162 protein-coding genes, 4 tRNA genes, 3 rRNA genes and 1 pseudogene (2 of these 170 only partly in view) are annotated in these 230,686 nt (G+C 39.6%); 95 read left to right on the top strand and 75 right to left on the bottom strand.

What is annotated here, in order from left to right; translation table 11 throughout:
- The 3 genes from QUE35_RS07300 to dgt all read right to left on the bottom strand — a co-directional run.
- On the bottom strand, nt 1-1,202 hold the beginning of the coding sequence (locus QUE35_RS07300; RefSeq protein WP_031258970.1) for a SusC/RagA family TonB-linked outer membrane protein. 1,726 nt of this gene lie to the left of the window's left edge; only the first 1,202 of its 2,928 coding nucleotides appear in the window; the start codon lies at nt 1,200-1,202; the stop codon falls past the left edge of the window.
- Nucleotides 1,203-1,955: 753 nt separating this feature from the next.
- The gene (locus QUE35_RS07295; protein ID WP_022601783.1) at nt 1,956-3,188 is read right to left on the bottom strand and encodes a TPM domain-containing protein; all 1,233 of its coding nucleotides are present in this window, start codon (nt 3,186-3,188) and stop codon (nt 1,956-1,958) included.
- Between the two features lie 16 nt (nt 3,189-3,204).
- A complete protein-coding gene (dgt, locus tag QUE35_RS07290) occupies nt 3,205-4,533 on the bottom strand; it encodes a dGTP triphosphohydrolase (RefSeq protein WP_022390086.1) in 1,329 nt (442 codons plus the stop codon).
- A 300-nt stretch (nt 4,534-4,833) separates the two neighbouring features.
- Here dgt and dut point away from each other — a divergent pair, with 300 nt between their 5' ends.
- From dut to QUE35_RS07245, 9 genes are read left to right on the top strand one after another with little or no spacing between them, the layout of a single operon-like run.
- Nucleotides 4,834-5,274: a dUTP diphosphatase gene (gene dut, locus QUE35_RS07285; RefSeq protein ID WP_022390085.1), complete on the top strand. Its 441-nt coding sequence runs from the start codon at nt 4,834-4,836 to the stop codon at nt 5,272-5,274.
- A 30-nt stretch (nt 5,275-5,304) separates the two neighbouring features.
- Nucleotides 5,305-7,053 carry a tetratricopeptide repeat protein gene (locus QUE35_RS07280; RefSeq protein WP_022390084.1) on the top strand — a complete coding sequence of 583 codons (1,749 nt, stop codon included), beginning with the start codon at nt 5,305-5,307 and terminating at the stop codon, nt 7,051-7,053.
- Nucleotides 7,050-7,880: a lipoprotein insertase outer membrane protein LolB1 gene (gene lolB1 / locus QUE35_RS07275; protein ID WP_022601787.1), complete on the top strand. Its 831-nt coding sequence runs from the start codon at nt 7,050-7,052 to the stop codon at nt 7,878-7,880. Before QUE35_RS07280 ends, lolB1 begins: the two co-directional genes overlap by 4 nt.
- Nucleotides 7,877-9,181, top strand: a complete 1,305-nt coding sequence (locus QUE35_RS07270) for a murein hydrolase activator EnvC family protein (RefSeq protein ID WP_022601789.1) — start codon at nt 7,877-7,879, stop codon at nt 9,179-9,181. The genes lolB1 and QUE35_RS07270 overlap by 4 nt, the downstream gene beginning before the upstream one ends.
- Before the next feature lie 12 nt (nt 9,182-9,193).
- Nucleotides 9,194-10,138 (top strand): GNAT family N-acetyltransferase, encoded by a 945-nt coding sequence (locus tag QUE35_RS07265; protein WP_122329728.1) that lies wholly within the window; start codon nt 9,194-9,196, stop codon nt 10,136-10,138.
- 26 nt (nt 10,139-10,164) lie between these two features.
- Nucleotides 10,165-11,898 carry a hypothetical protein gene (locus tag QUE35_RS07260; RefSeq protein ID WP_022601795.1) on the top strand — a complete coding sequence of 578 codons (1,734 nt, stop codon included), beginning with the start codon at nt 10,165-10,167 and terminating at the stop codon, nt 11,896-11,898.
- Between the two features lie 9 nt (nt 11,899-11,907).
- On the top strand, nt 11,908-13,398 hold the full coding sequence (locus tag QUE35_RS07255) for an O-antigen translocase (RefSeq protein WP_022601796.1): 1,491 nt from the start codon (nt 11,908-11,910) through the stop codon (nt 13,396-13,398).
- A 9-nt stretch (nt 13,399-13,407) separates the two neighbouring features.
- Nucleotides 13,408-14,373, top strand: a complete 966-nt coding sequence (locus QUE35_RS07250) for a glycosyltransferase family 2 protein (RefSeq protein WP_022601798.1) — start codon at nt 13,408-13,410, stop codon at nt 14,371-14,373.
- A gap of 15 nt (nt 14,374-14,388) precedes the next feature.
- Nucleotides 14,389-15,204, top strand: coding sequence for a glycosyltransferase (locus tag QUE35_RS07245; protein WP_009317944.1), 816 nt, complete (start codon nt 14,389-14,391; stop codon nt 15,202-15,204).
- 1 nt (nt 15,205) lies between these two features.
- Here the strand turns inward: QUE35_RS07245 and QUE35_RS07240 are convergent, their stop codons facing one another.
- Entirely contained in the window at nt 15,206-16,309 is a 1,104-nt protein-coding gene (locus tag QUE35_RS07240; protein ID WP_022601802.1) for a glycosyltransferase, read from the bottom strand.
- A 92-nt stretch (nt 16,310-16,401) separates the two neighbouring features.
- Between QUE35_RS07240 and QUE35_RS07235 the strand changes: the two genes are divergently transcribed.
- Complete coding sequence (locus QUE35_RS07235; protein WP_022601804.1) at nt 16,402-17,412, top strand: glycosyltransferase family 2 protein; 1,011 nt, start codon at nt 16,402-16,404, stop codon at nt 17,410-17,412.
- Between the two features lie 47 nt (nt 17,413-17,459).
- Here the strand turns inward: QUE35_RS07235 and QUE35_RS07230 are convergent, their stop codons facing one another.
- Nucleotides 17,460-18,539, bottom strand: coding sequence for a M20 family metallo-hydrolase (locus QUE35_RS07230; protein ID WP_022601806.1), 1,080 nt, complete (start codon nt 18,537-18,539; stop codon nt 17,460-17,462).
- Between the two features lie 189 nt (nt 18,540-18,728).
- On the opposite strand from QUE35_RS07230, the gene QUE35_RS07225 reads away from it, so the two are divergent.
- The 3 genes from QUE35_RS07225 (at nt 18,729) to argB (ending at nt 22,545) form a co-directional block, all read left to right on the top strand.
- Nucleotides 18,729-20,540, top strand: coding sequence for an AMP-dependent synthetase/ligase (locus QUE35_RS07225; RefSeq protein ID WP_022601808.1), 1,812 nt, complete (start codon nt 18,729-18,731; stop codon nt 20,538-20,540).
- 114 nt (nt 20,541-20,654) lie between these two features.
- Nucleotides 20,655-21,771 (top strand): peptide chain release factor 2 gene (gene prfB / locus QUE35_RS07220; RefSeq protein WP_122303684.1). Its coding sequence is split into 2 segments (ribosomal slippage): nt 20,655-20,717 and nt 20,719-21,771, totalling 1,116 coding nucleotides; the frame shifts between segments, so codons are not numbered across the junction.
- Nucleotides 21,772-21,774: 3 nt separating this feature from the next.
- A complete protein-coding gene (argB, locus tag QUE35_RS07215; protein WP_022601811.1) occupies nt 21,775-22,545 on the top strand; it encodes an acetylglutamate kinase in 771 nt (256 codons plus the stop codon).
- Nucleotides 22,546-22,633: 88 nt separating this feature from the next.
- Here the strand turns inward: argB and QUE35_RS07210 are convergent, their stop codons facing one another.
- Nucleotides 22,634-25,249: a zinc-dependent metalloprotease gene (locus QUE35_RS07210; RefSeq protein WP_122329729.1), complete on the bottom strand. Its 2,616-nt coding sequence runs from the start codon at nt 25,247-25,249 to the stop codon at nt 22,634-22,636.
- Between the two features lie 11 nt (nt 25,250-25,260).
- Complete coding sequence (locus tag QUE35_RS07205) at nt 25,261-27,885, bottom strand: zinc-dependent metalloprotease (protein WP_022601815.1); 2,625 nt, start codon at nt 27,883-27,885, stop codon at nt 25,261-25,263.
- Nucleotides 27,886-28,177: 292 nt separating this feature from the next.
- Here QUE35_RS07205 and QUE35_RS07200 point away from each other — a divergent pair, with 292 nt between their 5' ends.
- From QUE35_RS07200 to QUE35_RS07165, 8 genes are all read left to right on the top strand, one after another.
- A complete protein-coding gene (locus tag QUE35_RS07200) occupies nt 28,178-29,560 on the top strand; it encodes an NAD(P)/FAD-dependent oxidoreductase (protein WP_022601817.1) in 1,383 nt (460 codons plus the stop codon).
- 32 nt (nt 29,561-29,592) lie between these two features.
- Complete coding sequence (proC, locus tag QUE35_RS07195) at nt 29,593-30,366, top strand: pyrroline-5-carboxylate reductase (RefSeq protein WP_022601819.1); 774 nt, start codon at nt 29,593-29,595, stop codon at nt 30,364-30,366.
- A gap of 79 nt (nt 30,367-30,445) precedes the next feature.
- A complete protein-coding gene (locus tag QUE35_RS07190) occupies nt 30,446-30,904 on the top strand; it encodes a single-stranded DNA-binding protein (RefSeq protein WP_009317927.1) in 459 nt (152 codons plus the stop codon).
- Between the two features lie 144 nt (nt 30,905-31,048).
- Nucleotides 31,049-32,368: a gliding motility-associated protein GldE gene (gldE, locus tag QUE35_RS07185; protein WP_031258754.1), complete on the top strand. Its 1,320-nt coding sequence runs from the start codon at nt 31,049-31,051 to the stop codon at nt 32,366-32,368.
- Entirely contained in the window at nt 32,352-32,966 is a 615-nt protein-coding gene (gldD, locus tag QUE35_RS07180; RefSeq protein ID WP_022390073.1) for a gliding motility lipoprotein GldD, read from the top strand. The genes gldE and gldD overlap by 17 nt, the downstream gene beginning before the upstream one ends.
- A gap of 1 nt (nt 32,967) precedes the next feature.
- Nucleotides 32,968-33,594, top strand: a complete 627-nt coding sequence (locus tag QUE35_RS07175) for a 4'-phosphopantetheinyl transferase family protein (RefSeq protein ID WP_022601825.1) — start codon at nt 32,968-32,970, stop codon at nt 33,592-33,594.
- Nucleotides 33,595-33,792: 198 nt separating this feature from the next.
- Nucleotides 33,793-36,894: a T9SS type A sorting domain-containing protein gene (locus QUE35_RS07170; protein WP_022601826.1), complete on the top strand. Its 3,102-nt coding sequence runs from the start codon at nt 33,793-33,795 to the stop codon at nt 36,892-36,894.
- A gap of 363 nt (nt 36,895-37,257) precedes the next feature.
- On the top strand, nt 37,258-39,786 hold the full coding sequence (locus QUE35_RS07165) for a Kelch repeat-containing protein (RefSeq protein ID WP_022601828.1): 2,529 nt from the start codon (nt 37,258-37,260) through the stop codon (nt 39,784-39,786).
- Nucleotides 39,787-39,989: 203 nt separating this feature from the next.
- Here QUE35_RS07165 and QUE35_RS07160 read toward each other — a convergent pair whose 3' ends face one another.
- Together QUE35_RS07160 and QUE35_RS07155 are read right to left on the bottom strand one after the other, a co-directional pair.
- Nucleotides 39,990-41,237: a T9SS type A sorting domain-containing protein gene (locus QUE35_RS07160; RefSeq protein ID WP_022601830.1), complete on the bottom strand. Its 1,248-nt coding sequence runs from the start codon at nt 41,235-41,237 to the stop codon at nt 39,990-39,992.
- A gap of 373 nt (nt 41,238-41,610) precedes the next feature.
- Nucleotides 41,611-41,684, bottom strand: a tRNA-Thr gene (locus tag QUE35_RS07155).
- A gap of 337 nt (nt 41,685-42,021) precedes the next feature.
- Between QUE35_RS07155 and QUE35_RS07150 the strand changes: the two genes are divergently transcribed.
- Genes QUE35_RS07150 through QUE35_RS07130 form a run of 5 tightly spaced genes read left to right on the top strand, consistent with a single transcriptional unit; the run spans nt 42,022 to nt 45,326 of the window.
- Entirely contained in the window at nt 42,022-42,564 is a 543-nt protein-coding gene (locus QUE35_RS07150; RefSeq protein ID WP_009317920.1) for a DUF4199 domain-containing protein, read from the top strand.
- An 8-nt stretch (nt 42,565-42,572) separates the two neighbouring features.
- Complete coding sequence (locus QUE35_RS07145) at nt 42,573-43,523, top strand: glycosyltransferase (protein ID WP_022389739.1); 951 nt, start codon at nt 42,573-42,575, stop codon at nt 43,521-43,523.
- A gap of 24 nt (nt 43,524-43,547) precedes the next feature.
- On the top strand, nt 43,548-44,102 hold the full coding sequence (locus QUE35_RS07140; RefSeq protein ID WP_022601832.1) for a nitroreductase family protein: 555 nt from the start codon (nt 43,548-43,550) through the stop codon (nt 44,100-44,102).
- Nucleotides 44,087-44,590, top strand: coding sequence for a DUF6452 family protein (locus tag QUE35_RS07135; RefSeq protein WP_009317917.1), 504 nt, complete (start codon nt 44,087-44,089; stop codon nt 44,588-44,590). Before QUE35_RS07140 ends, QUE35_RS07135 begins: the two co-directional genes overlap by 16 nt.
- Nucleotides 44,571-45,326, top strand: a complete 756-nt coding sequence (locus QUE35_RS07130) for a DUF6048 family protein (protein WP_009317916.1) — start codon at nt 44,571-44,573, stop codon at nt 45,324-45,326. The genes QUE35_RS07135 and QUE35_RS07130 overlap by 20 nt, the downstream gene beginning before the upstream one ends.
- 67 nt (nt 45,327-45,393) lie before the next feature.
- On the opposite strand, the gene QUE35_RS07125 is transcribed toward QUE35_RS07130, so the two are convergent.
- The gene (locus QUE35_RS07125; RefSeq protein ID WP_031258758.1) at nt 45,394-47,508 is read right to left on the bottom strand and encodes a glycoside hydrolase family 97 protein; all 2,115 of its coding nucleotides are present in this window, start codon (nt 47,506-47,508) and stop codon (nt 45,394-45,396) included.
- A gap of 488 nt (nt 47,509-47,996) precedes the next feature.
- Between QUE35_RS07125 and QUE35_RS07120 the strand changes: the two genes are divergently transcribed.
- The 23 genes from QUE35_RS07120 (at nt 47,997) to QUE35_RS07010 (ending at nt 70,388) form a co-directional block, all read left to right on the top strand.
- Nucleotides 47,997-49,525, top strand: a 16S ribosomal RNA gene (locus QUE35_RS07120).
- A gap of 116 nt (nt 49,526-49,641) precedes the next feature.
- Nucleotides 49,642-49,715: transfer RNA gene (locus QUE35_RS07115), tRNA-Ile, on the top strand.
- Between the two features lie 16 nt (nt 49,716-49,731).
- Nucleotides 49,732-49,805, top strand: a tRNA-Ala gene (locus tag QUE35_RS07110).
- Between the two features lie 123 nt (nt 49,806-49,928).
- Nucleotides 49,929-52,804 (top strand): 23S ribosomal RNA (locus tag QUE35_RS07105).
- Nucleotides 52,805-52,892: 88 nt separating this feature from the next.
- A 5S ribosomal RNA gene (gene rrf, locus QUE35_RS07100) occupies nt 52,893-53,003 on the top strand.
- The 16S, 23S and 5S rRNA genes sit together here with 2 tRNA genes alongside, the layout of an rRNA operon.
- Nucleotides 53,004-53,726: 723 nt before the next feature.
- The gene (locus QUE35_RS07095) at nt 53,727-54,077 is read left to right on the top strand and encodes an NADH-quinone oxidoreductase subunit A (protein ID WP_009318536.1); all 351 of its coding nucleotides are present in this window, start codon (nt 53,727-53,729) and stop codon (nt 54,075-54,077) included.
- Nucleotides 54,068-54,655 carry an NADH-quinone oxidoreductase subunit B gene (locus tag QUE35_RS07090; protein WP_009318537.1) on the top strand — a complete coding sequence of 196 codons (588 nt, stop codon included), beginning with the start codon at nt 54,068-54,070 and terminating at the stop codon, nt 54,653-54,655. Before QUE35_RS07095 ends, QUE35_RS07090 begins: the two co-directional genes overlap by 10 nt.
- A 19-nt stretch (nt 54,656-54,674) precedes the next feature.
- Complete coding sequence (locus QUE35_RS07085; protein WP_022389621.1) at nt 54,675-56,303, top strand: NADH-quinone oxidoreductase subunit D; 1,629 nt, start codon at nt 54,675-54,677, stop codon at nt 56,301-56,303.
- Nucleotides 56,304-56,338: 35 nt separating this feature from the next.
- Nucleotides 56,339-57,415 carry an NADH-quinone oxidoreductase subunit NuoH gene (gene nuoH, locus QUE35_RS07080; protein ID WP_022601211.1) on the top strand — a complete coding sequence of 359 codons (1,077 nt, stop codon included), beginning with the start codon at nt 56,339-56,341 and terminating at the stop codon, nt 57,413-57,415.
- Between the two features lie 47 nt (nt 57,416-57,462).
- Nucleotides 57,463-58,974, top strand: a complete 1,512-nt coding sequence (gene atpD / locus QUE35_RS07075) for a F0F1 ATP synthase subunit beta (RefSeq protein WP_022601210.1) — start codon at nt 57,463-57,465, stop codon at nt 58,972-58,974.
- Between the two features lie 8 nt (nt 58,975-58,982).
- A complete protein-coding gene (gene atpC, locus QUE35_RS07070) occupies nt 58,983-59,216 on the top strand; it encodes an ATP synthase F1 subunit epsilon (RefSeq protein ID WP_022389619.1) in 234 nt (77 codons plus the stop codon).
- A 44-nt stretch (nt 59,217-59,260) separates the two neighbouring features.
- On the top strand, nt 59,261-60,307 hold the full coding sequence (gene atpB / locus QUE35_RS07065) for a F0F1 ATP synthase subunit A (protein ID WP_081705674.1): 1,047 nt from the start codon (nt 59,261-59,263) through the stop codon (nt 60,305-60,307).
- Between the two features lie 42 nt (nt 60,308-60,349).
- Nucleotides 60,350-60,604: an ATP synthase F0 subunit C gene (gene atpE, locus QUE35_RS07060; RefSeq protein WP_009318543.1), complete on the top strand. Its 255-nt coding sequence runs from the start codon at nt 60,350-60,352 to the stop codon at nt 60,602-60,604.
- A 6-nt stretch (nt 60,605-60,610) separates the two neighbouring features.
- Nucleotides 60,611-61,108: a F0F1 ATP synthase subunit B gene (gene atpF / locus QUE35_RS07055; RefSeq protein WP_022601209.1), complete on the top strand. Its 498-nt coding sequence runs from the start codon at nt 60,611-60,613 to the stop codon at nt 61,106-61,108.
- Between the two features lie 6 nt (nt 61,109-61,114).
- Entirely contained in the window at nt 61,115-61,666 is a 552-nt protein-coding gene (locus tag QUE35_RS07050) for a F0F1 ATP synthase subunit delta (RefSeq protein ID WP_022389618.1), read from the top strand.
- Complete coding sequence (atpA, locus tag QUE35_RS07045) at nt 61,663-63,240, top strand: F0F1 ATP synthase subunit alpha (RefSeq protein ID WP_022389617.1); 1,578 nt, start codon at nt 61,663-61,665, stop codon at nt 63,238-63,240. The genes QUE35_RS07050 and atpA overlap by 4 nt, the downstream gene beginning before the upstream one ends.
- A 5-nt stretch (nt 63,241-63,245) precedes the next feature.
- A complete protein-coding gene (atpG, locus tag QUE35_RS07040; RefSeq protein WP_009318547.1) occupies nt 63,246-64,130 on the top strand; it encodes an ATP synthase F1 subunit gamma in 885 nt (294 codons plus the stop codon).
- A 57-nt stretch (nt 64,131-64,187) separates the two neighbouring features.
- Nucleotides 64,188-64,658 carry a NuoI/complex I 23 kDa subunit family protein gene (locus QUE35_RS07035; protein ID WP_009318548.1) on the top strand — a complete coding sequence of 157 codons (471 nt, stop codon included), beginning with the start codon at nt 64,188-64,190 and terminating at the stop codon, nt 64,656-64,658.
- A 6-nt stretch (nt 64,659-64,664) separates the two neighbouring features.
- Nucleotides 64,665-65,177 (top strand): NADH-quinone oxidoreductase subunit J family protein, encoded by a 513-nt coding sequence (locus QUE35_RS07030; RefSeq protein WP_009318549.1) that lies wholly within the window; start codon nt 64,665-64,667, stop codon nt 65,175-65,177.
- Between the two features lie 5 nt (nt 65,178-65,182).
- Complete coding sequence (gene nuoK, locus QUE35_RS07025; RefSeq protein ID WP_009318550.1) at nt 65,183-65,494, top strand: NADH-quinone oxidoreductase subunit NuoK; 312 nt, start codon at nt 65,183-65,185, stop codon at nt 65,492-65,494.
- 22 nt (nt 65,495-65,516) lie between these two features.
- Nucleotides 65,517-67,412: an NADH-quinone oxidoreductase subunit L gene (gene nuoL / locus QUE35_RS07020; RefSeq protein ID WP_031258603.1), complete on the top strand. Its 1,896-nt coding sequence runs from the start codon at nt 65,517-65,519 to the stop codon at nt 67,410-67,412.
- Nucleotides 67,413-67,447: 35 nt separating this feature from the next.
- Nucleotides 67,448-68,947 carry a complex I subunit 4 family protein gene (locus QUE35_RS07015; protein WP_022601206.1) on the top strand — a complete coding sequence of 500 codons (1,500 nt, stop codon included), beginning with the start codon at nt 67,448-67,450 and terminating at the stop codon, nt 68,945-68,947.
- A gap of 10 nt (nt 68,948-68,957) precedes the next feature.
- Nucleotides 68,958-70,388: an NADH-quinone oxidoreductase subunit N gene (locus tag QUE35_RS07010; protein ID WP_022601205.1), complete on the top strand. Its 1,431-nt coding sequence runs from the start codon at nt 68,958-68,960 to the stop codon at nt 70,386-70,388.
- 581 nt (nt 70,389-70,969) lie between these two features.
- On the opposite strand, the gene QUE35_RS07005 is transcribed toward QUE35_RS07010, so the two are convergent.
- Nucleotides 70,970-72,640, bottom strand: a complete 1,671-nt coding sequence (locus tag QUE35_RS07005; protein ID WP_022601204.1) for a DUF4153 domain-containing protein — start codon at nt 72,638-72,640, stop codon at nt 70,970-70,972.
- Between the two features lie 219 nt (nt 72,641-72,859).
- Here QUE35_RS07005 and QUE35_RS07000 point away from each other — a divergent pair, with 219 nt between their 5' ends.
- A complete protein-coding gene (locus QUE35_RS07000; RefSeq protein WP_009318555.1) occupies nt 72,860-73,540 on the top strand; it encodes a zinc metallopeptidase in 681 nt (226 codons plus the stop codon).
- A 156-nt stretch (nt 73,541-73,696) separates the two neighbouring features.
- Here the strand turns inward: QUE35_RS07000 and QUE35_RS06995 are convergent, their stop codons facing one another.
- Entirely contained in the window at nt 73,697-74,395 is a 699-nt protein-coding gene (locus QUE35_RS06995) for a Crp/Fnr family transcriptional regulator (RefSeq protein WP_022601203.1), read from the bottom strand.
- Nucleotides 74,396-74,524: 129 nt separating this feature from the next.
- On the opposite strand from QUE35_RS06995, the gene QUE35_RS06990 reads away from it, so the two are divergent.
- From QUE35_RS06990 to QUE35_RS06970, 5 genes are all read left to right on the top strand, one after another.
- The gene (locus tag QUE35_RS06990) at nt 74,525-75,124 is read left to right on the top strand and encodes a MarC family protein (protein ID WP_022601202.1); all 600 of its coding nucleotides are present in this window, start codon (nt 74,525-74,527) and stop codon (nt 75,122-75,124) included.
- Between the two features lie 3 nt (nt 75,125-75,127).
- Nucleotides 75,128-76,114, top strand: a complete 987-nt coding sequence (locus tag QUE35_RS06985) for a 4Fe-4S binding protein (protein WP_022601201.1) — start codon at nt 75,128-75,130, stop codon at nt 76,112-76,114.
- A gap of 235 nt (nt 76,115-76,349) precedes the next feature.
- Nucleotides 76,350-78,296 carry a glycogen debranching enzyme N-terminal domain-containing protein gene (locus QUE35_RS06980; RefSeq protein ID WP_022601200.1) on the top strand — a complete coding sequence of 649 codons (1,947 nt, stop codon included), beginning with the start codon at nt 76,350-76,352 and terminating at the stop codon, nt 78,294-78,296.
- A gap of 12 nt (nt 78,297-78,308) precedes the next feature.
- Nucleotides 78,309-79,571: a glycosyltransferase family 4 protein gene (locus tag QUE35_RS06975; protein ID WP_031258602.1), complete on the top strand. Its 1,263-nt coding sequence runs from the start codon at nt 78,309-78,311 to the stop codon at nt 79,569-79,571.
- A gap of 45 nt (nt 79,572-79,616) precedes the next feature.
- Complete coding sequence (locus QUE35_RS06970; RefSeq protein WP_022601198.1) at nt 79,617-80,996, top strand: glycoside hydrolase family 57 protein; 1,380 nt, start codon at nt 79,617-79,619, stop codon at nt 80,994-80,996.
- 501 nt (nt 80,997-81,497) lie between these two features.
- On the opposite strand, the gene QUE35_RS06965 is transcribed toward QUE35_RS06970, so the two are convergent.
- From QUE35_RS06965 to QUE35_RS06905, 13 genes are all read right to left on the bottom strand, one after another.
- Entirely contained in the window at nt 81,498-83,411 is a 1,914-nt protein-coding gene (locus QUE35_RS06965; protein WP_022601197.1) for an MGH1-like glycoside hydrolase domain-containing protein, read from the bottom strand.
- Between the two features lie 95 nt (nt 83,412-83,506).
- Nucleotides 83,507-84,589, bottom strand: coding sequence for a glutamate 5-kinase (proB, locus tag QUE35_RS06960; protein ID WP_009318563.1), 1,083 nt, complete (start codon nt 84,587-84,589; stop codon nt 83,507-83,509).
- Nucleotides 84,590-84,604: 15 nt separating this feature from the next.
- Entirely contained in the window at nt 84,605-85,033 is a 429-nt protein-coding gene (locus QUE35_RS06955) for a DUF695 domain-containing protein (RefSeq protein WP_122329720.1), read from the bottom strand.
- An 11-nt stretch (nt 85,034-85,044) separates the two neighbouring features.
- Entirely contained in the window at nt 85,045-86,700 is a 1,656-nt protein-coding gene (locus QUE35_RS06950; protein WP_022601195.1) for an AMP-binding protein, read from the bottom strand.
- A gap of 21 nt (nt 86,701-86,721) precedes the next feature.
- The gene (locus QUE35_RS06945; RefSeq protein WP_009318566.1) at nt 86,722-87,276 is read right to left on the bottom strand and encodes a helix-turn-helix domain-containing protein; all 555 of its coding nucleotides are present in this window, start codon (nt 87,274-87,276) and stop codon (nt 86,722-86,724) included.
- 208 nt (nt 87,277-87,484) lie between these two features.
- Entirely contained in the window at nt 87,485-87,694 is a 210-nt protein-coding gene (locus QUE35_RS06940; protein WP_022601194.1) for a heavy-metal-associated domain-containing protein, read from the bottom strand.
- 243 nt (nt 87,695-87,937) lie between these two features.
- Nucleotides 87,938-88,909: a DUF4843 domain-containing protein gene (locus tag QUE35_RS06935; RefSeq protein ID WP_022601192.1), complete on the bottom strand. Its 972-nt coding sequence runs from the start codon at nt 88,907-88,909 to the stop codon at nt 87,938-87,940.
- Between the two features lie 94 nt (nt 88,910-89,003).
- Entirely contained in the window at nt 89,004-89,210 is a 207-nt protein-coding gene (locus tag QUE35_RS06930; protein ID WP_022601191.1) for a hypothetical protein, read from the bottom strand.
- Nucleotides 89,211-89,220: 10 nt separating this feature from the next.
- On the bottom strand, nt 89,221-90,612 hold the full coding sequence (locus QUE35_RS06925) for a RagB/SusD family nutrient uptake outer membrane protein (protein WP_022601190.1): 1,392 nt from the start codon (nt 90,610-90,612) through the stop codon (nt 89,221-89,223).
- Nucleotides 90,613-90,626: 14 nt separating this feature from the next.
- Nucleotides 90,627-93,995 carry a SusC/RagA family TonB-linked outer membrane protein gene (locus QUE35_RS06920; RefSeq protein ID WP_031258600.1) on the bottom strand — a complete coding sequence of 1,123 codons (3,369 nt, stop codon included), beginning with the start codon at nt 93,993-93,995 and terminating at the stop codon, nt 90,627-90,629.
- 20 nt (nt 93,996-94,015) lie between these two features.
- Entirely contained in the window at nt 94,016-96,334 is a 2,319-nt protein-coding gene (locus QUE35_RS06915) for a S9 family peptidase (RefSeq protein ID WP_022601188.1), read from the bottom strand.
- Nucleotide 96,335: 1 nt separating this feature from the next.
- On the bottom strand, nt 96,336-97,964 hold the full coding sequence (locus QUE35_RS06910; protein WP_022601187.1) for a S8 family serine peptidase: 1,629 nt from the start codon (nt 97,962-97,964) through the stop codon (nt 96,336-96,338).
- A 577-nt stretch (nt 97,965-98,541) separates the two neighbouring features.
- Nucleotides 98,542-100,743, bottom strand: coding sequence for a heavy metal translocating P-type ATPase (locus QUE35_RS06905; protein ID WP_031258557.1), 2,202 nt, complete (start codon nt 100,741-100,743; stop codon nt 98,542-98,544).
- A gap of 155 nt (nt 100,744-100,898) precedes the next feature.
- Between QUE35_RS06905 and QUE35_RS06900 the strand changes: the two genes are divergently transcribed.
- Together QUE35_RS06900 and QUE35_RS06895 are read left to right on the top strand one after the other, a co-directional pair.
- Nucleotides 100,899-101,546: a DUF5715 family protein gene (locus QUE35_RS06900; protein ID WP_031258556.1), complete on the top strand. Its 648-nt coding sequence runs from the start codon at nt 100,899-100,901 to the stop codon at nt 101,544-101,546.
- A 56-nt stretch (nt 101,547-101,602) separates the two neighbouring features.
- On the top strand, nt 101,603-102,517 hold the full coding sequence (locus QUE35_RS06895) for a DMT family transporter (RefSeq protein ID WP_022601093.1): 915 nt from the start codon (nt 101,603-101,605) through the stop codon (nt 102,515-102,517).
- A gap of 53 nt (nt 102,518-102,570) precedes the next feature.
- Here QUE35_RS06895 and QUE35_RS06890 read toward each other — a convergent pair whose 3' ends face one another.
- The 10 genes from QUE35_RS06890 to QUE35_RS06850 form a co-directional block, all read right to left on the bottom strand.
- Nucleotides 102,571-103,332, bottom strand: coding sequence for a BT1926 family outer membrane beta-barrel protein (locus tag QUE35_RS06890; protein WP_022601092.1), 762 nt, complete (start codon nt 103,330-103,332; stop codon nt 102,571-102,573).
- Between the two features lie 351 nt (nt 103,333-103,683).
- Nucleotides 103,684-103,899, bottom strand: coding sequence for an Imm17 family immunity protein (locus QUE35_RS13695; RefSeq protein ID WP_022601091.1), 216 nt, complete (start codon nt 103,897-103,899; stop codon nt 103,684-103,686).
- 64 nt (nt 103,900-103,963) lie between these two features.
- Nucleotides 103,964-104,389: a tRNA (adenosine(37)-N6)-threonylcarbamoyltransferase complex ATPase subunit type 1 TsaE gene (tsaE, locus tag QUE35_RS06885; RefSeq protein WP_022601089.1), complete on the bottom strand. Its 426-nt coding sequence runs from the start codon at nt 104,387-104,389 to the stop codon at nt 103,964-103,966.
- Between the two features lie 14 nt (nt 104,390-104,403).
- Entirely contained in the window at nt 104,404-105,945 is a 1,542-nt protein-coding gene (porX, locus tag QUE35_RS06880; RefSeq protein WP_009318580.1) for a T9SS response regulator signal transducer PorX, read from the bottom strand.
- A 5-nt stretch (nt 105,946-105,950) separates the two neighbouring features.
- A complete protein-coding gene (gene porW / locus QUE35_RS06875) occupies nt 105,951-108,728 on the bottom strand; it encodes a type IX secretion system periplasmic lipoprotein PorW/SprE (RefSeq protein ID WP_031258554.1) in 2,778 nt (925 codons plus the stop codon).
- A 78-nt stretch (nt 108,729-108,806) separates the two neighbouring features.
- Entirely contained in the window at nt 108,807-109,628 is an 822-nt protein-coding gene (locus QUE35_RS06870; RefSeq protein ID WP_022601087.1) for a metal ABC transporter permease, read from the bottom strand.
- 27 nt (nt 109,629-109,655) lie between these two features.
- On the bottom strand, nt 109,656-110,078 hold the full coding sequence (locus QUE35_RS06865) for a phospholipase (protein WP_122303749.1): 423 nt from the start codon (nt 110,076-110,078) through the stop codon (nt 109,656-109,658).
- Nucleotides 110,079-110,093: 15 nt separating this feature from the next.
- Entirely contained in the window at nt 110,094-111,317 is a 1,224-nt protein-coding gene (aroA, locus tag QUE35_RS06860; protein WP_022601084.1) for a 3-phosphoshikimate 1-carboxyvinyltransferase, read from the bottom strand.
- A 122-nt stretch (nt 111,318-111,439) separates the two neighbouring features.
- The gene (locus QUE35_RS06855) at nt 111,440-112,063 is read right to left on the bottom strand and encodes a hypothetical protein (protein ID WP_022601083.1); all 624 of its coding nucleotides are present in this window, start codon (nt 112,061-112,063) and stop codon (nt 111,440-111,442) included.
- Nucleotides 112,044-112,865, bottom strand: a complete 822-nt coding sequence (locus QUE35_RS06850) for a metallophosphoesterase family protein (RefSeq protein WP_009318586.1) — start codon at nt 112,863-112,865, stop codon at nt 112,044-112,046. Before QUE35_RS06850 ends, QUE35_RS06855 begins: the two co-directional genes overlap by 20 nt.
- Nucleotides 112,866-113,007: 142 nt before the next feature.
- Here QUE35_RS06850 and QUE35_RS06845 point away from each other — a divergent pair, with 142 nt between their 5' ends.
- The 4 genes from QUE35_RS06845 (at nt 113,008) to QUE35_RS06830 (ending at nt 119,197) form a co-directional block, all read left to right on the top strand.
- Nucleotides 113,008-113,886, top strand: a complete 879-nt coding sequence (locus tag QUE35_RS06845; protein WP_022601082.1) for a helix-turn-helix domain-containing protein — start codon at nt 113,008-113,010, stop codon at nt 113,884-113,886.
- A 218-nt stretch (nt 113,887-114,104) separates the two neighbouring features.
- Nucleotides 114,105-115,043, top strand: a complete 939-nt coding sequence (locus QUE35_RS06840; protein ID WP_022601081.1) for a DUF362 domain-containing protein — start codon at nt 114,105-114,107, stop codon at nt 115,041-115,043.
- A 35-nt stretch (nt 115,044-115,078) separates the two neighbouring features.
- Nucleotides 115,079-116,605 (top strand): 4Fe-4S binding protein, encoded by a 1,527-nt coding sequence (locus QUE35_RS06835; protein WP_009318589.1) that lies wholly within the window; start codon nt 115,079-115,081, stop codon nt 116,603-116,605.
- Between the two features lie 39 nt (nt 116,606-116,644).
- The gene (locus tag QUE35_RS06830; protein ID WP_022601080.1) at nt 116,645-119,197 is read left to right on the top strand and encodes a glycoside hydrolase family 3 protein; all 2,553 of its coding nucleotides are present in this window, start codon (nt 116,645-116,647) and stop codon (nt 119,195-119,197) included.
- Between the two features lie 143 nt (nt 119,198-119,340).
- Here QUE35_RS06830 and QUE35_RS06825 read toward each other — a convergent pair whose 3' ends face one another.
- The 3 genes from QUE35_RS06825 to QUE35_RS06815 form a co-directional block, all read right to left on the bottom strand.
- Nucleotides 119,341-119,931, bottom strand: coding sequence for a nitroreductase family protein (locus QUE35_RS06825; RefSeq protein WP_031258553.1), 591 nt, complete (start codon nt 119,929-119,931; stop codon nt 119,341-119,343).
- Nucleotides 119,932-119,946: 15 nt separating this feature from the next.
- Nucleotides 119,947-121,026: a DUF4831 family protein gene (locus QUE35_RS06820; RefSeq protein ID WP_031258551.1), complete on the bottom strand. Its 1,080-nt coding sequence runs from the start codon at nt 121,024-121,026 to the stop codon at nt 119,947-119,949.
- A gap of 85 nt (nt 121,027-121,111) precedes the next feature.
- A complete protein-coding gene (locus QUE35_RS06815) occupies nt 121,112-122,692 on the bottom strand; it encodes a bifunctional ADP-dependent NAD(P)H-hydrate dehydratase/NAD(P)H-hydrate epimerase (RefSeq protein ID WP_022601077.1) in 1,581 nt (526 codons plus the stop codon).
- Between the two features lie 120 nt (nt 122,693-122,812).
- Between QUE35_RS06815 and QUE35_RS06810 the strand changes: the two genes are divergently transcribed.
- The 5 genes from QUE35_RS06810 (at nt 122,813) to pgeF (ending at nt 127,513) form a co-directional block, all read left to right on the top strand.
- Nucleotides 122,813-124,135, top strand: coding sequence for a peptide MFS transporter (locus tag QUE35_RS06810; RefSeq protein WP_031258549.1), 1,323 nt, complete (start codon nt 122,813-122,815; stop codon nt 124,133-124,135).
- A gap of 106 nt (nt 124,136-124,241) precedes the next feature.
- On the top strand, nt 124,242-124,778 hold the full coding sequence (hpt, locus tag QUE35_RS06805) for a hypoxanthine phosphoribosyltransferase (RefSeq protein ID WP_022601074.1): 537 nt from the start codon (nt 124,242-124,244) through the stop codon (nt 124,776-124,778).
- A gap of 71 nt (nt 124,779-124,849) precedes the next feature.
- The gene (locus QUE35_RS06800; RefSeq protein WP_009318598.1) at nt 124,850-125,422 is read left to right on the top strand and encodes an adenylate kinase; all 573 of its coding nucleotides are present in this window, start codon (nt 124,850-124,852) and stop codon (nt 125,420-125,422) included.
- Nucleotides 125,423-125,573: 151 nt separating this feature from the next.
- On the top strand, nt 125,574-126,701 hold the full coding sequence (gene obgE / locus QUE35_RS06795; RefSeq protein ID WP_022601073.1) for a GTPase ObgE: 1,128 nt from the start codon (nt 125,574-125,576) through the stop codon (nt 126,699-126,701).
- Nucleotides 126,698-127,513 (top strand): peptidoglycan editing factor PgeF, encoded by an 816-nt coding sequence (gene pgeF, locus QUE35_RS06790; protein ID WP_022601071.1) that lies wholly within the window; start codon nt 126,698-126,700, stop codon nt 127,511-127,513. Before obgE ends, pgeF begins: the two co-directional genes overlap by 4 nt.
- Nucleotides 127,514-127,574: 61 nt before the next feature.
- Here pgeF and QUE35_RS06785 read toward each other — a convergent pair whose 3' ends face one another.
- Both QUE35_RS06785 and QUE35_RS06780 read right to left on the bottom strand, forming a co-directional pair.
- Nucleotides 127,575-128,171 (bottom strand): OmpH/Skp family outer membrane protein, encoded by a 597-nt coding sequence (locus QUE35_RS06785; RefSeq protein ID WP_031258547.1) that lies wholly within the window; start codon nt 128,169-128,171, stop codon nt 127,575-127,577.
- A 29-nt stretch (nt 128,172-128,200) separates the two neighbouring features.
- Nucleotides 128,201-128,413, bottom strand: coding sequence for a hypothetical protein (locus tag QUE35_RS06780; RefSeq protein ID WP_009318602.1), 213 nt, complete (start codon nt 128,411-128,413; stop codon nt 128,201-128,203).
- Nucleotides 128,414-128,650: 237 nt separating this feature from the next.
- Between QUE35_RS06780 and QUE35_RS06775 the strand changes: the two genes are divergently transcribed.
- Both QUE35_RS06775 and QUE35_RS06770 read left to right on the top strand, forming a co-directional pair.
- Complete coding sequence (locus QUE35_RS06775; protein WP_009318603.1) at nt 128,651-130,108, top strand: aminoacyl-histidine dipeptidase; 1,458 nt, start codon at nt 128,651-128,653, stop codon at nt 130,106-130,108.
- Nucleotides 130,109-130,342: 234 nt separating this feature from the next.
- The gene (locus QUE35_RS06770; protein ID WP_244925457.1) at nt 130,343-131,962 is read left to right on the top strand and encodes an IS1182 family transposase; all 1,620 of its coding nucleotides are present in this window, start codon (nt 130,343-130,345) and stop codon (nt 131,960-131,962) included.
- Nucleotides 131,963-132,051: 89 nt separating this feature from the next.
- Here the strand turns inward: QUE35_RS06770 and galB are convergent, their stop codons facing one another.
- From galB to QUE35_RS06695, 15 genes are all read right to left on the bottom strand, one after another.
- Nucleotides 132,052-134,415 carry a beta-galactosidase GalB gene (gene galB / locus QUE35_RS06765; protein WP_022601066.1) on the bottom strand — a complete coding sequence of 788 codons (2,364 nt, stop codon included), beginning with the start codon at nt 134,413-134,415 and terminating at the stop codon, nt 132,052-132,054.
- 190 nt (nt 134,416-134,605) lie between these two features.
- Nucleotides 134,606-135,604: a family 43 glycosylhydrolase gene (locus QUE35_RS06760; protein ID WP_022601065.1), complete on the bottom strand. Its 999-nt coding sequence runs from the start codon at nt 135,602-135,604 to the stop codon at nt 134,606-134,608.
- A 93-nt stretch (nt 135,605-135,697) separates the two neighbouring features.
- The gene (locus tag QUE35_RS06755) at nt 135,698-138,253 is read right to left on the bottom strand and encodes a glycoside hydrolase family 3 C-terminal domain-containing protein (protein ID WP_432416279.1); all 2,556 of its coding nucleotides are present in this window, start codon (nt 138,251-138,253) and stop codon (nt 135,698-135,700) included.
- A 24-nt stretch (nt 138,254-138,277) separates the two neighbouring features.
- Nucleotides 138,278-139,696 carry a glycoside hydrolase family 30 protein gene (locus tag QUE35_RS06750; RefSeq protein ID WP_286263055.1) on the bottom strand — a complete coding sequence of 473 codons (1,419 nt, stop codon included), beginning with the start codon at nt 139,694-139,696 and terminating at the stop codon, nt 138,278-138,280.
- Between the two features lie 29 nt (nt 139,697-139,725).
- The gene (locus QUE35_RS06745) at nt 139,726-141,147 is read right to left on the bottom strand and encodes a glycoside hydrolase family 30 protein (protein ID WP_286263054.1); all 1,422 of its coding nucleotides are present in this window, start codon (nt 141,145-141,147) and stop codon (nt 139,726-139,728) included.
- Nucleotides 141,148-141,157: 10 nt separating this feature from the next.
- The gene (locus QUE35_RS06740) at nt 141,158-142,576 is read right to left on the bottom strand and encodes a glycoside hydrolase family 30 protein (protein ID WP_022601336.1); all 1,419 of its coding nucleotides are present in this window, start codon (nt 142,574-142,576) and stop codon (nt 141,158-141,160) included.
- 28 nt (nt 142,577-142,604) lie between these two features.
- A complete protein-coding gene (locus QUE35_RS06735) occupies nt 142,605-144,857 on the bottom strand; it encodes a GH92 family glycosyl hydrolase (protein ID WP_022601338.1) in 2,253 nt (750 codons plus the stop codon).
- Nucleotides 144,858-144,986: 129 nt separating this feature from the next.
- On the bottom strand, nt 144,987-145,946 hold the full coding sequence (locus QUE35_RS06730) for a BT_3044 domain-containing protein (RefSeq protein ID WP_022601340.1): 960 nt from the start codon (nt 145,944-145,946) through the stop codon (nt 144,987-144,989).
- A 33-nt stretch (nt 145,947-145,979) separates the two neighbouring features.
- A complete protein-coding gene (locus tag QUE35_RS06725) occupies nt 145,980-148,001 on the bottom strand; it encodes a RagB/SusD family nutrient uptake outer membrane protein (RefSeq protein WP_022601342.1) in 2,022 nt (673 codons plus the stop codon).
- Between the two features lie 31 nt (nt 148,002-148,032).
- Complete coding sequence (locus QUE35_RS06720) at nt 148,033-151,134, bottom strand: SusC/RagA family TonB-linked outer membrane protein (protein ID WP_022601343.1); 3,102 nt, start codon at nt 151,132-151,134, stop codon at nt 148,033-148,035.
- Nucleotides 151,135-151,168: 34 nt separating this feature from the next.
- Nucleotides 151,169-152,500 (bottom strand): IPT/TIG domain-containing protein, encoded by a 1,332-nt coding sequence (locus QUE35_RS06715; protein WP_183037562.1) that lies wholly within the window; start codon nt 152,498-152,500, stop codon nt 151,169-151,171.
- A 61-nt stretch (nt 152,501-152,561) separates the two neighbouring features.
- Nucleotides 152,562-154,721: an alpha-amylase family protein gene (locus tag QUE35_RS06710; RefSeq protein WP_122329715.1), complete on the bottom strand. Its 2,160-nt coding sequence runs from the start codon at nt 154,719-154,721 to the stop codon at nt 152,562-152,564.
- A 454-nt stretch (nt 154,722-155,175) separates the two neighbouring features.
- Nucleotides 155,176-156,627, bottom strand: coding sequence for a glycoside hydrolase family 125 protein (locus QUE35_RS06705; protein WP_022600365.1), 1,452 nt, complete (start codon nt 156,625-156,627; stop codon nt 155,176-155,178).
- A gap of 19 nt (nt 156,628-156,646) precedes the next feature.
- Nucleotides 156,647-158,896 (bottom strand): GH92 family glycosyl hydrolase, encoded by a 2,250-nt coding sequence (locus tag QUE35_RS06700; protein WP_031258253.1) that lies wholly within the window; start codon nt 158,894-158,896, stop codon nt 156,647-156,649.
- Nucleotides 158,897-158,928: 32 nt separating this feature from the next.
- Nucleotides 158,929-160,929 carry a glycoside hydrolase family 2 protein gene (locus QUE35_RS06695; RefSeq protein WP_022600369.1) on the bottom strand — a complete coding sequence of 667 codons (2,001 nt, stop codon included), beginning with the start codon at nt 160,927-160,929 and terminating at the stop codon, nt 158,929-158,931.
- 197 nt (nt 160,930-161,126) lie between these two features.
- Here QUE35_RS06695 and QUE35_RS06690 point away from each other — a divergent pair, with 197 nt between their 5' ends.
- From QUE35_RS06690 to QUE35_RS06645, 9 genes are all read left to right on the top strand, one after another.
- On the top strand, nt 161,127-165,122 hold the full coding sequence (locus QUE35_RS06690) for a hybrid sensor histidine kinase/response regulator transcription factor (protein WP_244925453.1): 3,996 nt from the start codon (nt 161,127-161,129) through the stop codon (nt 165,120-165,122).
- A 38-nt stretch (nt 165,123-165,160) separates the two neighbouring features.
- Nucleotides 165,161-166,198 (top strand): glycoside hydrolase family 43 protein, encoded by a 1,038-nt coding sequence (locus tag QUE35_RS06685; protein WP_022390976.1) that lies wholly within the window; start codon nt 165,161-165,163, stop codon nt 166,196-166,198.
- Nucleotides 166,199-166,542: 344 nt separating this feature from the next.
- Nucleotides 166,543-168,567 (top strand): T9SS type A sorting domain-containing protein, encoded by a 2,025-nt coding sequence (locus QUE35_RS06680; RefSeq protein WP_031258256.1) that lies wholly within the window; start codon nt 166,543-166,545, stop codon nt 168,565-168,567.
- A 123-nt stretch (nt 168,568-168,690) separates the two neighbouring features.
- Nucleotides 168,691-171,618 carry a DUF4982 domain-containing protein gene (locus QUE35_RS06675; RefSeq protein WP_022600376.1) on the top strand — a complete coding sequence of 976 codons (2,928 nt, stop codon included), beginning with the start codon at nt 168,691-168,693 and terminating at the stop codon, nt 171,616-171,618.
- A gap of 106 nt (nt 171,619-171,724) precedes the next feature.
- On the top strand, nt 171,725-173,665 hold the full coding sequence (locus QUE35_RS06670; protein ID WP_031258257.1) for a sialate O-acetylesterase: 1,941 nt from the start codon (nt 171,725-171,727) through the stop codon (nt 173,663-173,665).
- Nucleotides 173,666-174,151: 486 nt separating this feature from the next.
- Nucleotides 174,152-175,996, top strand: coding sequence for a T9SS type A sorting domain-containing protein (locus QUE35_RS06665; RefSeq protein WP_022600380.1), 1,845 nt, complete (start codon nt 174,152-174,154; stop codon nt 175,994-175,996).
- Nucleotides 175,997-176,138: 142 nt separating this feature from the next.
- Complete coding sequence (locus QUE35_RS06660) at nt 176,139-177,971, top strand: T9SS type A sorting domain-containing protein (protein WP_022600382.1); 1,833 nt, start codon at nt 176,139-176,141, stop codon at nt 177,969-177,971.
- Nucleotides 177,972-178,146: 175 nt separating this feature from the next.
- Entirely contained in the window at nt 178,147-181,368 is a 3,222-nt protein-coding gene (locus QUE35_RS06655) for a glycoside hydrolase family 3 C-terminal domain-containing protein (RefSeq protein ID WP_022600384.1), read from the top strand.
- 149 nt (nt 181,369-181,517) lie between these two features.
- Complete coding sequence (locus tag QUE35_RS06645; protein WP_031258258.1) at nt 181,518-185,870, top strand: glycoside hydrolase family 2; 4,353 nt, start codon at nt 181,518-181,520, stop codon at nt 185,868-185,870.
- 571 nt (nt 185,871-186,441) lie between these two features.
- Here the strand turns inward: QUE35_RS06645 and QUE35_RS06640 are convergent.
- The 12 genes from QUE35_RS06640 to porQ all read right to left on the bottom strand — a co-directional run bounded on the left by QUE35_RS06640 (nt 186,442) and on the right by porQ (nt 206,265).
- Nucleotides 186,442-188,601 (bottom strand): alpha-galactosidase, encoded by a 2,160-nt coding sequence (locus QUE35_RS06640; protein ID WP_022600390.1) that lies wholly within the window; start codon nt 188,599-188,601, stop codon nt 186,442-186,444.
- 149 nt (nt 188,602-188,750) lie between these two features.
- Nucleotides 188,751-189,311 carry a DUF4251 domain-containing protein gene (locus QUE35_RS06635; RefSeq protein ID WP_009318636.1) on the bottom strand — a complete coding sequence of 187 codons (561 nt, stop codon included), beginning with the start codon at nt 189,309-189,311 and terminating at the stop codon, nt 188,751-188,753.
- A 183-nt stretch (nt 189,312-189,494) separates the two neighbouring features.
- The gene (thrC, locus tag QUE35_RS06630; protein ID WP_022389567.1) at nt 189,495-190,799 is read right to left on the bottom strand and encodes a threonine synthase; all 1,305 of its coding nucleotides are present in this window, start codon (nt 190,797-190,799) and stop codon (nt 189,495-189,497) included.
- Nucleotides 190,800-190,803: 4 nt separating this feature from the next.
- A complete protein-coding gene (locus tag QUE35_RS06625) occupies nt 190,804-192,015 on the bottom strand; it encodes a cofactor-independent phosphoglycerate mutase (RefSeq protein WP_022600395.1) in 1,212 nt (403 codons plus the stop codon).
- Between the two features lie 14 nt (nt 192,016-192,029).
- On the bottom strand, nt 192,030-194,465 hold the full coding sequence (gene thrA, locus QUE35_RS06620) for a bifunctional aspartate kinase/homoserine dehydrogenase I (RefSeq protein ID WP_022600397.1): 2,436 nt from the start codon (nt 194,463-194,465) through the stop codon (nt 192,030-192,032).
- 402 nt (nt 194,466-194,867) lie between these two features.
- A complete protein-coding gene (locus QUE35_RS06615) occupies nt 194,868-196,955 on the bottom strand; it encodes an HD family phosphohydrolase (protein ID WP_009318641.1) in 2,088 nt (695 codons plus the stop codon).
- A 12-nt stretch (nt 196,956-196,967) separates the two neighbouring features.
- A complete protein-coding gene (locus QUE35_RS06610) occupies nt 196,968-199,229 on the bottom strand; it encodes a RelA/SpoT family protein (protein WP_022600399.1) in 2,262 nt (753 codons plus the stop codon).
- A gap of 116 nt (nt 199,230-199,345) precedes the next feature.
- Nucleotides 199,346-202,225 carry an endonuclease gene (locus QUE35_RS06605; protein ID WP_009318643.1) on the bottom strand — a complete coding sequence of 960 codons (2,880 nt, stop codon included), beginning with the start codon at nt 202,223-202,225 and terminating at the stop codon, nt 199,346-199,348.
- Between the two features lie 208 nt (nt 202,226-202,433).
- Entirely contained in the window at nt 202,434-203,414 is a 981-nt protein-coding gene (gene pfkA / locus QUE35_RS06600) for a 6-phosphofructokinase (protein ID WP_009318644.1), read from the bottom strand.
- Nucleotides 203,415-203,661: 247 nt separating this feature from the next.
- Complete coding sequence (locus tag QUE35_RS06595; RefSeq protein WP_022600404.1) at nt 203,662-204,525, bottom strand: 4-hydroxy-3-methylbut-2-enyl diphosphate reductase; 864 nt, start codon at nt 204,523-204,525, stop codon at nt 203,662-203,664.
- Between the two features lie 8 nt (nt 204,526-204,533).
- On the bottom strand, nt 204,534-205,229 hold the full coding sequence (cmk, locus tag QUE35_RS06590) for a (d)CMP kinase (protein ID WP_022389573.1): 696 nt from the start codon (nt 205,227-205,229) through the stop codon (nt 204,534-204,536).
- 7 nt (nt 205,230-205,236) lie between these two features.
- The gene (gene porQ, locus QUE35_RS06585; protein WP_229088679.1) at nt 205,237-206,265 is read right to left on the bottom strand and encodes a type IX secretion system protein PorQ; all 1,029 of its coding nucleotides are present in this window, start codon (nt 206,263-206,265) and stop codon (nt 205,237-205,239) included.
- A gap of 240 nt (nt 206,266-206,505) precedes the next feature.
- Here porQ and QUE35_RS06580 point away from each other — a divergent pair, with 240 nt between their 5' ends.
- The 4 genes from QUE35_RS06580 to QUE35_RS06565 all read left to right on the top strand — a co-directional run bounded on the left by QUE35_RS06580 (nt 206,506) and on the right by QUE35_RS06565 (nt 209,611).
- Complete coding sequence (locus QUE35_RS06580; protein ID WP_022600408.1) at nt 206,506-207,465, top strand: alpha/beta hydrolase; 960 nt, start codon at nt 206,506-206,508, stop codon at nt 207,463-207,465.
- 192 nt (nt 207,466-207,657) lie between these two features.
- Entirely contained in the window at nt 207,658-208,632 is a 975-nt protein-coding gene (locus tag QUE35_RS06575) for a polyprenyl synthetase family protein (RefSeq protein ID WP_022600410.1), read from the top strand.
- A 4-nt stretch (nt 208,633-208,636) separates the two neighbouring features.
- Entirely contained in the window at nt 208,637-209,401 is a 765-nt protein-coding gene (locus QUE35_RS06570; RefSeq protein ID WP_022600411.1) for a TatD family hydrolase, read from the top strand.
- Between the two features lie 122 nt (nt 209,402-209,523).
- A tRNA-Ser gene (locus QUE35_RS06565) sits at nt 209,524-209,611 on the top strand.
- Nucleotides 209,612-209,649: 38 nt separating this feature from the next.
- On the opposite strand, the gene QUE35_RS06560 is transcribed toward QUE35_RS06565, so the two are convergent.
- The 7 genes from QUE35_RS06560 to QUE35_RS06530 all read right to left on the bottom strand — a co-directional run bounded on the left by QUE35_RS06560 (nt 209,650) and on the right by QUE35_RS06530 (nt 215,814).
- Nucleotides 209,650-210,690, bottom strand: a complete 1,041-nt coding sequence (locus QUE35_RS06560) for a hypothetical protein (protein ID WP_087879941.1) — start codon at nt 210,688-210,690, stop codon at nt 209,650-209,652.
- A gap of 161 nt (nt 210,691-210,851) precedes the next feature.
- Nucleotides 210,852-211,412, bottom strand: coding sequence for a hypothetical protein (locus QUE35_RS06555; RefSeq protein ID WP_022600415.1), 561 nt, complete (start codon nt 211,410-211,412; stop codon nt 210,852-210,854).
- Nucleotides 211,413-211,470: 58 nt separating this feature from the next.
- Nucleotides 211,471-212,031, bottom strand: a complete 561-nt coding sequence (locus tag QUE35_RS06550) for a hypothetical protein (RefSeq protein WP_022600416.1) — start codon at nt 212,029-212,031, stop codon at nt 211,471-211,473.
- Between the two features lie 58 nt (nt 212,032-212,089).
- Nucleotides 212,090-212,650, bottom strand: coding sequence for a hypothetical protein (locus tag QUE35_RS06545; protein ID WP_009318658.1), 561 nt, complete (start codon nt 212,648-212,650; stop codon nt 212,090-212,092).
- 4 nt (nt 212,651-212,654) lie between these two features.
- A complete protein-coding gene (locus tag QUE35_RS06540) occupies nt 212,655-213,650 on the bottom strand; it encodes a toxin C-terminal domain-containing protein (protein WP_022600417.1) in 996 nt (331 codons plus the stop codon).
- A gap of 96 nt (nt 213,651-213,746) precedes the next feature.
- The gene (locus QUE35_RS06535) at nt 213,747-215,111 is read right to left on the bottom strand and encodes a hypothetical protein (RefSeq protein ID WP_022600418.1); all 1,365 of its coding nucleotides are present in this window, start codon (nt 215,109-215,111) and stop codon (nt 213,747-213,749) included.
- 310 nt (nt 215,112-215,421) lie between these two features.
- Entirely contained in the window at nt 215,422-215,814 is a 393-nt protein-coding gene (locus QUE35_RS06530) for a VOC family protein (RefSeq protein ID WP_022600420.1), read from the bottom strand.
- A gap of 235 nt (nt 215,815-216,049) precedes the next feature.
- Between QUE35_RS06530 and QUE35_RS06525 the strand changes: the two genes are divergently transcribed.
- Both QUE35_RS06525 and QUE35_RS06520 read left to right on the top strand, forming a co-directional pair.
- Nucleotides 216,050-218,257 (top strand): GH92 family glycosyl hydrolase, encoded by a 2,208-nt coding sequence (locus QUE35_RS06525; protein WP_022600421.1) that lies wholly within the window; start codon nt 216,050-216,052, stop codon nt 218,255-218,257.
- Between the two features lie 9 nt (nt 218,258-218,266).
- Nucleotides 218,267-218,680: pseudogene (locus QUE35_RS06520) on the top strand (DUF5131 family protein); the annotation flags it as partial.
- A gap of 11 nt (nt 218,681-218,691) precedes the next feature.
- Here QUE35_RS06520 and QUE35_RS06515 read toward each other — a convergent pair.
- On the bottom strand, nt 218,692-221,100 hold the full coding sequence (locus QUE35_RS06515) for a transglycosylase domain-containing protein (RefSeq protein ID WP_022600423.1): 2,409 nt from the start codon (nt 221,098-221,100) through the stop codon (nt 218,692-218,694).
- A gap of 264 nt (nt 221,101-221,364) precedes the next feature.
- On the opposite strand from QUE35_RS06515, the gene QUE35_RS06510 reads away from it, so the two are divergent.
- The 12 genes from QUE35_RS06510 to QUE35_RS06455 form a co-directional block, all read left to right on the top strand.
- Complete coding sequence (locus QUE35_RS06510; RefSeq protein WP_022600425.1) at nt 221,365-222,465, top strand: glycoside hydrolase family 108 protein; 1,101 nt, start codon at nt 221,365-221,367, stop codon at nt 222,463-222,465.
- A gap of 1 nt (nt 222,466) precedes the next feature.
- The gene (locus QUE35_RS06505; protein ID WP_009318666.1) at nt 222,467-222,979 is read left to right on the top strand and encodes a hypothetical protein; all 513 of its coding nucleotides are present in this window, start codon (nt 222,467-222,469) and stop codon (nt 222,977-222,979) included.
- 35 nt (nt 222,980-223,014) lie between these two features.
- Entirely contained in the window at nt 223,015-223,569 is a 555-nt protein-coding gene (locus QUE35_RS06500) for a hypothetical protein (protein WP_122329714.1), read from the top strand.
- 2 nt (nt 223,570-223,571) lie between these two features.
- On the top strand, nt 223,572-224,117 hold the full coding sequence (locus QUE35_RS06495) for a hypothetical protein (protein WP_022600430.1): 546 nt from the start codon (nt 223,572-223,574) through the stop codon (nt 224,115-224,117).
- Between the two features lie 2 nt (nt 224,118-224,119).
- Nucleotides 224,120-224,638, top strand: coding sequence for a hypothetical protein (locus QUE35_RS06490; RefSeq protein ID WP_031258275.1), 519 nt, complete (start codon nt 224,120-224,122; stop codon nt 224,636-224,638).
- A gap of 35 nt (nt 224,639-224,673) precedes the next feature.
- A complete protein-coding gene (locus QUE35_RS06485; protein WP_022600434.1) occupies nt 224,674-224,853 on the top strand; it encodes a hypothetical protein in 180 nt (59 codons plus the stop codon).
- Nucleotides 224,854-224,869: 16 nt separating this feature from the next.
- On the top strand, nt 224,870-225,193 hold the full coding sequence (locus tag QUE35_RS06480) for a hypothetical protein (protein WP_022600435.1): 324 nt from the start codon (nt 224,870-224,872) through the stop codon (nt 225,191-225,193).
- A gap of 120 nt (nt 225,194-225,313) precedes the next feature.
- Complete coding sequence (locus tag QUE35_RS06475; protein WP_022600437.1) at nt 225,314-226,630, top strand: SpoIID/LytB domain-containing protein; 1,317 nt, start codon at nt 225,314-225,316, stop codon at nt 226,628-226,630.
- A 91-nt stretch (nt 226,631-226,721) separates the two neighbouring features.
- The gene (locus QUE35_RS06470) at nt 226,722-227,561 is read left to right on the top strand and encodes an ATPase (protein WP_009318671.1); all 840 of its coding nucleotides are present in this window, start codon (nt 226,722-226,724) and stop codon (nt 227,559-227,561) included.
- 6 nt (nt 227,562-227,567) lie between these two features.
- Nucleotides 227,568-228,386, top strand: coding sequence for an N-acetylmuramic acid 6-phosphate etherase (gene murQ, locus QUE35_RS06465; protein ID WP_022600440.1), 819 nt, complete (start codon nt 227,568-227,570; stop codon nt 228,384-228,386).
- A gap of 8 nt (nt 228,387-228,394) precedes the next feature.
- On the top strand, nt 228,395-229,864 hold the full coding sequence (locus tag QUE35_RS06460) for a glycosyltransferase family 2 protein (protein ID WP_022600442.1): 1,470 nt from the start codon (nt 228,395-228,397) through the stop codon (nt 229,862-229,864).
- Nucleotides 229,861-230,686, top strand: partial view of a DUF4922 domain-containing protein gene (locus QUE35_RS06455; RefSeq protein WP_022600444.1) — the 5' portion only. It continues 131 nt past the right edge of the window; only the first 826 of its 957 coding nucleotides appear in the window; the start codon lies at nt 229,861-229,863; the stop codon falls past the right edge of the window. The genes QUE35_RS06460 and QUE35_RS06455 overlap by 4 nt, the downstream gene beginning before the upstream one ends.

Genomic DNA, 230,686 nt, shown 5'->3' with positions numbered 1-230,686 from the left:
CCTGCAACATCAAGAGGTTCTAACAGTTCCGATACAGTACCGTCGTCATTCGTTTTTCTGTAATAAGGATTTGCTTCGGCAAATTTTGAAAATTCTACTGGTTCTCGCTTTGAGTTTACCAAATCGACATTGAATTTGTTCGAGAAAATTAAAGAATTCTTGCGATAGGTGAGGTCGATGTTTCCGCTCATAATTTGTCTGTCAGAACCTTTCATTACTCCGCTTTCATCGTTATAGCTTAGTCCTATACCATACTGCATGGCTTTGTCCCCTCCGTCTACATATAGGTTGTGAGAGTGATTGAAGACCGCTCGCAAAGGTTCTGACAACCAGTAAGTATCTACGCCTCTTTTTATCTCTTTCAGTCGGCTGTAATAGAGGGCGTCTAATGCATCCTGACTTTCCATATTGTCTTTAGCCGTGTAACGTCCGGCGAGAAGTTCGTATTGTAGCTTTTCTTCTCCGTTCATAAGATTGTATCCTGTTAGATCAGGCATCTGCAATTGGAAGTTTCCACTGTAAGAAACTCTTAATTGTCCGGGTTCGGGTTTTACGGTTTCCACAACAATGACCCCATTGGCAGATTTTGACCCGTATATTGCGGTGGATGCTGCATCTTTTAGCACTGTAACGTTAGCGATACGGTCCATGTTCAAGTTCATGATGTCATTTATTGTGACTTCTATTCCGTCCAAAATAAAAAGCGGTTGGTTGGCTGTATTGTCATAATCTGAAGAAAGTTCTCCGACGATACTGGTTTTCCCTCTAATCTCCATATCCGGCATTCGGTTCGGGTCAGAACCCCAAGTGTTATTGTCCATTACTTTTAGTGAGGGTTCCAAAGTTTTCAAACTTTGAATTAGGTTTTTTGTACCGATTGTTTTTAGATCTTCTTTTGAATAAGTTGTTGCCGAACCGGTAAAACTGTCTTTTTTACGAACATAGATACCGGTAACCACGACATCCTGTATTTTTTTTACCTTTTCTTCCAGAACGATTATCGCAGATTTTTGTCCGGTGAAAGTAAATTCTTTGGGCTCCATACCCAAACAACTGATAATGATGATTTGCTTACCTTCCGGAATATTTTTTAATATGAAATTTCCGTATGCATCTGTCGAAGTTCCTGATGCCGGTTTGCTTTTGACGTATACCACAGCTCCCGGAAGAGGTTCACCCGACTGATCTTTTACAACTCCCATGAAAGTTCTTTCTTTTGAAGTTTTTTCTTTTGAGTTTTTTGTATCCTTATCATTATTTTGAGAAAATAACGGGAGTCCGGAGAATAAACATACCAAAAAAATAAAAAGATATTTTTGCATGAGTAATATTCTAAGAAATTATAGTTTAGTAAGTAGCATATTTTAAAATCAAAAAACTTTGCTGAAAAATAATATCGATAACACAGTTTAGGTTATGTTCTTTCGACTGTTTATTTATATTGAAATTTGTATCCGATTATCGGACATTACTTATTTGATTTATTTGCATCGATTGTTATAAAATTTCTATCGGTTTTAACCGTTTTCTTACTTATTTCTCGCATTTTAATAATATGATAAACATTTGTGATATTTTGAGTGATTCTTAAAATGGTGTGCAAATATAGATATTTGTATAGAAATACAGTGTTAATTATCCTAAAATAATAATTTTATTATTTAGAATGATTCTTCTTAAATTATATTATGTGTTTATAATACAAAGCTTTGCAATAATAATATTTATATTTTTATCTCTTTGTATATTTACTCAATAATTAGACCTATATTAGGGAAATGCATATAGAAGAAAGAAAATAGGTTTATGGCATTTTGTGGCTCTTTGTTTGTTAAAGGTATACTTTTGTCGGGAATTAATGCTCTCCAGAATCGGTTTATAAAATAATCTATTTTTGATTTTAGAATATTTCTATTTGCATAAAATAGATGATATAGAATAAATATGCATATAAATTACCATCCGGATGTTGCTCCTCCGCCTCCGGATCGGCCACCACCGAAACTTCCTCCGCTAAAACCTCCGAAACCGCCGCCTCTTCGGTTATTCCCGGATGCGACGATGATCATAGGTATTATGTAAGTGCTTTTTTTCTGGAAATTACAGTGTGCACAATGGTATATTTTTTCGCCTGTTCCGGTTGAAAACGGAGTTGGTGCAATTAGTATGCGATCTCGATCTAAGCTGTAAGCTTTTGCATGGCATTGCGGACAGGAGCTGTATTTGGTATAACGATTTTCGTATGGATAGACTTCTGTATTTCCGCACTGGTCGCATAGCCAGACGTCATAATCGACCGATTGTAATTTTTCTTCGGTGTTTTCTTGCGGAGTTAAATAACGGTTATCTTCCTCTTCATTGAGTTTTTTCATTTTTGATCCGCATAGGTCGCATTTCCGAGGTTTGTTTCTCAATTGTTTTAATCGGATCGAAATCCATATATACAGGAATAATACGAAAACCGGGAAAATAAAAGAGAGTACGGCTAAGGTATTTTTATATCCTGACAAAGCTCTATATTGCTCATAATTGTCTTTCGTTTTCGATGATTTCACGGATGACCGTATCATAAAAAGCAATATCATGGAAAATAAAAGAGAGGTGATTGCATAATATTGTAATACTTTACCCCAGTCTTCTTGTGCGGTTTGGCTCTGTACCCATAATTCATCTTGAGCTTCCGGAGTACTTAATCTGTGATATATGGCGTTCAATCCCTGTAACATTCCTTTATCGTAATTTTCTGTTTTAAATTCAGGAAGCATGTACCGAGTTTGAATGCGTTTGCAGATGGCATCCGGTAAAATACCTTCCAATCCGTATCCTGTTTCGAATGTGATTTTACGTTGGTCTAAAACGAATAATATCAACAGTCCGTTGTCTTTTTCCCGTTTTCCTATACCCCAATGTTCGAATAATGCGGTAGCGAATTGCTTTATATCGGCATCCCCAATGGAATTTACGGCTACGACGGCAACTTCAGCGCTTGTTTTCGTTTGAAGAGAGTCCAGCAATAAGTTTATTTGCTGTTCTGCCGAGGGAGAGAGTATTGCATCCGGATTGCTTACGAATGCTTTGGCATTCTGTAAATGCACATTGGGGACGGTTTCGATGGTGTATTCTGTTCCGAAAAGTAATGTCGTAGAAAAAAGGAAAAAAGACAGTATGGAAAAATATATTCGTTTCATTGTTATTCGTTGTTGGTTATAAAGCCGGAAGGCTCATTCCGTTTATTTTTCGATATAAGTCCAGCGCATATACATCTGTCATGCCGGAGATGTAGTCGATAACGGCTTGAATTCTTTTATAGATATTTTCGTCCCGGGTTTCGTATTGCCCCGGCACTTTATTCAATAGCAGTTGCGAATATGCTTTACCGGGATTGATGACCGCATCGATCAGTTTATCCAATAGAACAGAAATGATGCGGTTACCGGCAAGTTCTATGTCCAGAACATCCGAAGCTTTGTAGATGTGTTCATAAGCTACATCGGAGCAATTTTTATAGGCATTTCGCGGAGTTTCGCCAATGTGGTTTATAAGTACGCCATCGAATTCTCCTCTCAAAAGCTCCTCTTCTCTTTCACAAAAAATTCGAGAGCATTCATCTACCAATACTCCTACTACGCAGGAGCGTAAATAAGCGATTTGCTCGTTGATGTCCGATACTATATTCAACGTTTCCTGAATGTGTTTCAAACGAGAACCCGAAAAGAACCCGAGAAACAGTTCTTTTGTTTTCTCGGTCGTTAATATTTTGAGCTTGTGTGCATCTTCTATATCCATTACCTGATAACAGATATCGTCTGCTGCTTCTACTAAGTAAACGAGCGGGTGTCGGCAGTATCGTATTCCGAATGTATCCATACGCAACATGCCTAAGGTATCTGCTACTTTGACAAAATCATCGGCTTCGGAAGTAAAAAAGCCGAACTTTCCTTTTTCTCCTGCAAGATTCGATGCGTAAGGGTATTTTACGATCGATGCCAAAGTCGAATAAGTCATAACGAATCCTCCGGCCCGTCGTCCGTTAAATTGATGAGTCAATAATCGAAAAGCATTTGCATTCCCTTCAAAATGGGTCAAGTCTTTCCATTCGTCTGTTCCCAGTTTATTTTTTAAGCTGAGGCCGTTTCCCTCTGAAAAATAAGTAGCGATAGCTCTTTCTCCGGAATGTCCGAAAGGCGGGTTGCCCATATCATGAGCCAGACAGGCGGCAGCGACAATAGCTCCGATACCGTGTAATTTCCCGGCCCAAGGTTCGTTTGCATACTTTTCAAATAAGACGGAAGAAACATTGTTGCCTAATGATCTACCGACACATGAAACTTCGAGACTGTGAGTTAACCGGTTATGTACAAATACGCTTCCGGGAAGAGGAAATACCTGGGTCTTGTTTTGCAATCTTCTGAACGGAGCAGAAAAAACAAGGCGGTCATAGTCTCTTTGAAAATCGGAACGTGAATGTCGTCGTTCTTCGTGATAGCGTTCCAATCCGAATCGTTTAGAGGAGAGTAAACGCTCCCAAGACATTCTGGATTCTGTATATTTCATTTTGTTTCGAATACGATGTTGTTTGGCAAAAATACAAAAAAAATAATACCTCGATAAATGATCTTGTTTCTCTTTATTTAGAAACGGATATTTATGACAAGATTAAAAATACAAAATAACTGAGTCAAATCGATTGTTTTTATAGAAAATAGTTCAGAGAAAGCATTAAAAATAAAAAAATAGCAAGATAGTTTAAGGTTATTTCGTTATTTTCGCAGGTTAATATATTGGGTTTTCGATAATGAAAACACGATCGAAATAAACAGGAAATTGTTGATTATGGAAGTTAAAGTAAAGATAGTTAACCGGTCGAGACATAAATTGCCGGAATATGGTACGGAGCACGCTGCAGGAATGGATATTCGTGCTAACTTGGATGAACCTGTGGTACTTAAACCGATGCAGCGGGTACTGATTCCTACGGGATTATATATCGAACTTCCCGAAGGATATGAAGCCCAGATACGTCCTCGTAGTGGGCTGGCGTTGAAAAAGGGAATAGGGATTCTCAATTCTCCGGGTACGATCGATGCCGATTATCGAGGAGAGATTGGTATTATTTTGATTAATTTTTCGAATGAAGATTTTGTCATTAATGATGGTGAACGCATCTGTCAAATGGTTGTAAAAGAATATTGTCGGGTAGATTGGGTCGAAGTGCAAACCCTTGAAGATAGCGACCGAGGAGCAGGAGGTTTTGGACATACGGGTGTAAAATAAAAGTGTTTTTGTATACAATTTTTTTTGTAAATGAGATATATAGATTATCGTTTATTGCTCTGTTTGACATTATTGTCAGTTTGTTTTTCTTGCGGAAGTAGTCGTAATTTCAGCAAAAAGCGAACGGATGTCGGAAGAGTTTTGTCTGAATCGGATCAACGTAAGTTCGACTATTTTTTTCTGGAAGCCGACCGGATGAAAAATCTCGGGAAACAGGATGCTGCTTTTGATTTGTTGCAGCAAGCTGCTGCTATAGATACGTCGAGTGCCGTTGTCAAATATAATTTAGCCAATTATTACCTGCATTTAAAAAAGCCGCAGCTTGCGTATGATTGTTTAAAAGAAGCTGCGGAGAAAAGTCCGGATAACTATTGGTATAATGTTATGGCTGCCAATCTTGCTCAGAATCTCGGTGATGCTGAGCAGGCGATTTCTCTGATTCGACGGATGATCGAATATAATCCTAATAAGCCGGAGTTGAATTATATGTTGGCGGAGGTTTATGCGCAAAAGGGCGATTTTCAGCAGGCCATAGATGCGTATAATCAATTAGAACAATCGATGGGTGTCGTAGAACCTATAATTCTTCAAAAAGTAAAACTGTATAAGGCCTTAAAACAAGATGACAAGGCTTTTGCCGAAGTGCAGCGTTTGATCGATGCTCATCCGAAAGATATTACTTATCTTATTTTGTTGGGAGATCTTTATCTTGATTCGAATCGGGATGAAGATGCCTGGAAAGTATATCAACATGCCGGTGAAATAGAGCCTGACAATGCATATTTGATGGTGTCTAAAGCCAACTATTACAATAAGAAGGGGGATAAAGAAGCTTATCAGAAGCAAATTCTGGATGCTTTGCTGAGTAAAAATCTGGATGTGGAGACTAAACAGAAAATATTGACCGGTTTTCTTTCGGAGTTGTTGCAGAAAAAAGAGAATTTGGATCAAGCGGATTCGATGTTTTCCGCATTGCTCGAAATGCATCCTCAAGAGGAGGAACTTCATAAATTGTATGCTGATGTATTGTGGATACGTCAGAAAAAGAACGATGCCATTGCGCAGATGCAGATTGCTGTAGATTTAGCTCCCGTACGTTTGGAATATTGGCAGCAATTAATAGGTGCTATTTTGGATCAGAAGAAATATGACGATGCTATTGTCGCAGGAGAAAAAGCTCTTTCTTATTTACCCGATGAAGCTGTTTTGTATATCTATTTAGGTTCGTCCTATATGATGAAAAAAGAGTATGATAAGGCTGTTGCAACATTAAGAACCGGCTTAAAGCATACCAATCCTGAAAATCGCGCCCTTATTTCTGATTTATACGGACAAATAGGCGATACCTATTATCAGGCGCAGCAACCGGATTCTGCTTATGCCGCATTCGATAAGGCTTTGGAATATAATCCCGGAAATATCGGGGTTTTAAATAATTACAGTTATTATTTGGCTCTTCAGAAGAAAGATTTGTCGAAGGCTGAAAGAATGAGCGGAGATGCTGTTAAACAAGAACCTGATAATCCGACTTATCTTGATACGTATGCATGGGTATTTTTCCAACAAGGAAATTATACGCTGGCAAAAATATATTTAAAAAGTGCATTGGACAAGGGCGGAAATGAAAGTGCTGCATTGTTGGAACATTATGGAGACGTTTTGTTTATGACGGGGGATGTCGATGGTGCTTTGGAGTATTGGAATGATGCCCTTGAAAAAGGCAGCGATTCTAAAATGTTGCCTCAGAAAATAAAAGATAAAAAATATTACGAAGAATGAGAAGATTCATTTGGGCTGTGTCCATAGCTTTCGGAGTTCTGTTTGTCGGATGTAAGACTTCCCATATCGGAGAAAAGATGAAAATATCCGGAGAACAGTCGGAGTCGGAAAAACGTGTTTTTTCCGATTGTCTGAAGAATAGTCCGGATTATACGTCTTACTCTGCGAAAACTTCTTTTGTGATAACCACAAGTGCGGGAAATTTGAAAAGTAAAGCGACAGTACGTATAATAAAGGATAAGATTTTACAAATATCGGTTCAACCGTTTTTAGGGATCGAAATGTTCCGTGTGCGGCTAACTAATGACAGTGTTTGGATTTTGGATAAAATGGGAAAACGTTATGTTGCGGAATCTATAGCGGCATATAAATCGAAATTACCGGTCGATTTGTCTCTTTCTACTATACAAGCATTGTTTTTGGGAAGACCTTTTTTACCGGGGAAAGATCGTTTGGATATATCGGATTACCGAAATTTTTCTTGGATGAAAGAAAAATCGGATTGGAGCTTTTCTATAAAAGATCTGTCCCGTTTTTCTTGTTTATTCGAGTTGGATGAGTTGGCACGTTTAAGAGAAACACGAGCTTTGGATATATCCGGACAAATGCAGATAACATGGAGCTATTCGAAATTTACGAATCAAGGGGAATTTTGGTTTCCTTCGGAAATGGAGGTCCGGACAAGCGGAATAGGAAATAAAAACTTGACTCTTAAAATGGAGAATATTTCTCCCGAGTGGAACAAGACTTTTAACGTAGATTTTTCGGTGTCTTCACAATATAGAAAAGTGCCGATACGTGATTTGTTAAATATGTTTTTGAAATGATAAAGCGTACATTGATAATTTGTTTGATGGCTGTGGTTGCCGTGACTTCTGTTGCTCAATCGTCTAAAAAAGTAAAAGATTTGCAGAAACAGAGGAAAGAAGCGTTGCAATCTATTGCGAAGACCGATAAGGAGTTGAAGACTACGAAAAAGTCGGCTCTCCAATCTTTGCATCAATTGAACAAGTTGACGGCTGAGATAACGAAACATAAGGAAGTGATCACAGCTTTGAATGCCGAAATCTCGAATATTAATAAACAAGAGAGAAAGATTAATGAAACGATATCCCGACTCGAGAAAGATTTGAATGCCAAGAAAGAGGCTTATGCCAAAGCTATCCGGGGAATTGCAGGTAGAAATTCGGGTTATGAAACTTTGATGTTTGTTTTTTCATCGAATTCTTTAAATCAATCTTATCGAAGGATTCGTTACTTGCGGGAATATTCGGCTTGGAGGAAAAAGGAGGCGATAAAGATATCCGAACAACAGGCAGAGTTGGAAAAGAAAAAAGCAGAATTGGCTAAAACCCGGGCTGAAAAAAATGCGGTATTGGGAAAACGTACCGATGCTGCAAATAAGTTGAAACAGAAAGAGAAGTCGCAGAAAGAGGTTGTGGCAGATCTTAAGAAGAAAGAAAAAGAACTTCAGAAAGAACTGAATGCCCAAAGAAAACAGGCTGCAGCTTTGAATCGCCGTATCGAACAATTGATTGCCGAGGAGGCTCGTAGAGCCGCAGAAGAAGCAAGACGTGCGGCGGAAGCGGCAAAAAAAGCGGCAAACGCCGATAAAAAATCCGGGAAGAATGCTTCTGCTTCTGCTGGGGAGGTTCGCAAATCTCAGACAAAGGGCGGTTACGCCATGACTAAGGACGAACTTGAGTTGTCGAACAGTTTTTCTCAGAATAAAGGACGTTTGCCTATGCCTTTATCCGGCAAATATATGATCGTAGGACATTTCGGACAGCAACAGCATCAGGAGTTGAAATATGTGCAGGTAAACAGTAGCGGTATAGATATACAAACGACACCGGGAACAACGGCCCGTTCTGTTTTCAATGGTGTGGTTACCCGTGTATTTGTAATGCCGGGTTATAACAGTTCGGTCATTATCCGACACGGGAATTACCTGACGATCTATTCCAATCTTAGCGAAGTGTTTGTAAAGGCCGGAGATAAAGTGACTACGAGACAATCTATCGGGAGAATTTATTCCGATCCGGAAGAAAATAACCGTACCGTATTGCATTTTCAGCTTTGGAAAGAGACTACTAAACTTAACCCTGAACCGTGGTTGAATAAATAATAATCAGGCAATATGGAAACCCGGATCGAAATACAGCAATATATTCCGGCTTTACAGCCTGAATGGGATTATTTTATTGCAAATTCCAGAAATGGAACATTCCTTTTTTTTCGGAATTATATGGATTATCATTCAGACAGATTTATCGATAATTCTTTGTTATTCCGTTATAAAGGAAAGTTGATTGCCGTGTTGCCTGCTAATCGGGAAGGGGATGTATTGTGGTCTCATCAAGGATTGACGTACGGAGGTCTGGTGCTGTCTTCAAAATGTACGGCAGATAGGGTATTGAATATTTTTTCTCTGTTGTTCTCTTGGCTGTCGGAACAGGGTTTTTCTAAGCTCGTTTATAAATGCGTACCGGATATTTATCATCGTTATCCTTCTCAAGAGGATTTATATGCATTATTCAGGAATAATGCGAGGTTGGTTGCTCGCAATCTTTCCACGACAGTTTCTATTCCGTGCAGGATTCCTTTCAGCCAACTGCGTCGTCGCGGAATAAAAAGGGCTCTGTCTTGCGGGATTGTTGTACAGGAATCTTCTGATTTGGAAAGTTTTTGGCGGGTATTGTCTGAAAATTTGTCGGATCGTTATAATAGACTGCCGGTGCATACCGTAGAAGAAATGTCCCTTCTGAAAGGACGTTTTCCGAATAACATACGGTTATTTACAGCTTGCAAAGGGGAACGAGTTGTTGCCGGATGTGTGATTTTCGAGATGGATGAATGGGTTCATTCGCAATATATATCCGCATCTCCAGAAGGGAAAGAATTCGGAGCTCTTGACTTGTTGTTCCACTACCTGATTACCGATCGCTATTCAGATAGGAAAGTCTTTGATTTCGGACAATCTACAGAGAATAAAGGTTCTTTTCTTAATTCCGGATTAATCGCTCAAAAAGAAGGATTCGGAGGAAGAGGCATCGTATATGATACGTATGAATTGAGTTGGTAACCGAAGATTAACCTTGATTTAAACGAATGGAAAGAAAAAGTGATGTGATATTGGCGATCGAGAGAATGCCGCAATGGGTATTTTTATCGATTCTGTTTTTGTTCCAGCTCATATTTATTCCGCAAGGTCTCGATTTTGCTGATGAAGGTTTCTTTATGACATTTTATCAGCAAATTTTTAATGATCCTGAATCGGTTACATACGCATTTATGTATTGGTTTGCAGGCATATTGGGAGGATCGCTTTATGCTTTGTTTCCTGAAGGCGGTTTGCTATTGATGCGTTTTGCCGGAGTTTTGATAATTGTTTTAACAGCAGCGTTTGTCTGTCGTATTTTAAAACCTTATTTACCGCTTTGGACTATCCGTGTCGGGGTAGCTATGTCTGTTCTGTATATTTTCGATGATGTGCCGAGTCTTTATTATAATAATGTCAGCGCGTTATTGTATGTAGGGGGTATCGGTTTGTTGTTAAAAGGAATACGTGCTGAAAATAGTAAGGGCTGGATTATCGGGGCCGGGATGATATTTGCACTGAACGCATTTACCCGGATTCCGAATGTTCTTGGAGTCGTATTCGTTTTAATAATTCTTTATGAAGCTTGGATCTTCAGGAAAGGAATCAAATGGGCTGTCTGTACTGCAGCTTATTTTCTGACGGGATATTTCTCAGCACTACTTTTGGTTTTTTTGTTTATGTGGAGAGTCGGTCATTTGCACCCTTTCTTTACATGTCTCGATTGGATATTTCATATAGGTCAATCTTCTGAGGCATCTCATAATATTTATTCGATGTTCAGAACAACGGTCAGACAATATTTAGAAATAGGGTTTACCGGGTTGTTTTTTGCATTTTGGGGAATATGTTTCTTTTATTTGATAAGGAGATTCAGGAATAAGACTTTTATCAGAATAGTCGCTATTTTTGCATTTCTTGTTCTTGCTTCTTTTTTATATTTTTATGGAGCGTTATATTTGCTTTATTTCCTTTCGTTAGCTACAGTTTTGTTTTTATTGTGGAAAGAACCGTCGTCTATAAAAACTGTGGCTTTAGCTGCCGGAATGTTACTGGTTATTCAGCCTTTGGGGAGTGACGGAGCTGTTGATCTCGTGGGGAGATTTTCGATGTTTTTGACTTTGCCGTTGATTGTAGCTTATTCGGAAAAGGAAGTTCGGGAACTCTCTGTTTCGAGAGGAATTTCGAATCGTATACTGAAAAAAACAGGATTGATTTTGCTGATATTGTTTGTCTGTCTATCGGTTCAAAGACATGTAAGTTATACCTATTTCGATCAAGGATCGCGTTTTAAGAAAATCTATTCGGTCGATCATCCCTTTTTAAGAGGAATTTATACTTCTCAAAAAAGAGCTTCTGTATCTCAGGAAGTGCTTTCCGCATTGGACAGATATGTTTCGGAAGGGGATTATACATTGATTTATGATAATTCTCCGATGTTGCATTATTTAACACAGACAAAGCCCTATGCATATAATCCTTGGCTCTATTTATATGATAAAGATCTGCTACAAGAGGCTTTATCCCGTGCCGGTAGAGAGCGTCAGGCTCTTCCGGTAGTCGTACTTCAGAAATTCAAAGGACTATGGATCGATTGGCCGGATGGTTATTCGGATGATTATATGGCAAATGATGCGAATAAAGGAAAGAATCTGTTGATAAATCGTTTCTTGCACAAGAATAAGTACCTTAAAATTTGGACTAACGGCTATTATGAAATCTGGCTTCCGAAATATGAAAAATAAAGTATAATAATGTCAGAAAAAGGCTCTGTCTCAACATATCGACGTATTGTAAAATCTACCGGGTTATTCGGTGGAGTGCAGGTTATCGGCATTATTTGTTCCTTTGTAAAGGTAAAGTTTATTGCAATATGGCTTGGGGCGGAAGGAGTCGGTATCATAAATTTATACAATGCGGCGCTTGAGATGATTGCTGCCGTTACCGGATTGGGCTTGCGTCAAAGTACGGTACGGGATGTATCGAAAGCCGTATCGCAGAAAAACGAGCATCGGCTGTCAGAAGTGGTAACTGTCGTTCGGCGTTGGTCGTGGTTTGTGGGTTTGGCCGGGGCAGTGATCGTTTTGTCGTTTGCGCCCTTATTGAGCCGCTTGACATTCGACAACGATCAGCATATTTGGGGGTTCGTTTGGCTTTCATGCGCTTTGCTTTTCAATGCCCTGTCTTCGGGAGAGCAGGCTGTCTTGCAGGGATTGGGACGGATAAAGGTTCTTGCCAAGAGTAGTGTTTGGGGAGCTGTTACCGCATTATTGCTATCACTGCCGATGTATTATTTTTGGCGCATAGAGGGTATTGTGCCTTCTTTGATTCTTGTTGCTTTGACAAGTTTGATTTTTACTTGGATTTATAGTCGGAGAGTCCCGGTACGAGCAGCCAAATTATCGGCTGGAGAAACGTGGAATATAGGAAAACCTATGGCTATGCTCGGCATCTATATGACGATAAGCGGCTTTATAACGACGTTATTGAATTATCTTTTTATAGCTTGGCTTAACTCCCATTCTAGTATGGCGGATGTCGGGTACTATACTTCAGGATATACTTTGATAACTCGTTATGTAGGGTTGGTCTTTACGGCTATGGGAACAGAATATTATCCTCGTCTGGCTGCAATAGCCGATGACCGGAAACTGGTCGGAGAACAGGTTTCGAGGCAGGCAGAAGCCTCATTGATTATTTTGCTGCCTGTCGTCTGCTTGTTTCTTGTTTGCCAGTCTTGGATTATCAGGATTCTTTATACAACAGATTTTTTGCGGATAGGGGATTATATATCTTGGGCGATTATAGGAGTTTTGTTTAAAGCGGTTTCCTGGACTATGGGGTTTGTGGTGTTAGCAAAAGGTGCTGGAAAATTATTTATGATTACGGAATTTTTTTCTGATACGGTATCTTTTGTTCTGAATATAACGGCATATATGGTTTGGGGACTTGAGGGAATAGGCATCGCTTATTTGATGAATTTCTTTCTTTACGGAACAGGTATGTGGCTCTTGTGCCGGCGATATTATAGATTGAGATTCGAGCATTCGTTTTATCGAGTGTTGATAACGGTACTTTCGATTTGTCTGCCTGCATTTGCGTTCTGCCGGTTCGGTCAAACCGGCTGGTATATGTTGGCAGCGTGGTTGTTTACAGGTATATCTGTGATTTATTCAATAACGATGCTGAAAAAAAGGCTCGGTTGGAAAATGTTGAATAAATCGGACGAAAATGATGATAAATAGATTGATATTATGGTGAAGTTATCGATAATTATACCGGTATATAATGGTGAGGAGTATATAGATCGTTGCTTGCAAAGTTGTTTGCGACAAGATATACCTGCCGATAGCTATGAAATTGTCGTTGTAGATGACGGTTCGACCGATAGCAGTAATGTCATCTTATCACGTTATGCGATGGAGCATGCCAACGTTGTCGTATTGACTCAGAGTAATAAAAAACAGGGGGCGGCCCGTAATTACGGATTGAGCAAGGCTCAGGGTGAATATATTTGGTTTGTGGATAGTGACGATTGGATAGAAGCCAATTGTTTGGGACGTCTGCTGGCATTGTGCGATGATAATGGTATCGAAGTATTGGCGATAGATCGTATAAATACCGATGGAAAGAGCTTTCAAGAAAAGTTAAGAAATACACCTGCCGATAAAATTTTTTCCGGACTCGATTTCTTCAAAGTATTGAATAATAATTTGGCCATTTGCCTCTATCTGTGGCGACGTGAATTATTGTTACGGCATAAGCTGCGTTTTGTAGAAGGGGTTGTTCATGAGGATACTGAATTTATTCCTCGTGCGCTCTTTTATGCTAAATCGGTTTTATATAGTCGCCAGCCTGTTTATTATGTATATTGCCGTCCGGGCTCGACGACTCGAAAAGCGTCTTTACAACGTTGCCTTGATTTGATAACGGTAGCTGAACGTCTGATCATTTTCTGTAAAGAGCATAATGAGGTTGCATCATATATAAATCGTATGGTAGGAGACTGTATATGTACGGCAGTGCGGTTGAGTGATAGCCTGTCTGTGAGAGAACGAAAGGTATTTTATGCACGTATATCGGCTTATAAAGTATCATTTTGTAATGTATTGTATCATCGCGGAGGATGTAAGAATAGGATAGAAGGTTTTCTTTTTTATATAAATCCGAGGCTATACAACCGGATTGACCGGTGGGTGGGTCGAGTAAAAAAACGATAAATAAAATTAGAAATTATGGTATTACATGTTCTGGTTTGTACCTTAGATGAAGGAATAACACGAGTGCCACATTTGTTAAAACCTGAGCGGGAAGATGTACGTTATGTCGTTTCTTTTCAATATAGTGACGAGAAATTTCTCTCGCTTATTCCTGATGCGTTGAGACGGGAAGATGTGCGGATAGTTACTTTACCGGGTAGGGGATTGTGCCGAAACCGTAATCATGTAATGACATTTGTCAATGACGGAATAGCGCTTATTGCCGATGATGACCTTTTTTATTTTGAAGATACGTTCGATACGATTTTAGATACTTTTCGCACTCATGAAGAGATAGACCTTGCATTTTTTAAAACAAAGACTCCTGATGGAGAACCGGAGTATAGAGAGTACCCTTCGATAGAGAGAGCTTATACTCGATGGAAAGGATATGCTCCTTGTTCCAGAGAGATAGCTTTTAGAGTAGAAGCCGTGAAGCAAAAAGGAATATGGTTTGACGAACGGTTCGGGTTGGGAAGTGCCCGGTTATCCGGAGGAGAAGAACTCATGTTTGTTGATGCCTGTTTGAAACAAGGGTTGCAAGCTCGTTTTTTCCCTAAATATATTGTTCTTCATCCATGTATGTCTAACGGCGATAGTAGTGCTTTTACTTTGCGTGCGGCAATGACGATGGGTGCGTTGTGCCACCATTTTAAGGGCTGGTTGGCTTTTCCGGCAATGGTGAAATTTACTTGGCAGGCTTTCAGAAAAGGAGAAAAACGACCGGTATCGCCTTTCAAATACTATATTTGGCTTGTTAAGGGTATTTTATATGAACGTGCGACGAGATAGATTATCGGGATTCCCAGAAATGAAGGTATTCTCCGGCTACTTTGATATGATCATGATGTTTTTCTACGAAATGACGACTGTTTAAAGATAGTTGTTCTAACGATTCCCGATGCATTATCAATGATTCGGCTTTTTGGTAAATATCCTGTTCGTCCGGTAAAACATTGATAATAGGTCTGTTTTCTTGTTCTCCCATAAGGTCGTACATTTCCGGTTCTCCTCCTCCGATAACGACCATACCTTTCGCCATGGCGATCAATCCGTTCATCCCCGGAGTATATGAATATAATTGATCGAGCAGAATGTCCGATCCGTACATCATTTGCTTATATTCTTGATAAGGAACAGAGACGGCTTTGGCTATTTTTACTGTATCAGGATAATCTCTTTCCAGTTTTTGCAGAACATTGAGCATTCGGTCTGTCCCTTTTAATTCATTGCGGTCTTTTTGTATTCCGATAAAAAATTGTACCTGTTCGGGGTATTTCGGAATGTTGCGTAGCGGGTGTTCTTGCAGATTTATCGGTAAGGGCAAGTATTTTGCTTTTTCTTTAAATTCGGAATAATAAGAAATATAATATTCATATAGGCAGCATGATATCCCGTTTGCTTCTTCTGCCATTTTTTTATTTATTTCGGCTTTTTCACCAGTCATCCATTCCTGAATGGTTTTTTCATTACCAGGAATATACGTGTTGAAACTATCCCCTATGTAAAAGTCCGAGTATCTGAATGTCTTTTTGTCGAGACAATGTTTTACCCAATAGTGATCTGTTCCGAAAGCTCCTAAAAAGATCTTTTTATTGTGCTTTTTGAGGAATCTGAATATTCTGTAACAAGTGCTTGCTTTGAAATCGAGAAAGCAGGGATGATTGATTTGTACGATATCATATCCTGTCAGGTCTTTTAAATGGTATATAAGCGATCCTGCATAGCGTAGAGTGTCGGGAAAGCTATAACTTTTACGTTTTAGATTGATGTCACGATTGTTGTTCATCCATACGCTGCCGTTAGATATGACAGTAACTTTATGTCCGAGAGATCGGAGACCCTCAGACAAAGTCCAATGCAGATTACTGGCTTCTCCTAATAGCAGTATTTTCATCAATATTCCGATTTATTGACAAAGATAGCTTTTTTATCCAGCTTATGGGAAAGTCATGAAAAAAATGTATCTTCGTTTCCAAATCCTGAGTTATGCTTGAGATCAGTATTATTATCCCCGTATATAATGCGGAATCCTATATAGAGAGATGTTTGCAAAGTATTATATCTTCTTCTGTCCCAGAAGGTAGTTATGAGATTATAGCGGTAGACGACAGTTCTTCGGATCGTAGTCTGGAATTGTTGCAGAAGATGGAAGGACAAATACCGCAGTTGCATGTTTACCACCGGCGAAAAGCCGGACCGGGAGGAGCACGGAATTTGGGGATGAATTATGCCAAAGGTCGCTATATCATGTTTGTCGATGCTGATGATTATATCAATACGGCATCTTTTTCTCATTTGCTGTCTTTACTGATTTCTCAATATGATCAAGATATTGTCGGGTTCGATTATTTAAAAGTCGATTTGGAAGGAAATGAAAAACCGTATAGCAATCAATTGTTGCCCTATTGCAGGGAGATGTCCGGTGCAGAATATATGAATATGCAGCAACCGTTGGGGATTCTTTGGGGATATTTTTTTAATCGAAGATTTGTGCTTAAAAATAACTTGAAATTTCAGGAAAAAATAGCACATTCGGATGAGGATTTTGTATCACGGGCATTTTGTGTTGCCGAGACGGTTACGTTTTTGCCGGTGTTGCTTTATTATTACTGTTATAATAGTGAGTCTGTAATCAATAAACAGGGAAAAGAATATGAAGAAAAACGCTTTTATGATAATATGAAGGTGATTGACGGATTATGTATATATCGTCAGGAATTGTCTGATTCTTTTGTCGGGAGCGGATTAGATAGAAAAATAGATTATCTGGTAATAAGCGTGATCAGATTGTTAGTCAGAAAACGTATGGATGATGAGTTTATCAAAATGTGCTTGAGTTTTTTTACAGAAATAAATCTTTATCCTTTGCCTTATCGCAGATATGACTGGAAATATTCTTTTTTCAGGGTTCTTACATATACTCCGAAACGAATTTTATGGTGGAAAAGGTATATTGACACACCGGTTATCGGAAAAATAGCGGAGAAAATCTTTTAACAGAGAAACATCTCCGAAAAAACTCTCAACCCTGATGCAAGCAAAATTTAGGCAGGCTCTAAAGAAAGCCTGTCCAATAATTTTATGTATAGATCGATTGCTTCTCTGATTTCGCTTTTCAAAATAAATTCGTTTGCCGTGTGTGATCGTGCCGAATCTCCCGGACCTATTTTTACGGAGGTAAAAGGCATTAAGGCCTGATCTGAAAGGGTCGGAGATCCGAAAGGCTGTAATCCTAACATTTTTGCCCGTATAATAATCGGATGATCCGGTTCTATTTTTGACGAATTGAGCCTGAAAGATCTGGCCTTCATTTCACAGTTGATGTTTTTCTGCAAAATGGAGAATGCCTCTTCATTTTTATAGAGTTCGTTTGTCCGGACATCGACTACAAAGTCGCAACGGCCGGGTATTACATTATGTTGAGTACCCGCTTGAACTTGTGTGACGCTGAGTTTTACAGCTCCTAATTGTTCTGAAACTTTCGGGAATTGAAAATTTTGGAAATTCTCGATTATTTTTATGGCTTTGTATATTGCGTTTTCTCCTTCATTCCGTGCTGCGTGTCCCGATTTGCCATATACCGAGCAGTCGAGAACCATCAATCCTTTTTCTCCTGTGGCAGGCTGCATTCCTGTGGGTTCTCCTACCACAGCTAAAGAGATGGGCGGTAATTCCGGTAATACAGATTCTATTCCGTTCTTTCCCGAAACTTCTTCTTCTGCAGATGCAAGAAAGATGAGATTATAAGGTTGTTGATTTTCGGTGAGAAAAATGAACACATGCAATAGACTTACTAATGATGCTCCAGCATCGTTACTACCCAATCCGAAGATTCGATCATCCGTTTCCGTGGCGGTATAAGGTTCTTTTTCCCAACCGGATACCGGTTTTACCGTATCGATATGAGAATTGAGCAGGAGAGTAGGACGTTTTTTGTCAAAATGCGGTGAAACAGCCCAGACGTTATTCCCTTTCCTAAAAATTTGATTTTTGTAGGGATAAATGTTTTTTAAATATTGTTCGAGAACATTGGCCGCATTGTTTTCTTCCCGGCTTATGGATGGAGTTTCTATAAGTTCTTTCAGAAGATCGATAGCCTGGTAATAAAGTTCGTCAGTACTCATTTAGACTTTTTGTTTGGGTAACTTGACAAAAGTAATGAATAATTCGGGTTTAAAGAAAAATGTTAAAACAAACTGCATTAAATCATTGTTTTTCTATGTAAAAGGGCTTATTCTCCCTTAAAACTTATTAAAATAGTAAACGTTTGGTTTTTATCATTACCTTTGCAACTGATTTTATTTATATATTATATGGCAATAAAACACTTTTCTCTGTTGGTGCGCAGTCAAGCGGAGAAGTATGGTGACCGGGAAGTATTCCGTCATAAAGATTTTGAGAATGATAAATGGATATCCACTTCTTGGACTCAATTTTCGGAACAGGTAGAGCATATTGCGTTGGCTTTCCTTACAATGGATGTCCGAGAACAGGAAAATATAGCGACTTATACGCAGAATAGACCGGAAGGTTTAATTATAGATTTTGCCGCATACGAAAACCGGGCAGTAGTTGTACCTCTTTATGCAACCAGTTCACAATCCCAAATCGAGTATATTATTAATGAAGCGGAAGTCCGCTTTTTGTTTGTCGGAGGACAATTTCAGTATGATAATGCTTATGCTGCCCGTAAAAACTGTACTTCGTTAGAAAAGCTCATTATTCTTGATCCTTCTGTAAAATTGGCTGAGGATGATACCATATCGATTCGTTTCGAAGATTTGTATAAGATCGGTAAGCAGGCAGATAACGCTCTTCGTAATACTTTGGAACAGCGTATGCTGAGTGCTTCGGATGAGGATTTAGTAAGTATTATTTACACTTCCGGAACGACAGGAGAACCTAAAGGGGTGATGCTTACGAACTCTAACTTCAATGAGGCTATGCGTATTCATATTCAAAGGTTGAAAATGGTTTCTGAGAAAGATATTTCTTTATGTTTTTTGCCGTTGACTCATATCTTTGAACGTGCATGGACTTATTTTTGTCTGGTGAAGGGTATCCGAGTAGTTATAAATCAAAAACCTGATGAAATACAGTCGGTTATAAAAGAGGTTCGTCCTACTATTATGTGTAGTGTCCCTCGTTTTTGGGAGAAAGTCTATACGGCTGTGCAGGAAAAAATTTCTACGAGTAAAGGCATTCAACGAATAATGATGATGAAGGCTGTGGAAGCCGGTCGAAAGCGAAATATAGATTTTCTTCGTTTAGAGAAAAAAGTGCCTTTCTTTTTAGAGTGCCGATATCGTCTTTGGGATAAATTGGTTTTATCTAAAATAAGGAAGGCGATAGGTGTTGAAAACGGAAATATATTTCCGACTGCCGGAGCGCCTTTATCAGATACGATAAATGAATTTTTGCATTCTTGCGGCATAAATATCATATACGGATACGGACTTTCGGAAACAACCGCCACGGTAACTTGTTTTGAGACTTCGGGCTACGAATTCGGAACAGTAGGTACTACTCTGCCCGATATTCAGGTGAAAATGGGTGAGGATAACGAAATTTTGGTAAAGGGCGGTACTGTCATGAAGGGGTATTATAAAAAACCGGAAGAAACGGCAAAAGTTTTTACGAAAGACGGATGGTTCAAAACCGGAGATGCCGGGAAATTGAATGCTGAAGGATCATTAGTATTGACCGAACGTATTAAAGATTTATTTAAGACATCGACCGGTAAATACATAGCTCCGCAAGCTATCGAAACAAAGTTGGGAGAAGATAAGTATATCGATCAAGTCGCTGTTATCGGGGATCAGCGTAAATATGTAACGGCGATTATTATTCCGGCTTATGAAGCATTAAAAGAATATGCGGCTCAAAAGCAGATACAATATCGAAATTTGGAGGAATTGGTTAAGAATCAAAGTATTCAGAAATTGATACAGGAGCGTATCTCGGAATTGCAGGCTAATTTTGCACGATTCGAACAGATCAAACGTTTTACGTTGCTGCCTCGTGCATTCAGTATGGAAACCGGTGAGCTGACGAATACCTTGAAAATCAGGAGACCGGTTATCAATCAGCTCTATCGTGCCGAGATAGAAGCTATGTATATGTAATAGTTGCTTATTGAAGCAGTAATTTGTAAACGCCGTGTTGCGTGAAGTCGATTGTATTATGAAACTTGCGCAGTACGGCGTACTTTAATTTGGTTAATATATTTGAGTTAAGAAATGATTACGACAGAACAACTAAAAGAGACGGAAGAACGCAAGTTGGCGTTGAGGAGGTATCTTTGACATCGATGCGAAATTGATTCAGGTCGAAGAGGAAGAACTGAGAACTCATGTCCCGGATTTTTGGGATGACCGAAAAAAAGCCGAAGTCCAGATGAAAAAAGTGAAAGATCTTAAATTCTGGATAGAAAGTTATGATGAGGTCGCAAAATCAGTGGACGAATTGAAAATTGCTTTTGATTTTGTAAAGGAAGAGGTGATTACAGAATCAGAGTTGGATGAGATTTATGCAAGGACGATCACTCTGATTGAAAATCTTGAATTGCGGAATATGCTTCGTAGAGAAGAAGATAAATTGGGGGCTGTTCTGAAAATCAATTCAGGTGCAGGAGGAACGGAAAGTCAGGATTGGGCTTCTATGTTGATGCGTATGTATTTGCGCTGGTGTGAGTCTCATGGCTATAAAGCCTCGATTTCGAATCTGCTCGAGGGAGATGAAGCCGGAATTAAGAGTGTTACGATACAGATCGAAGGAGATTATGTATATGGATATTTAAAGAGTGAGAACGGAGTGCATCGTTTAGTGCGTGTTTCACCCTTTAATGCTCAAGGTAAACGTATGACATCGTTTGCCTCGGCTTTTGTAACACCTTTGGTCGATGATACTATCGAAGTAGAGATCAGTCAGGCTTGCATCTCGTGGGATACATTCCGTTCGGGAGGTGCTGGAGGACAAAATGTAAATAAAGTTGAATCCGGTGTGCGTTTACGGTATCAATATAAAGATCCTTATACCGGAGAAGAAGAGGAGATCTTGATCGAAAATACCGAGACTCGAGACCAACCGAAAAATAAGGAAAATGCTTTGCGCCAACTGCGGTCTATCTTATATGATAAAGAACTGAAGCACCGTATGGCGGAACAGGAAAAGATCGAGGCCGGAAAGAAAAAGATCGAATGGGGATCGCAAATACGCAGTTATGTGTTTGATGACAGACGGGTTAAAGATCACAGAACCAATTATCAAACTTCCGATGTACAAGGGGTAATGGATGGGAATATCGATGCTTTTATAAAAGCTTATTTAATGGAATTCGGTGGAGAAAATGTTTAGAAAATGGAAAAATTGACATTGATAAAAGTCGGGGGTAAAATTGTAGAAGAACCCGATACTTTACAGAGTCTGTTAAAAACTTTTGCTCAAATTCCCGGACATAAAGTTTTGGTACATGGAGGAGGACGTTCAGCGACTAAAGTTGCTGCTCAGTTGGGGCTTGAAAGCGTAATGGTAAATGGCCGACGAGTTACGGATGCGGAGACGTTAAAAGTCGTAACGATGGTTTACGGAGGCTTGGTGAGTAAGAATATTGTTGCGGGATTGCAGTCTTTGTCTGTAAATGCACTGGGAATGACCGGTGCGGATATGGATATTATCAGATCTGAAAAGCGCCCTGTAAAAGAAGTGGATTACGGTTTTGTCGGGGATGTAAAGAAAGTACGGGGCGATATGCTGGCTACGTTGATTCGTACGGGAGTCGTGCCGGTTTTAGCTCCGCTTACGCATGACGGAAAGGGTCAATTATTGAATACGAATGCCGATACTATTGCCGGAGAAGCCGCAAAGGCTCTTGCTGCGTATTTTGATGTGACTTTGGTTTTCTGTTTCGAGAAGAGAGGGGTTTTGAAAGATGAAAATGATGATGATAGCGTGATTCCGGTTATTAATAGAGTGCAGTTCGAACAATATGTGCAAGACGGGATTGTTCAGGGTGGAATGATTCCTAAACTCGAAAATGCTTTTCAGGCGATTGATGCCGGAGTTAAAGAGGTCGTTATTACTCAAGCTTCGGCAATATTATCCGATACGGGAACACGTATTGTAAAGTGATATTCGATAAAATCGGAACAGGTATGAAAAATAAATCCCTGATTTGGTAACCGTCCTAAATCAGGGATTTTTATGTAACAACAGTTTTTTAATCTTTACTTAAAGCTTTATCTATTTTATAGATTTGGTATAAGTAAGTATTTTTCAATTCTTCTGTCGGAGCTTTATTCGCAGCATTTCGAAGAGATGATTTAAAATTAAGCAACATTCCATACCATTCATGTGAGCGCTCCGGGAGGACATTAAAGCGGACGCTTTGCATTGCCGACATTCCTTCATTCTCTGTTGTGGAATTTATAAGTTCCGGATATTTTCGAATATAATCGTAATATTGCAATACGTTTTTCTTATTTGTATCTTTTAATGCCAAACTTAATATTGAAGAGAAAGAAGATGAAGTTTCGGAAACTTTTCCTGTCAAATTGGACCATCGGATCAGATTATCTACAAACATGCTTTGCAACGATATTTTGTTGTCACTCGGTATTTTTCCGGCATTAGATTCTTTCATTAAAAAATTCATTACATCACGAGCAGCTTCGAGTTGTGTATAAGGATCATCTGATTTGCTTTCGCTCAATGCCATTGCATTTAGTTGTACGAAAATAAAGTTCCCGAAATAGTTTTGTGCAAAATTGCTAATGTTACTTTCAAGGCCGCAATTTTTAATTAAATCGGAATTGTCTAACCAAGTTAAATCCTCGATTTGTTGCATGATCCATAGTAACGAATTTTTTTGAATCTCTTTCGGTACGGATTGATATGTAGGGTTCGGATCTCCTGCATATTTTTCATTTATATAAATTCCTCCTACATTTTGAAAAACATGTATCATATAATCATATACTTGATTGATTATATATCCGTAAATTACTTTTCGGAAAGAATAGTCATAATCCTGTTTGTCGATCCAATTATTCATGCCGGCAATTACTTCGGACAAATTTTTAAAGGCAAACCCCACAGATTCAACGGCATTGTTTCCTAAATCTCTTGACATAGATCGAGGATCGTAAAAAGCTCTTCTGTTTTGTCGTTTCCCGTACATGTAAACCGGATTTCCTGATTTCTCCGATACCAGTTTTTTCAGCATAGCAGATTCTTTTTCAGGAGTATCAGCATTAGAAAAAGATCCGTATAGCCATCGTATAGCCCAATAATCATATTCTCCGATCGACTCCTGACACCATGAGTCCCCTTTTTTATAATGATCGGCAGATAGCAGATAGTTGAATGTCAGATCGTCCATTACCGATGAGCTGAGGCCTTTTTCTTTTGTGAAACCGGCAGAACGCAGAGAGTCGGTAGAATATGCTGCCGATCCGGCCAAATTGTCGGTCAGGCCCAGGCAGTGACCTATGTTACGCATCAGCATGGAGACAAATGCTTTTCCAAAATCTTCTTCGTTCAAAGTCAACGTACGAGCACTTTTGTCGTAAGCTGCGGTTTGTAATAGCCGATCTCTCTGAATTTGCATCGGGAGATTATGACAAATATAAATATTTGCACTGATAATTTCTCCGGTGCGAGGATCGGTCCATACATTATCATTGATTCCTTCGGATGGAGAAATGACATAACGAATACAAGAATATTTCAAATTCGTGTCGTTGAAAGTTGAATCATTTTGCGGATATATTTTTGTACGGATAGCATCTTTATATCCGATTTTCTCAAACGCTTTATTCCATTGCGCTACGCTGCGAGAGATATATTCCTGCCATTTTTCAGGGAAAGTATTATCTACGTAAAAAACTATAGGTTTTTGTGGTTCAGAGAGTTTTCCAGATAGGAAAGCATCTTTATCTTTAGGTTCTAATCGCCAGCGGTTGGCATAGTACCTGTTTCTTGAGCCTTGCTGGTCTCCTGAAAATTCAATATATTGAGAGTAAGCAGTCCCGACTCGGGCATCTGCTTCGCGAGATATGAATCCTTCATCCGGAAGTTTCAGGAAAGTTCGTTTTACTAAGGCTGTCAAAGGTTTGTCTTCTACCATTTTAAAAATTCCGAATAGAGAAAGAGAAACAGAATAACTTAAGCAACTTGTTACCGATGCATTATCCGGATAGGCTTCTACGCTTGCGATTTGAGATCTGTTGCGTTTAAATGTTCCGGTTCTTTTTACATATCCTTCCAGACTATTATAGGCTTTAGGGTCTAAGGGATCGAGAGACTTATCATCGTTGATGAAAAATGATGTTGCTTCAAATACTATAGCTGAACTGTCCGGGGAGTATGCTGCAATCGGGAAAGATGCAATGACCGCTCCAATCTGACTTTTAGCAATTGCGGACTGGCCTTTTTTCTCTTTATCGAAAATTTTAATTTTCTCATTGATTTTACAAATATTGATGAGGAAATCCGATTTTTCGAAAATGACTTGTATAGGAGGCATCGGCTGAGCTCCTACGGAGGATTCTAATGGATCGCTGATTTTTTCTACCGTCGATCCCATCAGCATTCGTTGTCCGAGCGTACCGACAGTAACCTCCATATAGACTTTTCCCTCTGCCAAATGCATGGTGAAGAGCCCCTTTGCCTGAATATGTTTTTTATCTTTGAACAGTTTCTCGTATTTTGAGATATCTTTTACCTCTTCTGTTTTTGCACTTTGTTTATTCTTCTTTTTACGAGCAGAGGCATCAGGCATTCCTGCGGCGGTGAAAAGATATATTAATATTATGATTAGTTTTATATTGTTCATTTTCAAACTCCTTATAACTTCAATGAATTATCAAGATTATGCAATAACAACTGGTAGTGCAACCGGGTATTTTTGTCTGGATGATTTATTTTCCCTTTCAAAATATTCCGTATTTTAAGCAAATAGCCGTAATATAATCCATCTTGCGGGCGAGCAATAAAGTAAGTTGCCGATGACGGTTCGTATCCGGCAACCGGATTCAAAGAAACATTTTCCACATGTTTGGATGCATCCGGACGACATGAACAGAAAGAGCTGTGGGCTATTGGAGATGACCCTCTCAAGAAATCTGGAATACCGATGAATCCTTCTCCTGACAAAGATTTTGTTTTGGCTTCTTTCCCGATTTTTATTCCGGCGCCGATTCCTACATATTTCACAAAAAGATTTTGCATTTTTATTTGATTCTCGGATAGTTTTTCGCCGGATAAGGTAGGTTTCCATACATATTGATAAACATCTTCTAAACAGTCTGTTACAGTATAAGCGTTTTTCTCTGCTTTGAGTGCGGATAATTCTACTTTATTCGGAGAGGCGATAACAGCTTTCATAACTTCATTTCTCAACAAATCTGCAGAAGACCCCATCAGGGATATTTCTTTCATCAGTTCTTTGTTATTGATCCAGTCCATAGAGGATATTTGGTCTAACAGGAATTTTACGGCAGCTTTTTGTTTCTCGGCAGGCACACTCATCACCGCTTCAACCTTATCTCCTACATGTTTCTCATTTAAATAAATACCGCCTACATTACCGTAAACATGCATTAAATAAGTGAGATACTGCATGATTACTCCATTATAAATAGAAGTTCGGTAAGAATAATCGGGATCTTCTTTGTCCACCCAATTGTTTAGATTTTCCAGAATGTATTTTAAATTTTTTATGCCGTATTCGCTCGCTTTCATTGCATTATCGCCTAAATCTTCTGTCTGGGATTTCGGATCGATAATCTGTCCTTGCTGTTTCCCGTAACGGTATATAGGATTCCCGGATAACTCTGAGATCCATTTAGATGTTATCTTATATTCATCTTTAGCTGTTGATGCGTTAGGTAACGGTGTATAGTTCCATTTGACAAGAAAACGGTCATATTCTCCAAAACGGGGTGGAGTTAATTTTACTCCCCTCTCCATGTCTCCCGGCTGTGCTACATAGTTGAATCGGGCGTAGTCCATGATAGACGTCGTCGTACCGTATTTTTGTGTAAATGAGGGAGACCGTAATGAATCGACGGGAATTACGGAAGACGCACTCATGTTATGCATAAAACCTAAACAGTGTCCGACTTCATGTGAGATAACATAACGCAATCCGTCTCCGATGATCTCGTCCGGAATAAGCGTATGTCGCACCCGTTTATCAGCTTGAGATGTTTGGATGAATAACCAATTATTTAATAATTCTATTGCATCGTGGTATAAATAGACCGAGGCACTTAGAATTTCTCCGCTACGCGGATCTACCCATGAGGGACCCATTGCATTTTCTATGGCAATCGGAGCATAGCGAATGCAGGAATATTTGATATTATCAGGATCAAATTCCGGATCATTTTCCGGAAAGTCTACGGCTTTGATGGCGTCTTTAAATCCGATTTCCGAAAATAGTTCGTTCCATTGATTTACACCTTCTTTAATATATTTACGCCATTTTTCCGGGAAGTTGTTGTCTATATAAAAAACAATCGGTTTTTTAGGTTCGACTTTTTCTCCGCGTTTGTAAGCTTCCATATCCGAAGGTTCGAGCCGCCATCGATAGGCATAATATATGTTTTTGGTTTTTTGCTCTTTTGCAGAATAATCGGTTATTTGTACGGGAAATATGGCTATTCTGCTATCTGTAATGCGGGGGCGATATGGGGTTTCTTCCAACAGAATGATAGACCGAGTCATCAATGCTGTGAACGGAATGTCCTTTGCTGATGTTCCGCGGCTACCCGAAATGGTATATGTATAAGACAGATTGCTACGAATTAAAACGTTGTCGGGAAAGGCTTTTATTTCTCCTAAACTCGATTTATCTTTTTGAAAGATTTCTGATCTTCTCATGCCCCGACTCAGATTGGCGCTATATTTGTCGAATGGAGTCATCAACTTATTGTCCCCTACAAAAAAATCTGTTACGTCAAATACTACTGCACTGCTATCCGGTGTATAGACCGAAATTTTGAAAGTTTCTAATATCGCATCTATGTTACTTTTTGCAATGGAGCGTTGAATATTTTCATCTTGATCGGAATTTATGTTTTCTGATTGAACAAGATTCATGCAGATAATATCATTCATTTTTGAAAATCGGAAATGAATCGGATCTGTCGGTTTAGAACCGATAATTGCATTTGTATTATCACTAATCTCGGAGACCGTCGATCCTAAAAGCATATCGCGGTTTAAAAGATTTATCGGGAGTTCGAAATACAGTTTCCCTTTCATTTTGTGCATCTTTATCAAGCCGTTTACAGTCGTATGCTTTTCAGAAAAGAATTTGTCGTATTCATTCTTTTCTTTAACAGCTTCTTTGTTCGCCTCATTTTTTTTCTTTTTCTTAAAAATACCTGCCGAGCATTCCGGCTGATATAATCCGAACGCAAAACTGCATGTCAGGATCAACAACAATTTGTTTACTTTTGTCATTATATAGTTGATTATTGATTTTGAGTCAAGAAATACAGGCTATCCATTAATATGCAAAAGCAAAATTAAACTATTATTCTTTATCTTTCTGTACATTAAAAGTTTTTTTCAAGCAGAAACATAATAATCATATTCGATATGATTATGAAATTAATTATTAATATAGAAGCAAATAATAAATTTTTACTATCGGATTGTATTCAAGCAAAATTGTGTACCTTTGTTTGGCTACTGATAGCATCTGAGGTTTCAATGGTATGTATCTGGAAATAATCATAAATATTGAGAGAATATGAGTTTTAATATCGTAAGAGATAATAAAAAACGTGTCGTTATTGTGGGAGGTGGATTCGGAGGCTTGAAATTGGCGAATAAGTTGAAAAAATCGAATTTTCAGGTCGTATTGATCGATAAAAATAATTACCACCAATTTCCGCCGTTAATATATCAGGTCGCTTCGGCCGGGATGGAACCGACTTCTATATCTTTCCCGTTTCGTAAGATATTTCAACATCGTAAAAATTTCTATTTCCGTATGGCTGAGGTCCGGGCGATCTTTCCCGAGAGAAATATAATTCAGACTTCTATCGGAAAAATTGAATATGACTATCTTATTTTAGCAGCCGGTACGACGACTAATTTCTATGGCAACCGACATATTGAAGAAGAGGCGATACCGATGAAAAATGTGTCTGAGGCAATGGGCCTTAGAAATGCTCTTTTAGCGAACTTTGAACGGGCTCTTACTTGTGCGACTAAACAAGAGCAGCAGGAACTTTTGAATGTTGTGGTTGTAGGTGGAGGCGCTACTGGGGTGGAGGTCGCCGGGGTTCTTTCGGAAATGAAAAAATTTGTATTACCGAATGATTATCCCGATATGTCCAGTAATCTGATGCATGTTTACTTGATTGAGGCAGGACCTCGTCTGCTTGCAGGAATGTCCGAAAAATCTTCTGCTCATGCAGAACAGTTTCTTCGGGAAATGGGCGTGAATATTCTGTTAAATAAAAAAGTAGTAGATTATCGTAATCATAAAGTGGTTCTTGAAGACGGTAGTGCAATAGCAACACGTACGTTTATTTGGGTGAGTGGAATAACTGGCGTGCCAATTAGAAATATGGACTCTTCTTTAATAGGGAGAGGAGGCCGAATCAAAGTGAATGAATATAATCAAGTAATAGGGCTGAATAATGTGTTTGCGATTGGCGATCAGTGTATTCAGTTGACCGATAAGAAATACCCTAATGGACATCCTCAGTTGGCACAAGTCGCAATACAGCAAGGAGAATTATTGGCAAAAAATCTGGTCCGGTATGAAAAGGGAATGAAAATGAAACCTTTCCATTACCGAAATTTGGGTTCTATGGCGACCGTGGGACGTAATCGGGCTGTGGCCGAATTCAATAAGGTGAAAATGCAAGGTTGGTTTGCTTGGATAATGTGGTTGGTTGTTCATTTACGATCTATTTTAGGTGTTCGGAATAAGGTAATCGTGTTGTTGAATTGGATATGGAATTATCTTACTTATGATCAGTCTATGCGTATGATAGTATATGCCCGTAAGGCCAAAGAAATACGTGATCGGGAAATTATAGAAGCTACGACTCATCTCGGAGATGATTTGATGCAAGAACAACAGCAGAAAGAGCAGCAAAAAGTAGAACGATCTGAATAGTAATTTTTAATAAATTCTAAAATTATTCAATTATGAAAGTCGCAATTATCGGGGCCGGAAATATGGGAGGGGCTATTGCTAAAGGATTAGCTCAAGGAACAATTATCAAGAACAGTGACATAATAGTGGCTGATCCGGATATAAAAAAGTTAAAACAATTGCAGAGTCATGCTCCCGAAATATCGATTGTAACTCAAAATCAAGAGGCCGTAAATTGGGCGGATGTGATTATTCTGGCTGTGAAACCTTGGTTGGTGTCCGAAGTATTGGGACAGTTAAGAATAGATCCGGAGAGACAACTTTTGATTTCTATTGCCGCAGGTGTAAGCCTTGAGCAATTGGCTCAAATAACTTCTTCTAAAATGACGATCTTCAGATTAGTTCCCAATACGGCTATATCAGAAATGGCAAGTATGACATTGATTTCATCTTTCAATGCGTCGGAAGAACAAGAACGGCAAATTGTTGATATTTTTAACGAAATGGGATTGGCAATGCTTATTCCTGAGTCGCAGATTGCGGCAACAACGGCTTTGACTTCTTGTGGAATCGCTTATGTCCTGAAATATATATATGCAGCAACGGAAGCCGGAGTAGAGATGGGAGTGTATCCGAAAGCGGCAATGAAAATGATTGCACAGTCTGTAAAGGGAGCTGCCGAACTGATATTGAATAATGATACTCATCCTGCTATTGAAATAGACAAGGTTACTACTCCCGGAGGAATAACGATCAAAGGGTTGAATGAGTTGGATCATGCCGGATTCACTTCTGCAATTATTAAAGCAATGAAAGCAAGTCGATAAATCCGAAAAAATGTCGTTTGAAGAAGCCGTATTCTTATGAGGGCTTTGTATATTTGGAAAATAATCTAATTAAATATATATGTCAGTAAATAAAGTTATTCTTATTGGAAACGTGGGTAAAGATCCCGATATAAGATATCTCGATAATAATGTATGTGTCGCAAATTTTCCACTGGCGACAACCGATCGGGCATATACTACTCGTGCAGGAGTTCAGATTCCTGAAAAAACAGAATGGCACAATATCGTTTTGTGGCGTGGATTGGCGGAAATAGCAGAAAAATATGTCCGTAAAGGAACTCAACTTTATATTGAAGGAAAGATTCGCACTCGTTCTTGGGTAGATCAAAGCAATATCACTCGTTATACGACAGAGATTTATGCGGATAATATGGAACTGTTGGGACGTAAAAACGAACAAATCGGGGCGTCTCCGGTTTCTCAAATCGATAATCCTGTGCAACCGTCATTAACTTCTCCGGTACAGGGAAGTAATGTGGATTCTGGGAATAATGATATAGATGATTTGCCTTTTTAATTTTTTAATTGTACTTTTGCCAAGAGTACAACATACTCACACATAAATAGTTCCTTCCCGGTTTGACAGGAAGGCACTATTTCTTGTATGGCGGAGAGATTCCGAGAGGAGTATCTTCGATATGTTTAACTAATATTTATTTACTTGGACCCGGACAGTTATTTATCGACATTTCTTACCTCAATAGAGGTTTTACCTATTACATCAGGTGGTATTTTTGCGCTCTTTATGGCGTTTTTGTGTTTAGTTTTTTCCGGTTTTGTATCTGCTTCGGAGATTGCGTTTTTCTCCTTATCTCCGCAAGACCAAGCCGAAATCGAAGAAGAAAAAAAGACTCAGGATGTTTTAATAAAAAATCTGTTAGCCCGTTCTGAATATCTGTTGGCGACAATCTTGATCGCTAATAATCTTGTCAATGTTGCAGTAGTGATGCTTTGCAATTTTTTTATTTCGGAAACGATCATATTCAGAAGTCCGGTTATCTCTTTTTTGTTTCAAGTTGTAATTTTAACATTTCTATTGTTGCTTTTCGGAGAGATTATGCCGAAGATCTATGCAAAACATAACTCTCTGACTATGGCACGCAGAGCAGCAGGAGTGTTGACCCATCTTGAGAAAATGTTTCGTTGGTTGTCTTGGGCCTTGATTAAATTTACTCATATTATTAATAAACATATTTCGCGGAAAAATACGAACTTGTCTATGAACGAGCTTTCTCAGGCATTGGAGATGACTCAGGTCGATGAGAATGAAGAGAAAGAAATGCTTGAGGGAATTATCAAGTTCGGGGGAAAGACTGTGGAAGAGATAATGACTTCTCGCGTTGACATGACAGATATAGATATACGTATCAGCCTTTCTTCGTTAATAAAGATAATCGTTGAAACCGGATATTCCCGATTACCGGTGTATGAAGGTTCACAGGATAATATTAAAGGGATTATTTATATTAAAGATTTACTACCCTATATAAAAGAGAAAGATTTTGATTGGTCGAGTTTGTTAAGGCCTGCATATTTTGTCCCTGAAACGAAAATGATAGATGATTTGTTGGAAGAATTCAGGAAACAGAAAATTCACATGGCTATCGTCGTAGATGAGTTTGGCGGGACATCAGGAATCGTTACGATGGAAGATATTCTGGAGGAGATTGTCGGGGAAATTAGCGATGAGTATGATGAAGAAGAACAGCAGTATGTGAAGATCGATGATAATACTTATATTTTTGAAGGAAAGACGTTGCTAAATGATTTTTATAAAATTACCGGCATCGATGAAAACGACTTCAATGAAATTTCGGAAGATGCGGAAACTCTTGCCGGTTTGATTTTAGAAATAAAGGAAGATTTTCCTGCTGAGAAAGAGAAAATTTGTTATGGGAAATATCTGTTTACTATTTTAGAAGTAGATAAACGTCGTATAATTAAGATTAAAGTCAGAATCGACCGTGAAGAAAAAGAATAAACAAGCTCGGACTTTGTATTATTATGGGTTCGGAATATTCCTTTTTATGTTGTTGATACTGCTTACAGTAGCGGGCTGTCGTCAGGATTATTCTCCTAAACCTGACGGATATTTGCGAATCGATCCTCATCCGAAAGCGTATAAATTAATTGATAAAACCGGTTTTCCCCTTTCTTTTGAAATATCGCAGAGCGCACAAGGTATCATAGACAATTCTGTTGCATCTGCATGGATAAATATTATATATCCTCGTTATAAAACTACGGTTTATTGCACTTATATTCCCATAGACAAAAAAAATAAAACCCGTATTTTTGCTGAAAGTAAAGAGCTTGTATATCGTCACGGAATCAAGGCGGAAAAAATTCAGGCTCAATTGTATGAAAATGCTGAACGGCATTTATATGCTACTTTATATTCGTTAACAGGAAATACGGCGACACCGTTGCAGTTTACGGTTACCGACAGTATTTCCTATCTTTTTCGAGGGGCATTATACTTCGATACTCCTGTTAAGAGAGATTCTGTTGCTCCGGTGATAGAATATGTGACACAAGATATTATGCACTTGATAGAAACCGTACAACCTCAAAAATAATATGCCGTTAATCTCTATACAAGAAATGATTCCGGGTGTTAGGATTGCTCTTTGGAAACCTGAGGAAACTCCGGAAGAACTGTTATCGATATTAGGAAATACACATTTGTATGAGTCGATAATGGCGTCTTGTAAAACAGAAAAACGGAAGATAGAAAAGCTTACGACCCGAATTCTGATAAATTTGCTGCAAAAAGGAGAGGCGGAAATAAAATATAATGATAATGGAAAGCCTTATCTTGTTTCTTCATCTGAATATATTTCTGTTTCTCATACTCAATGTTGTATTGCCGTTGCAATATCTTCCCGGCCGATAGGAATCGATGTCGAAAGAATTGCAACAAAGGTTCTCGCTCTAAAGGAAAAATTTTTAAGTGTTTCTGAAATACAGTCGATCGACTCGAACAAAGAACTCATCCACACATTATTACTGTGGTCTGCCAAAGAGTCTATCTTTAAATTAATGGATGCGACAGGAGTAGATTTCAAAAAGAGCATCCATATAAAAAAGTTTATTCCTGAAGTTAGCGGTTTATTTGTAATTAGCGAATCGCATACGCAAAAGCACAACTTTTATACGATTTTTTATAAAGTATACCCACAGTATGTTCTGACAATTTGTTTTTAGAAACTGTTTAAAATTCTTTTGTAAAGAATGAACAGTTTTTTAATTGTTTGTATTATATCTATTTTAATACAATAGAAAGCTTTTACTCTTTAAAAACTTGATTTATTATAAATTTAATATTCTATGTAATAGAAAATAATACACTTTTTTATTATCCGTATATTTATTTTGTACAACACACATAAAAAATAAATTATCATGAAAAATCTTTTTATTGGAAAATATTTGGTTATTGCCTTATGCTTGTTGTCGGTTCAATCTCTTATAGCAAAAGACATATATTTGTCTGTTAATGGAGTGGATACCAATAATGGGTTATCTGAAAGCGGGGCGGTAGCTACGTTGACAAAAGCCCTTTCATTAATAGAGGACGGCGATAATATCAGGGTATCTGGGATAATAGACGTGTCTAAAGAAGTTTCCGGGATAGAGGGAGTTGCTATACCGCAAATGGCGTTTTCGATTATTGGAGATTCTCCTTCGACTTCAGGTTTTACGGGTAACGGTGTTACACGGATTTTTAATATTGACTCTAATGATAAAGAGACACAGTATAAAAATTTATCTTTTATAAATGGTGCGCAAAATCAGACAAAAGGGTCTGCAGTCTTTATCCAAAATTCAAGATCTGTATTTACAAACTGTATTTTCAAAAACAATATTGCTGTATCTTGTAAGGGAACAGTATACCTCTATACTCCGAATCAAGTAGAATTTTATGATTGTATATTTACGGATAATCAGGTGCAGCAGGGAGGAGCTGTTTTCTCTGAAATGCGTGGAAAATTAGTAATGGATCGATGTATGATCACAAATTGTAATCTTCAGTCGGTTGCGAATTCTAACGGTGGGGGACTTCAGATACTCGGAATAGAATCTTTTGTATTGAAAAACTCTACTGTTCGCAATTGTTCGGTGGCACAAAGAGGCGGAGGTATCAATATAGAAAATAATATCAACACGAACGAAATAGTCAGAAGCTCGATACGTATCGAAAATTCTCTTCTTGCAGAAAATAGTGCAACAGATGCCGGAGGTGCTATTGCTATAAAAAATGCACTTTCTGATAATATTATGGATATGCAGATAATAAATTGTACGATCTGGAAAAATTATGTGAAGACTCAGGGGGGAGCTGCTTTATATATTCCTTCGGCTCAGAAAGGCAGTAGTGTAAGTATTGTTAACTGTACCATAACCGAAAATACGGCTTCAGGCAACAGAGGCTTTGGTTGCGGATTATGTTTTTGGAAAGAGAATGATAATACTTCAACCCAGCTTTTGGCAAAACGGATATATAACTCGATCGTTGAATCGAATATGACCGATCCGCAAGGCCAATCTTCAGATATGGGTTTTCGTTATACTCCTGTAGAAGGGGAAGATCTTTTTATCTCTAATTCTTATTTGGGCTTCGGGGTTCAAACTGGCGCTCCTCTTAAATTGGAAACAGGAAATGGAAATGTTTCGGGATATGAATTGTCTCGCTTATCTGGGCTTGTATCTTCAACCGAAGAATATGTAAATCGTCAAAACTCTATTCCTTTGTTTCCGAATTGTGATGCGTTGACTGCAGGAAAAGCTTCGTTTTTGCAAGATCTTGGAATAAATACCGATCAAATAGGGAATATCCGTTCATTCGAAAATGGAACTTGTGCTGTTGGTGCTGTGGAAATGGCTGCGACGTTAGATCCGGGAAAAATAGACGGAAGTTATCAGCATATAATCATGTATGGACAGAGTCTATCGACCGGACATCAGTCTTGGCCGGTCATATCGACGGAGAATGTTCCGGGAAATTTTATGATCGGAGATCAGGTATGGATCAACTATGGTAATAAAAACTTTGACGAGATAAAACCTTTGATAGGAAATGTATCGGCGGCTTTTGCGAATAATAGCAATATCCGAAACCGGAATGCTGGGACAATTGCAGAATGTCCGTTGTTAGGTGCAGTAAACCATATTCAAAAGAAACTTCAACCGGGAACAAATATTTTGGCAACCTCTGCCGGAACAAGCGGGACAAGTATCGAAGAGCTTTCTAAAGAGAATGAATTTTCTACTTGTTACAGCCAATTCAGCAATACTTTGTTGCAGGGTTCTAAACTTGCCTTTGAAAATAATAAGAGTATTTCTTGTCCGGTAATATTTTTCATGCAGGGCGAATATAATTATACATCGTACGAAAATAAAGGTATGACTGTCGGATCATACAGTACTACTGACGGAAAGTTATATTATAAATATTTATTGCAGTTAAAGAACAACATGCAGGATGCCGTAAAGAAATATTATGGACAAGACGATGCTCCATTGTTTATTACATATCAGACAGGGGCTCAATATACTCGGGGCACTACGTTAGAGGTCGGTATGGCTCAATTAAATGCTTCTAATGAAAATGAAGATATTGTATGTGCCGGACCGGTATATCCGATGACCGATCGAGGGGGGCATCTCGATAGTAACGGTTATCGTTGGTATGGAGAAATGTTGGGGAAAGTATATTATAAAACTTGTATTTTGAAAGAGGATTTTAAACCGTTGCAACCGATTGAGATTACCCGTAATCCGGAAAACGCTAATGAGATATCGATCAGGTTTATAGTTCCTAAATTACCTCTTGTTTTTGATTCAAAATTGGTTGAGTCTCAAAAAAATTTAGGATTTGTTCTTTCTAATAATGGTGTGGAACAGACTATTACAAATATACAAATAAAAGATGATTGTGTAGTATTGACGAGCGCTTCTCCGCTGACCGGGAATGTAGAAGTGTCTTATGCTACACAAAAAACTAATGGACATGGAAATCTTCGGGATAGTGATGATTACGAAGCTTTTTTCAACTATATTGATTTAGATAAAAAGGTCAATGGAGAATATGTGTATCCGAGAGATGAGAATGAAACGACTTTAAGACCAAATTATGAACCGAGAGATGAAAATTTCAAAATTATTTATGATCAACCTTATCCGTTGTACAATTTCAGTGTAGCTTTTTATTATAAGATACCTCAGGGAGAAAATATATATAAAGTTCCAAGTCTGTCTGCGGTAAATAAAGTGACAGAAAATATACCGCTGATATACCAAAATGGAAATAATTTGATTGTGCAGTTACCGAATAATGAAAAGGGTACGGCAATGATTTTCAATATGTACGGACAAAATTTAAAATCGGTTATTTTGGATGAAAATAAGACGAGTATTCCCGTTGCATCTTTGGATAAAAAGATTTATATCGTCAAAATTTTGACCAAAAACGGAAGTATAACTCAAAAAGTACAGATTCGATAAGGTTCGGGAATAATCTATGTAGAAGCTTGTAAATTAATGATATACTGTGAAAAAATATATGATTGATATTAAAATAGGAAATAGCGTTTTTTAAGAAATTTTCCGGAAAAACGTTCGTTTATTTGGACAAATATAGAATTTTTTAACCCAAAAAACAATCTTGCTAAAAATATTTTTATCCTCAGCACTTTAAGGTAAGAAAAAAAAATTAAAATTTTCCGGAAAAATGAATCCAAATAAACGAACGTTTATTTAAAGTGATTTGCTGAAATGTAGAAATATGATCGTCACATTGATTTTATTTTATTGATAATAAACGTTCATGAACAGAATAAAAGAATTTGTATTAAATACATTTTAACCATGAGAAAAATAATATTGTTATTTTTTATATTCTTGTCGTTCTTTCTTAATGCACATGAACCTAATTATGGATTGTATTTTAAATCCCATAAATATATGGGTGCGGAGCGTACGGCATTGGTTCTTAATAACAACAAACCTTTTAGACTGAATAAAGAATTTATTCTTTCATTCGATATGAGTTTGAGAAATGAGTTCATTTTCGGTACTGTATTTAAAATAATAAGTGACACGCAAGATGTCATATCGCTCAATTTTATTGCTGATGAGAAAAATAACCAATATCCTATACTCTCTATAAATGATAATATATACCCTATAACCAATAGAATAGAATTGAATAAATGGTTCTTTGTGAATATTCGATTCTCTGCGAAGAAAGATTCGGTGCTGTTAGATTATGACAAAATACATCTGGCAATACCTTTTTCTTTTAAAGATTGGAGAGAAGTGAGCCTTTATTTCGGAGTATGCAGGCATCCTAATTTCTCATCAGCCGAAATCCCTCCGATGAATGTCCGGGATATAAAAATTCATTCCAATAATAAATTGATTCGATATTGGCAACTTAAACGACATACGGTAGATTGTTGTTATGATGAAATCCAAGATATTCCGGCTATTGCCGTAAATCCGGAATGGATTATTGACAATCATACACGATGGGATTTTTTATATTCCAAAGAATTTCCAGAACTTACTAATCCTCAATATGCCTTTGATCCTCAAAAAAATCTTATATACATAGTTCCTGACCATAAAACGGTTATATGTTATAATCCGAAGTCGGGAAAAGATAGTATCATCTTTGTAAAAGGGGGGTATCCAGCATCAAGAAGTACGAATCAACTGATTTTTGATACGGTAAGAAACAAACTTGTTTCTTATAATTTGGATGAACGTACCGTGTCGGAATTTTCGTTCGAGAATGAGTGTTGGAGTAAAGAAACGCTTCCGGTCAAGGAACATAGTTTTTGGCATCATACTACATCCTTTTATGAAAAAGAACATTCTATATTTGCTTTTGGAGGATATGGTTTTTATTTATATAAAAATGATTTGTTCAAAATAAGCCCTGAAAAAGCGGAATGGGAAAATGATAAACTTATTGTGATTCCTCCGAGATATTCTTCTGCATCGGTAATCGTTGATGATCATCTTTATATTTTCGGTGGACGCGGATGTAAAACCGGCAAGCAAGAACTGAATCCGCATATATATTATGATTTATATTCTGTAAATCTGAAAACAAAAGAGACGAAGCTTATTCGGCAATTCAAAGAAAAACGGCAATTCTTACCTTGTGGAAATATGATTTATAATTCTGCAGATTCTTGTTTTTATGTCTTGACCAATTGGCAAAAGGGAACTTTGTTTAAGATTTCTTTAAATCATGCAGACTTGCAAGAGGCATCGAGCCCTATAAACCAGTCGGTAATAGAATCGGATTATACATTTTATACATTGTTTCATTCAGAACGTGATTCGAAATTGTATGCGCTGTTTTGTAAAAATTTTAAGACAGGAAGTTCTGATATTTCTATATTTGAGATAAATTATCCTCCGATAGCTCAGTCCGATATTGTGCAGGAAGTTCCGGACAAATCTGCTCAATTGATATGTTGGGGAAGTTATATTGGATTAGGGATTGTTTTGCTGTCTCTGATTGCAATTTATATCTATCGGAGAAAAAAGAGAAAAAGTCGTTTCCAGGATATGCTCCATGAAACAGATGCATTCGAACAACCTCATACCAATAAGACGAAAAATAATTCTCGACAATGTATCAACTTGCTCGGAGGATTTAATATCATAGACAAGGAGGGACGGGATATTACCGTACATTTTACTCCTATATTGAAGAATCTTCTGCTTCTTATATTATTATATAGCGAAAATGACGGAAAGGGTATAAACAGTAAAAATATAGAAGTGATCTTGTGGCCGGACAAAGAAGAGAAGTCGGCACGTAATAATCGTAATGTTTCCATTACTCGGCTTAAAACCCTTCTTTCTGAGATAGGGAATATTCAACTATATAATGATAATCGATTTTGGAAGTTGACTTTAGGAGAAGACGTGTCTTGTGATTATTATCGGGTATTGGATCAGATGAGAAAGATCAAGGAGCATCCGGAATTAAAAGAACGGCTATTGCCCGAAGTGCTTGATTATTTAATGTTAGGGCCTTTGCTCCCTCATACGCAGATAGATTGGGTAGATAAATTTAAGAGTGACTATACGAGCCTTGCTATTGATTTCTTGAATAGACTTTTGCAAGAAAATGATTCTAACGATGTAACCAAGTTACAGCTTACGGATGTAATTTTTCTATATGACTCGTTAAATGAGGATGCTTTAACTATGAAATGTTATATTCTGTATAATTCTGGGAAAAAAGGTCTGGCAAAAAATACGTATGATAATTTCTGTAAAGAATATTTCTCTTTATTGGGTGAAAAATATAAATATAGTTTAGCTCAAATTTTGGAATTTGCAGAACATCAGGATAAAGTGAAACATGCATAAAAAAGACGTGAAATGACCTTTTATGTTATGAATTAGACGTATTAAAATAGTAGTCATAAAAGTAGTGCTGCTTTCACTTATTTATAGGAATGTTATTTTTTATTGGTCTGGATTTTGCATTAAAAAGATTCTGATACTATAAGAGAAAGGGGCTATCCGTTTTTTTTTGGATACCCCCGAGTGCAATTGAGCAAATTGTAACGTTATTTTATAAATTTCTTTGTAACGACTTTCCCTTTTGACGATGTACATTTTACGATATATGCACCATGTTCCATATTTTGAGTAGTTATAACAGTCGTGTTTTTTTGCTCGGCAACTTTATATCCGGATATAGCGTATATTTCCATATCGACTGGTTCTGTAACTCGGATTTCTCTGTTGCTGATAACAATTTCAGGATAAAATTCTATCGTATTGGTCGAAATTCCTGATAATTCACCATTAAAGTCGGGATCTACACTTCCGGTAAATCGTACAAACCAATATTGGATATTATTATCTGCATATATCCAAATTTCATCACCGGCATTATATGTGTAATCTGTTGAGAATGGCTCAAATCCGTTAGCTCCTTCTACAATATTCGTGTTTCCGGTAGTTAATACAGATATTGTGCCTGCATTATATTTGCTGATAATAACATTTCTGTCTTGTCCTGTACTTCCGGTAATTGCACCTACGGAGATCGATCCATCCGAAGTGGGTTTAAATTTTATGACGCGGTTTGCCGGGATATTTGTATCAGGATCGATTTTTGAATCGCCTCCGGCTTTTAATTGTCCTGCTAATTTGGTTTTTGTTCCATCGATATTGAAACTTTTATTACTGGAGGCCCAAGTCATGGTTAATGTTTTTGAAGACCCTTCTGGTGTAGGACCTACATATATAACCAGTCCGTCTTTTATACATGTTTCTGTAAACTCTCCTGTCGCACTGTAAAATGTTGATAAATCCCATAATTTATTGCTTATTACAGGTTTTTCTCCGTTAGGAGTATATCTAATAGCATAAAAGTTTATTCCGGCATTGGTTGTGAGAGTAAGAGTCGTTGCAGGACCGGTATAATTCATAGTTATGTAATCTGTACTTTCATCTCCTTCAGCTTTTGTGAACAGAGTATATCCTTCTATGGTGAATGATCTTTCCGGTTCACTGGTACTGCTCGATAGAGCTGCTATTTCGATTGTCCCCGGTCCGGTTACAGGAAAGGTGAGGGAGCGATCTCCTCCACCAGATTTTAATCTTTTAGTATATTGGTCAGTACCGAAAGTTTTGGTATTGGGTTCTACTGTCCACACTTTACTGGCATTAATCTCTAATCCGTTTATGGGTGTATTTTCCGTAATTGTTCCATCAGAGAGATTTTCAAAAGACCATGTCGTAGTTTGCGCTTTAATTCCTAATGAAAGAGCTGCGAATACAAGAAAAGTAGTAAATGTCTTTTTCATATATATAAATTTTAGTTAATGATCGATATGCAAATGTATTTGTATCGAATGCTTTGGAATAGGAATTTTTGATGCTTTATGTGGATAAATTGGAATAGGAAAGGAAATCTTTCTTTTGTCCTGTTTTAGAAAGGTTTTTATTGATTGATTTGTAAGGGAAATTATAGAGAGGTTATAGAGCTTGTCGCACATTTGTACGTTAGTTAATAGATACATACCTTTGAATAGACATGGAGCAAGATCGAAGAGCTTGTGGTTCAAGAAGCCGTTTGAATTTTGTCCCGGTCAGGTTTTAAAATTTCTTTATCGAAAAAATTAGATAAGCTCATTAGGGGGGTAAAATAAAAAAAGACAACTTTAAAGCTGTCTTTTGAGCCGATAGAGGGATTCGAACCCACGACCCCGAGATTACAAATCACGTGCTCTGGCCAACTGAGCTATATCGGCAAGTGGGTAAGCGACCTACATCGCGTCGCTACGACCGGCTACCCTTGCTGCGGTCAAGCCCTGGGGGATTGACCGGGAGCTGACCGTGTAGGACTTACCCGGCTGCAAAAGTAGATATTTTTTTCTGTTCCGCAATAGCTGTGTCTGAAAAAAATATATAGAAAGAATTCATTCGTTTAAAAACTAAATAGTTAGTTCAGTATATTTTTTTTGTTTATCTTTCTCTGATTAATCCTAATTTGCACATTTTATTGTCTCATATCGAAGTTCATGACATAAAAAATAATAACTTTGCCGTTGTTGATAAAATAAGTTTTATAGCAAAATAAGGTTACGAATGTTACGAGAAGCACCTAAAAAGTCGATCGCGCGTTACGCAATGGAATATGGAGTTTATTTCGGAATATATTTGATTGTGAAATTTGCATTGACTACATTTAGTTTGAATAACTTTGTCGCGAATTTTGTATCGGAAGTTTTATTGATAGCGATTCCGTTTATACTTTATTATATTATGCGGCATTATAAAAAACAAGACGGAGGAAATGTGCGTTTCTCACAATTGTGGATGTTCGGAATATTTTTGTTTTTCTTTGCATCGTTGTTGAGCGGAGTTGCCGAATATGTTTATTATAGATATATAAATCCGACTTACATAGAGATGCAAATGGCTGCAGTACTCGACCTGATTGAGAAGATGACACAAGCTCAGGATTCGGAAATGTTACAAGTGATGAGGGACGGCTTAGCAAAAGGCGGAGCTCCTTCTCCGATTGAGATGGTATTTCAGACGATTTGGGCGAATGTGTTTTTCGGGTCTCTGTTATCTATAATTATAGCTTTGATAGTTTCCCGAAAAAAGAAAATAAAAACCTTATAAATTAGAGTATGGATATTTCATTAGTTATACCATTATATAATGAAGCTGAATCTCTTCCTGAACTGACGGAATGGATTACCCGGGTGATGAATGCGAATAAATTTTCGTACGAGATATTATTCATAAATGATGGAAGTACCGATAATTCGTGGAAGGTGATTGAGGAGTTGAGTGCAAAAGACGAGCACATCAAGGGCGTTAAATTCCGTCGTAATTATGGAAAATCTCCGGCTTTACATGTCGGTTTTGGTAGAGCTGAAGGAGATGTCGTAATTACTATGGATGCCGATTTGCAAGATAGTCCTGATGAGATTCCGGAATTGTATCGTATGGTTATGGAAGATGGCTATGATCTTGTATCGGGCTGGAAGAAAAAACGTTATGATCCTTTATCGAAAACTATTCCTACGAAGTTGTTCAATGCAACGGCAAGAAAAGTTACCGGAATATATTTGCACGATTTTAATTGTGGATTAAAAGCATATCGAAACGAAGTGGTTAAAAGTATCGAGGTATATGGTGATATGCATCGGTATATACCCTATTTGGCAAAAAGTGCAGGCTTTTCGAAGATTGGGGAAAAAGTAGTTCACCATCAGGCGCGCAAGTATGGTGTGACGAAATTTGGTCTGAGTCGTTTTGTAAATGGGTATTTAGATTTGCTGACCCTTTGGTTTTTTAATAAGTTTGCGGTGAAGCCGATGCATTTTTTCGGATTTTTGGGAAGTCTGATGTTTGTGTTGGGATTTTTCTCGGTAATAGCGGTTGGTGTATATAAATTATATTCGATGTATCATAATATGCCGTATCGATTAGTAACAGATTCTCCGTATTTTTATCTTTCGCTTACGGCAATGATTTTGGGAACTTTGCTTTTTTTAGCAGGTTTTTTAGGAGAATTGATTTCTCGGAACTCAGTAGAACGTAATCGATATAATATTGAAAAAGAGATAAAATAATTTCCGGATTAAAGATATAAAATTATGAAAAAGACCGATGGTGATAATGAAGGTTTCGATTTGCTGACTTTAGCGCGTCTGCGATGTTCTGTCCGGGCATATACATCTCGTGCTGTAGAATCGGAAAAGCTTGAATATATATTAGAAGCCGTTCGATTAGCTCCTTCGGCAGTAAATTTTCAGCCTTGGCTTTTTATTGTAATTCAGGATGAGAAAGACCGGAAAAAATTACAACAGTGTTATGACCGAGACTGGTTTACTCAAGCTCCGGTTTATATTGTTGCATGTGGAGATCACCGACAATCATGGAAGCGGAAAAGCGATATGAAAGATTTTTGTGATGTGGATGTTGCGATTGCAGTCGAGCATCTTTGTTTAGCAGCAACGGAACAGGAGTTAGGCACATGCTGGGTGTGCAATTTCGATACGAAGTTATGTGCTGAAATCTTGAACCTTCCTGAGGATATCAAACCTCTGGTTTTAATACCGATCGGTTATCCCGAAAATCCCGATGTATTCGCCTCTACACCGAAAAAACGAAAAGCGTTTAATGAAATTGTAAAATGGGGAAAATATTAGATATTATTTTAGTAGTTTTTTTGCTGGGAATAGGATTTGTATCATGTGGAGACGATGGCTGTATGGAAAATCGTAGCAGTATCCCGTTGATAGCTTTTTATTCCGATGCCGATACGACTCAACGAGTTGCGATAGACTCGCTGACGGTATGGGGAATAGGTCAGATAAATGATTCTTTGCTTTTGGATACAGCCTCGGTAAATCAATTCATGGCGCCATTGAGAGATGGTGTAGATACGACAAAATATGTTTTGCGCTATGACCAGGAAAACCTGAATCCCAGATACAAATTCGATACGTTGACATTTGTATATCATTCGTATGTGAAATTTGAATCGGCCGAATGTGGTGCAATGTTTAATTATGTGATCGATGATTTTAGATATACGACTCATCAACTTGTCTCAGCGACATTATTGACTAAGGAGATCGATAACCTGAATATTGAGAATGTAAAACTTTTCTATCATGTTGAAGAAGCGGAATAACTTGCTATCGGTCATTTTTTTGTTGATCGTTTCTGCAACATTCGCTCAGCAACGACAGTCGACAAATTCAGTTCCTCAGAAAAAAGAGGAAAAGAAGGAATCTAAATATAAATTCCCATTATTGAACGGACTTATTTTGGGCGTTGATTTGTATAATCCTGTAGCGAATTTGTTCGGGCAGAAGTATGGAAATTATGAAGCGAGTTTGGAGTTGAATATGTATAATCGCTTTTTACCTACTTGGGAGATTGGGATAGGGCGTGCCGATAACAGACCTGAAGAAATGAATTTTACTTATGTCGGTAAGCCTGCGCTTTATAACCGTATCGGTATAAATTATAATTTTCATTATAATAATGACGGTCCTGGAACTTTTTTCGTAGGATTGCGGTATGGTTTTTCTGCTTTCAAGTATGATATAACGAATATAACATTAGAATCTCCCTATTGGGGAACTTCTTATAGTGAGAGTATTACCGGACAAAAATCTAAAGCACAATGGATCGAGGCGTTAGGCGGTATTCGTGTTCGTTTGTATAAGGATTTGATGATGGGGTGGACTGTCCGTTATAAATGGCTGATAAAGGCAAAAAGTAATGACTTTTCTACTCCGTGGTTTATCCCCGGTTATGGGAATAAAGGTTCTGTTTTGGGGATAACGTATTCGATTTACTATAAATTCCCTTTGAGAAGAAAGGTGGCCGATAATAAAACAGATGCGTCGGTTAAAAAATAAGATTTATAACAAAAGGCTGTTTTGTAATTCAACAAAACAGCCTTTTGTTATGGGAATTATACTCTTGTTAATTCGTTTGAGAACTGTTTTCTTTTATATGAATGGCATATCCGCCGCTACGTGCAATAGGAATAGCTAATTCTGATTTAGAATTTACTCGATAGTTTTTGATGGTATAGGATTGTGGACGGGTTTCATAATCGGCATCTTCTCCATCAGCATATATAGTTGCGATATAGTTCTTGCCCGGATCAAGAAAATTTAAGCGGATATTTGAGACTCTTTTATTTTCATCTGTAATGCTACCGATGAACCATTCGTCTTCCCCTTTCTTTTTTCTGGCGATAGTGATATAATCTCCGGGTTCGGCTTCCAATATTCGAGTATCGTCCCAGTCAACAGGAACATCCTTGATAAATTGAAAAGCATCAGCAAACCTTTCATAATTTTCCGGTAAATCCGCTGCCATTTGTAAAGGACTGTACATCGTTACATATAAGGCCAATTGTTTTGATAATGTTGTGTTAACCCTATTTTTAACATTTGGATCATAATAGCTAAAGTCTGTTTGGAAAATTCCCGGGGTATAATCCATCGGACCTCCGATAAGTCTGGTAAATGGTAATATGGTCTGATGATCTGGTTTGATATTTCCCAATGCCTCATATTCTGTTCCTCGAGCCGATTCTGCAGCCAAATAATTTGGGTAAGTACGATGCATACCTGTCGGGCGTACAGGTTCGTGAGCATTAATCATGATTTTATAGTCAGCACCTTTTTCGATAGCTCTCAAGTAATGATTTACCATAGTTTGTCCATAATGATGCTCTCCCAAAGGAATAATTGTTCCCACATATCCCGATTTTACGGCATCATAGCCGTTATCTTTCATAAATTGATAAGCTTCATTCATTCGGCGTTCGTAGTTTGGAATCGAAGCTGATGTCTCGTGGTGCATAATCAATTTCACTCCTTTTTGTGCCGCATATTTTTTGAGCTCATTTAAATCGAAATCCGGATAAGGTGTAACAAAATCGAAAACATTCTCTTTCATTGTTCCAAACCAATCTTCCCATCCGATATTCCAACCTTCCACCAATACTCCGTCAAAGCCGTGTTTAGCTGCAAAATCTATATAGCGTTTCACGTTCTCAGTGTTCGCTGCGTGGCGTCCGTTCGGTTCTATCCGAGAATAGTCGATTTCATCAAGCTTTATATTAGACGTGTCTGCATAAGCCCAGGAACCTCCATTTGGAATGAACATTTCCCACCAAACACCTATATATTTCATTGGCTTTATCCATGAGGTATCTTCGATTTTGTTGGGCTCATTTAAATTGAGAATGGTCTTCGACGCCAGAATATCTGCAGCATTATCGCTTATTAATATTGTTCTCCAAGGAGTTTGAGTTGCTGTTTGCATTCTGCCTTTTCCTCCTAACGGGTCTGGAGTCAAATGTGTTGATAATATCACTCCGGTACTATCCAGTTCCAATAACATAGCAGGATAATCTTTTAAAGCAGCTTCATGGATATTTATATAGACCCCGTTACCTTTAAGCATCAGAGGAGTTTGTACAGATATCTCTTTAGTTGGTGTTTGTGCCGAGATTTCTTCGGTAGCGGCATCTATTTGGTGTGAGACTTCTGATAATAATGATGTCGTATAATTATATTCGTTTGTATCGTAGTCTCCTCTTATCCAAAATGCAGTATAATCTTTTCCTAAATTAAATTGAGTAATTTCTTCGGCAATTGTAAAATAAGAAAGATTTTTTTGATTTGGAAATTCATACCTGAATCCAAGTCCATCATCGTATAATCTGAATCGTATAATAACAGTTCTTTTCGGACTACCTTGTTCCAAAGTAATTTCCAGTTCATTATATTGATTTCGTATTTTTTTTACCTCTCCCCATACGGGTTCCCATGTTTCATCAAAAGCAGATGTCGAACTTTTTAATATACTGAAATTATCTACCATAGATGGAATATTTTTCATTTCAAAACCAAGTCTGCTTTTTTCAATAATTATTTTCCCTTTATACAGTAAGGAATAATACGGAATGCCGTTATCGACGTGAAATGTCAGATTTAATTGGCGATTAGGTGATTCAATACTTTGAGCGTGTCCTGTGAGTACCATAATAAAACAAAGAAATAAAAATAAGTTTCTGTACATAATATGTTTTATTTGCAGTTATTTAAAAGAAATGTATTTATAGAACAACGGAGACCTTAGATTTGTTATTGTCAATTTTTCTTTTTTATGAAAGAGGTATTTTCGGAAAATACAAGCTTAATATGAAATGATCTCAGTTTTATGTAGTTTTTTATTCAAAAAAAAGTTTTTGTATATAATAGAGTTATTTGCAGGCAGTTATAGAAATATTTATTGTAGGTATATAAAAAAGGCCAAAAAAAATTTGGAGGTAAGAGTTAAAGTTCTTACTTTTGCACACGCTTTTCGGGAGAGAGGGGCAGTAATAGAAAAAAGAGGGATTTTTTTTGGAGAATAAGAATGAAACCCTTAGATTTGCAGTCCGTTTCTGAATGAGAAAAGCAAGCGATCCTTGAAGAAATTACAATAGACAAAAAAAGTAGTACGAGACGAGTAAAAGTCTCCGTCACGAGCCAGCAGGTTGTGAAAAAGAAGTAAAAAGAAATCATACAACGAAGAGTTTGATCCTGGCTCAGGATGAACGCTAGCGACAGGCCTAACACATGCAAGTCGAGGGGCAACATGGTATCAGCTTGCTGATACCGATGGCGACCGGCGCACGGGTGAGTAACGCGTATGTAATCTACCTGTAACAGAGGGATAACCCGGAGAAATCCGGACTAATACCTCATAGCACATATTATTCGCATGAATTTTATGTTAAAGAGACTCGGTTACAGATGAACATGCGTTCCATTAGCTAGTTGGCGGGGTCACGGCCCACCAAGGCAACGATGGATAGGGGTTCTGAGAGGAAGGTCCCCCACACTGGTACTGAGACACGGACCAGACTCCTACGGGAGGCAGCAGTGAGGAATATTGGTCAATGGGCGGAAGCCTGAACCAGCCAAGTCGCGTGGAGGAAGACGGCCCTACGGGTTGTAAACTCCTTTTACCTGGGAATAACGGGCGCTACGTGTAGCGCTGTGCATGTACCGGGAGAATAAGCATCGGCTAATTCCGTGCCAGCAGCCGCGGTAATACGGAAGATGCGAGCGTTATCCGGATTTATTGGGTTTAAAGGGTGCGTAGGCGGAAGAATAAGTCAGCGGTGAAATGCTTCAGCTCAACTGGAGAATTGCCGATGAAACTGTTTTTCTAGAGTATAAAAGAGGTATGCGGAATGCGTGGTGTAGCGGTGAAATGCATAGATATCACGCAGAACCCCGATTGCGAAGGCAGCATACTGGGCTATAACTGACGCTGAAGCACGAAAGCGTGGGTATCGAACAGGATTAGATACCCTGGTAGTCCACGCCGTAAACGATGAATACTAACTGTTTGCGATATAATGTAAGCGGTACAGCGAAAGCGTTAAGTATTCCACCTGGGGAGTACGCCGGCAACGGTGAAACTCAAAGGAATTGACGGGGGCCCGCACAAGCGGAGGAACATGTGGTTTAATTCGATGATACGCGAGGAACCTTACCCGGGCTCAAACGACAGGGGAATAATCCCGAAAAGGATTAGCCAGCAATGGTCGCTGTCGAGGTGCTGCATGGTTGTCGTCAGCTCGTGCCGTGAGGTGTCGGCTTAAGTGCCATAACGAGCGCAACCCTTACCGGTAGTTACTAACAGGTCAAGCTGAGGACTCTACCGGGACTGCCAGCGCAAGCTGTGAGGAAGGTGGGGATGACGTCAAATCAGCACGGCCCTTACGTCCGGGGCGACACACGTGTTACAATGGCAGGTACAAAGAGTCGCGACGTAGCAATACGTAGCCAATCCCAAAAACCTGTCTCAGTTCGGATCGGAGTCTGCAACTCGACTCCGTGAAGCTGGATTCGCTAGTAATCGCGCATCAGCCATGGCGCGGTGAATACGTTCCCGGGCCTTGTACACACCGCCCGTCAAGCCATGGGAGCCGGGAGTACCTGAAGTATGCAACCGCAAGGAGCGTCCTAGGGTAATACTGGTGACTGGGGCTAAGTCGTAACAAGGTAGCCGTACCGGAAGGTGCGGCTGGAACACCTCCTTTCTGGAGCGACCTGCAAAAAAGGGCTAAAAGAGGAGATTATGTTCTCGTACTACGAAGGTCTATTGAAAGAGATACAATAAATAAGAGACAGCCACCGTTCCGGCAGGCGATTTGCCAGTCCTATAGCTCAGTAGGTTAGAGCGCTACACTGATAATGTAGAGGTCGGCAGTTCAAATCTGCCTGGGACTACCTGACAGAAGGTTAGGGGGGATTAGCTCAGCTGGCTAGAGCACCTGCTTTGCAAGCAGGGGGTCAACGGTTCGAATCCGTTATTCTCCACGAAGAAGAGATCATTGACATGTTGAAACGAAAGTAAATCGAATAAAAAAAACGAACGAGTATAACGCCGGTATATACGATACCGCACGTGAGATCGTCAGAAAAGATTTCACGAGCACGGCGAAGAAAGTAAAGAAGGGCGTATGGCGGATGCCTAGGCTCTCGGAGGCGAAGAAGGACGTGATAAGCTGCGAAAAGCTGCGGCGAGGAGCAAATATCCTGTGACCCGCAGATTTCCGAATGGGGCAACCCGGCAGGATAACCTGTCATCCCGAATAACGGGAAGCAAACGTGGGGAACTGAAACATCTCATTACCCACAGGAAAAGAAAATAACAATGATTCCGTCAGTAGTGGCGAGCGAAAGCGGAAGAGCCCAAACCGACTCTGTTTCGGCAGAGTCGGGGTAGAAGGACTGCATAAGACAAAGAAGCAGGTAGCCGAACGGTCTGGAAAGGCCGGTCAAAGACGGTGATAACCCGGTAGGCGAAACCAGCGACAGCGACAGCAGTATCCTGAGTAGTGCGGGACACGAGAAATCCTGTATGAATCAGCGGGGACCATCCCGTAAGGCTAAATACTCCCGAGAGACCGATAGCGAACCAGTACTGTGAAGGAAAGGTGAAAAGAACCTCGAACAGAGGAGTGAAAAAGACCCTGAAACCATACGCCTACAAGCGGTCGGAGCCCCTACGTGGGGTGACGGCGTGCCTTTTGCATAATGAACCTACGAGTTACTTTTGCCAGCCAGGTTAATCGATTCAGTCGAGGAGCCGAAGCGAAAGCGAGTCTTAATAGGGCGGTATAAGTTGGCAGGAGTAGACGCGAAACCAAGTGATCTACCCATGAGCAGGTTGAAGGTTAGGTAACACTAACTGGAGGACCGCACCGGTAAACGTTGAAAAGTTTTCGGATGACTTGTGGGTAGGGGTGAAAGGCTAATCAAACTTGGAGATAGCTCGTACTCCCCGAAATGCATTTAGGTGCAGCCTTCTGAATATATTTAAGAGGTAGAGCGACTGATAAGATGCGAGGGCTTCACCGCCTATCAAGTCTTGATAAACTCCGAATGCTTAAATATGAATCAGAGGAGTGAGGGCATGGGTGCTAAGGTCCATGTCCGAGAGGGAAATAACCCAGACCACCGGCTAAGGTCCCGAAATAACGGCTAAGTTGAATTAACGAAGTAGAATTGCAAAGACAGCTAGGATGTTGGCTTGGAAGCAGCCATTCATTTAAAGAGTGCGTAACAGCTCACTAGTCGAGGAGTTCTGCGTGGATAATAATCGGGCATAAGCCGTTTACCGAAGCTGTGGAATTGGCAACAATTGGTAGGGGAGCATTCCATGAGCCGCAGAAGGTTTTCCTTGAGGAATGCTGGAGGTAATGGAAAAGCAAATGTAGGTATAAGTAACGATAAAGAGGGCGAGAACCCCTCTCGCCGAAAGACCAAGGGTTCCTGATCAACGCTAATCGGATCAGGGTAAGTCGGGCCCTAAGGCGCAGCCGAACGGCGCAGCCGATGGCAGAAACGGTTAATATTCCGTTACTATGATACGGAGTGACGAGGAGACGGAGAAGTGACACTCTCGCCTGCTGACGGAATAGCAGGTTGAACGGAGTAGATAATGACATGGTAGGCAAATCCGCCGTGGCAGTCGAACCGGATAGTACTGGGCGCCCCCGGGCAACCAGATAGTAGAGGTAATCAGGCTCCCGAGAAAATCCCCTAAACATATGCGTATCATACCCGTACCCGAAACGGACACACGTGGTTGAGTAGAAAATACTAAGGCGCTCGAGCGACTCACGGTTAAGGAACTAGGCAAATTGACCCTGTAACTTCGGGACAAAGGGTCCCTCCCTGGTGGGAGGGCGCAGAGAATAGGTCCAGGCAACTGTTTAACAAAAACACAGGGCTGTGCGAAATTGAAAGATGAAGTATACAGCCTGACACCTGCCCGGTGCTGGAAGGTTAAGAGGAGATGTCATCGCAAGAGAAGCGTTGAATTGAAGCCCCAGTAAACGGCGGCCGTAACTATAACGGTCCTAAGGTAGCGAAATTCCTTGTCGGGTAAGTTCCGACCTGCACGAATGGTGTAATGATCTGGACACTGTCTCAACCGTGAACTCGGTGAAATTGTAGTATCGGTGAAGATGCCGATTACCCGCAACGGGACGGAAAGACCCCGTGAACCTTTACTGCAACTTAACATTGAATTTGGGTAACTGATGTGTAGGATAGTCCGGAGACAAAGAAGTGGATACGCCAGTATTCATGGAGTCACCCTTGAAATACGGACCTTTGGTTATTTGAGTTCTAACCCGTAGGATATGGGGACACTGTTTGGTGGGTAGTTTGACTGGGGTGGTCGCCTCCAAAAGCGTAACGGAGGCTTCTAAAGGTACCCTCAGGCCGATTGGTAACCGGCCGGAGAGTGTAATGGCATAAGGGTGCTTGACTGAGAGACCGACAAGTCGATCAGGTAGGAAACTAGAGCATAGTGATCCGGTGGTTCCGCATGGAAGGGCCATCGCTCAAAGGATAAAAGGTACTCCGGGGATAACAGGCTGATCGCTCCCAAGAGCTCATATCGACGGAGCGGTTTGGCACCTCGATGTCGGCTCGTCACATCCTGGGGCTGGAGAAGGTCCCAAGGGTTGGGCTGTTCGCCCATTAAAGTGGCACGCGAGCTGGGTTCAGAACGTCGTGAGACAGTTCGGTCCCTATCTGTTGTGGGCGCAGGAAATTTGAGGAGACCTGACACTAGTACGAGAGGACCGTGTTGGACAGACCGCTGGTTTATCAGTTGTTCCGCCAGGGGCATAGCTGAGTATCTAAGTCTGGAAAGGATAAGTGCTGAAAGCATCTAAGTACGAAGCCAACTTCAAGATGAGATTTCCCTGAAGGGTCGTTGCAGACGACGACGTAGATAGGTTGCAGATGTAAAGGCGGTAACGTCAAAGTCGAGCAATACTAATCACCCGAGACTTTCCGCTGCGAGAGCGGTATATTATGTACGATGGCGTTATACGGGATGCAGTTTAGTGAAAAGATTTACGGACGAATCGACATGTCAAAGGAAATTCAGGTGGTTATAGCGTCAGGGATCCACCTCTACCCATACCGAACAGAGAAGTTAAGCCTGACCACGCCGATGGTACTGCGTAAAAGTGGGAGAGTAGGTAGCCGCCGATTTTAGATAGGAAGGGGGAGACGAGAAAAGATCGTCTCCCCCCCTTTTTTTTATCATCCCCCTTACATTACCTGTAAAGGAGAACAGTATGAGACCTGCTTTTCTGTAATGCTTCTGAATGAAGAGAAAAACTAAACAGCAGTCTAAATTTCCCTATAAAAAATGCTATCGAATCATTTGGATATTTTTCCCGCTCTATAATGATGTTAGCGGTATCGGTACGGGGGATAAAGGCTATTTATGTGAATTCTTTTAGGGCTTTGTCCGTGCAAAATTTAGATAACAGATTCTAAGATCTTCCTTATTTATATCAAAGTGTTATTATAATTCTTTTGACTATGTTAATTGTTTCTTTTATATTGTTTCAAAGTGTCAATTTGTTATCTCCTTTTGCTTTTTGTTGAAATATTTTCTTTGTTTTTACTTATACCTTATAGAAATGTTCTATAAGTCGCAACAAAATGTCTGATTTGGATTTTTCTCAATTTCTTTAGAAAATTTCCATTTAAATAATTTGCATTGCGATTTTTTATTGTGTTACTTTGAATGCTCATTTAAAGAACCGTCTTGATTTTTGATATTTTAGTGATATTGATTATATCATGGAATTAGGTTCGGCAGGGTATATTTTACAGTATCTGAGGTGTTGTGCTTAAGATAAGTATTATACCCTTTTTCTTGTTGGTGAGTATAGATAGAGGATAGAATAATAACAAACTAAGTATATGAATTTAGCATTATTTGTCGTTGTTTTTATTACCGGGATTACTTTAGTAGCCGCTGCTATGGCTATTGCCGGTTTAATTTCTCCGCGATCATTTAATTCTCAGAAAGGCGAAGCTTATGAGTGTGGTATTCCTACTCGGGGAACCTCTTGGATGCAGTTTAAAGCAGGGTATTATCTGTTTGCAATCCTTTTCTTGATGTTTGATGTGGAAACGGTATTTTTGTTTCCCTGGGCAGTAATAGTGAGAGATTTGGGAATTGCCGGATTGATGAGTGTTTTGTTTTTCTTAGTGATCCTTGCGTTTGGTTTAGCCTATGCCTGGAGGAAAGGAGCTTTGGAATGGAAGTGAAAATAAAATCGATGAAGTATGAAGACTTCAAAGACAATGAGTATATTGAACAATTGGTTAAAAAATTGCATGAAGGCGGTGTCAATGTGGTTGTCGGTAGCCTTGATGAAGCAATTAATTGGGGGCGATCCAATTCGTTATGGCCTCTTACGTTTGCAACCAGCTGTTGCGGGATTGAATTTATGTCGGTCGGGGCAGCCCGTTACGATATGGCCCGTTTCGGTTTCGAGGTAGCTCGTGCAAGTCCTCGTCAGGCCGATTTTATTATGGTTGCCGGAACTATTGTTCACAAGATGGCTCCTGTATTGAAACGATTGTATGATCAGATGGCAGAGCCGAAATACGTAATTGCTGTCGGTGGTTGTGCCGTTTCAGGAGGTCCTTTTAAAAATTCGTATCATGTTTTAAAAGGGGTTGAAGAGATTCTCCCGGTTGATGTTTATATCCCCGGTTGTCCACCTCGTCCTGAGGCTTTGTTATATGGAATGATGCAGTTGCAACGGAAATTGAAAGTGGAAAAATTCTTCGGAGGGGTGAACCGTCAGGAAAAGAAACCGAAAGATTTTGATGAAGAATAATGATAATTGAATTCGATTCATGGGAAATATACAAGAAAAAATAGGCGCTTTTTTACCTGAGGCGATTTTTGAGGAAGGTCAATACCTTACTGTTTCGGTTCCCGCCGATAAAGTGAATGCTCTATGCCGCTTTTTGCATGATGATAAAGATCTGCAGTTTGACAATTTGGTATCTCTGATCGGAATGGATTGGGGAGAGACGCTTGGTGTAGTGTATTATCTGAACTCTACGAAATATAATCATTGGGTAATTTTAAAAGTAGAAACCTCTGATAAGGAAAATCCTCTTTTATATACGGTATCTGATATTTGGAAAAATGCCGAATTAAATGAACGTGAGGTTTATGACTTTTTCGGTATCCGTTTTATAAATCATCCGGATATGCGGCATTTGTTTTTGCGTGAAGACTGGGTCGGTTATCCTTTCCGTAAGGATTATGATGCTAATCCGGAGATTAATCCTATCCCTACAGAAAATGAATCATGCAGTGTAGATACCGTTTCTTTACGGGAGGATGCAGAAGGGCGGATTATTGAAGAAAAGCGAAAAGTTTTTCAAGATAACGATTATATTGTGAATATCGGTCCGCAACATCCAGCAACGCATGGTGTATTGCGTTTCCAAACGGCGTTGGACGGTGAGACAATTAAAAAAATTGATGTTCATTGTGGATATATTCATCGAGGAATTGAGAAGATGTGGGAGAGTATGACTTATCCGCAGACTCTTCATTTAACAGATCGTCTTGACTATCTTTCGGCTCATAATAATCGGCATGCTCTTTGCATGTGTATTGAGGAGGCTATGCAGTTGGAAGTGCCCCAGCGTGCGATATATATTCGTACAATGATGGATGAATTGATGCGTCTATCTTCTCACTTGCTTTTCTTTGCAACTATGTGTATGGACTTAGGGGCATTGACTGCATTTTTCTATGGGTTTAGAGAACGGGAGAAGATTTTGGATATTTTTGAGGATACATGTGGTGCTCGTATGACGATGAACTATAATGTTATCGGAGGGGTAATAGCAGATATTCATCCTGATTTTCAACGTAAGGTCAAAGAATTTATAAAAGAGATGCCTGCTCGGTTGAAAGAATATCATGAAGTCTTTTCTGGAAATGTGATAGCACAGAACCGTTTGAAAGGAGTAGGTTTCTTGAGTCGAGAAGATGCTATTAATTACGGTGTTACAGGTCCTTCCGGCCGAGGATCAGGATGGGCATGCGATGTTCGGAAGAGATCACCATACGCTGCTTACGATAAGGTTCAGTTCGATGAAGTTTTATATAATGAAGGAGATTCGTATGCTCGTTATATGGTACGTATGAAAGAGATTGAACAATCTTTACATATATTGGAACAATTGGTAGATAATATTCCGGAAGGTGATTATCTGGCTAAAACAAAACCGATTATTAAAGTTCCGGAAGGTCGTTACTTCAAAGAAGTCGAGGCTGCTCGTGGAGCTTTTGGTATTTACCTTGAAAGTCGAGGTGATAAGTTCCCTTATCGTCTTAAAGTTAATTCTCCGGGATTCAATCTGGTTGGAGCTGTTGATCATATGACTCGTGGGTCTAAAATAGCCGACTTGATTGCTATCGGTGGATCGTTAGATTATGTTGTACCCGATATTGACAGATAAACCGAATTTATAAACTTATATAATTGAAATATATCATGTTCGATTTTTCAGTAGTTACTCATTGGATAGATACACTGTTGCGGCAATGGTTGCCGGAGTGGGGAGCTCTCCTTATTGAATTTGTGCTGGTAGGAGTTGTTTTGCTTTTACTTTATGCGGTTATTGCTCTTGTATTGATTTATGCCGAACGTAAAGTATGTGCATTCTTCCAATGTCGTTTAGGTCCGAATCGGGTAGGTCCTTATGGAATATTCCAGAGCGTTGCCGATATGCTCAAGATTCTTATCAAGGAGTTGATAGAGATTAAACATATAGATAGATTTCTATTTAATCTTGCACCGTTTTTAGTAATTCTTTCTTCTATGTTGGCTTTTGGTTGTATGCCGTTTGGCAAAGGATTGATAGCTATAGACTTTAATATCGGTGTATTCTTTATTATGGCAGTCTCTTCGATCGGTGTATTGGGTATTTTATTGGCCGGTTGGTCTAGTAATAATAAATTTACATTGATCGGAGCTATGCGAAGCGGAGCTCAGATGATTAGTTATGAGTTGTCTATCGGTCTTTCAATGTTGACTGTCGTTGTGTTTGCCGGTACTATGCAGACATCGGGTATTATTGAAGCTCAAAATAGAGGATGGTTTTTATTTACAGGACATATCCCCATGTTGGTGGCTTTTATTATTTACCTGATTGCCGGAACAGCCGAAACAAATCGTGGACCGTTTGACTTACCTGAAGCAGAATCGGAGTTGACGGCAGGTTACCATACCGAATATTCAGGTATTCATTTCGGTTTTTATTATTTGGCCGAATATCTGAATATGTTTATTGTTTCCGGTATTGCCAGTTTATTGTTTTTAGGCGGTTGGATGCCTTTCCATATTGGCGGTTGGGATGCCTTTAACCAAGTTATGGATTATATTCCTTCTGTGATATGGTTCTTTGGGAAAACAGCGGTAGTGATGTTTATTATCATGTGGTTTAAATGGACATTCCCCCGTTTGCGTATTGATCAGTTGCTCCATCTGGAATGGAAATATTTAGTTCCGATAGGCCTGATTAATTTGCTGGTTATGACTTTAGTTGTCGTATTTGGCTTACATTTTTGATTAAATAACGGTTTGTCGCTATATATAAACAGTTAAAAAGATGAATTATGAGAGATAAATTTGGATATATAACACAGGTTATCGGTCCGGTTGTCGATGTTGCGTTCGAAGGGGAGGATAATGAGTTGCCTCCTATTTATTCAGCTTTGAAAATCGAACGTGAAGACTCTACCGATCTTATTGTGGAAGTAGAACAGCATATCGGAGAAAACACCGTTCGCTGCGTAGCTATGGACACTACCGACGGATTGAGACGCGGCATGAAAGTGATTGACTTGCAACGTCCGTTGGCTATGCCTACAGGCTCTCAGATCAAAGGTCGTCTGATGAATGTTATTGGAGAAACGATTGATCATCTCCCGAACCTTGATTATAAAGACGTACAACCGATTCATCGTCCGGCTCCCGCTTTTGAGGATTTGTCTATCAATACAGAATTCCTTTATACCGGAATAAAGGTTATTGATTTGCTTGAACCCTATTCGAAGGGAGGTAAAATTGGATTGTTTGGCGGTGCAGGTGTCGGAAAAACTGTGTTGATCATGGAAATGATCAATAATATAGCAAAGGGTCATAATGGATTTTCTGTTTTTGCCGGTGTCGGAGAACGTACTCGTGAAGGAAACGATTTACTTCGTGAAATGATCGAATCGGGAGTTATTAATTATGGTGACGAATTCAAGGCGGAGATGGAAAAAGGGAACTGGGATTTGTCTAAAGTCGATATGGAGAAATTGAACAGTTCTCAAGCTTCTTTGGTCTTCGGACAGATGAATGAACCTCCCGGAGCTCGTTTGCGTGTCGCTTTGTCTGGATTGACTGTTGCAGAGCAATTCCGCGATTCGAATGAAGGCGGAAAAGAAATACTTTTCTTCATTGATAATATATTCCGTTTTACACAAGCCGGCTCAGAAGTTTCGGCATTGTTGGGACGTATGCCTTCAGCCGTAGGTTATCAGCCGACATTAGCTTCAGAGATGGGAGTTTTGCAGGAACGTATTACTTCGACGAAGACAGGTTCTATAACCTCGGTACAGGCTATATATGTGCCGGCAGATGACTTGACAGACCCTGCTCCGGCAACAACATTCAGCTTCTTGGATGCTACTACCGTGTTGAGCCGTAAGATTACCGAATTGGGAATTTATCCGGCAGTAGATCCTCTGGAATCTACTTCTCGTATTCTTGATCCGCTAATTATCGGTGAAGATCATTATAATACTGCTCAGGCGGTGAAACAGTTGTTGCAACATTATAATGAATTGCAAGATATTATTGCCATTATGGGTGTGGATGAGTTGTCGGATGACGATAAGCTGGTAGTAAATCGTGCTCGTCGTGCACAGAGATTTTTGTCCCAGCCTTTCCATGTCGCTGAGCAATTTACCGGTATTCCCGGAGTGATGGTTCCTTTAGAGGAGACAATTCGAGGATTCAAAATGATTCTGAATGGGGAGATGGATAAGTATCCTGAGCAAGCTTTCATGAATGTCGGTACGATTGATGAAGCTATTGCTAAGGGTGAAAAGATGATGAAAGAGGCTAAGGAAAATAAATAAGTGATACTATGAATCTTGAAATTATTTCTTCAGAAGGAATCGTATTTCAGGGAGAGGTGACTAAGGTTACTTTTCCCGGGGAGCTGGGGTCGTTTACAGTATTGGAGGGTCATGCGTCTTTACTTTCGACATTAGTGCCGGGGATTATTGAATACGAGACTGGTGGAGAATTGAAGACTGTCGATATAGACGGAGGATTTGTAGATGTAAATAATAACCGGATCGCCGTTTGCCTTCGTTAAGGGGAAACAGAGTCTGGCAGGTCTATTGCAAAAGAGAAAAAGAAATGAAGCATATTTTAATATATTGGATGGGATTATTGCTCTTCTTGTTTATGCCTTTTGTGGCATCTGCATCGGAAGAGGAAGAACCGTTCAATGCCAAAGAGGCGATCTTTGAGCATTTGCTTGATAATTACGGATGGGAAATCCCTTTCTCTCATAGTCGCATGGCATTGCCGGTGATTGTCCGTGATTATAAAGGAGAGTGGTCTATTTTTAATTCTAAACGTCTGGAAGGTGGAAATTCTTATGATGGATATTTTATCGCTCAAGACGGGGATTATAAAGGTAAAATCGTAGGGCTTGATGCTACAGGAAAAGAATATCGGCCTTTTGATATATCTATTACAAAAAATGTAATGGCGCTCATGATAACTGCTTTAGTGATGTTTTTATTATTCTTTCCGTTAGCTCGGTGGTATAAGAAACATCCTTATAAAGCACCACGTCGCTGGTTAGGGTCGTTGGAGTTTGTTGTAGATATGATTTATAAAGATGTGATAAAGCCGATTTTAGGACCAGATGCACGACGTTTTGCTCCTTATCTGCTTACACTCTTTTTCTTTATACTTTGTATCAATATCTTGGGTATGATTGTTATATTCCCGGGAGGTGCTAACTTATCAGGAAATATTTCAATTACTCTTGTATTGGCGGTTTGTACATTTTTAGCAGTGAATCTTTTCGGTACAAAACATTATTGGAAAGATCTGTTTTGGCCGGAGGTGCCGATGTGGATGAAATGTCCGGTTCCTTTAATGCCTGTTATCGAGATATTCGGGGTGTTTACAAAACCGGTTGCATTGATGATTCGTCTGTTTGCTAATATGTTGGGAGGACATCTTATTGTATTGGTGTTGATTTCTCTTATTTTTATATTCGGGACTATGGGAACTGCAGTTTTGGGAGGAACGACGGTTTTATCAGTTGCTTTTTCCCTTTTCATGAATCTGTTGCATTTCCTTATTTGTTTTATTCAAGCTTATGTTTTCACCATGTTATCTACCATATTTATCAGTTTGGCACGTGTACGAGGTGAAGAAAAACAATAATTACGAAAAAGAATTAATGTATAACTTTAAAATTAAAACGTTATGTTAGGAATGATTTTATTACAAGCAGCTGCCGGTGCAGGTTTAGCAAAAATCGGAGCATGTATAGGTGCTGGTATTGCAGCAATCGGTGCAGGTTTGGGTATTGGTAAGATCGGATCTTCTGCCATGGAGTCTATCGCTCGTCAACCAGAATCATCTAACGATATTCGTGCGAACATGATCGTGATTGCCGCTTTGGTTGAAGGTGTGGCTTTGTTTGCTATTATTGTTTGTTTGTTAGCGATATTTTTATAATAAGCTATGGAACTGTTTAAGCCCGAATTCGGGCTGGTGTTCTGGATGTTTTTTGTATTTGTGGTTCTTTTTGCCATACTTGCAAAATACGCATGGCCTTATATTATTCGGAGTATTGATGATCGGGCTGATCTTATCGACAAAGGTGTCGAATATGCTCAAGATGCAAAAGCTCAATTAGAAAAGGCTACCGAGAACGCACAGTCCTTATTGGCAGAAGCTCAACGTCAGCAAATGGATATTATACGAGAAGCGACGCAGATGAAGTCTCAGATTATTGAAGAGGCTAAAAAAGTGGCTTCCGTAGAGGCCAAGAAAGTGATGGACGCTGCTGCCTTGTCGATCGAGCAAGCTCGTAAAGAGTCAGAACAACAGTTCCGTACCGAAGTCAGTGCATTTGCTTTACAAATTGCTGAAAAATTGATGCGGAAAGAGTTGTCGAATGATAAGACTCAGATTGAGATGATCGACAAACTACTGAATGATATTGAGAACAAAAACTAAAAGAACATGGACGAGGGGCTGATTTCACGTAGGTATGCTAAGGCCTTGCTTAAATTTGCACAGGATCGCGGAACTACGGACCAGATATATGAGGAGGTAAAGAAGTTTGAAGAGAACTTTGTCTCGCATCCTGAGTTACAGAAAGCATTGTTGAATCCGGTGCTCTCTGCAAAGGATAAGGAGAGTCTCCTTGCTGCTGCCGTCGGTGTGGCTCCGGGAGAAGACTACCTTCGTTTTGTTCGTTTAGTAATCCATAACCGGCGTGAAGCATATATTCGGTCGATTTACCTGATGTATCAGGAACTTTATCGGGAGTTGAAACAGATAGCCCAGGTTCGTATTATTACGGCAATGGAGCTGAATGAAGAGGCAATCGGTAAAATCAAGTCGCTTATTCTGCAGAAAGCAGGACAAGAGGTCGAATTTATTCATGAAGTAGATCCTTCCATTATCGGAGGATTTATTGTGAGGGTCGATTCTATGCAATTAGATGCTTCCGTAAATAAGGAACTTAAATTATTGCGTTTAAAATTACTAAACAGCAAAAAGCAATTATGATAAAACCAAACGAAATATCCGATATTTTAAAACAACAACTTGAAGAGGTCGATACTAAAATCGATTTTGAAGAAGTTGGTACTGTACTTGAAGTGGGCGATGGTGTCGCTCATGTGTTCGGGTTGGATAATGTTCGTTCCAGCGAGTTGATTGAGTTTGAAAATGGGGTACGCGGAGTGGCGATGAACCTTGAAGAAAGCAACGTAGGGGTGATCCTGATGGGTGCTGCAGATAAGGTGAAAGAGAACATGACGGTGCGTCGTACGGGCGAGATCGCTTCTATACCTGTAGGAGAAGGTTTGTTGGGACGTGTGATTAATACGTTGGGTGAGCCGATTGATGGAGCCGGTCCCATTGAAGGAGAAACTGTTTTGTTGCCTCTTGACCGTAAAGCTCCGGGCGTAATTTTCCGTCAGCCGGTAAATCAGCCGTTGCAGACAGGTATAAAAGCTGTCGATTCTATGGTGCCTATCGGACGTGGTCAACGGGAGCTGATTATCGGTGACCGTCAAACCGGAAAAACTTCGATTGCGGTAGATACTATTTTGAATCAACGGGATAATTACCTTGCAGGTGATCCGGTATATTGTATTTATGTAGCTATCGGACAAAAAGCTTCTTCTGTTGCGACTTTGGTAAATACGTTGCGGGAACATGGAGCGTTGGAATATACGATTGTGCTTGCTGCCAATGCATCCGATTCGGCTTCGATGAGATATTATGCACCGTTTGCGGGTGCGGCTATCGGAGAGTTTTTTAGGGATAGCGGCCGCCACGCTTTAGTCGTTTATGACGATTTGTCGAAACAGGCAGTTGCTTATCGTGAAATATCTTTGATCTTGCGTCGTCCTTCGGGTCGTGAAGCTTATCCGGGTGATATATTTTATTTGCATTCTCGTTTATTGGAACGTGCAGCGAAGATTATCGCGAATGATGAAGTTGCAGAAACAATGAATGATTTACCTGCCGTTCTTAAGCCGATAGTAAAAGGTGGAGGTTCTCTGACCGCTTTACCTATTATCGAGACTCAGGCCGGAGATGTTTCTGCTTATATTCCTACGAATGTAATTTCGATTACCGATGGACAGATATTTCTTGAAACGGGATTATTTAATCAAGGAATGAGACCTGCTATCAATGTAGGTATTTCTGTGTCTCGTGTGGGTGGAAATGCTCAAGTGAAAGCGATGAAGAAAGTGGCTGGAACGTTGAAAATCGACCAAGCTCAATATCGGGAGTTGGAATCGTTCTCTAAATTCGGGGGAGATCTTGACCCTGTTACGGAAATGGTGATAGATAAAGGTCGTAAGAATAGTATGATTCTTGTTCAGCCTCAATATTCTCCGATGCGGGTAGAAGACGAAATTGCCGTCATTTATTGCGGAACGAAAGGATTACTCCGGAATGTTCCTCTGGATAAAGTTGCGGAGTTTGAAAAAGTATTTTTGCAGATATTGAAAACGAAATATAAGACAGAAGTTCTGGACGAACTTCGTGCAGGTAAGTTGACTGAAGAAATGGAAAAAATTCTTCAGGATGTTGCTGCTGATGTCGCAAACCGATTTAAGGCTTAGAAGTTATGTCAACAATGCGCGAATTGAAGGGAAGAATCGGGTCTGTCCAGTCTTCCCAAAAGATTACCAGTGCTATGAAGATGATTTCTTCGGCAAAGTTGCGGAAAGCAGAAATTGCTTTGAAGCATGTCGTGCCGTTTAGAGATCAGATACAGAGTACGATTAATAATTTGCTGGGGGCCGATAGTGACTATCAATCGCCGTTGACCGAACAACGTCCCGTCCAACGGGTCGCTTTTGTCATTTTCGGTTCTGATGAAGGGCTTTGCGGAGCATTTAATGTGCAACTTTACAAATCTCTTATCGATTCTATAGATATATTACGTGAATCGTCAGATTCCACGATAGAGGTAACGGTATATCCGATCGGGAAAAAAGTCAAGTCTTTAGTTGCAAAAACTCCGGGAATACAGGTACGTCCGGTAGAGTATCTTTCTTCTAAGAGTACTCCTGATACCTTAAAACGGTTTTCCGATGAATTGACGGAGGCTTTTCTTGCCCACGAGTTTGATCGGATAGAGGTCGTATATGCATATTATAAAAGTGTTGCTTCTCAGGTGATGAAAACACGTCTTCTTTTACCGATAAGTACAGAAGAGTTTTTGTCTGATGCTAAAGCGCATAGGAATACGCCTTATATTTATGAACCTGACCGTTCTACGATATTTGAGCTTGTACTTCCGCTTTTTGTGCGTTCGACTTTGCAAGAGGCTTGTTATCAGAGTCGGACTTCGGAACAGGGGGCTCGTATTATGGCAATGCAAATGGCGAGTGATAATGCCAAGAATCTGTTAGAGGATTTACAACTTGAGTATAATAAATTGCGTCAGCAGGGAATCACAACCGAATTGCTCGATATTTTGGGTGGAACAGTCAAAGACACAGAATAAGTAACACACAAATAAAAGAAAAATAAGATTCAAAAATATAGTTGCGAAAACGTAGAAATGGAAAGTTTTAAAAATTACATCACTTCTTTCTGGAAAGGCTTGTGGAGCTTATTGGTCGGGATGAAAGTAACGGGAAAGGAATTTGTAACCCCGAAAGTGACCGAACAATATCCTGAGAACAGAAAGACTTTAAAGATCGCTGATCGTTTCAGGGGAACATTGACATTGATTGAGGATGAGAACGGGCATAACAAATGTATTGCCTGCGGTATCTGTCAAATGAATTGTCCGAATGGAACTATCAAGGTCCTTTCTTCTAAGATTACAACGGAAGACGGAAAAACGAAACGAGTGTTAGATAAATATATGTATGATTTGGGTAGTTGTACTTTCTGCCAATTATGTGTAATAACTTGTCCTCACGATGCATTGGAGTTTGTTCCGGATTTTGAACATGCTGTCTTTACCCGTGAAAAATTGGTAAAACAACTTAATCATACTACAGAAGCAACTGTAGAAAACAAATAATTTATTATGGAACAAATAGCGAATCAGGTTATCTTTTATTTGCTTGCGGCGGTTATTGTCATATTTTCTGTTCTTACGGTGACTACCCGTCGTATTTTACGGGCAGCGACATATCTTCTTTTTGTGTTGTTTGCTACTGCCGGTCTCTATTTTCAGCTCGATTATCACTTCCTCGGTGCAGTGCAAATTGCTATTTATGCAGGAGGGATTGTCGTTCTGTTTGTCTTCTCAATTTTATTGACCAGCGGTTTGGGAGAAAAGGCTGAGAAATTGACCAGCAAGAAAAAATTTTGGGGAATTTTGGCATCTGTCGTCGGAGCAGTGGTTTGCGGTTATGCATTGATTACGCAAGTTTTTACACCGTCTAGTTTTCAGAGTTTTTCGGAGCTGGACATGAAAACAGTCGGACATGCTCTTATGGGGATGGAAAAGTACCAGTATATATTACCTTTTGAGGTAATCAGTGTGTTATTATTAGCTTGTATAATCGGCGGCATTATGATTGCCCGAAAAAGATAAAATGTATGGAAATCCCTATGATTGGTTATCTGATGGTGAGTACCGTCATGTTTTTTGCCGGAGTTTACGGTTTTATTACCCGTAGAAATATGCTGGCAATACTTATTTCGCTGGAGCTGATGCTCAACTCGGTAGATATAAATTTTGTGGTGTTTAACCGATATCTTTTCCCTCAGCAGTTAGAAGGATTTTTCTTTACCCTTTTTGCCGTGGGAATTGCTGCTGCTGAGACTGCAATAGCAATTGCGATTATTATAAATATTTACCGTAATATTCGGAATATTCAGGTGGGTAATCTGGATAAGATGAAATATTGATCATTGCTTTAAACAACGAATTATGGAATATTCATTGATTATACTTTTGTTACCGCTCTTTATGTTCCTGTTATTAGGGCTTTGCGGGCATAAGATGTCGCACCGTACTGCCGGTTTATTGGGAACTACCGGATTATTTATCGTGACGGCATTGGCTTATACGGTCGCTTTTCAGTATTTTACTTTACCACGTGTGGACGGAGTGTATCAGACATTGATACCTTTCAATATCGAGTGGTTACATTTTACAGAACATTTGCATATCAGTTTGGGAATATTGCTTGATCCTATTTCTGTAATGATGTTGGTCGTGATAACCACAGTATCTCTTATGGTACATTTATACAGTATCGGCTATATGCATGGAGAGGTTGGGTTTCAACGCTATTTTGCGTTCTTGTCGCTATTCAGCTTTTCGATGTTAGGTCTGGTTGTGGCGACCAATATTTTTCAAATGTATATTTTCTGGGAGTTGGTGGGTGCTTCTTCTTACTTGCTGATCGGATTCTATTATACAAAAGCGTCAGCGGTTTCTGCATCTAAGAAAGCATTTATCGTAACTCGATTTGCGGATCTCGGATTCTTGGTTGGTATTTTGATCCTTTCGTTCTATACCGAAACATTCGATTTTAAAACTTTGACCGATGGCAGTGTCTCTATTCTTTCTTCTACGGGAGGTAAAACATTCCTCGGTTTCTCGATAGCATCTTGGGCAATGGCTCTTATCTTTATGGGTGGTGCCGGAAAATCAGCAATGTTTCCTTTGCATATATGGTTACCTGATGCAATGGAAGGTCCGACTCCGGTTTCTGCATTGATCCATGCCGCAACGATGGTTGTTGCCGGAGTTTATCTGGTTGCCCGGTTATTCCCGGTTTATTGTATGACACCTGAAGTTCTTGATCTGATAACCTATATCGGGGCATTTACTGCATTATATGCTGCTGTTGTAGCATGTGTACAGACTGATATAAAACGGGTTTTGGCGTTTTCTACTATTTCTCAGATCGCATTTATGATGGTTTCTTTAGGTGTTGCCAGTGAGGCGGCCGGTTTAGGTTATATGGCATCAATGTTCCATTTGTTTACTCATGCCATGTTTAAGGCTTTACTTTTCTTGGGAGCAGGAGCTATTATACATGCCGTTCATTCGAATGAAATGTCTCATATGGGCGGACTTCGTAAATATATGCCGATAACTCATATAACTTTCCTAATCGCATGTTTGGCTATTGCCGGAATTCCTCCGTTCTCTGGATTCTTCAGTAAAGACGAGATCTTGGCGGCTGTGTTCGAAAAGAGCACTTTCTGGGGAGTATGGATGGCTGTGGTTGCCGGTCTTACCGCATTTTATATGTTCCGTTTATATTATAACATTTTCTGGGGAAAAGAAGCTGAACATGAGCATACACCTCATGAAGCTCCGAAAGTTATGTCCATACCTTTGATATTTTTAGCACTGGTGACATGTGTCGCAGGATTTATTCCTTTCGGAGAGTTTGTGACAAGTGACGGTCTGCCGTACCATATTCATATCGAAATGTCGGTTGCCGTGACCAGTGTCATTATCGCTATCGTCGGGATAGCATTGGCAACTTGGTTGTATAAGAATCCGAATGATAAACCTGCCCGTATGGCAGCTTCGATGAGCGGTTTATATAAATGGGCATATCATCGTTTCTATATTGATGAGGTTTACCAGTTTATTACCCATAAGATTATTTTCAATGGCATTTGTTCTCCGATTGCTTGGTTCGACCGTCATGTTATTGATGGAAGTATGAATATGTTGGCATGGATAACACAGACAACATCCTATCATATTCGCGGGTTACAGTCGGGACGTTTGCAATCTTATGCGTTGGTATTTATTTTAGGTGCTATGATCATTGCCATTATAGCTGTTATATGCTTGTAAAGAATGGTTGAAAGATATTTATAAAAAGAATTACTATGAATTTTTTATCTTTATTTGTGCTTATTCCTCTTTTGATGATGGTCGGGTTGGCCTTGTCGAAAGAGATGAAACAGATACGATTGGTAGCCGTAACGGGTTCAGCCATTCAATTATTATTAGCAATAGGTTTAGTTGCGCTCTATTTGTGTGAGCGTTCTGCTGGAAATACAGCGGAGATGCTGTTTCTTGCCGATACCGTCTGGTATGCGCCTCTGAATATCCATTATGCGGTGGGTGTCGATGGCGTTTCGGTGGCGATGATTTTGCTTTCTGCAATTATTGTTTTTGCAGGGGTCTTTGCTTCTTGGAAAATAGATCCTCTACCAAAAGAATTTTTCCTTTGGCTTATACTGTTATCGATCGGAGTATTCGGGTTCTTCATTTCTATTAACTTGTTTACGATGTTTATGTTCTATGAGATCGCTTTGATTCCGATGTACCTATTGATCGGAGTTTGGGGAAGCGGTAATAAGAATTATGCGGCAATGAAGCTGACCTTGATGCTTATGGGAGGATCTGCGTTATTGCTTGTCGGTATATTGGGTATTTATTTTCATTCCTCAGCCGATGGACATTTGACTATGAATATATTGGAAATTGCAAAAAATAATGCGATTCCGATGAGTGCCCAGTATCTTTTCTTCCCTTTGACATTTATCGGTTTCGGAGTGTTAGGAGCGATGTTCCCGTTCCATACATGGTCTCCTGATGGTCATGCTTCTGCTCCGACGGCGGTTTCTATGTTGCATGCCGGTGTGTTGATGAAGCTTGGAGGATACGGATGTTTTAGGGTAGCGATGTACTTGATGCCTCAGGCAACACAAGAACTTTCTTGGATATTTTTGATTTTAACCGGTATCAGTGTTGTTTACGGAGCATTTAGTGCTTGTGTACAAAAAGACTTGAAATATATCAATGCGTATTCTTCTGTAAGTCACTGCGGTTTGGTGCTGTTTGCATTGCTAATGTGGAATACTACAGCTATGACCGGAGCTGTATTGCAAATGTTGTCTCATGGTTTGATGACGGCCCTTTTCTTTGCGTTGATCGGTATGATTTACGGTCGTACGCATACTCGGGATATTCGGGAGATGGGCGGTCTTATGAAAATTATGCCATTCCTTTCGACTTGTTATGTAATTGCCGGTTTTGCTTCTTTAGGACTTCCGGGATTAAGTGGTTTTGTTGCAGAAATGACAGTATTTGTCGGAGCTTTCCAATGGACGGATACTTTCCATAGAGCCTTTACTATCATTGCTTGTACCTCCATTGTAATTACGGCTGTATATATCCTTCGAGTAGTAGGAAAACTGCTTTATGGTAAAGTCGAGAATGAACATCATTTGTCTCTTACCGATGCAACTTGGTTCGAACGGCTTTCGGCAATATCTTTGATCGTTTCGGTTGCTGCTTTAGGTATCGCTCCTTCTTGGGTATCTAATATGATCAGCAATAGTATGGAAGTAATTAGTCAACGCATTTTACAATATATCTAATAGAAAGAGTATGGATTATTCAAATTTTTTAGGAATGCGGGATGAGCTATCATTATTGGTAGTTATCGTACTCCTGTTTTTATATGATACATTCGGGTCGGTTAAAAGCTTGAAATGCTTTTCTGCGACAGCTTGTGTTTTATTATTAGCGCATACAATATTTACGATTGTTCCGGGAGAACAAGTGTCTCTTTTCGGTGGCATGTATCAGTCGGGACCGGCTACATCGGTAATTAAGACCATACTCAATATCGGAACATTACTCGTTTTGATACAGGCTTCGTCTTGGATTAAAAACGAAGATGTGATAATTCGTCGCGGAGAATATTATGTGTTGACGCTTATTACGCTTTTGGGTATGTATTTAATGACTTCTTCGGGAAACTTTTTATTGTTTTTTCTCGGACTCGAAACAGCTTCTTTGCCTATCACTGCTTTGGTCGCTATGGAAAAATACAAACATGATTCTCATGAAGCCGCCGCTAAATATGTATTTATTGCCGTATTTTCATCTGCTTTGATGCTATTGGGTATTTCTTATTTGTATGGAATAGGGGGGACTCTTTATTTTGATGATTTGAGTTATATGCTCGGTGTGTCGCCTTTGCTCATCGTAGGGTTAGTCTTTTTTATTGCCGGATTGGGATTCAAGCTGTCTTTAGTTCCTTTCCATTTATGGACGGCAGATGTTTATCAAGGAGCGCCGACTTCGGTAACTGCTTATCTGTCTGTTATCTCTAAGGGAGCTGCAGCTTTTACCTTTATGATGATATTGTATAAAGTATTTGGTTCTGTCGAATGTATTTGGCAGGGTATTTTATATGCATTGATTATTCTCACGATTACAATAGGTAACTTGTTTGCGATTCGTCAACAAAATCTGAAAAGATTTCTTGCTTTTTCTTCTATTTCGCAAGCCGGTTATATTATGTTGGGCGTTATATCGAATACAGGTTTAGGCTTAACATCGCTGAGTTATTATGTATTGGTCTATATCTTCTCCAATCTTGCTGCTTTCGGAGTGATATCGGTTATTGAAAATCGGACGGGAAAAGTAAATATGGATGATTATAATGGCCTTTATAAGACTAATCCTAAACTAAGTATTGCGATGATGCTGGCTATGTTCTCATTAGCTGGTATTCCTCCTTTTGCCGGTTTTTTCAGCAAGTTCTTTATCTTTTATGCCGCAGCCGAACAAGGTTTTTATATTCTTGTATTGATAGCTCTTATTAATACGGTTATTTCATTATACTATTATTTATTGGTGGTTAAGGCCATGTTTATCAAACAAGATGAATGTGTAGTTGAGAATTTCCGTTCCGATAATGCTTCTCGTTTGAGTATATCACTTTGCGTATTGGGTATTGTTGTGATCGGTTTGATCAGCGGAATATATGATCAAATATTTGAGTATAGCCATGGGCTATTCGGCTTTTGATACTGAAAATAATACTTTATAAAATAAACGCTTCCGGTAATCTCTTATCGGAAGCGTTTTTTATGCAGAAAGGATTTTGAGGCATAGACGCCTCTATGCGGAGGTTATCATTGGCCTCCTATAATGTTAATTATATGGCCTTTTGTAGGGAAAATAAGCGAGATCCGGTATCTTGACAAGTGAAAGATATATGGGGGATGTATGTTATATCTTTTACATTGTATTTGATATTCCCGGATGACGCTTCCTGTATTAACCATAGAACACTTCAAAAATAATAAGATGTATAATGATATGCCAATAATATACTCATATTGTTTTATTGATAAATATTATTATGACAAATTGATATTTAAATGAATGTTTTATGTTCGTTTTTGATAAATGAATGGGTTTTGGAGAGAATATTGTAATTATTTTGTTTTCGAGCAATAAATTTTTTGAGGAATTTCTTCCACTTTGTAACGATGTTGTCGGTTATTGGTACAGTTTCCTTTTAAGAGGGAAACTTACTATTCATGTGGATTTCTCTCAAATGTTATCCGAAAAAAGTTTAGACAGGCTTTAAGAGTGGTTATATTCTATTTTCGGAGAATATAATCTATTTGCAGGTCGCTTATTGTCAGATCAGTTTTCATATCGAATATTATTCGTCCGAAAGATATGTATAAAGAATCAGTTTCGTAATTTGTGAGTATATTTTCTTGCTGTAAGAATCTCTTTTTTGTGGAATTTTTTGTAAGTCCTGATTTTTGAAGTAACGATGTTTGCAATTCCTCGAAACTGATATTTAGTAAAACGTCATTTTTGTCTTTGATCAGTAATTTTTTCCCGGAAGTATCGACGCTGATATCTTCGCAACTGTCACTTAGATTTATCGGGTACAGAGATCGATACATACTGATATCTATTTTTTTTGTTTTTCCATCGAGTAGAGGCAATGAAACGAAATCATAGGCAGAGTCCTTATATCTTTCTTGTGGTTCAGGAAGTAAATTCGTACCGTATTTTTTCTGTACGAAATCTTTTCCTTTTTCGTGTTGTACGTATAAAAAAGCTTCGTATAGTTGTGTGTATTGCGGGTCGTACAGCAGACTGTCGCTATTTGTTTCCGATATATTTTTTAATTTTCCATTTTCTCCTAAAAGGTCTAAGTTCCGAGATAAAACACTTACTCTCTTCTGTTGGGATTCTATACCGATGTTTTTAGCTGTTATTCCCGGAATATAAGTGAAACTTGCGAGTAGTATGATAGACAGAGCTGTAACGTATAAGTACCGGCTGGTTTTGCTTGATAAGAATAAAAGTAGTGTTATCGACATAATAGATCCACAGATAACCAGATAAACTCGTGCTGTCGTAAATCCGTATTGTTGAACCCGATATAGTACTCCTATCCAAAACATGAGCTGGGCTGGGATAGAGATCAGACTGTAATGTCTGTAATACCAGTTGTATATTTGTTTGTGTAAAAATGGTTGCAAGGCCTTTGCCAATACCGTAATTAGCGTAAAAGCGAATACTATATATGCAATTCCGCCTTTAGGTAAGCTCCACGAAAAGAAAATAGTCGTAAAATATATGTATAGTATGATCGTGTATATGAGTATCGCAGGAGATAGTATATAATTTGTAAGTATTTCCAGAGCAGATTTTTTTTCTTGAGTCGATAAGGTTTCTTGTCGGTTATTGAATGTTAAAAATAGGCAGGGCATTCCTATAATGAAACATATCATAGATAAATAGGAAGAAACGTTATACTCGCTTTGGGGAAATATATTGAAGATGTAAGTGACGGAGTAATAAATGCCGATTAATAAGAAGTATGCGCATCCGCTTAGGAGAGCCGCTTGAAGCAGATGGGTAAAATAGCAAGTTGCCTGGAACGTAAAAGATTTATTGTCGGAAATCCAGTTTCGGATGAGGAGCATAAGAGCTGCGATGGTAAGTGCAACGGAATATTCTATGGAGAAAACCCAATCAGAAACATCTATACAGAAAAAAGGAAATACCAATAATGGCGAGATATAATATAAGATTCTCCATGTCCCTTGTGAAAACCATTTATTTAAAAGATAAGAAAGGACAAAGAACAGAGGAAAAACAAAAGGATACAATTTGTTTGTCGTAATTACATTTTCCCGAATGAGAGATGCAGATACAAAACAGAGAATCGAGATTGTTATCTCTGCCGTATTGTTTTTTATAGTGCCGGATATTTGTCGGGAAAATGATTTGATGCGTTCTTTCATGATTATCTGTTTATAATCTTATTTATTTACAAATATATAAATCTTTATTCTTATTCGTGGGAAAATATCTATTGCTGTTTGTTTTTGAAAAAGATAAAAGATATCTTGTTGTTCGAGTATAAATCGTTTTAACTCTATTTATTTATACCTCCCGTTTTGTTTAACATTTGAAATCCTCTTTTTGTAGTATATTTGTCTCAAACAATAAAAGAGAAATTTATGATTTATGTTATTTTCATTGTCTTTGCTTTGATTAGTTTCGGAGTGCAAAAGACATTGCAAAACAAATTCGAAAACTATTCTAAAGTACCTATTCCAAATGGTCTGACAGGAAAAGATATAGCCGAAAAGATGTTGCATGATAACGGTATTTATAATGTTACCGTTACTTCTGTTGACGGGAAATTGACAGATCACTATAATCCGGAGAATCATACGGTAAATTTAAGCCATGAGGTTTATCATGGTAATAGTGTTGCTGCTGCTGCAGTAGCGGCTCATGAGTGCGGACATGCCGTGCAACATGCTACTGCTTATGCGTTTTTGAATATGAGATCCAAATTAGTTCCTATTGTGAGTTTTGCGTCGCATTGGGTACAATGGGTGCTGTTGGCGGGTATTATATTGTTGCAGAGTTTTCCGCAGCTTATGCTTTTCGGGATTATCTTGTTCGCATTGACTACATTGTTCAGTTTTGTGACGCTTCCGGTAGAAATAAATGCGAGTGCAAGAGCTTTAGCTTGGCTTGACAGAGCAGGGATAACAAATGTAAGTACACATGATAAAGCCAAAGATGCTCTTAAATGGGCAGCATATACATATGTAGTGGCGGCTCTTAGTTCATTGGCTACATTGGTATATTATATTCTTTTGTTTTTAGGATCACGAAGTGACGACTGACTTTAGCTTTTTATATATTTTCTTTGAATAGATAAAAGGTATTGCTTCTTGAAGAACGGGCAATACCTTTTTTATTTTTTAGACAGTAAATAAACATAAAGAAGCCGGAGTAGAAAGAACTAATTCCGGCTTCTTTATGTTTTGTAAGTTTTTTATTTAATCGTCATCATCTGTGGTAAGAATGGCTTTAAGTTTTTCCCGGTCGAGGATAGTAATCTCACGAGTCGAGTAATCGATGATGCCGTCTTCTTTCAATTCGTTTAGTGCATTCATAAAAACAGAACGTTGTACTCCGAAAAATGTGTACAAATCTTTTTGTTTGCATATTACCCTTACGTCTATCGACTTGCGCTGTGTAAAGCAGAGTACCCAAAATGCCAAGCGTTCTTTTACATTTCCGGAAGAAAGTGCGAGAAATGTTTCGACACTTTTCTGGGAACGCCTCGATATGATGTTCAACAGGTTTATAAGGATAATCGATTCATCCTGCATGATGCGGATAAATGTTTGCTTATCGATTTGCATGATTCCTGTCTCTTCTACAGCATAGAGATCGGATGGATAATTTGTATTCCTGCCGAATAGGTGATTGGGCGACAATACGTTCGGAGCGCAAAGGACTTCCGAAACACGAATCTTTCCGCTTTTGTTGACCATTTCTGAACGTACGCATCCGGATATCAGGAATTTCAAGTGTGTACACTCTTCTCCCTTTGATACGATTTGTTCTCCCGATTTATATTTGAGAAAATGAAATTTTGTTTTCTCGATAAGCTCTGAAATTTTTGCTCTGCTGACTCCCTGAAATAACGGAAGTTGCAGCAAAACGTCATACATGCTGTCCATCGAATCCATATTTTGTTTATTCAAAAGTATAAATAAAAATCTAACCTTCAATTTGTAAACATAAAATCGATACAATTGTTTAGAAACTATTGATTTATTTTTTTTTTGTTAACTTTGCTCCTGTAAAAACTTAAACCTATGGATAATCTATTGCATTTTGACATTCAGGAGGTAATCAGTGCCTTTGTCGTTTTATTTGCTGTGATTGATATAACGGGGCTGGTTCCTATTATTATCGATTTAAAAGAAAAAGGGAATGAAATTAATGCAGGCAAGGCTGCATTTTATTCTTTATTTTCTTTTATTGTTTTTCTTTTTATGGGAAACATGATGTTACAACTTTTTCATGTAGATATATCTTCCTTTGCCATTGCCGGTTCGTTAGTGATTTTCGTAATGGCTATAGAGATGATTTTTGGCGTGGAGATTTTTAAGATGGACGGGCCTGCTGGTTCTGCGACAATAGTTCCGATTGTTTTTCCGTTGATTGCCGGGGCAGGTTCTTTTACGACATTGCTTTCTTTGCGGGCGTTGTATAGCTTGCTTGATATAATAATAGCATTGGTCCTTAATATTTTAATAATTTATATTGTAATAAAGCGAGTCAATATTATCGAGAAGTTGTTGGGTAAGGGAGGTGTTTATGTACTTCGAAAATTCTTTGGGATTATTCTATTGGCTATTTCTGTAAGAATGTTTATCGACAATCTCACCAAACTATTATCCACTCTTTTATAACTCATGACCGTATCTTTTTCCCATATACGGTTATTTACGGCATTTGTTCCTGCGTTATCGACTTTATTCTTGTTATCGGTTGTCGCAGTAAAAGTTCCAGGTCTATTTTTAGGTGAAAGGTTTTTTAGGGGCGGATGTTGGCTACAAGTAGTATTGGCTGCGGCTTATGCTTTTTTGTTATGCTGGAAAATGCAGGATATTCGTTTGAGAGCTCGTTGGAGAAGATATAGTTGGCTGATATTCTCTTTTTCCTTTTTCGGGCAACTTTTGTTGGGGATTATGTGCGACTCTATATTTCTTTTGTCCGGAGAGTTGCATTTTCCTATCCCGATGATGATAATCGGAGGGGCTGTTTATCGTTGGGAATTTGGGTTTATGCCTCTTTTACTTATTCTTACTATCTTGTTGTCAGGACCGGCATGGTGCAGTCATCTTTGTTATTTCGGTGCATTAGATAATATGGTTGCAGGACATTTATCATTACCCCCAAAACCTTATAAATTTTTTCTGCCGGCACGATATACTATATTGGTATTGACTGTTATTGTGGCTTTGGTTGCCAAATGGAGCGGATTATCGTATGTGGCGATATCCGGAATAGTTGTTTTATTCGGTATTACAGGTTTTTTTGTTATGATCCTCTCCTATAAAAGACATATGATGGTGCACTGTTCTGGCTATTGTCCGGTCGCTGCTTTGGTATCTTTAGGAAAATATATTTCTCCTTTTCGTTTCAAGATAAATAAAGAAGCTTGCACTTTGTGTGGGGCTTGTATCTGTAGATGTCGTTATGGGGCATTATCGAAAGCGCAAATAAAAACCGGCAAACCGGGAATAAATTGTTCTTACTGTGGAGATTGTATTTCTGCGTGCAATCATGGAGCTTTACAGTATGCTTTTCTGAATATGAATGCAGATCATTCTCAAAGAATATGGCTGATGATAGTGATTACTTTGCAATCTTGCTTTTTAGCTATAGCCCGGGTATAGATCACATTTAAAATACAAATTTGTTTAAAGATAAAAATAAAAAAAGAAAATGACAACGAAAATTTCTTTTTCTTTTTTAAGTTGAAAATTTTTATTGAGAAAGACGTCTTTTTACTAAATAAATCGATTAAATGTTTGGCTTTTCTGATAACAATTTTTATATTCGTGAAAACTAATATCAAGTATTAAAGCACAAGATTTGACCGTTAACCGATTTTTTTAATTAACAATAAATATGAGTTATCTGAAGTTTGACAAAAGTTTGATGATTAACTTGGAACAGTCTCTTCCTAAAGAGATGTTACGTACAAACAAATCGGGAGCTTATCATTGTACGACGATTGTTGATTGTAACACTCGAAAACAACACGGATTATTGGTAATTCCTATTCCGGAGATGGATAATGACTCTCATGTTCTTTTATCATCATTCGATGAAACCGTGATACAACACGGTGCTCCTTTTAATTTAGGTTTACATAAATATCAGGGAGATTGTTTCAGCCCTAACGGACATAAATATATCCGTGAGTTCGATTGTGAATCAGTTCCCAAAACTGTATATCGGGTGGGGGGTGTAATTTTAAGTAAGGAAAAAGTTTTTATTTCGCATGAAAACCGGATTTTGATTAAATACACATTGTTAGATGCCCATTCTGAAACGACGTTACAGTTCCGTCCTTTTCTTGCTTTTAGAAATGCGAATGCTCTTTGTATTGAGAATGACAGGATCAACCGTCATTATGAACAGGCTTTGAATGGTGTTAGCTTTTGTCTTTATGAAGGGTATCCAGCATTGTATTTACAGTTCAATAAAGAGGTTAGTTTCGTCAGTGATCCATATTGGAATAAGGGCATTGAATATGTTAAAGATCAGGAACGAGGATATGACTATAAAGAAGATCTGTATGTTCCCGGATATTTCGAATTACCTATAAAGAAAGGCGAAAGTATTATATTTTCCGCCGGAGTAGGAGAGATAAAACCTCGATCTTTGAGCATGATGTATAATAGGGAAATGAAGTTACGGACTTATCGTAACAGTTTCTTTAATTGCCTGAAAAATTCTGCACAACAATTTTATCTGAAAAAACAAAAAGATAATTATCTGTTGGCGGGTTATCCTTGGTTTGGTGTTCGGGCTAGAGATCTGTTTATCGCTCTTCCCGGATGTACATTGGCTGTAGGGGATGTAGAAACATTCGACTCTATCATGCATACTGCGATGCGGGCGTTAAAAGCCTTTATGGAGAAAGGTGTTCGGAGTGAAGTAATTCAAGGAATAGACTATCCCGATATTCTTTTATGGGCAGTATGGTCATTGCAACAATATGCCAAGGAAACATCTCTTGAACATTGTACGGCAAAATACGGAACTTTAATTACCGAAATTGTCGATTATATAATCAAAAACAAGCATCCGAATCTTTTTTTGCATGAAAACGGATTATTATACAGTAATGGACATGACGTTCCTATTTCATGGATGGATGCGGTAGCCTATGGAAAACCTATTATACCGCGTAGTGGTTATTTAGTTGAATTTAATGCATTGTGGTATAATATACTACGTTTTTCAGCCTCATTGATTGCGGATAAGCCGGAACAGAGGGTTATTGTGGATCGGTTGAATGCTTTGGGTGATAAACTTGCTTTGTCATTTAAAGATATGTTTTTAAATGATTATGGGTATTTGTTCGATTATGTCGATGGAAATTTTGCAGATTGGAGTGTTCGTCCCAACATGCTGTTCGCTCTTTCGCTCGATTACTCTCCATTAGATAAAAAAGAACGGAAAAAAGCGTTGGATGTAGTTACCCGAGAACTGTTGACTCCGAAAGGTATCCGTACATTAAGCCCTAAAAGTCATGGATATTCTCCTACTTATTTGGGGAATGAAGCAGAACGGGAGAATGCTTATTATCAAGGTCCGGCCCGACCATGGTTGATGGGAGCTTATGCAGAGGCGTATCTCAAGATATTCGGGTTGAGCGGAGTTTCATTTTTGGAACGGATGTTGATCGGCTATGAAGAGGAGATGTCTAATAATTGTATCGGAACAATTTCCGAGTTATTTGACGGAAATCCTCCTTACATGGGACGTGGAGCTATCAGTTTTGCGGTGAATGTAGGAGAGATATTGAGAGTATTGAGTTTATTAAAAAAATACAACCATTTTTAAAACCGAAGTTGTATGAAAGCACTCATGTTCGGGTGGGAATTTCCACCGCATATTCTCGGAGGCTTGGGAACTGCCAGCTATGGACTTACCAAAGGTATGTCTGAATGCGGAAATATGGATATTACGTTTGTTATACCCAAGCCGTGGGGAGATGAAGATAAAAGTTTTGCCCATATTGTAGGAGCATGTAATACACCGATTGCTTGGCGTGATGTTTCTTGGGAACAAATACGAGATCGGTTAGGACGATATATGGATCCTCAAGAATATTTTAATCTGAGAGATCATATTTATGCAGATTTCAATTATATGCATCTTAATGATTTGGGATGTATAGAATTTTCGGGTCGATATCCTGATAACCTGTTGGAAGAAATCAATAATTATTCTATTGTTGCCGGAGTGATTGCCAGAACCTATCCTTGCGATGTGATTCATTCTCATGACTGGCTTACTTATCCGGCAGGGATTCATGCCAAACAAGTGACCGGAAAGCCATTGGTAATACATGTACATGCGACAGATTTCGATCGGAGTCGGGGAAATGTAAATCCTACGGTCTATGCCATAGAAAAGGATGGTATGAATCAGGCAGATCATATTATCACCGTAAGTAATTTGACACGTAAGACGGTTATTGAAAAATATAATATCGATCCGGCCAAGGTAACAACCGTTCATAATGCCGTCGAGCCGTTGAGTGAGGAAATCAAGGCTATTAATATACCTCGCAATACAAAAGAAAAAGTCGTAACGTTCTTAGGGCGCATTACGATGCAGAAAGGTCCTGAATATTTTGTAGAGGCTGCGGCTCAGGTATTGCGGAAAAATAATAATGTACGTTTCGTTATGGCGGGAAGCGGGGATATGATGAATAAGATGATACGCCTCGCCGCTCAACGCAATATTTCGGATCATTTTCATTTTACAGGTTTCCTTAAAGGAAAGCAGGTTTATGAAATGTTGAAAGCGAGCGATGTTTATGTAATGCCTTCTGTCTCTGAACCGTTCGGGATATCTCCTCTTGAAGCCATGCAGGTGGGAGTTCCCTCTATTATCTCGAAACAATCGGGATGTGCGGAAATTTTGACGAATGCAATAAAGACCGATTATTGGGATGTTGATGCGATGGCAGATGCTATTTACTCGATAATTACCTATCCTGCAATGTACCAGCAATTAAAGATTGAAGGGAAAAAAGAGGTCGATGAGATCAAATGGGTGTATGCCGGTCAAAAAGTAATTGACATTTATAATAAAGTAATTTACCGATAGATCGGCCTTATGTTTTAATTAATCAGAAATAAAAAATAACATGATATGAAAACCATCTGTTTTTATTTTCAAATTCATCAGCCGTTCCGTCTGAAACGTTATCGTTTCTTTGATATAGGCAACGATCATTATTACTATGACGATTTTAATAATGAAGAAATAATGAGCCGTATAGCTCACCGTTCTTATATTCCTGCAAACTATACTTTACTGGAGATGATCAAGAACTCGAACGGGAAATTTAAAGTCGCGTTTTCGATTTCGGGAGTTGCATTGGAACAGTTCGAGATTTATGTACCGGAATTTATCGATAGTATGAGGGACTTGGCAAAGACAGGATGCGTAGAGTTCCTTTCCGAAACGTATGCACACTCTTTGGCTTCTCTTAAAGATCCGGAAGAATTTGTCGATCAGGTCAAAATGCACGATGATAAAATCGAAATGTTGTTCGGGCAACGGCCTAAAGTATTTCGCAATACCGAGTTGATCTATTCCGATGAAATAGCCGGGATGGTTGCATCCATGGGATTTAAAGGATGTATTACGGAGGGAGCTAAGCATATTTTAGGATGGAAAAGCCCGAATTATTTGTACAGTTCGGCTGCTGCCCCGAAACTGAAGCTGCTTCTTAAAAATTCTAAATTGAGCGATGATATTTCTTTCCGATTTTCGAACTATGAGTGGAATGAATATCCGTTGACTGCCGATAAGTTTATAAACTGGATTACAGCTCTTCCTGAAACAGAACAGATTATAAATCTGTTTATGAATTATGAAACATTAGGAGAACTGCAACCTCGGGAAACCGGTATTTTTGAGTTTATGAAGGCTCTTCCCCGTTTTGCCGAAGAGAAAGGTATCTCATTTTCTACTCCTGCTGAGATTATTTCTAAGTTGAAACCGGTAGATTCTTTATCTGTTACTTATCCCATATCTTGGGCTGATGAGGAACGGGATACCAGTGCTTGGTTAGGTAATTTGCTTCAGAACGAAGCTTTCGAGAAGCTGTATTCTATGGCTGAACGGGTGCGGCTGTGTAATGACCGTCGTTTAAAACAAGATTGGAATTATTTACAGGCGAGCGACCATTTTTATTATATGTGTACTAAGCATTTTTCCGATGGTGCGGTACATAGTCATTATAGCCCTTATGATTCGCCTTATGAAGCGTTTACCAACTATATGAATGTTTTGAGCGATTTTATTGTGCGGGTAAAAGCTCAATATCCTGATTCGATTGAAAATGAAGAGTTGAACTCTCTGATTACTACTATTCGTAATCAGGCGTCCGAGATAGAGTTATTGCGTAAAGAATTAAAGTCTGCAAAGGCGGAAAAGATTGCTCGGGTGAAAGCAGAAAAAGCTGTAGCCGGAGAAAGTAAAACTAAATCTGCAACGAAAAAGACGGTAGTAAAGGAGAAATAAGTTCTTTGAATAATTCGCTTTTGTGTGAATGTTTATTATAAAAACAACATCCCGATTGATAAAACACCAATCGGGATGTTGTTTTTATGGTGCTTTTTAATGGTATCAGATGAAGATTTAAATAAAAACTTATTTATAAAAGTCTTCTTTCCATGTTTTTCTGCTTGCTATCCCCGTTTTATTAAGAAAAAACTTGCCCGAAATATCTTTCTTGTTGAAAGATGCAATAAGAGTTGCATATACATTGACCGTAGGAAATCATATATATACTGTACTGTTGAACCGTTTTTCAAAGGATAGGATCTGTTATGATAATAAAGTTGCTTTAGATAGATACAAATTGTTTTTGAATATATATGAGGTGTACTTTAGTATATTTATAATAAATAGTATTTTTTCTTGTAAGGTATAAATATGTGAAAAATATTGCAGATAAAAAATAAAGCAGGGAAAAAGTTGTCTTTGCCTGCTCTATTTTCGTATTTGTGATAACCGGTTTCTCTAATCATTTATTTTTATTGGGGCGATATATCCGTCTTCGATTAATGCTATATAGCTCAGCAGTGCTCCCCAATGGTAGAAACGGTCGCTGCGTCTATGCGGACCTTCCCCTAAAACCGAGTCGTAATTTTCATACACCGATCCGTCTTTAAGCCATTCCTTCAATAACAACGCTTTCGATTTTTGAGCGACAGCTTTGCGTACTTCAGGTAAGTCGTAATTTTGTAATCCCATATATACGAGAAAATTGAGAGGAGCCCAGATGCGGCCTCTCCAGTAATCATTGTCTTTGAAAGCCGGATCGTTGCGGGGAGTAGCGGGAATAACCCATTCTCCCCAGAATTCCTGGGGATTCATCAAATGTTCTTTTACCATACGTTCAGCTTGAGTTTGGCTGGGAATATTTGCCAACATAGGATAAAAGTTGGTCGGAGATATACGTGGATTCTTTTTCCCTGTATCGGTTCTTCGATTGTAGTAAAGACCTTCTTCTTCATCCCACAATTTTTGTAATTCGATGCTGTATTGTTTTGCTCGTTTTCTGAGTTCTTTTACATCTTTTTTATATCCTAACTCTTGAGCGATAAGTGCCAATAATTTGCAATCCATAATATAAAGGCTCGATAGCCCGACATCGTTTTGTAGAAGCATGTGTCGTTCGGTATCGAATGGTACATTGTCGAACATGTGGGAGTTATCCAGTCCCGATTCCAAACAACCTCCGTAATGGTTGTTGACGCTGCCGTATTCATGATTGCGATAGGTTACCCGAGGATAGGGTGAAGATCCCCAACATAATAATCCGTCGATATTTCGGTTCTTATCCCACCATCGGTTCCATCTGATAAGATCGGGATAAAGTAATTCTAACAGCCATTTGTCTCCGTATTTCTTATATAGACTCCATACAGCTAATGATCCTACAGGGGGTTGGGAACGATCTCTCGACTTATAATCATTTCCTGAATAGAAATTAGGAACGAAGCCCGATTCCGTAATTGATTTGGTTATTTCGACTGCATTGGCGTAGGCAAGTTCCCGATTCCCAGCCGAAAACATCATGGAGGCAAAATAAGAGTCCCAACAGAAAAGTACGAATCCTCCGTAGTTGGGGTTAGAACTCCAGTTTATATTCCAGTCCCGGCTGACAGGGGTAATAACTTTGCGGATGGTCGGGTCGTATATATTGTCCCAGGAAAGGACATTCTGCATGGCGTTATATACCTCATAATCGTCTCCGTATTGTTTTTTGTTGTTATTTACGAAACGATCGGCGGATTCGCGTAATTTGTTTTGGGCTTTTACTGGTTCTATATCTGAGCCACAACAAATGGTAACCGGTTCTTGTGTAGAGAATGTGATCTCGTTCCGTTCGCTTTTTATCCATTTTCCGTACGCTTGACCTTTGATTTCTTGTTTTAGGTTGCCGGGGCGGAATTGAAATTGTTGACCGTTAACTTGTATTTTTACATCGCGTTGCCACACGCCTTTTAAGACCACGATGATTTTCCCTTCCGGATTATTTCCTTCTAAAGGAGTAATTCGAATAATGTTCTCTAAAGAATCGGCAGAACTCTCGATCCGTAATTTTTGATCGTTCCATCGAAGACTTATATCGGTATATTTCCCGTCATAAGTATGTGGCCCGGCATGTAACAGGCCGCTTCCTATGGTAAAGGAATTTTTTCGTATCCCTTTCCCGTCGATTACGTGTAGGTCGATAGCTACACCATAAGGGAGCAGCACATGCGTAAGGGCACTGCGGGTATCCCACGTATTCCAGCCTGTAGCCAGTTCCCGTTGCATTTGTTCGTAACGTTGTTGCGGACATAAATCTTTCGTTTCGGCATGGCTGTCTATGAGCCAAAAACATACTGCCGATATTAGCAGATAATACTCCAAAAATTTTTTCATGTGTGTGTAGTTATGAGTGTATAAATAGTTATATTATTTTAAAGCAAAAGATAGATAGGTTTTTGAACCTGTTTCATGAATATACCGTTTGAAGATTAATCTAAATATAAATAATCATAATGAATAAGGGGGCGAGCACCCTGTTTCCCGATGAGAGAACGAGCTTTTTCGCTGTTATATCCGATACGTCCTACTCCTATTTGATTCCCTTCATGATCAAAAATTCGTACGATATCATCTTTTTCGAAATCTCCTTCGATCCGGGTTACGCCTATCGGCAATAGACTTGCGGCCTGATGAGACATCAATGTCTCTTGTGCGCATGCGTTGATGTGTATTTCTCCCTTTGCAAAGCCTTCGGAGTGAGCGATCCATTTTTTTATGCTGGATGCAGGCTTCTCTGCCGGTAAAAACCGGGTACATACCGTATTGCTGTTTTTTCGCAATACGTCAGGAAGGATATTCTCTTTTTTGCCATTAGCGATAATAACCATAATTCCTTCATCTGCAACTTTTCTTGCTATATTGCATTTTGTCAGCATCCCCCCTCTTCCGAAAGAAGATTTTTTTGTCTGTATATATTCGGACAGGTTCTGTCTGTTTCCTGTAATTTCCGTAATGACCCGGCTTTGAGGATTTTCGGGATTACCGTTGTAAATGCCGTCGATGTTACTGAGTATAATCAAAGCTTCCATATTCATCATTGATGCGATCAGACCGGAAAGTTCGTCATTATCCGTAAACATCAATTCGGTTACCGAGATCGTATCATTTTCGTTCACGATAGGAATAACTCCGTTTTCGATCATGACTTCCATACAGTGTCTTTGATTGAGATAGTGTTGCCGGGTCGCAAAATTCTCTTTCATCGTCAACACTTGGCCGCAAGCAATTCCATGCTCGCGGAAAAGTTCGAAATAACGGTTTATCAGTTTAGCCTGACCTACGGCCGAAAATAATTGTCGGGCCGAAACCGCATCCAATTTTCGATGTTGTTTCAGTTCGCTGCGTCCCGAGGCGACAGCTCCGGATGAGATAAGAACGATTTCCATTCCGGCTTTATGCAGTTCGGCTATTTGATCTACCAAAGCTGACATTCGGGTAATATCAAGAGTACCGTCTTTCCGTGTCAGTACATTACTACCTATTTTTACCGCTATTCGTTTATATTGAAACATAAAAAGAATAGTTATTTAATGATTGATTCCGAATTTCTTAAGCATTTGTTTATAGTCTGTCCAATCAGGGTCTCCGGTTGCACCTATTTGTATAGGTAAGGACGGAAGTTTTCCTAATAGCTCGTTTACTTTTCCCGAAAAGGCTTGTAATTCTTGTGTATAATAAACATATAAAGCTTGCTTGCCGCCGATATGAATAGCCGTTAGAATTGCGATCTTCGATCTTTCGAGTGCTTCTGTAAGCAAACTCATGATCCGGTCTATCACTTCGGTTTCATCGGCAGACGGCATACCGTCTGTTTCCCCTTTGTATTTCCATTGTATTTCTACCCGGGTACGGAATACCCCGGAGGTGTTACCGTTTTCGGCAAACATACGTCCCCGGGTGATAATCCTACCTTTATCCGATTCCGATTCTCCGGCAAACCAATCGTTGCTTAACATATATGTGTATTTTATTTATGGTCTTTATCCCGTATCTCTACCCGTCGGATTTTTCCACTGATCGTTTTCGGCAATTCCTCTACAAATTCTACGATTCGCGGATATTTGTAAGGAGCTGTAACATGTTTTACGTGATCTTGTATTTCTTTGATGAGAGCTTCTCCGGCACGTTCTTTGTAATCTTTTGCCAAAACGATGGTTGCCTTGACTACTTGTCCGCGTATTTCATCGGGAACTCCCGTGATTGCACATTCTACGACTGCCGGATGAGTCATTAAAGCGCTTTCTACTTCGAACGGACCGATACGATAGCCCGATGATTTAATTACATCGTCGGCACGACCTACGAACCAATAGTATCCGTCCTCATCTCTCCAAGCAACATCTCCGGTATAGTAGATGTTGTCATGATAAGCTTCTTTTGTTTTTTCGGGGTCACGATAATACTCTTTGAAGAGTCCCAGCGGTTTCCCTTTATCGGTACGGATTACGATTTGTCCCTGTTCTCCCTCTTCTGCCCATCGTCCGTCGTTCGTCAGCAAATCGATGTCATATTGGGGATTGCGTATTCCCATAGAACCGGGTTTAGGTTCTACCCACGGATAGGTTGCGACAGTCAGGGTCGTTTCCGTCTGTCCGAAACCTTCCATCAATTTAATGCCGGTAATGCGATAAAATTCCTCATAGACTTTAGGATTCAGAGCCTCTCCCGCAATCGTACAATATTTTAGGGACGAAATATTGAATTTGCTCAGATCTTCTCGTATTAAGAATCTGAATACGGTAGGAGGGGCGCAGAATGAAGTAATATGGTATTTTTCTATCATACCCAATACATCTGCAGGCGTGAATTTGTCGAAATCGTAAACAAATACATTTGCTCCGGCGATCCATTGCCCGTATAATTTTCCCCATACGGCTTTCCCCCAACCCGTGTCGGCCAAAGTCAGGTGCAGACTTTTTTCGTTCAGATTGTGCCAAAAGCTTCCGGTAATGATATGACCCAGAGGATAGGTGAAATCGTGAGCGACCATCTTCGGATTTCCTGTAGTTCCGGACGTAAAATAAAGGAGAGAGGTATCTTCGTTTGTGTTGACGAATGCCGGGCGAGAGAATGGTGCTGCCGCCTCGATACCGGCATGGAAATCGTCCCAGCCTTTCGGAATCACAGGACCTACCGATACGCAGTGCTGTAAAGACGGAGATGCGGCCAGGGAACGATCTACATGACCTGTGACGATATCTTCACCTACTGCTACGATCATTTTTATATCGGCTGCATTACAACGATATATAATATCTTTTTCGGTAAGGAGGTGTGTCGCCGGAATACATACTGCTCCTAACTTGTGTAGTGCTATGATAGAAAACCAGAATTCAAATCTTCGCTTCAAAATGAGCATAACCATGTCTCCGTGTCTTATACCCAATGATTGGAAATAGGAGGCGGTTTTATCACTTTCTCTTTTTATATCGGCAAAAGTAAAATCGATATGTTCTCCTTTATCATTTGTCCAGCAAAGGGCTTTTTTTTCTGGAGCGATCCGAGCCCATTCGTCAACGACGTCATATCCGAAATTAAAGTTCTCAGGTACGAGAACTTTAAAATTCTGCATAAAATCCTCTTGTGACGAAAAAGAGGTTTGTTTTAGAAATCTTTCTAACATATTATAAAAATAGGACTTTAATTAGATAATTATAGCAAGGAATTGAACTCGTTTACCATCAAGGGCTTTCATGCCGTGAGGACGGTTAGCGTCGAAGTATATGCTGTCGCCTTCATTAAGGAACAATTGCTTGTCTCCGATCTGCAGCATCATGTGTCCTTCTATCACAAGGTTGAATTCTTGTCCCGGATGGCTGTTCAAATGTACGGGGGCTGATTCGTTTCCCGGTTCTACGGTAACGATAAACGGGTCGGCTTTACGGTTCATAAATCCGGCTGCCAGAGATTGGTATTTATAAGCTTTTGTTCTTTCGACGGCAGCACCTTTTCCTTTGCGGGTTAAAAAGTATGCATTCATGCGCGGTTCGTCACCGAACATCAGTGCAGATAAGTCTATACCGTAATGCAGGCTGATTTGATGTAATATACTTACGGGAATATCTTGTTCTCCCGATTCTAATGCTATGTATTTTTCTTCAGAAATGCCACAGGCCTGAGCCACGTCTTGAGTAGTCAGGTCGAGTACATCGCGCAGTCCTTTTAACCGGATCGCAATTTGCTTTATCTGTTCGTCCATAATTATAGTTGTTTAACTTGTGCAAAGTTAAAGAAAAGGACGGTAATAGCAATAAAATGATATTGAAATAACGGAATCGCTTTTATTTTGTAATATAAAGGGAAGGTTTAGGTACGCTATCGTATCTGTTGTTCATTCTGTTAAAGAAAGAACATTACATGATATTATCAAGTCTGTTTCCCATAGTTCCGTTATTTCTTTATAGGGTCTAATCGATTTTTTCGGCTTTAAATCCGGCATCGCTAACCGCTTTTATGATGACGGCATCCGATTGATCGGATGTTACGGACAGTATTTTATCTGCACTGTTCAGATCTATATCCCATTGTTCACGAGGTAATATTTTATTGAGTGATTCTGCTATTTGGGCAACACATCCTCCGCATTTGGCGTTTGTTTTAAATTTCTTTGTTTCCATTTTTTTGAAATTAGGTTTTAGAGCCTGTCTGAATTTTCCAATCAAAAAATATTATCAGGTCATCTTTGTGTTTTCTTCCGGTCTTTTTTTCTGTTTTTCCTCGAAAGAAACTCTCAAACCTGATCTGAGTAAAATTCAAATAGGCTTTTAGAGTAACAACAGCAAAAGTAACAAAAACGTTTATACAAAAAAATAGGAAATGCCGATGAAAGCATTTCCTATTTTTGTAAATTGTATATATAGTTATTGTACCCGTTTGAAGTGGTAACGCAACGGATAATAATACATAGCCGGTTCATCTTCTGTTGCAAAATCTTTCATACCCTCATAATCTTCAACGAGGAATTCCGTTGGCTCATAAGAGTAAATAAACATTTCGAGAACCTCTTCGTTGTTTTCGTCTTTGACTACGGTAAATCCTACTCGAGAGTCCTTAATTGTCGAACTTGTTGCTGAAAAGTTGGCGTTGATATTATCCAAAATAAATACAGCGACATTTCTTGAAATTGTTATGTCATCTAAAAAACGGAAAACTTTCTCTCCTACATATTGCAGACTGCTGTTACCGACAAAGTAGTTTTTCAGATCGCTTTTCAAATTTACTTCAACGCCTTGGTCGGTAATCGTGATTTGGTCTTCTGTAGCTACTTGAGGGAAGTTTGTAATATCATATGACATTTCGTAATACGCTTTATTATCCCATGTGCAGTTACTCCATGTACCTTTGATTACTTCGATTGTTTCTCCGGCAATTTTAATCGTAACCGATTCGTTATTTCCTAAGAAAAACCGGTCGGTATCGTTTTGGGGTTTCTGTATTTTCAGGACGATGACATCTTTACCTTCTTCTTTTTGTAACAGTTTCAGTTTGAGTGTGCCTTTTGACGCTCCTTTTGCTACGGTGAGAGCCTTTTCTCCATCGAATTCGAAATGCGTACCCTCTACGGCAGTAGATGTTTCATCTACGACGATCGGGAATGTAATATCCTTCGGTGCAGTAAAAGATTGAGTGGAGTTTTCTTTTTTCAAAAGAGAAATTTCGACTGTTGCCGTTTCGAACATCGTTGCATTGTCGTATGAGAACGAGTAAATAACATCGTCTGTTAATTCTGTCGTTACATCATCGAAAACATCTTTTTCATCATCGTCTTCCGAACAGGCTGCAAATCCTAAAGAAAGCAGAATGGCAGCCATTGCATACACTGTTTTTTTCATTTTGTTCTGTTTTTTAGATTAATAAATTAATTAGTGGAAAAATCGTTTTTTATAATTTGTTTAAAATTTTATTTGGAGAGAGATTTGTATATTGTCAGTTTCCTATATTGTCTTGATATTCCTTTTTTATTGCTTCGTATTCGGCTCTTTCCGATGAGGTTAACTCTGTACTTGGAAAATAAAAATAGGAATTATCGTTATCTACGCGAGGAGCTTCATCCTCGTAAGAGTCGCATGCTGAAAAAACAGCTGATACGAAAAAAAGAGTTGTTCCGAATATTAGTTTATTTAATAGTTTCATAACTTCGTTTTTAGTTAATTATATAATCCTCGTAACCTTCATTTTGTTGCAGACCGGGAATAAGTTTGGTGTCGCGTATCGGGATGGGGAAGTTATACATGAACTTTCGGCTGGTATATTTTTGTCCGTTTACGGCAACCCAAAACTCTGGGCATCCGTTTCGTTTCAGTTCATAAAAGCGGTCGTTTTCGAGGAACAGCTCTTTGCGACGCTCGGTCAGTATCAATGCCATCAGTTTGGTGAGCGGTACTCCGGTTACGTCCTGAGTAATGTAATCGGTTCCGGGTATCGGTTCGGGCAGAGAAGATAGTGTCAACGGTTCGTAGTTCAATATGCGGTTTCCTCTCAAGGTATTGATATCCGCCAATGCAAGGTCTTCACTGCCTTTGTGATAGTAGCTTTCCGCTCTGATCAGAAGCATTTCGGCACTACGCATGCCTGAGAAAATAAATTTTGTAGCGATACGTTTTTTCGAGAAATTCATTTCATAGCGTATATCGTTGGCCTTTTCCGTATTGCTGAATGTATCGAGAAACCGTTTGCTGACAGGTCTGTAATTAAGGGGCTCATAAGTGCCTGCTCCTTCCTGTTCACTACTGGAAGAGGAAATCAGTTCCGACTTTATCAGCATGTTCCCTTTCAGAGAATAACCGTTTTCCATCATGGCCTTGTATCCTTCCCTATCTACCAAGGGATGACTTTTTATCACTTCTTCTGCGTAATAAATGGCATTATCCCATTGTCGGGTCCAGAAATAGAAGCGGGCCAGATATCCTTTTACGACATCGGTAGTAAATCGCCATATCGGTTCTTGAACGTTGTAGAACAGTGCTTTTTTCAAGTCTTCTTCGATGAGTGTCATCGTTTCTTCTAAGGAGCTACGAATAGGGCGATCTTCCATATCGAATGTCGTGACCAGTTGCAATCCCAATTGCGATTTCTGCAGAGGATCATATACTTCGCAATAGAGGCGCATCAGTTCGTAGTAGCAAATTCCCCGCATGGCGTAGGTAGTACCCAATACGTTCTTTGCTATGTCTGATTCGGAGTCTTTCATCTCTCCGAGTATGATATTGCAATCTCGTATGATTTCATAATAAGAGTAATAAGTTCTTTCCGTTGTGGCGATATCGGCAATGTAGTTTTTTAATAAAGATCCTCCTGTTTGGGTAAGCGCGACTTCCAAGTTGTCACAGGCCGATTCGTTCGTTGCTATCTGGCTACTGTTCGGAATAATTGCCGACTCTTCTCCGTAGTCCAGTTCATTAAGGTGGGTATGTAAGAGAGCCGAAAACTCTTCTGCACTTTGAGGTATAGTCTCTTCATGAGGTTTGATATCGAGAAATTCCTTGCAGGAAGAGAGGCTTAAGAATAGAAGGTATGTTATAAATAGTCGTTTCATAATGTCATAATTTATCAGAATCCGATATTAAGTCCTAATGTGAAATTCCTTGCTTGGGGATATACGGCACCCGGTGTTTCGGGGTCTATTCCCGAGTAGTTACTGAATATACATACATTGCTGACCGATGCGGTGAGTCCGAACGACGTGATGCAGGCTTTCCGCATCCACTGTGCGTCAGGGAAACTGTAATTGAGGTAGATATTGCTGATCTTGAAATAGGAAATATTCTCGATAAAAGCTCCGTTCGTGATATAGGACAGGGTTGTTGTATAGTCTTCGAGAAATTTTCCATCGATAGATATCTTCGTACCGTATGCATCGACAAGACGCGGGTATCCGTCGGTAATCGGGTTCGACTCGGTCCATCGGTTTATTACATCTTTCGAAACATTCAGATGGTTTACGTAGAGGTCACTGCGAGATGTTTGCGGACTGTTTTGTACAGAACCTCCTACTACGCCGTAATATGCAGGGGAGGAAATCTCACTGTTTATCTTATTCCCGATAGAGTAGTTTCCGCTTACTCCCAACGAAAATTGTTTGTAAGAGAAATTGACTGAGTATCCCCCGTTTACAGGAGCATTGGAAGTTCCGATATAGAAACGATAATTATCCGAGTCTTTTCGGTAGTTGTTCTCTTTTCGGTCGGTATCGGATCGCAGTTTGTAAGTATATATTCCCAACTTCGGATCGATGCCGTTGCATATACCCGAGAAGAGGGAACTGATCGGATACCCTTCTTGTTCGGTACTGTAGGAACTGTACGGTGAATTGTACTCTACTAATTCATTGGCATTGTATGCTGCGTTGATTGAAACGTTCAATTTAAAATCTTTTGTTTTGACGATTTGTCCCGATACGGTTACTTCGACTCCTTTATTCAGAATTTTGGAAGTATTATATGATTGAGAATTGAACCCGGTAGAATATGGAACATAAACCGAACTGATAACATCTTTACTTAAACTTCTGTATCCGCCGATTTCTATCTGCATGCGTTCATCGAAAAATCCGGCATTTACCGATCCGCTGATATCGAACGTACGCTCCCAGCGGAGTTTTGGATTGGGGGGATTTTTAATATATCCCATGCGGTAATAGGTTTCGTCGGTTTTTCGGAAATTTTTGTCATACGTCATTATGATATAGGGCGTTGCTGCTGCGTTGACTTTTCCAGTATATCCTCCCGATACTCTGAGTTGCAGAGAACTGAGAACAGGTTTTAGACGGTACATAAAATTTTCTTCTCCCATATTCCAGCTTAGACCTAAAGAACCGGTCGGGTTGAACTGTTCTTTGCTTCCGAAACGGTTTGATCCGTCAGTACGCATTGTATAACTAAGTACATATTTGTTCATCAATACATAGTCTAATGAAGCATAAAATGATGCCATTGCGTCCTCATCGGTGCTTTGCCCCGAATATCCGTCCATAAGGGCGGCAAATTCAACAAGTTTATTATAATCCACCTTTTGGTCGCTCGGATATACCGGAGTGGAAGAGTTTTCGGTTACCGTGTCGTATCCGTATCTTTTGGAGTAAATATTTTTGGCATATTGCCGTCTGATCTCCGATCCGGCTAGCAGGCTAATGTTATGTATATTGGCGAATGTTTGTGAAAAGTGAAATTGTCCTCGCAGGCTGTAACTTTGATTGAATGCCGTGGATTGAGCAATCGATCCGTAAGTACGTGTAGAAGACATGCTACTTCCTTCGAACGGGCGGTCTTCCCATGCAGCGTATGTGTCTTGCCCGTTGATATTTTCGGAGATATTGCTGGTGTAGCTGTAAGAACCCAATCCTTCGAATTTCAAATTTTTCAAGATCGAGATGCCTAAATTCACATTTACATTCACATTTACGTTTTTCGCTTCGGTCGAAGTGTTTTCCATTTCTCGGAGGATATTGTAACCATTTGACGGAATTTGTAAGCTTGTAGAGCCGTTGTATTTTGCTAATGTAAAATAGGTCTGGTCTTTGGCATAAGAACCGTCGCTGTTATACGGCATTTCGTATGGGTTAGCAAAGTAGGCGTATTTGAACGGATCGACATTTAGGGATGCTCCCCGAGAGATTTGATAGGCCATGTCGGTAGTCACGCCTAACGTAACGCGTTTATTGGGTTTCATATCGACTTTTGCACTCACATTGTAACGATCGTAGTTACTTTTCTTTACCAAACCGTTATTACGATTATATCCGGCAGATACGTAGTATGTACTTTTATCCGATCCACCGGAGAACGAGAGATGGTGACTGTTCGAAATGGAGGTGCGGAATATCTCGTCGAACCAATTAGTCGTATGTTGGCCTAATTGGGAGATATAGGCGTCCTGTTCGGATTTTGACCAACCTTTGAAATCGCCTTTTCCCGAACGTATCATACCGACAATTCCGATTACCGGATAATGGGCGGTTTCATCTCCGCTTATGTATTGTTGGTATCCTGCAGCCGAAAATTCATCCCATAGTTCCTGCTCCCATGCTAATTTTTCTTGAGAGTTCATCAGGTTCGCGCTGCGGGGAGGTTTGGTAACGAACGTCATATTGGCGGAGTAGTTGATCTGCATTTTTCCTGCTTTTCCGCGCTTGGTCGTTACGACGATAACGCCTGCGGCAGCCTGAGAACCGTAAATTGCGGCGGCTGAAGCATCTTTTAAGACACTGATCGACTCGATTTCATTCGGATCTATTCCTGCGATTCCGCTGGTGAAAATATTATTGAAGTCTCCGGTCGATAATTGACTGTTGTCGATTTTAGGAATATTACGTTGCAAGGGAACACCGTCTATGACCCAGAGCGGATCGGCACTCTCTTTTGTCAATGACTTTGTTCCGCGTATGCGGATCGTAGAAGATTCTCCCGGACGACCTGAAACGGCTTGTACGCTGACACCAGCTAGTTTCCCTTGAAGGAGCTGGTCTATATTGGCAGTAGGAGATCCTTTCAAGTCTTTGGCGGTTACTATGCCGACAGAACCTGTGACCCGGTCTTTAGTCGTTTTCCCGTATCCCGTCACAACTACTTGACCCAGTTCTTTAGTGTTGTCTTTCAGCATAATATCGAACTTTCCTGCGATATTTGCCGTCATTACTTTCGATTCGAGCCCTAAGAAAGAGATACGGATAGTACTTCCTTTTTTTACATAAATCGTAAAATTCCCGTCTTGGTCGGTAATTGTTCCGTTACTTGTTCTTTCTTCTCGTACAGAAGCTCCCGCTAACGGTTGTTTCGTTTCATCATAGACCGTTCCGGTAATTTTGATTTTGCCGGACTTGTCCTGTGCAAAAGCATTTATTCCGGAAATCATCAGCATGAAGACCGCCAATATTGTCGGATATAAATACACGCGTTTCACTATTACTTGCTTGAGTTTCATACAAAACTTTCTTGTTTTAATTACTTGTGATGAATGATATCGATGTGTTCTTTTTTCGGGTTTAATAAATGTTCGACAAAGTAGTAGCGGATCAAATTGTAATAATAAGTATTCCCTACTCCATGATCCATTCCGGGCATAACTATCATGTCGAACCGTTTATCCGCTTTCATTAAGGCGTCGGCCAGTCTGAAAGTCGTCGACGGATGTACATTTTTATCGACATCTCCGGTGATCAGCATTAACCGGCCTTTCAGATTTTTTGCCAGTTCGTTATTTGTCGGAATTTTGCAGGTAAAGAAGGTTTTCCCCGTTATGCTGTCGGTATGAGATTTTATTCCGTGATAAGTTTCACCCCACCACTGTATGTATAAATTGTTATCGTGGTTTCCGGATGCGGCTATACCTACTTTGTAAAAGTCCGGATAAGTGAGCATGGCAGCTACGGTTTGGAATCCTCCTCCTGAATGTCCGTAAATTCCTACTCGGTCGAGATCGATAAATCGATAACGGCGGGCAAGTGTCTCGATCGCATGTTTATCATCTGCCAACGGATAATCTCTTAAATTTCCATATCCGAAACAATGGAAATCCCGTCCTCGTATTTGAGAACTTCCTCTTGATCCTACGTTGATAACGACAAAACCCAGTTGAGCTAAAGATTGATTATAATTATCATCGACCGTAAATGCTCTTGGAATCTGGTCGTCTTGCGGACCCGGATATACATTTGTTATAATCGGATAAAGACGGGTCGTATCTAAGTTGAACGGAAGATACATGATTCCGTAAAGATCGGTCGAGTCGTCTGCCGCTTTTATTTGGAATAACACGGGTGGTTTCCATCCCAACTCTCTTAGTTCCGAGTCATCGCTTTCCTCCAGTACCGTGTTCTTTTTAGGCGAGGCGATTTTTATCAGTTGACTGACTGTCGGCATATCCATGCGCGAATAGTTGTCTATTAAGTATTTTCCGTCGGGAGAGAGATCTATACTGTGTGTTCCGTTTCCAGGGGTCAGTAACGTAAAGCCTTTTCCGTCCAGATTAACTTTATAGAAGAATCGATAATGCGGGTTGATCCCTTTTTCCCGGCCATACCCTTCGACAATGATCGTACGGTTCAGCGTATCGAGTTTCATAATCGTTCCGGCAACCATGTCGGGAGGGGTAATGGCGTTTTTCAGATTTCCGTTGTTATCATACAAGAAGTATTGCCCTTTCCCGTTTCTTTCAGACCACCAGATGATTTCTTTTCCGTCATTGATGAGGTGATATTTGAAAAGTTGGATATTCATGTGTGGGGCGCAATGTTCCGAGATCAGTTCCTCTACTTTTCCTGTATGAATATCGAGCCTGCACAAGTCGATATAATCGGCAGGACGACTTCTCCGGGTAAAAAATACATATCCCGGAGTTGAAGAATAGCTTATATCAACTTTCTGATCGGGATATTTAGCTATGGAAACCGGAATTTTTTCTTGAGTATCTGCATTGAAAAGAGCTATGTCATACTGGCTGACTCCCGAATCTCCGGGCATCGGCATTTTATAAGTGTCTGTGGTCGGGCGGGGATTTGCAAGACTGTTGACCAAAGTCATTGTCTTGATTGCCCGTTTATCCTCTCTGAAAGCGAAAATAATATGTGTGTCATCTATCCAACGGGCCAGCGTATAGCAACATGCCGTATCTCGTTTCTCACTGCTATTCGAAGTATAGGAGAAATACGGTTCGCCATCGGTTGTCAATTGTATATCTTCTAACGTATCTTTATGTGAGAGATATAAATTATGATCTCTTCCGTATATGTAGAATTTATTGTCTTTCGAATATTTTTCCCATGATTTTTTCCCGAGAATAGCGGGAAAACCACTTCCCGTGCTTTTTTTCTTGACTTCCGGAACAGTGGAAACGATTTTGATTTTACCTGTGTTTACATTATATTCGAAGTTCTTATTATCTTTGCGAATATAGAATTTACTAAGATCTTTATTATAGAAATCTAACCGGTATATTTTTAATTTTTCGGGTGTATATTCTGTTTGGGTAAGCCGGGAAATATCTTCAGCTAAACGTTTGTTATCAAAAAGCAATTTCTTTTTTCCTTTTGTTGCATCGACCAGATAGAATCTCCGCGCGCCTTTTTTTTCTATAGCATAATAAAAGTGGTGAGTGTCAGGAATCCATGTTGCTAAAAGAGAGGAGCGATAATGCCCTGATAGAGAATCTGCCGTATATTTCTCGGCAACATTCCAATTTACATAGTCTTGACATAGACTGTGAAAAGGAAATATACCTGCTAAAAACAGGAAAGAAAACAGTTTTAAATATAATTTTTTCATCTTATTTGTTCTTTTTTGAAGACAATTGTTGAGCCATTTTTACGGCATTTAAAGCATTGACAATTCCTCCGGAGACACATAACGAATCGTATGTGGCGACATTTCCTTTTTTATTCAATCCGGGGATTTTTACCCGTTTATAGTTCATCGGTGTTACACTCTTTATCAGGATCTCTTTTACTTGATCGGCTGATAGTTTCGGAAAATAGTCTCGGATGATGGCTGCAATACCTGCTACTACGGGAGCTGCTATACTTGTCCCGCTTGAGGTAGTATATCCGTTGTTTTCACCTAAAGACGTAATATCCATTCCCGGAGCGAAGATATCTACACTGTTTTTTCCATAATTGGATATTGATCCGGGGTTGCCGTTTATGTCCGAAGCTCCGACACGGATCAAGTTATCTATTCTTTTCCCCGTTTTGTCGAGTCCTTGCGGATAGTAGATTTTTTTATCGCAGTCTGTACCGTTATTTCCGGATGCCATAACTAATAAAACGTCATGGTTCGCAGCATAATGAATAGCATCTTCTACCATATCGGCATCGGGAGAAGTCTGTTTGCCGAAACTCATATTGATGATTTTAGCTCCGTTATCGACAGCATAACGTATTGCAGATGCAATGTCTTTATCGTATTCATCACCTTCGGGAACTGCCCGGATCGTCATGATTTTTGCAGTCGGGTAAATGCCGATCATTTTATTTTCAGGGTTTGGTTGGGCTGCGATTATTCCGGCAACGAATGTGCCGTGGAAGTAATCATCACACATAACGTCGGGGTTCCCGTAAAAGCGGTCGGATGCGTTATGTATGTCATCGCCCATAAGCAGTCGTTTATCTTTGTCTGCTTCTATGCTTTTGATACGGGTTTGTGCCTGATTCAATTTTGCGTTATGCTGGTCGACCAAAGTTTGCCATAGTCGATCTTTGCTGCCGTTCATAAGGTCGATGGCGATCAGTTGTACAGATATATTGAATAGAGAATCGTTTGCATCTATATTCATAATGTCTATGACTCTCAGAGAGTCTTTACCGGGATATGCCGATTTTGCCCGTTTAGTGAGCTCTTCGTATGCATTTGCCTGTTGTTGCAGATATTTAGTGAATTTGAAATAGGATTCGATACGAGCTCCTGCTTTCATTTTCAGATAATAAATAAATTCGGGAGACGCGTTTGCTATTGTTGCCGAGTCGGTCGGATAGTTTTTGTATTTAGGGTATAGCCTTTTGAACTCCCTGAATTCTTCTGTTCCGGCACTTTTCATATTGAAAGAACCATCGGGAGTACCTAAAAAATTCCATCCGAGAACATCTCCTTTATATCCGTTTTTATCGTTGTCTTTACCATTATGTTTTTCTTTTTTATTATGCCATAGAGCCTTTTGTATATAAAGGTGGGTGGTATCAGTCCCGGAATCGATTACTCCGACGATAATATTTTTTTTCGGTTTTAATTTTTGTGATTGTAGCCATGCGAGTGCAGAAGAAACATTTGTTCCGATAATTGAGTCATTGAATAGCAGATGCCATTCGGGCATAAATTTATCTTCGGGCTTTTTAGATTGTGCAAAAATATTGATTACGCAAAACACTAACACATAAGGAAGTATAAACCGTTTCCTTTTCATTTCAATTACTGTTTAGGTTGGTTACGTCCGAAAAAACGATCGTTTTTTCAATCAATATCTACTAAAACGGTAATTGATTTTTTATTGAAAAGGATAAAATAATTAGATGTTTATAACTAAAGTTTTACGTTAGTGTAAGCAAAGAGATAATTAATTGAATTAAAATTGTCCGAAAAAACGATCGTTTTTTTAGACGATTTCGATTTTTTATGTCAAAATAAAAGATTGATAAAATGTTTTTTTATGCATTTATTATGCAAATATGTGTGCAAAAATAAACAATTTATTTATTTTGTGATACAAAAAGTCGATTTTTTTATCATTATGAATAAAAAAGTGAGTCTTTTAGTAGAAATATGGTAAACCGATTAGTCTATTTTTTATCAGAAGATTTAAATAGGCTCTTAACCTTTTTTTAAGAGAAGAAATTTAGATAAATAGTTCCGAACAAATGAGAATAATCCAATAATTATTCTCATTTGTTCGGATTTAATTACGTATCTCTTTCCCTTTAAAGAGGAAAACTGGAGACGATAAAAAAGTTATTATCTCGTCAGGAGTATTGCTGAAGATGAATTTAGCTATATTTTAGACGTAAGCTATTCAGGACGACCGAAACCGAACTGAATGCCATTGCCGCACTTGCCCACATAGGATTTAATAACAATCCATTTATTGGGAATAATATTCCTGCGGCAATAGGAATACCTATGACATTATAGATAAATGCCCAGAACAGATTTTGGTGAATAAGTCGGACTGTTCTTTGAGAAAGTTTGATTGCTTGGGGTAACAATAAAAGATCTGAGGTCATCAGCGTTACCATAGCTACATCCATTGCAATATCTGTACCTTTTCCCATAGCAATACTTACATCTGCCCGGGCCAGAGCTTGAGAATCATTAATGCCATCTCCTACCATTGCAACGATTTTCCCTTTTTGCTGCAGATTCTGTATATATATTTCTTTATCAGTAGGCATGACTTCGGCCTTTATATGCTTGATACCCAATGTTCTGCCTATCATTTGTGCGGTTTTATTGCCATCGCCTGTGAGCATATGCACTTCTATACCTCTTTTTTCAAGAGTTTGTACTGCTTGAACCGATGTCGGTTTTAACGGGTCGGTGATAGCAAAAATAGCCATGAGGGAAGATTCTTTTCCGTAATATATAATACTTTTATTTTCCTTAGACCACATTTCTGTTTTTTGTAATGCTTTTTCCGGTAATTGTATTTGTTGTGTTTGAGCGAAAGACAAACTTCCTACCCAGTATTTACTATCTTTGAAAACAACTTCGATCCCTTTTCCGGTAATACTTTCGAATGAGTTGATTTCTTCCGGTGCGACACCCTTCCCTTTCAGATATTCGGTAATTGCGATTGCAAGAGGATGTTCCGATTTTTGTTCTGCAGCAAGTAATACCGATTGGGAGGTTTGATCAGAATCTGTAATCCAGAGAACATCACTTACCGAAGGGTGTCCTTCGGTTAATGTTCCGGTTTTATCTAATACGACGCAATTTACTTTACATAAGTTTTCAAGAGCAAAAGCATCTTTGATCAGTATATGCCGTTCTGCTCCTTTACCTATCCCGACCATAAGTGCGGTCGGGGTTGCCAATCCTAAAGCACATGGACATGCAATGACAAGTACCGATACGGCTGATAACAAGGCATAAGAAAAATAATGGTTACCCCCGATGATTATCCATACAATAAATGTTATTATAGAAATGCTGATGACGATAGGGACAAAAATACTGCTAATGCGATCTACTACTTTTTGAACGGGAGCTTTGCTGCCTTGAGCTTCTTGTACCATACGTACAATTTGAGCGAGTACGGTAGAGCTTCCTACTTGGGTTGCGTTCAAGATAAATGATCCCCGCTGATTTATTGTCCCTGCCAATACCCGGTCTCCCGATTGTTTTTTTACCGGAATAGCTTCACCGCTGATCATACTTTCGTCAACATAGGAATTTCCTTCGATTACAATACCGTCTACCGGAATTTTTTCTCCCGGACGTACACTGATTTTGTCGTTTGGTTGCAATTGTCCGATTGGTACTTCTATTTCTTCGGTTTCAATGACTTTCCGTGCAGTTTTCGGTTGTAGTCCCATAAGTCCTTTTATGGCAGAAGTCGTGCTGTTTTTAGCTCGCTCTTCCATTAGCTTTCCTAAAAGAACAAATGCAATGATCATCCCGGCGGCTTCGTAATATACATGAGCCTCCATACCTTGGTTAGTCCAGAATTGAGGGTATATAGTGTTAAACAGGCTGAATAAAAATGCAATCGATGTACTTAATGCTACTAAAGTGTCCATATTGGCGGTGTGCTGTTTTGTCTGTTTCCACGCATGGATATAAAAGCTTTGTCCGGAGTAGAGCAGAATAGGCAAGGTAAGTACCATCATAATCCATTCGTTTCCGGGTATATGCATAAAAATCATAGATAGGAGCATGATCGGAATAGACAAAATCCATGCAACGATTACTTTTCTTTTTAAGAGAGCGTAATGGCTTTTTTGTGCTTCTTCTTGTATATCTTCTTGATTTTCTTCATCTATAACAAGATCATATCCGATAGATTGAACTTCTGCTTTGATTTGTGGCAACGTGATCTGTTCGGGATCATATTCTATGGTAATTGTATTTGCTGCAAAGTTGACAGAAGCGGAAGTGACTCCTGATAATGAATTTACTTTGTTTTCTACGTTGTTGGCACATACGGCACAACTCATTTCCAGAACCGGCAAAGTACATTTTTTCATCATATCGATAGCTCTCTAAGATTTCTTTTAAACGGACCTTAAAGGTATAACAAAATATTTGGAATGAAGTTTTTTCTTTTTGTTTTATGCAGGATTTCTTCAAAGATTGTTTTTGTAACCGGGAAACTTTTTTTAAGTTTGTCCGTAAAAATAAGTGCGTGAAAAGAATTGTTTATTTCCTGATTTTTATTTTAGCGATATCTGCTTTTTCCTGTGGGAAATCAAAAGAAAAGGTAATTACGATAGAGAAAGATTTGAAAATTATTCCATTCGGGCGTTTTTCCCGGGCATTCAACGATATGAATGACCGGCATCTCGAAGCCGCTCGTCGTTTGGGAATTTCTCCGGCATCGTCCAGGGAAGAGGCTTTGTCAGGAAATACGCATTTATGCGAGATAACAGATTGTGAATATTATAAAGTAGATTCTCTTACCCATTCTATACCCTATCTTGTGCCGAAGGCGAAAGAATTGTTGGAAACTATCGGAAAAAACTTTATCGATTCTCTGGAAAGTCGGGGAGGAGGAAGCTATCAGATTTTGGTTACCAGTGTTCTCCGGGTAGATCAAGATGTTAAATGTTTACGGAAAAAGAATGGGAATGCGAGTGCCAACTCTGCTCATCGTTACGGAACCACATTCGATATTGCTTATTCACGTTTTGTTACTACGGATGACCGTTATTTGATTCCTAAAGAACAATTGAAACATATTTTGGCAGAGGTATTGCTGAGCTTGAAAAAAAGAAATGCTTGTTATGTCAAATATGAAATTAAGCAGGGTTGTTTTCACGTAACGGTACGTTGACTTTCTTATAAAGAACAGAACTTGCTTTTACCCTGATTTATTTTATTTCCTCGGTTATGAAAAAAGGTTTGATATATGCGATTGCAGCATCGGTTTTATGGGCGATCGTAAATCCGTTTATAAAACAAGGTTTGAGTTATGATTTCACTCCGATGAATTTTGCCGGATTACGTTTTACAGCAGTAGGTATAATCCTTTTTGCGTATACTTGGCATAAGGGTATGTGGAAAGAGATATTGTTGCATAAGCGTCTTTTTTTGAATTTGATTTTTGTCAATATGTTTTTAGGATACTCGGCGTTTTATTTCGGCGTTGATTTTGTAAGCGGGGCTATCTCTTCTATCGTTATGGGTATGACACCTATTATAAATGTCCTTCTTGCCCATTTGATAGCCAAGAATGATAGACTCAATATATGTAAGGTCGTTAGTCTGATAGTCAGTTTCGCAGGGCTTCTTCTGATTATCGGTATGGGAAATGATGGAGAGCCGCTTGATCTGAAAAGTATATGCGGAATAGTTTTGCTGTTGCTTAATATTATATTGCAAGGATATTCGGCTATCTCTGTTTCTGAAGATAAAGGAAAGGTAGATCCTGTTTTTCTGAATGCCGTTCAAATGTTTTTTGGTGGAGCTTTGATTTATGGTGTAGGTATTTGTACCGAAGGGTATCATTCGTTTATCGGCAAGCCTGCGGGTTTTTATATAAGTTTGGGAGTGCTTGTCTTCATATCTGTTTTTGCATTCAGTTTTTGGTTTATGGCTTTGCAGTCTAGAGGTGCTAAAGTTTCGGATATAAATATGTGTCGTCTTATCAATCCTATTTTAGGTGCGGTTTTGAGTTGGGTTATGCTTGCCGGAGAATATCCTACAATAACTACAGTGTCAGGAATGCTGATCATCGTTTGTTCGTTAATAATTTATTTTAAAGGAGAGATTATCGTACAGGCTTTGCGCCGGAACAAAAAATAAAAAATGCACGAAAAAATCTTTCGTGCATTTTTATATAATTATTAAATTCTGAATTAGAATTTCCAACCTAAACGGATTGCAGGAGCTGCTTTAAATGCTAAACTTAAACCAGTTCTTTTGGAATCGTCTTTATAGTCGTCTTTGACAATGTCCGTACCGGCAATTTTACCGTCTAATTCAGCATTTTTATATTTGAGAGTTTTAAGCTGTAATCCGAATTCTGCACCGCAATACAGACCTTTGTACATATAGAAATCAAATCCTGTTAATGCTTGTAAATTGTAAGAAAAAGATCCGTAAGGGGTTACAGGCCAACCGGTTGTTGGATCAAAACTTGTTAGATCTTCAGCATTATCTGTGTAGTGGTTTTTGATTGTAAGATCAGTTTCGGCAGTTCCTTCTTTGATATTAATTGTTGATTTAGCGTTAGTGATAGTAAAACCAGTTTCACCTCCGACATATACAGAAAAACGGGGAGCAACATCGATATGATACTCATATCCTACGCCTAAAGTGAAGTGTCCGTTTTTGGATTTAGTATCTTGACTCCATGCGGTCTTATCTGCATCGTCACGTACTCCTTCATTGGAATATTTGTTTGACCCTACACCAAAACCTAAATTCAGACGAAGAGCATGTTTTTCGTTGAAGAAATAACGCAATTTCAAGCCGTCAATTGAAAAATTTTCATTGTCTTGATTGAACGGATTAAATTGAATTTCAGTAGTTACTGTTCCGGCTTCGGGTTTGTACTGAGCAAAAGAGTTTGCAGACGCCAATAAACATACTGCAGTTGCTAAAAGTAGCTTTTTCATACATTTTCAAGTTTTAGTTATACTTTAAAAGTTTGTTTGAGAAGATTGCATATAAATACGAAACTATTTAATGGTTGTTCGTTTTATTTTGCAATACAAATGTATGCTAAAAAATGAAAGGTATATATATGTTTACAATAATTAATTTGATATGCAGCGTTTAAACAAACATTGATAATTAATTATTTGATTGATTATTAATATTTTGTGTGGTTGTTTATATATTATAATATATAATTGATAGGAATAATATGGTACTTTTATAGTTAATAAAATCAAAAATAATAGACATGGAATAAAAAAACTATATATACAAGATATATTTTGAAATGTTAATTTTTAGTAGGAGAATCAATTAATTTCGATATATACAGAAATAGCCATTATCCAAATAAGTGTTCCCAGTATTATATAAAAAATACGGGCACCTGTCCGTTTAAATAGGCGAACGAAGATTTTTCCGTTGTTGGTATTAAAAAACCAATTCCAATTTGCGATAGCGGCACATATCGATAATGTACCTAAGCAAGCGAAGAAAATAGAGATGATATATTTACTGATAATCATTATTGAATTGAGTAATGTGAGGATTGCAATCTTGTATTTATTGTTCGGATTGACTATAAAAGGATTATTCAAGTTCTTCGCTGGTTACGCTTCGACTTCCGTCTTCATTTTCGGTGATAATGATATTGGCACAGTCTCCGGGTAACAAGTCTTCTATTTTCTCAGGCCATTCGATAAAACAGAGAGCTCCGCTATAAAAGTAATCTTCATATCCGAAATCATAAGCTTCTTCGGGTTTATTGATCCGGTAGAAATCGAAATGGTAAATGAGTTCTCCGGTTGCCGAGCGATATTCGTTAACAATAGCGAAAGTCGGGCTATTTATTACATCTTCGACACCGAGTTCCTCACATATAGCCTTGATAAAAGTTGTTTTTCCGACACCCATTTTCCCTCGAAAAGCAAATACGGTGGTGTCTCCCATTCGAGAAATAAACTCTCGTGCAGCCTCTCTGATGTTATCTAAATTATTAATTGTAATGGTTTGCATAGACTGTTTGTTTATTATTTTTTTGACAATGTTATAAAAGGAATCATCATTTCCTCCATTGAAATACCTCCGTGTTGGAAAGTATCTTTATAATATCCTACATAGTAGTTGTAATTGTTCGGGTAAGCTAAAAAATCCCGGTTCGTTGCAAAAATATAGGTCGAACTTACGTTCGGAGACGGAAGTCCGAACCGGTTAGGATTCTTGATTTCGTAAACCTGTTTAGAATTATAACTCATATTTTTGCCGACCTTATAGCGCAAATTCGTGTTCGTATTGCGATCCCCTATTACTTTGATCGGATTATCTACATTGATTGTTCCGTGATCGGTAGTCAATATGATTTTATAGTCGGTTTCGGCTATTCTTTTAAAAAGGTCGAGTGCCGATGAATGTTTGAACCATGATTCTGTAAGAGAGCGATATGCCGCATCTGTAGAAGCTAATTCCCGTATCATTTTCGATTCGGTACGGGCATGAGACAGCATATCTACAAAATTGAGTATGCAAACATTCAATTGATTTCGTTCTAATTGAGCAAAATTTTGAATCAACTTATCTCCGAATTGCGATTCGTTGATTTTATTATAGGAAAAACTGTATTTTTTACGAAAACGGTCTATCTGGGTCTGAATTAATGGAGCTTCATTTAAATTCTTTCCTTCCTCCTCATCTTCATCTACCCAAAGCTCCGGAAACATTTTTGATATCTTGTCCGGCATCAATCCCGAGAATATTGCGTTTCGGGCATATTGAGTCGCGGTGGGCAGAATGCTGAAATAGAGTTCTTCATTGAATGTATAATATTCGTTAAGTAGTGGTTTTATCATTCTCCACTGATCGAGCCTGAAATTATCGATCAGGATTAAAAATATTTTTTCTCCTTGGTCCAATAATGGGAATATTCTGTTTTTAAATAGTTCGTGGCTCATTAACGGATGCTCGTCTGTGGTGACCCATTTTTCATAGTTTTTTTTAATAAACTTCGTAAAAGCAGAATTAGCTTCGGTTTTTTGCATTCTCAGCAAATCACCCATATTACTGTCGGTCTCTTCGAGTTCGAGTTCCCAAAATACTAATTTTTTATATACCTCGTACCAGTCTTCCCATGAGAATGAATCGTTGATTTGGGAACTGATTTTATTAAATTCTTGCTGATACCCGGAAGTCGCTTTTTCCGAGATGATTTCTTTTTGATAAAGATTCTTTTTGATAGATAGCAGTATCTGATTCGGATTTACAGGTTTTATCAAGTAATCGGCGATCTTGTTGCCGATAGCCTGCGTCATGATATTTTCCTCTTCGTTTTTCGTAATCATAACTACCGGTACATCCGGATTCGTCTCCTTGATTCGGCTAAGAGTCTCCAATCCACTCAATCCGGGCATATTTTCGTCCAGTATAATCAGGTCGAAATGTTCTTTCTCCGACATTTCCAAAGCATCTCGTCCATTGGAAACCGTAATGACTTCATAACCCTTTTGTTTTAAGAAAAGGATATGAGGTTTTAATAAATCTATTTCATCGTCTGCCCAAAGTATTAGTTCGTTTCTCATACTATTTATTGGTTTTGCTCAAGAAAATGAAAATATTCATCGAAACTCCTGCCCTCGAGCAGTAACTTGAAGTTCGATTCGCTAATCATTACCGGTCTGACGGTATCGGGAAATTTCAGTCCTTTTTCACTGCCGATCATACGACGATAAAGAGTTAGTTCGTCAAAGTTATTAAATCCTTTGACAACAAGCATACTAATTTCGTTAAAGGAGATTATTTCCAGATCAAAATCCTTAATCAAAAAGTTTGAAAAATTATATTTTGCGACATCGAATAATAATTGGTTCGAAGATACACTATCTGTCGGATATACCAAAACGAGCAGGTGTGGTGATTCTTTATCCATTGTGAACGGAGCTATCGAGTCTGTTGCCATTCCGGTAGAATCGTCAGCCATATTGTTTCCTAAGCGGACTTCCCAAATATTGGATTTCCCTGTTCCGGACACTACCGATTTGCCTTGTGCAATACCCTTCAGCATATCTGTAGCCAAAGGACTGACATCCTCGGTCGGATATTTCTCCAGCAGTTCTTTCAGTCCGTTTTTGAATTCGTCTATCTTCTTTTCGTTTACATAAGCAAGAGCATCTACCAGCATAAATTTTGGCATCAGTTTTGATAGCGGATAAGTCTTTTTCATGTACTGATATAACTCGTGTACGTCACCGTTTCTGTTTTCCAGATAAGCTTGGTATGTTTTGTTGTATATGGAATCTTGCATAGAGTCCATTTTTCTCAAATTATCGAGGTAGTTCGGGTCTGCTAACGCTATAGCATATTTACTTTCCGGAAAATCTTTTATAATACGATTCTTATAACTATCTGCCATAGCTATATCACCTAATTGCATATATATCAGATAAGTATTATAATAGGCTTCAAGGCGGAAATCATTTTGGGGGAATTGGTTATCGAGGCGGTTGAACGCATCTAATGAGGCATCGAAATCTCCCAATTGATTTTTCAAAATGATTCCCATGTTGAAAAGTCCGTCGGCAATTATTTCGTTCGATGTAGCAATATCCTCCGGAGTTAACGGAAGTTGTTGTATATAGAATTCCGGTTTATGCGGATCATTGCTTGCTTCGTTAAGTTGTGTCGTATCGGATGCGGCTGTATCATCCGTTATCTCGGTTTCTCCCTCTTCATTTTCCAAATCGGCGGTTTCATCGTTTCCGGTCAGGTCGTCCATAGAGAAAGAAGCTTTATCGCGTCGACGCCAGTCGTCTTCCAACTTTCTGCGTCCCCATTTCCGTTGGAATTCTGTTTTACCGGCAGATACTAAAGCCGGATTATAAAAATACCAGGCATTGCTTCCGTTACCGAGGTTCATGTTCGGTATCGTTGGCTGTTGAGCTCCGCCCTGATTCCCGAATTGAGGGATATTTCCTTGCTGTTCTGCAAGGTATGCCTCTTTTTTGGCTTCTTCTTCAGCTCTTTTTTCGGCGGCGATAAGATCGTCTATTTTTTGCTGGATAATCTTCATTCTCTCAGGTTCGGGCAGTGCTGCCAATTGCTGCAGACTGTCTTGTAATTCTACGTTTTGTGCATGGATTGCCAGTTCATCCAATACTTCAGAGCGTTTTACCAATTGTGCATAGTCCGGGTATGTCTCGTCAATCAAGGGTATTGCTTCGGCGTAACAAGGTTGAGCTTTGGTGTATTTACGTTGGTTGAAGTAAATGTTTCCCAAAGTCAGTTGGCTGATAGCTTTTTCGATACCTTCACGGGTGCTTTTCTGTGCAGCGAGGATATAGTTTTTTATAGCATTTGTCGTATCTTGACGTGAAAGATATAAATTTCCTAAAGCATAATATATTTGATCTAAGTAATCCTTGTTTTTCGGGCTTTTGGCCATTTTATTCAGAGTTTTCACTATCTTTTCAATATCACCTCCCGGAAATACTTCAGTTTGCTTTATTCTGGCGTTCAGCTCGGTTCTGTAAGGCGGGCTCATTTTTATCACTTTACCGAAGGTCTGATAAGCCGCTTGATTATCATTAGTCAAAGCATAAAGTTGTGCCAACAGAAAATTCATCCGTATTTTCTGGGCTTTTTTACTTTCTGCTTTTATTGCTGTTTGCAGATACGGAATTGCTTGTTTATATTCTCCGTTACGTATTAAAAAGTCTGCATTTACGGTAGAAAACCAATTGTTAAGTTTAGAAGGAAGACCGTCGTTGTTGATTTTCTGCAAAACATCTTCAGCTTCGTACATCCAGCCCATTTCAAGATAGCAACGGGCAAGCCATATTCTGGACTCTGCGATCAGATCGGGTTTCCATGTAAAATGGCGAGTAATATAAATAAACGTTGCCGAGGCGGCAAGAAAGTCTCCTTTATAAAATTGGGCTTTCCCCATGAGCAGCCATGCATTATGGATAAAAGGATTGAATTCTCCTCTTTTTACATATTCCCTGTATTTAGGATCATGCATTTTATTTTGATTCCGTTTCGGTTTTTTTTGAATAGAGTGCAATTTTATTGCTTTTTGGCATTTTTCTATGGTACGGTCGAAACTTCCGTTCGGTTTGGTTTCTTTAGGATTTCCGTATGCGCTGACCGGATGCATGTGTACTAACCGGGTAAAGTTATCTTCATAATTGCTCTCCATGTTTTTCAACTGTTCTTTATAATTTTCTATACCGTTAAAATAGACATTATAACGGGTAGTCATAGCCTGGTAAGAACGGCTCAGTTTTGTGTTTTTCTTTACCGAACATGAAAAAACGGTAAACAGGCACAATGCAATAGAAGCGATATGGAGATAGATTCGTCTCAAATGTAATCTTATGATTAAAAGTTCCTATTAAAATAAACCTGTAAAATGTTGTTTTATTGTTTTCAAAATGTAAAAAACTCAATACCGGGATTTTCGTAAACGACTGCCCCATACCGACATTCTCGCCATCCCATAAAAAATTACTAATATAAATACGATACAAGCTCCTGCCGGGACATTAATATAGTAGGAAATTACGAGTCCGGTTATTCCTGACAGGATACTTAATATGATCGAACTGTAAATGATCTGTTTATATCGGTTAAAGAACAGATCGGATATCATTTGCGGCACAGTGAGTAGGGACATTAACAGCATGATGCCGACTAAACGGATTGTGAGAACTACGCAAACCGATACCAAAAATGTCATGCCGTATTCTATCAGACGTACGTGAAGCCGACGGGTTGCCGCAAAATCCCGGTCGAAAGCCGTATATACGATATGTCGGTAGAATAGTATGAATACGAGAATTAATCCGGCTGTATATAGTGAAAACAGAATTAAATCTGCATGGGTTATGGTCAGAATATTGCCGAAAAGAAATTCGCTTAATTCCGGTGTATATCCCGGTGTCATAAAGATGCAGATGATACCGATAGCCATCCCGAATGCCCAGAACGCTGCGATTGCGGAGTCTTCACGAACCCCGTTTCTTCGAGACATCCATTCTACTCCCAGTGCGGATAGTACAGCAAAAAATAAAGCAGATAAGGTCGGACTGATTCCGAGAAAAAATCCGAGCCCCAACCCTCCGAAGGAGGCGTGGGTGATACCTCCCGTAATAAATACCATACGACGAGTAACGATATAAGTCCCTATAATGCCTCCGGCCAGACCAATCAGAATGACTGCGAATAAAGCATTCTGAAAAAAAGTATATTGTAATATGTCCGACATGATCTTATTCAAAAAAGGATGAAAATATCAGGATTTTTCTCTCCGCTCTCCTACAATGAGCAGAACTTCGTCTTTTAACGGGTCGGGCAGTTCTATTTCTCGAAGTTGGAGACTTCTGACCCATCCGGCAACCTCTTCACTGCGGAGCGTATATAATACTTCTCCGAACTCGGCAATTTCGGCAGTACTATAACTGTCGGAATGGCGGCCTTTGAAAACATCAAGTTCTTCGTCATTGTAATATTCTATATCTTTGCTTACTGCAGCAAGTAAACTTTCTCTTTCGCAAATTTCGTGCATTCCGCAACATTCGGAATCATTTGTTTGCGAAGATTGCGGTTTTGGAATTTCTCCCGATTCGATTTTTTGTTTTAGTTTCCGTTTATAACGTTTATCCAACCATGCGGAAACGAATCCTAAAATAATGATGGATGCTATTATATATAACATTTTCTGTTTTTAGTTTTATTGTTCCCGTATATCAAATCCTGCGCTTTTCATATCGTCCCAGAAAGAAGGGTACGATTTGCTGACGACTTCCGGATGATTGATTCGGATTCCCGGATGTATGAATGCAGCCGGAGCGAAAGCCATGGCCATACGGTGATCTTCATATGTGTCGATCGAAACCGAGCTTCCTGTTTGGCAACGTTCTCCGTTCCATTCGAGAATAGAATCTCGTATATCGTTGATCACATAACCCAATTTTTTTAGTTCCCGTTTTAATGCTTCGATACGGTCGGTTTCTTTGATTTTGAGAGATTGTAATCCGGAAAATCGGAACGCGATGTTTTTAAACGCGCAAGTTGTTACTAAAGTTTGTGCCAGATCGGGTTGATCAGAGAGATCGAGCGTCAATTTTTTGCATCGTTCACCATTGTGCCTGAGTTTTATTCCGCCTTCTGTGTATTGGGTACTTATTCCTAAGGGAACAAAAAAATCGGCTATTCGTGAGTCTCCTTGTACGCTGTTTTTTTGTAATCCTTCTAATTCTATTTCGGCAGAAGGAGATAAAGACGCAATTTCATACCAGTAAGATGCAGCAGACCAGTCCGACTCTACTTTGAATGCGATAGGTTTATATTCTGCCGGAGCTATGCGAATGACGTTTCCATTCCATTGAGCGGTAACGCCGAACTGTTTCATCATTTGCAATGTCATGAGGATGTACGGCTTCGAAATAATATTTCCGGAGAGAGTAAGCGTCAATCCTGCTTTCATGTAAGGTGCGATCATCAGAAGGGCAGAAATGTATTGGGAACTGACATTCCCGTTTAGACTTAATTCCCCGCCTTCTAAAGCGCTTCCGAAAATTCGGAGAGGAGGATAACCTTCTTTTTCTATGTATTCGATACGGGCACCTAATGAACGAAGGGCGTCGACCAATAGCCCTATGGGCCTTTGTCTCATTCGTTCAGATCCTGTAATTACCCATTCTCCCACGATTTTAGATAAAAATGCCGTCATGAATCTCATTGCCGTACCTGCAGCATGGATATCGAAATGGTTGTCATTCGATTCTAACGCTTTTACCATTACTCGCGTATCATCGCAATCCGATAAGTTTTGGATGTTATATGGGCTGTAACTTAATGCATTTAATATCAAAGCCCGGTTACTTATACTTTTCGATGCCGGAAGTTGTATTGTTACCCGGCAAGAGGAAGGTGCGGTTATTTGGATATTCATGTCATTTTTTCTTATCAATTCGTGCAAAAATAGCGAAAAATAAGACAATATCGATCCCTTGAAGAATGATTCTTGTAAAAAGCCGTGAATTTTATAAGACCAATCCAAAGGGGAGAGTACGTTTAGATTAGTTGTATTCTGAATCCGAAAGAAAGACTTAAAATATCAGATAACCGGACATATCGGTTACTGCATGCATTCAGTATATAGAGATCACAAGTGCTTAATTCGTAAAAAAGAGACATTGTCCTGCGTATGAATTTTTTATCATAAAAAGAAATGCGTTGACCGAGTTGTACATGAGTGCGTATTTTGGTAGAAAACCAATAATAACCGTTCGGGTATTTTTTCGGCTCTTTGATCCATAAATTTCCGTCGAAAATTGTGTTGATATATATACCGCAACTTAGAGGTTGTAAACTCCATCCTTTTCCGAGTCGGACAGACCAGGGAACATAGTTTTCCCGTAATGTCATTGTGAGTTTGGTTCGGTCATTACTGAAGGATGGGACAAATCCCCACAACACTTCTGTTTCCCAACTTTTATTGTGGCCGTAATTCCATCCGACGCCTGCTGAAAGCAGACCCATTCCGCCTGCAAATTGAATTTTCGTATAACGAGGTATCATCTTTTGCCATGCCGTAAGAAGACGTTCGTTTGTATGATCCGTTTCTGTTTGAGCAAGAAGCTTTAGCGGATATATGGAAAACAGAATTAGCAGCAAGTTAGAAAAAAACTTCTTCATAACCGTATTCGTTTTGCGTTAAGGTAAATAGCAAGTAACTGCGTTTGTCCATGGAGGGGCATCCGTAGTAAATCGTTCCGTCTTCGAAAATATCGGTTTCTTTTGTATTGTGTTCGTGGGCATGTAGGCAGAATCTCAGATTTTTGAAATTTTTCAGTGTATAATGAAAATATTCTGCAACATTGTTGTTGAATTGGTCACAATATGGTTTGGCGTGCATTACGACAACGGTTTGTGTGTATTCATCTTGCCGGGTTGTCATTTCCGAATTTAGAAAATTGAAGTCCGGTACAGGATGTGAATAATCATATTCGAGAGCATTCGTATTTAGGCATACGAATTTAGTTTTGCCCGCTATAAAAGAAAAATTATCAGTTCCGAATATCTCTTCAAAGACTGCTTTCCCGTTACCTAATACATCGTGATTTCCTATAAGAGTAACATAGGGGACATTCAGCTTGTTCATGATATCACGAGCCCAGATAAATTCTCTTGTTAATCCGAAATCCGAAACATCTCCTCCGTGTATAACGAAATCTATGTCGTTTCGACTGTTTACATGGTCTACGAAATCTTCGGTTTCGTCATAGCAACGTTGACTGTCTCCCATAAGAATAAAACGGATGGATTCTTTTGATGAGCAAGAATTCTCTATTTTTTCGATTTGTGTATAATTAATTTCCTTGTCTCCATGAATATGGGTATCGTATGGGTGGTATTCTATCAATTCACATCCTGAAAGAAGTAGTATTTCTGTACAGAAAATAATTTTTGTGATATATTTTTTTATTAATTCAGGCATATATGTGACTTTTTAAAAGCAAAGGTAACGGGAATGCTATATCGGGAAAGTTCTGATTTTCTCTAAAAATGCTCTAATCGTAATTTCTTATAAACGAACTTGTAAAATTGTTTTATATTTGTTGCAATAGAGAGTATTATTTATGAAAGTGAAAGATATTCCGGTTATTTCGATGGAAAAGACTGTAAATCGGAATTATGTGGATGAACAGATTTCCGATGAATTTTTTATGTCCATACAAGGGAAAGTGCCTGGCTCGGCTTTTAATTATCCGTTTCGTTTAGATGGCTTGATTATGATTATATGCCGTAGAGGAAGTTGTGAATTGGTTATAGATCTTATTCGGCATTCGGTAAAACCGAATGACTTTTTCTTTATTTTACCCGGATCTATTATCCAGTTAGGAGATAAAAGCGAAGACCTGTTGTTATATGTTATGGGAGCATCTACCGATTTTTTGTCGGACAAAAGTATGAAAACTAATATTCAGCTTTTTTTGCATGTTAAAGATAATCCGAAAATTAATCTTGATGAAGAAGAATCTGAGATGTTGTTCTCTTTTATAGAGTTTATTCGGAGTAAACTGATAAGAACCGATCATATTTATCGTAGAGAGATCGTGCAATCTTTATTTATGGGCTTTTGTTATGAAGTCAGTGCTATTTTTCGACGTACTTTGGCAACTACTTCCCAACAATTGAATAGGAATGAAATATTGTTTAAGGAGTTAATGCAATTGATCGTGACGCACTATAAAACGGAACGGAGTGTAGGGTTCTATGCCGGGAAATTGTGTCTTACCGATAAATATTTAACGAGGATAATACGAGAGGTAAGCGGAAAGACGATTTCAGAATGGATAAAGACCGCACTTATATTTGATGCCAAATCGCAGTTGAAATATACTCGAAAAACAATACAGGAGATTTCGAATGATCTGAATTTCCCGAATCCCTCTTTTTTCGGGAAATTTTTTAAACAACATACGGGGATGACACCTAAGGCATATCGGATGAGTTGAGGTCTCAAAATTTAAACAGGCTCTTAATGAGAAAAGAATGATAAAAGCCGGCTAATACTGTAGAAGCGTTTTTTTTCAGTGAAAAAAGAAAATAATAATGCTGAAAAATAATTTATTTGTATATTTGGAAAGTTAAAAATAATCGTTCAGGTGTCTGGTTTTCATTATGTTTTTGCTGTTTGGACAAGAATATCCTGGCGATTCCAAATTAAAAGTATATGGAGAGACGGGAATTTTTAAGAACAGTCGCTTTGGCCGGTTTGGCTTCTACATTTAAATTTAGTGACGCAATGGATATTCTTGCTCAAAGTGGCAAGAATGTGAAAACCGGTGCTGCTTATGATCTTGTTGCCGTTATGGGAGGAGAACCGGAGATGATGTTTCGGAAAGCAATTACCGAAATGGGAGGGATGAGTAAATTTGTAAAACCCGGGAATAAAGTTGTTGTTAAACCTAATATCGGATGGGATAAAGTTCCGGAACTTGCGGGGAATACAAATCCGAAGCTTGTAAAGGAGATTATTGCTCAATGTTATAAGGCCGGAGCAGCAGAGGTTATCGTTTTTGATCATACTTGTGATGATTGGCGTAAGTGTTACAAAAATAGTGGGATAGAAGATGCTGCAAAAGCTGCGAAAGCAAAGGTCGTTCCGGCAAATGAAGAGTCTTATTACAGGGCAGTCGATCTTCCGCATGGAAAAAATCTACGTAAAACCAAAATTCATAATGCGATTCTCGATTGTGATGTGTGGATAAATGTCCCTATTCTAAAACATCACGGTGGGGCTAACTTAACAATATCTATGAAGAACCATATGGGAATTGTTTGGGACAGAGGTGCTTTTCATAAAAATGATCTGCAGCAGTGTATTGCAGACATTTGTACTTTCAGAAAACCCGCTGTGTTGAATGTCGTAGATGCTTACAGGGTATTGAAGAGTAATGGCCCGCGAGGAACTTCGGCAGCGGATGTCGTGAATCCCAAGGCTCTTTTTATATCATCCGATATTGTTGCTGTAGATACTGCTGCTACCAAATTCTTTAATCAAATACGTACTATGCCCTTGGAAGATGTCGGACACTTAGCCAAAGGAGAAGCTTTGAATATCGGTACGATGAATTTGGACGGTCTGAAAGTCAGACGTTTAAAGATGTAATCATATTTTTGCTGTAAATCGAATTCTTATAAATTATGTTACGAAAAATACGTATAGGAATATCGTTGACGATATTCCTATTGCTCACATTCTATTTGGTCGATTTTGCCGGAATTTTGCCAAACTCTTTTCATGTTTTGGCTCATATGCAACTTATTCCGGCGTTGTTGGGTTTAAATCTCGGGATATTGTTGTTTCTGCTGGTATTAACGTGGTTGACCGGAAAGTCATATTGCTCTGCTATTTGCCCTTTGGGAATATTTCAAGATATAGCTATCTGGATTTCCCGCAAACGAGATAAAAAGAAGCATTATGATTACCGTCGGGCATTAAACCGGTGGAGATGGGGAATATTGTTATTGATCGTAGTTGCCGGTTTTTCGGGTTTTATGTTTTTGGTCAGTTTGTTCGATCCTTATAGTGCTTACGGACGTATTGTAGTCAATGTTCTCAAGCCCTTGTATTTGGTTGTAAATAATTTCTTAACGTGGATTTTTACGATGTTCGATAACTATACATTTTATTATATGGATATTATCGTGACAAGTGTGTCGGCTTTGGTAATTGCCTTTATGACGGTATTGGTTGTCGGTTATTTGGCGTATCGTTATGGAAGGATATATTGTAATACCGTTTGTCCTGTGGGAACTTTATTGGGTTTTATTTCGAAGTATTCCCTTTTTAAAGTACATATTGATACCTCTAAGTGTAACAGTTGCGGGTTGTGTGCCCGTAAATGTAAGGCTTCCTGCATTGATAGTAAAAAGCATGAAATAGATTATAGCCGTTGTGTAGTTTGTTTTGATTGTATCGATAATTGCCGTCAAGGAGCAATATCTTATACTTTGCGCTATAAAAAGGAATCGCAAAAAAATATCTCATCCGATGAACCGGATATATCGAAGCGTACTTTTGTCGCAACTCTGACCGCTGTTGCATTAACAGCACCGAAGTCAGCGATGAGCCAGAGTGTGGGGGTACTTACAGGGAATAAGCCTTATAAAAAAGAACATCCTTTGTCTCCTCCGGGATCGATCAGTGCAGAGCATTTTAACCAGCATTGTACGGCTTGTCATCTTTGTGTGAGCAAATGTCCTTCTCATGTATTGAAGCCATCACTGTTAGAATACGGAGTCGGAGGAATATTACAACCGGTAATGAACTTTGAAAACGGTTTTTGTAATTATGACTGTACCCTTTGTTCCGAAATCTGTCCGAATAAAGCGATATTGCCATTGACTAAAGAAGAGAAGCATCTTACACAGGTGGGGCATGTGGTATTTATCGAAGAAAATTGTATTGTACACACCGATAATACCAATTGCGGGGCATGTGCCGAACACTGTCCAACTCAGGCTGTTACGATGGTTCCGTATCGGGATGGATTGACAATTCCGAAAATTAATCCGGATATTTGTGTCGGTTGCGGAGGATGTGAGTATGTGTGTCCGGTACGGCCTTTTCGGGCAATTCATATAGAAGGTAATCCTGTTCACTTACAAGCAAAACCGATACAGATAAATAAGGTAGATGAAACGGAAATTGATGATTTCGGGTTTTGATAAATTGAATAATTCTTAACACAATATACACAGTACGACATGAAACATAAAACAAAATCGCTATTTGTTGTTCTCGCTTTAGTTTTTTCGGGAACGCTTTTTGCTCAAAAAGAGGTGTATAAAGACATGGATGCTCCGCAACATGAGCGGATTATGGATTTGTTATCTCGTTTAACGATCGAAGAAAAGATTTCTTTATTGCGGGCGACTTCTCCCGGAATTCCCCGATTGGAAATAGAAAAATATTATCATGGTAATGAAGCGTTGCACGGGATAGTACGTCCCGGTAATTTTACCGTTTTCCCTCAAGCCATAGGATTGGCGAGTATGTGGAATCCCGATTTCCTGTATGAAATTTCTACCGTGATTTCAGATGAGGCGCGTGCCCGTTGGAATGAGTTGAATCGGGGAAAGGATCAGAAACGTCTTTTCAGCGATTTGCTGACATTCTGGTCTCCGACGGTGAATATGGCTCGCGATCCTCGTTGGGGACGCACTCCCGAAACTTACGGGGAAGATCCTTTTCTCTCCGGTAAATTGGGTGTCGCCTTTGTAAAAGGGTTACAGGGTAATGATCCTCGTTATTTAAAAGTTGTTTCTACACCGAAACACTTTGCTGCTAATAATGAAGAGCATAACCGTTTTGAATGCAATCCTCAGATATCCGAACGGGATTTAAGAGAGTATTATCTTCCGGCCTTTGAACGTTGTATTATCGACGGTAAGGCTCAATCGATTATGACTGCATATAATGCCATTAACGATGTTCCCTGTACTTTGAATACTTGGTTATTGAAGAAAGTACTGCGTACCGATTGGGGATTTAACGGTTATGTCGTATCGGATTGCGGAGCTCCGAGTCTGTTGGTTACTCATCATAAGTATGTGAAAACTTCTGAAGCGGCTGCTACATTGGCGTTGAAGGCCGGTCTTGACTTGGAATGCGGAGATAATGTGTATATTGAACCTTTGATGAATGCTTATAAGCAATATATGGTTAGTGAAGCTGAGATAGATACGGCAGCATACCGGATATTGCGTGCCCGCATGATGTTGGGACTGTTTGATGATCCTGCGAAAAATCCTTACAATGCTTTGTCTCCGTCGATTGTAGGGTGTGAGAAACATAAAAATATGGCTCTTGAAGCGGCACGACAGAGTCTCGTATTATTGAAAAATGAAAATAATTTTTTACCGATAAATCCTAAAAAGATAAAATCTATTGCTGTGGTCGGGATTAATGCCGGAAATTGTGAATTCGGAGATTACAGCGGGAAACCGGTAAATGTTCCGGTGTCTGTTTTGGACGGAATCCGAAATCGAGTAGGAGATGATATAAAAATCGTTTATGCTCCTTGGAAATCTTCATCTTCAGGATATGAAATGATCACTAAAGCGAATTTTCCGAACGGATTGAAAGCTGAATATTATAATAATAAACATTTACAGGGAACTCCTCAAGTGCGTACTGATGAAAATATCAATTTCGAGCCGGCTAATCAAGCTCCTGACCCGTTCCTGCCCGAATCTCCGTTATCGATTCGATGGAGTGGTGATTTAGTCCCGTCTGTTTCAGGAAAGTATACTCTTGCTTTTGCGACGGATGACGGATGTCGTTTGTATATAGACGATAAGATGGTGATCGATTCGTGGAAAAATAGAGGGTTGACAACCGATAGCGTAGTCGTGACATTAGAAAAAGACAAAAAGTATCGTTTGGTAGCCGAGTATTTCGATAATGCTGGAGAAGCTTCGGCTAAATTATATTGGCGTACTCCCGATTTTGAGAAAAAGGCTCTTCTCGATCTTTATGGAGATGCTAAAAAGGCTATTCAGGAATGCGATATGACGATTGCCGTCATGGGTATCAATAAATCTATTGAACGGGAAGGTCGTGATCGTGACCATATTGAATTGCCTAAAGATCAGGAACTTTTTATTGAAGAAGCTTATAAGTTGAATCCCAAAATGGCAGTCGTGTTGGTTGCCGGCAGCTCTTTAGCTGTAAATTGGATGGACGAACATGTCCCTGCGATTCTTAATGCATGGTATCCCGGAGAGCAAGGAGGAACAGCCGTTGCCGAAGCTTTGTTCGGGGATTATAATCCTGCCGGACGCTTGCCGCTTACCTATTACCGCTCATTGGACGATCTTCCTCCTTTTGATGATTATGCCGTTCAAAAGAACCGAACATATATGTATTTTACCGGTAAGCCTTTATATGCATTCGGTTACGGATTGAGCTATACAAAGTTTGATTATCGTAAGTTGTCTGTCGATCAAGATGCCGAAAATGTGCGTCTGTCATTTACGATAAAGAATAGCGGAAAGTATAATGGGGATGAAGTCGCTCAGGTTTATGTGCAGTTCCCTGAAATAGGAGTGAAAGTCCCTATAAAACAGTTGAAAGGCTTTGAACGAGTACATATTGCTAAAGGGAAAACTCTTCCGGTTACTATTACCGTACCTAAAAAAGAATTGCGTATATGGAATGAGAGGAAAGGTGAGTTTTTTACTCCGTCAGGAAATTATGTTTTTATGGTAGGAGCTTCTTCTGAAGATATCCGATTGCAGCAAGTTGTAAAACTTTAGTACTTGAGAAAAATAGTCAGGCTCTAAGATTTGTATTTTTTAATATTTACAGTACCTGAATATCATGATATAAATCAGTGCATATTCAGGTACTGTAAATGTAAATAAATGGGCTTTGATAATCTATTTATTAATTTGAAAATTTATTGGAATTTTTCGTAATGGATTTTCTTTTCATCGAATTTATTTTTAGGCGATTGCGTCCCATTCGGATAACCGACCGGTATAACACAAAGCGGAATGATATTTTCGGGAATATTTGTATATTTCCGTACCGTGCTTATGCGGTCTTCATACGGATAAGCGGCAGTCCAGACCGCACCCAGTCCGAGAGATTCTGCTGCTAATAAGATGTTTTCTGAAACTGCCGAACAATCGAGATACCAGTAAGAAGAGCGAATAGAGTCTCCGCATACGATGATAGCCATTGGTGCTTTATTCAGCATTTTTGCATAAGGCAACTCCGCAGCCATTGAATCGAGAGTAGAACGGTTTTGTATTACGATCAGTTCCCAAGGCCGAAGATCTCTCCCTGAGGGAGCAGCCATTCCGGCTTTTAATAATATCGTTATTTTTTCATTTTCGACTTTTTTGCCGATAAAATCACGAACGCTTTTTCGAGATAATATATTTTCTAAGACAGTATTTCCTGTGCTTTCTGTTTGCGGTGTATTGGAACAACTGATCCCAAAGATAACAGGGAGAATACACAATACAATTAATAAATTCTTCATACGTCCTGATTTTAGTTATTTGTCACTGGTTTGTCCTATTTCGCGGATTGCTCCGGTTTCAGGATAAAAAGTCACATGAGCCGGAGCTTTTTTGTTATCGAACATGTTAGGAGCTAATCCGAAAACGACACCGAATTGGGCAACTTGAAATTCTCCGTAGAAAATATTTTTCCCATTGTACGTTAAAGAGGCTTTGGCCTTTCCGGGAATGTTATAAGCTAAAGCTCCTTTCGGCATTTCTTTGACTTTCCCTTTTGCATCTACCGGGAGTTCTCCTTTTTCGGTAATCTTGAGATTTATGTAAATAGGGTCTCCGCTAAGATCGGTTTTCCCTACTATTCCTGATATGTCTGAAATACGGAAAACTACTTCATTGGCGGTTTCTCCTTGTGGAATCCAAGTGAAATGTTTTACGATAGTTTGCGTTTGAGTCGTTCCCATGAACAAAGCCGTGAGGTTTCTTTCTTGCTCGTCTAATTGTTGTAACATAAGTTTTAATGCTTCTCCGTCTGCCGGTTTTTGGTCGGAGTCACCCGTCGAGAGATCCATCCGGCTTTCTCGTATCCGGTAAATCTGTTTGGCTGCTACCTCTGCCATTTTGGCTGTAGAACCCGAAATCAGCATTTCTTCGGTAAGAACAGAAGCATATTCATTATTCTCTAATGGAGATGCTGTTTTCTTTTTCCCTTGAGTGTTTGATATTGCGTTATCGGGCAGAGGATCGGTATTTACCGATAATAGTAAACCGTCTTTATTTAGAAACATATAGGGCGTGCTTCCCGATTTGAATTGAACTAAATATTGTTGATCCTTGTCCGCTATTCCATAGCTGCTGATCGTTGCTTTATCTAATTTCCATGAAGATTTGTCCTCGGTGATACTGACCGGTACACCCAGATATTTTTCTGCATATTTATAATATGGGCCGGCTTTTACGATTGTTTGGGTAGCTACGACCTCTATATCGAAAACCGTCTTTGGCAATGAGTAAATCAGTCCGTATTCATTATGCTTTCCGGCCGTCAGTTTTGTTGTTTCCTGGGCAAAGGCACTTATAGTGCAGAGTAAACAGAGAGATATGATTCCTTTTTTCATATTAGTCATTTTTTTATTCATTATGCGAATTTTACCCACATGCAAATATAAAATTAATTTGTGAATGAAAATACTGATTATCAGATTAAACTCTGTAATTGTGCAGTTTTTTGTAGGCTTGTCCTATTTGAGAAATGATATCTCTCGCAGTTATATATTCTTGAGAATCTTTCTCTGCTGCCAGATCTCCCGCCATTCCGTGAAGAAAAACGCCTAAGATTGCAGCCGGTATCGGGTGGTAACCTTGAGCCAATAATCCTGTGATCATCCCGGTCAGAGTATCTCCGCTCCCGGCAGTAGCCATTCCGGCATTTCCCGAACTGTTGAAGAGTACATCGCCTTTAGGTGTGATGATAGCGGTATTAGCACCCTTTAGGACAATGATTATGTGGTAACGAATAGCCATTTCCCGTGCTTTGTTCAGTCGCTCGTAAGAAGTGTCATTTTTCCCGAATAATCGGTCGAATTCCAAGTGATGAGGGGTTAGAATAGTGTTTTTCGGAAGATTTTCAATCAGTTCCGTATGTCCAGCCAATAGGTTGAGTGCATCAGCATCCAATACTATCGGACGTTTTATTTGTCCGAGCAATTTGTAGAATGCCCGGGCGGTTTCTTCGTGGCGACCTAAGCCAGGACCGACGGCAATTGCAGAATAAGATCTGTTTAAAACTATATCGGAAATATGAGAATCTTGTTCATCTGCAATGAATAACGCTTCAGGTACGCTTGTTTGGAGAATTTTTTCTCCACAAGCAGCCGACAAAACCGATACCAGTCCTGCTCCTGTGTGTAGTGCGGCCTTTGCTGCCAGTACTGCTGCTCCCATCATTCCTTTGCTTCCGGCAATTAATAGGGTATGTCCTACATTATGTTTGCTTACAAAGCGGCTTCGCTTCATTATCATACGAGCAGCTTCATCCGGTTCGATATAATAATATTTAGTTTCGGTCTGTTCGATAATATCAGGGTGAATACCGATATCGACAATTTTCCATTCTCCGGTAAATTGTTCGTTTTCGGCAAACATGAACGCTAATTTGGGATATTGAAATGTGATCGTAAGATCTGCTTGAACGATATTTCGGGGAATGTTCTCTGTATTGTTTTCCCCGAAAAGTCCTGATGGCAGATCAATAGACACGACAGTTGCATCGGAAGAATTGATATATTGTACGACAGACCCGAATCCTCCGGAAAGAGGTTTGCTCAATCCAGATCCGAATAATCCGTCTATAACAAGTGTTCCTTTAGTCAGTGTCGGAGGGATAAATTCGTTTGTAATCTCCGTGAAGTGTGAGCCGTTGTGAGGGAATGTGTTTGTCGAATCGGATGGTTTTACCGATTTTGAAAATTTCAGCCCTTCTATTGTTTGCAGCCGGTCTCTGTTTTTGAGACAGTCTTGTGATAATTTTTGAAGCGGATTAAATAAATATATGTCCAGTGTATAGCCTTCTTCTATCAGCATTCGGGAAACTGCAAGAGCATCACCTCCGTTATTTCCAGGACCTGCAAAAACGACAACCGGTGTGTTGCGTTTCCATCGGGATATGATTTCGAATGTAACGGATGATGCAGCCCGTTCCATTAAATCAATAGACTTGATCGGCTCATTTTCAATAGTAAACCGATCGAGTTTCTTTGTTTCGTTTGTAAAGAATATTTTCATTTTGTATTGAATTTTGCAATGTAAAAAAGATAATTACAAAATAAATCGTTTAAAATTGGATAAATATAGAACTTTTGTCTAATTTCGCCACTCAAATATCAACAAAGATAGCTATTTTTTATGAGTACGAGTATAACGAGACATCCAAAAGGTCTGTACCTTCTGTTCTTTACGGAGATGTGGGAGCGTTTTAGTTATTATGGCATGAGGGCCATGCTTATTTTGTATTTGACCAAGACGGCAATGGAGGGAGGCTTGGGTTTCGATGCCAGGCATGCGAGTCTTATTTATGGCTTTTTTACAGGATTTGTTTATTTCACTCCGTTGATAGGAGGCTGGCTTGCCGATAATTATTTAGGACAACGAAAATCGATAACGATCGGAGGTATTACGATGATGATCGGGCAATTCTGTTTGGCCGCGAAAGCCGATCCTGTATTCCTGTCGTTGGGGTTATTTTTGCTGATTATTGGAAACGGCTTTTTTAAGCCGAATATTGCGGTCATCGTCGGAGACTTGTATAAACCTGATGATCCGAGAAAAGATTCTGCCTATACGATTTTTTATATGGGGGTTAATGTCGGGGCGCTTATAGCACCCTTGATTACGGGTTATTTGGCTATTACTTACGGGTATCGTTGGGGGTTTGTTGCTGCCGGACTCGGAATGATGTTGGGACAGATATGTTATAATTTCTTGTCGAACCGTTTTCTCGGCGATCTTTGTAAAGAACCGGCGTTAAAAAAGGATGAAGACGGGAATGTGGAAAAAGAGCCGTTGACCAAAGAGGAAAAGGATAGAACAATGGTTATATTTATTCTTGTAGCTTTTTGCATTTTCTTTTGGGCCGGATTTGAACAGGCTGGTAGTTCGCTCACCCTTTATACCGACAAATACATTGATCGGAATGTTTTAGGATTTGTTATTCCGACAGAATGGTTTCAGTCGGTAAATCCTGTTTTCATTATTCTGTTAGCTCCTCTATTCTCTATGTTTTGGGGATTTCTTTCTAAGAGAGGAAAGAATCCTTCTATACCGATAAAAATGGCTATGGGGATGATTTTGTTGGGATTAGGATTCGTTTTGATGCTCGGGGCTGTATGGCAACGTGGCGGAGACGATGCTTCGGTTCTTGTAAAAGCTAATTTATTGTGGCTTTTGGGTACTTATCTGATGCATACGATGGGAGAGCTTTGTTTGTCCCCGATAGGTCTTTCTATGGTATCGAAATTATCTCCGGTCAGACTGGCGTCTCTGATGATGGGTGTCTGGATGTTGAGCAGTTTCTTTGCGAATATCACAGCCGGCTTTATCGCTTCGTTTTTCGTATCGTTGGGAGCAATGAGTATTTTCGCTGTGATTGCGGTTACATCGATTTTACTTGGGTTATTTTTGTTGGCAGTCAGCAAATGGCTTACCGGGAAAATGCACGGGGTGAAATAGTTTAAAAATTCATTTGTCTGAAGAGAAAAATAGTCGGTTATTTTTTACAATAGGTATATTTGTTATACCTTTGCCGACTATAAATTCATTACATATCCAAGATTCGATGGACACTATTCAGATTAAAGACAAAACATTCAGGCCTTATATTCGGCGAGAGGAAATTAAAGCTGCTATAGAAAAGATAGCTGCTCGTATCAATAACGAATTAGCCGGAGAAAATCCTCTGTTTATCTGCGTTTTGAACGGTGCATTTGTCTTTGCGGCGGATCTTTTACGAGAAATAACGATCGAAAGCGAAATCACATTTATGCGCATGAAATCTTATTCTGGTACGCAGTCGACTGGTGTCGTAAAAATTATTCATGGATTGGATGAAGATATTAAAGACCGTACGGTGATAGTCGTTGAGGATATTATCGATACTGGTTTCACGATGCAGCGGATTATTAATCAGCTAAAAGAAAGAGAACCGAAACAGGTGAAAATCGCGACTCTGCTTTTTAAACCGAAAGCGTTGAAATGCGATGTACATGTTGACTATGCGGCTCTTGAGATACCTAATGATTTTATCGTGGGTTATGGATTGGATTATGACGAACAGGGGCGTAATTTGAAAGATATTTATGTGATTGCGGATTAATAATCTTTGACCTTAAAATTTTAATACGGTGAAAAGGTGACAATAAAGTGCACAAATAAACCGATATAAGTATGTTGAATATTGTAATTTTTGGAGCTCCGGGATCAGGAAAAGGAACTCAGAGCGATATGATTATTAAAAAGTACGGCTTGTTTCACATCTCTACGGGTGATGTTTTGAGAGCTGAAATGAAAAACGGTACGGAATTGGGGAAAATAGCAGAAGGTTACATTTCCAAAGGACAATTAGTTCCGGATGAACTCATTATCGATATGTTAGCGAAAGTGCTGGATTCGAATGAAGAAACGAAAAACGGTGTTATTTTTGACGGATTCCCTCGTACGATTCCTCAAGCCGAAGCTTTGAAAGCCATGTTGAAAGAACGGGGAGCAGAGGTTTCTGCTGTCATAGGCCTTGAGGTTGAAGAGGAGGAATTGATAGACCGTTTGATTAAACGTGGTCAGGTATCCGGTCGTTCGGACGATAACCTCGAAACAATAAAGAGCCGTTTGGACGTATATCACAATCAAACTACTCCGTTGAAAGATTATTATATAAATGAAAAGAAATATAAAGCTATTCACGGAATGGGAACTATCGAATCTATCTTTGCAGCTATTGAAAAAGAGATAGATAACCTATAATAAGCGAAAATTTTAGAGAGGCTGTATTCAGAGCGTATTGCGATGAGTTGCAGCCTCTTTTTTTGTCTGTTTTGAATAAACGGTCGAAAAAGCATTATCTTTGCACTTTAAAAGATTGATTTATAAATAAAAATCGTAAAATAAAAAATTTATGGCCGAATCTAATTTTGTTGATTATGTCAAGATATATTGTCGCTCCGGTAAGGGTGGGGCAGGCTCTGCACACTTGCATCGTGAGAAGTTTATTACCAAAGGTGGTCCTGACGGGGGAGATGGAGGTAGAGGCGGTCATGTAATATTAAGGGCCAACAGGAATTATTGGACTCTTCTGCATCTCAAATATTCGCGGCATGTGTATGCCGGTCATGGTGGTTCGGGTGGCGCAAGCCGTAGTTTCGGAAAGGATGGAGAAGACCAGATCATAGAAGTACCGTGTGGTACGGTTGTGTTCGATGCCGAGACAGGAGAGTTTCTTTGCGAGGTAACAGAACACGGAGAAGAGGTTGTCTTACTGAAAGGAGGTCGTGGAGGATTGGGAAATTGGCATTTCCGTTCGGCAACGAATCAAACACCCCGTTATGCGCAGCCCGGAGAGCCGGCAATAGAAAAGGCTGTCATAATGGAATTGAAATTGTTGGCGGATGTCGGGTTGGTCGGTTTTCCTAATGCGGGAAAATCTACACTCTTATCGGTAGTCTCTGCAGCGAAACCTAAGATTGCAGATTATCCTTTTACAACATTAGAACCTAATTTGGGGATTGTTTCGTACAGAGATAACCGTTCTTTCGTAATGGCCGACATTCCGGGTATTATAGAAGGTGCGAGTGAAGGGAAAGGGTTAGGTTTACGCTTTCTTCGGCATATAGAACGAAATGCTTTATTGTTATTTATGATTCCGGCAGACTCGAAAGATATTCGGGAAGAATATGAAATATTATTGAATGAAATAGCGAATTTCAATCCTGAACTATTAGATAAACATCGGGTGTTGGCTATTACTAAGTCGGATATGTTGGATGAAGAACTTACGGAGGCATTGAAAGCCGATCTTCCGAGTATTCCTTATGTATTTATATCTTCGGTGACAGGACAGGGAATTACCGAATTAAAGGATATTTTGTGGGAGGAACTGAATAAGGAGGATAATAAGGTCGCTTCGTTGACTCATCGTAATCTGGATCTCAGTCATCGTGTGAAAGAGGAAGATGAACTGTTGCTGGCCGGTGATGATGACGATGAGGAAGAAGAGTCTTATGAGGAATATGATTGGGACGAATGAAATCGATAAAAATAGGAGATATAGAAATGTTGTCTTTCGAATTGTTAAATTCGTTTGATGACATTTTTAATTTTGTTACGACTCGTAATGGCGTTATTGAAGGGGATACTTACTCATCTTTTAATTTAGGAGTACACTCCGGAGAAGCTGTGTCCCGTGTATTGGAACGCAGAAATATGCTTAGAGAGACGCTCGGTATTGCTCCGGGACATTTTATTCTTCCTCGTCAGGTGCATGGCAATGGAATTGCAATTGTCGATGAACACTTCTTGAAGATGTCTTCTGATGAGCAAAAAGAAGCCGTTTCTCAAGCGGATGCTTTAATTACGAATATACCTGAAGTTTGTATCGGTGTGACTACTGCCGATTGTGTTCCGGTATTGTTATATGATCCTGTTAAGAAGTGTATTGCTGCAATACACGCCGGGTGGAGAGGAACTGTGCAGCATATTGTTTCTGTAACAATCAGGAGTATGTTTCTCCATTTCGGTTCTTTGTCTGCCGATATTTATGCGGCAGTAGGTCCGTCGATAGGATATGAACAGTTCGAGGTCGGAGATGAAGTATATGAAGCATTTAGAAGCTCATATTCCAATATAGATGAGTTAAGTGCTCGGCATCCTGTTACGGGAAAATATCATATCGATTTATGGAAAGCTAACCATACCGACTTGTGTAGTGCCGGTGTAGTGGAAAAACATATTGAAATTGCCGGTTTATGTACCAAAATTCATAATGATTTGTTTTATTCGGCAAGAGCTTCGGGTTTAAAATCGGGCAGGTTTGTTTCCGGAATTTACATGAGGGAATAATAGGAATAATAAAAACGCGATACATATTTTGTACCGCGTTCTTTTTATAAAAAATCTATTCTTATTTTTTTACGTATCGTTTATTTAACAGATCTACTATTTCGTTTGTGATATCATAAGACGGATCTATATAAAGCGTACTGGCATTGTTAAGAATGGCCTCGTATTTTTTGTCTTTATTGTATTCGTGAATAAAGTTGATGATGGAGTCATTCATTTGGCTCAGCATTTTTTGCTGTTCGCGCATATTTTCATCTTCGAGACGCTGAATATATTCTTGCAATTCTTGTTGTTTTTTCATTAACCGTTGTTGTTCCTGTTGCAGGCGTTCTTGAGAAAGAAATGCGTTATTCTGATATTTTCTCTGGAATTCGGCCATTTCTTTTTCTAATTGGCGGCCTTTCTCGTTAACATTGGCGCGTGAATTTTCAGCACGACGTAATAACGATTCATTTAAATCTTTTGCATAGTTATATTTTTGTAATAGCGAATCTATATTAACGTATGCGATAGGTAATTTGCCTGAAATAGAGGTGGTTTGGGCAGCAGGTGTTTTAGCTGATTTTTCAGTCGTATTATTTTTTTTGTTACACTGAACAAACAACATAACAATAGCGAATGCTAAAACAGAATGAATAAAGGGTCTGCTAATCTTCATAACTTTGAATTTTATTACTAACTTATGTTTTACTTTTCTTTTAATAAGTCTGCCAATTGCTTCCTGCTACGATCGACAGAGTCGGTTGATAATGCGCATGAAATACCTCTTTTTTTCATCTCCTTGTTTGCTCCGATATGTGTGTTCGGAAATTTGCCGCCTTTAACGAATATTACCTTTATTCCTAAAAGAATAAATGCCAAAGCAACAATCGCCATAGTAAGAAGTATCGTATTCCACATTTTGATTATATTTGTATTGCAAATATAAGAAGAAACTCTGATTTAACAGGATTCTCGCTCGTATTTTGGCTATTATATCGGATAAACAGATATTTTTAACATTATTTCCGGTATGTGGTCAAGGAAAAAACGGGACATAAATAGGCGGAAAGAGAACAGTGTATCAGGATGATGCGGTATATTTTTTAGAGTGATTTAAAAATAATTTCAAGATTATAACATTTTATAAAGAAAACTATGGATGTAAAGGATTTAAAGCCGGAGTTGATCTGGCACTATTTTGATGAGATAACAAAAGTGCCCAGACCTTCGAAGAAAGAAGGAAAGATACGTGCTTTTTTGTTGGATTTTGCACGGGAGCATCACTTGGATGCAAAAGAAGACGTAACGGGAAATATTGTTATATCTAAAGCTGCGACTCAAGGATTTGAATCGTCTCCTGGAGTAATTTTACAGTCGCATATGGATATGGTATGCGAGAAAAATTCAGATGTTATTCACGATTTTGAAAATGATCCGATAGAAACATATATCGACGGAGAGTGGGTACGTGCCAGAGGTACGACTTTAGGGGCAGATAACGGAATAGGAATGGCAGCATCGTTGGCCGTATTAGCTTCGGATAATTTGCAGCATGGTCCTTTGGAAGCACTGTTTACCGTAGATGAGGAAACCGGATTAACAGGGGCTTTTGGAATGAAAGAAGGTTTTATTTCGGGAGACTATTTGCTTAATCTCGATTCTGAAGATGAAGCGGAAATTTTCATAGGCTGTGCCGGAGGGATAGATACTACTTCGACATTTACCTATAAACCCACGATGACTCCTGCCGATTATTTCTATTTTCGGGTAAGTATTTCTAACTTGCAAGGCGGTCATTCGGGTAGTGATATCAATAAAGGATTGGGTAATGCCAATAAAATTTTAGCCCGTTTCTTATGCAGATGTTCTAAGAAATATGATATGGTTCTATGTCATATCGAAGGTGGGAATTTGCGGAATGCAATTCCTCGTGAAGCATCGGCTATTATTGGTGTTCCTAAAAATGAAAAAGAAAAAATTCGGGTAGATTTGAATCTTTTCCACTCGATTATCGAAGAAGAATTGTCTGCTGTAGAACCGAATATGAAAATTACGATGGAGTCGGAAGAGCATCAGGATCGTTGTATCGACCGTCAAACGACTTTTGCTTTGATAAATGCTTTGAATGCTTGTCCTCATGGTGTAATATCTATGAGTCGTGATATTCCCGGACTTGTCGAGACTTCGACCAATTTAGCTTCTGTGAAAATGGTAGGAGAGGATCAGATCGTTGTTGCTACCAGCCAGCGCAGTTCGGTAGAATCTTTGAAGCAAGAAATCGCTTGCCGTGTAGAAAGCGTGTTTACATTGGCAGGAGCAGTGGCTACTCATGGGGAAGGTTATCCCGGCTGGAAACCAAATCTTAAATCTGAGATATTGAATATTGCGGTGGCTGCTTATGAAGAATTATATCATGTAACTCCAGAGGTAAAGGCGATTCATGCAGGCTTGGAGTGTGGTCTTTTCTTAACGAAATATCCGCATTTAGACATGATTTCTTTTGGGCCTACATTGCGAGGCGTTCATTCTCCGGATGAAAAAATGCATATTCCTGCTGTTGAAAAGTTCTGGAATCATTTGGTGATGATCCTTAAGAAAGTATCGGAAAAATAATATTTATTTTTTTGAAGGTTGATTTGGAATATAATCAGAATAATAGAGGGTGTATTAAAATTCCGATACATCCTCTTTTCATATCCATCGGTAAAGAATGCATATAATGAAACAAAGCCCCGACTTTCCCAAGCCAAGGCTTTGCCCTATCATAAAAATTTTGTATCTTTATGACATACAATCATATATATGTCAGCAAAGATACACTTTCGGGATTACAATCCCAAATAAACGATTCTTTTTCCCCAGCGTCTTGACAAGGACATTGCGGACAATGACCCTGTGCGCGTGGTTGACGCGGTAATTGATAACCTCAAGCTGGAAAACTTCCGCAAACTTTATAAAGAGCGCGGTCGCAGTCCATACCATCCGAAGATGATGCTCAAGGCCGTGATTTATGGCTACATGAACAACCTTTATTCCTGCCGTAAGATAGAGTCCGCCCTTAAGCGTGACATCCATTTTATCTGGCTGGCGGGTTATGAACAGCCGGACTTCAACACCATCAACCGCTTCCGCAACCGTGTGAAAGAGGAAATCAACCATGTATTCACACAGTTGGTGATAATACTGGCGGAAAAAGGATTCATCACTCTTGACGTGGAATATATTGACGGTACAAAAATCGAATCGAAGGCCAACAAATATACTTTTGTATGGCGCAAGACTACCGAGAGTAACCGTGCCAAGCTGATGGAGAAGATCAAGGCTCTTCTCGAACAGATAGATGAAGCCATAGCACAGGACAACGCCCGGGAGGAAAACGGACAGGATTTCACACCGGCAGACCTCATGGATATTGCCGATGAACTCAACCGGTCTTTTGGGAAAGAACCTGAAGCGGCAACAAAGCAGGAAAAGCGTCATCGGAAAGAAAAAGAGAGACAGATAAGGCAACTCAAGGAACATGCCAGCAAACTTGAAGGATATGACGAAAAGCTGCGCATCCTTGGCGAGCGCAACTCCTGTTCCAAAACCGATCCTGACGCCACGTTCATGCGCATGAAAGAGGATGCGATGAACAGCGGGCAGACCAGACCGGGTTATAACCTTCAGATAGGAACGGAGAATCAGTTCATTCTTGACTTCGGCCTGTTTCAATCCCCCGGGGATACATTGACCATGATCCCGTTCTTCAACTCGTTTGCCGAACGTTACCATAAACTGCCGGGCAAGGCGGTTGCCGATTCCGGCTACGGTTCGGAAGAGAACTACCGGTTCATGGATGAAGCCGGCATTGCCGCCTATGTGAAATACAATTGGTTCCACCGCGAACAGCGGATGCACTATGAGCCCAACCCGTTCAGTCCGCAATCTTTATACTACAATGCCGAAGGTGACTATTACGTCTGTCCGATGGGACAACACATGAAACGTATCGGTACGGCACGGTCAAGGACGGAAAGCGGATATGTCACTGAAAGCGCACGCTACAAGGCCCGCCGATGTGAAGGATGCCCGCTTCATGGAAGTTGTTTCAAGGCTAAGGGGAACAGGATTATCGAAGTCAATCACCGGCTGAACGAATATCGGAGGAAAGCCGGGGAGAGGCTCACATCAGAAGAAGGGATCAGATACCGGGGACGGCGGTGCATAGAGCCGGAAGCCGTCTTCGGACAGATGAAATACGACATGGCATATAAACGCTTCCGGCATTTTGGAATAGACAAGGTTGAAATGGACCTTGCCTTCTTTGCCATTGCCTTCAATCTAAAGAAAATGTGCTCAATAATGGCAAAAAAAGCCATCAAGGGAGGATATTGTCCAAAACAAAACCAATTTATGGCTATTCCCATAATTCTATATGCGAAAAATCAAAGATTTAAGAGATACTCTTTAAATATGGCTGCCTAATAAATTTTAAGACTTAACAAAGGGAAAAAGAGGATGTATCAAATCTTCTCAATTTTGATACACCCTCTTTTGTTTATTTTAAGAAGTTCTTATTGTTGACATGTTAACTTATAGAAAGAAGTTTTTAATCTTTCACCGGAAACTTCGATATTGATCTCTCCGGTTTTATCTTTAGATTCGACAATAATAACCATTTTTCCATTAAAGACTCGCATGTAATTTGATGTAAAGGGAATAAGATCGGTTGCATCTCCGTTGCATAGAGCTTTTAATTTTCCGTTACCGTTTACTTTTACAAAAAGTAAAGATGCATCACGTGGACATAAGTTACCCTCTTTATCTTGTATTTCTACGGTTATAAAAGATAAATCTTTTCCATTGGCTAATAAAGTGTCGCGATCGGCTTTTAGATATATTTTATCAGGATTTCCTGCTGTTTTTATGATGCGTTCTTCACATGGTTCACCTTTTTCATTTTTTGCAATGATTTTTATTTCTCCGGGCTGATAGATGATATTGTCCCATCTCATTCGATAACGTAGAAATTTTTGGCTTTTATCTTTCCTTTTTGTTCCCATACTTTTCCCATTGACAAATAGCTCTACCTCAGGATAGTTTGTGTAGCATTGAATAGGAACTTCTTGTCCTAAGCGGTCAGGCCATGTCCAATGAGGCATAACATGTAAAACCGGTTTGTTGCTCCATTGGCTTTGGTATAAATAATATCTGTCTTTTTTTAACCCTGCCAGATCTACTATCCCGAAATAAGAGCTGCGGGATGGCGCACCTTCGCCGTATGGAGAAGGTTCTCCCAGATAATCGAAACCTGTCCATACGAATTCACCTAAAAGAAATTCGTTGTCATCCTGTTTTTCGAATTCTGTATCAGGAGCACTACCCCAAGGGACATAATCCATATCATAACTTGATATTTGATAGTCATTATACCAAGGAGTCCAGTTGTCTTTTACCGGGAATTTGTAGACTCCGCGTGAACTTACAGCCGAGCTGGTTTCACTTCCGTATAAAATATATTCAGGATGATTCTCATGTTGGGTTTGATAGTCGTAATGTTTGTAATTGAATCCGACAAGATCGACAGCATCTGCAAGACCGTTTATAATAGCACCGATATGGTTATTATAGCCTGCCGTAGAGGGACGGGTGGGGTCTTCCCGGTGTACTATATCTGAGAGAAAACGCGCTATCTGACCGCCTTCTTTTTGATCTTGTTCGCGTAATTCATTACCGATACTCCACATAATGACACATGGGTGATTTCTGTCGCGACGAATCAGGTCGGTCAGGTCCTTTTCCGCCCATTTATCGAACAGAGTATTATATCCGTTTACGCATTTTCCGTTTTTCCACTCGTCAAAAGCTTCTACCTGTACCATAAGTCCCATTTTATCGCATAATTCAAGAAGTTCAATAGATGGAGGATTGTGGCTGGTACGTATAGCGTTACAACCCATTTCTTTCATTATCTCCAATTGGCGTTCGGTCGCTCTGAGATTTACGGCTGCTCCTAATGGTCCTAAATCATGATGCAGGCATACTCCTTTTATTTTTGTCGCTTTTTCATTGAGGAAAAACCCTTTGTCTTTATCAAATTTTATTGTACGAAATCCGAATGTCGTTTTATATATATCTGTTTGTTCACCGTTAAAATATACTTTAGATACCGCTGTATATAGATGTGGATGTTCTGTATCCCATAGCGCGGGTTTTTTTACTGTGCAGTTTTGCTCGAATAGAAGAGTGGACATTATATCTTTTGATGAGCTTACAGAAGATACGCATTTACCTGAAGGGTCATATATCTCTGTAATCAGTTTTATTTTTCCTTTTTTTTCAGTGAATGCATTTATGTTGGTTTTTATTGATACCGATCCTTTCTTTGTAGAGATCTCGGGTGTGCAAATGAATGTTCCCCAATGGGCTACATGTATAGGAGAAGTGCATATTAATCTGACAGGACGATAGATACCTGCTCCGGTATAAAATCGGGACATTTCAGGTTTGTTTTCTACTGTCACATCCAAAATGTTTTTTTTACCGAATTTAAAATGATCAGTTAGGTCGAATGAGAACGAAGAATATCCATAAGGACGCTCTCCTATATACTCTCCATTTAGATAAATTTTTGCATTGCTCATTACTCCATCGAATTCGATATATACTCTTTGTGTAGATTTTTCTACAGGTAAAAATAATTCTTTCCGATATTGTCCCATTCCGGTGGCGGGTAATGCTCCCGTTCTTCCGGTGCGGAGTTTTGCTTCTTTATCACCATCTTCAATGACTTGCACGAATTGCATGTCTTGATTTAGATCGAAAGGTCCGTTTATAGCCCAATCGTGAGGAATATTTACGGTATCCCATGATGTATAGATTTGGATGGGCTCGGTTATATCTTTTTTTTGAAATAACCATTCTTTATCGAGAGGCATGATTTCTCGATTCTTAGCGTATCCATTTAAAAAGAGAAAGATTGAAAAAAGAGAAAGAAATAACTTTTGGGTCATATGTTTTATCTTTATTTAGAGAAAATACCGGATACTTTCCTAAATAGAGGTTATATCCGGTATCTGAAGATGATAGTGAGTGTAATTTTTGTTATTTTATTCGTATTGAATCCTATTATTTTTTAGGAGTCCCTTTGGTTTGTTTTACTAATTGAATAGTTCCATCGGGATTGTAATACAGTTTGTCTACACAAATGGAACGTAATTCCGGTTTTCCACCGGAAAGGTCGCTGTTGTGATAAAAGAGAAACCATTCGCCTTTGTATTCTACGATAGAACCATGACTTGTTCCCGAACCTGTTGCTTCCAGAATCACACCTTGGTAGGTCCATGGCCCTAATGGATTTGTACTGGTAGCATAAACCAATCGGTTACCTTCGGGATGGGGGACATTGTCGGAATACATCAGATAATAAATTCCGTTTCTTTTATGTACCCAAGCTCCTTCATGAAAATCTTTCAGTCCTTCCATACTTCGGGGTTTTTCCGCCAGTTCCATCATATTGTCTTTCATTTTGGCGCCGATGATTCTGCCACAACCGCCATGATAAAGATAAGCCTGTCCGTCATCATCGATAAATACGCAGGGATCGATCATTCCGCAAGCATCGTCAATGCCTTTGATATATCCTTGTACTTTAAAATCTTTTGCCGGATGCTTGCTTGTTGCGATTCCGACTTTCCATGAACAATGTACGTCAGAACTGCTCGGATGAGGGAAATAAAAGTAATATGTACCGTCTTTATACGCACAGTCGGGAGCCCACATAAAACCGCCTTCGGGACGTCCCCAAGGCACTTGGCTCGAGTTTAAAATCTCTCCGTGATCTTTCCAGTTTACCATATCATCGGTAGAAAAGACATGGTAACGGTCCATCAAATCACATCCGCGAGGAGGATCTATGTCGTGGGAGGGATAAACGTATAAGCGTCCGTCTTTCCATACATGAGCCGACGGGTCTGCTGTGAACATGTGTGTGATAAAAGGATTAGGACCTAAGGTTACCGGAGTACTTTTTTTCTTCTTTTTAGCATTTGCACCGGAGACTGAAGAAGCGGATATTCCTGCGATCGCTACAGCCAGCAACGAAATAAACAATAATCTTTTTTTCATTGTAATTACATTTTAATTTGAATTACGTTATTCTTTATTTTGTTTTATTTCAGGAAGTTGCGCTATTTTGCACAACTTCCTGAAAATCTGCTTTTATAAAGCAAAAGTTTTTTGAAGATTGATTCTTTGTGAAGAACTACCTACTTGGAAAATGTAATTACCTGAAGGCGTTACAAACTTTCTCGTTTTTTCATCCCAATAGCGAAGCTCTTTTTTCGGGATTGAAATAGATACATTTTGGGTCTGTCCTTTTTTGATGTGAACCCGCTTGAATCCTTTCAGTTGCTTGATCGGCATGTATGTTCCGGTCTCGGGATATTGCACATATACTTGGGCGACTTCGTCTCCGTCGTATTTACCTGTATTCGAGATTGAGAACTGTATGTTGATCGTATCCTGTTTTGATGCGATATTCAGTTTTCTGTAATTGAATTTGGTATAGCTGAGTCCATATCCGAATTCGTATAACGGTTTGCCGGTAAAGTATTGGTATGTACGGCCTTTCTTAACGGCGTAATCATCGAAAGGAGGCAATTCATCCATCGAATTATAGAAAGTCAATGGTAAACGTCCTCCCGGATTATATTTCCCGAATAGGGCTTCGGCAACGGCCGTTCCTCCTTGTTCACCGGGATACCAGGCATCGATAATTGCAGGAATATTTTCATCTATCCAGTTGATGGCAATCGAGCTTCCGGCCACTAATACGACAACAGTTTTGGGATTTATTTTGTATATTTCCCGGATAAACTCTTGTTGATCTGCCGGTAATTCGAGCGTATAACGGTCTTGACCTTCGCGTTCGATAGATTTGTCTATCCCCAATACGGCAACGGTTATGTCACACTCTTTAGCCGCTTTACCTGCTTCGCCGAATAGGTTGATACGATCACGACTGTCGAGGTCGGGAGCTTTCCAGTAAAGACGTGCGAAACAGTCTCCTCCGCCGTCGAAATATTCGACTTTGATTTTATATCTTTTTCCGGCTTCGAGGTTTACCAACACCTTATCGTCTGTGGCGGGACGATCTACCCATGAATCGATCAGTTTTTTGTCATCCAAATATAAGCGACAGCCATCGTCGGTTTTTAGAGTAAGCGTATATTCACCTGAGACGGTCGGGAGTAGGTCTCCCGTCCATCTCGCCGACATCGGAGCTTTCGGAAGAAACGGATCTGGTGGTCTGTTTACCGGGTCATAATATAGCTCTTCTTCAGTGCGGACAGCCGGAGTTCCTTCCAGATTTTTATTGTTGAAATATTCGGCTTTCAATCCGTCCGGAAAGAAACTCTTATTAATAGGTTCATATCCTGTTGCACTGGATACCCAAGGAGCATGTACCACTTTCACTTGATCGCCTACTAATCTTTTTATTCCTTCGAGCACCGTTACAGACTCGTTAACCGGCGTACCGCTATAATCTCCGAATTCACAACGGTCGGCATTGATTCCAACAACGGCGATCGACTTGATTTTTTTCGGATTGATCGGTAAGAAGTTATTTTCGTTTTTCAACAATACGAGACTTTGGCGGGCTGTTTCAAGAGCTAATTCCTGATGTTCTTTACATCCGACTTTTTCCGGACTTATTTTGTTGTATGGATTTTTTTCCGGATCATCGAATAGACCGAGCAACATCCGTCCGCGAAGCAGATGATAAGCAATGGAATCGATATCGGCGTCACTTACCCGGTAATTGTAATATGCATTCAATAAAGGTTGGGTATAAACATTGTCTGCACATTCCATATCCGATCCGGCTTTAGCCATCAATACGGCCGCCGTTTCATAATCTTTTACATATTTATGTTGTGTTACCATCCATGCGGGAGCACTGCAGTCCGTTACTACATAGCCTTGAAATCCCCAATCTTCACGTAGCACTTTTTTTATCAGATAAGTATTTACCGTACAAGGTATGCCGTTAACAGCGTTGTATGCGGTCATAATGGATTGCGCTTTACCTTCTACGATACATTTTTCGAATGAAGGTAAATAATATTCCCGTAAATCTCGCTCTGAGATTACGGCATTACAATAGGCTCTATTATGTTCTTCATTGTTTGCTGCAAAATGTTTGGGAGTAGCTACGGCTTTCAAGTATTTGGGATGATTCCCTTGCAGCCCTTTTACGAAAGCACATCCGAGAGTTCCTGTTAAATGAGGGTCTTCCCCGTAAGTTTCGGGGGTACGTCCCCAGCGGGGATCGCGGGCCATGTTTACCGTAGGCGACCAGAACGAGAGTAGGTCACTCGAACCGTCCAGTTGCTTTTTCCCTAATCCTAACGCATTCCATTTTCCTCGGGCCTCATCAGAGATGGCGGTCGATATTTTGTATATCAATTCGGGATTCCATGAGGCTGCCATACCGATTGCTTGGGGGAATACGGTAAATTTACCGGGGCGTACGATCCCGTGCAGTGCCTCATTACCGTGATAATATTTATCTATCTCTAACCGAGGAATTCCCGGAGCATTGTGTATCATTAACGATACTTTTTCTTCGACTGTCATTCTGGAAAGAAGATCCATGACTCTGTCATGAATAGGAGCATTCATGTCCTTGTATAACGGTTGTTCGTTTTGGGCATGAAGAGTTAAGGCCATGAACAGGCCGACTCCTGACAGCGCTTTTCGCATTAATTTCATTTTTTTTGTCATAAGCAGGTGGGATTATAGATTTATTGTATTAAATGATTTTGATTTTACTTTTAGGTTTAGATATTTCCCTTTAAGCGAGAGCGAAATATTTTTCTCCTGATTTTCTCGATTTACGATCATTACCGTTATTTTTCCGTCAGGATTTTCAAAAGCGAGAATGTTTTCCTGATTGTCCGGAGTCTGTAACCTGTAAGCACCGGGAACGATATAATGGCACAGATGTTTCATCAAATAGAATTCGGGATGATAAGTGACATCTCCGTTTTCGGTATTGATAGTAATCAGTGAGTTTTGTTTCCATCCCCAAGGACTTATACCGTTTTGGTCGAGAATCATGTTCCAGTAGGTAAATACCCGAGCTCCGTTTCTCATATAATGGCTGATTTGCCACCATGTATGCTCGGCCGCACCCCAATCGTTCGAACCGTTACCGCATTCGGCTTCGGTATGCATCATTTTAAGGTGAGGATATTCTTTGTGTATAGTAGGTATTGCCCCTTTACCGTCCCATTGGAATCCGACCCCTTTGATATATTTCGATGCGGCGGGATCATCGAGTGCGGTTTTGGTATATTGGGGATTATCCCTGTTGATTGTTCCGAAGAATATTTCGGTCTGAATGTTTTCTTTTTCGAATTTCGGTCCTAAGAATTTACCGATAAAATAAGCTAAGTCTTCTGATCGCCAATTGCAACTGGGAAATTTATGATTTGAACAAGGCTCGTTCTGAATATTTACAGCCTCGATTTTGATACCTTCTTTCTCGTAAGCTTGAACGAATTTAGTGAAATAGAGGGCGTAGGCATCTAAATATCCCGGTTGCATCTTGAATCCGGTAGTCGGCAATTCCAAAACTTTTTCTCGAGGCAGACCGTTTCGGTTAACAGTCCCATTATCGTAGTTGCTGGCATAATGGTTATTGGTTTTCATCCAAGCCGGCGGACACCAAGGCGATGCCCAGATTTTCAGGCCGGGATGAATTTTCTGAGCTTCTTTGATATAGCGCATCAATATGTGCCGGTCTCTATCGATACTGAAATTGATCATATCGAAATCATCGACAACGTCGTTCAGAGAATAGAAATTCATGGCGAAATCACTGGCTCCGATAGGCATTCTACAATAGGTATAGTTGGATTCCTTCGGGCTGAACAGATTATAAAGAATTTCATTCTTTTTTTCTTCGGGCAAAGTACATAAAGCGTCCCATCCGAGTTCGTTGAAAGTACCGCCCAGACCATCGATATATTGAGCCTTATTCTCTGAAATTGGTATTATCTCACTCGAATTTTCCGGAGTATCCGACCATTTTATGTTTTTTTCTGTTTCCCAGTAGTTATTCGGTGTAGAATATTTCCATTCAATTTTTTGAGCAGAAACTCCGGTAATGGCGAATGAAAAAATCATTAAAGATAAAAATCTTTTATTCATAGATGTAATGTTGAATAATTTAAGTTTGATTATATCGATAATGTATTAAATGATTTCGGACTTACTTTTAGGTTTAGATATTTCCCTTTAAGCGAGAGCGAAATATTTTTCTCCTGATTTTCTCGATTTACGATCATTACCGTTATTTTTCCGTCAGGATTTTCAAAAGCGAGAATGTTTTCCTGATTGTCCGGAGTCTGTAACCGGTAAGCACCGGGAACGATATAATGGCACAGATGTTTCATCAAATAGAATTCGGGATGATAGGTGACATCTCCGTTTTCGGTATTGATAGTAATCAGTGAGTTTTGTTTCCATCCCCAAGGGCTTATACCGTTTTGGTCGAGAATCATGTTCCAGTAGGTAAATACCCGAGCTCCGTTTCTCATATAATGGCTAATTTGCCACCATGTATGCTCAGCCGCACCCCAATCGTTCGAACCGTTACCGCATTCGGCTTCGGTATGCATCATTTTAAGGTGAGGATATTCTTTGTGTATAGTAGGTATTGCCCCTTTACCGTCCCATTGGAATCCGACCCCTTTGATATATTTCGATGCGGCGGGATCATCGAGTGCGGTTTTGGTATATTGGGGATTATCCCTGTTGATTGTTCCGAAGAATATTTCGGTCTGAATGTTTTCTTTTTCGAATTTCGGTCCTAAGAATTTGCCGATAAAATATGCCATATCTTCCGGACGCCATGTACAACTGGCGTATTTTTGAGTCGAACAAGGCTCGTTCTGAATATTTACAGCCTCGATTTTGATACCTTCTTTCTCGTAAGCTTGAACGAATTTAGTGAAATAGAGGGCGTAGGCATCTAAATATCCCGGTTGCATCTTAAATCCGGTGGTAGGCAGTTCCAATGCCCTTTTTTGCGGTAGTCCGTTATGATTGACGGGGCTGTTATCATATTCGCTGGCATAATGGTTATTGGTTTTCATCCAAGCCGGCGGACACCAAGGCGATGCCCAGATTTTCAGGCCGGGGTGAATTTTCTGAGCTTCTTTGATATAGCGCATCAATATGTGCCGGTCTCTGTCGATACTGAAATTGATCATATCGAAATCATCGACAACATCGTTCAGAGAATAGAAATTCATAGCGAAATCACTGGCTCCGATAGGCATTCTGCAATAGGTATAGTTGGATTCCTTCGGGCTGAACAGATTATAAAGAATTTCATTCTTTTTTTCTTCGGGCAAAGTACATAAAGCGTCCCATCCGAGTTCATTGAAAGTACCGCCCAGACCATCGATATATTGGGCTTTTTCATCAGATATTCGGATAACTTCTCCTGTTTTTTCAGGGGAGTCAGACCACTTTATTCCTTTTCCGTTTTTCCAGTAATTATCTTGAGTAGAGTATTTCCATTCAACTTTTTGTGCAGAAACTCCGGCGCTGATAATGACCGACAAAAATACTGTATATATTGATTTCGTGTTCATAATCGTTTTTTTAGAGTTTTATAGATAAAGTATTGAAGGATTTCGGTTTGAGACTTAGATTCAATACATTCCCGTTTATTGAAACCGTCATATTTTTGATTTTATCTTCCTTATTAGCAACAAGAATTATCGTTTTTCCTTCTTTATTTCTGAAGGCTAATAAATTCTCATCCTGACCCAATGTTTTTAGTTTATAATCTCCGGGTTTTACATAGTGACTGAGATGTTTCATAACATAAAATTCAGGAGTATAATTTACTTGTTTGGTTTTTGAGTCGATAACGATCATTGCATTCTGACTCCATCCCCATGTACTTGTCCCTTTATCCTGTAAAACCATATTCCAGTACATATAAGCATTGGCTCCTCCTCCGATATATTTTCTGATCAAATCGAATGTATGTTCTGCAGCGCCCCAGTCAAAAGTTCCGCCTCCTGCTTCGTTTTCAGTCTGCATCAATCTTATTTCGGGATATTTTCGATGTATTTCGGCAATAATATCTTTACCTTCCCATTGTAATCCGATACCTTTGATATATTTCCGAGCTTTAGGATCGCTCATTACGAGGTTTACGTCTTCCATACGGTTACAGTTGAGTGTACCGAGCCATAATTCTACGTCCGGAAGCTTTTTTTTGAACAACGGACCTAAATGATTTGCTATGAAGTTTCGCATGGCGTCGGGTGTCCATAAACAAGTCGGCCATTGCTGACGTGAATACGGTTCGTTTTGGAATTGTATCATAGAGATGTCTATACCTTCTTTTTGGTATGCTTTGACGTATTTTGACAAGTAAAGAGCATGAGCATCGAGATATTTTTTTTCTTGTATGAAGTGATCTCCTTCCAGAACTTGATCTTCTTCTTTAAGATCATTATGGTCTCCCGATTTGGTTGCATAGTGTCTGTTTGTTTTCATCCATGTCGGAGGACTCCATGGACATGCCCACAATTTCATGTCCGGGTTTATTGCTAATGCCGATTTTATATAAGGGATAAGAGCTTCTTTATCTCGTTCTATACTGAAGTTTTTCATCTTGAAGTCGCCTTCCGTATCATTCAAACTGTACCAGTTCCGAGAATAGTCGTTTCCTCCTATGGTTGTCCGGCAGTAAGTAAAACATACTCCTTCAGTAGGGTGGAATAGAGAGTTCAGTACTTCCTGTTTTTTCTGAGGGTCGAGAAGATTAAGCGCATCCCAGCCCAATTCGTTGAAACACCCTCCGAAACCATCGATTGTCTGTTCTTTATAAGATGTAATCAGAACGTCATATTTAACCTGATTTTGAGCTTTAGAGACAGTTACATTATGTTCGTCCTGCCATCGGTCGCTATTTGTAGTGTATTTCCATTCGACTTGTTGCGCAGAACAGAAATGTGCAATGCCGATACAGCATAAGATCGGGATAAGTTTTTTTCCTGTTTTCATAGATATATCTGTTTTGTATTTTGGTAATTTAGTTTTTCGGGTAGGGGAGTGCTGAAGGAGGAACATTGTTCATATCGCTACCCCATTCGGTATTATGTTTGTCACCCATTATGAATTCGAGCTTCCCTCCGTTTTTTATGTCGTCATGAGAAAACCAAGGTTTTTCCCACACTTTACCATTCAGTTTTGCTGATTGTATATATTTATTTTCTTCGGAGCAATATTTTCCGATAATGCAGAATGTTTTTCCGTTGCTTAATTTTATTTTTATTTCATTGAAGAACGGGCTTCCGATATTATAGGATGGAGATCCCGGAGTAACCGGATAAAAGCCCATCATAGAAAAGACTACAAAAGAAGAAAGTCCACCTCCGTCTTCGTCTCCGGGAACACCCATAACATCATTTCTGAACCATTGATGTACGAGGTCTCTGATTCTTTTCTGTGTTTTCCAAGGTTTACCTGCATAATTATATAGGTAAGGAATGTGTAGAGATGGTTCATTTGCCATGGAAAATTGTCCGACATTCCCTGTTTGATCGGGTAATTGGGCATAAAATTCATATTTGTTTCGCCCTAACCATTCGCTGAATGTTTGATCGAGATTTTCTGAGAATTTTTCAGCACCGCCCATTAAATTCACCAAATCTCCGATATTGTGTTGTACATCCCAGCGGTATGTCCATCCGTTGTTTTCTGCATAATAATCTCGTGCGCCTATACCTCCTGAAAAACGATAATCGAACGGTTCTATGAAGTTTCCATTCTTATCTTTCGGATGGAAGAACGATGTTTGAGGATTAAAAACGTTACGGTAATTATAAGAACATTTCAGATAATATTCCGATTCATCTTTTTTGTTTAAGGCGGCAGCTATTCGCGACAAGCACCATTGGTCATAAGCTGTTCCTAAAGTGACGGGGATCGGCTGGCGTTTTTCAAAACCGTTTACTTCGGGAACTGTTTCTTTTTCTCCCGGAGCCAAAGCCGGGATATATCCGTTTTCTTTGTAAAAACGGTCGAGCCATCCGGCATCTCCCGAAGACCATGGCGCAAGAGTCTTTTCCTCTATTCCTTTACGGGTGTATTCGTAAGCTTTTTTCAGATCGAAGTTCCGGAGACCTTTTTCCCATGCATCGGCAATCGTTGCAACACCGTGGTTGCAGTTCATCCTGCGTGAATCTCCGGTTATCGCCGGGAATGTCGGGAACCACTGTTTTTCCGATAACTCTGCAGCTCGGATAAATGAAACGAGAATATCGTTTTCGACATCTGCATCGATCAATATACGCAGCGGATGCGTTGCCCGGTAGGTATCCCATAACCAATCGTCCGTATAGTAGGCATGGCCATCGTCCTTGTGTACTTTCCGGTCGGATGCACAGTAATAGTAACCGTCTTCACTGATATTTACCGGACGTTCATAACAACGGTACAAAGAGGTGTAAAAAACGGTTTTATCATTTTCAGTTCCACCTTTTACTTCGATTTTCCCTAAAGCTTCGTTCCATATTTTGCGTCCGTTGTTTTTTGTTTTGTCGAAATTGAAATCGGGTATTTCATTTTGTAAATTTTTCTTTGCTTGTTCTATACTGATAAACGAAATTCCGTATCTGGCGTTTATTTGTGTTTGACCGTCAAAACAAAAAACGGCACAAGAATTGTCTCCAGAGGTTTTGGTCTGTGCGGTGTTTAGTTTTTTGTCTTTCAATATTCCGGATTTTGAAGGTATAATATCGGTTTCGAGATAAATATATACTCGGGTATTTCCCCAAGTATTTTGGTATCCTTTGATTGAGTTTCCTTCGATTTCCATTTCTCCGTTCCCGGAATTTAGAATAAGGTATCCCGGTTTATTTTGAGTATATGTCAATCGATAGATCGCAGCCCTATATGTCGGGGTAAATTCGGCTTTTATCTGTTGATTGTCGATGTCCGATTTGTAGTAATAGGGCATAATCTGTTCATTGTCATAATCTGTTCTGATAACAGGAGACAGTTGAGACTCATATCCTTGAAAAGCAGATAAATTGAAACAACAGTTTTCCCGGTGATTGACTACGATTATCGGAAGTCCGTGAATATAGCTTTCCGTGTGGTCTCCCCGTTGGGGATATATGCGCAGCATCCCGTTCGGCAGATGTACGGTAGGATAGGTCGGTTTCAGCAAATGGCTGATGTTACCCATATAAGGGTTTACATAATCGACGGGAGACTTTTTTGCATAAGTACTATATGAAAAAAAGAAAATAAATAAGATCGGTAGGAAAATGTTTCTCATACGTATTCGGTATTTTGTGTGTTTCGTTTCGTAAAGATACTTCCGAAAAGGTTGTTTTTTGTATAAAAAATGAGTCTAAAAATAGCATTTTAGACTCATTTTGCTCTTAAATTGAAGTGTTATGCGTATTTATAACGATTGTACGCTTTTTTCTTCCATAGTGATCCAGCAATCTTCTGTCCATGTATTATTATTGTTATTTGTATCAGTTACTGTAATATTATCAAAATATTTGTAATGTAAATTGAATACATATCTACCTTTTTTATCTATAGTCCAATAATTGTCTTCTGCTCCACCGATCATTTCCATTTGCAGACTTCCATAAGGAGTTATGGTAATTGAGTAATCATCATTGATCGTAAGAATCATAGCATATTTATCGATCTCTTCTTTAGTTACATTAGTAGGACTATAAGTGTGTGTCCCGGCTAATACTCGTACTTGGCTTTTACTGATGGGAGCTACAACACGAGTTACATTTGTTCCACTGGCTTTGTCTCCAATGGTAGTGTGCCTGATTTCTGTGCCTGATGTTTGATAATAGGTTGTCGATTCCATTGTAGCATATTCGTTTTTGAGTACGACTTGGTATAAAACCTGCTGTTTATCCGGATTGATCTCATAGTTCGAGATACTTTTTATCCGGAGCGGAATCATATAGATCGAATCGGGGCTTAAACCGTCAGGATTGACTGTGATAGGTATCAAAGCATAGTTATCTTCGCTGTCTGCTTTTAGTACGGTTTGATAAGTCGGAATATTATATTTGCTAGGATCAAGTTCCTTTGCATATTTCGATTCTTCGATATCGAAATTTATTTTGTTGTACTGGGCAAGTATTTGGTCATCCGGCTCCAATTCTATCGTGACGTCTTGTTTGATATGTTCAGTACCTCCACAACAAACACTCACATATCCTGTACTCTCTTTTCCCAGTTCATGTGCAGACTGAAAAGCCATATTGTCATCGCTTAAGAGGTAGATGATTTTTTTATATAATTCGCCTTCGAACTGTTCGTCTTCGTTACATCCGGTTATTCCGGCCAAGGTTAGAAGAAGTAGCCCTATATTTAATATTTTTTTCATAATAAACTATATTGTTTTATGTTGTTTATATCATTACCATCCCGGGTTTTGATCCAATAATCGGGATTTCAATATCTCATTCCGTTCTATCGGTAAAAATACGGTCTTTTTATCAACAACTCGGTTTCTATAATCAGAGTGGGTCATGATCGTACGGGTATAGTAACCTCCTGCAACATCGGCCTCAACATTCATTCCGGTTATCGGTTCGCTTTCTTCTTCTTCGTAAGTTCCCCACCGACGTACATCATAGAAACGGCGTCCTTCGCACAAAAATTCGATAAAGCGCTCTCTTTTTATCTGCTCATCCATTGCGTCTTCCGAAGTGTATTGCTCCGGTTTTAGCCCGGGAAGTCCCGAACGGTAACGTACTTGGTTGAATGCAAATAACATGTCGTCCAAATTCGAATTTCTGGAGAGTGTGTAGGTTTGTCCGCTGGGTAGGGTTACCGTATGCGAACTTTGTAAATGATTGATTGCTTCGGCGTAAGAAAGCAGAATTTCTGCATACCGGATAATCGGGAACACTTTATTTACCCGTGTCGAACCGTCTCCATTATACCAATTGTCTTCCGGATGAATATATTTTTTCAATACATATCCGGTTATACATTTGTTTTGCTCTTGTTGTGAAGAACCGGCAGTTTGCTGTCCAGCATTTCCTCCGTTGTAATAATAAACGGTCTGGTTTCTGACATTGGCATTTGTACAAGAGGTGGCCGGCCAATAGCAACCGTTGAATCCTACGCAAGCATAGAACCGCATTTCCCGGTTTACGTACATATTGTATGTTCCTCTTAGAAGGCGGTATCCGGAGAAATATTTTAAAACTCGGGAGTTTCCGGTTTCGCTGTATTCACCGGTGGCTCGGGCTTCCTCTATCGTTTTCCCGTCCTGCATCAGGTAGGCATCAATAACTTTCTGAGTCAGACACATCGCATTGTAACCGCCCATGTAGATGGGGAATGACTGGCGGGTATAATCCCGTATCTTATCCGAATATTTTCCCCAAATCAATTCTTTGTTTTGTACCGGATATGTCGTTCCGTTGAACATATTGGCGTATGATTTCAACGGATCGATATTCCCTGCTCCATAAGGGAAATCTGCGGTTGGTACGCCTTCCGGAAGTTCCGGAGTGATTGCAGTTTGGTCTCCTTGATCTGCCGTAACTTTTTCAGCAGTATGAAGCGCATAACGATTCATATCCATTACCCGTTTGGCTGCTGCAGCGGCTAATGCCCATTTTTGTTCATCATAAGTCTGAGATACATAGAATACACCATCGGTTTTTCGTTTCCAGTTCCCGAAATAGCGGTATGCTGCCGCTCCTCCGTTAAATGCGGGGCTGGCTGCATGTAACCGTACACGGGCAATCAGAGCGTATGCCGCACCTTTGGTCGGGCGTCCGAAATTTAGGATTGCTACATCTTCGGGGATATTTTGAGCGGCCAGTTCAAATTCGGAACAGATATAATCGACTGTTTCATCGAATGTACTGCGTTGCCGTTCATAGTACGATGCATCTTGATTATTGTCGAATACTTCATCTCCGACAATAACTGCCGGTCCGTAATTCATCAAGATAAAATAGTAGGCATATCCTCTGAGAAAATGAGTATATCCGATCAGTTCTGCCCGTTGTAATGCCGTAATGTCTTTGCATTCGTCGATACGGGCAAGGATCATATTGGCTTTTCGGATCACTTTGTAAGCCGGATCCCATGAGTTCATGCCGCATAGGTTCGATGGGCTTACTTCTCCTAATGTCAGAGCTTTCCCGTGAAATAAATCTTGTTTCATAAGCGTGAAAATTTCATCGGAGGCTGTTACACCGGGAACTACATCATCTCCGAAGATTGAACTTTCATCAGGGAGCTCTCCGGCTGCTCCCCAAAGGTATTTTTCCAAGTTTTTTCGGGATGCAAATACCGAGTCGTATTTTAAGGTATCGTCGAAATAGTGATCGACATCGAGAAAATCGTCACAAGAGCTGATTATTCCGATAATCGGTAATGTTACGATAAGCCAGACTATCTTTTTTATATTGTTCATAATTGTCGAAATTTTTTCGTAAAGTTTTTATTTAGAAATTTACATACATCTGGAATGCGTATTGGGTAGGAATTGGATAAGCGCCACCATTGTATTCAGCTTGTTCCGGATCCCATAATTTCATAGGACTCCATACGCACAAGTTCGATATAACGAACTGTAGGTCCAAAGATTTTACACCTAATGTTTTTAATATTTTCCCTGCTGTTAAGTTATAATTCAGATTAATTTCTTGTAATCTCAGATAACGGGCATTAGCTTTCCAAAAAGTTGAAAGTTGTGTATTGTTTTCACTTTTTCCATAACTGAGTCGGGGGAACTTTGCATTCGGATTTTCCGTAGAGGGATCACCTGAATAAGAAGCCGGAGTCCAACGGTTTTTCTGGTCGGCGACAATTTTCAGTACGTTACCTGTTTCTCCGTTATAGAAAGGTACGTATCCTTCTCCGTTTGTCGTACCGTTAACATAATAATAATCTGTATTACCGGTTCCTTTGAACAGTACCCCTAATGTAAATTGTTTATAACGGAATTCACCACCGAAACCATACATCAGACGTGGATAATTCGGATAGGATAGGGGAACTTTATCATCTTCATCGATAACTCCGTCTCCGTTTACATCCTTATATTTGATGTCTCCTGCCATATAGTCTCCGAATGTCTGTTTCGGACTTTGTGCCACATCCTGTTCATCTCGGAATAGGCCTAAAGCGATATATCCTCGGAAAGCGTTGTTGACATATCCTGAGTAGTTTTGATAATCGTATGGTTGGTATGCTTGTTCCCAATTTTCCACTTTGTTGGCGGAATAGGTAAAGTTTCCACGAAGCGTAAGAGTCATGTCTTTTCCAAAATCTTGGGTAAATGAAATATTTCCATCCGAACCGTAACTTTTCATTTTTCCTACGTTTCCGAAAGGCATGTGAGTCAGTCCCACATAACTTGGAATTTGAGAACGTCTTTGATAAATTCCGTCACGTTTATCTTGGAAGAAATCGACAACGAATTGTAACTTTTCGTTGAATAAACGTCCTTCGATACCCAAATCGGCTTTTTTCGCTTTTTCCCATCTTAGATTGTTGGCACCAACCCGTTCTTCTGTGATATATCCGGTAGTACTTCCCCAACCGCCTCCGTCTCCACTAACCATAAGTGTCAGATAAGGGAATCGTTCATCGGTTAATCGGTCATTACCTACCGTACCGTAAGATGCACGGATTTTCAAGAAATTCAACCAAGGCAATCCCCGTTGCATAAATTTGTATTGGGTGGGAATCCATCCTACGGCAACTGAAGGGAAGAAACCGAACCGATGTCCGGATTGGAAGTTTTCAGATCCGGTGTACCCGAAGTTTAGATCCATGAAATATGTATCTCGGAATCCGTAAGTAACGCGGCCCGATAATCCTTGGTATCGTACAGGTATAGCGTACATGCTTCGCAGAGTTTCATCTTTGGCGTCGATATCTTTATTCATTCTTTGTTCACTACTCATATAATAGTAAAGCAATGCAGACAGACGATGTTCTTTGGCGACTGTAGTTTCATAAGTCGCTGTAGTCTCAAAATGTATTTTATAATATTGTTCGTCTTCATGGGTATATTTGGCCGGTTCAGCATCGACACGTCTGACAATTCCCAACTCTCCGGTATATTTACGGGTTGAGGCATAATACATTTCAGGACGTATCGACCGGATCTCTTTCAGATTCGTTTCGGTGTCATAAGCACCTTGAGCCCGTATTTTTAACCCTTTTAAGAGCATAGATAAATCTTGTTTCAATTCTAATGTTGCTTTTCCCCGATAATGACGGATATTGGTCATACCGGTATTGTTCAACATAACGTATGGGGAATATGCATTATCGACACCATAAGCCGGAAGATGACCTGTCGAATAGATTGTCGGAATAGTAATCGGCGTCAAATTGCGTTGAGTGGCCCAAAGCGCATCCGTATCATTATTTCCCGGTTCCGATTTGGTGGAAATAAATCCGTCAGCACCGAAATAGAGAGCCGTACTTTTCGTAAGGTTTATGTCCAAGTTAGTACGATAATTTACTGTACGGTATCCTACTTTTGCCGAATATTTAGAGTTTTCGTCCTGTTTATAGGCTGCTGACTCGTTTGTCATACCCATACTTAAATAATAACGAGCTAAACTACCTCCGCCTCGTGCATTGATAAAATAGGTTTGTGTCAGGGAGTTTTTGTTTAATAGTTCCTCCTGCCAGTTTACATCGGGATAAAGGTCCGGATCGAGTTGATATTTGATCAGATCCATTTCTATATCTGAATATAGAGGTGAATCTCCTCGTACCGACCGGGCTTCATTTGCCAATTTGGCATATTCGTATGACCCTAAATATTCCGGCATGTTTGTCAGATGAGAAATGGTCAGATTGACACGTCCGGTAATTTGTAACCGATCGGCAGTACCTCTTTTAGTTGTTATCAATACGACACCGTTTGCACCTCTTACCCCATAAACGGCTGTTGCCGAAGCATCTTTCAATACCGTAAAACTTTCGATATCGGCAGGGTCTACTTCGCTTAGATCGCCTTCTAATCCATCGATCAGGACGAGTGCACTGCTATTTGCACCAAATGTTCCGATACCCCGGATCCAGAATTCCGAAATATTTTTTCCCGGTTCACCACTTTTTTGTATCGATATGACACCGGGCACGCGTCCGCCTAACATATTGGCGAGGTTTGTAGCCGGAGTTTGCAAATCTTTTACATCCACATTGGTTACGGCACCTACTACGCTTATTTTCCGTTGAGTTCCCATACCGACAACAACCGCCTCTTCAATTTGGTGGTCTGATGGAGTCAGTTTGATTTTTAGGTCGCTTTTAGGACCGGTAATTACTGTTTCAGAAGTCGCGTATCCTAAGAATGAGACGATAAGGATATCATTTTTTTGTACTTTTACTGAGAATTTACCATCGATATCTGTTGCTACACCGGTACCGGGACGGTCTTTGGCATATACGCTGGCTCCGGGAACCGGTGTGTCGGTTTCATCCACTACCGTACCCGATACTGTGAATGTTTTAGCAGTTTGCTGTGCAAATACGGAGATCTGACAGCACGCTAATAGAATTATAAATATGATTTTTTTCATTATGGTAGATTTTAATTATTCGATGAAATTAAGGTTATTCGATGGCCAGACGGCGGATGCATTGGTTCTCATAATCGGCAATATAAATAATTCCCTCTTTATTGATACAAACTCCGTGAGGTCTATTGAATAGAGCAGTTTCCGGATCACCGTCCTGATATCCGGCTACGCCGGCTTGACCGATTACGGTACTGACTTGTCCTTCGGGCGTAATTTTCCGGATTACATGGTTCTCTGTATCGGCGATATAGAGATTATCGTCTTCGTCGAGAATCAATTGGCGGGGGCTATTGAACATGGCGTATGAGCCGATACCGTCGAGGTATCCGGGATTATTTACGATACCGGCGAATAGTTCATGTTTCCTCGTGAGTACATCATAAGTGTATATGCAATGACTGTTAGTATATGCTATATAAAGTTTTGAAGGATTTTTCTGACTGAATGCCATATAAGCATCACTTTCTGACATTAATCCAGTTTCAACTTGCATCGTTAATCCGGTTTCCGGATCGAATTTGTAAAGAATACCGTTTTGCTTGGCACGAGTGTACATATATCCATCGATTGTACACATCGCAAATGAATGTTTAAAATTGATACTGACTTGTTCTCCTGTGGCAGGTTTTAATGAGAGTTTTATCGGACTCCATAAATTTTCAGAAGACATAACCCAATAATCTAAATTACTATCTGTTGGGATATATACTGTATTTCCGTCATCTAACATACAGGGTTGGTTCAATGGAGCGCCTGTATCCGGAATCAACAGACGACTGGCATCTTCGTTTTCATTTACTAAGATAACTTTATTATTGTTGTAATAGTTGTTCCTGTTACGAAGACAAGCAAAAATATTGTTATCATTATCGACCGCCAAATAAGTTACCGGAGGCATAGTCGTTTGGGCAAGGTTACCGGTAACCACATCATCCGGAGCATCTTTAACTCCGCAGACAGTCGTTACTACAGTCTGTATCTGGTATAAAAAATGTTCGGGATATTCGGCTTCTTGCTCTCCGATTTTAACTTTTACTTTACAATCTATAATTTGATTTTCATCACCTTCACCCGGTTTTCTCGGACAAATTGCATAGATTTTGTTTCCGATAGACGATATCACGGCTGCAGGTCTGTCATTAATGAAAACTTTAATGTTTTTAGCGTCCGAACCGAAATTATCCCCGTTCAGAATAAGTTTGGTTGCCACACCTCCATTGGTCGGATAGAAATTGGTTAAAGTAATCGGTTTATTGGGGTCGTACGTTGCAGAACTTTCTTTATCATCTTTACAAGAGACAAAGACAAGCATTAACAAGACAGCCCATAAACTGTTTGTCAGTCTATAACTTCTGAGTTTCTTCATGATGCAATTAATTTTATGTATAAATATTTGTTAACGTATGTAATGTTGATTTTGAGAATTGTTAGTTTTTAGGTTGTGTATTTTGTTTTTTGAATAAATGGTACAATTTTGCCTGATTATTAGGTAATGAATATTCCAACATCCCTTCAGAGATAGTTACCGGATCGGAAGACCAACATTCAAAACTTTTACCTGTATCGATATTATCCGGATCGATATTTAATTTTTTCAAGTCGAGGGTTCCGCTTTTTTCTCCTTCATTGTAATTGAAATAAGCAATATAATAAGAGTCTTCTGTCTCTAAATAGAACAGATCTACGGCTCTGTTATCTCCGAATACTTTATGTCCGTATGCCGGGCGGAAAGATTTTCCGAGTCTTATGACATCGTTGACTTTTTCGTATGTGGCATATTTTTTAGCTTTGGCTTGAGATGTTGCCGAGCCGATATAAGTTCCTTCCGTACTCAAATTATCTCCTAACATGCAATAGCCGGTAACAGCTCCGGTTGTCATTCTCGACATATTTTCTGCATCGCTACGGTCTCCCATCACCAAGTGGTCGGGATCATTAAAACAATATACCCGATTGAGCCACCAACCGAAAGAAAGACTGTTCATCATATAGTTGGTATGCCACATTTCTCCCCACGCATCGCAACTTATACGACGGGCATGAGCATAATTAGCAGGGAAAAGAGGAGCTATGGATTCGACGATAAACATATCATCTCCGCAGCGTTCTCTCAGATGTTTCATCCCGAAATTGTATGCTTGTACGCCGGTTGTAATATCATCTCTATAATAGCTGTCTGCCTCTACGATTCCGTTGGTCATAAAGTCCAGTTTTAAGTATTTGAATCCTGCAGCTTTAAATTTGTCGATAAAAAAATTAATACGGGACAGGGTTGACGGAGCGGTCGGGTCCATGCATCCGGCACCGCAAAGTTTTTTGGTTTTACCATTTACTTTGAGATGCGTTTGACTATAAAAATAACCGTTATTGCCTTCGAGAGCGCGGTCATTTTCTGGAAACCAATCGCAGAACGGTGTCCAATAAATGCCCGGTACTTGTCCGTTTGCTTTACAATAATCGGCAAATTGTTTCAATTGCTCCCAATTCAGATTGTCCCAGAAAGAGTCCAGTCCTACGAAAACAAGTCCGTCTTCTCCGAAATGACCCTTTCCTTGAATATTTTCTTTGATGAAATCTGATACAGAAATAACACCGTCAAAATTGATATTTCTTTCCATACCGCCCCAGCTATTCCATCCGAAAGGTGTCGGATTATTCCATTCTCTTTTTGGAGCGATAAGTGCATTGACGTCTCCGAAAGTTTCCATGCCGGTGCGCCAATCATCGAAAAGACCTACCAACATTCGAGCAGATTTTATTTTTGTTCCTTTTACAGCTCCGTGAGGCTGCAACCAGTTATCATCGGTTGCATCTCGTGTAATACTATGTGTCGCTCCGCTGTAACATTCAAGTTTGTTTATATAAGCTTGAGATAGGGGACTCCCTGTCATTCGTATGGCAGATTTCCATGTATCATGTTCTACAGACCCTATAACCAGACCTTCTTGTGTTTCTCCGTTAAATATGGATGTCACTTCGAAAGAGATTGTATCTCTGGCGTACCTTCCCACTCCTAAAGATGTAGGATCTATTCCTCTGGATAACGGAAGCGACCCGTAAGTAATGAAACCATCGTTATCGAAAGGAACGAATAAAAAACGATTATTGGCATCTTGTGGTAAAAAACGATTTTGTGTTTCTGTATATATCGGTGCGATGTAATTGCTTTCTATTTTCGAAGTTCCTGAAGATAATAGAAATACATCGGTTAAAAAGTAGTCTTTATCCGGATATAGATAGAAACATTGTTGTATCGTCGGATAGGTTGAATTTTCTGTATTCTTATATTCTATAATAAATCTTTTGCATTCACCTGTTGCATCGGAATAATTCTCTTCACTGAATTTTATATCGGAATATGATGTGCTTTCTATAATTGAAGTATTATGTTTAAACTTGACGGATACATCTTGTAGTATAGTTGTTCCATCTTTCACAAATTCACTTTTTCGGGTCTCATCATTAAATCGGATGGTCCACTTCCCGTTTGTCATGTCCTTTGTTGCAGAATATACTGTAATTGTTGTAGATAAAAAACAAATACAGTAAATCGAGACTGTTTTTATAAAAAAGTTGACGTTTTTCATTATTATATTTTATTAGAAATTTCTTAAGGTACGAATATCTTGTATTGAATGCAGATATGAAAACTAAGTAAATACAGAAAAATTGGGGTTAGATTCAGGTATTTCGAAAAATAGAAGTCCCTTTCGCTGTCCAAGAAAACGTTCGTTTAATCGAATAAAAAAATCCTCTCTCTTTTTAGAACCTGATTTCATATTAAATAGATATTATTAAGCAGCATAGAAAAATTATCAATCTGTCCCTTTTGTTGTCTATTTAAACGAACGTCTAATCAGACACATTTCCACCTCTCGTATCTAATTTTCATATCAGATATTATTACAACTAACACGTCACAAATATATTCTATTTTATCAGCTTTTTATTGTACATGTTGTTCAAAAAATAGAAAATTTCGTTCAAATTGACGGATAAATTAAAAGCGGACAAAAGATAAGTCCGCTTTTAATGAGAGTTTTAGCTGATTTCGGGAATACTGTTTAATAAATCAATCTTTCCGTCATCGATTAATTTGAGAATAAGTTCTCCGAATAGAGAATTTTGCCAAGCAAACCATGAACGGGTATAATCGGATGGATTATCTTTATGAAAAGATTCGTGCATAAATCCGGTATTTGCATCGGTCTTTAGCAATTGAATGATACATTCTTTTATTTCTTTATCGTCTCGACTTGTAAAAGCTTTCATCATAATGCTCATAGGCCAGATCATATTATATCCGATATGCGGTCCTCCGATTCCTTCACCGGCTTTACCTTTGAAAAAATATGGATTATCTTCGCTCCATACAAACCTGCGTGTATTTTGGTAGATCGGGTCTTTTATATCGACATCTCCTAAATAAGCCATTGCCAACAAACTGGGGACATTCGCATCGTCCATAAGTAGTTGGTTACCGAAACCATCCACTTCGAAAGCGTATATTTTTCCGTATTTGGGATGTTTATGAACGGCATATTTCTTTAAAGCGTCACTAACCTCTTTTGCCAGATCTTTACATTGATCTGCCAGTTGTTTCTCTCCGTTTACTTTTTCAAGTATTTCTGCCGCTTTTTTTAATGAGGTTACCGCGAAAAAGTTAGAAGGCACGAGGAATAAGAATGTCGTTGCGTCATCTGAAGGACGAAAAGCCGAAGCGATCAGTCCGACCGGTTTTACCGGATGTCCGTATCCTCCGTTGAGCATCGTATCAGAAGCTCTTTCGGTTTTTCTCATGAATGAGTACGGACCGAGTCCGTTTTTCCGCTGTTGTTCTTTGAATGTTTGTAAAATAGAAGTAACGGCTTTAACCCATTTATCATCAAAAACAGATGTATCTCCTGTTACTTTCCAGTATTCGTATGCCAATCGTATCGGATAGCATAGAGAATCTATCTCCCATTTGCGTTCATGTAACTCTGGTTTCATTTTTGTATTGTCGCTCATCCAATACCCTCCTGTAGGCCCATCGTTAAAAGCATTGGCATAAGGATCGAAGAGAATACATTTAATTTGTCGTCGGATTACACCTTTCAGCATCTTTTGCAGCTTTTTGTCTTGTTGGGCGAATCGAAGATAAGGCCATACTTGAGCGCCAGAGTCTCTCAACCACATGGCATGTATGTCGCCGGTATATACAAAGGTGTCGTCTTCTCCATCCTGAGTTCTGTAATGTATAGTCGTGTCGAGCGTATTTGGCAGGCAGTTAGAGAACATCCATGCCAGTTTTTTGTTTTTCAGCATTTTACTGACTCTGTCGATTTCGTTATCTACGGTTTGTGAAACGAACAATCGGGAATCTGGACGTTTAGATTGATATACCGTTGTGTTATCTTGTACGGCATACGCAGGGGATTCGGCTTGAACTTCAGATAAATAAAATGTCGACAAGAATAAGCTTAAACCCAATATTTTTTTTGTTTTTATCATAATGTTATTTTTAGAGTGTTTATAAATTCGATGGCTTATCGGTCATAACGAATCGTATTGTTTCGGCATTGATTAAATCAAAATAGTTGATGAATGGTCGGTTCAACTGTTTGTTGTCAATAAATATTTCACGAATATATTTATTCTTTTCCGAAAGATTTTCCGCTTTTATCGTTAATGTTTTATTTTTCCCGTTTACGTTCAAAGTTATCCGGGTTTCAGGGAACTGCGGCGCTCCTATCGCAAACTCGTTGCTTCCGGGTGTTACAGGATAGAATCCCATAACTGAGAAAATATACCATGCCGACATTTGTCCGCAGTCATCATTCCCATTTACTCCGTCGGGGGTATTACGATAATTGATACGGGTATGTTTGCGTATTAATTCTTGTGTTTTCCAAGGCTGTCCGCAATAATTATATAAATAAATATAGTGATGTCCCGGTTCATTATCGTGACGGTAGTGGTCTTCATTGAAGTTTCGGTCGAGTTTCGCTACAAACGCATCTTTTCCGCCCATCATTTCGATCATTCCGGGAATATCTTGAAGAACACAAAACAGATAAGTCCATTTTGATCCTTCGGTAAATCCGTGTCGATTATGATCATCCAGATCGATCCATTCTCCGTTATATTTGCGGGGGAGCATAAACCCTTTTTCTGCATTATAGATGTTTTTGTAGTTTTGAGACCATTGCATGAGGGATTTATAATCATCCATTTTACCCATTTCTTTTGCTACTTGTGCGATACACCAATCATCGTAAGCATATTCTAATGTACGAGATACCGATTCGGCTGTTTTATCGTCGGGTACATATCCGATTGTGTGATAAAAACTGGCACCTGCTCTTGCCTCGAAAGAGGTCCATCGGTCACGGTCTCCATAGCGCCTTTGTGTATCGCAGTCTGGTGGAACCATAGCGTTTTTTCGCATAGCTTCATAAGCCAGATCGGTATCATAATTACGTATTCCTTTCATATATGCGTCTGCAATAAGGGCATCGGCATGTGTTCCTATCATAATGTTCGTATATGAAGGATTCGGCCACATTGGCATCCATCCGCCTTCTTTATACATTTGCAGAAGTCCGGTAATCCAATTGCCTGTCAATTCAGGTTCCAGCAATGTCATAAGCGGATGAAATGCACGAAATGTATCCCATAGCGAATAGTCATTGTAGGAAATTCCTTCGTGTACTTTGTCATCGAAAGCACTGTAGTATTTACCATATTCCGAAAATTCACGAGGAAATAAGTAACAATGGTATAATGCAGTGTAGAAAATACTTTTATCATTATCTTCGATGCCGGAGACTTCTATCTTCGAAAGTTTATCGTTCCAAGCCTGTTTTGTCATTTGGCAAAGCCGATCGAAATCCCAGTCGGGTAACTCTTTCTCCATGTTGATACGGGCTTGTTCTAAACTGATAAACGATGTAGAAATTTGTGCTAAGACTTGTTCCTTATTAGCGGTGGCAAATTCTACGTATGCACCCATTCGAGTTCCGGTTTGTTCTGTTTTCCCTTTAAAAATCTCAGATTCGCTCCATGTTCCGAAATTTTGTATTTTTTTGTTGAAGCGAATGATAAAATAGCCTTTGAAATTCGGTAGTTCAGGACCGATTTGCGCAGCCTGCCGATCGGGATTATAGCCGACAATTTCGTTTTTATCAGGGTCGATTTTGATCCATCCTTTTATTTTTTGCAGTCGTGGTCCGTAATCATTGCACCAATCATTGAGTTTTGGATTCAGATTGATTCCTTGTATGATCAGACGGGCATTATTACTTTTAGGAAATGTAAAACGGAATAAAGCACAGCGACTTGCAGCGCTTATTTCGGCCTTGATATTCTTTTTATTTTCTGAAGGCAGGTTTACAGAATAGTAATAAGGTGTTGCTTTTTCCTGCTTATGGTCGAAAATTATCTGTCTATCTTCTGGCAATACTTTTATTTTTTCTCCTATTTGCGGCATCAAAGAGACGTAGCCGTAATCTCCCATCCATACGGTCGGTTGGTGGGATGCCAAAAATCCCATGATAGATTTATCATCATAAACGTAAGCCATGGTCCCCATTTTGTTTTCGCGGGTTTGCGGCATAAATTTAGTCATGGCGAAAGGTGTGCCGACAAATGGAGATGTTCCGCCTTCTCCTTTCAGTGCAGTTCCAATCATCGGATTGACATAATCAACTGCACTTTTCTTTCCTGAGCAAAAGAAAGAAACCGATAGCGAAAGCAGAATAAGGAAAGATGTCTTCTTCATGTTGTTGTGTTTGATTATTAATATTGAGAATTTCAGTTTTTCAAGATCCATTCACATTGGTCTGTTATGGTTTCTTTATTGAATGTCCCGGTTACGCGGATTTTATTTTTCCCGGGTTGTAATCGGATGTTTTTCCAGATAAAGATATTGTGATCTCCGCTATTTCCAGCATATTTCATCCCGTTTACGTATAGAGTGATATCTGAACAGTTCGAGTATATTTTTATATCGGTTTCCGGTTCTGTCCGTTCGATATGACGTTTGCTCGTAATATGTAGGACCGGTTTTTCCGACCAGTTTGCTTTATAAAAATAAAATGCATCTTTCGGAGTCTTTCGGTCGTATGTAACTAATCCTTTGTCATTCATACCATAAGTATCCCCTTCTTTCCGTCCGCCACTGGCGAAGTCGAACATGTTCCAAACAAAAGAACCCCAAACGAAGTCTCTTTTATCGATTTCTTTATAATTCCCTTCATGAACGATCGCTTGCCATTCTTCGGGATGAAAATCCCCTTCACATTTCGGAGCTTTCTTCATTCGCTGTTGATGATGCTTGATGCTTGCTCCAGCTCCGTATTCACTGATGCAAACGCCTCTTTTTTCATCTTTTTTCCAATCGATCGATGGTCCCATTGTCTCAGGTTCTGCCCAATACCACCCCGGATAGGTATTGAATGCCATAATATCGGTAATTTTATTTTCGGGACGTCCTTCAATGTTAGCCGCTGCTACGGTAAGGCGGGTCGGATCTTCTTTGTGTGCGAGATCGTTCAGCTCTGCAACCAGTTTTTCTGGATTCCCTTTTACCAATTCGTTGAAAAGACTCCAGCAGAATATCGAAGGGTGATTGAAGTTTTGGCGAATGAGTTCGGTCAATTGTTGTTTCAGATTTTCTTCAAATGCAGTCGATTCAGTTCCATTTCCTATAAAAGGTATTTCGGCCCAAACCAACAAACCTTCTTTATCACATAGAGAATAAAAGTAATCGGAGTGGGGATAATGTGCAAGTCTTACTCCGTTTGCTCCTATTTCTTTGATGAGTTGCATATCTTCTTGGTGATCTTTTTCACTGATCGCCCAACCTTTTCCGGGTCGGTCTTGATGGCGGTTTACCCCTCTTATCTGGTAAGATTTCCCGTTCAGGAAAAATCCTTTTTGGGGATCGACCTTAAAATAACGTAGTCCTGTATACACCGATAAGGTATCAATGACTTTTTTCCCTTGTAGTAACTCACAGAAGAAACGATATTGGTTTGGAGCCGCTTTCCCGTTCCATAAAATAGGGTTGTCTAAATATATTCTTTGATCGATAGCTACCGTGTTTTCCGAAGCTCTGATTTCTTCGTTCTCTGAGGTTGTTACGAGTTTACCGGTCGGATCGAAAACAGACGTGCGGAGTCGCAGTTTTTTATTCCCGGATATATCCCCATCGATTTTTGTGGTAATATCTATGGTTGCTTTATGATCCTGTATTTCTGTCTGTTTTATATAAATCCCCGATGAGGCGTAATCAAGCGGTGTTATACATGTTTGAGGAAGAATGAGAAGAGATACGGGACGATATATGCCTCCGAATATAGTAAAATCTCCGGATAGAGGTGCTATATCGGGGTTGAGAATATTATTGGCCTTAACGATCAGCTCGTTGTCCTTCTTTTTAAGATATGGGGTGATTTCGAAGCAGAAGGCATTGAAAGCCCCTTTGTGATTACCGAGATATTGTCCGTTCAGGAATACATCCGCTTCTTGGCTGACCGCTTCGAATCTAAGGAATACACGTTTTTTTTTCGTGTTTTTAGGCAAATCGAAGTTATATCGATAGGTTCCTTTGCCTCGATAATAATCTGCCGTTGTCCCGTCTTGTGCATTCCAGCTATGTGGGACAGTTACATGTTCGACTTGAGATGAAGTCTCGGTGTCGCCTTTAAAAAATTGCCACTCTCCCGATAGGGAAATCCGATCTCTGAGTTGAGCGGATGATTGAATAATTAAAAATGTAAATAAGAATAAAGATAACCTGTATTTAAGCATGGTATTCAATATTTAAATTATATTACAAATATAGAGTGAATCGATAAGTGTTCTTGTAATAGGAGTGTCAATTTTTGAAAGATTTGTTTCATTTATACCGTAATGAGGCGTTTGAGATATTGTAATTTCGACCAGATTGTTATTTTTTGGAATATATGTTTGTTTTTTTATATATACATTTGCGAAAAGCAAAATTTATGAATACCATGAAGAGGTATCTTTTAGGAATAATTGGTTTGTTAAGTCTGATTACCTTGCAGGCTCAGGATTATTCGTTTAAATATTATTTTACCATCATAAACGGTCACGATGGACTTTCACAGACCGATATTAAAGCTATATTACAAGATAGCGAAGGCTTTATGTGGTTTGGAACCCGGAATAAATTGAACCGATTCGATGGAAATTCCATTCAGGTATTTGATTGTTACGATTCTATAGCTAACAAACGAAACAATAATATTTCGTCGCTTTATGAAGATAAAAATAAACATCTTTGGATAGGTACGGATAAGGGAATCTTTATTTTCAATCCGGTTTATGAGACTTTTACTTTTGTCAATGACTCGACAAAGAGCGGAATAAAAATGAAAGATTGGGTGTCGGATATAAGGGAAGATGCCGACGGAAATATCTGGATTGTTTTACCTAATCAAGGTTTATTCCGCTATGATAGTGACGGGTTGGTGCATTATCCTTTCGGAGATCCTAAACTTCCCGATCAAGGTAATCCTCAATGTCTCTGTGTAGATCGAAGCGGACGATTATGGGTAGGGACAAATGGTAAGGGTGTTTACCTTTATAATAGGGAGAATGACAAATTTACCCAATATTTGGGTGATAATTCCGGTGAAACCTTGTTCGGAGAGAATATTTACAAAATGTGTGATTACGGCGATGAGTTGGTAATCGGAATACATGAAGGAAAGTTGAGAAAACTGAATAAGCGAAAAAATACTTTAACAGACGTCAATGCTCCTGAAGTACATTATAAGATTATTCGTGATGTAGCTTGTTTTGACGATGAATTATGGGTGGGAACTCAGTCGGGCGTTTATGTTATTAACGAATTAAAAAACAAAATATCACATATCTATAATGATCCGATGTGTTCTTATTCATTATCTGATAATCAGATCGGACGAATTTATCGGGACAGAGAAAACGGTATATGGATCGGGACTAATTTGGGGGGAGTAAATTACTGTCCTCAAAGAGGAATAGAGTTTACAAGACATATACCTTTGAATAGACCCTATACGATCAGTAGTAAACGTGTGAGAGAGCTTGTGGAAGATGAAGAAGGAAATATATGGGTCGGTACAGAAGATGCCGGCATCAATATTTTTGATCCTCATACCGGTGCATTTAAGAAAATAGGAAGGGATGTAGGACCTAAATCGGTTTGTGAGAAGTCATTGGCTCTTTTGGCCGATAAAAATTATATATGGGCGGGATCTTTTAAGAATGGTCTTGATATGATCGATCGGAGAAATTTCTCGGTCCGTCATTATTCCGGAGAACAGTTGGGATTGAATGAAGCCAGTATATATGCTTTATGTGAAGACCGTAAAGGTAAAATCTGGATCGGTAATGCTTGGGGGGTATATGTCGGAGATAAAAAAACTATGACCTTTACCCGACTACCTCAATTCGGACTGAGCTATATATTCGACATAATAGAAGATTCTGACGGATATATTTGGGTAGCAACAATGGGAAATGGCGTTTATAAATATAATCCTGAGGATAGAAAAATCAAGCATTATATGCATCGTGAAGGAGATGATGTAAGTTTGAGTTCTAATTCTGTTAGCAATATTAAGGAGACTTCTTCCGGAGAAATTTGGTTTTCTACAGATCGGGGAGGGGTATGTCGATATAATAAGACAGAAGATAATTTTACGACATTTTCTGAAAAACAAGGATTGCCTGACGATACAGCGTATAAGATATTGGAAGATAAAAATCGTAATTTATGGTTCGGGACTAATAAAGGATTAGTAAAATTTGATCCTGAAACAGGGCAGAGTGAAGTGTTTACTTCCGATAACGGCTTGCCGGGAGACCAATTTAATTATAAATCGGCATTTGTGAGCTCGTCGGGGATATTCTATTTTGGAAGTTCTGAAGGTTTGATTTCTTTTGATCCTTATCAGATGCAAAAAAATAGTTGTATACCTTCGGTTTTTATTACGAAGTTATTGATTGGAAATAAGGAGGTTACACCACGTTCAGAAAATTCACCTTTGCAAAAAAGCATCTTATATACCGACAAGATAACGTTGAATTATGATCAGGCGAGTATCGGTTTTGAGTTTGTGACATTGAGTTATGTGTCTCCGTCGGCTAATGTGTATGCCTATAAAATGGATAATATCGATGATGATTGGGTATATACACGTGATAATCATAATGTTTCTTATGCGAATATTCCTCCGGGAAAATACACTTTCCGGGTAAAAGGAGCTAATAATGACGGATTGTGGAATGAGAGCGGAGCTGTAGTGGAAATAACGGTTTTACCTCCTTGGTGGAAAAGCCCGTTGGCGTATGTTATCTATTGTATTTTGGCTGTGTTGATATTTTATTTATGGTTCCGTTGGTATAAGAGTAGGAGTGAAATAAAATCAGCAGAAAAACAGCAGTTGTTTGAAAGTGAAAAAGAGAAAGAACTATATAGTTCAAAAATCGATTTTTTTACACATATTGCTCACGAGATACGTACACCGGTAACTTTGATTAACGGACCGTTGGAATCGATGTTGGAAATGAATATTACCGATCCCGAAATAAAAAAGAATCTTCAGATAATGAGCCGGAATACTTCGGAACTGTTGGCGTTGATCAATCAGTTGCTGGATTTTAGAAAAATGGACGGTAATCAAATGCAGATGAATTTTGTATCTCTGAATGTCGTGGATATATTGAAAGATGAGTATCAACGCTTTGAAGCAATGGCTTTATCGGAAAATCGGCATATGGAACTTATTTTACCGGAATTCGATATTTATGTTTTGGCAGACCGTAGTTCTCTTATAAAGATTTTGAATAATTTATTTTCGAATGCAATCCGGTATTCGGATGATAAGATTATAATAAAAGTTGAACCGGGAGAACCTGATTTTAAAATTGTTTTTTTGAATGACGGACAATTAGTACCTGCTGAGTTGAGAGAAAAGATTTTCGATCCGTTTTATCAAATGAAAAAGGATGCGAATGCTCTTTCGAGTTCGGGTATCGGTTTATCGTTAGCCAGATCTTTGAGTGAGCTTCATCATGGCTCTCTTATTCTTGAAGAACGGGATGGGATGAATTGTTTTGTACTGAGACTTCCTGTGGCGCAAAATGTAGAAAAGAGTGATACATTATCTTTGAATGAAGACTTTTTGCCGGAAGATAGTGTCATAGATGATGAAAAGCAAAACACAGAAGTAGTTCTCATCGTGGAAGATAACGTAGAATTGCTTCATTTTATGGTGGATAAATTGAAGCAACAATTTATCGTAGAACAGGCTCAGAATGGTGTCGAGGCTTTAAAAATATTAGAAGAGAAAAATATTGATCTTGTTGTTTCCGATATAATAATGCCTGAAATGGACGGATTTGAACTTTGTCGGAATATTAAATCTAATATCGAGTTCTGTCATATTCCTGTCGTTTTGCTCACGGCTAAAAATGATTTGGATAGTAAGATCGAAGGGTTGAAGATGGGTGCTGATGTATATATAGAGAAGCCTTTTTCTTTCCAGTATTTATTGGCTCAGTTGACGTCTTTGTTCGATAATAGGAAGAGGGAGAAAGAAGCATTTATGAGAAAACCTTTCTTGCCGGTTACTTCTATGGGAATGAGTAAAGCCGATGAGGAGCTGATGAATAAGTTGATCGGTATTATAGAAGATAATATAACAGATCCGAATTTTGGGGTAGAGCGATTATCCGAAATAGTTTTTATGAGTCGTTCGAGTCTTCATCGTAAAATTAAAGTTATTGCCGGAACTTCTCCGGCCGATTTTATCCGGTTGATCCGTCTTAAAAAAGCAACGGAACTAATCATTGATGGACGCCATAGAATAGGTGAAATATGTTTCCTTGTCGGAATTAATTCTCCGTCGTATTTTATAAAATTATTTCAAAAACAGTTCGGTATGACACCAAAAGAGTTTGAAAAACAGCAGCGGCAATCTTCTTAGCCGTAGCGTAATTATTAGACACATGTAATCTTAAAAATATGAAAAATTTTTGTTTGTTATTAGCATGCCTATGTGTATGCTCGGTTTTCTCGTGCTATGCTCAAAGTATTATGCCGGGAAAAGAGTGGAAAGATACGGATGGAAATCCGATAAATGCGCATGGTGGAGGTGTCTTGTATCATGACGGGACATATTATTGGTATGGGGAGTATAAGGGTGAGCATACATATCGCTCTCCCGGTGTTGATTGGGATTGTTACAGGACCGAAGCTGGCGGTGTCTCATGTTATTCTTCGAAAGATTTATATAATTGGAAATTCGAAGGCATTGTATTGGAACCGGATACACTTAATCCTCATTCCGACATCCATCCATCCATGGTTATAGAACGTCCGAAAGTCATATATAATGATGAAACCGGAAAATTCGTTATGTGGATGCATATAGACAGTTATAATTATTGGAAGGCAGCGGCTGGTGTTGCTGTTAGTGATTCTCCTACCGGAAAATTTACATATTTAAGATCTATGCATCCTAATGGACAGATCAGTAGGGATATGACCTTATTTAAAGATGATGATGGGAAGGCATATCATATTTATTCGTCAGAAGGAAATGCAACTCTTTATATTAGTTTGTTGACTGATGATTACTTAGATCATTCAGGGACTTATACGAGAAATTTCCCGAATAAGTTTAGAGAAGCTCCGGCCATATTTAAGAGAAATGGTAAATACTATATGGTTACTTCTGGTTGTACAGGATGGGATCCTAACGAGGCGGAGTATGCTGTGGCTGAATCGATATTAGGGCCGTGGAAAGCTGTCGAAAATCCTTGTCGGGGGAAAGATGCCGATAAAACTTTTTACGGACAAAGCACTTTCATTTTGCCGGTAAACGGGAAGAAAGATGGCTATATAATGATGTTTGACAAGTGGAATAAAACAAATTTGATCGATTCGAGATATATTTGGTTACCAATCGTTTTTGAAGGTGAAAATCTCACGATCCCATGGATGGAGACTTGGAATTTAGACAATATTGGTTGCCGTTTTGTCGGTGAAAACCGAAAGTAAGATTTAATCTTCTTATGTTGTCGGATTAAAAGCCTGTCTAAATTTTCCGATAGAAGTTATTATCCGGTTATTTTGCGTTTTTTCCCGGATTATAACGATGTTTGCGATATCGGTACGGTTTCCCCTCTCATGAGGGAAACCGACTATTCATGAGGATTTCTCTCAAACTTGGCCAGAGTAAGATTCAGATAGAATCTAAGCGCTTAAAAAGTAGTTATAGGCTAAAGTATGGCTTTATTAATTCGAGATTTCTATTTATTGAACGATTTGTGCTATAAAAAAAGATAATGAATAAGTATCTTTATCGTGATAATTTTATTCTATGTCAATAATAAACTAACATCATGAAAAATAGGTTGATAAAGGAAATTTTGCTATGGGGCGGAATTTTTTGTAGCCATATGCTGTTACAAGCTCAGGTTGCGGGAGATGTTGCGAATGTGAAATTTGAAGAAGTGGAGAATCCTGTCCCTAAACAGGCTGCTGTAGGCGGCAATAAAGGAACGAATCCTGCCGGTTGTTTTTATCATGCAACATATACTGGAAGTGCATGGGGAGATTATAATAATGACGGGTATTTAGATCTTTTTTATAGTGACAAGAACGAGCATATCCATGCATCGAAAATCCAGTCTAATTTTTATAAGAACAACGGGGACGGTACATTTACCCGACTTGACTCTCCTTTTGAGGGTACGGCATTTTCTTGTCCGGTATGGTTTGATATGAATAATGACGGTTTGTTGGATCTTCTTCTTCCGGGTTTGAATGATTGGAACTATGCCTGGTTGGATGGGGATACTCAATTTGATCAAATAAAGACTCATTTGTATATCAATCGAGGAATAGCTTCTGACGGGACAGTTACTTTTGAGGAAATTCCTGAATCGGAGACGGGGATATTACCGATATATAATGGTAAAACCGGAGGTAAGGGGCATAATTGGGTTTCAGTCGGCGACTATAATAATGACGGGTATGTCGATATTATTATGACCGGTTTCGATGATTGTGCACGTCCTGATTCGGAACATCCTGAGGATGCCGTAAGGGTTGTTTATTTGTATAAAAATATAAATGGAGAGCGTTTTGAGTTACAATCATCTCCGTTGAAAGGCGGAGGTGCGTTTCATGGAGAGACAGACGGTAGTGTTTGTTTTTCTGATTTGGATGGCGACGGATGGTTGGATATTATGTCTTCAGGATACGGTCTTTCTCGAAATTCGGAATTGCATATTTATTGGAACAATGGAAACGGAACATTTACAGAAAGTGACCAGACCTTCTTGGGGGTAAATGATTCTTCATGCGGAATTTGCGATTTGAATAACGACGGTTTGCCCGATCTTGTAGTTCCTGGATATTATTTTAATACTAAAACCAAGCAGTTTTATTTTTATAAAAATCTCGGTGATCGAAAATTTGAAAAAGTCGATGTGGCAATTTTGGAAGGGATCGATGGCGGACAATTATCTTTCGGGGATGTAAATCAGGATGGTCTGACCGATATTTTGGTCGGAGGACATGGTGCGGAGCATGAACACACGACTTGGTTGTATATCAATCAAGGAGACTTTGATTTTGCTGTATATGGAGCACATTACGATGATCCGTTTGGTAAAAAAGGACATTTCAGCCGGATAACACATGGAAGTCACCATCTGATCGACTATGATAACGACGGATTTTTAGATGCTTGGTTGATGGGATGGTCTAATGGAGAGTGTTCGAATGGTTGTGAAGCGAAGTTGTGGAAAAATATAGCTTCGACAAAAGGTGTAAAATCCAATGAAGCTCCTGCTGTTCCTGCAAATCTTGTTGCTTCTTTTGATAAAAGTACGGATGTAGCTACGTTTACATGGAGTGCACCGACAGATGATGTGACTCCGTCTGCAGCATTACGATATAATTTTTATCTTCGTGAAAAGGGTTCTGATAAAATATTTATGACTGTCCCGGCAGATCTTCAGACCGGATTTGTGCGGGTGGGAAAAATATCGGGCGAGCTTATCCGATGCTCTTATCAGATGAATATTAAAGCTGCGGGAGAGTATGAGTGGGGAGTGCAGGCTATCGATAATGGAAATAAAGGAGGAATATTTGCAACATCTACGTTAAAAGTAGAGGAAGTGAGCGGGACAGATGCTATTTCTAAAAATGAGGATATTCGGATGTGGAATGTCGGAGCTTCTCTTTATTATGCGATCGAAGGAGCTGGAGAACTTACACTATTTAATACTAACGGAGGAATCGTTTCTCAAAAACAGATTTATCAATCTGGTAATTTTGAGTTACCTGGAAAGGGTATCTATATCGTTATGATCAGAACTGCCTCTTCTGTAAAAAGACAGAAGATAAGTTTTACCTAAAGTAAGTTTATTATTTTGTGTAGTTCCTTTTATAAATAGAAGGAAATGCTCTTGATGCGATTATTTCTTATGCAATAATCGTTGGGGAATATAATAATACCAAAACAATAATCATTTTATCAAATGAGAAAAATTTATCAGATATTTTTTATGCTTTTATTTGTTTCGTTTATTGGACAAATGAGAGCTCAACAAACCGTGAATATAGGAGAGACGCCTTGGAAATTCTCTAAAGTGATTCGGCAGGAAAGTAATCTTGTGTCAGGTCTTACTGTCCTTTCTGGAACTGATGTAGTTTCTGGAATAAACGATGGAAAATTCGATACCGGAGCAGGAAAACCTCTTGTCGGGAAAAATTATTTTGTGGATTTATTAGAAAAGAAACCGATTGAAAGAATAAAATTAGTATTCAATGGCGACTCGGTACGCTACGTTGCTTGTCGAGTAGAGGTAAGCGACGATAATAATAATTGGCGGATATTATCTGATGGACTTTCTGTACAGGAATGCGAATTGCATAAAGAAAATATTTTTACGGAGGCGATCAATAATACGATAGGTAATGTTGCCGTAGTCACGAGAACTTTGTTTTCTGTTCCGGTTTCCGGCTCTTACCGTTATGTGCGTTTTACCGTTACGAAATGTCTTTCTTCTGATCAAAAAGATTTGTCTGCCGAAATAGGGGAACTTCTGGTGCATCCGGTTAGCCGTAATATCTGGTCGGAGCAAGAGCTGACCGACATAGCTTTTAATGATAGCGAATGGGAGACCGTAGGTTTACCTCACTGTTTCAATGAACGTGATACCTATCTGAATGCAACTACCGGAGAACGTTGTTGGCGGGGAGAAGCATGGTATCGAAAGAAAATATTTTTTAAAGAAAAAGATAAAGACAAAAAAATATTCCTTGAATTTAAAAGTGTGAATATCGGTGCAATCGTGTATATCAACGGTCATGCTATTCAAGGAGACTTCAAGGCTAAACAACCCGGACCGGTCACTCATGTAGGAAGTTTTATGCCTTTTGTCGTGGATATTACAGATTATATAAAATGGAACGAAGAAAATCAGATTGCCGTTAGAGTCTCTAATTCTAAAGGTACGTTTTTTGCATGGCCGGGATTTGGTGAAAATGAAGGTTTCGGTCAAGCAATGGGTGGAATAGCCGCATCGGTTTATTTGCATAAAAAGAATAAGGTGTATATCCCGTATAACAGTTATACTCCGTTAAAAAAATGGGGCACTTATTTCGGTACTGTATCGGCAAACCCTCAGAAAGCTGTCATGCGGTTTCAGACTAATGTAGAAAATGCTACGGATGAAGAACAGTCTGTCGAGTTGCGTACTAAACTTATAGATAAAAAAGGACGTACGGTTTTGTCTTTTTCGGATGTCGAGGAAATTGCTCCGGGGCAAACTCGCTTATTTGACCGTACCGGTTCTGTAGAAAAACCTCATTTATGGTATCCTGTGGGATGTTCGGGTGAACCGTATTTATATACGGTTTCCAATCAGGTATATGTAAACGGGAAATTGACCGATACCAAAAACGAGCGGTGTGGAATACGGGAGATTACTTGGGATGAAGATTATTGTTATGTTAACGGAGAGAAGTGTATATTGCGGGGATTCGGGAATAGAAATACATATCCGGGATTGGGTTCTGCCGTACCGGTATCTTTGCAGTGGCAGGATATAGCTTATATTGCTAAATGTGGAGGAAATGCCTATCGTGTAGGGCATCAGCCGCCCTTTGCCGAAATATTCGAGGCGTGCGATGTTTATGGAGTTCTCGTAATTTTAAATACAGGGGATAATGAGTGGGCGTTGAGAGATGAACCGTCTCTTTCTTATAAGTGGGAATATGACAGGGATGTGATGATTGCTTATCGGAGTCATCCTTCGGTTGCTGTTTGGGAATCGAACAACGGCTTACCTTATGAAGGTGAGAAGTACTACCCCTCTTATACTCTTGAGCAGGTGAGAAGATGGGATTATATCCAACCTCGTATTGTGTCTAATCGTGACGGATTCCCTCCGAAATGGAATAAGGAAGATCCTATTTTGATCGGATATACTAATCGTTATGAAAAAATGAAAGGTTATCCTTCGTATAATTCTGAAGTTTATGGAACCAATTGGAGCGGAAATCCGAGCTGGTGTATCGCCCGCTTTGATTATGATAACGAGAAAAGATTTTCTCAGTATTATGTAGAAAATTATCTTCAGGATTTAGATAATAAAGCTTGTGGTTGGATCGATTGGATGCTGGCCGAGACGTATGGCGAAGGTTATACTATTTATTTGAACGGAAAACGAAATCAAAAAAGTTTAGGTTCATGTGCAATGGACGGTAATCGTTTTCCGAAATTGAAATATCGTATTTATCAGAATGCGCTTTGGATACCCTATTCCCAAAAACCGGGAGTCGCTTTGCAGAGCCATTGGAATTATTCCGGTATTCAAGATGTCGATGCATGGAGTAATTGTCCGTATGTAGAGTTGTTTATTAACGACAAATCTTATGGAATCGTTGAGCCGGATTCCCGAACACGCAGGTGTACGTGGAAAGACATTCAGTGGGTTCCCGGAGTTGTTAAAGCTGTCGGATTGGATGCCGATAAGAAACCTGTATGTTCTGAAAAAATAGAATCGTCAGGTGAACCCTATGCAATAGAGGTAACGATAGAGAAACCGATGCCTAAACCGGACGGAGAACAGTTTGTTCTGCGTGCAAATGCTTCCGATGCGTTTATCGTAACGGCCAAGATTGTCGATAAAGAGGGACGGTGGTGTCCGAGAGCCGATAATCTGCTCAATTTCGAAGTTGAGGGAGAAGGTGTTTATAAAGGATCTTATAATTTCTATGTAACAGAAAATAAAGAACTTTCTTATCATGCACCGGGTGATGCCGAATTGCAGGCAGAAGGCGGATTGATGAGAGTTGCCGTGCGTACGACCTTTAATCCGGGAAAAATAAAGGTGAAAGTGAAATCCGAGGGTTTGGTCGCTGGAGAGGCTTCTGTCCGTTCAAAAAAAGTAAAATTGTAATAGCCTGTCTAAAATTTAAAAATAATTTTGTTTTAACAATATATAATCGCCTTGCAGAAAGAATTTGATTTTTTTCTGCAGGGTAGTTATATGATAATGGAATTGTATGAATAAGTATTTGTTTTTATTGTTCTTTTTGTGTGTATCTATGTCGATGCAAGCAAAAATTTCTTTGCCTGCTTATTTTACAGACAATATGATAGTTCAGCAAAAGAGTATGCTTACTATTTCCGGTGTATCTGCAGCCGGAAAAGAGGTTGTCGTGAAAGTCGGATGGAATTCTAAAGATTTTCGGGTTACATCCGGTATGGATGGAAAATTCGAAGTTCAAGTTCCGACACCTAAAGCCGGAGGTCCGTATACGATTACGATCGATGACGGAGAACCTCTTTTCTTGCAAAACGTATTGGTCGGTGAGGTCTGGCTCTGTTCCGGACAGTCGAATATGGAAATGCCGGTTGCCGGTTGGGGGAAAGTGATGAATTATGAAAAAGAGATTGCAGAGGCGATTTATCCTTCTATCCGTTTGTTACAGGTTAAAAAAGTAATCTCTCATGTCCCTTCTGAAAAATTAGAGATAAATGGTGATGGTTGGAAAGAATGTTCGCCTTCAAGTGTGGAGAATTTTTCAGCGGTCGCTTATTTTTATGCTCGTAATCTATGGGAAAAATTGAAAGTTCCTGTCGGAGTTATTGATTGTACATGGGGCGGTACTCCTGCCGAAGCGTGGACGAGTCTTTCAGCGTTGAAGCATGTATGGGGTTTTGAAGAGGATGCTGCCCGTATAGAACAATGTCGTGCCGACAGAGAATTGTTGATGGCGAAATATCAGGATGATATGACCGATTGGGAAAAACGTTTGAATGACTGTGACCCGGGAATGAAAAATAATGTTCCTTGCTGGACTTCCAATGAACAATCGGGTGACGACTGGAAACAGATGAATTTACCCGGAGCTTGGGAACATAACGGACTTCCTGATTTTGACGGTTCGGTATGGTTTCAGAAAGTTGTAGATATACCTTCTGAATGGGAAGGAAAGACTTTGACGTTGAATTTGGGAAAGATAGACGATAAAGATATTACCTATTTTAATGGTAAAGAAATTGCCAGAGGAGACGGTTATTATGTAAAACGTACTTACTCAGTCCCGGCAGAATTAGTAAAATCGGGAAAGGGCATTATTACGGTGAAGGTTCAAGATCAGAGTGGTACCGGTGGAATTTGCGGCTCTCCGGAAGAATTGTCGATAGATGCGGGTAATGATAAAATATCGCTGGCAGGAATGTGGAATTATCGTGTTGGAGTACCGTTGTCTCAACAGCCTCAAGTTCCCTTTTCTCCGGATAGTCAGAATTATCCTTCTGTGCTTTATAATGCAATGGTGTATCCTCTTCGGAATTTTCCTATAAAAGGAGCTATTTGGTATCAGGGCGAGGCAAATGTAGAAAGAGCGGTTCAGTATACCCCGTTATTTCAATCGATGATTACCGATTGGCGTAATTTGTGGAAGAATGATTTCCCGTTTTATTTTGTGCAATTAGCAAATTTTTTGAACATGCAGGAGGTACAACCGAATTCTACATGGGCGCACCTCCGGGAAGCTCAGGCGAATGCTCTGCATCTTGAAAAAACGGGAATGGTCGTTACGATCGATATAGGTGAAGCGTATGATATTCATCCTAAAAATAAGCAAGAAGTAGGGGCGCGTTTAGCACGTTTAGCACTTGCCGATACATATGGAAAGGGGAAATATGATATCCCGATGTACAAGAGTTTTAAGATCGAGAAAGGGGCGGTTATTTTATCATTTAATCAAAATATAATAGTAAAAGGAGAAATTCCTACCGGTTTTGCAATAGCCGGACCCGATATGAAATTTTACCCTGCTCATGCCATAGTCAAAGGGAATATGATTACGGTTACTTCTCCGGATGTGACAGTGCCTATTGCAGTGCGTTATGGGTGGGCCGATAATCCTCCGTGTAATTTGTACGGGGAAAACGGATTACCTCTTACACCTTTCCGGACGGATTCATTTGAGTAATTTTTTTTATTTTCTGCATTTTATTCTTTGATTAAAAAGGATGAAATGCAGAAAATTGCTATTTATTGAACGCTTTGTGTTATATAAAAAAGATTCGAATTATTAAATTTGCTATTGATAATTTTTCTATAACATAAAAAGCTAACATCATGAAAAAAACTTTACTCGCAAATTTTTTCGGGTGGCGTTATCCTCAATCAAAAGAACAACCTGTTCTTTCGCCCGAAGATGTGTCGTGCAGAACGATCGATCCTATCCCTAAATGAAAATCTGTATTAAATGAGTGCACATTTTTGCCCGTAGTCGATGTTTTGACTTACTATAGTCATATATGGGGTTGGAATGTTCATTGATACAGAATGTCCGTTAGGGAATATTCTTTTCTTTTTGTGCTTATAAAGGTATCAAGGGAGTGATGTTTTTATAAGGATAGAGTGTCATATGCTAAATTTTAATCGAATTAAATCAATAATTAATTTTCTTATCATGAAAAAAAGTACATTTTTTACAGGGTTGTTGACTCTGATGTTTTCTACTTCGGCAATAGCACAAGATTTGACTATTGAGGCCGCAGATTTTATTATCGAGGAGAGTGGTAGGTTGGATAAACTCACGGGATGTATTCAAAATACGGGTGAGTCTACTCGCATTTGTTTAGGTGAAGTCGATTTTGGAGAGAACGGAGATAAGTATGCTGCTGCCGGAATTGTTTTTGCTAATGGTTGGAGTACAGATGGCTGGGCGGTTTTACATGCCGGTCAGGATTATGAATCTTCGAAGCCTTTTACTCAAATGACTATAGATGAAACCAATGGTTATCAAATTTACTATACGTTTGCCGATTCGATGGCCTATCTTAAAGGACCGAATCATGATGGGGTATTCGAAGGTATTGCTATACCGGGTACGCAGTATGTCAAGCCGATAGGGAAACAGAAAGTATGGCTTACTTTTGTTGCCGGTAACGGGAATATCCGTTCTGTAAAATTCTTTGAAAATCAGTTGTCTCCGGAGGATTTTGTTCAGGAAGGGGATGGCCGTCCCGGTTGGTGGGGCGCTCCGGTTTTGCGTTTTCCGTCAGAAAGATCGGGATATAGCGATATATCGGTAAAGAAATTATCGACAGAATCAACTCCTGCAGTTCCTATGGGAGAAGACTCGGAATTTAAAGATGTCCGGATTAATGAAGAAAGCGGTGCTTGGGGTTGGCTTAAGGCCGGTTTTATTGCCGATTATGGAGATGTTGATTTCGGTAACGGTTATGACCAGGTAATTGTTTATGTAAAAAAAGATGCAGATCCCAGTGTATCGAGATTTCTTGAAGTTTATATCGATGAAGTAAAAGAAGAAAACATGATTGCTTCAATTTGGGCAGATTTGCACATGAAAGAATTCTATCCGATAGCTAAAAGTTTCAAGCCGATTACCGGAACGCATAAAGTATTGGTAAAATGGGCCGGTGAAGGACCGGACTTGTTGGCTGTAGAATTCAGTAAAGGTGCTGGTTGGGAAGAAGGGCTTGTTTGCGGTGTTCAGATTGTAGATCAATTACCGTCGGATAATGCCTTGCGCATCAGCTTTGAGAATAGTGCGGAGGGTGTACTTACCGATGGTACTAACCCGAATGGTTGGGGTTGTTCAATTATGGCAAAAGGTCAATGGGAGTCTGCCGGAAATGTCGGTTACACAGGAAATGGTACGGTCCTTAATTTCTTTGATGTAGATGGAGGATATTTAGATTTTGGTGAAGGAGTATATAAGAGCATTGTTGTAGATCATTCTTGTGATAAAGTTTGGTTAGGGGAAATAGAAGATGCAAGTTTTGATTTCTATCTCGATCTTGATCCTGATTTTACTTACACTGCTGAGGATTGGGCAAATAATCTAAGTACAATTCTTGAAGGTCATGAACCGATTGCTCGTGTGAGAATCCAAGGCACTACTGCTTGGGGTATAAGAAAACATACTGCCGGAGCGATAACCGGAGATCTTAGCGGGAAACATGATCTTTATATTGTATATAACATTAAAAATGATGCTTCAGCGGGCGCTAATGTGTTCAATATCTATTTCGATACGCAAGAGGTTACCGGGGTACAACAGACTGCAGCGGATGTAGAGGGTGTTGAAGTATATGCTTCGAATGGAAAGATTATGGTGAATACCGTAAATCCGGTGAAAGTAACGGTCTATACGTTAAGCGGAGCGGCTATGTACGAAACCGTAGCATCTTCGGGAACGAATACCTACGATGCGGCTTCAGGGTTCTATATCGTGAAAATAACGGATGAAAACGGAAATCTTGCAACTTATAAAGTTCTTGTAAAATAGGGTTTATAGGGATTTATTCGGTTTTGGAACTGTTTAATTGTTAATTGTTAGACAGTTCTAAAACTATTAATAGGCAAGTATAAAAGATGAAAGTTATATCCTTGGAACTTGAGTTTATAATTAATAATTCAATTTTTTTGTTATGAAAAAGAGAAATACATTTTTAGCAGGATTGCTGACTTTGATGTTTTCAGCTTCTGCGGTAGCTCAGGATTTGGTAATTCCGACCAATTCGGAAAGTGGTGTCGAAATTATGAAAGACGGAAAATTCGACCCGGTTACGATGAATATCGGGAATTGCAGTGAGAGTACCCAAGTTTATTTGGGCGAGGTGGATTTCGGTGAAAACGGAGATAAATATGCTGCTGCCGGTATTGTTTTTGCAAATGGATATTATATGGACGGTTGGGCAATATTGCATGCCGGTCAGGATTATGAAAGTTCGCTTCCGTTTACTCAAATTACACTTGATGAAACCGGAGGTTATCAGGCTGTTTATACATTTGCCGATTCGATGGCTTATCTTAAAGGTCCGAACCATGACGGTGTGTTCGAAGGAGCTCAAACGCAATATTACAAACCCACCGGAAAACAGAAAGTATATCTTACGTTTATCGGTGGATCGGGTAATATTTGGGCTGTAAATTTTTATGAAAATCCGATACCGGCAGATCGGTTTATTCAGGAAGGAGAGCATGACTATTTGTATGGTCTGGCTTTACGTACTCCGAATATGATACCCGGTTATGAGGAGGTATCTACCCGGCTTTTGGCTACGGAGTCGGTCCCTATGGTCCCAACAGGTGAAGAAGCCGGTGCAGAATCTCCTTTTTTCGATACTAAACTCGACGGAGATTCTTGGGGATGGACAAATGACGGGTTTATTGTCGATTATGGAATCATGGATTTTGGCAATGGCGATTATGATCAGATTATAGCTTATGTGAAGCGGAGTGCCGATGTTAATATTAATCTTTATGTAGAAATTTACTTGGATGAAGTTTCTGAGGATAATCTGTTAGCGAATATTTGGACAGGCCTTCAGATGACAAATATCACTCCGCTTGCCGCTAATATTAAGTCAGTCACAGGGGAACATAAGATTATTGCGAAATGGGTAGGCGGAGGCTTTAACTTGCAGAATATCGAATTTTCGAAAGGAAACCTTTGGACGGAATCGCTTAAGTGCGGAATAACGGTAGTCGATGAGTTGCCTTCGGATGATGCTTTTCATTGTACATTTGTAGGATGCCTTGAAGGTCAAGCTAATCCATGGTATTATGAAGTCCTTGCTAAAGGACAATATGAAAGTGCCGGTAATATCGGTTATACTAAAAATGGTACGGTTATCAATTTCTTTGATGCATTGGGTGACGGAGTGGACTTCGGTAATGGTGAATATAAGAGTATTGTCGTAAATCACGCTTCTGAAAGTAGTTGGTTAGGTCCTATCGATGAGGCTAATTTTGCATTTTATATCGATCTTGATCCCGATTTTACTATTATGAAAGAGACTTGGGATACTGATTTGGCGTCTATTTTGGAAGGTCATGAACCGATCGCTCGCGTAAGAATACAAGGTACCGGGAGTTGGGGTATCAAGAAGCATACTGCCGGAGAAATGTTGAGAGAGGTGACCGGAAAACATCAGTTGTATATGGTTTATAATATCTTGAACAGTAGTACTGCAGGAGCCAATGTATTCGATATTTATTTGGATAAGAAAGAACTTTCAGGAGTATCGCAGAGTACCGCAGATGTAGAGGGCGTTGAAGTATATGCTTCGAATGGAAAGATTATGGTAAATACTGTAGATCCGGTGAAAGTAACGGTTTATACTTTGAGCGGAGCGGCTATGTCCGAAACCGTAGCATCTTCAGGAGCAAATACATACGATGCTGCTTCAGGGTTCTATATCGTGAAAGTAACGGATAAAAACGGTGCTGTAGGGACATATAAGGTGCTTGTAAAATAATTGTATATATACAGTTAGTCGTTCAGTTGGTTTGCCCGGGATAAATGTTCATTACTATTGTCCTGGGCAAAATTATTTAAAGATATTTTTAAATAGAAACTAAAAAATTCTTTATTTTGGAGACGGATAAAAGTTTGTTTTTCAAGTATGGATTTGAATATTAAAAAGGTGTAAAATGCAGAAAATAAAAAAATGTATGGGGATGATAGCGCTCTTGCTGCAAATTTCTTCCTTTACCATGGCGCAAGTCAGTTATCCTTTCAGGGATACGACGTTGTCTCATCATGAAAGGATTAAGGATTTGCTTTCCCGCCTGAATGTCTCTGAAAAGATTTCTCTTTTGCGGGCAACTTCTCCGGCTATTCCCCGCTTGGGAATCGATAAATACTATCATGGGAATGAAGCCCTGCACGGAGTTGTTCGTCCCGGGAAGTTTACGGTATTTCCTCAAGCTATAGGTCTTGCCAGTATGTGGAATCCTGATTTTTTGCAAGAAGTGTCGACGGCTATTTCGGATGAGGCAAGAGGACGTTGGAATGAATTGAATCAAGGTAAAGATCAGACGGCAGGTGCCAGTGACTTGTTGACGTTTTGGTCGCCGACGGTAAATATGGCACGAGACCCTCGTTGGGGACGTACGCCGGAAACATACGGGGAAGATCCTTTTTTAACCGGTACGCTGGGAACAGCATTTGTTCGGGGACTTCAAGGAAATGACCCTAAGTATATTAAAGTAGTATCGACTCCGAAACATTTTGCCGCCAATAACGAAGAGCATAATAGAGCGAGCGGTAATGCCGTAATATCGGAACGTGATTTGCGGGAATATTATTTCCCGGCATTTGAAAAGTGTATTAAAGAGGGGCAGGCACAAAGTGTCATGTCGGCGTATAATGCAGTAAACGGAATTCCTTGTACGCTGAATAAGTGGTTGCTGACCGATGTATTACGGGATGATTGGGGGTTTGACGGCTATGTCGTTTCGGATTGCAGTGCTCCCGAGTATATTGTATCGCAACATCATTATGTCGATACTTATGAAGAAGCGGCCTCGTTATGTATAAAGGCCGGATTGGATCTGGAGTGTGGAGATAATGTCTATATCACTCCATTGTTGAATGCTTATAATCGGGGTATGGTAACCATGTCCGAGATCGATTCTGCTGCGTATCGTGTGTTGAGAGGTCGCATGCGGTTGGGGTTGTTCGATGATCCGAATGAGAATCCGTATAATAAAATATCTCCTTCGATTGTGGGATGTGAAAAACATCGTGAATTGGCATTGGAAGCTGCCCGCCAAAGTTTGGTGTTATTGAAAAATGACAAAGATATGTTGCCGATACAGACCGATAATATAAAATCGATAGCGGTAGTCGGTATAAATGCTGCGAATTGTGAATTTGGAGATTATAGCGGAACGCCTGTAAATACTCCTATTTCGGTTTTGGAAGGTATAAAAGCCCGTATAGGGGATCAGGTAGAGGTGAAATATGCTCCGTGGGTCTCTCCTGCATTGGAATATACCTTGATCGGAAAGTCTGCTTTCCCGAATGGATTGAAAGTCGAATATTTTGGTAATGCAAATCTTTCAGGAACTCCGAATACGCGTATTGAAGATTATCTTCTTTTTGATCCCAAAAATCGTCCGCCGGATCCTTTAGTTCCCGGAAGTCCGATGTCGATTCGTTGGACAGGGGAATTGATTGCTCCCGCTACGGGTCAATATACGTTTGCGTTTACATCGGATGACGGATGTCGCCTGTATCTTAACGGAGAAAAATTGATCGATTCTTGGAGAGTCCGTTCTGAGGAAACAGACTATGTAACTGTTTCGTTAGAAAAAGGGAAAACGTATGAATTGAAGGCTGAGTATTTCGATAATGGAGGAGAGGCGATTGCTAAATTAGCTTGGAAAACGCCTGTTTCTAAAGCGTTTGAATATAATCTGATCGGAAAGTCTGCTTTTCCTGACGGTTTGACTGTCGAGTATTTCAATAATATGGATTTATCGGGAACGCCGAATACCGATACGGAAGAATCTATTTTTTTCGATCCGAAAAATCAGCCTTCCGATCCTTTAATTCCCAGAGGGAAAATGTCTATTCGTTGGACCGGAAATCTGGTTGCTCCGGAAACGGGACGTCATACGTTCGCATTTACGTCTGACGATGGATGCCGATTATATCTTGACGGTAAAAAGTTGATCGATTCTTGGAAAATTCGTGCAGAAGAAACCGATTATGCAAGTGTTTATTTAGAAAAGGGCAAGACGTATAAGTTGGTAGCCGAGTATTTCGATAATGATGGTGAAGCGATCGCAAAGTTGGCTTGGAGAACCCCAAGTACAGATTCTGAAAGTTTGCTCGATGCTTATGGAGATGCAGGAGAAATTATTCGGGGGAGCGACTTGACTATTGCGGTTTTGGGAATAGATCGCACTATAGAAAGGGAAGGCCAAGACCGATCGACGATAGAATTGCCCGAAGACCAGCAAATATTTATTGAAGAGGCCTATAAAGCTAACCCGAATACAGTAGTCGTATTGGTTGCCGGCAGTTCTTTGGCTATTAACTGGATCGACCAAAATATTCCGGCAGTATTGGATGCTTGGTATCCCGGAGAGCAGGGCGGAACAGCAGTCGCTGAAGCTTTATTCGGAGATTATAACCCGGGAGGGCGTCTTCCCTTGACATTCTATAATAGTTTGTCAGATCTTCCGGCTTTTGACGATTATAATGTAAGGAATAATCGTACTTATATGTATTTTGAAGGAAAACCTTTATATCCGTTCGGGTATGGATTGAGTTATACCGATTTTGCGTATCGAGGGTTGGATGTAACTCAAGATGAGGAAAATGTAACGGTTAAGTTCTTTGTATCGAATACGGGAAATTATGACGGTGATGAGGTCGCTCAGGTATATATTCAGTTCCCTGATCAAGGAACGACTTTACCGTTGAAGCAGTTGAAAGGTTTTAAACGTGTGCATATCTCCAAAGGGCAAGAGACCGAAATAACGGTGCGAATACCTAAGAAAGAATTGCGTTTATGGAGCGAGAACAATTCTGAATTTTACACACCTGAAGGAAATTATATATTTTTGGTAGGAGCATCATCCGAAGATATTCGTTTGCAACAGGTCGTTCCTATTCGATATGTCAATGCTCTTGATACGGAATTACTTGAAGGAGTGCGGATTTTTTCTCGGGATCATCGTATCGTAGTGATTGCTGAAAATCCGGTAAGATTGGATATATATAATGTGGATGGGAAACTGGTTCATTCCGGGCAAAATATTTTTGGAAGGAATGAAGTTTCCGTACCGACAGGTAATTATGTCGTAAAAGTTACAGGTGAAAACGGAAAAAATTTCTCTCTTAAGATTACCGTGTTGTAGTTGAAGGCGATTAATCTGTAATAAGGCGTTTATCGTGTAGATAAATGCCTTATTTTTTCTATTTATTGACCGTTTTGTGTTATTGAATTAATTCTATATACGGTAATTTTGGGATGATAATTTTTCTAACGATTAAATTTTTTAATATCATGAAGCAGAATTCTTTTCGAACGAGCTTATTTATTTTACTTTGTTTCTTGTTGTTTTCGGGGACAATTTCTCAGGCAGCGGAGTGGGAGATGAAAAAAGGTCCCATGATGACTAAGTGGTCTGAAACGATAGACCCGAATAATGTTTTGCCCGAGTATCCGAGGCCGCAAATGGTTCGGTCGGATTGGATGAATCTGAATGGAGTGTGGGATCTCAGGAAAGGTGTAATTGACGAGGCCTATTCGGCAGATTTCGATTATGATAAAAAGATATTGGTGCCGTTTCCTTTGGAATCGGCTATATCGGGAGTTATGGAGAAAAGCGACGAACAATGTTATTGGTATAGAAGAACTGTCGTGATTCCCGAATCGATGAAAGGAAAAAACATATTGCTCCATTTCGGTGCTGTCGATTGGAAAACAGTCGTTTATGTAAACGGAACTCAGGTAGGTACGCATACCGGAGGTTATGATCCTTTTTATTTTGATATTACTTCTGCCTTAAAAGGTAGCGGAGAGCAGGAGATTGCTGTATATATTTATGATAATACGGGTATGGAAGGACAGCCGACAGGGAAACAATCCAGAAATCCTTCTATATGCTGGTACACGGCAGTGAGCGGTATTTGGCAGACTGTATGGTTAGAGCCGGTGAATCCGGTGCATATAGCGTCGTTTACAATGGAGCCTAATTTAGATAAAAAGTGGTTGTCGCTCATGATAAATCCGAGCGAGTCCGAGGGGGTTACTGTCAATGCGAAAATAAAAGATAAAGATGGAAATGTCGTTTCGACAATAGAAGGTGGAAATCCTGGCGGCATTATCCGTATGACGATCGATGGGGAGGTACATCCGTGGTCGGTAGAAGATCCTTATTTATATGATCTTGAAATTTCTCTGGTAAAGAACGGGAAAGAAACGGATGCTGTGAAAAGTTATTGCGGAATCCGTAAGATCGAGGTTAAAAAAGTCGGAGATATTCCTCGTATATTCTTGAATGATAAGCAGATTTTTCAGATGGGACCGCTTGATCAAGGATGGTGGCCTGACGGATTATATACTGCACCCAGTGATGAGGCATTATTATTCGATATCCGCACGATGAAAGACTTGGGTTTCAATATGGTGCGTAAACATATCAAGACCGAGCCAGCTCGTTGGTATTATCATTGCGATAAAGAGGGAATTTTGGTTTGGCAGGACTTGCCGAGTCCGAATCTGCCCAAAGGTCATGAAGATTTTGCAAAAGCAAATTTTGAATCTGAATCAAAATCTATTATAGATGCTTTGAAAAATCATCCCAGCATTGTTCAGTGGATCGTTTTTAATGAAGGTTGGGGACAATTCGATACGGAGCGTATGACTAATGTGGTAGATTCTAAAGTGAACTCATTGAATCCGGCACGCTTTGGAAAAACTACTTTGATCTGTTGTGCAAGTGGGTGGACTGATGCCGAAGTCGGTAATATTATCGATACGCACAGTTATCCCGATCCTTCTTGTCCTTCTAATGCAAATCGGGCTGCGGTTTGCGGAGAATATGGCGGAATAACGTTGAAAGTGCCGGGACATATTTGGCCGGGAGGTGATTTTCAATATACTACGGTAGAGACAGGTCGGGATTTCACAGCATTTTTTAATGGCTTATGCGATAAAATAAAGGATTTTTATTACCAAGGATTGAATGCAGCGGTATATACCCAAATTTCGGATGTTGAAATCGAGAAAAACGGAATATTAACTTATGACCGTCGTGTTTTGAAGCCATACTCTCCTTATGGAGAATTGAAAGCGAAAATCGAGGAGTGTGTAAATATGCCTCAAAATAAGGTGATTATTAAGCCGATACTTTCTACGGCAAAAGATCATAAATATACATGGCGTTACAATACGACGACCGATGTTCCCCGCCGTTGGTTTGCCAAGGAATTTGATGATCGGGCTTGGGCAAAAGGTGTGGCAGCTTTTGGTGCCGGACTACCTGAACATTCTGCTGATCTTGTTTCTACAGAGTGGAAAACGAGTCAGATTTATATGCGACGTTGGTTCTATTTGGGAGATATTACTCCGGAAATGATCGATAAGTTGCGGTTTGTTTTATTCCATGACGATGATATAGAAATTTATATTAACGGGGTATGGGCTGCGACCAGAACCGGATGTGTCTTTAATTATGTACCGAAAGATATTTCGGAAGAAGCTAAGAATGCATTGAAACCGAATAGTTGGAATTTGATCGCTGTCGGTGGAAAACAGGGCGGTGGCCAGCAGATTATGGATGTCGGTATCTCAGCTTTTGTGACCGAGGATTTTGAGTATACCGAGAATTATGATGAACTGGAAAATCCCGAATATTCGGATATCCCTACTCCGGGAATAGTGATAACTCCGAGATTTGAAAAAATACTTCAACCTGTTCCTGCAGAACCGGCACAGTCGGGAAATGGAAACGAAACAGCAGTAGGAGAATTCTATCATACATCGGATCGTTCGAATGTAGCTTGGGGAGACTTTGATAATGATGGGAAATTGGAACTTGTATATTCGGGAAATAACGACCACCTCTCTTCTTCGAAACAAGGTGCTGCATTATTGTATAAATATGCCGGGAATGATGAGTTTGAACGAAAAGATAGCCCTTTTGATATTTGTTATTATGCTTGTCCGGTATGGTTTGATTATAATAATGACGGATTGCTGGATCTTTTTGTTCCCGGTTTGAAGAATAAAGATTATGAAAATGATCTAAACGATGTAGCAGCCTTTTTATATGAGAATAAAGGTAAAGGATCGGATGGAAACTATGTTTTTGAAGAGGTGAATGTTGCCGATAAATCGGGAAACCGTATGGGGATTTATCCTATCTATAATGATACCGATGGGGGGCGTTCTCGTCAATGGGTTTCGGTAGGTGATTATGATAAAGACGGTTACTTGGATATTGTTGTCACCGGAAGGGATGATTATGAAGATGCAGATGGCATGTTGGCGGAAGATGGAAATGTTCTGGTACATCACGACCGTCGCGCCGTATATTTGTATAAGAATGATAAAGGTAAACGTTTTATCCGGCAGGAAACTCCGCTTAACGGAACTGATCCGTTCTTAGGATTGGCGAGAGGGTCTGTTTACTTTGCCGATATGGATAATGACGGTTGGTTAGATATCGTGTCATCGGGATACGGTCCGAATGAGGGGAATTTGCATGTTTATTGGAATAATGGCGACGGCACTTTCAGTGAAACCGGACAACATTTTTACGGATCGTATGATTCTTCTTGCGCTTTGGGCGATTTGAATGCAGACGGATATATGGATATTGTCGTTACAGGTTATTCCCGAAATAAAGGTGGGAATGCTAAATCGTTCTTCGTCTATAAAAATTGCGGAAATCGTAGTTTTGAAATGTTGAATGATGCTTTCTGCGGTTTTGAAGGTGTAGATGGTGCAACTCCTTCGCTGGGTGATGTTAATCATGACGGACTGCCGGATATTTTAGTCGGAGGACATGGGGCAGAACATGAGATTACGACTTGGTTATATTTGAATAAAGGCGATTTTTATTTTGAGTCTTACGGGGCTTATTATGATGATCCTTTCGGCAAATTAGGATCTTTTGACAGAATCAGTCATGGAAATAATCATTTGGTAGATTATGATAATGACGGTTATCTGGATGCTTGGAATATGGGATGGGCACAAACATCGGTATGTTCGAAATCTTGTGCTGCACAATTGTGGAAAAATAATTCGGGCAGTAAGGATATTGATTCTAATGCGGCTCCGTCAGCTCCGAAGAATTTGAGATATTCTTATGATAAGAATACACGGATGGTAACCTTTACATGGGATGCTGCCACAGATGACGTGACTCCGGCATCGGCATTACAATATAATTTGTATTTGAGAAAGGCCGGTTCATCGGAATATTTTATGACAGTTCCGGCTGATCCGGCTACCGGATTTATTAAGGTGGCAGAAATTTCAGGTCAGATAATGACAACTTCTTATTCTATGTATGTTCCTGATGAGAATGTCGATTATGAGTGGGGGGTACAGGCTATCGATAATGGAAAAAGAGGCGGAAAGTTCGCTAAGGCGGATTTTAATCCTACGACGACCGGTTTAAAAAAAAAAGAGGTTTCAGACGTTAACGTCTATGTTTCCGACGGAAAAGTCTGTTATAATGTAGGAGAAAAGAATGCTATTCTGAAAGTTACCGATGCAGCGGCATCTCTTATTTCTGTTGTTTCGGTAAGGGGGAAAGGTGTTCTTGAGAATTTGAACAAAGGAATTTATTTTATTTCTGTAATAGCGGATAAAGCTATTAAGGTGTTTAAAATAATTTTGTGATGTAAATGTGTTTTTCAGGTTTTCTAATAGGTAAAAATTAGGATTGGTTGTAGTGTGTGTAGAGGCTGTCATTTGGCAGCCTCTATTTTTTTATTATAGTCTGTTCGATATATTTTTTTTCGGAACGTATCTCAAACATATTGAAAAATATTATGCTTTATTGGGGGATTTTCTCCTTTTAGAACCTGAATTTTGCTCGGGTCAGATTTTGATAGTTTCTTTCGAGGATGCTTTATTGTTTTTACAGGGATAAATAGCGGGCTATCGTGAAAACAACCGGACAGGAAGAAATCGCAAAAACGATCTGATAATATCTTTTTATCGGAAAACTCAGACAGATAAGGTGTGTGAAATATTTTGTAAAGATAAAGACCTTGAGATATGTGTGTTGCATATTTGAGAAAGAAAAACTAGTATCTCAAACAATTAGTTTTTTAGTTACTCGTATTTTGTCTATTTTTTTATAACGGTTACTCCAATTGGATACAAAAAAGCTGCCTCAAAATAGGAAATGAGGCAGCTTTTTTCTTTTTATGGAAGTTTTTTTATTTGATTGAGTATATTCTTTAAATTAGTTATCCGCTGAAACTTCGATTACACGACTGTTAAGTTGCTGTGCGGTAAATAGATTTAATCCGACAGTCATTAAGAAATCTCCGGATAAAAGTTTCCCGTTATCCGGTAAGGAAGAGTTCATTCCCGGCATCAGATTGATTTCTTTTACACGGTACATTTTATTCGGATCTAATCCTTGCAGGCGTACAGGCAATGTTTTTTCGGCATAGCGGGGGTGTATATCGAATGCAAAAATTACGGCTTTATTGTTATCTTTGCTTGCATACATAGTTGAGGTATGATTCCCATCGTAAGGAGATACCAAACGATACATGTCTCCATCTAAAATAATGGGTTTTAATCGATTATAATTCTTTACTGCCGATTGACAATAGGATTTTTCATTCTCGTTCATATCCGTTAATTTTATGTCGAAGCCGAGTTTACACATCATGGCAACATCTGTCCGGAATTTTATACTGCTATTTTTATTCCATGTGGTGACATGTGCACACATGACCTTTGACGGAAAAATTTGAGAGAATCCCCATTGAATGAATAGTCTTTCTATCGGATCGGTATTATCGCTTGCCCAGAATTCCGTAAAATATTGTAAAGCTTCATAATCCGATCGTCCTCCTCCTCCGGAACAAAGCATCATCGGCAGATCGGGATATTTGTTTTTTATTCGATCCAGTACGTTGTAGAGTCCTCGGACATAATCAATATATAAATGAGATTGCTTGTCCTTAAGATAAACAGAATAAATGTTGGTAATCGGACTGTTACAATCCCATTTGAAGAAAGCAATATCAGGGTATTTGGTCATTAAATTGTCGACTACATTAAAAACATGATCTTGTACTTTCGGATTACTTAAATCCAATACTAATTGATTACGGAAATAATATTCATCACGGTTAGGTAAATGGATAACCCAGTCTTTATGTTTTTCATATAGTTCGCTTTTGGGATTCACCATTTCCGGCTCGATCCATAAACCGAATTTAATTCCTTTTTTCTTTGCGGTTTCTGTCAAGTATCCGATACCGTTGGGAAGCTTGTCTGACGTTTCTTCCCAGTCTCCCAAACCTTGGTGATCGCTGCTACGCGGGTATTTATTAGCAAACCAACCATCATCGAGCAAAAACATATCTACACCCAATTCTACAGCGTCATCCATTAATTCTACGAGTTTTTCTTCATTGAAATCGAAGTATGTGGCTTCCCAGTTGTTTAATAAGGTCATACGGCTTTTTTCTCCGTCTTTGACCTGATATTTTCGTGCCCAGTCATGAAAATTTCGGCTGGCTTGACCTTTACCTGAAAAACTATAGGTGAAATAAAAATCCGGAGTACGGAAAATTTCGTTCGGTTTCAAGCTATATTCTGATGCGTACGGATTGATTCCCGATATGACACGTAATTCATTTTTATTATCTATTTCGAATGTAAAGCGGAAATTTCCGGTCCATCCTAATGTGCCGACCAGTATTTCTCCTTGGTTTTCTTCTGCTTTCCCGTCTAAAGAGAGCTGGAAGAAAGGAGAGCAAAACATGTTGGAGCGAGACCCTAATTTGGAGTCGAGTATTTTTTTCCCGAATTCCAGAGGTTGTTCTTTCATGTGTACTTCACTTGCCCAATCTCCTGAAAATTCAGTCAGGAAATATCTATTTCGATTCAAGTGCAGCATTGAAGACGCATATTTGTGTAGCTTTACCGGTTTCTTTTCTTGATGACTGATCTCTGCAAATGTTTTAATCAGGTTCTCTTTTTGATAAGTTATATAGTGCAGTTTTACCGTGACGGGATATTTATCGTCTTGCAAGGTGATAATTGTTTCATTTACGCCCGGTGAAAGTTGTTTTTCGGTATGGGATATATATTTTAGTAGTAAAGAAGGATTTCCGTCATTATGAACTACATGAATTGCCGGCTCGAAGTAGTCTTCCATGCCGTGTGTAAGATAAGCTTCTGTGCCTTGTGGCAAATAGGCAATATCGGATGTATGAAGTAACTTCTTTCCCAGATAACTTTGGTAGAGACGATTGTTCTCTCCGACTTTATAAATTAAGTCTATGTCGTCCGTACTGATTTTGATTACTTGTTTGCTTTCGGCTTTTGTCATACATGATATGCATAGAAAGCATATCAAAAAAAATATTTTCTCTTTCATCGTATTTTGTTAGGAGGTTAAAGTTTATATTACAAAAATACAGAAAGAATAGCATACACTAAGGTGTAAATGTGTCATAAAATAAGAAATTTGGAGCGTATTTCTCATTTTAATTGTTTTGGGAAGAAATTGTTCCGAAGTTTTTGCAGTTATAGAGACGTTCCTTTATAAATATAGGCTTTGTTCATAGGAGATATGCTTCCGTTCAAATTTAATTGTTTGCTGTTGAAATTCGGAGAAATAATTGCTGTTGCAGAGTTATTTGTCGGGTGTAAAGTCAATTCGACTCTGGCAGAAATACCTGTTCCGTTTGCATAAAATTCATAACGGGTGAAACCCTTTTTGTCCGTTCTCATTTTAACGGTCGAGATATGTCCTTCTACCGTAATGCCTCCTAAACCGTTATATCCTATATATGGAATATCAAATGCTATTTGTATGACTACCCGATTTTTATTTAGGGAAATAAAATTGGTTACAGAACTTACAGATGTACTGATTCCGTTATTAAAAATGATTTGGTTCGTGTTGAAAACAAAAGTGCTGTCTTTTAATGCCGCAAGAGCTTGAGCATGATATTTCATGTCGGTGGAATCGGGAGTATTGTATTTGCGATTTTTCTTTTGGGTTATTTTTTCACTCGAATGCAATTGGGATGCCATTCCGATTCCCATTAGAAAGCAAACTATAATTGTTATTATATTTTTCATATCGATAGAATTATCGGGTTTTATTAGAAGAACAGGTTTTTATGTATGAATGTTTGCTATCCAATGAAGTTTATTTTATTTAGATAATAATTAGGGAGAAAGGTTTAATGATATGATGGAAAAGATGAATAAACAGGTTATCAACATACTGCTTTCAAATTGTTGATAACCTGTTTATATAAATTATTTTGTATTGAGCAACAATCGTTTAAATGGTATGAATGAGGCGGGTATTTCGATACTTTTTTTCTTCCCATGCATGAATTTTAAAAGGGTATCCGGAATATTAACAGGGGTGTTGATAACTCCTTCCACTGTTTCCAAGAATTTGGCAGGGTGTGCTGTTTCCAGGAAAATACCGGTTTCTCCATTTTCTAACTTTTCTGTTAAAGCACGATAGCCGCAAGTTCCGTGAGGATCGAGTAGGTAATTATACTTTTTATATACTTCACTAAGAGTTTCGCGTATCTGATCATCTGTATAACTGACTCCGCTTATTTCTTTACAGATAGCTTCATGGGAATTTTCGTATAGATCCAATATCCTGGCGAAATTGCTGGGATTACCGACATCCATGGCATTGGCTATCGTCGGTATAGAAGGACGAGGTTCATATTTACCGGTAATGAGATATTGTAAGAATATGTCGTTCCGATTGTTTGCTGCAATAAATCGTTTAACCGGAAGCCCCATTCTTTTAGCGAATAATCCGGCTGTTATATTTCCGAAATTACCGCTGGGAACACAGAAGACAACATCTTTGTTTTTTTCTATGCGGGCTAATTGTGCATAAGCATAGAAATAGTAAAAAGATTGCGGTAGAAAGCGGGCAACGTTAATAGAATTGGCTGATGTCAGCAATAGGGCCTTATTCAATTCTTTATCCATAAATGCTTCTTTCACAAGAGATTGACAATCATCGAATGTCCCATCGACTTCTAAAGCCGTGATGTTCTGGCCGAGTGTCGTAAACTGTTTTTCTTGTATTTCACTGACTTTTCCTTTGGGATACAAGACAAATACTCGTATGCCGGGTACTCCTAAGAATCCGTTTGCTACGGCACTGCCCGTATCTCCGGATGTGGCGACTAAAACATTAACCTCTTTTTCTCCTTTTTTGCGAATGAAATGCCCTAATAGGCGTGCCATAAAACGTCCTCCGACGTCTTTAAATGCTAATGTCGGTCCGTGAAACAGTTCTAAACTGTATATATTGTCATGAACGTGAACAAGAGGAGTATCGAAATTCAGTGTATCATAAACAATTTCCTTTAATATGTCGGCTTCGACATCTTCTCCGAAGAAAGCTTCTGCTACGATAAATGACATCTCTTGAAAAGTCATTTCTCCGATATTGTGGTAAAAAGCATCGGGCAGCCTTTTTATAGTTTCTGGCATAAAAAGACCTTTGTCGGAGGCTAACCCTTTGATTACCGCTTCCTCTAAAGTTGCTTTAGCCGCCTGTTTGTTTGTGCTGTAATAATACATTTGATCAATCTTTTTTGAATAATTCTTTAATAAATTCATCTTGACTCAGTAGCCCGTAATATCCTTCCTCGACACTGAATTCATCGTATGTCTGTACATTGTCGGGTTCTTTTCCCGGTTTGTAAATTATAAAAGGAACTGGGGCTGCGGTGTGGGTGCGAATGCGACATGGGGTAGGATGATCTGGCAATAGAGCGATAGTCAAGGGTTCATCCATTTCTTGAGAAGCTTCTACCAGTCGCTTTAAAACCCGATGATCTAAAAACTCTACAGTCTTTTTCTTTAGTAAGGCGTTTCCCTCATGTCCGGCTTCGTCACTGGCTTCGATATGCAGATATACAAAATCATTGTCTTTCAAAGCTTCTATGGCAGCTTCGGTTTTTCCCTCGTAGTTTGTATCATATAATCCGGTAGCCCCTTCTACATCAATAGATCTCAATCCGGCGTAAATACCTATGCCTTTGATCAGATCGACTGCTGAAATAACTACTCCGTTACGCAAGCCGTATTGCTGTGTTATAGGTTTCATTTGCGGTTTGTAGCCCGGTGACCACGGCCATATACTGTTAGCCATATCTTTACCTTCGGCTTTTCTTTTCAGATTTACCGGATGATTACATAATAGTTCTTGGGATTTGACGATAAGCTCGTTCAACCGGTCTGCCGTTTTCTGAGCTTCCGGGACAAGAGCTTTTATCATCACTTCGTTTGCCGGAGTTCCGGGAACGTCATGCGGAGGTGTACATTTTAATCGTTTGTCTCCGCCTTTTAATTTAAGGAGATGTCGGTATGAAACTCCCGGGAAAAAATTCACATCATTTCCTCCCAGCTCTTTTTGTAGATAATTGATCAATTCAGATGCTTCTTCATTGGAAATGTGTCCGGCCGAGTGATTCTTGATAACTCCGTTTTCTATACAGATCAGATTACAGCGCATAGCCATCTCTCCCGGTTCGATGTTTACTCCCATACTGGCAGCTTCTAAAGAACCTCTTCCTTCGAAGACTTTATATAGATCATATCCGAGAACCGACATGTTTGCGATTTCACTTCCTGGTTCGAATCCTTCGGGAACAGTATTTAAGCGACCGCACCTTCCATGTGAAGCGAGCCAGTCCATAATTGGAGTGTCGGCAGCTTGGAGAGGTGTTTTATTTCCCAATTCGGCGATTGGCTCATCAGCCATTCCGTCGCCTAATACGATTATATACTTCATAATAATATTTTTTACTAACGAATGTTGGCAATGCTGATAATATCGGCAAATACACCGGCTGCCGTTACCATAGCTCCAGCACCGTATCCTTTGATAACCATCGGATATTCTTTGTAACGATCGGTTGTGATTAATATTACGTTATTGCTTCCTTCTAATTGATAAAAAGGATGTTTGCTATCGACTTCCTGTAACCCGACTTCGACTTTTCCTCCATCTAAAGTTGCGACAAAACGGTATCTCTTATTTTCGGAAACCAGCTTTTTACGTCGTTCTTCAAATTCTTTGTCGAGTTTAGGAATTTGTTTCCAGAAGTCATCCAGAGAGCCCTGAAAATATTCTTCGGGGATGAACAGTTTTTTTACAACATCGCTTTGTTCTACCCGATATCCTGCTTCTCTTGCCAAAATGACAAGCTTTCGTACCACATCCTGTCCGTTTAAGTCGAGTCGGGGGTCAGGTTCGCTGTAACCTGATTCCTGAGCCAGCCGAATAGCTTTACTTAAAGGTATATCTTCACTTAAAACGTTGAAGATAAAGTTTAATGTTCCGGAAACTACTGCTTCGATTTTCAGAATTTTATCCCCGCTATTGATCAGGTTATTGATTGTATTGATAATCGGCAATCCTGCTCCGACATTCGTTTCGAACAAAAACTTGACGTCCCGTTTGCGTGCTATTCTTTTCAGTTCCGCATAGTTGTCATAGGCCGATGAAGCGGCGATTTTATTAGCCGCAACGACAGAAACATTATGATTAAGAAGATCTTTATAAATTCCTGCTATTTCATTGCTGGCAGTACAATCGACAAAAACCGAGTTGAATATGTTCATTTGAATGATACCGTCCCGTATGGCTGCCGGACTGGCCGACAGCGGAGATGCCTTGAGTTCTTCTTCATAATGGTCGAGAGAAATGCCTTCCCGGCGGAACAGGCATTTTTTTGAATTCGCCAATCCGACGATATTCAGTCGGAGTGATTTGTCTTTGAGCAGGTTGGGCTGTTGCTTGCGTATTTGTTCTAACAAGTCTTTTCCCACTAATCCTATACCGGTGATAAATAGATTGAGAACTTGTACGTTAGACAAGAAAAACGAGTCATGAATTACGTTTAGAGCTTTTCTCAAACTGTTTAGTTCTATTACAAAAGAAATATTTGTTTCCGAAGCTCCTTGCGCACATGCGATGACATTGATACCGTTACGTCCTAAAGTGTTGAAGAGTTTCCCGGCAATACCCGGAGTGTGTTTCATATTTTCACCTACAATGGCTACTGTGGCGAGATCTTTCTCTGCACTGATTTCGCTGATCTCACCCATTTCAATTTCTTGAGCAAACTCTTCGGTGAGAACTTTTACCGCCAAATCTGCATCTGCATTTTTTACAGCGAAAGAAGTGTTATTCTCAGAGGATGCCTGAGATACGAGAAATACGCTTACTCCTGATTTGGCAAGGGCCTTGAATATACGGTAGTTAATACCAATAACACCTACCATTCCAAGTCCGGTAACGGTAATTAAGCAGGTATCGTTGATCGACGATATTCCTTTAATTGCCTTTCCTTCGCCTGATGCAGAATCTTGAGTTATTAATGTTCCCTGAGCTTCCGGGTTGAAAGTGTTTTTAATAACGATAGGTATATTTTTATGGTAGACCGGATAAATGGTCGGAGGATAAATAACTTTTGCCCCGAAATTACATAACTCCATCGCTTCGATAAACGACAGGTGTTCTATAACATAAGTGTTGCTGATAACTCGGGGATCGGCGGTCATGAACCCATCGACATCCGTCCATATTTCCAGACGCGATGCTCCTAATGCCGCTGCGAGGATCGCTGCAGTGTAATCTGAACCACCTCTTCCGAGATTGGTTACATCGTTATTTTTTTTATCGGAAGAGATAAATCCCGGAACTAAGGAGACTTTCGGCAGTTCTTTGAATGTTTTCCTAACCAGTTCATTTGTTAGATCAAAATCAACTATATTTTTGTTGAACTGGACTTCTGTTTTAATAAATTCCCGTGAATCATAATGTACGGCATCGTTAATCACTCGGCTGACAATCACAGATGATATCCGTTCTCCGTAACTGACTATGGTATTTTGGGTTTTGGCAGATAAGTCTTTGATAAGCGATACTCCCCGAAATATATTACCGAGCTCGTCTAATAATTCGTTTACGATTTGGAGCACTTCTTGTTTACGTTTTTCCGGAACGATCCCGTCGATAACGTTATGATGCCTGTGGATAATTCCTTTAAAATGAGTTAGATATTCACTATCTCCAGTTCCTGCTAAACGAGCGGTCTCTATCAGTTTATCGGTAATACCACCTAAAGCGGATACTACTACTATTACTGGTTCATCACAGGCTTCTACTATTTTCTTTACGTTTTTGATGCTTTCTACGGAACCTACGGATGTTCCTCCGAATTTTAATACTTTCATCAGTTGTAAATATATCTTTTTTATTTTTTGTCCGGCACAATGTATCTTTTCTGTTTTTATACAGAAAAGCGGTATTGATTAACGGAACAAGGTCAAATTTATAAATTTATTTTCAATGGAATAGGTTCATATAATCGGTATTTATGAACCAAAAGGATGGATATGACAACTTAAACCCCCTAAGGGGTGGTTGTTGTAATAGTAGTATATATAAAACAATATTGCAGGAACTGTTTCATTCTATCTCTGCTTCAATTTATTTTGACAGTGCAATATTACACAAATTTTCTTTATCTACCTACATATTTTTTATTTTTATTCTGTCAAGATAGAAATTTGATATGGAATGTGTTTTTGAAATTACAAGTTATTATTTTTACTTTATCCTTTGGGTAAATTCTCTTATTGTTGTTTGGTTTGATCCGGCTTCCGATGCGGATCTTCTTTTAATTCAGGGTAGCTGATGCGTGTATGATACATTGTTTTCAATTTCTCGATAAATACGTTTTTTATAGTTTCTACATCTCTGAAACTTAAAGGTGTATTCTTGAAAAGACCATCTGCAATCTGACTATCTATAATATTGTTTACCAATTTTGAAATCGACTCTTCGGTATATTCTTTCAAACTGCGGGAAGCTGCTTCGACAGCATCCGCCATCATCAATATGCCTGTTTCTTTAGTAAAAGGATTCGGTCCGGGATAAGTAAAAGAGTCTTCGTTGATTTTGAAATCCGGAAATTCGTTTTTATATGAATTATAAAAATATTTGGTTTTACTTTTTCCGTGATGTGTGCTGATAAAATCTTTGATGGCTTGAGGAAGCATCAGTTTGTCTGCCATTTTGATCCCGTCTTTCACATGTTGTATGATAATTTGGGCACTTTGTTCGTATGAGAGATTATGATGAGGATTTACTCCAGATTGATTTTCTGTAAAGAATGCCGGATTTGCAAGTTTTCCTATATCATGGTATAAAGCGCCGGTTCTTACCAATTGAGCATTTGCCCCTATTTTGTTCGCTGCTTCGGCCGCCAAATTTGAAATCTGCATGGAGTGTTGGAATGTCCCGGGACAGATTTCAGAGAGTTGCCTGAGTACCGGAGAATTAATGTCGGACAATTCTACTAAGGTAACGTTAGAAATGAAACCGAATGTCTTTTCGAGCAAATAAATCAGAAGATATGCAAATAGCAATAATACTCCGTTTATACCAAAATAAAGGAACATGTTCGGATTGAGTTTACTCCAATCCCCTTCGGTAAGTAATGTATAACCTACATAACTTACACAGTAAGCTATGAATACGAGTATAGCACAACGCACCAATTGAGATCTTTTTACTAATTCGCTGAGACTGTCTATTGCTGTCATACCCACTATGATTTGCAAGAATATGAATTCTAATGGGAACGGTGCTGCGAATGCGCATAATAGGACAGTGACCAGATGCGCATATAATGCTGTTCGCGAATCGAGGAATGTAACGACTGTGAGCGGTAACATGGCAAACGGGACGAGATATATGCCTTGTAGTCTGGTTTGCGTCATCATGTATGCTGCCAAGGTTACACATACGATCATCAACATCAGGAATCCCAAACTTCTTATATCTTTGAAAATCCGGGAACGGAAAAGAGCTAAAAATAGATAAAAGAAAGTGAACAGACAGGTAATAACGATAGCTTGTCCGATCAGAGTCGTCTCTCTCCTGTCCATATTGATTTTTTTCTTGAGGGTTACCGTTTCCAATGATTTTAAAATCTGATAGGTATGAGGAGAGACGATTTCGCCCCGGTCAATAATTCTTTCACCGGCTTGTACGATACCGGAGGATGCCGATATCCGTTGTAAAAGCTCGTATCTTATTTTTTTTGTCGTAGTACTATCGAAAACCATGTTCTCGACTAAGTAGGTATTGAGATTGCAGGTGCGTAAAAGGTCTTTGCTTGCCTCGTCCGGAAGACTATTTATAATCTGCTCGTAAGCAGTACGAGGTGAACGTAACTGACTGACCTGATATTCACGGGCAATATTGTTATTGAGTATGCGGATGTTCTCGATATGTTCTTTTTGTAGCTTATCATATTCTCCGGATGAAATGATCCCTTGTTTATATATATTGTCTAAAGCGGTTATCGTATAGTTATAAAGATGATGAGGTAATCGGTCTTTCAAGTCGTTTTTATATGCTTGTTGAAATTTTGCTATCTGTTGTTTCCCGATCGATGCGTTTTCGACATAGAAAGGTTGAAATTGTTGTAGAATGCTGTCTTGTTCTTTTTTTATCTGTTCTTGGCTTTTGTAAATAGGAAAGTCGAAAGAAGCTGTTAATAAACCGTATTTCCAGGGTTTTCCTTCTTGGAAATGATAACGGAATTTCTCTTCGCGAGGAAAGAAATATATTGTCAGAAAAAGCGCTGCAACAAAAAACAAGATTTGAAATATAAGCGTTTTACCAAAAAATGATTTTACAGTTTCCCGTTTCATATTCTGCAATGATTATATGTTTTTAACTCGAACAGCCGACTTGACTTCCTTGACTTTTTTTATATTGTTACATAGTTTCTCTATATCTTGCACGTCATGTACCATGATGCCTAATTTACCTGTAAATAGTCCGTCGTTACTTTCGATGGACAAGTTCCGGATGTTGATTGCCAGATCTTCCGAAATGACTTTAGTAATGTGATTAAGAACCCCGACCCCGTCGATTCCTTTAATTTCGATTGTTGCGGGGAAAGATTCGTCGATACGTTCGTCCCATTGTGTAGAAACAAGTCGCGGACCGAAACTGCTTTTTAGCTTCATGGCGATAGGGCATGAGCGTTTGTGTACGACAACCGTTTCGTCTTCATTGATATATCCTAATACGTCATCTCCGGGAATAGGACAGCAACAAGGAGCGATGGTATAGTTCTTTTCTTTTCCGTCGTCTCGTAAAATATAAGTTGCTTTCCGGTCTATTTTCCGGTCTGGAGCTGCAACCGATTCTGGTTTTACGGGAACGGGTGCAGATTTGTTATTCCCCCCGAACGGCATCTTCAAGTATTTCATAAATACGTTTTGACTCTTATTTTTAAAGAGTTTCTTAACCGATTCGTCTAAGGAGATATTGTTGCTTCCGAGTTGATAAAACAGTTCTTCTTTTTTGTCTATACCGAAGTGGTTCAATATTTTATCGACTATACTTAAGTCGTTTTTGGCTAATCCGTTTTCTTCAAGGAAATTATTGAAAATATTTTCTCCTTTGGCTGCAATTTGTTTTTTGTCTTTTCGCAAAGCTGCTTGTAATCGGGTTTTTGCCTTTGCCGTAGTAATGAAATGTATCCACTCTTCTTTTGGAGTTTGGGTTTTGGACGTCAGTATTTCCACTTGATCTCCACTCTGGAGTTTTTGGGATAGAGGCACCAACTTGTGATTTACCTTTGCTGCAATACAATGGTAACCCATATCAGAGTGCAATGTAAATGCAAAATCGAGAGCTGTGGCATCTTTAGGAAGTGTTTTCAATTCCCCTTTGGGGGTAAATACAAAAATTTCCGATGCAAACAGGTTTAATTTTATCGTGTCCAAAAAATCAAGAGCATTCGGCTCTGGGTTTTCGAGAATCTCCTTAATCGTTTTTAGCCAAATATCCAGTTCCGATTCTTCATCTGTATTTCCTACTTTATATTTCCAATGTGCAGCGAATCCTCTTTCTGCTATTTCGTCCATTTTCCGGCTTCGTATCTGCACTTCTGTCCAGTTACCGTCAGGACCCATGACTGTGACGTGCAATGCCCGGTAGCCATTTGCCTTGGGACGACTCACCCAATCGCGGATGCGTTCCGGATGTACTTTGTAAATGTCGGTTATAATGGAATATATGTTCCAACACTCTTTTTTTTCGTCTTCTTCCCGTTCCGGATCAAAAATAATACGTACGGCAAAAAGATCATATACCTCTTCGAACGGGATATTCTTGGTTTGCATTTTATTCCAGATCGAATAGACTGATTTTACACGGGCTTTCATCTCAAATTTTACACCCATTTCGTGTAATTTTTCTGTAATAGGAGCTGAAAAATCCTCGTAAGCAGCTTGACGTTTTATTTCGCTGTCCGCGATTTTCTGACTGATCTCTTTATACGCATCCGGATGTTCGTATTTAAAACTGAGATCTTCCAATTCTGTTTTGATTGCAAATAACCCCAACCGATGGGCAAGCGGTGCATAAATATAGAGTGTTTCTCCGGCAATTTTATATTGTTTACTGGGTGCCATAGATCCTAATGTCCGCATATTGTGCAAACGGTCTGCCATTTTTATCAAAATGACCCGAATATCTTCGGACATTGTCAATAACAGTTTTCTGAAATTCTCTGCTTGAGCAGAAGCCTGGTCACCGAAAATCCCTCCGGAAATTTTCGTCAGTCCCGCTACGATCATGGCAATCTTTTTCCCGAACAGATTTTCTATATCTTCTACCGTATATTCCGTGTCTTCTACGACATCATGGAGAAGAGCCGAACAAATAGATGTAGAACCTAATCCTATTTCTTGACACACGATGCGCGCTACGGCAATCGGATGCAGTATATACGGTTCGCCTGAACGTCGTCGAATTCCTTGATGAGCATCTTTGGCAAATCGGAATGCCCGTTCGATAATATCCACCTTTTTTCGGTGGTTCGAATGCAAATAGTCTGTCAATAATGCTTGAAACTCCTGCTCTATTAGATTATCTTCCTGTATTTCTATATTATTACTGGACTCCCCCATATTTTTTAAAGCTCTTTTATCATTAATGGCAAACTTAAAAAAAATAATCCATATTATTTCTTCTTTGACACAAAATGTCTCTCACACATTCGGATATATAAGAGTTTTTAGAGATGTTACCGAATAACTTTCATCGTCTTATATCCTGACGAGGACTTTATTCCGATGATATATATTCCTCGTGAGGAGGCAGGAATCTCAATGACGGCAGAGTTTGCTCGGGTTTCGAATATGCTCGTTCCGGATGGTGTATATACCGAAACGGTTTCGTTTCCTTGTAACCCTAAAATTCTGAAGCCGCTATTTGTTGAACAAAAAATTAATCCGTTCTGTTCGTTTTTCTCAATAGAACCTGTATTCCCGGAGGTTTTTACAGCTACTCGTTCCGATTGTTCAGAAAGGATATCTCCGATTGCCGATCGAACCTGATAATAGTATTCTGTATCTTTTTTCAGGTTTTCGAATTTGCAACTGAGTCCTGTTACGATTTTATCTTGTACGATGTATTCAGGCTTTGTGCCTCCGTATGTTACAGATACATTATCAAGAGCAAAATTCCCTTTTTCTTTGTGATAAGTAAATCTGAATGCCGTAATATTTTCATCTTTTGTGAATGAGTAGCTTGCTGTTTGAGCGCTATTTACAAATTCTATAATGTCTATCTCACTCCATATCCCATTGCTTTTCTTTTCTATTTTGAATGTCGAACCTATGCCTCCTGAAACGAATTTGTACCAGAATGAGAGTTCTGTTACAGGTGCAGGATAGTCACAAGTTTGTATGTATTCTTCTTCTCCTTTTTCCGGTTTGAATGCTAATGAATTGGGTTCTTTGGAATTTGTACTGGATTCGTAATGTCCCGATGCGTTTCCTGTCCAGCCTTCGGGCAGGGGTTTTCCGTCTTTTACATTTGTAAATGTCTCAAATATTTCTACTTCCTCATCTCCTATGAGGGTGTACAGATCGATCAGGTAATGTTCAGCACCGGAAACTATGTCCCAATTGGCGACAAAAGAGTTTTCTGTTATTTCTGTTGCATCCAATACTTCTGGCGATTCTAATGGAGAAGTTTTAATACCCATCGTGTTAACAGCCTCAATCTCTCCTTGTGCGGACAGTGCGGTGACACGATAAGTGTAACGGTGGTTGGGCATTAGGCCGGAAACCTGATATTCCGTTTGTTCTCCGACTTCTTTATCTTCGAAAACATACTGACTTTCGGGAGCGAACTGCATGGTGAAAGTTCCGGTTCGGTCAATAACATCTTGACCTAAATTTACCCATTCCGACCAATCGCATACGGTGGTAGGATGAGTTACTTCCGTTTTTCGCATATAAGTAACATTTACTCCCCAGGTTGCGCCTTTTCCCGTATCTACATCTCCGATAACGTCTATTTGGATGCCGTTATGATACAATCCGATTGCATCATCTCCGTTAAAAGACATGAGAGATTTTTCTTTTTCTGCCGGAGCAATCATTTGTGCCCTGTTTATTAGAGCTTCGTTCGTACAGTCCCCTGATACAATCAAAAAGTTTTCACCGTCAGCAAGTATGGGATGCTCATCATTTTTTAGAGAAAGTTCCGTTCCGAAACTTCCGCTTCCGTTTGTCTGTTTCCGTAAACTGTATTTCGAGAGATCGATGTCTTTTCCTGTGCCGTTATAAATTTCGATGGCTTTGTCGTATCCTTTACTTCCTTCGATATAGGATGATATAATCAGATCTCCGGCCTGTTGGTCTCCTGAATAAAGATCGATCCGGTAGCCTGTTGCTTGCGGGTGGCGAATCCATCGCAATGTAGATTGTGTAGAAGTCGTTTCTGTAGCCGGGAGTGCCATAAAATCTTCTGTTGCACCTCGTGATACTTTTACGATTACCGAGTCTGTCAGTCCGCCGCCTTTTATTACTAACGTGTCGATACCCGTTCCTGATGTTTGAGGCATATAACAGATATGAATCGTTTTGCCATTTATAGCTTCATTTGCAGTGACCGATTCTTGAGAAAGGCTTAATCCGGAATTTTCTCCTCCGGTTTTCCAATAAAGATTCAGGGTCTCGGTCAAATTCTTTCCTTGAATATCAAGATCGATAGTTTTATTGTCGCCTTGTAGCAGAATGCCGAAATCTAATGTTTTATTGTTTCTCGGAGATATTAGAAAAGGTTCTGTTTCATCCGGAAAAGGGTAGGGAGTAGATGTTTTGTCTCCCCATATATAATCCACTAAATCGGGATAATCTATAAAAGGATTACGGTTACCCTGAATTTTGTAAACAGCTTCTGCTCTCTCTTCTTCCCGAGCGCTTTTGAGATCATTTTTATTCCATTCCATCAGTAGTTGCAGTGCCCAAGACTGCCATACAGGCCATGTATTATTTTGCATCATCGGGCTATTCCAGAGAGAAGCATAGTCTTCGTATGCCGTAGCAATGTAGAAATAAGAACGGGCGAAATCCCCTTTATAAATATCTGCTGGTTCGAAGCAGTTGCCTGTGTATGTGTTCCCGAAACCGTTTTTCCCCATTTTGCTCAATCCGTTGTCTCTGATAGGAGTTCCGGAGACTTCACCTAAAGGGTTGTTGCTTTTCGACATATTCATTGTTGCATCTGCCGGATAAAGATGATATAAATCTTTATAGGCGTTATTCTTAATACCTCCCCACCAACTATTCGGCAGAGAATGTTCTATGTGCATCCCGTCGATACCGTTGAATCCGTTGAAATATCGTGTCTCATTGGAGTACATGTCAAAAACCGATCCGTCGGGATTTTGATCGGTATAGAAAAAACCTTCCCAAGTTGCGCCCTCTCCGCTTCCATATTTGAGCATAGAAGCCTCTTTTATGATGTTATGCAAGGCGGTTTTCAACTCTGCACCGGTTTTGCCGTGTGCTTGATAATAATATCCGGCCGGAATTTGTGCACAGATAAGCGATGAAACTGTTAAAAGAAGAAAGAGAATGCCGTAGCGTAGTAAACAGGTAGTCTTTTTCATAGAAGGCAAGTATAAAGTTTGTGTAAAATAAACTGCAAACCGAGAGAGAAAACAACGGGTTTACTCGACTGGCTATGCCAAGGTACTGCGTTTATTCCGAACAATAGTTTAAAATAAGAACCGTTTCAAAAATAATCATTTTTTTGAAACGGTTCTTAATAATTATAGAAAAAATATCGCTATTCTGCTGATTATCGCGTACCGATTTTTAAATTGACAATATGCGCAACGTATTCAGCAGTTCCCGATTTATAGGCTTGTCGTTTTTTATGGCTTTATTGAACGGGACATATTCGATTTGATCATCTCGAATACCGATCATTACATTGCGTTGATCGTCCAGAAGAGCATCGATAGCGGCAGCTCCCATGCGGCTGGCAAGAATCCGGTCATTGGCTGTCGGAGATCCGCCTCGCTGCAAGTGGCCTAAAATGGTTACGCGGACGTCATATTGAGGATATTCGTTCTTTACACGTTCTGCCAAATGCATAGCTCCTCCTGTGCTCGGGCTTTCTGCAACAAGAACTATGCTACTGTTTTTTGATTTTCGGAATCCGTTTTTGATCAGAGCTTCCAATTGATCTACTTCTGTGGCAATTTCAGGAATTATGGCGGCTTCTGCTCCGGATGCGATAGCTCCGTTTAAAGCAAGAAAACCTGCATCACGGCCCATAACCTCTATGAAGAACAGCCGTTCGTGGGAGGTTGCAGTGTCTCTTATCTTGTCGACGGCGTCCATAATCGTGTTTAGTGCCGTATCATACCCTATTGTCGTATCCGTACCGAACAGATCATTATCGATTGTTCCCGGAAGCCCGATTATCGGGAAATTATGTTCGGTAGCAAAAATACGTGCACCTGTTAAAGTTCCGTCACCTCCGATTGTTACCAGAGCATCGATACCTTCTTTCTGAATATTGTCAAAAGCCAACTGACGACCTTCCGGTGTTTCGAACTCTTTACATCTCGCAGTCTTTAATATCGTACCTCCTTGTTGTATGATATTACTTACGTTTTGAGTTTTAAAAGGGACGATTTCTCCTGTGAGCAGACCTTTATATCCCCGGTATATGGCTTTAACATCGAATCCGTTATATATGGCGGAACGGGTTACTGCACGAATTGCAGCATTCATTCCCGGAGCATCACCTCCGGAAGTCAGTATTCCAATACATTTTTTCTTTGTCATAACTTATTTTTTAAAGAAATACCTGTTTTTTATAGCCGCAAATGTATGAAAAATAATCTTTAATCTGTATTTCTTTTTTATTAATATCGGGAAATAAGAAATTCTTTAGTACGAAGAAACATTTTTTTGATATTTGCAAATTCTGTAATATATAAATATTTGTTTATCTGATAACTAAATATAGTGACCTAAAGAAAACGCAAAGATGTCCAGATAATGTTTCTTTATTGGAAAACTTAGACAATCCCTAAATATTTTTTTGTATAAAGTCCTGAACTTCTTCCATAAGCCATTTGGGTGTCGATGTCGCACCGCATATCCCTATGCTGCTTTTCTCTTTGAACCAACCGATATTTATTTCCGATATGTCCGAGACTAATTTTGATTCGGGGTTGACTTTACAACATTCTTCGAAGAGCACTTTACCATTAGAACTTTTTTTCCCGCAAACGAACAAAATAAGATCATGCTGTCGGGCAAATTCCCTGATATTCGGAATGCGATTGGCTACTTGTCGGCATATTGTATCGTAGTATAAAAGTTTTTGTCCCGAAGATTGCCTAAGAGTGATTTCTTCTACGATTTTCTTAAATCCGTCTACCGATTTGGTTGTTTGAGAATATAGGCTGATTTGTTTGTTAAAATCTATACGACTGAAATCGTCTAAACTTTCGATGACAACTGCCTCACCGTGTGTTTGTCCTACCAACCCGTTTACTTCGGCATGACCTCTTTTCCCATAAATGACAATTTGACCGGTGTCGGGATCGGTTTCTTCGTATGAACGTTTGATTTTCTGTTGCAACTGCAGAACTACCGGACAGGTAGCATCGATAATTTCTATATTATTTTCTTTGGCTATCCGGTAAGTTTCCGGGGGTTCGCCATGAGCTCTCAACAATACTTTCACGTTTTTCAGTCGCTTCAGGTCTTCGTGATTTATGGTGATCAGACCTTTAGATCTCAGACGTTCTACTTCGTTGTTGTTGTGTACGATATCTCCGAGACAATAGAGTATTCCCGATTTTTCCAATTCTTCTTCTGCTTTTTGTATGGCGTTTACCACACCAAAACAAAATCCCGATTTGTTATCGATCTCTATTTTTATCATAAGTCATTCTATTTTTCGATCACCCGATTATATTGAGCGATCAACCATGCATCCTGTTCGGCAAGAGTCATTTTTGAATTGTCGAGCAATAAGGCATCATCAGCTTTTCGTAACGGGCTGATCTCCCTGTTTTGGTCTATATAATCTCTTTTTTTTACATTGTCGAGAACTTCCTCAAAAGAAACATTCGATCCTTTTTTTTGCAGTTCGTCCAATCTGCGCTGTGCGCGAGTTTCGGGTGAAGCCGTTACGAATATTTTTAGTTCTGCATCAGGAAAAACGGTCGTTCCTATATCCCGGCCGTCCATTACGACTCCCTTTTGTTTTCCCAGTGCTTGTTGTTGTGCTACCATTGCTTCGCGTACAAAAGGAATGGCGCTTACTTGACTTACTTTATCGGATACTCGCATCGAACGGATTTCATTTTCTACATTCTCTCCGTTTAAATAAGTTTCGGGTTTTCCGCTCTCCGGATTGATTTTGAATGTAATCTGCAAAGTGTTTATAACTTTTTGTAGTTCGGATTCGTTTACCGTGTCGTTTTCGAAAAGGTCGTTGTCTATGCAGTAAAGCGTTACGGCCCTGTACATCGCTCCGCTATCGATATAAACATATCCTATTTTGCGGGCCAGTTCTTTGGCCATCGTACTTTTTCCACAAGAGGAAAAACCATCTATTGCGATAACTATTTTTGTCGTTTGCATTTCTAATTTAATGTTGTATAAATTGCGATATATTGGTTGTGAGGTTAAACATGAAAGTCGTTCCTCCGACATGTTGTTGAGCTAATGAAGCTCCTATGCCGAACATCTTTACCTTGATCCCTGCCCCTACGGTAAAGCCGGACAGAAAATTTCGGCCATAAGTCTGCATATCGCTCCGATATTTATAATTGTAACCTAATGCAATGTATAAATTACGAGAAGGAATATAATCTATTCCGAAAACAAGATGCCTGAACAAATCGGTAGCAAAATTGCCTTTTTCCTTTATTTCATCTTCGCTGCTGTTATATTCTCCTGTTGTCGGAGCTGTATAAGGTAATTTCCAACGGCTTAAATGTTGGGCTGTGATTGAAAATCTAAAAGGAGCGTGGTCCAAAGTTTTTGAGAGTCCGAGTTGGATATCCCAAGGCATTTTATCCCGGTTTTCATTGTATTTCTTTAATTGTCCGCCCAGATTTTTAAAAGCTATGGAGAGAGAAAGCTGGTTATCCGGGTTATAGTAATTGATACCCAAATCGATAGCTAATGCAAGAGAAGTATATTGTTCATAAGAAGAATAAAGAAATTTTGCTTGTATACCTCCCCTCAAGCGGTCGGTAATATCGTGTGCATAAAATCCGCTGATCGACATGTCTTTGGGACTGAATGTCCCAGTGATCACCCCGTTTGCTTCGACTTGTTTCATCGATCCGTATCCTGCGTATTGGATGGCCGCAGCCCATGCTCCCCGTTCTCCTGCGGCTTTGGCGAATGTCGCTCCTGCCAGATTGATTCCGGCAACATATCGCATATAATTCAGATTAAGCTGGAGATTCATTTCAGGGCCTAAAAGTGCCGGATTGTGCTGGATGACCGAAACATCTTCTTCGATGATCGAAATATTGTTTCCTCCTAAAGCGTTGATATGCGAAGATATAGGGAGATTAAGAAAGTCGAAGGCCGACTTCCCTTCTTGCGCTTTAGCCGTAAGGTAAAAGATAGACAAAAACAAAACGAATATATGTCGATTCATCATTTGCATGGTGTTACGAGGCTCAAAGATACGTTTTTTTTAGGATTCGGAAAATCTCTTTTTGAAAAGCTTCGATACTCTTCGATATTAATAACGGAAAATTTTTGATAGAAGTATATATCTATTTGATTTTAATGGTAGAAAATGTATTACAGTTCTTTTTTCTCTTATCGAGATATATCTTTTCTAATGAAAAAAATGTATTTTTGAGACTTACTTAGGAAACATCAATTTCTGATTATTATGAAACGGATATTTTTTCTCTTCTTTTCTTTGTTTGCTTTATCTTTACATGCTGCTTTGCAGGAAGAGGCTGTGAGTTTGAACACTCCTACGGGGACTATATATGGGAGACTGATTTTGCCTGATGATAAGGCCTCTTTTTCTGTTGTAGCATTACTCATAGCGGGGTCGGGACCTACGGATATGGACGGTAATACTACCATGGGAAATATAAAGAACAATTCTTTGAAATACCTGGCCGAAGGCTTGGCTGAGAACGGTATTCCTTCTTTGCGTTTCGACAAGCGAGGTGTAGCATCCAGTGCTGCGGCAGGTTTACAGGAATCAGAACTTCGTTTCGAACATTATATTGCCGATGCGAAGGGGTGGATAGATTTCCTTTCTGCTGACAAACGTTTTACGGGAGTTGTTGTTATAGGACACAGTGAAGGTGCGCTCATCGGTTTGATGGCCTGCCGGAATAATCCTAAAGTAAAAGGTTATGTTTCATTAGCAGGAGCTGGGCGTCCGGCCGATGAAATCATAGAGGCGCAAGTAGCGGCACAGATGACTCCTGAGGCCGTACAAAAGCAGGTGGCCGACATTAATGCCTCATTGAAAGAGGGACGTGAAGTGACCGATGTGCCTATTTATTTACAGACCTTGTTTCGACCTTCTGTTCAGCCTTACCTGATTTCTTGGTATCGCTATGATCCGCAAAAGCTGATAGCTTCGTTGGAAATTCCAAAACTCATTGTACAGGGACAAACAGACATCCAGGTATCTGTACAGGATGCTCAACGGCTAAAGCATGCTGATTCTCGTGCCGAGCTCTTGTTAATAGATGGTATGAACCATGTGCTGAAGGTCTGTAACAGCATGAATCCGCAAGAACAAATGAAAGTGTATGCAGATCCTTCGTTGCCGTTGGCGGAAGGATTGGTCGATGCTTTGAGCCGCTTTATTCGTAAATTGTCATAACATACTCGATTTATATCTATTCTTTTCTGCTCCTGTTGTATCGGCAGAATGTTGTTTTTCGTCTTATGGTGGCAACGGGGGGAATTGTTCGAAGAAAGCGTTTTTTGTTTTTTGTCGTGATGTAATCCTTTATTACATTTTCGGCGTTTCATTTTTATTGATAACTTTGTGATTTATAATTAAAAAATCTATATGGAAATCCTTGATAAGTATATAAAGGCTGTAAATAATGGTTTGGCGGCTATTCCGTATCCTTCCGAACCCGATAATCTGTATGCACCGATACGTTATGAACTTTCTTTGGGGGGAAAGCGTATTCGTCCGGTATTGATGTTGATGGCTTGTGAACTGTTCGGAACTGATTATCACCGTGCCATCTCTCCGGCTATAGGGTTGGAGATGTTTCATAATTTCACGTTGTTGCATGACGATGTAATGGATAATGCCGATGTGAGGAGGGGTAAACCTGCGGTGCACAAAGTTTGGAATGAAAATACGGCCGTATTATCGGGAGATGCCATGCAAATATTGGCTTATATGCAAATGTCCGAAGCTCCTGATTTTTGTAGAAAAGAAGTCCTCGATATTTTTTCAAAAACAGCTTTGGAAATTTGTGAGGGGCAACAATATGATATGGAGTTTGAAAGTCGGGATGACGTTTCGGAAGAAGAGTATTTAGAGATGATACGGCTTAAAACTGCCGTTTTGTTAGGCGGAGCGCTTAAAATAGGCGCAGTAATAGCCGAAGCTCATCCCTCTGATGCCGACCGTTTGTATCGGTTCGGTGAGAATATCGGATTGGCATTTCAGTTGAAAGACGATTATTTGGATGTGTACGGAGATCCTGCTGTGTTCGGGAAGAAAATAGGTGGCGATATTCTCAATAATAAAAAAACATATATGTTGATTAATGCATTGAGATTGGCTGAAGGTAAAGACAAAGAGGACCTTCTGTCATGGATGGGTGCAAAAGAGTATGACGCAGATGAGAAAATTCGTTGTGTAACGGACATTTATACCCGTGTAGGAATAAAAGAACTGTGTGAAAACAAGATGTGGGAGTATTATAAAAAAGGTACGGACCTATTGAAAGAAATAAATGTAGAACCTGAATACATAGAGCCATTGTTGGAACTTTCTGCGGTACTTATGGAGAGAGAAAATTAGGATTATGATAGATACGCATACTCATATATATCTTCAGGAATTTGATGAGGACCGGAGGGCTGTAATCGATAGAGCGGAGAAGTCGGGAATTACTCGTATGATTTTACCGAATGTTGATGTGGAAACTGTCGGTGCATTGCGACAAACATTGAACGATTATTCTTCATTATGTAAAGGAACCATGGGATTACACCCGACTTCGATAAATCAAGATTATAAACGGGATTTGTCGTGTATTGAAGCTGAGTTGGACCGGGGAGAATATTGCGCTGTGGGTGAAATCGGTATGGACTTGTATTGGGACAAGACATTTTTAAGGGAACAGATCGATGCCTTTACTTCACAAGTACGTTGGTCTTGCAATAAGAAAATACCTGTGATAATCCATTGTCGGGATGCTTTTGACGAAACTGTTGCGGCATTAAAATCTCTTTCGTCGTTATCGTTGACCGGTGTTTTTCACAGTTTTGGCGGGACTCCCGATCAAGTAAAGATAATTCGGGAATTGGGAGATTTTTATTTCGGTATCAATGGTGTGGTGACTTTTAAAAATGCCCGTCTTGATGAAATGATAAGGGAGATAGGAGTCGATCGGGTTTTACTGGAGACGGATGCACCTTATTTAGCTCCTGTACCGTTTCGCGGGAAACGTAACGAACCTTCTTATATCGTAAAAACCGCAGAGAAGATTGCGGAAATATTGGGTCTTTCTAATCAAGAAGTTGAGGAGCGGACTTCCCGGAATGCTGAAATTCTGTTTAAATTGTAGTGGTGAATCAATCGTTAAAAAACATAAATCGATAAAATGCGGTTTGAATCTTTGTGACAAATCGTCTGTAAAATCAGAAAAAAGAGTATCTTTGCACCGCAAATGAAGATTCGCAGAATCTTGGAGTGATGCTCGAGTGGTTGAAGAGGCACGCCTGGAAAGCGTGTATACGCCAAAAGCGTATCGGGGGTTCGAATCCCCCTCCCTCCGCAAAGTAAATGTATGCCTGATAGGTTCAGATAATTTCTTTAAAAGTTTTCAAAAGGGGTTTTGATATTTGTTTTTATTGATTTTAACCATTTGCGATACATCTCTTCGGGCATTTTCCTATAACCTAAGCGGTGGATATGTGCATAAGCATCGTCCATTTTTTCTTTTAGCTTTTTAGCCTCTTCACACTCTTTATTGTCCAGATGTCGGTATTGCTTTGTCAATAATTCCGCTTTTATCAATAGTGCATTTATATAGTTAGGATAATGTTTGAGAGTCGTATTGCAGCAATCTTCGATGAATTTTCTGTTTCCGATTCCATATTTGCGCATATACCCTTGAGCCAAGTCGGTCAAACACAGTGCCACGGACTGTTTTAAAGATAGCGTATCGGTGTAAATCCCGTTACGTACTGCATCGAGATGAATATACCCCGACGCCATCAACCAAGCATCGGTAGGAAAATCCCCGGTTGTCAATTCAATATTGTACCAACCGATGTGTTGCGTTTTTGCTTTTATATACATGTGATTGGGGGCTAATGCTAACCAGCATTTTTCTCCCAGTTCGTCCATAATAAGTTTATAAAGTAGAGGCATCGAATGACAGTTACCTTTACCGGTTGCCATAAGTGTGGAGACAAACATGTTGCTCCAGTTTTTTTCTCCGGCAAAGTCATCGGCATTATATCCGAAAGGGAGATGATAGTAAACAGAGTCTCCCATTTGTATGGGTATGGTATCGGTCATAAAGGCGAATACGGCAGCTTGGGCGTTTACTGAAGATACATCGTTTCCGGAATAGATTATCCGTCCGGAATTGCTGACAGCTCGACAAAAATCCGCATATCGTTCGATTTGTTTGTAAAACAATTTTTTATTCAGTTTGTCGTTAAACCATGCGTTTTCTACACAATAGATTGCTTCTCTAAGATTTAGTGATTCTTTTCCTGAAAGCATATTTGTCAATCTGTTTTGAGCCGATCGATAGTATAAATCGTTCGACTGAGCTTCTGCTATGAACATTACAGAAAGTAGGATCGATATTAGGGAATATTTAAGAAAATAAAGTTTTTGCATTTTGATTTCGCTTATTTATTTTTTTATCGTTTATCCATGTGGATTTAAATTGAAATAGACTATTAAATAGTAAGGCGCTGTTCGTTGGCACAGTATTTTCCATCCATTATTTTCTGTATATTTTATTGCAACCCTTAGAGAATCTCTTGTCCGAGTTCTTGTCATTTCGGATTGAAATACAGACCGATTTTCTCGATCTCTTTTTTAAGAATGCATTTATCTATATTACTGTTGAAATACATATAGTAATCAAACCCGAATCGGACATAAAAAACTTTTTTCTTGTTGGTCAGATCACAGTTTATAAATCCCCTTAAAATTAAACGTACGGCTTTCTCTATTTGGGAGATATGTATGCGCATGTCTTCCTTTATGTTCAGGAACATATCGTATAGGTCTTTATTCTGTTCATATAGGATATCTTTGGGTGTAAAGCGCTTCATATCTCTCTTATCTCTGTAAATAGATAAATACTCTACTGTCAGGAAAGAACAACCGGCCAATTCCATTCCTCTGATTACCGCCTGTGCGTATTTATCTTCCGTCTCCAAATACTCTTCCCGGGTAAAACGCTTTCCGTCATAGACATTGCCTATATCAGATAATGCTACCCATTCATCCTTTCTATAAATGCCTCGTTCGTCATAATTTTCCGGTGCATACTTGACGATCAAATCCGCAGTCCATCTCCATGAATCGTCATACTCTTTTTTCTGTTTCATAATATTGCTAAAAAATATTTTATTGCAAGCCTTAGAGAATCTCTTGTCTGAGCTCTTGTCATCTCGGATTGAAATACAGACCGATTTTCTCGATCTCTTTTTTAAGAATGCATTTATCTATATTACTGTTGAAATACATATAGTAATCAAACCCGAATCTGACATAGAAATCTTTTTTCTTGTTGGTCAGATCACAGTTCATAAACCCCCTTAAATTTAAACGTACGGCTTTCTCTATTTGGGAGATATGTATGCGCATACCTTCCTTTATGCTCAGGAACATATCGTATAGGTCTTTATTCTGTTCATATAAGATATCTTTGGGTGTAAAGCGTTTCATATCTGTCTTACTTCTTGAAATGGATAAATACTCTACTGTCAGGAAAGAACAACCGGCCAATTCCATTCCTCTGATTACCGCCTGTACGTATTTATCTTCCGTCTCCAAATACTCTTCCCGGGTAAACCGTTTTCCGTCATAAATTTTGCCTATATCTGACGACATCAGCCATTCATTTTTTCTATAGATGCCTCGTTCGTCATAATTTTCCGGTGCATACTTGACGATCAAATCCGCAGTCCATCTCCACGAATCATCATACTCTTTTTCCAGTTTCATAACATTACTAAAAAATATTTTATTGCAAGCCTTAGAGAATCTCTTGTCCGAGTTCTTGTCATCTCGGATTGAAATACAGACCGATTTTCTCGATCTCTTTTTTAAGAATGCATTTATCTATATTACTGTTGAAATACATATAGTAATCAAACCCGAATCGGACATAAAAATCTTTTTTTTTGTTGGTCAGATCACAGTTCATAAACTCCCTTAAATTTAAACGTACGGCTTTCTCTATTTGGGAGATATGTATGCGCATGTCTTCCTTTATGCTCAGGAACATATCGTATAGGTCTTTATTCTGTTCATATAGGGTATTTTTGGGTGTAAAGCGTTTCATCTCTCTCTTATCTCTGTAAATAGATAAATACTCTACCGTCAGGAAAGAACAACCGGCCAATTCCATTCCTCTGATTACCGCCTGTACGTATTTATCTTCCGTCTCCAAATACTCTTCCCGGGTAAACCGCTTTCCGTCATAGATTTCTCCTATATCAGATGATGAGGTCCATTCATCCTTTCTATAAATGCCTCGTTCGTCATAATTTTCCGGTGCATACTTGACGATCAAATCCGCAGTCCATCTCCATGAATCGTCATACTCTTTTTCCAGTTTCATAACATTATTTCTTTATTCTATTTAGATTTTCATCGAATGTTCCCATTCGTCTGTCTTTACTATTAAGATCTTTTATTGTTTTTCCCATTTTCCAGATGCCTCCGTTATGTCCGTCGATATCCGGAGATATATAATTTTTTCCGTTATAGAAAATTTTAGCTTTGCCTCGTTCATTGATCAGCCTGTACCCTTCCGGGATTTTGACGGTTATTTTTATTTCATGTCCTTTTTTCCCTTGGATAAAAGTGATTTCGTTTGCTTTGGATTTACCTCTGTTATATCCTTCATTCCGGTTCTTGTTTCCGTTCGCCATTAGTATAGCCCCGGTACTTGCTGTTGCAGTACCTGCTCCCACAAGGGTCTCTCCGACGACGGCCGTCGGTAATCCGGCAATGGCAGCCGTCCCGCCGCTTACGGCCGTAACGGCCAGTCCGGATACGGCGATCGCTCCACCCATTGCCATGCCACCGCCTCCGGCATCGATCATGCCGCTTCCCAAAACGATAGCCGCATTATCGACATTGCGCAGAGCGTTATTATAGTCGTCCGGATCTGTCGGGCTATAACGGTCTCTTAATTCGCCTGTCCCGGGAATAATGTTTGTCAACAAGCCGATTCCGAATCCGACGACTTTGTCTTTCGGGTCTCTTCCGTCCGGATCGACGAATCTGACCGGATTATTCAGCGCATACGCATAAGGCGATATAGAGTAATATCTCTCACAGTTCGGGTCGATGCTCATACTTGTTACATCGGGGGAAATCCCCGGAACGGATTCATCGATGAGCCCGATAACCTCTCCGGTTTTCGTATCGAACAGTACCGATCCGATCTCTACCGTACGGTTGCGGTCATGAAACTCGGGATTTTTACTGAACGATGCGACCGAAGCCCGGATTCCTATTTCGGCAAACGGATTTTCGTTGCTCTTGTTGTCTTGCGCCCAAGTTGTCAGGCAACAAAAGGCGCACAGTAGGGTAGATAAAAATGCTTTTCTCATATTATTGAGTTTAAGACTTTAATTTCATTAGAATAAATGCTGCATCTCGGCATAATCGGTCGAAAAAATCCGTCGTTTCCGCTCTTGATTTGCAGTTTATTTTATAATCTGTATGAACGGGGAACGAGGATGCCGTTTTTCTTTCTCCTTTTCCTGTTCTATATGTTTCAGCCAACGGTCATAGACTTCAGGCGGTATATTTTCGTACCCTGTATCGTCTATTTTACGATATATTTCCTGCATGTGTTCGTAGTGTTTGTATGCTTCGGGACACATCTCCCTCATTGCTTGGGGTGTCGGTATATTCAACAGACGGGCAACTTCCATAGTCAGTCGTGTTTCATAATTTGCTTCCAGAATCAACGCGTCCAAGGGAACTTTCATATATTTTTTTGCTTCTTCGGCACATTTTAAAATAAAAGGGTCATATCCGTATTTTAACAGGTAATAGCGTCCGAGCAGTGCGACTATCGAAGCCAGCGTCTCTTTTTTGTCCAAAACAGAGAGGTACAGGCCGCTGCGGATCGCTTCGGTCTTGATGAAACTATGGTTCATGTAATGGTAGTCGGACAGTATATATCTGCATGTAATTTCCAAATTGTACCATTCTCCGTTATTCCCCCGTATTTTTACCAGACTGTGATGCGGAGCAAAAGATAAATAGGCCTCGGTGCCCAATCTTTCGGCAAGAATCATATATAGTAAAGGCATAGAATGACATTGTCCCCGGTTAGTTGCCAGTAAGGTGGTTATGAAGTGGTTCGTAAAATTTTTTTCACTTCTGTAATCATCCAGATTATACTGTACGGGGTAGTGGATGATCTGTTTTTCCGTACCGGGCAGGCAAACGGTAAAAGTATCGGTCATTAGGCTGTAGAGTACGGCGTTTTTGGTGAAATCATCGGATGTTTTCTTTTTCAGTTCATTGAGTTTCCAATTGCACAAATCTATTCGTTTTTGTAGAGATGCTTCGAACGCATTGTAGTTCATCGTATTTTCTAAAAATGCGTTTTCAGTGATAAATATGGCTCTCCCCAAATTCATGGGGAGCGAATCGTGAAGCATTCCGCATAGTTCGTCGAATGCCGAATAAAAACATGCAGTTCCTCTCTCTCTTGCCCATGACGGAAATCCGTGATCGAGCAATTGCCTTGCCAGTTTCATGGCATTTTCTCGTTCTTTTATATGAGCAGTTGCCTCTTCGATAATCTTTCGGTTGATAAGATTCCTGCGATGTAATATCTCAGAATCGTAATCGTATGTGTCTGTGTGGTGCGGGTGACGGATGCCGGGATATGAATAACCTCTTGATGATGAGGGCTCGTTTCCTATTCGAATATCCGGTTTCAATGTCGCCGGTTCGGGCGGTCTCGGTGTAATGTCGGGAAAGCCTGAAAACTGGGAGAATGCAGGCAATGCCGGTAAGATAATTAAAATCAGTATCTGTATTTTGATTTTCATGGAATAAAAATTTAAGAAACTGTCTTAATTTTCCGACAAAAAAATATTATCAGGTCATTTTTGCGTTTTCTTCCGGTCTCTTTTCCTGTTTTCCCTCGTCAGATAGCCCGCTATCCTCCTTGTAAAAACAGAAAAATATCCTCGAAAGAAACTCTCAAACCTGACCCGGGCAAAATTCAGACAGGCTTTAAGGTTCATAAAAATAATTATTTTTATATTTATATGCAAGAATTAAGTAAAATATTTTATTGTTTGATTCGATTCAGGTTCTAAAACGTAGAAATCGTTATGATGTTGTCGGTATAATCCGTTATTCTCCCAAAAGCTCGATATAATTACCTTCAGGGTCGAGAACGGCGCTTTCATAATATCCGTCGCCCGATGTACGGGGTTCTCCGGCAATGGTGTAGCCATCTGTTCTCAAGCGTTCCGTAAGACTATCGACATCTTTTTTTGAGCCGATGGTGATAGAGAGATGTGCAAGTCCTTTGGTAAAACCCCGTTTCCCGTTTGTTTCTTCTATTCCGGGTTTTGTCATCAGTTCGATACGGGCATTTCCATCTCCGAAAGATAGGAAATAGGAAGTGAAATTTTTTATCGGATTTACATACTTATTTCCGCAGGTTACATCGAAATAGGTAAGATAAAAGTCACGCATCGTCTCGATGTCGTCTGTCCAAATGGCGATATGGTCTATTTTCATCTTTATTGTTTTTATAATATCTGACTCGTAAAATTAGACAAAAAGAATTTTAAATTCATAATGGAGTAAGGGATTTTTAAGTTTTGAGCGTCTTGATATAAAATACCTGTCTTTTCAAGAACGGGAAAACAGACCGGAAGAAAACGTGAAGATGACCCGAAGATGTTTTCTTATGAGAAAATTTAGACAGACTTGTATTTTTAAGTAAATTTGTGCAAACCTTAAAACACTTTGAATGGTCTTGAAAAATATTCCTTTATCGTTTGTTCTGATACTATTATTCGTGTCGGCATGTGATTCAACCAAGAAAACAGAAAACAATTATGTCCGGTATGTAAATCCTTTGATCGGAACGGATTTTACGGGAAATACTTATCCGGGTGCGCAAGTTCCGTTCGGTATGGTACAACTCAGTCCCGATAACGGGTTGCCGGGTTGGGATCGCATTGCCGGTTATTTTTACCCGGACAGTACGATTGCCGGATTCAGCCACACACATCTTTCCGGAACGGGAGCGGGAGATCTGTATGATGTTTCTTTCATGCCCGTGACATTGCCTTATCGGGAAGCTCCGCAGCCGTTAGGAATTTATTCTTCATTTTCTCATGACGATGAATCGGTATCTGCCGGATATTATCAGGTGTTGTTGAAAGATTACGGCATTCATGTGGAGTTGACGGCGACTGAACGGTGCGGAATACAACGCTATACTTTTCCGGAAGCGGAGGCTGCGGTTTTTCTGAACTTGAAAAAAGCGATGAACTGGGATTTTACAACAGATTCGTATATCGAGGTGATCGATTCGGTAACGGTACGGGGATACCGTTTTTCTCGGGGATGGTCTCCCGACCAGCGGGTATATTTCCAAACCCGTTTTTCTAAACCTTTTACCATTTGCCATATCGATACGACAGCCATTGCTACACCGGAGGAAGGGCGGATCGGAACCGCTTATGTCGCCCGATTCGATTTTGGTACGAAAGAAGGTGAACAAATTCTGGTAAATACGGGGATTTCAGGAGTCAGTATGGAAGGGGCGGCCTTGAATCTTAAAGCGGAAGTTCCTGACAATAATTTTGATCGTTATCGTTTACAAGCTGAAAAAAATTGGGATAGGCAATTATCGAAAATCGAGGTAAAAGGAGGTGATCGGGATGATTTGGTGAAATTTTATACGGCTTTGTATCATACGATGATCGCTCCTACTATTTACAGCGATGCGGACGGATCTTATTTCGGACCGGACAAGAAGATACATAAAACAGACGGGTGGGTAAATTATTCGACATTCTCGCTGTGGGATACCTACCGTGCCTCTCATCCGCTGTTTACTTATACCGAACCGGAGAGGACTGACGATATGGTGAAGGCGTTTCTTGCATTTTATGATCAGTACGGGAGTTTGCCCCTTTGGAATCTGTATGGTTGCGAAACCGATATGATGATTGGCTACCATGCTGTCCCGGTTATTGTGGATGCTTATTTGAAAGGAATCGGTGATTTTGATGCGGAGAAGGCTTTGCGAGCTTGCGTAAGTTCTGCCGATCGAGACGATTATCGGGGAATCGGGTTATATAAAAAATACGGTTATATTCCGTATGATATGGAAAAAGAGTCGCTGTCTAAGACTTTGGAATATGCTTATGACGATTATTGCATCGCCAGAATGGCTGAAAAAATGGGGAAAAAGGAAATTGCGGAAAGGTTTTACAAGCGTTCGCAATCATTTCGCAATTTATATAATCCCGAGACTTCTTTTATGCAGCCGCGAGATAGTAAAGGTAAATTTATCTCCGGCTTTACGGCAAAAGACTATACCGAACATATTACAGAGAGCAATGCTTGGCAATATTTCTGGTACGTTCCGCAGGATATAGACGGGTTGATCGGTTTATTGGGGAGCAAAGACCGTTTTGCGGAAAAGCTCGACAGTATGTTTGCTTATGCTCCTGATGCCGATGATAATCTACCGATTTTCAGTACCGGAATGATCGGGCAATATGCACACGGAAACGAACCGAGCCATCATGTCGTTTATCTTTATAATAAAGTCGGCAAACCGTGGAAGACTCAGGAATATGCGGCTAAAGTGATGCATGAACTGTATCTGAATACTCCTGCCGGATTGTGCGGGAATGAAGACTGCGGCCAGATGTCGGCTTGGTTTGTGTTCAGTGCCATGGGTTTTTATCCTGTCGATCCGGTAAGCGGTCGATATGAAATCGGAACACCTCTTTTTCCTGAAGTAAGAATAAATTTGGAGAATGGAAAAGTCTTTACCGTATTGGCGAAAGGTGTAAGTCGGGAAAATATCTATATACAGGCGGTAAAAATGAACGGAAAACCTTATGATAAGAGTTACATCACTCACGAACAGATCATGGACGGTTCTACCCTTGAGTTTGAAATGGGTAATAAACCCGGTTCGATATGGTATAAATAAGTATTAACGATAGATCGTTTCTTGAATTGTATTCCGGAAGATTAGGGAGATGGTTATGAGAATGTAACGATCTGCTGTACGATGGAGCATCAAGACCGGACAGATTTCCGTTTGCCGATTTACCGAGATGCACCGATACGGCACAAATTGATTATTTGCGAGCCGTTGTTAAGCGACATCGATTTTTATAATTGTCTGGATACATGGGTAGAACAGGTGATCGTAGGAGGAGAATCGGGAAACCGAGCCCGGATATGCAATTATGATTGGGTATTGAATATCCGGAAGCAGTGTATTCATGGCAAAGTCCTTTTCTCTTTTAAACAGATTGGCGCACGTTTATTGAAAGACGGATATTTGTATCATATCAAGCGTCGGTATCAACACTCCCAGGCTCGAAAGGCGAAAATCGATACCGAATAGTATGTCGAATTTTATTTTTCGGAAACGAGACTATCTTTATTTATATACCTATCTGTACTTACGGCTATGCTGTCTGTTTCCATATCCATAGAGTCCGGCTCTATCGGGGGATAAGGAGTTCGGCACTGATATGACCGGGAGATGGTTTGTTTCGGATTCGGGAAACGCGCCCGATATTTTGACAGGCTGTCATCGGCAAGAACTTTTTCCATAAAATATCCGAATACCGGTAATGCGGTTCTGCTACCTTGTCCGAGAGCTCCCGTACGGAAATGAATACTGCGGTGTTCGCCTCCGACCCAACAACCTCCGACAAGATTCGGTGTTACACCCACAAACCATGCATCGGAATGATTAGACGAAGTTCCTGTCTTTCCGCCGAAATCGGTATTGTATCGAAAAAGATCATATCCCCAAAGTGCTTGAGAAGTTCCCATCGGCTCGGTAAGCCCGGCCATAAGCATTTGTGTCATAAGGAAAGCTGTTTCATAAGGTAATGCCTGTTTTTGTTCTTGTTTATGGCGATAAATGATTTTCCCGTTTTTATCTTCGATGCGTGTCACCATAACCGGATCGTGTACCATACCGTCATTTATAACAGTTCCGTAGGCGTTTACCAGTTCCAGTAACGATACGTCCGAAGCTCCCAGTGAAACGGCCGGTGTTTCGTTCAACGGAGTTTTTATACCCATAGCATGAGCTGTTTTTATAATATTGGGGATTCCGGCTTCCCTGGCTATCTGCACGGCTATCGTGTTGATAGAACGGGCAAAAGCAGCTTTCAGAGTCATCATATCACCCGTGTAAATACCGTTTGCGTTGTGAGGTATCCATTTAGCCGGTTTGCCGTCTTCGAGTACGTCCCATTCGATATATTGGTCGATGCGTTCGTCACAAGGAGAAAGACCTTTATTGAAGCCTTCGCTATATACGAAAAGTTTGAATGTAGATCCGGGTTGGCGCTTTGACAGAACTTTGTCATATTTCCAAGAATCGAAATCGATGTCTCCCACCCATGCTTTTACTTCACCGGTTTGCGGCTCTATCGCAACAAATCCGCAATGCATAAAGCGTTCCATATAACGGATCGAATCCATTGTGCTGAATGTCGTATCTTTACGTCCGAGTCGATAATCGAAAACTTTCAACTTATGAGGTTTATTCAAATAGAAAGCGACTGAATCCGGATCGTTCGGGAACTTCTCTTCCAAAATTTTGTAAGCTGAGGTTTTTCGGGCCAGATTTTCTATGAAATCGGGGATTTCTCTATGATTCCTATCTTGCCAAGGATTTATTTTTCCCCAGTGATTATCAAAATTTCTCTGAACGATACGCATCTGTTTGTTTACGGCCTCTTCGGCATACGCCTGCATGCGGGTATCGATAGTCGTATATATCTTTAACCCGTCTGAATAGAGGTCGATGTCATTGTCTTTGCACCATTCTTTCAGAGATTCTGCGACAGCTTCTCTGAAGTAAAGAGCAGATCCGTTATAATTCGACTCCAGGTTGTAATGAAGCCGTATGGGAAGTTGTTTTAAAGAGTCGCATTGCGATTTTGTTATTATCTTATGAGCCTGTAAATTGTCAAGTACTACATTTCTGCGTTTCAGGCTGTTTTTAGGATTCACGCGGGGATTGTAGGTTGTGGTCGCTTTTAACAGTCCGATAAGTGTAGCGGCCTGTTCATAAGTAATATCTTTAGGGGTCGTATTGAAGTAGGTTTTGCATGCTGTTTTTATACCGTAGGCATTGCTGCCGAAATCGACGGTATTGAAATACATGGTCAGTATCTCCTGCTTGGTATAGAACATCTCTATTTTGATTGCGGTGATCCATTCTTTCGATTTCATGATCAAGAGTTTTACTCCCGGAATATATCCTAAAAGTCCGGTAGAATATTGCGAACGGACTTTAAACATGTTTTTTACCAGTTGTTGAGTGATGGTGCTGGCACCTCGTGCCTTGCCATGTGTCATGTCTTTCACGGCAGCGAAAACTCCTTGTATATCGACTCCGAAATGCTTATAGAAACGTTCGTCTTCGGTCGAGATAAGAGTATTGATGATTATCGGAGAGATCTCTTCATATTTGACGGGTGTACGGTTTTCTCTGAAATATTTTCCGATCAGTTTGCTGTCTGCGCTGTAAATCTCGGATGCAATGTTTTGCTGAGGATGGTTGATGCTTGCCAGTCCGGGAGACTTTCCGAACAGCCAAAGAAAATTAATATCTACCAAAAACAGGTAGAAAATGAATAATAAGATAAAGGTCAGTATTATTTGTACGATTTTTTTATACCACGGAGACTTCTGGTATAATGATTTGTAACGTTTCCACCCTGTAACGAACAGACCTTTGATCTTGCGGAAAACTGATAATCCGCAGGAAACCCGTTTGCGAGTATCCATATATTTCATATAAAGTATTCAATGTTTAAATACGGTACAAAATTACGGATAGTTTTAAAGTCTGTCTAAATTTTCCAATAAAAAAATACGATCGGGTCAGCTTATTTTAAGCGGTTATCTTACAAGAGATGAACTATCTGTACACTCCCCTGAAAAGGTATAAGCAAGAAGTATATAAATATTACCTGTACGATTTTATAATTATCGCATAAAGAGCACTTTTTTCGGGCTTATTTTTATCGGCGTAATTGTTAATCTATAAAAATCATAATTATGTCAAAGCAAAACTTGAACTATGAAGATGGGATACCCGAAGAAATATTATGGAATCCCGAAACCAACAGTTTTATGAAGCGATCTCTGTTTCCGGGGAAATGGATACCAGCCCGAATCTCGGTTTGGGATGCGGATAATCCCAAGTATCAATATCGACCGGGGCGTGACCGTACCTATCAGGAGGCGATGAAAAGTATTTCCGGCAATTCGATACCGGGAGATCGATCCGAAAGACAAGATTACAGAGACTCTCGGGGAAATTTCAGTTTGAGTATGCTATCGGAAGGCGACCGGACAAAAGATCGTCCGGATACCGGCAATGCCGGTCAAAGTTCTGCCCGGGAAGCCGCACAAGTTCCGCTTTCGCAGGACAATAAAAAAAGCGAGAAATATTATGGTTGGGATGTATTGACAAAATCGCCTTTATTAAGTACATTTGTTGTACCCGATCCGCCCCGTCCCTGTTCCGGACTTGAATATAGTGCGGGAGAAGGTCCTCTCGGTCAGGAGGAGTTGGAACGTAGGCGGGCAGACAAGGAACCGGGCGGTTTTGAGGATCAGGTAGCCAAAGTTCTGGAAAGCGAAGGGGGATATGTCAACAGCCGTTATGACAGAGGCGGAGCGACCAACCACGGTATATCGTCGAGCACGTGGAACGCATTTGCAAAAAAACATATCGGTGTGGAACCGATAGTGGAAAATCTGAAGAAGCTTACACCTGAGGGGGCAAAGAAGATTTACAGAGAGGAGTTTTGGAAGCCTTCGAGAGCGGGAGAGATCGATGATCCGGTGATCCGGCAGCTCTATTTCGATTTTTATATAAATTCCGGTCGAGATGCGGCTGTAAGAAATCTGCAACGGGCAATCAATCAACTGGCTGGTCAGGTAGATGTAGATGGCTTTATCGGCCCGGAAACGATCGAGGCGTTGAATCGGTATCCGAATCCCGGAGAGATTTACGAACAGTATAAAAAGAATAGGATAGATAATTATAATAAAATTGGCAATAGTTCGGAGGAGCAAAAACAGAACCTGAAAGGTTGGTTAAACCGGATGAATAAATTCAAGTCGTATGATGAAATGTTAAAACAATATTGATATGAAAAATCTGTTTTATGGTGTATTGGTACTGTACCTGATATTTTTTATTTCTTGTTCGGGGAAGGCTGATTCCCAAGCGGGGAATAGTGCTGCAACTGAGATCTACAAAGATATAGATAGTATAAAAGCTCCTGACTATTATGGACATTGGGGATGGAATAATTCTGGTGAAGCAGCAATTTCAATGACAATATTTTCACATAAGGATAGTGTTGGATATTACTTATATACCTATTATTTTGGAAACCGCATAAGAGTGGGTTATGTAAAATTATTGTCACAGGATGGTCGTAATGCAGTACTTTTGGTAGGGGATGACAAAGCTACCATACCGTGGAGTGCAAAGTTTAATGCGACGATGTTGACCGATACCTCATTCTTTCTGACCCGACAGAAACCTGAGGATTATTACCTCGAAGATAGTATTGTTTTAACAAGATGTTATCACGATCAAGAGCTTGAAGAAGGGCGTTGGGTAATTGAAGACTACAAGCGAACGCATCGAGATTGATCTTGTTTTATGAAAAATATTAAATTCGCACGATTATGAAAAATCTGTTTTATGGGGTTCTGATATTGCACCTGATTTTATGGGTTTCGTGTACGGGGAGTCCCCGTTCTCGGGAGGTAAAAGAGCCGGAATCTCCGGCTGAGTTATTAAGCGATTCGAGTCTGACGGATTTCGACTTTGAAGGAAATTGGCGTTGGTGCTGGGTTGATAGTCATACTATAGTTTCGATGAAGATACTGACAGATAAGGACAGTATAGGGGATTATGTCTATACCTATTATTTCGGAAATCGGATAGAACAAGGGAAGGTGAAATTATTGTCACAAGAGGGTCGAAATGCGGTATTATTGGTAGAATATAATGATCATAGATCGTGGAGTGCAAAGTTTAATGCGACGATGCTGACCGACACCTCGTTCTTTCTGACCCGACAGAAGCCAGAGGATTATTACCTCGAAGATAGTATTGTGATGACAAAATATTATCCTGAAAAAGAACGTGCAGAAGTCCGGAAGATAATAGAAGAATATAATCAAAAAGAAAGAATCAGATATGAAGCGTTAAAAAAGAAAGGTATTTATTTGAAATAATTATGAAAAATCTGTTTTATGGTATTATTTTATTGCACCTGATCTTCTGGGTTTCGTGTACGGGGAGTCCCCGTTCTCGGGAGGTAAAAGAGCCGGAATCTTCGGCTGAGTTATTGAGCGATTCGGACAGTCTGACGACTTTCGATTTTGGGGGGAATTGGGCCTGGAGTTTGAATCGTAATGAAATTATAGTTTCGATGAAGATATTGACTGATAAAGATAGCGTCGGATATTATATTTATACTTATTATTTTGGAAATCGGATAGAACAAGGAACCGTGAAATTATTGTCACAAGAGGGTCGAAATGCGGTATTATTGGTAGAATATAATGATCTTAGATTGTGGAGTGCGAAATTTAATGCGACGATGCTGACCGACACCACATTCTTTTTGACCCGTCAGGATCATGACGGTTATTACCTCGAAGATAGTATTGTGATGAAAAGAGAATATCCGAAAAGTAATACTGCAGAAATCTGGAGGAGTATGGAAGAATATCAAACGAAAAATGAAGCTTTGAAAGAAAAAGGTGTTTATTTGAAGTGATTATGAGAAGTCTGTTTTATGGTGTTATTATATTGCACCTGATTTTATGGGTTTCGTGTATGGGGAGTCCCCGTTCTCGGGAGATAAAAGAGCCGGAATCTTCGGCTGAGTTATTAAGCGATTCGAGCCTGACGGATTTCGACTTTGAAGGAAGTTGGCATTGGTTTGCAGATGACGACGAAGCTTCGGTTTCAATGAAGATATTGTCACATAAAGACAGTGTAGGGTATTACTTATATATCTATTATTTCGGAAACCGTATAAGAGTAGGTTATGTAAAATTATTGTCACAGGATGGTCGTAATGCAGTACTTTTGGTAGGGGATGACAAAGCTACCATACCGTGGAGTGCAAAGTTTAATGCGACGATGCTGACCGATACCTCATTCTTTCTGACCCGACAGAAACCTGGGGATTATTACCTCGAAGATAGTATTATTATGACAAAATACTATTCCGAAGGAGAACTTGAAGAAGGGCGTTGGGTAATTGAAGACTACAAGCGAACGCATCGAGATTGATCTTGTTTTATGAAAAATATTAAATTCGCACGATTATGAAAAATCTGTTTTATGGAGTTCTGATATTGCACCTGATTTTATGGGTTTCGTGTACGGGGAGTCCCCGTTCTCGGGAGATAAAAGAGCCGGAATCTTCGGCTGAGTTATTGAGCGATTCGGACAGTCCTGACGACTTTCGATTTTGGGGGAAATTGGGCTTGGAGTTTGAATCGTAATGAAATTATAGTTTCGATGAAGATACTGACAGATAAGGACAATATAGGGGATTATGTCTATACCTATTATTTCGGAAATCGGATAGAACAAGGGAAGGTGAAATTATTGTCACAAGAGGGTCGAAATGCGGTATTGTTGGTAGAATATAATGATCTTAGATCGTGGAGTGCGAAATTTAATGCGACGATGCTGACCGACACCACATTCTTTTTGACCCGTCAGGATCATGAAGGTTATTACCTCGAAGATAGTATTGTGATGAAAAGAGAATATCCGAAAAGTAATACTGCAGAAATCCGGAAGATTATAGAAGAATATGAACGCAAAATGAATCTTTGAAAGAAAAAGGTGTTTATTTGAAGCGATTATGATTGCAAGACCTGTTTTTCATTTGTCGAAAAGCGGCAGATCCCGGAATAAAATCATTTACTTTGTATCTGTTTTCATATTTAAAGACCTATGACAGAACCCCGGATTGAAGTCGGTATTTTACACCGTAAAGAGATTGTTTTCAGATTGAACGGAAAGTTTTCGGTATCTCCTTCCGATATAATAACTGAGGGGGAGCATAAGGTTATATGCTTGTCCGGCAATCGAATTTTATGGAATGGTAAGGAATACGATTCCTTGATGTTCATTCCGGAGAATGAGAACTGTTCGTTCGATTTGAACAGTGTGACTATCGGTGTGGATTTTCATTGGGAACGGGAAGAAACACAACGATTCTCCGGAATATTGAAACTGATTACCGATGACACGGAGATTGTAGCGATAAACCGTATTGCTTTGGAAAAATATTTGACGAGTGTCATATCATCGGAGATGAGTGCTTCGGCTTCACTTGAATTGCTTAAGGCTCATGCTGTAATTTCCCGAAGCTGGTTATTGGCCCAACTTCCCCGTTTTAATGGGAAACCGGGAAATAAAAGGGCAAGTAACAAGAGGGAAAACCCTGATGAAATCGTCTGTTGGTATGATAGGGAAGATCATTTTTTATTTGATGTTTGTGCTGACGATCATTGTCAACGTTATCAGGGGATAACCCGTATCGCTACCCCTCAGGTGGCAGAAGCTGTACGATCTACCCGTGGCGAAGTCCTGACAAGTGAAAGCCGGATTTGCGATGCACGATTCTCAAAATGTTGCGGCGGAGTAAGCGAACTGTTTGAAAATTGTTGGGAAGAGAAGCATCATCCTTACCTTATCCCTGTGTATGATAAGTTTTCGAATGAAAAAATCCCCGACTTGGCCGATGAGAAGAATGCTTCGGGATTTATAGAATCTTCGCCCGAAGCATTTTGCAATACACGAGACCCGAAGATTTTGGAACAAGTGCTGAACGGGTATGATCAGGAGACAACCGACTTTTACCGTTGGTCGGTATCTTACACCCAGTCGGAACTGGCGAACCTTATCCGGAAACGGTCGGGTATAGATTTCGGTGAAATTGTTTCGCTTGTTCCTTTGGCAAGAGGGGCTTCCGGGCGAATTGTCCGGTTGCGTATTGTAGGAACGAAAGTTTCACGTGTTGTGGGTAAAGAGTTGTTTATTCGGCGTATTTTGTCCGCTTCGCATTTATACAGTTCTGCATTTACGGTACATCCGGAAAATGTGAAGGATGGTATTCCGCAGTCATATACCTTGAAAGGGGCAGGTTGGGGGCATGGAGTCGGTCTTTGTCAGATCGGTGCGGCGGTGATGGGTGCGAAGGGGTACTCTTATCGGGAAATATTGTCGCATTATTATCGTAACAGTGCGATTGAAAGAATATATTGACACAGAATATTTCAATAATTTTTTAGAGACGACTTTCATCCGATTCCCGAAAAATTTGATACATTGCAACAATTTCCAGAAAATTGAAAAAATGATACTGATAGCAGATAGCGGTTCTACCAAAACCGATTGGTGTTTGGCAGACGAGACTCAAACGATCGCATTTAAGACAGCGGGAATAAATCCTTTTTTCCAAACGGATGACGAGATCAGGAAAATATTGTCGAGAGAGGTACTCGAACGACTTCCTGTTACCGATATAACCGAAGTCTTTTTTTATGGAGCCGGGTGTGCTACTCCGATTCAATGTCAGATGATTTCGGGATTATTACGATATGTGATCGGTTGTGACCAAGTCGAAGTAAACAGCGATTTGTTAGGTGCTGCACGAGCGTTATGCGGGCATGAATCGGGTATTGCCTGTATATTGGGGACAGGGTCGAACTCTTGTTATTATAATGGGAAAAATATAGAGCAGCATGTTTCGCCTCTTGGCTTTATCTTGGGAGATGAAGGTAGCGGTGCGGATTTAGGACGACGTTTGGTGGCGGATTGCCTGAAAGAGGAACTTTCCCAACCGTTAAGAGATCGTTTTTTTGCCCGTTTTCAACTTTCTCGGGAACAGATTTTACAAGCTGTTTATAAAGAGCCGTTTCCGAACCGGTTTCTCGCTTCGCTTTCTCCGTTTGTTGCAGAAAATCTTGACGAACCGGAAATACGGTTATTGGCGGTCAATGCATTCACATCTTTTTTTCGTAGAAACGTTCTGCATTATCCTCAAGGAGAAACGGTGCACATGGTAGGTTCTGTGGCATATTATTACCGTCCGGTATTGTTAGAGGTGGCGCGATCTCTTTCTTTGACGGTCGGTAAAATTCTATCCGCTCCTGTTACGGAACTTGTAAAATATCATTTAAATGCAGCAAACTGAATTAAGATGAAATTTGAAAAAATAACCGAAATGCCCTCTTTACATGATCATTTGGAAGAGAAATCGGTACATGAATTACTTGTAGGAATCAACGAAGAGGATAAAAAAGTTGCCGTTGCGGTAGAAAAGGCAATACCTCAGATCGAAAAACTGGTAGAAGCGATTGTCCCGAAGATGAAACGGGGCGGTCGTATTTTTTATTTAGGGGCAGGTACGAGCGGACGGCTCGGTGTATTGGATGCTTCGGAGATTCCGCCCACTTACGGCATGCCGAATACTTATGTGATCGGACTCATAGCCGGAGGCGATACTGCATTGCGCAATCCGGTAGAAGCTGCAGAAGATAGTGCTGAAAAGGGATGGAAAGAGCTTTGCGACCGCAATGTCGGTCCCCTCGATACGGTAATCGGAATTGCAGCATCCGGTACGACGCCTTATGTAATCGGAGCGTTGCATCACTGTCGGAAAGCCGGAATTCTTACGGCTTCCATTTCTTGTAATCCGGGTTCTCCGGTCTCTCGGGAAGCTGATATTCCTATCGAGATCATCGTAGGACCAGAGTTCGTGACCGGAAGTACACGTATGAAATCGGGTACGGCGCAAAAGCTGGTTTTAAATATGATTTCTACCGCCACAATGATAAAAATGGGTCGGGTGAAAGGCAACCGAATGGTGAATATGCAATTGACCAACCAGAAACTGATAGATCGGGGGGCTCGCATGATTGTGGAAGAAACGGGCTTGGATTATGATACGGCAAAGGAGTTACTGCTACTGCACGGATCGGTAAAGAAAGCTGTCGATGAATATATGAAACACCAATAATCATAATTATGGAATCTCCTGTAATATCTTGTTTTCTCCCTTTTGATTCTGTCGAGCAAGTATCTTCGACTGTCGCTTCTCTCAAAAAGAGCCGTTATCCGTTATCGATAATGCTTTTGTTATCAAAAGACCGGAATGATCCGGGTATCGAAGGGTGCAGGTCTTTGTTTGTCGATGATCTGTACTCTACGGAAACCATACGGCAAATTGCCGAAAATATTCCTGAAGACGGTTATACGATACTTTGTTCGGGATATAGTCCCGTATGTTTCGGGAGTTGTGCAATAGACCGTTTTATCCGTATTGCGGAAGATACGGGATCGGGACTTTGTTATGCCGATTACTATAAAAACATTGCCGGAAAGGAAGAAAAACATCCGGTAATAGATTATCTATCCGGTAGTATAAGAGATGATTTCGATTTCGGGACTATTCTGTTTTATCGGAATCGCTCTATTCGGGAGGCTGCCGGACAGATGAAAGAGATATACCGTTATGCGGGATGGTATGATTTGCGTTTACGGGTTTCCCGAAAAAGTTTGCCTGTACATATCCCTGAGTTTTTATATTCTCAAGGCGAATATGATTTCCGTAAATCCGGAGAAAAGCAGTTTGACTATGTCGATCCGCGCAACCGTGCCGTACAGATAGAGATGGAACGAGCTTGTACCGATTATTTGAAAACGATCGGTGCGTGGCTTCCTGCACGAACACGAACGTTCGATGCATCTGCAATGAGGTTTGACGTGGAGGCTTCGGTCGTTATTCCGGTATATAACCGGGTGAGAACGATTGGGGATGCTGTACGCTCGGCATTGGGACAGGAGACCGATTTCCCTTTCAATGTAATTGTCGTAGATAATCATTCGACGGACGGAACAACGGATATTTTGAAAGATCTGAGTTCGGATGGAAAACTGATTCATATTATCCCCGAAGAAGACACACTCGGAATAGGCGGGTGTTGGAATGTCGGGATATTTGCATCTCAATGTGGAAAATATGCTGTACAGCTCGATAGTGACGATGTTTATAAAGACAAGCATACGCTGCAAAGAATTATAGACATGTTTCATCGTGAGCAATGCGCCATGGTGGTAGGCAGCTACATTATGACCGATTTCGATATGCAGGTCATTCCGCCGGGTATTATCGATCATCGGGAATGGACAGACGGAAATGGGCATAATAACGCTTTACGCATTAACGGGTTGGGTGCGCCACGTGCTTTTTGTACCGAATTGCTGCGAAAGTTTACCGTACCGAATACCAGTTATGGCGAGGATTATGCTCTCGGACTGACGTTCTCGCGAAATTATAAAATAGGACGCATCTATGAGCCGATATATCTTTGTCGTCGTTGGGAGGGTAATTCGGATGCCGCACTTGTCGTAGAAAAAATAAATGCAAATAATTCGTATAAAGACAAATTGCGTAGTTTCGAAATAGAAGTGCGGAAAAAAATGAATGAGAGATGAATAAATTTGAGATCGATTCGGACTGTGCAGATCGCCTCATCCGAGAGCAACGCTCCGTGTGGGCATTACTCGATAAAAACTGTCAGGCACTGGAACGGGTGGAAACTCGGATTGTCTTTGTGGAAGGAGTTCCCGTTACATTACAGTTTAATCCGGAACGAATACGTTCGGCAGCGGCAGTTATCGACCGGCAATCTATTCAAAACCGGAAATGTTTTCTTTGTGAAGAAAACAGACCGGCGGAGCAAGTCGGGATTACTGTTGCCGGGAAGTATGTCATGCTTGCCAATCCGTATCCTATTTTCCCTAAACATCTGACTATGCCGTCTGTCATACATACACCGCAGACTATTTGTGGTCGCTTGAACGATATGCTGGATTTAGCCAGGGCTATCGACCGTTATATCGTCTTTTACAACGGTCCTCGTTGCGGGGCTTCTGCTCCCGATCACATGCATTTTCAGGCAGGTAACAAAGGATTTGTCCCGTTGGAGTATCTTTGGAGCGATATTTATCGTGAACAAGGAGAGGCAGTATATCGAGACGGAAATATTTTGTTAGGCAGGCTCGAACGATGGCCTCAAAGCGTGTTTTTTGTAGAATCGGGACAAATGGATAGAATTGCCGAAGCCTTTGACTTGCTCTTGCGATTATTGCCTGTTCTCAATGGAGATACAGAACCGATGATGAATATATTGTGTACTTATGAAGCTCCGGTGTGGAGGCTATGGATATTACCCCGCCGTACACATCGTCCGACTCAATATTATGAAGAAGGGGATAAACAGCGGTTGATCAGTCCGGGGGCTATTGATTTGAGCG

The organism is Coprobacter fastidiosus (assembly GCF_030296935.1).
Lineage (GTDB): Bacteria > Bacteroidota > Bacteroidia > Bacteroidales > Coprobacteraceae > Coprobacter > Coprobacter fastidiosus.
This window is presented reverse-complemented; position numbering and strand designations above follow the sequence as displayed.

Coding starts and splice junctions, on each gene's coding strand:
- QUE35_RS07245 (WP_009317944.1), top strand. CDS start 14,389: ATGGTATTACATGTTCTGGTTTGTACCTTAGATGAAGGAATAACACGA.
- galB (WP_022601066.1), bottom strand. CDS start 134,415: ATGCCTCTCGATAAAGAATGGTTATTTCAAAAAAAAGATATAACCGAG.
- QUE35_RS07015 (WP_022601206.1), top strand. CDS start 67,448: ATGAATTTTTTATCTTTATTTGTGCTTATTCCTCTTTTGATGATGGTC.
- QUE35_RS06925 (WP_022601190.1), bottom strand. CDS start 90,612: ATGAAACGACTATTTATAACATACCTTCTATTCTTAAGCCTCTCTTCC.
- QUE35_RS06750 (WP_286263055.1), bottom strand. CDS start 139,696: ATGAATAAAAGATTTTTATCTTTAATGATTTTTTCATTCGCCATTACC.
- QUE35_RS06685 (WP_022390976.1), top strand. CDS start 165,161: ATGAAAAATTTTTGTTTGTTATTAGCATGCCTATGTGTATGCTCGGTT.
- QUE35_RS06945 (WP_009318566.1), bottom strand. CDS start 87,276: ATGGACGAACAGATAAAGCAAATTGCGATCCGGTTAAAAGGACTGCGC.
- QUE35_RS07265 (WP_122329728.1), top strand. CDS start 9,194: ATGGAAACCCGGATCGAAATACAGCAATATATTCCGGCTTTACAGCCT.
- QUE35_RS06940 (WP_022601194.1), bottom strand. CDS start 87,694: ATGGAAACAAAGAAATTTAAAACAAACGCCAAATGCGGAGGATGTGTT.
- thrC (WP_022389567.1), bottom strand. CDS start 190,799: ATGTATTATTACAGCACAAACAAACAGGCGGCTAAAGCAACTTTAGAG.
- QUE35_RS06990 (WP_022601202.1), top strand. CDS start 74,525: ATGGATAATCTATTGCATTTTGACATTCAGGAGGTAATCAGTGCCTTT.
- QUE35_RS07050 (WP_022389618.1), top strand. CDS start 61,115: ATGGACGAGGGGCTGATTTCACGTAGGTATGCTAAGGCCTTGCTTAAA.
- QUE35_RS06545 (WP_009318658.1), bottom strand. CDS start 212,650: ATGAAACTGGAAAAAGAGTATGACGATTCATGGAGATGGACTGCGGAT.
- QUE35_RS06980 (WP_022601200.1), top strand. CDS start 76,350: ATGAGTTATCTGAAGTTTGACAAAAGTTTGATGATTAACTTGGAACAG.
- QUE35_RS06660 (WP_022600382.1), top strand. CDS start 176,139: ATGAAAAAGAGAAATACATTTTTAGCAGGATTGCTGACTTTGATGTTT.
- QUE35_RS06530 (WP_022600420.1), bottom strand. CDS start 215,814: ATGAAAATAGACCATATCGCCATTTGGACAGACGACATCGAGACGATG.
- pgeF (WP_022601071.1), top strand. CDS start 126,698: ATGAAATCGATAAAAATAGGAGATATAGAAATGTTGTCTTTCGAATTG.
- QUE35_RS06645 (WP_031258258.1), top strand. CDS start 181,518: ATGAAGCAGAATTCTTTTCGAACGAGCTTATTTATTTTACTTTGTTTC.
- QUE35_RS07145 (WP_022389739.1), top strand. CDS start 42,573: ATGGATATTTCATTAGTTATACCATTATATAATGAAGCTGAATCTCTT.
- QUE35_RS06930 (WP_022601191.1), bottom strand. CDS start 89,210: ATGAAACTATTAAATAAACTAATATTCGGAACAACTCTTTTTTTCGTA.
- QUE35_RS07010 (WP_022601205.1), top strand. CDS start 68,958: ATGGATTATTCAAATTTTTTAGGAATGCGGGATGAGCTATCATTATTG.
- cmk (WP_022389573.1), bottom strand. CDS start 205,229: ATGCAAACGACAAAAATAGTTATCGCAATAGATGGTTTTTCCTCTTGT.
- murQ (WP_022600440.1), top strand. CDS start 227,568: ATGAAATTTGAAAAAATAACCGAAATGCCCTCTTTACATGATCATTTG.
- QUE35_RS07205 (WP_022601815.1), bottom strand. CDS start 27,885: ATGACAAAAGTAAACAAATTGTTGTTGATCCTGACATGCAGTTTTGCG.
- aroA (WP_022601084.1), bottom strand. CDS start 111,317: ATGAATATCCAAATAACCGCACCTTCCTCTTGCCGGGTAACAATACAA.
- QUE35_RS06635 (WP_009318636.1), bottom strand. CDS start 189,311: ATGAAAAATATAATAACAATTATAGTTTGCTTTCTAATGGGAATCGGA.
- QUE35_RS06610 (WP_022600399.1), bottom strand. CDS start 199,229: ATGGGGGAGTCCAGTAATAATATAGAAATACAGGAAGATAATCTAATA.
- QUE35_RS07235 (WP_022601804.1), top strand. CDS start 16,402: ATGCTTGAGATCAGTATTATTATCCCCGTATATAATGCGGAATCCTAT.
- QUE35_RS06915 (WP_022601188.1), bottom strand. CDS start 96,334: ATGAAAAAATTATATTTAAAACTGTTTTCTTTCCTGTTTTTAGCAGGT.
- QUE35_RS06710 (WP_122329715.1), bottom strand. CDS start 154,721: ATGAAAAACGTCAACTTTTTTATAAAAACAGTCTCGATTTACTGTATT.
- QUE35_RS13695 (WP_022601091.1), bottom strand. CDS start 103,899: ATGATTATCAGTAAATATATCATCTCTATTTTCTTCGCTTGCTTAGGT.
- QUE35_RS07085 (WP_022389621.1), top strand. CDS start 54,675: ATGGGAAATATACAAGAAAAAATAGGCGCTTTTTTACCTGAGGCGATT.
- QUE35_RS07175 (WP_022601825.1), top strand. CDS start 32,968: ATGCCGTTAATCTCTATACAAGAAATGATTCCGGGTGTTAGGATTGCT.
- QUE35_RS07250 (WP_022601798.1), top strand. CDS start 13,408: ATGGTGAAGTTATCGATAATTATACCGGTATATAATGGTGAGGAGTAT.
- QUE35_RS06670 (WP_031258257.1), top strand. CDS start 171,725: ATGAATAAGTATTTGTTTTTATTGTTCTTTTTGTGTGTATCTATGTCG.
- QUE35_RS06965 (WP_022601197.1), bottom strand. CDS start 83,411: ATGAAAAAATTTTTGGAGTATTATCTGCTAATATCGGCAGTATGTTTT.
- QUE35_RS07130 (WP_009317916.1), top strand. CDS start 44,571: ATGTTGAAGAAGCGGAATAACTTGCTATCGGTCATTTTTTTGTTGATC.
- QUE35_RS06775 (WP_009318603.1), top strand. CDS start 128,651: ATGGATGTAAAGGATTTAAAGCCGGAGTTGATCTGGCACTATTTTGAT.
- QUE35_RS06920 (WP_031258600.1), bottom strand. CDS start 93,995: ATGAAACTCAAGCAAGTAATAGTGAAACGCGTGTATTTATATCCGACA.
- QUE35_RS06815 (WP_022601077.1), bottom strand. CDS start 122,692: ATGAAAATATTCTTTACAAACGAAACAAAGAAACTCGATCGGTTTACT.
- QUE35_RS06640 (WP_022600390.1), bottom strand. CDS start 188,601: ATGAAAGAGAAAATATTTTTTTTGATATGCTTTCTATGCATATCATGT.
- atpE (WP_009318543.1), top strand. CDS start 60,350: ATGTTAGGAATGATTTTATTACAAGCAGCTGCCGGTGCAGGTTTAGCA.
- nuoH (WP_022601211.1), top strand. CDS start 56,339: ATGTTCGATTTTTCAGTAGTTACTCATTGGATAGATACACTGTTGCGG.
- QUE35_RS06615 (WP_009318641.1), bottom strand. CDS start 196,955: ATGAAACGGGAAACTGTAAAATCATTTTTTGGTAAAACGCTTATATTT.
- QUE35_RS07140 (WP_022601832.1), top strand. CDS start 43,548: ATGAAAAAGACCGATGGTGATAATGAAGGTTTCGATTTGCTGACTTTA.
- QUE35_RS06780 (WP_009318602.1), bottom strand. CDS start 128,413: ATGTGGAATACGATACTTCTTACTATGGCGATTGTTGCTTTGGCATTT.
- QUE35_RS06675 (WP_022600376.1), top strand. CDS start 168,691: ATGAGAAAAATTTATCAGATATTTTTTATGCTTTTATTTGTTTCGTTT.
- QUE35_RS06725 (WP_022601342.1), bottom strand. CDS start 148,001: ATGAACAATATAAAAAAGATAGTCTGGCTTATCGTAACATTACCGATT.
- QUE35_RS06690 (WP_244925453.1), top strand. CDS start 161,127: ATGAATACCATGAAGAGGTATCTTTTAGGAATAATTGGTTTGTTAAGT.
- QUE35_RS06535 (WP_022600418.1), bottom strand. CDS start 215,111: ATGAAAATCAAAATACAGATACTGATTTTAATTATCTTACCGGCATTG.
- argB (WP_022601811.1), top strand. CDS start 21,775: ATGGAAAAATTGACATTGATAAAAGTCGGGGGTAAAATTGTAGAAGAA.
- QUE35_RS06970 (WP_022601198.1), top strand. CDS start 79,617: ATGAAAACCATCTGTTTTTATTTTCAAATTCATCAGCCGTTCCGTCTG.
- nuoL (WP_031258603.1), top strand. CDS start 65,517: ATGGAATATTCATTGATTATACTTTTGTTACCGCTCTTTATGTTCCTG.
- lolB1 (WP_022601787.1), top strand. CDS start 7,050: ATGAGAAGATTCATTTGGGCTGTGTCCATAGCTTTCGGAGTTCTGTTT.
- QUE35_RS07160 (WP_022601830.1), bottom strand. CDS start 41,237: ATGAAAAAGACATTTACTACTTTTCTTGTATTCGCAGCTCTTTCATTA.
- QUE35_RS06695 (WP_022600369.1), bottom strand. CDS start 160,929: ATGCTTAAATACAGGTTATCTTTATTCTTATTTACATTTTTAATTATT.
- QUE35_RS06785 (WP_031258547.1), bottom strand. CDS start 128,171: ATGAAGATTAGCAGACCCTTTATTCATTCTGTTTTAGCATTCGCTATT.
- QUE35_RS06560 (WP_087879941.1), bottom strand. CDS start 210,690: ATGCAAAAACTTTATTTTCTTAAATATTCCCTAATATCGATCCTACTT.
- QUE35_RS06490 (WP_031258275.1), top strand. CDS start 224,120: ATGAGAAGTCTGTTTTATGGTGTTATTATATTGCACCTGATTTTATGG.
- QUE35_RS06950 (WP_022601195.1), bottom strand. CDS start 86,700: ATGTTAGAAAGATTTCTAAAACAAACCTCTTTTTCGTCACAAGAGGAT.
- atpC (WP_022389619.1), top strand. CDS start 58,983: ATGAATCTTGAAATTATTTCTTCAGAAGGAATCGTATTTCAGGGAGAG.
- QUE35_RS06605 (WP_009318643.1), bottom strand. CDS start 202,225: ATGAAAAAGACTACCTGTTTACTACGCTACGGCATTCTCTTTCTTCTT.
- QUE35_RS06910 (WP_022601187.1), bottom strand. CDS start 97,964: ATGAAAAGGAAACGGTTTATACTTCCTTATGTGTTAGTGTTTTGCGTA.
- atpA (WP_022389617.1), top strand. CDS start 61,663: ATGATAAAACCAAACGAAATATCCGATATTTTAAAACAACAACTTGAA.
- pfkA (WP_009318644.1), bottom strand. CDS start 203,414: ATGACAAAGAAAAAATGTATTGGAATACTGACTTCCGGAGGTGATGCT.
- QUE35_RS06700 (WP_031258253.1), bottom strand. CDS start 158,896: ATGAAGAAGACATCTTTCCTTATTCTGCTTTCGCTATCGGTTTCTTTC.
- porX (WP_009318580.1), bottom strand. CDS start 105,945: ATGAGAAACGAACTAATACTTTGGGCAGACGATGAAATAGATTTATTA.
- QUE35_RS06470 (WP_009318671.1), top strand. CDS start 226,722: ATGATACTGATAGCAGATAGCGGTTCTACCAAAACCGATTGGTGTTTG.
- QUE35_RS07000 (WP_009318555.1), top strand. CDS start 72,860: ATGATTTATGTTATTTTCATTGTCTTTGCTTTGATTAGTTTCGGAGTG.
- QUE35_RS06890 (WP_022601092.1), bottom strand. CDS start 103,332: ATGAAAAAGCTACTTTTAGCAACTGCAGTATGTTTATTGGCGTCTGCA.
- QUE35_RS07190 (WP_009317927.1), top strand. CDS start 30,446: ATGTCAGTAAATAAAGTTATTCTTATTGGAAACGTGGGTAAAGATCCC.
- QUE35_RS07270 (WP_022601789.1), top strand. CDS start 7,877: ATGATAAAGCGTACATTGATAATTTGTTTGATGGCTGTGGTTGCCGTG.
- QUE35_RS06825 (WP_031258553.1), bottom strand. CDS start 119,931: ATGAAGAATTTATTAATTGTATTGTGTATTCTCCCTGTTATCTTTGGG.
- QUE35_RS07225 (WP_022601808.1), top strand. CDS start 18,729: ATGGCAATAAAACACTTTTCTCTGTTGGTGCGCAGTCAAGCGGAGAAG.
- QUE35_RS06985 (WP_022601201.1), top strand. CDS start 75,128: ATGACCGTATCTTTTTCCCATATACGGTTATTTACGGCATTTGTTCCT.
- QUE35_RS07150 (WP_009317920.1), top strand. CDS start 42,022: ATGTTACGAGAAGCACCTAAAAAGTCGATCGCGCGTTACGCAATGGAA.
- QUE35_RS07260 (WP_022601795.1), top strand. CDS start 10,165: ATGGAAAGAAAAAGTGATGTGATATTGGCGATCGAGAGAATGCCGCAA.
- QUE35_RS07170 (WP_022601826.1), top strand. CDS start 33,793: ATGAAAAATCTTTTTATTGGAAAATATTTGGTTATTGCCTTATGCTTG.
- QUE35_RS06800 (WP_009318598.1), top strand. CDS start 124,850: ATGTTGAATATTGTAATTTTTGGAGCTCCGGGATCAGGAAAAGGAACT.
- QUE35_RS06820 (WP_031258551.1), bottom strand. CDS start 121,026: ATGAAAAAAGGAATCATATCTCTCTGTTTACTCTGCACTATAAGTGCC.
- QUE35_RS06975 (WP_031258602.1), top strand. CDS start 78,309: ATGAAAGCACTCATGTTCGGGTGGGAATTTCCACCGCATATTCTCGGA.
- QUE35_RS06475 (WP_022600437.1), top strand. CDS start 225,314: ATGACAGAACCCCGGATTGAAGTCGGTATTTTACACCGTAAAGAGATT.
- QUE35_RS07095 (WP_009318536.1), top strand. CDS start 53,727: ATGAATTTAGCATTATTTGTCGTTGTTTTTATTACCGGGATTACTTTA.
- QUE35_RS06515 (WP_022600423.1), bottom strand. CDS start 221,100: ATGAAATATATGGATACTCGCAAACGGGTTTCCTGCGGATTATCAGTT.
- QUE35_RS06555 (WP_022600415.1), bottom strand. CDS start 211,412: ATGAAACAGAAAAAAGAGTATGACGATTCATGGAGATGGACTGCGGAT.
- QUE35_RS06870 (WP_022601087.1), bottom strand. CDS start 109,628: ATGTCGGACATATTACAATATACTTTTTTTCAGAATGCTTTATTCGCA.
- QUE35_RS07295 (WP_022601783.1), bottom strand. CDS start 3,188: ATGAAACGAATATATTTTTCCATACTGTCTTTTTTCCTTTTTTCTACG.
- atpB (WP_081705674.1), top strand. CDS start 59,261: ATGAAGCATATTTTAATATATTGGATGGGATTATTGCTCTTCTTGTTT.
- QUE35_RS06755 (WP_432416279.1), bottom strand. CDS start 138,253: ATGAAATTAATGCGAAAAGCGCTGTCAGGAGTCGGCCTGTTCATGGCC.
- QUE35_RS06705 (WP_022600365.1), bottom strand. CDS start 156,627: ATGATAAAAACAAAAAAAATATTGGGTTTAAGCTTATTCTTGTCGACA.
- QUE35_RS06625 (WP_022600395.1), bottom strand. CDS start 192,015: ATGAAGTATATAATCGTATTAGGCGACGGAATGGCTGATGAGCCAATC.
- QUE35_RS06730 (WP_022601340.1), bottom strand. CDS start 145,946: ATGAAAAAAATATTAAATATAGGGCTACTTCTTCTAACCTTGGCCGGA.
- QUE35_RS06715 (WP_183037562.1), bottom strand. CDS start 152,500: ATGAAGAAACTCAGAAGTTATAGACTGACAAACAGTTTATGGGCTGTC.
- QUE35_RS06480 (WP_022600435.1), top strand. CDS start 224,870: ATGAAGATACTGACAGATAAGGACAATATAGGGGATTATGTCTATACC.
- QUE35_RS06655 (WP_022600384.1), top strand. CDS start 178,147: ATGCAGAAAATAAAAAAATGTATGGGGATGATAGCGCTCTTGCTGCAA.
- dut (WP_022390085.1), top strand. CDS start 4,834: ATGGAAGTTAAAGTAAAGATAGTTAACCGGTCGAGACATAAATTGCCG.
- QUE35_RS07200 (WP_022601817.1), top strand. CDS start 28,178: ATGAGTTTTAATATCGTAAGAGATAATAAAAAACGTGTCGTTATTGTG.
- QUE35_RS07240 (WP_022601802.1), bottom strand. CDS start 16,309: ATGAAAATACTGCTATTAGGAGAAGCCAGTAATCTGCATTGGACTTTG.
- QUE35_RS06665 (WP_022600380.1), top strand. CDS start 174,152: ATGAAAAAAAGTACATTTTTTACAGGGTTGTTGACTCTGATGTTTTCT.
- QUE35_RS06500 (WP_122329714.1), top strand. CDS start 223,015: ATGAAAAATCTGTTTTATGGGGTTCTGATATTGCACCTGATTTTATGG.
- QUE35_RS06830 (WP_022601080.1), top strand. CDS start 116,645: ATGAAACATAAAACAAAATCGCTATTTGTTGTTCTCGCTTTAGTTTTT.
- QUE35_RS06895 (WP_022601093.1), top strand. CDS start 101,603: ATGAAAAAAGGTTTGATATATGCGATTGCAGCATCGGTTTTATGGGCG.
- QUE35_RS06720 (WP_022601343.1), bottom strand. CDS start 151,134: ATGAAAAAAATCATATTTATAATTCTATTAGCGTGCTGTCAGATCTCC.
- proC (WP_022601819.1), top strand. CDS start 29,593: ATGAAAGTCGCAATTATCGGGGCCGGAAATATGGGAGGGGCTATTGCT.
- QUE35_RS06835 (WP_009318589.1), top strand. CDS start 115,079: ATGTTACGAAAAATACGTATAGGAATATCGTTGACGATATTCCTATTG.
- QUE35_RS07005 (WP_022601204.1), bottom strand. CDS start 72,640: ATGAAAGAACGCATCAAATCATTTTCCCGACAAATATCCGGCACTATA.
- QUE35_RS06760 (WP_022601065.1), bottom strand. CDS start 135,604: ATGAAAAAAAGATTATTGTTTATTTCGTTGCTGGCTGTAGCGATCGCA.
- QUE35_RS06850 (WP_009318586.1), bottom strand. CDS start 112,865: ATGCCTGAATTAATAAAAAAATATATCACAAAAATTATTTTCTGTACA.
- QUE35_RS06855 (WP_022601083.1), bottom strand. CDS start 112,063: ATGAAGAAGTTTTTTTCTAACTTGCTGCTAATTCTGTTTTCCATATAT.
- QUE35_RS07210 (WP_122329729.1), bottom strand. CDS start 25,249: ATGAACAATATAAAACTAATCATAATATTAATATATCTTTTCACCGCC.
- QUE35_RS06810 (WP_031258549.1), top strand. CDS start 122,813: ATGAGTACGAGTATAACGAGACATCCAAAAGGTCTGTACCTTCTGTTC.
- tsaE (WP_022601089.1), bottom strand. CDS start 104,389: ATGCAAACCATTACAATTAATAATTTAGATAACATCAGAGAGGCTGCA.
- QUE35_RS06995 (WP_022601203.1), bottom strand. CDS start 74,395: ATGGATTCGATGGACAGCATGTATGACGTTTTGCTGCAACTTCCGTTA.
- QUE35_RS06845 (WP_022601082.1), top strand. CDS start 113,008: ATGAAAGTGAAAGATATTCCGGTTATTTCGATGGAAAAGACTGTAAAT.
- QUE35_RS06680 (WP_031258256.1), top strand. CDS start 166,543: ATGAAAAATAGGTTGATAAAGGAAATTTTGCTATGGGGCGGAATTTTT.
- QUE35_RS06540 (WP_022600417.1), bottom strand. CDS start 213,650: ATGAGAAAAGCATTTTTATCTACCCTACTGTGCGCCTTTTGTTGCCTG.
- QUE35_RS06905 (WP_031258557.1), bottom strand. CDS start 100,743: ATGATGAAAAAATGTACTTTGCCGGTTCTGGAAATGAGTTGTGCCGTA.
- QUE35_RS06935 (WP_022601192.1), bottom strand. CDS start 88,909: ATGAAAAAAACAGTGTATGCAATGGCTGCCATTCTGCTTTCTTTAGGA.
- QUE35_RS06495 (WP_022600430.1), top strand. CDS start 223,572: ATGAAAAATCTGTTTTATGGTATTATTTTATTGCACCTGATCTTCTGG.
- QUE35_RS06460 (WP_022600442.1), top strand. CDS start 228,395: ATGGAATCTCCTGTAATATCTTGTTTTCTCCCTTTTGATTCTGTCGAG.
- QUE35_RS06955 (WP_122329720.1), bottom strand. CDS start 85,033: ATGTTAAGCAACGATTGGTTTGCCGGAGAATCGGAATCGGATAAAGGT.
- nuoK (WP_009318550.1), top strand. CDS start 65,183: ATGGAAATCCCTATGATTGGTTATCTGATGGTGAGTACCGTCATGTTT.
- dgt (WP_022390086.1), bottom strand. CDS start 4,533: ATGTCTTGGGAGCGTTTACTCTCCTCTAAACGATTCGGATTGGAACGC.
- QUE35_RS06570 (WP_022600411.1), top strand. CDS start 208,637: ATGATAGATACGCATACTCATATATATCTTCAGGAATTTGATGAGGAC.
- QUE35_RS06745 (WP_286263054.1), bottom strand. CDS start 141,147: ATGAACACGAAATCAATATATACAGTATTTTTGTCGGTCATTATCAGC.
- QUE35_RS07035 (WP_009318548.1), top strand. CDS start 64,188: ATGGAAAGTTTTAAAAATTACATCACTTCTTTCTGGAAAGGCTTGTGG.
- QUE35_RS07030 (WP_009318549.1), top strand. CDS start 64,665: ATGGAACAAATAGCGAATCAGGTTATCTTTTATTTGCTTGCGGCGGTT.
- QUE35_RS07090 (WP_009318537.1), top strand. CDS start 54,068: ATGGAAGTGAAAATAAAATCGATGAAGTATGAAGACTTCAAAGACAAT.
- atpD (WP_022601210.1), top strand. CDS start 57,463: ATGAGAGATAAATTTGGATATATAACACAGGTTATCGGTCCGGTTGTC.
- QUE35_RS07255 (WP_022601796.1), top strand. CDS start 11,908: ATGTCAGAAAAAGGCTCTGTCTCAACATATCGACGTATTGTAAAATCT.
- QUE35_RS06580 (WP_022600408.1), top strand. CDS start 206,506: ATGAAACGGATATTTTTTCTCTTCTTTTCTTTGTTTGCTTTATCTTTA.
- QUE35_RS06550 (WP_022600416.1), bottom strand. CDS start 212,031: ATGAAACTGGAAAAAGAGTATGATGATTCGTGGAGATGGACTGCGGAT.
- QUE35_RS07230 (WP_022601806.1), bottom strand. CDS start 18,539: ATGAGTACTGACGAACTTTATTACCAGGCTATCGATCTTCTGAAAGAA.
- QUE35_RS07125 (WP_031258758.1), bottom strand. CDS start 47,508: ATGTACAGAAACTTATTTTTATTTCTTTGTTTTATTATGGTACTCACA.
- porQ (WP_229088679.1), bottom strand. CDS start 206,265: ATGATGAATCGACATATATTCGTTTTGTTTTTGTCTATCTTTTACCTT.
- QUE35_RS06485 (WP_022600434.1), top strand. CDS start 224,674: ATGAAAAATCTGTTTTATGGAGTTCTGATATTGCACCTGATTTTATGG.
- QUE35_RS06595 (WP_022600404.1), bottom strand. CDS start 204,525: ATGATAAAAATAGAGATCGATAACAAATCGGGATTTTGTTTTGGTGTG.
- QUE35_RS06865 (WP_122303749.1), bottom strand. CDS start 110,078: ATGTTATATATAATAGCATCCATCATTATTTTAGGATTCGTTTCCGCA.
- QUE35_RS07165 (WP_022601828.1), top strand. CDS start 37,258: ATGAGAAAAATAATATTGTTATTTTTTATATTCTTGTCGTTCTTTCTT.
- hpt (WP_022601074.1), top strand. CDS start 124,242: ATGGACACTATTCAGATTAAAGACAAAACATTCAGGCCTTATATTCGG.
- QUE35_RS06525 (WP_022600421.1), top strand. CDS start 216,050: ATGGTCTTGAAAAATATTCCTTTATCGTTTGTTCTGATACTATTATTC.
- QUE35_RS06740 (WP_022601336.1), bottom strand. CDS start 142,576: ATGAAAACAGGAAAAAAACTTATCCCGATCTTATGCTGTATCGGCATT.
- QUE35_RS06575 (WP_022600410.1), top strand. CDS start 207,658: ATGGAAATCCTTGATAAGTATATAAAGGCTGTAAATAATGGTTTGGCG.
- QUE35_RS06840 (WP_022601081.1), top strand. CDS start 114,105: ATGGAGAGACGGGAATTTTTAAGAACAGTCGCTTTGGCCGGTTTGGCT.
- QUE35_RS06505 (WP_009318666.1), top strand. CDS start 222,467: ATGAAAAATCTGTTTTATGGTGTATTGGTACTGTACCTGATATTTTTT.
- proB (WP_009318563.1), bottom strand. CDS start 84,589: ATGTTTCAATATAAACGAATAGCGGTAAAAATAGGTAGTAATGTACTG.
- atpG (WP_009318547.1), top strand. CDS start 63,246: ATGTCAACAATGCGCGAATTGAAGGGAAGAATCGGGTCTGTCCAGTCT.
- thrA (WP_022600397.1), bottom strand. CDS start 194,465: ATGAAAGTATTAAAATTCGGAGGAACATCCGTAGGTTCCGTAGAAAGC.
- QUE35_RS06510 (WP_022600425.1), top strand. CDS start 221,365: ATGTCAAAGCAAAACTTGAACTATGAAGATGGGATACCCGAAGAAATA.
- atpF (WP_022601209.1), top strand. CDS start 60,611: ATGGAACTGTTTAAGCCCGAATTCGGGCTGGTGTTCTGGATGTTTTTT.
- obgE (WP_022601073.1), top strand. CDS start 125,574: ATGGCCGAATCTAATTTTGTTGATTATGTCAAGATATATTGTCGCTCC.
- QUE35_RS06735 (WP_022601338.1), bottom strand. CDS start 144,857: ATGAGAAACATTTTCCTACCGATCTTATTTATTTTCTTTTTTTCATAT.
- QUE35_RS07135 (WP_009317917.1), top strand. CDS start 44,087: ATGGGGAAAATATTAGATATTATTTTAGTAGTTTTTTTGCTGGGAATA.
- QUE35_RS07280 (WP_022390084.1), top strand. CDS start 5,305: ATGAGATATATAGATTATCGTTTATTGCTCTGTTTGACATTATTGTCA.